Source organism: Betaproteobacteria bacterium (genome assembly GCA_016709965.1).
Classification (GTDB): Bacteria; Pseudomonadota; Gammaproteobacteria; order Burkholderiales; family Rhodocyclaceae; genus Azonexus; species Azonexus amarohabitans.
Map to the genome: position 1 here is coordinate 1075001 of JADJLT010000001.1, position 229245 is coordinate 1304245.

The window sequence follows — 229245 nt, forward strand, 5'->3', positions numbered from 1 at the left end:
TCAATTCCTTTGAGTTTTAACCTTGCGGCCGTACTCCCCAGGCGGTCAACTTCACGCGTTAGCTCCGGTACTAAAAGGTTTTACCCTCCCAACACCTAGTTGACATCGTTTAGGGCGTGGACTACCAGGGTATCTAATCCTGTTTGCTACCCACGCTTTCGTGCATGAGCGTCAGTATTGGCCCAGGGTGCTGCCTTCGCCATCGGTGTTCCTCCACATCTCTACGCATTTCACTGCTACACGTGGAATTCCACCCCCCTCTGCCATACTCTAGCCTGCCAGTCATAAACGCAGTTCCCAGGTTGAGCCCGGGGATTTCACGCCTATCTTAACAAACCGCCTGCGCACGCTTTACGCCCAGTAATTCCGATTAACGCTCGCACCCTACGTATTACCGCGGCTGCTGGCACGTAGTTAGCCGGTGCTTCTTATTCCGGTACCGTCATCCACACAGGGTATTAACCCATGCGTTTTCTTCCCGGCTGAAAGAGCTTTACAACCCGAAGGCCTTCTTCACTCACGCGGCATGGCTGGATCAGGCTTGCGCCCATTGTCCAAAATTCCCCACTGCTGCCTCCCGTAGGAGTCTGGACCGTGTCTCAGTTCCAGTGTGGCGGATCATCCTCTCAGACCCGCTACAGATCGTCGCCTTGGTGAGCCTTTACCTCACCAACTAGCTAATCTGATATCGGCCGCTCAATCAGCGCAAGGTCTTGCGATCCCCTGCTTTCCTGCTCACAGAATATGCGGTATTAGCGTAACTTTCGCTACGTTATCCCCCACTGAAAGGTACGTTCCGATACATTACTCACCCGTTCGCCACTCGCCACCAGGATTGCTCCCGTGCTGCCGTTCGACTTGCATGTGTAAGGCATGCCGCCAGCGTTCAATCTGAGCCAGGATCAAACTCTTCAGTTTAATCCAACATTACTACTCACAATTCACTGACGGTAGAATGTTACTTCTACCTCGATGGATCTCTCCATCCGTGTGATTGCCTTTAATACTTTTGCGTGACCGAAGTCACTAGCATCAAGGCACCCACACCTATCGGTTGTCCAAATTGTTAAAGAACTTCTTTCTTCGCCGCGCCGTTTCTTTCGATCCGTCTGCAGCAGAGAGGCAAGATTATGAAGCAAACCTCACTTCCCGTCAAGCGTTTCGATAAAAACTAAAACACTTTATTTTTTCAACCCCAGAAACAAAACATTGAATTATCAATAACTTTGCCACTGGTTGCGGGAGCAGGACTTGAACCTGCGACCTTCGGGTTATGAGCCCGACGAGCTGCCAACTGCTCCATCCCGCGTCCGTCGAAGAGGGCGCATTATCCAGAGCCATGCCCTGCTCGTCAACAACTATCTGGATAAAAGAGGACTATTTCTTCTCGACCCACTCGATCAGTGATGTCCATTGCTCAATATCCCTACGCAACTTAGCCCGAGGAGGATCGAATACCGTGCAGCCGCCTGCGGCGACATTGACGTAGTTCTGGGTGTTTCTCAAATAGGCGACAATAGGTATATCAAAGTGCTTCAGAAACTCCTCCAACATCGCCGCAGCCTTGGTGCGTGGATCAACTCGCATAGCTACGATACCTACCTTTGTCCGCTGCCCGCGCATCTCACTCCGTATGGAATTAAGAAAATCCTCCGTAGCTGCCATGTCAAAGACCGACGGCACCAATGGGACCAATACTTTATCAACCGATCTCAAATAATCAGTCAGCTTATAACCTTGCAAGCCCGCCGGCGCATCAACAACCACCCAGTCGGCCTCTTTCGGCAAACTCAGTGAAATTTGATTGCCTGCAAAGTAACCAGTAATCGGCGGCAAATCTGGATCGCGAAAGGCCATCCAGCGCAAAGAAGATTGCTGGCGATCCAGATCACATAGCGTGGTCTTTTTCCCCTGATTGGCGAAGTAGCCCGACAAATTCGTCGCCAGCGTTGTCTTGCCCGCACCACCTTTCGGATTTGCAACCAGAACTGCACGCATACCTGCCCCCGTTATTAGTTTGTAGTGGGATTATATTCGCCACCTCAAAACCCTCATAGATGCATAGAATGCAAGCTTTCCTTTTGCAAAACTCATCATGACCACAAAAGCGGCAAGCGATCGTCAAGGCATTCAATCCGTCGAGGTGGGATTTCGCCTCTTGCGAGTACTAGCCGCCACCAATCGCCCGATGATGCTGCGCGACATTGCAAAGGGCGCAGCAATGCCTGCCGCAAAAGCACATAGATATATGGTCAGTTTTTTACGCGTGGGTATCGTCGAGCAGGATGCGAGCAGCGGTCGCTACGATTTGGGGGCTTACGCGTTGGAGTTGGGTCTTTCCGGCTTGGGACGTTTAGATCCCGTTCGGCTTTCCGGTCCTATCCTAGAGGCACTGTGCGAGGAAATACAGGAAACCGTTGCCCTGGCGGTATGGGGCAATCACGGCGCGACCATCGTCAGGATAGTCGACGCAGGCGGCCCCATAACGATTACGCTGCGCTCCGGTACCATTTTGCCCCTATGCAGATCCGCTACTGGCCGTGCCTTTGCAGCCTTCTATCGCTCCCCATTCCTCAAGAAAATGCTGGATGACGAGTTAAAAGAAGCATCCGACGCCAGCAAAACTGCAATCACTACCGTTCGCCGACAACTTGAAAAAAACCTGACAGAAATCCGGGAGCATGGCATTGCTCGCGCCACGGGTAGCCTGACGCCCGGCATCAATGGTTTTAGTGCCCCGGTTTACGACCACACCGGAAGCATGGTCGCGGCAATCACATCACTTGGCACAATGGGCGAATTCAACGTGGAATGGGATAGCCCGGTAGCAAAAGCCATGATCAACGCAGCACAAGGCCTGTCACTGCGACTGGGCCATGGCAGCATGCATGAATAGCATTACAGAAAAGGACTTGCCGAAAAACAAAAAGGCCACTCCGAAGAATGGCCTAACTGTTTGATTTTACTGGTGCCCCCCGAACGGAATCGAACCGCTACCTGATGATTAAAAATCAAAGATTTCGACCATTGAATAGTGTTGAGCGACGTTGAACAAAGCAACAAAATTGCTTAATAATCATTGAATTAAGGTAAATTAGCCGTTGATAGCCATAGCTATAATGTGCGTACACAGAATCTCTCTTGCGTACACAGGAAAGCAAAAATGGCTCGCTCAAAACTGACTGCAGGACGCATCCGAGACTTTCAATACGTCCCTACCCCCAAACAATTGCAGCAGTTTCTACGTGATACGGAGACGCCAGGACTTGCTGTACGTGTGACAGCCGGTACGAAGGCGTTCATCTTTCAGAGCAGACTAAAAGATGGCACTACAATCCGTCGCACTATTGGCGACGTTCGGACGTGGAGCCTTGAAGAAGCGAGACTTGAATCACGAAGACTGCAAATCCTGATCGACCAAGGAACAGATCCGCGAGAACTCGACCGAAAACAATCTGACGATAAAGCTGCCGCCAAGAAAGCCAGCGAAACAGCTCGAATAGAGTCAGAGAACCGTCAGCGTTACACCCTGCGCTCACTCTGCGAGGCATACAGTGATCTTCTTGAAGCACGAGGCAAGGCTCAGACCTCAAGGCAAACCCGCTCCATATTCAAATGCCACGTATTTGAAGCCCAAAAAACAATCGCAGCACTCCCTGCTCGGGAGGTTTCCCCCATCAGATTGCCGCAATAATTCGTCATGTTAGCGAGCAGGGCAAAGACCGCGCTGCCGGAATACTTCGCAGTTACTTGAGCGCAGCCTATAACGCAGCGCGAAAATCCCCTTTCGACGCCAAGTTGCCCTCTGCACTGATCGCCTATGGCATCGAATCAAACCCTGTTGAGCCAGTTTCAACTATTGCAGTAAACCGCGGCAATCGAACCCTTAGTACTGATGAAATGAAGGAGTATGCCAAAGCTCTTGGCGACGAATTGGCCGACCAAGCTCTAAAGCTTGCTCTTTACGCTGGAGGGCAGCGTATGGCCCAGCTACTACGCGTCAAGATCAACTCATACGATGAACAGACACAAACTCTTCGTCTATGGGACGGAAAGGGGAAACGAAGCACTCCCCGCGAACACTTACTCCCGCTAGCACCGCAGGCATCTGCGATTGTTGATGATCTGATAGCCCGCGCAAAATTGATGGAGCAAGACATCGCAGAAAAGGAAGGTCGAGAGCCCGCATTTAGCAATCTCTGGCTATTTTCATCAACAGGAAAAACCCAACTGGTCGAAACAACGCCGGGAAAACGGGTAACAGCCATCTGCAAAGCAATGAAGGGAGAAGCCTTTGACCTCAGGGATATTCGCCGCACATGCGAAACGATGCTGGCCGGACTTGGCATCAACCGCGACACGCGAGCTCAACTGCTCAGTCATGGTCTATCCGGCGTACAGGCGGCGCACTATGATCGCCATACCTACACAGATGAAAAACGCGCCGCTTTAGTTGCATGGGAGCAACGACTAGACGAAATCATTACGGGCAAGAAGATCGTCAAAAAGCCAGCGCGCAAGGCTGCCAAACAAGCCTAAAGAATCATCTATCTTCGCGTGCGTGCCAAAGCCGAAGCATATAGATCGTCGAAGCTTGAATTTCGTACCGCATCTCATATTGCCCGACGAGTATTCGCCTCACTTCGCGCGGTTCAAATTCTTCCAGCTTTTCACCGATGCGGGGGTTTTGCAGCAATGTTGCCGGTGCAGCAGTCAGCGATTGCACAGTCCGTGCCGCAGCTACCTTATTAACTGGCGCAAGAAACTCATATAGGCGCGCCAAGTCTGACAGCGCCTTACTCGTCCATTTCAGCTCCATTACCGGGGAACTGGTAGTGGCCGATCGCTACTCAGGCTTTCAGCCCAAGCTTGCACAGACTGGTGGTCGATGACTAGCCCCGCATCTACGTCAGCCATGGCCTCACGAGTCAAACGACTTCGCTCTTCCTCTTGAACAACCCAGGCGGTCAATGCTTGCTTGACGATCCAGCCACGCGACCGCTCTAGGCGAGCAGCCATTTGATCCACTTTTTCAGCAAGAGGCAACGGCACGTGCGCCGTGAGCACTTTGGTTTCTGCGTGCGCCATACTTCACTCCCGTAAGACTTCGTCAGAAATCATCATAGTGATTAAGATTGATTAAAACAAGATCGGACAAACCAGAATTTCTTCCTCACCACCATCTGACAGTCCAAAAATATCAGTCACCAAATTTAAATGAATGGCCGGTGACTCAACGGATCGCTCATGAACATCGTGCTCCGAGGAATTCAGGCGACTCTGAAAGAAAATGAAAAAGTCTGGCTGCAGCCAGACCCATACTTGTATCGCTAGCGGTGCATAGAAGAAGCCTTCGAGTTGACCAGGCATCAACCAATGGCCGGATTAAGGCTCGATCAGTGGCAAGTCGAAATGCGGCTACTTCAGGAATTACTGCTACACCCACACCCTCAATGACGAGATTCACCACATCTTCAAGACTACGCATCCGTATGCGGTGATGAATTCCGCGACCATGATGCAAAGCTTGGTTTTGAAGAAATCGACTCAAGCCACTTTCCGCTGGTAATCCAACGAATGGCAGTTCCAGCAAATCGACAAATGAAACCGCACTCAGCGCCCCGCTCTCATTCCCTATCGGCATGATTGCAACCAGACGATCGGTCCGGAATAACTGCGTCTTAAGCCCTTCCGTTCCAACATAATCAGCAACAATTCCGATATCAGCCTGTTCCTGGTGCATCGCCGACAACACATCGTGGCTATTCAACTCACGCAGGTCGATATCAATATCACAATGATGTATCAGGAACTGACCAACCAAACGTGGAAGATAAATACGCTTTCATCAAAAACTAACTGCCCGAGAGAATATGACGATCCAATCTATAAAATCGGATGTTACAAATCGCTGGTTCAACCGGCCATTGGTTTTCGTCGTTGCTGGTGGCTTGATAATGGGACTGGCACTCGGGGTTCGTCACGCGACTGGAATATTTCAAGTACCAATTACGATGGGTAATGGGTGGACACGCGAAGTCTTCGGTTTTTCTATCGCAATACAGAACCTGATCTGGGGCGTAGCCCAGCCGTTTACAGGCATGTTGGCAGATCGGTTTGGCTCAATGCGCGTGATTATCGCCGGCCTTGTCTTTTACGCTGTCGGCCTCGCCCTTATGAGTATTGCTACCACCCCATTGGCCTTCACACTCACTGCGGGTTTGTGCATAGGAATTGCGCTTTCTGGCACGTCGTTTGGTGTTATTTATGGCGCACTCAGCCGCATGGTGTCTCCCGATCGGCGTAGTTGGGCACTCGGTCTGGCCGGCGCCGTTGGTGGATTTGGCCAATTTGCCATGGTGCCGTTGGCCCAAGGACTAATCAATTCACTGACATGGTCTGGTGCCTTAGTGGCACTGGCGGTGATATGCGCGATGTTTCTACCTTTGGCATTGCCCATGAGAGAAAGTGCGGCGCCATCACCAGTTCATGGTGCAGATCAAACGATGCACGAAGCACTAATCGAAGCATTCCGACATCGCGGGTTCTGGCTACTGAATCTGGGCTTTTTAGCCTGCGGCTTCCAATTAGCCTTCATTGCCTCGCATTTACCGGCCTACCTGCTGGACAAGGGTATGTCAGGAAACGTGGCGGTTGCCGGATTGGCGATCATTGCCTTAAGTAACGTGGCGGGCACTTATTGCTGTGGCGTGCTCGGTGGTCTATTTCGGCGCAAATACCTGCTCTCCGGAATTTATCTGGTGCGATCCCTGGTCATGGCACTTTTCGTTCTAATGCCTTTGACAACCTGGAGCCTCTATCTCTTTTGTGCGGCGATGGGCTTCATCTGGCTGGGTAAGCGCAAGCCCAAGCATGAGCCTGTCTTATAATCAGCAGAAAAATGTGAAAGCCCACTTTGATTTAACGAAGTGAGCGATTTCCCCCGTCACGGGGGCGTCACTTGAGCGCAGCACAACAGCAACCTAGGAGGCTACGAGTAATGAAACAAGCGCGTGGAGGAATTGTTGCTGGTGCTGCCCCTGTGCTGCCCAGAGCAGAAACAAAAAAGGCTCACATCTCTGTAAGCCTTGATTTTACTGGTGCCCCCGAACGGAATCGAACCGCTACCTGATGATTACAAATCAACTGCACGACCTTCATGCTACGGGGGCCCAAGCGATGGGGCAAGATTATAGCTTGATCATTCAAATTTCGTAATGACTACACTCACCAATCCATTTGAAATTGCCCGCGAAACGCTGCGCCTACTCGCGACGCGTCGCATTCCGCCTTCGCCGGACAATTATCTGACGCTGTACCATGAGATTGCCGGGACTAAACCTTCGAGCAATTCGTTTCCGGAAGAACAACTACGCTCACTTGCTGCCGCGCTCCCAAAGGCCTCTCCGGATCAGCTGCGGCTAGCCCGCCAACTAGATGAAGCCGTCAAATCCGCCAACTGGACGGACTACAAAAAGTACCTGATAGAATTTATCGCCGCCCTCGCCGAATCGCAAAAACTGGGATGGTCAGACCTCATCGCCGACCTCCTAAAGCAATGGGAAGCCAAGCACCAAGGACTAACCAGCACACGCAAGCGTGAGTCGCTCGAACATATACTCACCAGTAGCGGCGCCAACCCCGACACACTCTTCAATCGCCTGCAAAGCCTCATGCGCTCTTGGGGTCAGGGCAAAGCCAGCGAAAGCAGCAACTTATCCAATCCATCTGAAACAGAAAATTCCGAAATCGGCGAAATTTCCGGGTTGACCGCCGCAAGCACAGATTTGCTGCCCGAACTCCGCGAACTTTTTGCCTTTACGCTCGAAACCGCCATGGCAACCCAGTTGCTCGAAAGCCCACAGCTTTCGTCAGACGCCAAGGTGTTGGCCAAAGACATACGCACCGCCGTCACTCCGGAACAATTGCAAGAGTTCCTCACACGCCTGAAACGCTTCGCTTTCAAGCTCGAACTGCTGGCAGAAGACCAGACCGAACTCCGCCTTAGCCTGCTCAACCTGCTTCGACTGCTGGTCACCAACATCACCGAACTCGTCCTCGACGACCACTGGCTACACGGGCAAATAGAAGTCGTGCGCGAAATCATCGACAAGCCGCTCTCGCAGCGCGCCCTCGACGATGCCGAACGCCGCCTGAAAGAAGTTCTGTTTAAACAGGCACAACTCAAGTCCAGCCTCTCCGAAGCTCGGGACGCCATCAAAAGCATGCTGGCCGGCTTTGTCGACCACCTAGCCGACTTTGCCGAAGCCACTTCCGACTATCACGACAAGATTGAAAACTGCGCTGAAAAGATCAGTTCCGCCAACGACATCTCCGAACTCGAGACCGTCCTCGGCGAAGTTATGCGCGAAACCCGAACCATTCAGATCAATGCCCAACGTTCGCGCGACGAGTTGCGCTCGACGCAGCAAAAAGTTCAGGAATCCGAAGCCCGCATCCAGGAACTAGAACGGGAACTCGAAGCCACCAGCGACCTCGTCCGCCACGATCAACTGACCGGAGTACTCAACCGCCGCGGCCTGGAAGAAACCTTCGCCAAGGAAGCAGCCCGTGCCACGCGCCACGACACCACCCTCTGTGTCGCACTGATCGACATCGACAATTTCAAGAAACTCAACGACTCCATGGGCCACGATGCCGGAGACGAAGCGCTGATCCACCTCGCCAGCATCTGCCGGCAAACCTTGCGTCCGCAAGACACTGTCGCCCGCTATGGCGGAGAAGAGTTCATTATCCTGCTGCCCGACACTTCATTGGACGATGCGGTCGTCGCACTTACTCGCCTGCAGCGCGAACTCACCAAAAAGTTTTTCCTGCACGCCAACGAAAAAGTGCTAATCACCTTCAGCGCTGGCGTCACGCAAATGCTGGCTACGGACAATCAGACCAGCGTAATCAAGCGCGCCGATGGCGCCATGTACCAAGCCAAGCAAACCGGAAAAAATCGGGTCGTTTCCGCAAACTAGCCCCCCCAACACGCAATGATAGCAGCGCACCCGACCAACGAGAGCGCTGCCAAGACACGTCCATATTAATAGGCTCAACACCACCAAAACGATCTCCTGCGCCCAACTGCAAAAAACATCAAAAATGTGGCTAAAGTTTTTTTTGTGGCAGCCGTTAATAGATTCAAGGGCAGCAAATCAGGCCCGTCAAACCGCCAGGCCTCTGGCAATGTGAAAAGAATTTTTTAGGAGAAGATCATGTCCTCTGTTATCAGTACCAACGTTGCCTCACTCAACGCCCAACGTAACCTGGGCACCTCCCAAACTTCACTGGCCACGTCTTTGCAACGTCTATCTTCCGGCATGCGCATCAATAGTGCCAAAGACGACGCCGCCGGCCTGGCGATTTCCCAGCGCATGACCTCGCAAATCAACGGCTTGAATCAAGCCGTCGCCAATGCCAACGATGGCATCTCCCTCGCGCAAACGGCTGAGGGCGCACTTTCTTCGTCAGGCGACATCCTGCAACGTATTCGCCAACTGGCCGTTCAGTCATCCAATGCAACGAACTCCGCCAGCGATCGCCAAGCCATCCAGGCCGAAGTCGGTCAGCTGACCTCCGAATTGGATCGCATCTCCACCTCCACCCAGTTCAACGGTCAAAACCTGTTGGATGGAACGCTAGGCACGCTCAACTTCCAAGTTGGTGCCAATGCCAATCAGACAATTTCCGCCACCGGCACCAATTTCCGCACTAGCAATTATGGCGATAATCGGGTTGCGGAAGACACCGTGCAAGCCAAGGCCACGACCAACGTAGTTGCGGCCAAAGACATTACCGTTGCTGGCTATCTAGGCTCTTCAAAATACACGACGACGGCCACCGATACCGCGAAATCGATTGCAGCAGGCATCAATGGCATTACATCAAAAACCGGTGTCACAGCTACCGCGGTGACCGATGTGAATTTGAGCCTCGGTGCAGAAAGCTATTCGTTCAGTATTAAATCCGATAACACGACAGCAGTTACCGTATCTTTCAGCGTTGGTGGAACGGCTTCTACGTCTGACGACTTCTCAAGCGCCGTATCAGCGATCAACGCCGCGACATCCAAGACTGGTGTAACTGCACAATATGACAGTGCTTTGGGTGGTTTGAAACTTACCAACGCCAGCGGCAACGACATCACTCTCACCAATGGTGCCACTGCAAACACAAAATTCAACGTTGCCACCTACAAGGCCGATAATTCTGCACTGATAGCCAGCCCGCTTGATACCAAAGGTGCCGCGGCAGTAGCAGTTGTGAATGGCCGCGTCACTCTCGACTCGCAGAACAGCTTTGCTGTGACTGACGCCGGAAGTGGTCTCAAAGTAGACGGTGGCGCACTTAAGGCTTCGACGCTCAAAACTGTAGCTAGTCTTGATGTAACCACCTACGACAATTCGCAACTGGCATTAGCCATCGTCGATTCCGCCTTGGCTTCCGTGAATAATCAGCGCGCCCAGTATGGTGCTCTGCAAAACCGCTTCCAGAGCACCGTCAGCAATCTGCAAACCACGTCTGAAAATCTGTCTGCATCCCGCAGCCGCATCCAGGACACCGACTTTGCGGCAGAAACCGCCAACATGACCCGCGGCCAGATCCTGCAACAAGCCGGTACCGCTATGCTGGCCCAGGCCAACCAGTTGCCGCAGAGCGTTCTCTCCCTGCTCAAGTAAGCAACCGGCTGACTGATTAGCAGTCAAACAGTGCAAGGCGCGGTTGCGGTAACGCAATCGCGCCTCTTGCCTATATGACAGGAGTAGCATCATGGAAATTAGTCCAAGCAACCTACCGGGCCTGACCGGACAAGTCTTTCCTACCAACAGCGGGCCGGAACGTTCCCGGACGGCCGCCGCAGGAGCAGCGGTTGCTGCGCCAGATAAGCAACTGGCCAAGGCGCCAGCAGTGAGTCAGGCCGAACTGCAAGATGCAGTCACAACCAGTAATAATTTTCTAAAAACCGTGACCAATGCCGTCGAATTCAGTATCGACAAGGACTCTGGCAATACGGTAGTCAAAGTCGTGGATATTGCGACCAAAGAAGTCATTCGCCAATATCCGTCAGAAGAAATGCTGGCAATTGCCAAAGCGCTCGATAATATTCAAGGTCTGTTGATCAAACAGAAGGCGTAAAGTGGGGAAGCTGCATGTGCAGCAAGGTTTGTTAAGGAGATTTAAATGGCCGTCACTTCTTTAGGTGTGGGATCCGGGCTTGACCTGGAAGGAATGCTCACCAAGTTGATGCAGGTAGAGCAGCAGCCATTGACTCTCCTGCAAAAGAAACAAGCCTCATATCAGTCCAAAATTTCTGCACTGGGCACGCTGCAGAGCTCACTCGCGACGTTGCAAACAGCAGCCGCCGGCCTGACACCAAGCGCCACCCAAACAGCAACCGAAAAGTTCGCTTCCTACAGCGCCAGCGTAGCCGACTCGACGATTGCTTCTGCTTCGGCCACAAAAGGCGCAGTGGCCGGCACCTATAGCCTGGAGGTATCCAACCTGGCGTCGGCACAGCGCCTGGTCAGCCCGGCATCCGCCTTTACTGCTGCCGATACAGCCTTGAATCTGGATGCAGGCACGCTGAAAATCGAATTTGGCAAGCTAACCGCCGCTACGACCACCCCGGTTGCGGCTGCAACTTACACACCAGATTCCACACGTGAGCTGAATATCACAATTCCGGCCAGCGCGTCCCTCAACGATATTCGTGATGCCATCAACGCCGCGAACGGTGGCATTTCAGCCACCATCGTTACCGGTACGAATGGACCGCAACTGGTGCTGACCAGCCTGAAAGAGGGAACCGACAATGTCATGCAACTGTCTGGCCTGACGGGAACAGACGCTGGCAACTTTAATTTTGACCCACTGGCACCTGCAGTCGGCACGCTTTCTGAAACCGCAGCTGGCGGCCACTCAGCAAGCAATGCTGCATTCACGCTGAACGGCATCGCCGGCACTAGCAGTACAAATGCGGTCACCAGCGTACTTGACGGTGTCACCCTGAACCTCAGCAAGACCAATGTTGGCACCCCAACAACGATTACCGTCAGCCAGAATACGACATCAGGCCTGACGTCCGCCCTGCAAGCCTTCGTCAAGGCCTACAACGATGCCAATTCGACCATGGGCGGCCTGGGCACCTACAACGCCACCACCAAGATTGCTGGTGCCCTGCAAGGTGACTCATCCTTGCGTACTGCACAAAGCCAGGTTCGATCCCAATTGTTTGGAACAGTGGCCGGCGGCTCATCAGCCTATCAACGCCTTTCCGATATTGGCGTCTCCGTCGCCAAGGACGGCACGATGTCTCTCGATACGACCAAGCTCAGCGCCGCTGCCAACAGCGATTTTACCGGTGTCGCCAATCTGGTCGCCAAGGTTGGTGACACCTATAACAAGACACTGGAAGGCATTGTCGGGACAACGGGAAGTCTGGTCTCTGCAACAACCGGTGTCACCCGCATGATCAAGGACCTGACGAACCGACAGAACACGCTCTCAGACCGACTGACCAAAATTGAAGCGAATTACCGCAAACAGTTTACGGCATTGGATACGCTAGTAGCCAGCATGAACAAGACAAGCACCTATCTCACCCAGCAACTGGCATCCCTGAGCAAGACGACCTCATCATAAGGAATGAAGCAATGTTTGGCATGATGCGCAGCCCCGCCCAAAGTTACGCAACCGTGGGCATTGACGTTGCTGTGGAAACAGCTGACCCGCATCGTCTGATCCTGATGCTTTTCGATGGCGCCATCGCGGCAACCACAATTGCCAAAATGCACATGGAACACGGTGACATCCCGCAAAAAGGCACGAAAATATCGAAAGCCATTGATCTGATCAGCAGTGGTTTACGTGCAAGCCTGGATCTTGAATCAGGCGGCCAACTCGCTGAGCACTTGGCGGCACTTTACGATTACATGGTTCAGCGCCTGTTCTGGGCAAATGCAAAGAATGAGGTTGCGGCTTTGGACGAAGTAACCACACTTCTGATTGAACTCAGGGACGCCTGGGCTCAGATTTCGCCCAACGACCAAGCTGCTGCTTAAAACATGAGTCAACTGGCCAGCTACACAAAGCTGCTGATGCTCTCCAAGCAAATGCGTGAATTGGCAAAACAGCAGCAATGGGAAAGCCTGGCAACGATGGAAGGTGAACGAGCAGCGCTTCTCGCAGCGACTTCCACAATAAACACGGCGTTGGCATCTGCTGAAATTTCAGCCATTGGTGCCTGTATTCGCCAAATTCAAGAATGCGACCGAGCCATTCTCGACTACGTCACCCCTTGGCGGGAGCACGCTGAAAAGCTTCTCTCCCGTCTTGAATCCAAGCAATAACGCGCGCAAATGATCCCGCCGGACGTCGCTAACGCACTGCGGCTTCAAATTCCCGACCAGGCGAAGGTTGCGGCCCAACAGCCTCAGAATCAGCCGGTCGCCGCCGTACAGCAGATTACCGATGTATTAAGTAATCTGGTTCCCGGCCAGCGCATCCTTGCCGAAATTCAGGCACTGTTGCCGAATGGCAGTTATCGGGCGGTTGTAGGGCAGCGGGACATTACGCTCTCGCTCCCATTTTCAGCAAAACCCGGGGATACGCTCGAACTGGAGGTCACCGAAAGCGACGGTAAGCTGACGCTGGCGTTTGTCACCAACCGCTCTGATAGTGCGGCTGCAAAAGCGCCCCCTGAATCAGCGTCAACCTCGCTCAGTACTGCAGGCAAGCTGATCGGCGACCTGATGGGCAATATCCAGACCGATGGCAAGCGTGCGCCCGCAGCCCCCCTTAATAACGCACAGCCCCTGGTCGAAACGATGCCCAAAACCGCTGCCGACCTGGTGCCTGTACTCAAACAGGCACTGACTGAAAGCGGTATGTTTTATGAGGCGCATCAGGCGCGCTGGGTGGCAGGAGAGTTCCCGACCGAAAACCTGAAACAAGAGCCGCAGGGTAAACTTTCTTCTGCGCAGACGAATGCTACGGTCAACCCGGAAAATACGCCAAAAACCAATAATTTGCCCAATGCCGAACCGGCAAGCAACACCGCACCCACAACCGCTTCCCGAGCCGAGCCAAGCGCGGGAACAGCTGTTCCGCGCGACTTGATGCCTATTGTCCAACAACAGCTGGACGGCTTGGCAACCCAGAATTTCGCCTGGCAAGGCCAGGTCTGGCCGGGACAACAGATGCGCTGGGAGATTGGCGAAAACCAGGACGACTCGCGCTCATCCAGCAGCGACGAAATTCAGCGCTGGCAAACTCGCCTCAAACTGTCCCTGCCGCAGCTTGGGGATATCGACATCACACTCAACCTGAAAGCGGGCGGCGAGGTCCGGGTTGCCGTCACTGCAGGCACCGAATCAAGCGAAACTCGCCTGCGAGACGAAGTACAGCAGCTACGCAAGCAATTTGAGGCAGCAGGCCTGAATCTAACCGAAGTGTCAGTTCAGCATGACGAAGCCGCCGATTGATCCCACACGCGAGGCTATCGCCCTCGCCTACAGTCAGACTGACGCCGCACCGAGGGTGGTCGCCCGGGGAAAGGGGCTCGTAGCCGAACAAATCATCGCCAGAGCCAAGGAACATGGCGTCTACGTCCATGAATCACCTGAATTGGTTGCACTTCTGACTCAGGTAGATATCGACGAACATATTCCACCGCAACTTTACATGGCGATTGCCGAGTTGCTGGCTTGGCTCTACCGGATCGAAAACGGCGGCACAGCAATAGACGCCCCAATTTGAATCGCCTGCGGTAACAGCAGCCGCCATGATGGTTTACCATGGCGAAATACGCTTAATGATTGCCCCGCATGAACACAGTCATCGAAGAACTGCCAGTACCGGATTTCGAAATCGATCATCCTGATGAGTACGCTCAATATTTCCTGAGCAACCCTCGGGAAATTTCCTTTTATCTCAATCTGCTCGTCAAGCGTGGCTGCCTGGTAAGCGCCCATATCGATGCAGGCCAACAGTTTTTCCTGACGGCGATGGTTGCGGTCGACGAGGAAAAAGGCGAAATTTTGATAGATCCGGCGCAGATCGAGACACTTAACACTGCGGCAGGGGCGGCACGGCAAATCACACTGGCGGCAAACCTGGATCGCGTCAAGGTCCAACTTCGGCTCGGCGCAATGCGCGAATCACAGTTCGATGGTCGGCGAGCCTTATCAACCGACATCCCCCGCACCATCCTGCGTCTTCAACGCAGGGAATTTTTCCGCCTCGAACCGCCGTTGGGTAGCCCGATTGGTTGTCAAATTGCGCTCAATACGCTCGGCACCAATGTCAGAACTTTCGAACCGAGGGTTACCGACATCAGCGGTGGCGGGGTCAGCCTGAGCGCGCCAACCAATCTGGCCGAGGCGTGCCAACCCGGAACGGTGTTCAAGGACTGCCGACTGGACCTACCCGGCGAAGGTGTCCTGCTGGTCAATCTTCGCGTCAGGAAATTGGTGGAAATTTCAGCCAACACCGGCATCCACAATCTGCGGATTGGCTGTGAATTCGTTAACTTGCCGGGAACCCGGCTAGCCATGATCGAGCGCTACATCACTCGCATCGAGCGCGAGCGCAAGGCTCGCGACTCCGGGCTGGCCGATTAGACCTGCATATTCATTACGTCCTGGTAGGCCGAGACGATCTTGTTGCGCACCTGAACCATTTCCTGGAAGGAAACACTGGCTGTCTGCAAGGCAATCATGACTTCATGAAGATTCTGGGTCGTATCGCCGGCGGCAAGCTTTTGCGCCATTTCGTCCGACTGCATTTGAGTCTGATTAACTTTGTCAATGGAGCCTTGCAAAATCTGGGCGAAATCCGCCCCACCGGCTGTCGGCGTACTCTCTGCAGCCTTTCCGGAAGCTTGCGCCGCAGTCGTCCGCAGCGCGCTTAACATTTGTTCGATTCCCAACGTATCCATTTTCAGCTCCAAAACCCACAAGAACTAACAAGCAAATCTCAAGCCAGAATCAATCCTGAAAATGCCCTTCATCCCGATATTGCTGCAACTTGTAGCGCAATGTCCGCTCTGAAATCCCCAGCCTCTCAATGGCTTTCTTGCGCGAGCCCCCCACCTCAGCCAGGGTGCTCAGAATATGCTCACGCTCCAAGTCTTTCATATTATCGGCTTTTTTCAGCGGCTCGGTTAATCCGGCGTCTGACAAAATTTCCTGAGAACGGTGGCCTGAAGGCTGGGTTTCAACATTAGGCCGCGACACGATATGCAAAGTTTCCGCGCCAATATGCTTCCCTGTCGCCATGATCAGCGCACGCTGAATGACATTCTCCAATTCGCGCACGTTGCCAGGCCATGAATGTGCCGTCAAAGCCGCTTCAGCTGCCGGCGTCAAGGACATGCCGGTCCGCCCGAAGCGCCCGCCATGTTCGGCGACAAAATACCGGGCAATGGCGACAATATCCTCGCGACGCTCTCGCAAGGCCGGAATCGCGACGGGAAACACACTGAGCCGATAGTAGAGATCCTCGCGAAATACACCTTTGGCAACAGCCTCAAGCATGTCGCGATTGGACGTCGCGATGATGCGGATATTCAGCGACACGGGCTTTTTGCCGCCAACCCGCTCAACCTCTCGCTCCTGAAGCACCCGCAACAACTTCGCCTGCAGACTCATGGGCATTTCAGTGACTTCATCAAGCAGCAATGTGCCATCCTGCGCCTGCTCGAACTTGCCCGCCTGCGCCTGCTGAGCCCCGGTAAACGCCCCTTTCTCGTAACCGAACAAAGTCGCTTCGAGAAGGCTGTCGGGAATCGCCGCGCAGTTGATGGCCACAAACGGGCCGCTCTTGCGAGCAGACTGGCGATGAATAAATCGGGCAACGACCTCTTTGCCCACCCCGGACTCCCCGGTGAGCAGCACGGTGGCATCGGTCTGTGCCACACGCTGGGCAATTGCAAACAACTCACGGCTGGCCGGGTCAATCGAAATAACGCCGTCACTCCCCTCGTTTTCCGGCAGTTCATATTTATTAATGTGCGCGAGAAGCGCCTTCGGCTCAAATGGCTTTAGCAGGAAGTCACAAGCGCCTGAACGCATGGCGTCAACGGCCTTCTCGACCTCGGCATAGGCGGTCATCAGCACCACGGGCAGATGGGGCAAACGACCGCGAATTTCCTTGAGCAACACAATGCCATCCATTGGCATCATGCGGACATCGCTGATCACGATTGAAAATGCCTGCTCCCCCAGCGCCTTGAGGGCGGCCTCCCCGCCATCGACAGCCACATACGGGCGCCCCGCCAGCTCCAAGGTATCGCCGATTGCTTCGCGCAAGCTGGGATCGTCCTCAACAACCAATATCGGCAAACTGTGTTCTGCCATTTTATTCAGTTCCGTTCTCTGCCAAGCCAACTGGCAGCGTCATGACAAACTCCGCCCCGGAACCGGGTTCGGAAACAAGCGCTATCGCGCCGCCGTGAGCTCTTGCTACGCCAAGGGCAATGGCCAGACCAAGGCCGGTTCCCTGTCCTTTGGTCGTAAAAAACGGTTCAAATATTCGAGCCTTGGCTTCGCGGGTAATTCCTGAACCGCTGTCGCACACACCAATCAACAGCGTGTCGCCGCGGCGATTGCCGGAGAGGCAAATTTTGCCGCCTGCCGGTGTCGCTTGCAGGGCATTTTCGAGCAGGTTGACCAGCGCACCAAAGAGGGATTTTCTACTACCAACGATGACCGCCCCTTCACAACGATCAATCACTGAAAAATCCACACCATGTTCCCGCATCAACGGCTCAACGGTTTGGGCTGCCTCCGCGAGCAAATCGCCAGCCGCGATGACGTCCCGCCCGATGCTTTCGCCCCGCGCAAAAAGCAGTACATCCTGAATCAAGCGCTCAAGCCTACGCAATTGGCCAGTAGCCTTTTCGGCAAAGCGTGCACGCATCTCATCGGGCACCCCGGCTTGACCAAGATTGGATGTGTGAAGCAACGCCGCAGCCAACGGTGTGCGCAATTGATGCGCCAATGAGGCGGCCATTTCGCCCATGGCCGCCAAGCGCTGATTACGCTCAAGTTCGGTTTGCATTCGGTGCGCCGCCGTCACGTCATGAATCAGCAGTATTTTCCCACCGCCGGATGGCAAAGCACTTTCCGCAATAGACACGCGACCATCGCCAAGTAACCATTCGCCGACAGTCATGGTCGGCTCAAGACTGGCGCGCGCCACATCCCCCCAGTGCCGCCCCAGCATCTCGGCACCAAAGAGCGCCATGGCGGCAGGATTGACCGCAATCACAACAGCCGTCGAATTGAGCAGGACGACCCCGGCAGGCAAAGCATCGAGCAAAGACGACAAACGTTCGGAAAGCGCCTCTTTTTCCTGATATTGCCTGCGCAACTCACCATTGGCTATGGCCAGCTCTTCAGTCAGCGATGCAGCGCGCAGTTGTAACGCCTCATATGCCTGAGTCAACTCGGCCGAAACCTGGTTGAACATGGCAAACGCACGTTGCAATTCGGCGGTCTTGGTGTCGTGATCTGGCATTACGGGATTGGTTTGCACCGCTTCGATAGAAAAAGATAGGGTGGATTCAGTGCGGGTAATAGTAGAATATTTCTAGGAAAATTTGGCTTCTCGATTGATTCTTCTTCTGTTTCACCGTAATTTGACCGGCTATTGATGGCAGCAACCACTGAGACGACAGCAGGAACAGCACCGGACGGAAACCCGGTGGAGCGTCTGCGCGACGCCTTCAACCGGCTCGGCAGCCAGCAGAAACTTGTCTTCATGGTCGCGGTGGCAGCAATTTTTGCCATCATTGTTGGCACGATACTCTGGAGTCGCCAGCCTGACTGGAAAACACTGTTCTCCAACCTGACAGAAAAAGATGGTGGCGCTATCGTCACCATTCTGGAGCAGCAGAACGTACCGCATCGCTATACCGACAACGGCGCATTGCAGGTACCCGCCGATCGTGTGCACGAAGTAAGACTCAAGCTTGCCTCGCAAGGACTGCCCCGCGGCGGCATGATTGGCTTCGAGCTGATGGAGAACCAGAAATTCGGTGTCAGCCAGTTTGCCGAGCAGGTCAACTACCAACGTGGTCTCGAAGGCGAACTGGCGCGCACCATCCAGTCGATCGGCGCCATTCAGTCAGCCCGCGTGCACTTGGCGATACCAAAACCTTCCGTATTCGTACGAGAAGAGCAGAAGCCGACAGCTTCGGTCATGCTCAGCCTGTACCCAGGGCGTAGCCTTGATGGCGCCCAGATTGCCGGCATCACCCATCTGGTCTCCTCCAGCGTGCCGCAGCTCCCAGCCAGCAATGTGGCGGTCATTGACCAGAGTGGGGCTTTGCTCTCCCAGCTCAAGGACAAGCAAACTGAAGCCGGCCTGGACCCTACCCAGATTAAATATGTTCGTGATGTAGAAAGCAGCATCATCAAGCGTATTTCCGAAATTCTCAGTCCTATGCTGGGTCAGGACAATTTCAAGGTGCAGGTTGCGGCCGATATCGACTTTTCACAAAGCGAGCAAACTGCTGAAACCTATCGCCCGAACAACACACCGGAAAGCGCCAGCATCCGCAGCCGCCAAAACAACGAAAGCGCGAGCGTCAATCAAGCTACCGGCGGCGTGCCTGGGGCACTGACCAACCAACCGCCTGTTCCGGCGACCGCGCCCTTAACGCAGCCCCCCACAGGCAACTCCCCCGGTCAACCGGGAAAACCGGGCGAAATTCAAGGAAAAGTCGACGCCGCGGGCATCACCGCGCCACTCAATGCAGCCGGTCAGCCGATCAGCACCAGCAAAAATGCAACAATCAACTACGAAGTCGACAAGACCATCCGTCACACCAAGCAAGGTATGGGCGATATCCGGCGCCTTTCAGCAGCCATCGTGGTTAATCACCGCAAGGATGTCGACAAGAATGGACAGCCGGTCAGTAAGCCACTTCCCGAAGCGGAGATGAAGCAGCTCAACGAACTGGTCCGCGAAGCAATGGGCTACAACAAGGAACGCGGCGATACCATTTCGGTAGCCAACGCCCCATTCACTGCTGTTGACAAGAGTGAAGCCGAATTGCCGGTCTGGAAAGATCCTGAAAACATTTCCTACATCAAGGATCTACTGAAATACCTCCTGATCGCAGGTATCGTCGCCTTCCTTTACCTGAAGGTCATCCAGCCTTCGGTAAAGACCATGTTCTCCCCCCCCAAGGATGCAGTGGGGTCGCACGGGCAGGGTGAAGGCAGAATTTCGGCACATGGCGATGGTGACGGAAGTGGAACGACAGAAGCCGGAGAAGACGGCGCCACCCAAGTACACATCGACCATTATGTGGTCATGATCCAGAAAGCACGTGAGCTCGCCGACAAAGACCCGAAAGCCGTAGCCAACATTATCAAGGATTGGATGGGCGTCAATGGCAACTAGCCCTGAAGAAGGCCTCGAAAAGAGCGCCACGCTACTTATTGCACTCGGCGAAGATCACGCTGCCGAAGTACTCAAGCATCTCGGCCCCAGAGAGGTGCAGAAGCTCGGCCATGCAATGGCCTTGTTGAAATCCGTTCCTCGCACTAAAGTCGAAGGAATTCTCAGTGAGTTTCACCAGATCGCAGAGGAGCAGTCAGCGGTTCACGTCGATACCGATGCGTACATCCGCAACGTACTTAACAAAGCCCTGGGCGACGACAAGGCCTCAAACCTCATTTCGCGCATTCTGCAAACAGGAGAAACCTCCGGCATTGAAGGATTGAAGTGGATGGACGCGACCACCGTCGCCGACCTGATTAAAAACGAGCACCCGCAAATCATCGCGACAATTCTCGTTCATCTGGAACACGACCATGCCAGCGAAATTCTCAATCATTTCACGGAGCGTTTGCGCAACGATGTCGTGCTCCGTATTGCTACGCTTGAAGGCATCCAGCCCGCTGCGCTCAAGGAACTTAACGAGGCCATGATGCGTATCCTAGCGGGCTCATCCAGTGTCAAGCGCACGGCCATGGGCGGCGTACGAACCGTTGCAGAAATTCTCAATTTCATTGGCACCAACAACGAAACTTCGGTTGTCGACGCCATTCGCGAATACGATCCCGATCTCGCGCAAAAGATTCTCGACGAAATGTTTGTTTTCGAAAATCTGCTGGAAATCGACGACCGTTCCATTCAACTCATCCTTCGCGAAGTTCAGTCCGATTCCCTGATCCTCGCACTCAAAGGAGCCTCCCCAGAATTGCGCGAGAAAATCTTCAAGAACATGTCACAGCGTGCCGCTGAAATGTTGCGAGAAGACCTGGAGTCAAAGGGGCCGGTCCGACTATCCGAGGTCGAGGCCGAACAGAAGGAAATTCTAAAGGTCGTTCGCCGCCTTGCCGACGAGGGACAAATTGTCCTCGGTGGCGCCGGCGGCGAGCAGATGCTCTAACCCATGTCAGGCTTCATTCCCAAAGAGCGACTTGCCGGCTATCAACGCTGGCAAGTTACCTCCTTCGATAAAGCGGCTCAGCCAAGCGCCGAAAAAATTGCGGCTGCGCCCCCCAAGGAAATACCTTCAAGCAATTCGAATGTGGCCGAGACAATCGTCGAAATGCCCTTTCCCACAGCAGATGCGCTTCAACAAATCAATGAGGAAGCTCGCACCGAAGGATTTAGGGTCGGCTACGAAGAAGGCCGAGCGGCCATCGAAGCTGAGCTGGCGAAAAACGCGGATAACCAGATTCAGCAACTCTGCGCCATTGTCGGAAATCTGCATGTTTCAATCGCCCACTTGGACCAAAACATTGCTGATCAGCTACTCGATCTCGGACTTGAAATTGCCACGCAAGTCTTGCGTGGCAGCCTGTCCGTGCAGCGCGACCTGCTGCTACCAACAATACGCGAGGCAATTGCCGACCTTCCCTTCCATCATGGAGCAATTTCATTGCACCTGAATCCGGAAGATGTAAACGTCCTGCGCACAGCCCTGACCGAACAACTCGCCCATACTGGTGCCCACATCGTACCGGACAGCAACATCTCTCCAGGCGGTTGCCAAATTACCGCTGGCAATTGCGGTATCGACGCAACTATCGAAACGCGCTGGAAGCGTGTCATTGAAGCCATTGGCGCCAATCCGCAAGAATGGCTGAACGAGACTTAACCCTTCCCCTACCCGATCATATCGGGCGCTGGCAGCGGTTTCTCGCCTACTGCCAAAATTCGGCCGCCCAGGCCCAGCCACTCTGGCCGAGTGGTCGCCTTACCAGAATAAATGGTCTGGTGATGGAGGCCACAGGACTCAAACTACCACTTGGCAGCACCTGTCGAATCGTTCCTAGCGGTGGCGCCCCGGTTGAAGCAGAAGTCGTTGGCTTTGCCAATGAGAAACTCTATCTAATGCCGTCCGATGATGTCTTTGGACTTGCTCCGGGTGCCAAGGTTGAAGCCTGCGACCCGCCATCGCCCCCGCCCTGCATTGATTTTCCGGGAATAAAAAGACGACGTGCCATTGACCGCGCCAAACAGGTTCCGGTCGGTAACGAATTACTGGGCCGAGTTCTTGATGGTGTGGGGCGCCCACTCGACAACAAGGGCCCAATAGTTACCGAGTCGTCTCGCTCGCTTCAAAGCCGGCCATTCAATCCGATGATGCGCGCCTCAATCGATAAGCCGCTGGATGTAGGCATTCGCGCGATCAACTCTCTTTTGACAGTCGGACGCGGCCAACGCATGGGGCTATTTGCTGGGTCCGGAGTAGGAAAATCGGTATTGCTTGGCATGATGGCCCGCTATACAGAGGCTGAGGTTATTGTCGTTGGACTGATTGGCGAACGCGGGCGAGAGGTCAAAGAGTTCATCGAACAAATTCTTGGAGAAGAGGGAATGCGGCGCGCGGTCGTCGTAGCAGCGCCGGCAGATACCGGCCCGCTAATGCGGCTACAGGGTGCGGCATACGCCACGACAATCGCCGAGTATTTTCGTGACCAAGGCAAGCAGGTGCTATTGATCATGGACTCTCTAACCCGCTATGCAATGGCTCAACGTGAAATTGCCTTGGCCATTGGAGAACCTCCCGCCACCCGCGGCTATCCGCCATCCGTATTTGCCCGCCTACCGCAACTTGTTGAGCGAGCCGGAAATGGGCGGGTTGGCGGCGGTTCGATCACCGCCTTTTATACCGTGCTCGCTGAAGGTGACGACCAACAAGACCCCATCGCCGACTCGGCACGCGCCATTCTGGATGGCCATATTGTGTTGTCACGCACCTTGGCCGATGCCGGGCATTACCCTGCAATTGACATTGAACAATCAATTAGCCGAGCCATGGTGAGCTTGATCGACAACGATCAACTTGAAAACATACGAAAATTCAAAGTATTTTTTTCAAGATATCAGCGTTCACGTGACCTGATTTCGGTAGGCGCATATTCTCCAGGCTCCGACCCGGTCCTCGACCAAGCGATTGGCGCATATCCGAAGATGGAGCATTTTCTACAGCAGCAACTAACTGAGCAATCCAGTTTCCCGGCCAGCATAGAGGCCTTGAAAAATCTCTTCTAACCGAACATGACACAAGCCTTCTCACTGCAACCATTGCTCGAGGTCATGCAGACACGCTCAGATGAAGCCACGCGCAAGCTAGGCAAATTAATCGCTGCCGAGCAAAGTCAGCGTAGCCGTTTAGAGATGCTTGAACAGTACCGTGATGAATACGCTCAACGCTTGCGTGATGCCACAATGCAAGGCGTCACACGCTTCATACTGCTGAATTATCAAGCCTTTCTTGCCAGGATAGACGAAGCAATTTCACAACAGCGAATTGCCGTTGAGACCTCAGAACTGAGCACCAAAGCCGGCAAGGATCACTGGCAGGAACAGAACAAAAAGCTAAAGGCAATTGATACTCTCTCGCTGCGCCACGACGCTCGTATGCGCTACCGCGAAAACCGGCAGGACCAAAAGCTACAAGACGAATTCTCTTCAAGAAAATACAGCATCAAGGAGAATTCCGAGGACGGCGACCTCTAGAGAATAGTATTAGGCATATATATTGCTCAAGTGTTAGCAAATAAGTATCTACTTTGGGGGTTGCATGAGCGTCAGTATCGTTTCCAACACCGCTGCCAACCTTGGCATCTCTGCTTCCGGCGCTGCGGCATCACCAATCAATGAATTACCTGCTGATTTTGCGACATTACTATTCGCTCAAACCCGGGGTGCGGCTCAATCGCAAATCACAGCCTCGACCGCGGGCTTGTCGAATAAATTGGAAAATAGTGGAATGCTGGCGGACAAAGCAGAAAAGTCGGGTGATGAACCATTCGATTCTGCAATGCTTGGTGCCATGCTCGGCATACTTCAGCCACCAGTTGCAAGCCCTCAACCACAGAACGTGGCGAGCTTCGGGTCGGGCAACCACGAAGACAACGCGCTCCTTGAGACACCTTCCGAATTAACGTCGCCAATCAAATCAGAATCAAACGGTGCTGACTCAAAATCAACAAGCAAAGAAAATGGCAGCTTAATAAATTCGCTTCAAGAGAAAGCCCCCCCGATCGCCGCATTGGCAAATGAAGCGGCAAATATTGCCGCCGACTCGCCCGGCAATCATGGCCCATCTCCGGGTTTCGATCTTGCACTGACCAATGTGGCTTTTCCTCAAGAAAAACTGGACCCTAAACAGGTTGCGGTAAGTACACCGCTAACTAGCCCGACATGGCCGGAGAAATTCGGCGAAAGAATTGTCTGGCTCGCAAAAAATAATCAACAATCCGCTCAAATCAATATTAATCCACCTCAATTGGGCCCGGTGCAGATCACGCTTAATCTGAGCGGCGACCAAGCAAATGCCATATTTACCTCACCGCACCCGGAAGTTCGACAGTCCATTGAAGCAAGCTTGCCTCAACTGAGAGAAATGCTGGCTTCCGTTGGCATCAGCCTTGGGGATGCCAACGTTGGCGCCAATTTTTCCCAACAAAGCCAGCATCAACCCTTTCTGTCGGGAAACAGAAACCAATCAATGGGTGAAAACGCTATACTCCCGGCAAACGAGAAAGCTGCAACTATCGCAAGCTCGCAGGCTCTCCAAAGGGGCCGCGGACTGGTAGATTTGTTCGCCTGACCACAAAGGGATACAAGAGAGGAAGATTCATGGCCAAGGATGCCAAGCCAGCGGACGACGGGGTTGCCGAGCCCCCCAAAAAAAGCAAAAAACTGTTGATCATCATCCTCACTGTCGTTCTGCTTGTAGTTCTTGGCGGCGGCGGTGCTGCGTACATGCTTCTCAAGAAGGGTGATCACTCAGAAGATGGCGATGAGGAAGTCCCGGAAGAAACCACCAAGTCCAAGAAAAAAGACAAGAAAAAAGAGGCTCACGCTGCGCCTGTTTTCGTAAATCTCGAGGCATTCACAGTGAACCTGGTGCCTGAAACCGGAGACCAGTACCTACAGGTGATCGTCTCTCTTGAAATCGAGGATCCGGCCGAAGAGCCTACCCTCAAAACGCAGATGCCAAAAATTCGCAATAATCTGACTTTGCTACTCTCCTCCAAGAAAGCCTCGGAGTTGTTGACAAAGGAGGGTAAGGAGCAGCTGGCTGAAACATTGAAAGACGAGATCAATTCCGTCATCAATCCGCCAAAGAAAAACAGAAAGGGCGAAATGGTCACGCCGGAAGGCCCTGTCAAGTCTGTTCTTTTCACCTCCTTCATTATTCAGTAAGGAGCCATGGCAGGCGATTTTCTCTCTCAAGATGAAGTTGACGCGCTTCTCAAGGGCGTCACTGGCGAAGCCGACGAACCCGAAGAGAGTGAGGGCGATGGCGGGGGGGTCCGCGCCTACAACATTGGCACCCAGGAACGCATCGTCCGAGGACGCATGCCAACGTTGGAGTTGGTTAACGAGCGATTTGCCCGTTATCTTCGCATTGGCCTTTTCAACTACATGCACCGGAATGCCGAGATTTCTGTAGGACCTATTCGCGTTCAAAAATACAGCGAATTCATTCGTAACCTTGTCGTACCGACCAACCTGAATCTGGTCATTGCAAAACCCTTGCGCGGTACAGCTCTTTTCGTTTTTGACCCCAACCTCGTCTTCTTGGTCGTCGATAATATGTTTGGGGGTGATGGGCGATTCCATACCCGCGTCGAAGGACGTGATTTCACGCCTACAGAACAACGCATCATTCAAGGATTGCTCAACGTTGTATTTACGGAATACAGCAAATCCTGGAAGCCAGTTTACGACATCAACTTTGAGTACATTCGCTCAGAGATGAACTCGCAATTTGCCAATATCGCCACGCCTTCGGAAATCGTGGTGTCTACCACCTTTACCTTGGAATTTGGTGGGGCGACGGCGGATATGCACATTTGCTTCCCATACTCCATGCTTGAGCCCATACGGGATTTGCTATACAGCACCATGCAGAGCGACCAGCTCTCATCCGACAAGCGCTGGATTGGAACACTGCGCAAGCAATTACAAGGCGCTGAAGTCGAAATCGTAGCCCAACTTGGCTCCGGAAAAATCACTCTAGGTCAAATATTGAAACTAAAAATTGGTGATGTGGTTCCTCTACATATCCCGGAAAAAATTGAAGCAATGGTCGACGGAGTTCCTCTGATCGAATGTACCTTTGGCCAACAGAGCGGCCAATATGCGTTGAAAGTTGAGCGATTTATCGCAGCAGCACCCGAAGCACCGCACGCCGATGTTGCACCCGGAGAAAAAAATGGCTGACGAAATGGAAAATATTGAAAACAATGCCGCGGTGGATGCGGACCAAATCAGCGAAGATGACTGGGCTGCAGCAATGGCAGAGCAAGCCATCACCGACCCCTCTTCAGGCCAGGCTGCACAGCCGGCAGATATCTTCCCCTCCTTTGGCGGTAACTCAGGCAATACTGGCATGATGAACGAACTGGACATGATTCTGGATATACCCGTCCAGATTACAGTCGAGCTCGGGCGCACAAAAATAACCATAAAGAACCTGCTGCAATTAGCCCACGGCTCAGTCGTTGAACTGGACGCAATGGCCGGCGAACCCATGGACGTCATGGTCAATGGCACGCTGATTGCCCAAGGAGAAGTTGTCGTGGTTAACGACAAATTCGGTATTCGTTTGACCGACATCATCACCCCCTCCGAACGGATGCGAAAACTCAATCGCTAAACACCCCAGCAAGATTGCATTAAGATAGCTGACTGATTTCACGCTCCCTGGGTCTGCCTTGCTACGTTTCATTTCATTATTCCTCCCCACCGCTGTATATGCTGCCGAATCGGCACCGGTTGGCGTTTCTTCGGGGACCTATATACAGGCTGCACTAGCCTTGGTACTGATTGTCGGCGTCCTGGCCGGAACCGCTTGGTTGGCACGTAAAGTTTCCGGCGGAAAAGGTTTCGGGCGAGGAGGAATGAAGATTGTCGGCGGAGTGGCGCTCGGCCCACGTGAGCGTATTGTTCTGCTCGAAATAGGAAACGAGTGGTTGGTTGTAGGCATAGTGCCAGGCCAAATTCGTACGTTGCATCGTTTGGAGAAAGGTAGTACACCAAGCGAAAACCCACTGGCCACAGCTGACAAACCATTTGCACAGTGGTTACATGGAATTACAGAGCGGCGCGGCCATGAATAGGCACGTAGCGATCGGGATTGCCCTCCTGCTGCCCATCGGACTTGCTCTTGCGCAAACCAATGCAGGGGGACTCCCTGCAATCACCAGCACGCCAACTGCAGGCGGTGGAACCACTTACTCACTGACGATACAAACATTGCTGTTGATGACTGCCTTGTCCTTCATACCGGCCATCGTGCTGATGATGACAGGCTTTACTCGTATCGTCATTGTGCTTTCTTTGCTGCGCCATGCCATGGGTATGCAGACTGCGCCGCCAAACCAAGTCATCGTCGGATTGTCCCTGTTCCTAACCTTTTTCGTGATGAGTCCGGTTCTGGAAAAAGTATATACGGAGGCCTATGTTCCGCTCTCCGAAAACCGGATAAACATCATTCAGGCCGCTGATCGTGCAGCGATCCCTATGCGTGGGTTCATGCTTAAACAGACCCGAGAATCCGATCTCGCCCTATTTGCCGGGATCGCAAAAATCGACAAGATAGAAAAGCCCGAAGACACACCACTACGTATTTTGGTCCCGGCTTTTGTAATCAGTGAGCTTAAAACCGCATTCCAGATCGGTTTCATCATTTTCATTCCATTTCTCGTCATAGACATGGTCGTCGCCAGCATGTTGATGTCTATGGGGATGATGATGATGTCTCCGGTGATGATAGCCATGCCTTTCAAACTGATGCTCTTTGTTCTGGTTGACGGCTGGCATCTTGTTATTGGTTCGCTGATTCAGAGTTTCAGTCCATGACTCCGGGAATCGTCATGGAAATTGGCAGACAGGCTATCGAAGTCACGCTTCTGATTTCCGCTCCAATGCTGCTCACAGCGCTTATCGTCGGACTCATTGTCAGCATCTTCCAAGCCGCCACTCAACTGAACGAGTCCACACTGCAATTTGTTCCCAAACTGGTAGCAATGTTCGTTGTGCTACTTTTAGCAGGCCCCTGGATACTGCAGTACCTGATCGATTACATCCAGCGCCTTTTCGGCAGTATTCCGCAATTGATTGGCTAATATGTTCAGCATCGACTCCGCACAGATCGATGCTTGGATTGTTGCCTTCATCTATCCGTTAACACGTATCCTGGCTTTCATTGCGACCGCTCCTCTGTGGAGTAATGCCGGTGTGCCTGGCCGCACTCGCCTGATTTTGGCTATCGCCATTACTGTTGCCATCACCCCAATCCTGCCAGCTATGCCGATAGTTCAACCGGCGTCGCTTGCGGGCCTGTGGATCCTGTTGCAACAAATGTTGATCGGTATTGGAATGGGATTTGCAGCGAAAATCGTATTTAGCGGGATTGAGTTGGCAGGCGAATTTATCGGCGCGCAAATGGGACTGGGCTTCGCTACCTTCTATGACCCATTGAGTTCATCACAAACACCTGTAATTTCAGAATTTATCAACTTGATTGCGCTACTGCTATTTCTGTCCATGAATGGCCACCTTCTTTATTTGGCGACCTTGGTGCAAAGTTTCTCGAGTATCCCGGTCAGTGCAGTGCCACTTGGTGCTGGATCTTGGTTAAATTTAGCCGAACTGGGAGGGAAAATATTCTCGGCGGGGTTGCTGTTGGCGCTCCCTATAGTGGTCGCGCTGCTGATCACCAATGTTGCACTCGCCGTATTAACTCGAGCAGCCCCCCAACTGAATATATTCGCGTTAGGTTTCCCTTTAACGCTAATAGGTGGATTTTTTGGGCTTGCAGTCAGCCTGAATTATCTTGCGACACCGCTACAGAATATTTTTGAATTCGGGATGAGTGCCATGCTTGGATATGCTTTGCCAGGCAAATAAGCCTGTCTAGTTTTGCAGGAATGAATCTGCTTGCTGTCGCTGAACCAGGCGAACAACACCCTCAGCAACGCGGCGCGCGCCGATCGTTTGAGAGTCGATCCCTTCGGTGTACTCGACGATCTGATAGCTGCCGAATCCCTGCTCATACTGCAACTGACTTGCCCGACGTTTGAGAATCTGGATCGACTCTCCGGCACCGCCAGTATGGTAGCGCTTCATCTTTAATGAGAAGCGATAAGTATCATCATTGAGGCGAGCCTCTTCAATTTCCCAATTTGGCGCCAGCGGGTCATAAACAACATAGATTGCCGCAGCCACCACCGCGGTAGTTGCCAAGTTGGCCAGCGAGATAGAGGTCTTCGCCGTTAACTGGATCGCCTTGTTCGGAATAATCGCCGAGCCTGACGACCCGGTCGAGCTGCAACCTGAAGCCAACAGCGCACCACCAGCAATCAAAAGTATTTTTATTTTCATAGGATGCTGAACAAGCTGAGTTGGCTAATCTGCTTAAAAGCCAATTGTGCCGCTTCAAGCTGCATCTTTTTTTGTGAGATATCGGTTATCGCCTGCGTGTAGTCAAGGTCCTGCAATGCGGATAACGAGGCAGCATATTGGAGCTTCATATCCTCCCCTGAATTGGTCAACGAATCCAGCTCCTTGAGACTCGAGCCTATACCCGCGCGAACTTTATTTACATTCTCAAGCGCTTGATCAATTCCCCCTAAACTTTCAGCAAGTCTGTTGGAGTACTCCGTCGAGGTATATGCGCCACTAATGCCAGTAATCAGCGTGTCGATGGCACTACGCAAGGTGGTAAAAATGCTTTGATTTGTACTCGGGACGATGGTGAACGTATCGCCATTGGCAGGCTGCCCGGAAAGCACGACACTTGAACCGAAATCGGATGCTGGTGCCGTCGTTCTTTCCAGCTTGATCGATTGCCCCGGCGAGTAGGGTTGAGGGGCGGTATAAGCTGTCGTTCCTGCGGGATTATCAAACAATTGATAGCTTGTAACACCACCGGTCACCGAAAACTGGATTTGCACCCCGCCAGGATAGGCGGAAAGCGCTGCCGCCCATTTGAGTGGATCGGAAACAGAACCTTGGTCAATGATTCCAGAGCCTGTATTAATTGGAGCGCCGACACCTGTAGTAGCCGCGGAAGTAACGAAATTGCCATTGCCATTTCGCACTGCTTCAAACAATTCCTTACCGCTTACATTGGTTGCCATTTGACGAGATGCGCCGACCTGCAACATCCGCTTACCGTCATCTCCCAGATAAGCCGCACCGGATGCTGTTTCGCTGAACGGCTTTACCGCACCTTGATACCCGGAAAACAGGTAGTTACCCTCCCCGTCCTGTGCATTGGCTAGCCCCATCAACTCAGAATAACGTGCCTCCAGCTCTGTCTTGATATAGGAACGATCACTATTCGTCAGCGTAGTACTACCTGCCTGAACCAGCCGGTCCCGTACGTTTTGCAGCAGGTCGCCAACAGATGCGACTTGCGACTCTACAAGACTCAGTTTGCCTTGGGCATTGCTCTGATTCGTCAAGAACTGTGCTGAAACAGCCGCCGATTGCGTCAATACCAATGCTTGCGCTGAACCTATCGGATCATCTGCCGGCGTCAACACCCTGCGGCCGGTAGACATCTGATTTTGCAACTTGAACAAGTCACTCTGGTTGCGACCAATTCCGTTCGCACCCGAGTTAAATATCTGAGATGTGCTAATTCGCATGTCGTACTCCGTTAACGAATTTGCAGAATGGTATCAAACAGCGTTTTGCCAATTTCTAGTAGTTTGGCAGATGCTTGATAAGCCTGCTGAAAGCGAATCATATTGGCAGCTTCTTCGTCCAGATTAACGCCGGACAATGAATCACGCGTGGCTTGGGCCTGATCCAGCACCGCCTGCTGAGCATCGCCCGTCACCTTCAACTCCCGGGTCTTGATGCCATTATTGGCAACCAATTGGGCATAAGCCCCCTGAAATGTTGCCTTGGCACCGGCCATCGTGTTTTTTGTCTGCAACTGCCCCAAGGCCAGCGCATTTCGACCATCCGCGGTACCCGCCGAATTCAGCGAGAGCTTGAAAGTATCACCATCGCTAGGCTGCCCGGTTAGCTGAAAACTCATGCCGTCGACCGATATGGTCATGCCCTGGGTATAAGCGACCGGCGGCAATGCCGGGGCACTTTCGGCACTGCCAGGCAATTTAACGATGACTGTATCGGACAAGCCCAAACCAGTGAAACTAAGTTGGGTTGGTGACGCAGCATTATAGGTAACCGTAATATCGCCGGCGCGTAGCAAATTTACATCGAACCCGGGAACGGTCTTTCCAGACGAAATTGCACCGTTTCCCTTGTTGGTATCGGTTGCGCTCGTACGAAATGGAACCGCTGCCGCTACTGCTCTGGAATCTGCTGCTATAACGGGATCCACAGAAACATTCTTTGCGGCATTGCGAGTGGGTTGAATAAGAAAACTATCGCCTATATTCGCCCCGCCACTCTGGACAGAAATTCCAAACCCTTCGGTACTTTGAACTGTCGCCGTCAAATTTGTTAGCGTATCCGCTGACCACTGCTTATTATCTGACAATCGGCTCAACGAAAAGAGATCAACGTTAGCGGCATTTTTCCCTGCATAAGTGAGCCGATAGTCACTTGAGGTCAAATTAGTATAAAAATTACCGTCACTCACCTCTGGGCCGTAAGGCGGCGGATTAGTCAATTGAGCGGTAACAACCAGGTTGCCGGTATTGTGACTATTCGCATTTACCGTTGGTATCAGATTCGCGACGTTAAAAAAGTCTGCGTTGAAGGCTGCACCGTCACCGCTGGCGTTACCCGACAAATCCATCCCCAGCGCATGCTGCGCGTTGAATGTGAGCGCTACCGAAGCAGCGACCCGTCCCAATTCATTCATCGCCTTATCCAGTGATTCATTCCTGAACGACACCAGTCCACCGAGTTGTCCGCCGGAAATTAGCTGCTCCGGTAGTTCCATCGAACTGCCGGTCATAGTCTGCAAACCAACGGCAATGCGCGAAGGATCAGCACTGGCCGCCATGGCAGTAAGGGTCATCGCTTGATCACCGACCACCAGTTGCTGTCCTGTCCCAATAAAGACATTGAAAGAGCCATTACTGTTGGTACTGGTCGATACCTTGATCAGTTTGTTCAGTTCATTGATCAACGTATCGCGTTGATCCAGCAAATCATTTGCCGGCTGACCGTAGGAGGACTCCGCAACAATTATGCGCTGGTTAAGGTCCGCGATCTGGCTTGAATAGCTGTTGATGCTCGTCACCGCATCCTGAATCTTTCCGTTAACTTCGTCGGAAATCTCACTCAAACGGGAATCCAGAGACTGAAAACGATTAACCAAGGTGGTGGCCGACGAGACCATCGACTCGCGAGCAGAGAGTAGCGAAGGATTCGACGCCACCTGCTGAACCCCGCTGAAAAAATCCTGCAACGCCGGGGTCAGTCCAGCAGATGGATCCGCCAGAAGATTGTCGATCTGGCTGATTTCTGCATAGTTGGCATTAATCTCACTCACACTTGTCTGAGCTGAATTCAGCTGCCCGGTCAAATAGCGGTCGTACATGCGCTCGATAGTCTGGACATGAACGCCTTGCCCAATTGATCCGGCACCAGTGTTTACGGCGATATTGGTCGCCTGAACCGCGCGCTGCCGGGTATAACCCGGCGTACTGGCGTTGACGACGTTGTGCTCGGTCGCCAGCAAGTTCAACTGGGCCGCTGCAATACCACTAACGCCAATACTGTAAATTCCTGTGCTCATCATTCACCTCATTGAGGTTAACGACCAGTTGACCTCAAAGTTTAGGACAATCAACCAATCAATGCTTGCCGCATGGTCGGGCCATTGATAATGCGCGACAATTTGTCTGCGTACATCGGATCAGTGGCATAACCGGCCTGTTGCAAACGTTTCGCAAACTCCGTGCCATCCTGAGACCCAATAACAGCGCCATAGCGAGAATTGTTACGCAGCAGGTTAGCGTAATCCCGGAATCCTTCTTCGTAGGAGCCGTACGCCCGGAAGCGTTCTACCACCTGCCGGGGTTGGCCATCCACGTATTCAGTGGTGGTCGCATCGACGGTCTGGCCGGTCCAGTTCTTTCCTGCCTTGATGCCGAAAAGGTTATAGCTGCTGGAGCCATCTGCCCGCTTGATCTCGCTCTTGCCCCAGCCACTTTCCAGGGCTGAATGTCCAACCAGAAATTGCGGTGGGATTCCGGTTGACCGCGAAGCCTCCACCGCATGCGGCCACACGCGACCGACAAACTCCTTCGATGTCGCCGGTGCGTCGGTCGTATTCAGTGCCGACTGATTCACATCCAATTTCTGATAAGACGCCAAAGTCGGCAAGCTACTCAGGACTGTTTGATACTGCAGATGACGGGCATCGGAAGCGGCAAGCGGCAAGCTTGTGCCGGCAGGGTTTGCCGGCACTGTCGAGGCAGACTCGCCTTGAGTCGCTGCGATTGTCTTCCCCAATTGCTGCTCGATCAGCTTGGCAAAACCCACACCTTTCCCGCTGGCCGAAAGATTCTGGGCCATTTGCTGATCAAGCAGCGAGGTATAGAAGCGCGATTGATCACTATTCAAAACGCCATCCTGTGGCACTGTATCCCGCATACTTTTCAGCACTTGCTGCAGGAACAGGGTTTCGAATTGCTGCGCAGCTGCCTTCAGTCCGCCCTGCGGATCCTTGGCAAACTCGCTGCGCAAATCCTGCGCGGATTTGACGTCAAACGCCGCCCGATTCGGCTGATTCTGAACCTGTATCGACATAACAATCGTCAGATGACTTCGAGCTCAGCGTGCAAGGCGCCAGCCGCCTTCATCGCCTGGAGAATGGCCAGCAAATCCATGGGATTGGCCCCTAGTGCATTCAATGCCTTGACCACATCAGACAGATTGGCGCCCGCCTTGACGTTCATCAAGCTGCCATTGTCCTGCTTTACCTGGATGTCTGCGCTTTGGCCGAACTGCGGTTGCCCGCTGTCCACCACCACTGAGAGATTTCCGTGTGCAACGGCACATGACTCCAGCGTCACTTTCTGATTCATCACCACGGAACCGGTCCGTGGATTGACAATGACTTTCGCCATCCCGACCATCGGCTGAACATCCAGATTATCGATACGCCCCAGGAAGGCAACGCGAGCGTCAGCTTCATCAGGGACGCGAACCGAGATGCGACGTCCATCGATCGCCTGTGCTGTGCCAGGCCCGCCGCTTTTGTTGATCGCATCGGCGACTTTCTGCACCGTGCCGTAATCGCTGCTGCCCAGTTCGTAATAAACCACACCACCTTGTCCGACAGGGGTTGGAACGGCTCGCTCAACCGTCGCCCCGGCGGGAATTCTGCCAGCTGAAAGGTGATTGACTGTGACCTTGGAACCACCGGATGAAGCGCCCGCCCCCCCAACGAGCACATTGCCCTGTGCAATCGCGTAAACCTGGCCATCAGCACCCTTCAACTGGGTCATCACCAGCGTCCCGCCACGCAGGCTCTTGGCATTTCCCATTGAAGAAACCGTTACATCAATCGGCTGTCCCGGCCGGGAATAAGCGGGCAAATTGGCCGTAACCATCACAGCAGCCACATTTTTCAATTGCAGCTTCTGGGATTGCTCCTGGGTCAGATTGACCCCCATCTGCGACAACATGTTGCCGATGGCCTGAGTGGTAAATGGCGTCTGTGTGGTTTGGTCGCCGGTGTTATCGAGACCGACGACAATACCGTAGCCAATCAACTGGTTGTTGCGCACGCCCTGGATACTGGCCAGATCCTTGATTCGCTCGGCAACTGCCGGCTGACTCCACAGCGGCAGGATGAAGGCGGCCAGAATTGCCGACTGATAGAACAATTTGCCGCTTTTCGTCTTCATGATGCTTCTCCGCGAATATTTCCCTAGAACGGCATCACATTAAGGAAGAACCGTGCCAACCAACCCATGATCTGACCATCGCTAACCTGGCCGGACGATTTGTACTCGATCCGAGCGTCGGCAATCTTCGACGATTCGACAACGTTGAATGCATCGACAAAACTGGGATTAACCACGCCGGAAATGCGCACAAATTGCTGCTCACTACCGATTGCCACCTGCTTCTCTCCGGAAATCAACAAGTTGCCATTCGGCATGACGTCGATCACGGTCACCGTCATGTTGCCGTTAAAGATATTATTGTTGGCTGCCTCACCTTTGCCACTGAAGGCATTGGCGCTTTGCGCATTAAGATCGAGACCGAGCAACCCCTTGCCGGGCAAGCCGGTCAAGCCACTGACAGAAGCCGTGGCGACATTCGACTTATCAAGCTTGTTGTTGGATTTCGTTGAGGCGGTGGTGCTTTCCGTAATCTTGACAGTAATCGTATCGCCCACATAACGGGCCCGTCTGTCTTCGAACAAGGGGCGGCTGTTTGCTGCCTGATAGATCGCACCATTGCCATTCGGCATATCAAAACGCGGCGATGGACGAGCCGTCATTGGCTGATGCACGTTGGTAGGTGGTACCGTCGAACATCCTGCGGTCAACAGTAAAAAAAGCAGAAAAATGAAATTCATGACCTTACCTCACAGTTGCGTCAGACGCCCCAGCATGGCGTCGGAGGTAGAAATCACCTTGGAATTCAACTCGTAGGCACGCTGAGTCTGGATCATGGTCACCAACTCCTCCGCCACGTTGACATTGGAGGTTTCGACATAGCCTTGATTGACCGTACCGGCACCATTCGTTCCCGGCGTATTCGGCGTTGGCGTACCGCTGGCAGCAGTTTCCAGAAAGAGATTCTGACCGATGCTTTGCAAGCCAGCCGGATTGATGAAGGTTGCCAACTGGATGCTGCCGATTTGCGTCGCGGCAGCCGTACCTGGCTGGGTCACTGAAACGGTCCCGTCCGTACCTATGCTGACCGACAAGGCGGTGGCCGGGATCGTGATGTTGGGTTGAAGGGGGTAGCCGTCGGAAGTGACGATCTGCCCTTGGTTGTCCTTTTGAAACGACCCGTCGCGGGTATAACCTGTCGTCCCGTCCGGCAGCAATATCTGGAAAAACCCACTACCCTGCGCCGCCAAATCGAGCGCATTGTCAGTCTTCTGCAAATTGCCCTGCGTAAAAATATGCGCAGTAGCCACCGGGCGGACGCCGGTTCCAAGCTGAAGGCCGGTCGGAATCTGCGTCTGTTGCGACGACTGCGCACCGGGCTGCCTCAGGTTCTGATAAAGCAGATCCTCGAAGACTGCGCGGGAGCGCTTGAAACCGTTGGTACTGACGTTGGCCAGATTATTGGAGATGACATCCAACTGGGTCTGTTGGGCATCCAGGCCGGTACGGGCAATCCACAGGGAACGAATCATGATTCAGGTCCTATCAGGCACTCAGGGACAGCAATTGATCAGCGCGTTGAGCATTGGTGTCAGCGGTCTGCATCATCTTCATCTGCATTTCGAACTGGCGTGACAAGCTGATCAAATTCACCATGGCATCCGTCACATTCACGTTGCTGCCCTCCAACGTTCCGGGGGCCAGTTTGACATTCTGGTCGGCAGGCGCTGGCTGGTTGTCACGCATACGGAACAAGCCATCGCCACCGCGAACCATGTCGGCCTCCGGGGGATTGACCAGCTTGATCCGCCCAACCGCATTGGCATTATTGGGCGTGCCAAAGGTAGGAACGATGGATACCGTGCCATCCGGCGCGATTTCAATCGTATTGTCGGGCGGAATATTGATCGGTCCACCATCGCCGGCTACCGTCAGGCCACTCTTTGTTTGCAACAGTCCTGTGACATCCACATCCAGGCTACCTGCCCGGGTGTAGGCCTCGCTGCCATCCGGCATCTGAACAGCAATCCAGCCCTTGCCATTGACCGCCACGTCGAGGTTGCGCCCGGAAAACATCAACGGACCCTGATCCATCACGTCACTGACCGACGCGTCGACCACAAACGCGCGCGTTGGCATGCCATCGCCCAGCACAGGCACCGCCCGAAAGCGATGCTCCTGTGCCTTGAAGCCAATGGTACTGGCGTTGGCCAGGTTATTTGCTGTCCCGGCCTGTTGCATGAAAACATGCTTGGCACCGGTCATTGCCGTGTAGATCAGGCGATCCATGTCAGTGACTCAGCGGGTCATTTAACGAAGATTGACCAACGTCTGCATGATCTGGTCCTGCGTCTTGATCGACTGCGCATTAGCCTGGTAGTTGCGCTGCTGCGTAATCAGGTTAACCAGTTCGGCGGTCAGATCAACATTGGACTCTTCAACAGACGAGGAGGTCAAAACGCCCAGATTAGAAGTATTTGGGGCACCAACCAGCGCCGGACCGGACGTTGAGGTTTCGCTCCACTGATTGTTACCAAGCGCCTGCAAGCCATTGGGATTGGTGAAGTTCGCCAGCACTACCTGGCCTTGGGCAAAAGTCTGACCATTGCTATAGCGGCCTTGCACGATGCCGTCAGCACCGACCGACAAGCCGACCAGGTGCCCTGCGGCGTAGCCGTCCTGCTCCAGGCGGTTGGTGCCAAAGGCGCTACCGAACTGTGTCGTGCCGGTAAAGTCGAGCGTGAATGTCTGTGGAGAGAGCGAACCATTACCCAAAGGCTGGCCGCTACTCTTCATCACATTCAGCATATCCACAGTAACCGTCATCGGACTGGAAGTTAGCTTTCCGTAGGAATCAAATTGCAGCAGGCCAATCGGACCCTGGCCTGCTGGGGCTTGAGTCGTCGACGACACATTCTGATTGGTTGTGCCATCGACATTCGAATAAACCGCCCACTCTCCCGCATTCGCTGTCTTGCGGAAATAGAAAGTCTGGGTATGCGCATTGCCCAAGGTGTCGTAAATGGACAGCGCCGTCGAGTAGTTATAACTTAGCGGATCGGGCGCAAAGGCCGTGGCGGAGCCGGCAGCACCACCATCGTTCAACGCGGTGGTCGGCTCCGTCTTACGAGAATCAAGATTCAGGCTCGCTTTGACGCCATTGAAGGTGCTGCTGGAATTCAAGCCGGTCGCCTGAGGCGACAGGTCGGATGCGGAGATCTGAATTGGCGACGGTGTAGAAGGAATAACGATGCCTGACTGAGCTGCATAGCCAGTTAGCTTCATCCCTTGGTCGTTGATCACGTAGCCATTTTTGTCCAGATGGAACTGACCATTACGCGAATATGTCGTCGCGCCGTTCTGATCCATGCGGAAGAAACCGGCGCCATTGATCGAAATATCCAGCGGATTATTCGTCGAGGTGATATTGCCTTGGGTAAATTGCTGCTGGATCGCCGAGAGATTGACACCGATGCCGATCTGACTGGAACCCGCGCCGGCCAATGAGGCCGCATACACATCGCCAAAGTGAGCGACCGAAGACTTGTAGCCAACGGTGCTGGAGTTGGCGATATTGTGGCTGGTCGCGTCAATTGCCTTGGAGGCGCCATTCAGACCGCTCAATGCTTGCTGGAATGCCATTTTCTAAACCCTCACAGAATTTGCTGGACGTCCTTGAAGGCAACATCGCCCAAGGCACCAAGATCAAGGACGAAACCACCATTGCTTCTAGCAACAGCAGAAACCGTGCCAATTTTCATGGCTGTCGCGGTGACCGTGTTGCTGCCCGCCGAGGCATCAACCGTAAAGGTGTAGTTACCGTCAGCCAGCGTATTGCCGCTTGCATCCTTGCCATCCCACACAAAATAGAAACTGCCAGCATCCTTGGCGCCCAGGTTTTCGGTCTGCACTACCTTGCCGGTGGCATCCTTGATATTCAAGGTCACAGTATCGGCTGCCATATCGAGCAGAGCGCCGCCATAGGCCTTGCTGCCGGAGAGCGGCAAAGCATTGCCGGCCACCATCACATTTTTGCCGATGATGCCTGCCGCCTGCAGACCCTGCGTTTCGTTGTAGCCGGACAGAAGATCTGTCAGCGTGGAATTAAGCTTTTCGATGCCGGTAACGGTATTCAACTGAGCCAGTTGCGTCGTGATCTGAGCGTTGTCCATCGGGTTGAGCGGATCTTGGTTCTGGATCTGAGTTATCAACAACGTCAGGAATTTGTTTTCCGCAGCCGCTGCCGTGCTCGAAGTCGAGGACTTGGTGGTGCCATTGATCGACGCAAAAACATCCGCTGCGGTCGTCGAAGTGGTATTTGTAACGCTAGCCATCATCGTCTCCTAGTTAACCTTGACCGATCTGCAAGGTGCGCAGCATCATGGTCTTGGCGGTATTCATTACCTCGACGTTCGTTTGATAGGAACGCGAGGCGGAAATCATGTTCGTCATTTCATCGACCACATTGACATTGGGGAAGGCCACATAGCCCTTCTCGTCTGCAGCAGGATTTTTGGGGTCGTAGACGAGCCGGGGTGGCGAGGCATCTTCGACCACCTGCCGCACACGAACGCCTTTCGACATTTCGCCGGCACCTCCCATTGGCGTCGCCTCGAAAACTACCTGCTTGGAGCGATAAGGCTTTCCATCAGAAGAAATTACGCTGTCGGCATTTGCCAGGTTGGAAGCCACGGTATTCAGGCGCATCGACTGCGCTGTCATGGCGCTGGATGAAACCTGGAAGACATTGAAAAGACTCATGATGGCTCCTTAGCTCGACGTCGAGGCAAGCGCACTGCGCACGCCTTTGAACTGCTCGCTGATCAATTGCGTAAGAATCTGATATTGCAGTGCATTTTCAGTGATGTTTGAACGCTCGACATCCATGTCAACGGTATTACCATCGACCGCCGACTGAACGTCTGCCCGATACATGAGCGAAGCGGGTCCGCCGTTGCCGGCGCCATCCATATGACCAGCAGAGGTGCGCGCCAATTCGACACCACCCGCCGTCAAGTTTCCTGACATGGCGTTACGCATTGCGCCTTCGAAACTGAAATCACGCGCCTTGTAATTCGGCGTGTCCGCATTCGCGATGTTGGATGCCAGAACTTGATGACGCTGCGTGCGCAGGTTCATCGCCTGACTGAGAACTGAAATTTTCTGTTCGAGACTTGCCATCGTTCGCTCCATCAATATGGAGAACATTTAGCACAGTCCATGCCACGCCTTGAAAAGGTGCTTTCACGCACAAACCGGCAAATGCTCAGGCAAAACTTGCCGGAATGTGCCCTGCTGATGTCGCGATCAGGCAAAATATGCAAATGTTCATTCGCATCATCTTGTTGTTTCTTTTTCTGGCGTCAAGCCTCCTAGCATACGCAGCGGAGACCGATCTCGTTCTCGACACGGCAGAGCGCTACGTTCGCCTGCAATCGCAGGGCATGTCCGGCCAAGTCAAAATCACAATGGGGAAACTGGACGTCAGTCGCCTGCCCCCCTGTAGCGCGCACGAAGCTTTCTCGCCACCGGGGGCCCGACTGAGGGGCAGGAGCCATGTCGGTGTTCGCTGTCTGGGGCCGAACATCTGGAGCGTTTATGTCCCAGTGAATATTTCGGTCATCGGTAACTACGTGACAACCAGCCGCCCCCTGAGCGCCGGCCAGACACTCAGCGCCACTGATCTGACAACCTTGTCAGGCGACCTAACCAGCCAACCTACCGGCGTCGTCATCGATCCGCAAAAGGCAATCGGGAAAACCTTACGCAATTCGCTGGGCGCTGGCCAGCCCTTGCGTACAGACCAGTTGCTCGCGCCATTGGTTATCCGCCAAGGCCAAACCGTCAATGTCATCTCTAAAGGTTCCGGTTTTACCGTCAGCGCCGAGGGTAAAGCATTGAACAACGCGGCAGAAGGGCAGCTCGCACAAATTCGCATGAATTCTGGACAAACGCTTACTGGTGTCGCCAATGCAGACGGTAGTGTAGAAATTTCTTTTTAAAGCTAAAGTTCTACCTGAAGCAGCCGTTAATCTGTTCAAGCCCTAAAGTTTTGAGAAGATCATCATGAAGATCGATAGCACTTACAAGCCAGCGACATCAGCCATCTCGCCCAAGCCGGCAACAACCCAATCTTCCATGCCCACAGCGGCACAGGATGAGGTCAGTCTTAGCAAACTGGCTGGCACGCTACAATCAGGCGAACATCCGCCGATCAACATGGCACGCATTCAGGAAATCAAGCAGGCGATTTCAGAAGGCCGCTTCAAGATCAATCCGGAAGCAATCGCCGACCGACTGATAGAGTCAAGCCGCGAACTGCTCAACAGTAGCAAACAGCGCCAGGCATGACGTCTGCTGTTGCGGCCATTATCGAACGGGAAATTGAACAGGTTTCCCGATTCATATCGATCCTGAATGAAGAACAGGATGCGCTAAAACGGGGTGAGGTCGCGGCGCTTTCCGATCTAATTTCCCGCAAAACCCCACTGGTTGAATCACTAAACGCGCTTGAAAACGAACGCCTTGTAGCCCTTGACTTGCCATCTGCTGAAACCGGGGCTGGCATTATGGATACTTGGCTGGCAATTAACAGCAAGGACAGCCTTGCTGCGGTCAACTGGAAAAAACTGCTTAATTTCGCAAATGAAGCCAAGACCTTGCATGAGCTCAATGCGCAGCTGGTCGACATGCATCTTCGCCAGACATCGGAAATTTTGTCCATTCTGACCGCCCAACCCGAAGGCGCGACAACCCTTTACGGTAGTAGCGGCCAAACCCTGCCAGCCACTGGTAGCCGAATTGTCGATTCGGCCTGATTTGCTGTTCTAGCCCCCTGCCGGGCGGGCGTCCTTGAGCTCGGTCGGTTCCTCTGGGCGATTCGAATCAATCTGAATACTGACCCGGCGATTTCTTGCCCGTCCCTCAATCGTAGTATTTGTTTCCAGCGGACGCGTTTCGCCATAACCAATAGCAGTCAGGCGCTCCGCGCCAACGCCGCCATCGTTGAACAAACGCAATACGCTGGTCGCCCGCATGGCTGACAATTCCCAATTCGATGGAAATTGTGGCGTCGCAATCGGCACGTTGTCGGTATGGCCTTCAATGGTAATCGGGAAGTCCGAAGCTGCCAGCACCTTGGCGATGGCCAACATGGCATTTACGGACGCTGGTTCCAGCTTTGCCTGTCCGGCCGGAAAAAGAATACTGTCATTGATTTCAATGGTAACGCCACGACTGGTTTCCAGCAGTCGCACCTTCCCCTGAGCAACCAATGGCTGCAAAGCCTCCATGATGTCGTTGGCGACATTTTTCATTTTTTGCCGCTGTTCGGTTTTTTTCAGGTCAGCCAGCCTGTCCGGCTTGACTATCGGCTTTACCGGCAGCAGCGGCGCCCCCTGAATTACGGCAATGGGAGGCCCTCCCGGTTGCCCTGTCACATTCTTGAACGCGTTGGTCAACGAGTTCGACAGGACCTTGTACTTGCCCTCATTAACCGACGATATCGCGTACATGACGACAAAAAATGCGAACAACAGGGTAATGAAGTCAGCGTAGGAAACTAGCCAGCGATCGTGGTTTTCAGGTTCCTCTTCGCGGCGCTTGCGGGCCATCAGTGCAAATAACCTTTCAGACGACCTTCGATGATCCGGGGATTGTCACCCACAGCAATTCCGACCAGCCCGTCAATCAACATTTCCCGGGATGAGACCATGCGCGTCACGTAGTACTTGAGCTTGGCGGCAATCGGCAAGTAAACAAGATTTGCCAAGCCGACACCATAGATGGTCGCCACGAAGGCGACCGCAATCCCGCTTCCCAGCTTGGTAGGATCTGACAGATTTTCCATCACATGAATCAAACCCATGACAGCCCCGAGAATACCGATCGTTGGCGAGTATCCGCCCGCAGCATCCCAGATTTTCGCAGACTGGCGCCATTCGTCTTCAAACGTATTGATTTCCACTTCAAGGAGTTCGCGAATGCGCTCGGGATCGGCGCCATCCACCAACAACTGAAGGCCTTTGCGCGCAAACTCATCCTTGATGGCGGGAATATAATTTTCCAGGGCCAGAAGACCTTCACGTCGAGAAACCTGGCTCCAGTTCAGAATCTGATCGATCAGACGCTTCTGCTCGATGACCGGCGGAACCCAGACCCACTTTGCCATTTTCAGGCCGCGCCTGAAAATGTGTATGGGACTCTGCAACAATACTGCGCCCAACGTCCCCCCCAACACGATCAACAGTGCGGTGGGTTGAACCAGCGAGCCTGCATTGCCGCCTTCCAGATACTGGCCGCCAATGATCGCGAAAACGCTGATCGCCAAACCGGCCAGACTTATTTTATCCACAGGCCTTCTCCTTGCGGCGTTTTTTTGCCGCAGGAATTTCACCGGTAATTTGGGCGCGCAAACGTGCTATCGCTTGGCTGTGCAACTGGCAGACGCGGGACTCGGTGACACCCATGACCTCACCGATCTCGCGCAGATTCAGATCCTGCTCGTAATACAGTGCCATCATGAGTTTTTCGCGCTCTGGCAACTGACTGATTGCGCTTACCAATTGCGCCTTAACGCCCTGGTCCTCCAGAATGGAGACAGGATCGGCATCGTTGTCCGTGAAGTGGCGTTCAAGAAAATCCTCATCGCCGCTGCCGGAAAAGTCTTCAAGGTACACAATCTGGTGCCCCCGCGCATCCTGCAGGGTTTTTTGATAGTCGGCCAAGGTCATACCCAACGCTTCTGCCAGTTCGCGTTCTGACGGTGCTCGTCCGTGCTCATGTTCCAGTTGGCTCATCGCGGTTTCGATACGGCGCAGTTCCCGGCGCAAGTTACGCGGTAACCAGTCGTTTTCGCGGAGCCCATCGAGCATGGCGCCACGAATGCGTTGAGTTGCATAGGTTTCGAACTGGGCCCCGAAGCCTTCCTGATAGCGATCAATCGCATCCAGCAATCCCAGCATGCCGTTCTGAACCAGATCATCGAATTGAATACTTGGCGGCAAACGCGCCATCAGATGATAGGCGATACGCTTCACCAGCGGCACGAAGCGCTGAACCAACTGTTCTCTATCTGGCTGCCCCGCAGCGGTATACATCAGGCTCGAAGTACGTTCGGTGTTATGCGTTGGCTCAAGTGTAGCAGTTGCTGCATGAATTGCTCGACCCCACCAGCCTCGCTTTCACTGCGTTGCCAGTAAGAAATATCGGATGCAATGTCACGGAACGCTGTGGCAGAAGGTGAGTCAGGCGCCTGAACAAGCACAGACCGGCAAAGTTGGGATGACTGTCTCAGCGCATCATCCAGTGGAATAGCACCCGCGTAATCCAGACGCGCTATTCCGCGCTGAGCCGCAACTTGGGCAATATTTTCGAAAATTGAACGGGCATCCGACTGACTGCGTACTTTATTTACCAAAATCCGGAAGTGCTTCCTTGAGAAGGCGTGGCTTACTTTTTTGATCAGCGAGTAAGCTTCGGTAATTGATGCGCTACTACCGGAAAGCACGACCACGGTCTCCTGCGAGACCAGACCAAAAGGAGAGAAGCCGTTGGGATGGGCCATGCTTGCATCGACCAGTATTACGTCAATTGGCCGCTCAAGGCCGGACATAGCATCAAGCAAGGTCTGCTGCTGGGGCAGCGATAAACGCCCCAACTTCTTGACTGCGCGCGCGGCAGGCAAAACACGCAAACCGTTCATTGGCTGCAGTAAAACCTGCGACAAGGGCATTTCCCGTTGCACGACATTAAGGAGATCATTGCGAGCCACCAAGCCGAATGTGGCAGCGATGTCATCACCAGATGCGTGCTCGTCGATGATCAACACTTCTTTGCCCAAACGAGCCATCGCTACACCAATATTGGCAACAGCCACGCTGCGGCCAACACCGTCGCACCCTGATACGAAGGTAATTACCTGCAATTGCTGTCCACCGCCCAGCAAGCGACGCAGGCCGGCCGCTTGATCTACGCGAAAATCAGCCACGGCGGCCTCCGGCAGCGACCATGCCGGCATTCGCCATCATCAGACCCGGCTCGACGCCATCGAATTTGTGCGGCGAATTCTCGGGAACATCCTTGAACGCCCGGTGCAGCAAATAACTGCGATTCGGCAGATGCAAATCTTCAGGCACGCGCTGGCCATTGGATACGTATTGCAACTTGAGGCCGTGACGCATGACAACATCCAGCACGGTCGCCAAACTGGCCGCTTCATCAATCTTGGTCAGGATGCAACCAGCGAGGCTATCCCCGGCATAAGCACGGACCACATCGTCCAAGGTATCGCCGCGCGACGTTGAATTAAGCAACAGCAGTCGCTGTACATCACAGCCCGCCAACATGTCGGTCAATTCTGGAACCAGCTTGTCTTTTTGGCTCATGCCCATGGTGTCGATCAATACCATGTGCTTATGCTGCAACTCCACCAGGGTCTGGCGCAGCTCATTCTGATCCTTCACCAGATGCACAGAGACGCCAAGAATGCGGCCATAGATTCGAAGTTGTTCATGGGCACCGATACGGTAGCCGTCAGTGGTCACCAGAGCAACCTTGCTCGGACCATGACGCAACACACAGCGCGCCGCCAGCTTGGCAGTCGTTGTTGTCTTTCCAACCCCGGTCGGGCCTACCAGAGCATAGACACCACCCCGGTCAACAATGTCATTGTCACTACCGATAGTCATCAACGAGCGGTCGGCTCCTCCCTTCACCCACGCCATGGCTTCGAGGCCGTTCATTTCACGTGGCAGATCGTGAAGCAGATCACGAGCGAATTGCGGTGAAAATCCGGCATCGAGCATTTGACGCAAAATATCGGTTTTTACTGGCTCCGAGCGGGCTGACTCACCCCAAGCAAATCCGGCCAGATGTTGCTCGACAATCTTGCGCAGCGAACGAATCTCATCCATAACCTCCATCGGCACCACTTCAGCCTCAGCTCGTCGTGGAGTAGGCGTTTGAGGCAATGGCGGCATCTCTGGAGCACCATTCATGGCGGGATGCTGGCTTGCTGCGGTCGACGGCGAAGAACGGCCAATTTCCAAATTTCGTAAAGCCCCCGTTCGGGGAATGCCAGCATTAACCGAAGTTATCGGACGTTGAGGCGGTACCGGATTGGCAGCCGGTCGCGACACCTGCTGGGGAGGTGAAACCACCGTTGGCTGCGGCGGCTGCGAAATCCGCGCACGAGCTGAGCTCAACACGACACGATAGTCATCATCTGCGTCGGAAGGGGCCGGTCGCCTTTCGACTGGAGGACGATCGGCAACTGAAGTTGGAACGATCATCGCCATATCGCGAGCTGCAACAGCCATGATCTCCACGCCACCGGGAACACCGCGATTGGAAAGAATAATCGCATCGTTGCCCAGTGTTTCCTTCACTTTCCTCAGGGCGTCCCTTGCGTTGGCTGCGATAAATTTTCTGACGTTCATGTTCTACCTCCGATGATCGAGGTCACCTTGATAATTCGGGTTTCAGGTACTTCGTTGTGAGACAGCACCTTCAACTGGGGAACGGTGCGACGCAAGAATTTGGACAACAGCACGCGCAAACTGGCTGGCACGAGAAGAACAGCAGGTAACCCGAGCCCTTCCTGACGCTCTGCAGCGGCAGCCGTTTCGCGCACAAGCGTATCGGCAAGACCGGGCTCAAAGCTGGTGTTCTCTGAACCGCCTGCAACCGCCTGTGACAGAAGCCGCTCCAGGGTGGGATCAAGCGACATGACCTGCATTTCACTATTGCCCGGGAACAATTGCTGGACTATGGCGCGGCCAAGTGCGATACGCACCTGAGTCGAGAGCTCGTCTGCATTTTGAGTACGCGTTGCATGATCGGCGACGGTTTCGATAATCGTCCGCATGTCGCGAATGTGTACGCCTTCCTCGAGCATCGCCTGCAAAACCTTCTGCAAGGTACCCAATGGCAAAATCTTGGGAACCAGATCTTCCACCAGTTTGGGAATTTCCTTGCCCAAATGATCGAGCAGTTGCTGAACCTCCTGGCGACCCAGCAATTCAGCTGCATGCGTCAGAATCAAGTGATTTAAGTGGGTGGCGACCACTGTCGACGCATCTACAACGGTATACCCATAGGCCTGCGCCTGATCCCGCTGATTTGCGTCAATCCAGATCGCCGGCAAACCGAACGCAGGATCCTTGGTTGCAGTACCGTTCAATGTTCCCGCAACACGCCCTGGATTAATGGCCATGAACTGGCCTGAATAGGCCTCGCCCTGCCCTACCTCAACCCCCTTGAGAAGTATTCGATAGGCATTAGGCTTAAGTTCAAGATTGTCACGAATGTGCACCGGCGAGACAAGAAAGCCAACCTCCTGGGCGAATTTCTTGCGGATACCGCGAATACGGCGCAACAACTCACCATCCTGAGACTTATCGACCAGCGGGATCAAGCGATAACCAACCTCCAGCCCGAGAACATCAAGCGGTGCAACATCCCCCCAAGTAGCCTCCATCGCATCTTGGACCGGAGCAGGAGCCACTTTGACCGGCGCTTCGACAATACGCTTTTCCTTTTCCATCATCCGCCAGGACATCCACCCCAAACCGGAAGATAGCAACAGGAAGACTAAATTCGGCATACCCGGTATCAATCCGAGGAATCCAACAATGGCCGCAGTAATGGCAATCACCCGGCCATTTCGGAACATCTGGCCCATCACCTGTTGACCTATATCGCGGTCGTCAGACACTCGTGTCACGACCATACCGGCAGCAATCGAAATGATCAGTCCCGGAATTTGCGCAACAAGACCATCGCCAATCGTCAACAAGGTGTAATTCTTGGCCGCCTGCGCGATTTCCATATCGTGCTGAAAGACGCCAACAATCAGCCCACCCACGACATTGAGCAACATGATGACGATACCAGCCACCGCATCGCCACGAACGAACTTCGAAGCACCGTCCATCGAGCCAAAGAACTCAGCTTCGCGTGAAATCTCCGTGCGGCGCTTCCGGGCATCCTCTTCCCCGATCAGGCCGGCATTAAGATCGGCATCGATAGCCATCTGCTTGCCAGGCATGGCGTCGAGGGTAAAGCGTGCGGACACTTCCGCTACCCGGCCGGCACCTTTTGTAATCACGACGAAATTGATGACAACAAGAATCATGAATACAACGATACCCACGGCGAAATTACCACCGACCAGAAAATGACCAAAAGCCTCAATCACCTTACCTGCCGCATCCGGCCCGCTATGCCCTTCAAGCATTACCACTCGCGTCGAAGCGACATTCAAGGACAGGCGCAGCAAGGTAGTTACCAACAGGACGGTTGGAAAAACCGAGAATTCCAGCGTTTTTTGCGTGTTGACCGCAACAAGTAGAACCAGCACGGAGATTGCGATATTGAATGTAAAAAACACATCCAGCACAAAAGCGGGCAATGGCAAGACCATCATTGCCAAGATCATCAAGATCAGGATGGGCGCCCCCAGCTGGGTGACATTCATCCGCGCTAAAAATCCCTGCATGCCGAGCGATGTCGCAGCCATTTACGCAGCCTCCGGAACAAGCTCAGGCGGAACAGGAAGATCGCGTGGCGGGATAGGATATACCCCGCCGATCTGACGCCAATTGGCAAGCTGGTAGATATAAGCAAGAACCTCCGCAACTGCGTTATACAGGGCGGAGGGAATTTCCGAGTCTAGTTCGGCATGTTTATATAGCGCTCGGGCTAGAGGCGGCGCCTCCAAGATCGGCACCGAGTGCTCGCCGGCGATTTCGCGAATCTTCAAGGCAATCACCCCCGCCCCTTTGGCCACCACCCTAGGCGCCGCCATCCCCGTTTGATAGGCAAGCGCCACAGCATAGTGCGTCGGATTGGTCACCACCACATTAGCCTGAGGCACCGAGGACATCATGCGTTTTCGGGCCGCTTGCATTTGCAGGCTACGGATACGACCCTTGACGTGCGGATCGCCCATCATCTCCTTCATCTCCTGCTTGATCTCTTCCTTGGTCATTTTCAGTTTGTCGAAATATTGCCAAAGCTGAAAGGGAACATCTGCCGCCACTACAAGCACGAGCGTCGAAGCCAAAAGGAGAAAAGAAAACGACACCAAGTTCCCGGCATGAGCCAAGCCGGCCTCAAGTGGCTCGCCGAGCAAACCAAAGATCTCATCCCGCTCTTTCCAAATCAGCAGGACAGCGACGCTGCCTAACAATCCAGCCTTCAGAATTGCTTTGCCGAGCTCCATCAAGCTATTCCAAGAAAACATCCGGCCGAAACCGGTCAGGGGATTCAATCGATTCAGGTCCGGAACCAAAGCCTGCGATGAAAAAACCCATGCATTCAGAAAGAACGGTGGGAGGACCGCAGCAAGTAGAAGCAAACCGAGCAAGGGAGAAAAAGCAAACAGTGCATCGCCGGAAATTTCCGCCAGACGAGGAAGCATGAGCGCTGGCTCACGCATCACTTCAGGCTCGATGGAAAAACCCCGTTGGACGAACGCCATCGAACGTCCAATCAACCATCCACCCATTGACCAAAAAGCAGCACCAGCCACGACCAAAACAAGAAAAGTACTAAGTTCGCGAGAATGCGGGACCTGTCCCTGCTCTCGGGCCTGCTCGATTCGCCTGCTTGTAGGCTCTTCGGATTTCTCGAGGTCGCTATCTTCAGCCATGGCCGTCTTAGGTTTACGTTATGGCTATTATAGGAAAAAACGAGAAAAATTAAACATGTACGAGTGTTTTTTTATTCTGTTTCTCAGATGCCAATCGCAAGCCCATGACAATAGAGTAAACCTCCAAATACAAAAAAGGGGGCAAAGCCCCCTTTTCAACTCGTTGACCTAAAACAGGAATCATGCGAAATCTAACGCTCTTACCCCGGCCCCAAAATCAGCGCGCTGTCCCAGATCGGAAAGTAACTCCTTCATATCCAGAATTAATACAATTTGACCATTGGAAAGCGTAGTGACTCCCGCTACCCCCTTGGGACGGAAATCTTCCAAGGATTTGATTACCGCATCATCACGCCCGGCAAAACTATCAACAGCAAGAATGAAGCTGCGCTCTGCCGTCTGCATGAAGACCCCGTATTCCGGATAACGCTCCAAGGGCCAACCAAGCAGTCTGGCCAATGTTATTACTGGAAGAACCTCACCCCGGACCACCAAGGTCTCCTTACCACCCACTTCCTGGATACGGCTCTGTTCGATAGGCAGAATTTCACGAACTAGCGATAATGGCAACGCGAATGGCTGATCCCCCAGCAACACCAACAAGACCGGCAAAATAGCCAGTGTCAGCGGTAGTGAAATAATAAATACGGAACCCTTGCCTGGCTCCGAGCGAATTTCGATCGAACCATTAAGCTTCTGGATATTGGTTTTAACCACATCCATTCCAACACCTCGGCCGGACACATCTGAAATCTGAGTCTTGGTCGAGAACCCAGGCAGGAAAATAAGGTTCAGGCTTTGGCGCTCGTCGAGCGTATTTGCCTCCTCCTCGGAAATTAGTCCTTTTTCCGTTGCCTTCGCACGAATACGCTCAGCACTCATCCCCTTGCCGTCATCGGCGATAATCAGCACGATATGGTCGCCCTCCTGACGAGCCTCAAGGCGTACCAAGCTCTTTGGAGGCTTGCCTGCAGCCTGGCGCTCTTCGGGCATTTCAACACCATGATCAACTGCATTTCGAATCAAGTGGATCAATGGATCGGCGAGATCCTCAATCATGGTCTTATCGACTTCAGTTTCTTCTCCAGACAACACCAACTCGACATCCTTGCCCAATTGCCGCGCCAAATCGCGGGCAATTCGTGGGTATTTCTGGAACAGTCTGCCAATCGGCTGCATTCGAGTCTTCATCACCGAGTTCTGCAGATCAGATACCAACAAATCAAGTTGGCTAACCGCCTGATCAAGGGCATGCAAGGTTTCTGCATCGCTCTTACCTGCAAGAATGTCAGCGCGCAGACTGGTGAGGCGATTTTTAGTTAATCCAATTTCTCCGGATAAATTCAACACCTGATCAAGACGTGAGGTATCGACGCGAATCGTATTTTCCCGACCGCGCTCTTCCGCGCGCCGAGCCGAACTAGGGGATGCGCCGGGACGATCCGTTGTACGACGACCAAATGGCGAAGCCGCTCCTGCAGGCTGAGACACAACACCCGCGGGCGTAATGCCAACCTCTGCGACAGCAGTCTCTGCCTTGGTGATCAACTCGCTTTGCGGCTCTACAGTTTTGGCATCGGTACCTGTCACGGCAGCATGGAGAAGATTCCAGTCAGGCTCACCCGGCGCCGCCGCATCAACTTTTGGCAGCTCAGGCTCAGGCGCCGGTGCTTCAGCCCCCTTTTTCGCCCCGCCAGCAACATCTCCGGTAGTTAGCACCCCGTGTAGCGCTGCGATTACCGCGGGGTCTGCTGGCTGCGGCTGGACCATCTGCCCCAACTCGCCGAACATCTCTCGCACCCCCTTGGTTGCATCCATGATGACGTCCATCAATTCCGCAGTCAGCTCAAGCTCACCATTACGTAGCCGGTCGAAAAGATTTTCAGTCAAATGGCACAGCGTCACGAGTTCAGTGGCATTGAGGAAGCCAGCTCCCCCTTTGACCGTATGAAAGCCACGAAAAATATCGTTAAGTAATCCACGATCATCAGGCATTTTCTCAAGCTCAACGAGCTTGTTGTCCACATCAGACAACAAATCGTGCGCCTCCTGCAGAAAATCCTGCAGCAGATCCTCCATCCCACCAAAGTCGGTCATTTGTCGCCCTCCTCAGAAACCTAGGCTATCCAATAGGTCGTCAACCTGTTCCTGGTTGACCACAACGTCGGTACGCCCTTCACCATTGATTACAGGACCATTCATCAGACTGGCCACTTCTTCGGTGCGCTTGGTTTCTGGCAGCACCTCAATGAGGACAGTCATCAGACCAGACTCCAGTTCGTGCGCCAATCCGACGATTTTTTTAATAACCTGCCCGGTCAGGTCCTGAAAATCCTGCGCCATCATTATTTCAGTCAACTGTGCATGCGTTGCGCGAGCTTTGTGGGGCAATTGGTCATTCAGGAACGTGCGCGTTTCCGCTGCGAGTAACTTAAAGTCGGCAGGGCCCATTTCGTTGGCAAACACCTTGTCCCAGCGTTTACCCAGTGCCTGCGCCCCACTTTCCATTTCATTGACCAGCGGATTGGCGATATCTGTCGCGTTAAGGACGCGACAGGCTGCCTGCTCCGTAAGGTTTGCCACATAAGCCAGGCGATCCTTGGCGTCAGGCAGCGCCGAAACAGTCTTTTCAATCAACCTGTCGTAGCCGAGCATCCCCAAGGTATCGTGAAGCGCTCTGGCCATATGCCCGATACGATTGAAGACAGCCTCCTGCTGCGACCAAGGTTCAGAAGAGCTCGGTAACTGCGACGCAACTCCATCAATTAGCCCATGCACATCATGCGTTGCCTCAGCCTTGGCGGCAACACTATCAAATAGCGCCTGCAGATCATCGTTATCGCCATCTGATGATATAGCAGACGCAGGAATCACTGGCTCCGCCTTCCGCGGCGCAGATGAAACTGTTGAACAATCTGCGGCAATAGAATCAAAGAGCGCTTCGAGGTCGTCTGAGTCGTTATTGGCTGTCATCATCACCCCTACGCCTGACCCATTTTTTCGAAAATCTTATTCAGTTTTTCCGAAAGCGTTCCTGCCGTAAAAGGCTTGACGATATATCCACTTGCACCGGATTGAGCGGCAGCAATAATATTTTCCTTCTTTGCCTCAGCCGTGATCATCAAGACAGGAAGATGCTTGAGCGTTGGCGTCGCACGTATGGACTGCAATAGCGTCAGGCCGTCCATATTGGGCATATTCCAGTCCGTAACAACAAACTCGAACCCGCCACCCTGTAGCTTTTGTAGCGCTATAGCACCGTCCTCTGCCTCATCAACATTGGTAAAGCCCAGCTCCTTCAATAGGTTACGGACTATTCGACGCATTGTGGAAAAGTCATCCACAACAAGAAATCTCATTTTGGGATCAGCAGCCATGCACTACTCCAGAAACTGTGTTTGTTATCGTTCAATCAGCGGACGCAAGGTATCGGCCAATGCCTCTGCATCGAATTTTGCGACGTACGCATCTACGCCAACCGATTTACCCATAGCCCGATTAGCCTCCGAAGAGAGCGATGAGTGCATCACCACTGGCACACCTTCGAACCGAGGGTCGGACTTTATGTTTTTGGTCAGCACGTAGCCGTCCATCTCAGGCATTTCTGCATCAACAAGAATCAGACGAATATCATCCCGGATATTTCGTCCCATTTGCATAGCATGCGCAGCGATAGCTTGCAGTCGCGTCCAAGCTTCCATACCGTTGGTCGCATGCTTGTGCCGAACCCCAAGCTTGTCGAGCACTTCAGCTATTTTCCGCCTGGCAACAATGGAGTCATCGACAAAAAACACACTGGTATCAGGATCAACACGTGCCGGCGCAATATCAACGATCATCGCCTCACCGAAGGCGTTGGCAAGAATTTGCTCCACATCAAGTATGGAAACCAAGCCGCCGCTCTCAAGTTCGATAACTGCAGTTATCAAGCCTTGATTTGCAGAAAGCACACTCTCCGGCGCCTTCACACGCTCCCAATCGACGCGAATGATGCGGTCGACATCATGAACCAGAAAACCTAACGTACGCTTGGAATATTCCGCCACCATCATGGTTTTTCCCAAGCCTGCCGGAGCGGCCAATTGCATGAACGGAGCAAGAGAAAGAACCGGAATTACATTGCCACGCAAAGAAATAAGCCCCTCAACCCCACGAGGCATATTGGGTGTCTTGGTAATGTGCGGTGTTCTCCCAACCTCTCGCACCTTGAAAACATTTATGCCGAATATCTCCCGCGTGCCGAGTGTAAACAGCAGGATTTCCATCTTGTTTGAACCAGCAAGGCGCGTGCGAGCATCGACGCTATCAAGCAGGTTTTTGTTCTCAACGAGGTTCATCGTCAGCTCCTGCTATTTCTCAAGCCACAATAAGCGGCGCAGTATCAACGCCCAGTCGCCTTGCCAGCGTTTCGGACAGACGCAAGGGCTCGAACTTCGGCACATACTCATCCACACCCACCGAGGCGCCCAGCTTCTGGTTCGACATGCCAGATAACGACGAATGCATAATCACCGGAACCCCATTGAAACGCGCGTCGGACTTGATTTTTTTTGTCAGGATATAGCCGTCCATTTCCGGCATCTCGATGTCAGTCAAAACGAGACTGATAATCGACGACGCTGACCTCCCAGTGGACTGGGCATAGGTTGCGACCTTTTCCATCTCTTCCCACATCTGACGACCGTTAACCGCTGAGATACCCTTCACACCCATTGCTGAAAGTGTTCTCTCAATCTGCTTGCGTGCCACACTTGAGTCATCGCAATAGAAAACCGTACACTCTGGTCGGTCTAGCGCTACCACCCCACGGTACATAATCTCGTTATCGATGCTGGTGGTCTCGGAAAGCACCTTTTCGACATCCATCATCATAACCAACCGGTTGTCTTCCAACTCGGTTACAGCAGTTACCAGCCCCCCCGTTTGCGAAGTAAGCATTTCTGGAGGCACTCGCATCTTGCTCCAGTCAAGGCGAAGAATGGTGTCTACACCCTCAACCAGAAAGCCTTGTGTGTGTCCGTTGTACTCGGTGACAATCATGATTTCGCGAGGCGTTTCAGGGGAAATACCGGCATATTTTGCCAGATCAATCACCGGCACCAACGCGCCACGCAAACTGACCATCCCTTCGACAGAAGGAGGCATATCAGGTGCGGCAGTAATCACTGGCGTACGCATCACTTCGCGAACTTTAAATACATTGATGCCGTAGGTTTCACGACGCCCTGTTCGATGATCTATGCCGAGAAAAAATAGCAGGATTTCGAGTTTGTTCGTACCCGCCAATTTGGTTCGTGCATCAATATTCTTTAACAACTCAGACATTGCCATCCTCTCGCACGTAGCGCATCCAGCGACCTTCAGTTAGACGCTCTACTCTTTGAGCGACATGCCAGATCATAGTCACAAATATGGAACCCTCCGCCATTAGCGCCAAGCGGAGGCTTATCTCATATTCACTTAACGGCATACCAAACAGAACATTTAGGAAATTTGGAACAATTTACCAAAATTGGCAATATCTAGCACCTGTTTTACGTTACCGCGGACACCTGTCAACGTTACTTCCTTATTTGCGCCACCCAACTTATCACGCAACATCAACAACATACCGAGTGCAGAGCTATCCAGATAATCCACTCCAGAAAAATCAACCGTTACGCCGCGAATTGCAGCGTCGGCAATCAATGGCTCATATGCGGCTCGAAATTCGCGGTGGGTATTGAAATCGAAACGCCCTGTCAGCTTGATGACAGCCTTGCCAACTTCATTGAGAATACTTGCTTGCATTTGTTTTCCTGTTCCAAAAAATCACATCGAATCTTAGTTTAATACTTTTGCCATAAACGACAAGCTCGACTGGCCGATTACGAGCCAATAGCATTGAGAACCCGTCTTGCCATCTCATCCAGCGGACACTGCTCCTCAACCGCTCCGATCAAAAATGCTTCACGCGGCATCCCATAAACAACGCAACTATGCTCGTCCTGACCAAAAGTTTTTGCGCCAGACTGACGCAGGCGAAGCAAGCCTTGAGCACCATCCTTACCCATCCCGGTCAGAATGACGCCTATCGCCTTACGGCCAACAAGCGCAGCCGCTGAATCAAACAGCACATCAACGGATGGGCGATGACGATTTACCGCTGCGCTAGAAACCAATTCGGTGAGATAGCCAGCACTGCCGCGACGAATCTGCAGATGCGAGTGACCCGGTGCTATGTAGACCGTGCCCGACTCCACTTTTTCGCTCCCTTGAGACTCAATAACTCGCGGGGCGCAGAGTCCATCCAGACGACGAGCAAAGGATGCGGTGAAAGACTCCGGCATATGTTGAACAACGAGGATTGGCGGACAATCAGCCGGAATGCCAATTAAAAACTCCTTGATGGCCTCGGTTCCACCTGTGGAAGCGCCGACAAAAATAATTTTCCCGCTGGTGGCCAGACCAGGTCTGGCCTGCATCATGTTCGTCGCTACGCTCTGCAAAGTAGTAGTAGGCTTGGTCATATTGCCACGCAGACGAGCACCTTTTGCAGCACGAATTTTTTCCACCAAGTCTTCTGCATAGCTTTCCATGCTTCTGCCGCCATCGGAACGCGGCTTGCCGATAAAATCGATAGCACCCAATTCGAGTGCCTTCAGCGTTGTATCCGACCCAGCCTCTGTAAATGACGAGACCATGACTACCGGCATCGGCCGCAAGCGCATCAAGCGCTCCAGGAACTCCAAGCCATCCATCTTCGGCATCTGAACATCCAGAGTCAGGACATCAGGGTTGAACGCCTTGATCATTTCGCGGGCACTTTGAGCATCAGGAGCAGCACCAACCACCTCCATATCAGGTGCCAAACTGATAAGCTGGCTCAATAACCCGCGCATCAATGCCGAATCATCAACAACCAAGACTCTTGTTTTTATGGGCATTTATAGAAAACCAATTGAAAAATGGCGATTTTTTGCCGTTGACCGCAGCATCAAACAAATAACTCAACATCACCTTCGATAGCCGATCCAGTAAGCCGTACCTTGTAATCGTTTTCGCGGCTGAACAATGTCTCGTTATGAACCCGATGCAGCTTCTTGACCAAAACCCTTCCGGAGTGGGGAAAATAGTAGACTTTCCGTGGATATGAATCCAGCAAGTCCTTGGCAACGACAGGAATTTTTTCTGTTTTCAAAAAATCCAGAACGAATTCAGCATTCCTTGCCCCCACATTACTACTCGCCAGGCTGGCCAAGACTGCACCACCGCCAAACACCTTCGCCTCAAGACGATTACGTCGCGCGCCAAGTTTTAAGAGATGATTGATCAAAACCTCCATGGCGTAGGTGCCATAACGGGCTGACATACCCAGCGGATTCCGCCCACCGTCATCCGGCAGCATGAAATGATTCATTCCACCAATGCCGGAATCGGTATCGCGAATACAGGCAGCCACACATGAGCCAAGTACCGTTACCAGCAACGCCTCCTCAATTGAGACGAAATACTCGCCAGGCAATATTTTCGCTGCCTCAAGGCCAAATTTCCGATCGAAATATCGATTGGTTGCCAACGGTTCATCATAGGAGTGTTGCACTACGCCCTTCCCTATCGGGTATTCGCCAAGGCATATACCGTCTTGCCCAGCGATTTGAAAAGGTCGGCCGCATGCAGAAAGCTTTCCGAATGCCCCGCAAGCATCAGGCCATCGGGCTGCATCATGGGCGCGAAGCGTGAAAGGATTTTGTATTGTGTCGGTTTGTCGAAATAGATCATGACATTGCGACAAAAAATAATATCGAGCGGCCCCTTGACCGAATAATTTGCATCCAGCAAGTTGATTCTCTGAAACTGAATCATCTGCTTCAATTCTGGACGGACCGAGACGAATCCCTCCTGACCTCCCGTCCCCCGAAGGAAAAATTTACGTAAACGTTCTGGCGAAAGCTTTTCAACGCGCTCAATGGGATAGATGCCTTTCTGCGCACTAGCCAGCACATTGGTATCAAGATCTGATGCCATGATGGATACATGCGAAGTATTGGTACCAAATGTTTCAGCCACTGTTATCGCAATCGAATAAGGCTCCTCACCGGTCGATGCAGCGGAACACCAGATACGCACAGGACGCTTCGTGCCGATTTTGCGAAGATGCTCCGCAAAAATCGGAAAATGATGCGGCTCACGAAAAAATGACGTCAAATTCGTAGTCAATGAATTTACAAAGCGCTCCCATTCGTCGCCGCCATCTTTCTCCAGCGCATTCAGATACTCAGAGAACGACTGCATTCCCGTCGCACGCAAGCGTCTAGCGAGTCGGGAATAGACCATATCCTGCTTGACTGGAGATAGCGAAATTCCGGCATGCTGATAAATCAGCGTCCGAACACGCTCAAAATCGGTTGCAGAGAACGAGAACTCGCGAGCGCCACCATCACGAGCCGGCAGACCTGCAACCGAAGACTGTCGGAGCGAAGATAACGAAGATAGCGGCTTTCGCAAATCAACCATGGTCAGAACTCTTCCCATTCATCATCAAGACTTGCTGTCAGCGCCGGGGCCTTCTGCGCTTTGCCACGCGCAACGCGAGGCGCCTCGTGGGCTACCGAAGAAGGCTGGGTATTGGTGCGCGGCGCAGCCAGAAGTGGCTTGTTACCAGCGTCGTCGACCCGAAAAATCGACACTGCCTGAGCGAGGTTATGCGCCTGCTCCTCAAGGCTTTCTGCCGCGGCAGCTGCTTCCTCAACCAAGGCCGCATTCTGCTGCGTCACTTCGTCCATCTGGCTGACGGCCAGACTGACTTGCTCTATACCCGAGCTTTGTTCTCGGCTGGCATCAGAGATGTCACCCATGATCTTGGCTACTCGCTTGATGCTGGAGACCACTTCTTCCATGGTCCGTCCGGCTTGATCGACCAGTTTGTTGCCAGTCTCAACTTTTTCGACGGAGTCGGAGATCAGCCCCTTGATTTCCTTGGCGGCAGCTGCGCTGCGCTGCGCTAGATTGCGAACTTCGGTGGCAACCACGGCAAAGCCTCGGCCTTGCTCTCCGGCTCGAGCTGCTTCGACGGCGGCGTTGAGGGCCAGGATATTGGTCTGGAAGGCGATGCCGTCAATGACGCCGATGATGTCGGCAATTTTGCTGCTCGATTGGTGGATGGCGCTCATGGTGTCGACAACTTGACCAACTACCTCGCCCCCCTTGACGGCAACTTGCTGGGCTGTCCCAGCCAGTTCGTTGGCTTGTCGGGCATTGTCAGCATTTTGTTTGACCGTGCTGGTCAGTTGTTCCATGCTCGAGGCGGTTTCTTCGAGACTGCTTGCCTGTTCTTCGGTACGGCTCGATAGATCCTGGTTCCCGGACGCAATCTCCTTCGCAGCCGTATTAATCGCATCCGTCGACTCCTTGATCGAACCGACGATTTCGCTCATTGCATCAACAGTGCGATTGGCATTATCAACGGCGTCAGCCAGCGCGCCGACATAATTTTGTTCCATCTTGCGGGTCAGATCGCCTTCAGCGAGGCGGCGGAAGGTGTCGCCGAGATCCGTCAAAACTCGACTATTGCTTTGCAGGAGACCGTTGATGCCATTGCCTAGCTTCAGGAAAAACCCGTTCAATTCGGCAGTATCAAGGCGCGCCTCAAGGTCCCCGCGTTCAGCTGCCGCGATGATGTCAGCGATTTCCTGCTCGATCTTGACTTCACCTGTACGATCCACCCACTCGACGGCATATCCAAGGCGAGATCCACGAATATCAATCACTGGTGTGACAGCCAGCGAGAAGGTGCGCCCACCGAGTGCCAGTTGAGTCCGATGAACCCCGTTAAGGCGAGCCAACATTTCGCGCTGATGCGCCGGGTTCTTGTGAAATACATCAATATTGGTTCCTATCAGGGTATGCCGATCAAAATTCGGCAGCGCAGCCTTGATCGCAGGTTCGGCGATCTCAAACATCTGCACCAATGACTGGTTCATATAGATAATTTCAAACTGCGCATTGGCCAACATGACATTGGTCGCAACATTATCCAGCCCGATCTTCAAGCGCAGCCCTTCATCCGCCGTGCGGCGCGCCTCGTTTAAATCAAAACCAGATTTAATGAGCAGAGGACGTGCGGAGTCACATATCTGCAAAAGCTCATCCTTGCGATCATAGTCAAGTTTGGCCGTAGTACTACCCTCTGAAAGAGAGCGGAAAAATGCAACGATTTCTTTGATTGGGCGGCGAATTCCTGAAACCAGCGAAACAGTCAGCAAGACCGCAAGCACCGAAAACGCAACGAGAAGTCCAATAAATTTAATGCGAATAGCGGCTGCATCTTCAGCCGCCTGATCAACATATGTTTTTGCCACCGAAAGTTGTAGCGCGACGAGTTCGCTGATCTTGTCTGAAATAGGATCTATCGCTGGATACAAATCCTTCGCAGCAAAAATTGTTAATGCCTCGCGGTCTTTGTTTTTCAGAATTTCCTTAAGCTTTTCCGTTGCCTGATTTGCTCGTGCCATCAGCGCCTCAGCCTGTCCAACCAGATGTTTTTCGTCATCGGTAAGGAAGGTTTCAGCATATGCCTTCCATTGACTGGCGATCACTTTCTGCGCCAATTCAACCTTGCCCAAGCCAGACTCAAAACTCTCAGCCCCATCGCGCGTTTTGTGCGATAGATCGACAATCGATACCGCATAGGCATCGGCCACCTCCTTGAGTTGCTTTAGCGGCACAACGCGATCATCGTAAACAGTATGTAATCGACCGTCACTTTGACTAATTGCAGACATGCCGAGCAGACCTACCAACAAAATGCCGGCAGTCAGTACTCCACAAATGGTAAAAACACGCTGGGCTATGGATCGATTCTTAAACCAAGCACTAATGCTAAATCCACTTTTTGTTACTTTTCCATCGCGAATCGTCAACCCAGCAGCTCTACCTTCGCGGAACATCCGGTAAGCGTTATCCGCTGCGGCAACTTGATCACGAGAAGGCGTTGAGCGGACCGACATATAACCGCTAACCTGCCCGTTTTCGAACAACGGCGTTGCGTTAGCGATCACCCAGTAGAAATCACCATTTTTGCAGCGATTTTTGACCATGCCGGTCCAAGGACGGCCATCCTTAAGCGTTGCCCAAAGATCGGCAAAGGCTTCGATCGGCATATCCGGATGGCGCACGATGTTATGCGGCTCGCCAATCAGCTCTGATTCGGAAAAGCCACTGATTTCGATGAAGTCCCGGTTTATAAATGTAATCCTGCCCTTAAGATCGGTCTTGGACACAATCAATATGTCAGGCGCCAGGACGATTTCCTTGTCAGTTACCGGCAAATTGCTTCTCATCGTATCTCCTCTTTAACTCTTGTCACTACTCTGCTGGCTTAGAACTCTGCCCATTCGTCTTCACTGTCATCCACCGAAACCTTGATATCGGACTTTACGGGACGTCCCTTTAGTCGTATTGGCTCCTTGTGCGGCAAGGCTGCCAACACAGGAGATTGCACCGAGGCACCCCGCTCTCGAAAAGAGGAGGATCGGCTCTTTACATCGTTATTTTGCGAGAGCGAAAAAATCGACACTGCCTGAGCGAGGTTATGCGCCTGCTCCTCAAGGCTTTCTGCCGCGGCAGCTGCTTCCTCAACCAAGGCCGCATTCTGCTGCGTCACTTCGTCCATCTGGCTGACGGCCAGACTGACTTGCTCTATACCCGAGCTTTGTTCTCGGCTGGCATCAGAGATGTCACCCATGATCTTGGCTACTCGCTTGATGCTGGAGACCACTTCTTCCATGGTCCGTCCGGCTTGATCGACCAGTTTGTTGCCAGTCTCAACTTTTTCGACGGAGTCGGAGATCAGCCCCTTGATTTCCTTGGCGGCAGCTGCGCTGCGCTGCGCTAGATTGCGAACTTCGGTGGCAACCACGGCAAAGCCTCGGCCTTGCTCTCCGGCTCGAGCTGCTTCGACGGCGGCGTTGAGGGCCAGGATATTGGTCTGGAAGGCGATGCCGTCAATGACGCCGATGATGTCGGCAATTTTGCTGCTCGATTGGTGGATGGCGCTCATGGTGTCGACAACTTGACCAACTACCTCGCCCCCCTTGACGGCAACTTGCTGGGCTGTCCCAGCCAGTTCGTTGGCTTGTCGGGCATTGTCAGCATTTTGTTTGACCGTGCTGGTCAGTTGTTCCATGCTCGAGGCGGTTTCTTCGAGACTGCTTGCCTGTTCTTCGGTACGGCTCGATAGATCCTGGTTCCCGGACGCAATCTCCTTCGCAGCCGTATTAATCGCATCCGTCGACTCCTTGATCGAAGAAATGATCTGCTGCAGGTTGTCTACCGTTGCATTCGCATCACTTTTAAGAACACCAAGCATGCCCTTGTAATCACTGTCGATTTTCTGGGTAAGATCCCCAAGCGCCATTCGCGAGAACATCGCGCCAATATCTTCAAGAGCATGGGTATTAGCCTCAAGCAGATCGTTGATGCCTTCAGATATCTGCTTAAAAAACCCGGTCATTCTGCTGGAGTCCAGCCGGCGACTGAAGTTACCAGACGCTGCGGCATCTATTATTTCAGCAACTTCATTTTCTATCCTTAATTCAGTCGTACGATCACGCCATTCGACGACCGTGCCTAAGCGCTCGCCCTCCTGGTTAGCAATCGGCGATGCGACCAATGAGAAGCAACGTCCACCGATCGTGATTTCAGTCCGATAAATCCCTTGCAGGGTAGCCAAAAGGTTGCGCTGATGACTCGGTTGTTTATGGAAGACATCAATGTTTGCGCCACGAATACCTGCTGCACTGAAATTCGGCAGTTGCGTCCGAATATCACTTTCAGCCTGCTGCATCATTTCCAATGCCGAGGCGTTACAGTAAATAATCACCCCCGCAGGGTCTGCCACCATGACATTGGTCGACGCCACATCCAATGCAACCTTAATACGCAGAGTCTCATTTGCCGCCTTGCGATCGGACTCTACCCTGCTCTTCAATTCGCTTTGCATCTTGCTCAACGCATGCATCAAATCAGCGATTTGATCCTTTCCCTTGGGCTCGATTCGACTCTCCAGATGCCCGGAAGCGACCTCATCCGCTACGCGAAGTGCATCGGCAACCGGTTTCGTAATACTCCGGCCAAAGACATAGGCGAATGCGGCAATCAATACCGTAACCACGATGGCAAGCCCCACCATCAGGCGCGTTGTTGATGCTTGCGTCTCTTTCGCACGATCAAAAACCTCGCGTCCTGATTCTGAATAGTAGATACGCAGCGCATCGGCCGCCGCCGAGGCCTTAATGTACGCGGGGCTGACTACTGCCGAATACTTGTCAGCTGCTTGCTCATAATCACCGAGCCTCAGCGCCTCACTGGCCACCATCAGGCCATCCTTGACGAATACCGTTCGGGCCTGCTCGTAGACCTCAGCCAACGCTCGCTCTTTGTCGTTCAGTTGGCGGCTTTTGAACTGTTTCCACAACTCTGTAATGGCATCGCGATTCTTAATGATGCTCTCGGTATGCACGGTAACCGAATGATCATGCTTAGCCTCCATGCGACCGGACGGGTCATGTAGCAAGGCAGAAACAATCTGCTGATTGTTTTCCGACATAAGCGTCTGAATTCGAAGAACGATCGAACCTGGCTCCAGCTTGTCGAGATAAACCGTTTCAGTTTCCCGACTCAACTCGCGCATATATAGAACCGCCACTGTGACGAGCACAGCAAACCAGAAGGCCATCCCGAGCGCCTGCCAGAACAGTCGAGTTCCGATCCGAAAATTATTCAGCATGTGGCCATATTCCCGGCTAGCGCTACGTTGCTGCACTATCGATCAACTCCATGTCAGCACTGGTCATCAAGCGTTCGATATCTGTAACAATCATCATGCGGGAATCAATCGCAGCTAACCCGAGGATATATTTAGTATCAAATGTTCCCGAAAAATCGGGGGCAGGACGAATCTGCGCACGCGATAGGGAAAACACATCTGAAACGCTGTCGACGACTGCGCCTATAACCCGGCCGGCAACGTTCAGAATGACCACAACAGTAAATGGGGTGTATTCGATCTTGCCCAGATTGAATTTAATACGCAGATCAACGATAGGAACGATGATCCCCCGCAGGTTGATCACCCCTTTGATAAATGGCGGAGCGTTGGCTATCAGTGTTGGCTGCTCATAACCACGAATCTCCTGAACCTTGAGGATATCGATTGCGTACTCCTCGCTTCCCAAGGTGAAGGTCAGGTACTCATTGGCAACTGAGTCATCATCACTCGCCGCGCCACTACCATGCGTCATCGCTTCCATCTATTGCTCCTCAGTTCAGCCGTTAGCCAGCTTTTTGCAGACTTGTCTTCGCCATACCGGCAATCGCCGAGACATCCAGAATCAAGGCGACATGCCCGTCACCCATGATGGTCGCGCCGGAAATACCAGGCACTCGACGGTAATTGGCCTCCAAACTCTTAATGACTACTTGGTGTTGCCCGACGAGTGCATCAACAAACAGCGCTGCCTTGATACCATCAGCATCGATCACGACCATGATCCCCTGCGTAAAATCGCATGCTCGAGACTTCAGATTAAATATTTCATGGAGCACGACTACTGGCAGATATTCCCCGCGAACCTGAATCACCCGTGCATGATTTGAGAGCGTTTTAATATCTCCCGTTTGGGGCTGGAACGACTCCACAACATAAGAAAGCGGCAATATGTAGGTCTGGTCGCCGACGGCAATCGACATGCCATCAAGAATGGCGAGAGTTAGTGGAAGTCGGACCGTCATACGCGTACCAACGCCCAGCATCGACTCTATTTCTACACGACCGCCCATAGATTGAATGTTTCTTCGGACGACATCCATGCCTACGCCTCGTCCAGAAACATCAGTGACCTGATCTGCCGTTGAAAAGCCAGCTTCGAAAATCAAGAGAAATACCTCTTGATCGGTCATCTGGTCAGAAACAGGCAAGCCGCGCTCACGTGCCTTGGCCAAAATCTTGTTTCTTGGCAATCCGGCTCCGTCGTCCCCTACCTCAATGACAATGTTTCCACCTTGGTGGTAAGCCTTGAGCGTAATCGTACCAACCGGGCTTTTGCCCGCGGCGATACGCGTTTCCGGCAACTCGATACCATGATCGAGGCTATTCCGTATCAGGTGCGTCAGAGGATCCGCAATACGTTCGATAAGACCTTTGTCGAGCTCAGTCGTTTCCCCTGAAGTTTTCAGCTCAACTTGCTTGCCGAGCTTGCTGGAAAGATCTCTGACCACGCGAGGAAATCGAGAGAACACAAAGGATATCTGCATCATCCGAATGGACATTACAGACTCCTGTAAATCTCGAGTATTTCGCTCTAATTGAGTGAGCCCGTTGACCAATCGTTCCGGCGTGTTGTCCTGCATCTGAGCCGCAGTTTGTAACAACATTGCCTGAGTAATGACCAACTCGCCCACCAAGTTGATTAACTGGTCCACTTTCTCAATACTGACCCGAATCGACGAGTCAGCCGCTGCATTTGCTGATGCAGCGGGTTTAGCTGCTCTTGCACGAGACTCTGGCTGCCTTTCTACTGTAGTTGGCATGGATTGCACCACGCTTTGTTCAGGCATTGCCGCAGACTCGACATTCACCGTAACTTCGGATGCAAGGGGGGGTGGTAGTGGGGCGAAAAATCCGAATCCATCCCCCTCCTCTGCCATAGAAGCTCCCACTGCCGGTGGCGCGAGTGGCGCAAAAAAACCATAGCCATCGCCATCTTCGTTGGCGTTAGCACCTCCCAGCATTGAACCATGCGGAACAGGTAAGGGTTCGAAAAAGCCATAACCATCCCCGCTGTCACTCGCAGGACTGGAGAGCGGAGCAAAAAAACCGTATCCCTGATTATCATCAGGGGCACCAGGGGAGTCACCAAAAAATCCGAAGGCAGCATCGCCATCGGGGGATGCTGCAACATCCTCAACTTTCCGCCATGCACCATTTTCAGCAATAAAATCAATTTGATCCGAAAAAGCATCCTGAACGAGGGCCGTCAACAGCCGGACTTGCCAATATCCGACATTCCGCATCTCTGCTTCGGGCTGATTGACAATTTCGAGGGTCCCCATGGAGCGCAGCTCATCGAGAAGATTGGCAACCCCATCGCCCTTGGCGGAAAATTCAGTCGGGACAAATTGAATATCGAAAACATGTTTTCCAGCGCCCTGCGGCGCCGACTCAGTAATCGTCGCCAACGCCTTTTGCGCAGGTTTAGAAGCAGAATTCAGCTCACCCCCTCCGCTCGACAATTGGCGAAGACGGTTGCAAATAATCTCTACCGCGTGAGGATCCACCTCTCCTCGACCTTGGTGCCCCTCAAGCATGTCACGCAGCAAATCACCTGACTCAAGAAATGCATCAACCATATCCGCACGCAATTCCAACTCCTGCTTCCGAATACGGTCAAGCAGGTTCTCAAGAATATGCGTTGTTTCGGCCAGGTCTGTAAAACCGAAAGTTCCAGCACTTCCCTTAATGGAGTGCGCAGCTCGAAATATGGCATTGAGTTGCTCAGGATCTGGATTTTCGACATCCAGATCCAATAGCAACCCTTCCATTGCCGCCAAATGCTCTGCCGATTCCTCGAAGAACACCTGGTAGAACTGACTCATGTCTATAGTCATGCTACCCCCTGACCTAGGCTCCCAGAAAACTGACAACCAGAAATGGAATGCAAAAGACCCGCGCTATTGCGGGCCAGCCGGCTTTACTCAGCCGATCACCTTGCGTACAACTTCGATCAGTTTTTGGGGATCAAAAGGCTTGACCAGCCACCCGGTGGCGCCAGCTGCACGACCTTGTGACTTCATGGCATCGGACGACTCGGTAGTCAGCATCAGGATTGGTGTCGAAGCATATTGCGGCAACCCCCGCAGATTCTTGATCAGCGTCAGCCCATCCATGCGCGGCATGTTCTGGTCAGTCAGAATAAGGTTAACACTTTTAGCCTTTGCCTTATCCAGACCATCCTGACCGTCGACGGCCTCAATCACTTCGTAGCCAGCGCTTTTCAGGGTAAATGACACCATCTGACGGATGGATGCGGAATCGTCGACTGCAAGAACGGTTTTTGCCATTTTTTCCTCGTGAAAAATCAGAACAACTCAACCTCACCACTCGTGAAGCCGGTTTGATTAACCGGATTATTGTCCACTTTTTGAGAAATTACACTTATTTTTTGAGAAATCTGGCCAATGTGCGAACCAATGGCCTCTAGCGCCGTCAAGGTTTCTGGCAAATCAACGCCTTTTTGTAGCACTCTTGCAATCTGATGTTCTTCCGCAACGATTTCACTGAGAGCATCAAGACGAAGTCCAATATGACCCAGTAGCTGGGTCACCATATCCTGAAACTGCAACGACATGATCGCCTGATTAACAGACGCTTCTACCTGTTGACCAATGACGTTCAATTCGCGAACTGTTTCCCCTGTGCACCGATTGATATCATTGATACCGCTCATCGCCAGTTCAACATCACTCTTTGATGTCAACGCAAAAGTCATGTCCCGCGCTGCCATCTGGTTGATTGCCTGTTCGGTGGCATCAATTGTGGTCTGCATCTTCGACACCGACCCGCGAATCTGCTTACTGAAGTGACTCGTCCGCTCAGAAAGATCCCGCACTTCATCTGCAACCACTGCAAATCCGCGCCCGGCGTCACCGGCACGAGCCGCTTCAATAGCGGCATTGAGCGCCAATAGATTGGTTTGTTTCGAGATCCCTTCAATTTCACCAAGCATGCCTCGAACGTCGCTTAACTGCGAAACGATATGGTCGGTCATCTCCACCAGCGACATGGCCAACTTGGAATTTTCGACAACGCTATCTACGAATTGACGCAGTGTTTCGGATGTCTTGCTTGCGAATTGCTGAAATTCGGAAACGGAGCCCTCCCTGCCACCACCAGCTACAGCGAGCATGCCAAGCTGCTGCTGGCGTTGCACCTGAGCATTCATTTCCTGAAAACTCGCTACCAGCTTTGCTATTGCCTCATGGAATATGTTCTGTGTACGCGCAATCTCATCCCGCATTTCCAAGATTTGATTGAAGGCCTCGCATGACACAAGAACCATAGCCTCACCGCTTCGCTCAATAATCTCTTGAGTGATGCGATTGAACGCCTTGTCTTTGGCTTGTCCGTTCGAGCTCGGATAGCGACTGCCGATGTATACGAAACCTGCCGACAGAATCAACATGGCGACAATGACCGCTAGCGATCGTGATGAGGGATCAACCAGCAGCAACACCACTGTAACGATCACAGCCCAGCCTATCCCGACAAAGATGGGCTTGCCGCTACTGCTCATCCTTACCCTTTTGTTTCAATGGAATAGAAATTCTCAACCAGCGGTTCCCTTCCCGCTAGCCGGCAACTTCAATACGTCAGGTAGACTCTCATCTGAACCGATCTCAGACTCTGGTCCCTCTTCCTGCAATATGGCCGTTTCTGTTTTCCGATTCAGGACCACTATACTAATTCGGCGATTGATGGAGCTAAGCGGGTCGTTTTTGTCGAATAAAACGGTTGAAGCAAGCCCGACAACTCTGATCACTTTACTGTCATCCATTCCGCCGACGACCAGCTCTCGCCGCGAAGCATTTGCACGGTTTGCAGAAAGCTCCCAATTGGAGAATCCTTTTTCTCCACCGGCAAACTGTGCTGCATCTGTATGCCCTGCCAGGCTGATCCGGTTGGATACGCCATTCAGGGCCTGTCCAATCTGGCGCAGGATATCGCGGGTATAGGGTTTGAGATCCGCGCTACTTGAGTCAAACATCGGGCGGTTTTGTTCGTCAACAATCTGGATACGCAACCCCTCGGAGGTGATGTCGAGCAACATCTGCTTTTTAAATTGCGCCAATTGCGGGCTCTGCTCGATCATTTTTTCGATCTCGGCCTTCAGGCTCTCTAAGCGCTCCTGCTCCTTTCGACGAAATTCAGCTTGCGCCTCCTTGGAGAACGAGGTTGTCTTTTTTGCCTCGACATCTCCGCGTTTTACTTGGCCTGACTGCCGAGTCAAATCCTTGCCCCCCCCCTGAAGCACACTGGTAGCATCCCCCGAACCACTGCCTCCTTCATGAGAAATTTTTAGCGGGTTCTGAAAAAATTCAGCGATGCCCTGCAAGTCGCCCTTGGCAGTCGAGCCAAGCAACCACATCAGCAGGAAAAAGGCCATCATGGCGGTCACGAAGTCGGCATAGGCAATTTTCCAAGCGCCACCATGCGCGCCGCCGGCAACTACTTTTTTCCGCTTGATAATGATGGGGCGTGTGGAATCGTCGCTCATTGTATTTGCCTAGAAGTCTGCGACAGGCTATTTGCCTTTGCGAGCTTTCAGCTCTTCCTCGAGCTCGCTAAAACTCGGCCGAACGCCTGCCCCGAGGGTTTTCCGACCGAACTCAATAGCCACTTGGGGTGCATAGCCGGACATGGAGGCAAGCAAGACCATTTTGATGGTCTTATAGATCGTGGCCCCTTCATTGGCCTTTTGTTCCAGCAGCTTGGCCACTGGCTCCACAAAACCATACGAAATAAGGATACCGAGGAAGGTACCGACCAATGCGCCACCGATCATCTTCCCCAGGACAGCAGGAGGCGAACCAACGGAACCCATGACGTTGACCACACCCATCACTGCGACGACGATACCGAACGCCGGCACAGCACCGGCAATATTCGACACCACGTGTCCAGGCTCGGCTGCCTCGTGATGATGTGTTTCCAATTCCACATCCATCAGGCTCTCGATCTCGACCGTATTGAGATTGCCGCCGACCATCATGCGCAGGTAGTCGGTGACGAACTCCATGATGTGGTGATCGTGCACCAGATTTGGATATTTGCTGAAAATCGGACTGGCATCTGGGTTCTCGATATCGCCTTCAATGGACATCAACCCTTCCTTACGCACCTTGGCAAGAATCTCGAAAAGCATGGCCAAGGCATCGATATAAAAGGCCTTGTTATATTTTGACCCTTTGAGAATTCCGGGAACGGCACCGACCGTTGCCTTGATGATCTTGATATCGTTGGCTGCGAGGAAGTAACCGATGGTCAGGCCGATAATTGCGATGTACTCGGTCGGCACCCACAGCGCGAGCAGGCTGCCATGAATTGCATAGGTGCCCAACGCCGAAGCCAGAATAACGACGTAACCGATAATCAGAAACATGCAAAGCCCCCTGTCGCACCAGCAGCAATTGGCGCAAATCCGCCCAGTAATTGGTTTTCGCTATTGTAGCCACATGATTTGCCAGAGTGCAAAAAAGAAAAAATTGGCAGCAATGATCCTGGAGACCTGGAAACTGCAAGTGATACACTAAATTACCTGCAAGCACACCACCAGTCCCTGTGATCCAATTCTGCAATCGTTGCGGCTCGAATGTATCGTTCATCATTCCACCTGGTGACTCTCTGCCGCGTCATGTTTGTCCGAAGTGCGGGCATATTCATTACGAAAACCCTCGCTTGGTTGTTGGCTGTGTGGCGGAATGGGAGGATCGAATTCTTTTGTGTCGGCGGGCGATAGAACCTCAATATGGCTTCTGGACACTTCCCGCAGGATTCATGGAGAACGGAGAAACGACCGCACAGGCGGCAATTCGCGAGACAAGCGAAGAAGCGGGCGCCAAAATCATCATTGATGCGCCATTCGCCATGATTAGCATTGCCCATATCAATCAGGTCCATCTCTTCTATCGCGGGCGTCTGGCTAGTCCGGACTACGCAGCAGGAGAGGAGAGCCTTGAAGTCAACCTACTTCGTCCCGATGAAATACCGTGGTCGGATCTGGCATTTCGCAGCGTAACGCTATGCCTGGAACGTTATCTGGTCGATAGATCTGCAGGCAAATACAGCTTCCATGAAAGCAAAATCGATCCTCTCTAAGCCGCTTTAGTCAGCAAGGCTATATTCGACCGGCAAGGAAATGCTCATGAACTTGCCTCGTAAGCCCTCAGGAAAATCCGCGTTTTGGACAGCATGACTGACCATCTCCAGCGCTTGCTGATCCAGCAATTGATGCCCACTTGACCGCCCTAGAGAAACAACGGGCGTTGCCATACCTGCATGGATCGCAACTACTACGATAACCTCCCCCTGCCAGCCCTCATCCCTTGCCAACGGCGGATAGGCTTTGAACCGCCGCGCTACTCGCGCAAGGCTCAGGCGATATTCGCTTAGGGTTTCACTCGATACCGCTGAAAAATCGGCTTGCTCGCCAACAGGGTCCGATTTCGTCTGCACGCTGGTTGCCACGGTCAACGGGGAAAATGGCGGAAAAATGAAAGGTTTTGATTTCTTATTGCTTACGCCGTGGAGAACTCGATCAGTTGCATGCGCAGTACTGACAGCCATGGCACCCGACTGTACTGAAATCGGCGGCAGACCTTGTCCGCCAACATCTCGCAAGCTCAGGTTCAGCGCATTTCGACTTCGAGGGGAATCCGATTGACTCGGCGGAAACATGCTCACCAGCGACAACAGCGCCGCCAAGTGCAATAGCAGAGATATGAGTAGCGTGCGAAACAGCATTTGCCGGCATCACCTATAGCCGCTCGAAAAAACAAACCCCCGGCAGGCAGAGCCAAACCGGGGGCGTATGAACTTGCCGCGGAGCTAGCGACCAAATTCAATCTAAAACTACTTGCCCAGTTTGCTAGCCTCTTCGTTCATCTTGCCGGAATACAACCGCCCCATCAACACACCGATGACCAGAACGCCCACAATGACACCGAGGCTCGCCAAACCAATATCACTTCCCAACAACAGATCCCACGCCATATGTCACCTCCCAGTAACAATTAAATAAACTACCCACTTACCTTGCCTTGGCTACCAGACGAAGCGGTTCCACAGAGTCAGCCATCCATTCGCCCTGAATCCGCCAACCCGCCACCGGATCCTCGATCGACAAAAGCCAACGACCGGAAACGTTATCTGCAAGCCTGCCTGTGTAGAACCCCTGACTCTCTTGCTTCATTTTAATCAATTCATCCTGTCCCGCACGCGTTGGATGAGCCAGCTTGATAACAAGTTCCTGCGGCAATCCTACACTCTTGTCTGCCCCAAGCAACAGTCGAATATTTAGACCGGCACGCATTAGATCCGCATGCAAGCCCATATCTCCCGCCATGTGATCACGCTTCAAACTTTGATTAACGGCCATGCCCTGCTTGTAGTAATCATCCGTCACAAGGCCATCATTGCTAACCACTGCCAACCACAGGGTTGTAATTCCGGCAACGACTACAATAGCCGGCCCCGCCATCAGCAACCATGGCCAGCGCTCCTTGTACCAAGGTTGCTTATCATCACTACGCAAAGTCATTACATTACTCATCTCAGGGCATCAGGAAAGAGGCATTTCACGAACCGCAATATTACTGAGCTCAGTGCCTTGACATCAAAATAGGGCGCACCCTTCTGGCCAGAACCCGACGGCACACCAACTGCCAACATCCAAAGAGACGCTATGGCGATTACCGTAAGATTCATCGTATTAAGAATATGCGTGGTCCCAGGAAATGAGCAAGCACCTCTTCAAGCCTCAAATGCCGCTCCAGGATGTTTTATTCGTATAGCGAACACCCCTTTTGCCTTCCCGACCTTGTTTATCCGCAGATCGCAGGCATCAATATCGTCACCGAAGCGATTACTCTCATTGTGCGATCATCACAATCGGTATCGAAATTGCGCTGGAATTAATTCAACGTACTTTCGGTACAAATCAGATTTTACAAAACAAAAAAACGAGGCAGCCAAGCTGCCTCGTCTAAACAAATTACTTTGCGCCTTGGCTCAGGCTAATCACATAGGCAGCCAGCAGATGGACCTTGCCTTCACCTAGGAAGTCTTTCCAAGCAGGCATCTGGTTGGTACGACCTTTGGTAATCGTCTCGGTAACGGTGGCCAGTGAGGAGCCATACAACCATACCTTATCGGTCAGGTTAGGCGCACCAACAGCCGGCGTACCCTTGGCATCCATGCCGTGGCAACCGACGCAACCGGCCGATGTAAACGTTTCCTTGCCTTTGGCGGCACGAACGGAATCGTTTGGCAGACCGGACAGCGAGCGCACAAAGTTAGCCAAATCCTTGATGGTATCGGCACCCAACTGCTCATGCGGCGGCATTACGCCCATACGACCATTGGAAATCGTTTCCTTGATTTGCTCCGGCTCTCCGCCAAACTGCCAATCGGAGTCAGTCAGATTCGGGAAGCCCTTGGCACCACGAGCATCAGCACCATGACATTGCATGCAATAGGTCAGAAACAGGCGCTTGCCCATTTCCATGGCTTGCTTGTCAGCAGCGACTGCCTTGAGATCCATGGCCAAGTACTTGTCAAACAGCGGCTTGACCGTGGCATCCATCTTGTCGACTTCTGCCTTGTACTGACTATTGGCGCAACCCTGTTCGATATGTGAACACCAGCCAAGCAAGCCCTTGTTGTTACCCAGCCCCGGATAGAGAACAAGGTAAACCAGAGAAAACACAACCGTGATCACAAACAACCAACTCCACCACTTGGGCATCGGGTTGTTGTATTCCTCAAGGGATTCATCCCAGACGTGACCACAGGTTTTGCCTGGCGTGAATGTCGCCTTACTTTGCATGTACAGAATGATTGCGCAGGCCAGAATGCTGACCAGCACAATCACAATGACGTACATGTTCCAAAACTCGCTAACGAAATCGCTCATTTGCTTTCCTTTTTTTCAGCGCGGATGCGATGTGCGGGACACCGCATCCTGATCATCGTGCTCCACAAACGGCAAGTTGGCAGCTTCATCGAACCCCTTCTGGCTGCTCTTGCTGTAAGCCCACCAAATAATTCCCAGGAAGCAGAGCAACCCGACAACCGTAGTGATGGAACGCAGAGTATTGATGTCCATGGCTATTACTTGACGTTCTTAAGCGCCGTACCCAAGCCTTGCAGGTAGGCAATCAGAACATCCAGCTCGGTCTTGTCACCAATTTCAGCCTTGGCACCCTTGATTTCCTCATCCGTATAGGTGGGGATACCACGGGCGTTCGCAAAACCGCGCATGACCTGCATCTTTTTCTCGATATCCGCGCCAACCGAATCCTTGGCCTTGGTATTCGACAAGAAAGCAAACGCGGGCATGTTGGATTCCGGCACGACGTCACGTGGATTCATCAGGTGGGCACGCTGCCACTCGTCCGAGTAGCGACCACCGACGCGAGCCAAATCCGGCCCCGTACGCTTGGATCCCCACTGGAACGGGTGGTCGTAGACCGACTCGCCAGCAACGGAATAATGGCCGTAACGCTCAGTTTCAGCGCGGAAAGGACGAATCATCTGCGAGTGGCATAGGAAACAGCCCTCGCGGACAAAAATATCACGCCCCGCCAAGCGAACTGCTTCGTAAGGTTTGATCCCTTCAACTGGAGTCGTGGTCGACTTCTGGAAGAAGAGCGGAACGATTTCGAGCAGACCGCCCCAAATCACGGTAAAGAGCGTCAGCACAATCAGCAGGCCTACGCTCTTTTCAATTTGCTCATGCTTAAGCATTGTTATCTCTCCCTAATCAGGCGTGATGGCCAGCCGGAACCAGCACCGGCGTATCCTGCGTCTTGCCACCTGCCATGGTCCTGAACATGTTGTAGGCCATGATCAACATACCGGACAGGAACAAGACACCACCCAACCAACGAATCGCCCAGAATGGGTAAGAACCCTTGACCGACTCAACGAAGCTGTAAGCCAACGTACCGTCGGCATTGACCGCACGCCACATCAGACCCTGCATCACACCGGCAATCCACATGGAGGCGATATAGAGCACAGTACCGGTAGTAGCGATCCAGAAGTGGGTCGTAACCAGTTTGGTGCTATACATTTCGCTCTTGCCGAAAAGCTTCGGCAGCAAATAGTAGATTGAGCCAATCGAAACCATGGCCACCCAGCCGAGAGCGCCGGAATGCACGTGACCGACAGTCCAGTCCGTGTAGTGCGACAAGGCGTTCACCGTCTTGATCGCCATCATCGGACCTTCGAAGGTGGACATACCGTAGAAGGACAAAGAGGTGATGAGGAACTTGAGGATAGGATCATCACGCAGCTTATGCCACGCACCCGACAGGGTCATGATGCCGTTGATCATACCGCCCCATGATGGAGCCAGCAGAATCAAGGAGAAGATCATACCGATTGACTGAGTCCAGTCCGGCAGCGCAGTGTAATGCAGGTGGTGCGGACCCGCCCACATGTACGTAAAGATCAGCGCCCAGAAGTGAACCACGGACAAACGGTAAGAGTACACCGGGCGTCCAGCCTGTTTCGGCACAAAGTAGTACATCATGCCAAGGAAGCCTGCGGTCAGGAAGAAACCCACCGCATTATGGCCATACCACCACTGAACCATCGCGTCCTGCGCCCCGGAATAGACGGAGTAAGACTTTGTCAGAGTTACCGGGACTGCGGCGCTATTAACAAGATGTAGCAACGCAACCGCGATGATAAATGCGCCAAAAAACCAGTTGGCAACGTAGATATGTGAAACCGTGCGCTTGGCGATCGTACCGAAGAACACTACGGCGTAGGAAACCCACACCAGTGTAATCAGAATATCAATCGGCCATTCCAGTTCAGCGTATTCCTTGCCCTGGGTCATACCCAACGGCAACGTAATAGCGGCCAGCAAGATAACCAGCTGCCAACCCCAAAAAGTAAACGGAATCAGCGGGCCACCCCATAGGCGCACATGGTTAGTACGTTGAACAACCCAGTAAGACGTTGCAAACAAGGCGCAGCCACCAAACGCGAAAATAACTGCGTTGGTGTGCAACGGGCGCAGACGGCCAAAGTGCAGGAAGCCCATATTGAGCTCCGGCCAGACCAACTGAGCTGCAATGATGACACCGACCAGCATGCCAACAATGCCCCAGATGACGGTCATGACGGCAAATTGCCGTACGACCTTATCGTTATATGTGGTTTGCGTTCCAGACATGAACCCACCTCTCGTAAAAAAAAAACGGAATGCCCAACCCCCTGAACCCAGGAGGACACATAGAAAGCGATGGTATTCTAGATCAGCATGGACGTTTTGACCTAGATCAACCTACCGATTATCTAAGCATAACTAGTCCGCATGGTGTAACGACTTCACCACACCATACGGCCGAAAAGTGAACAAAAAAAGGGTGCGTCGTAACGCACCCCAACCCCAACAGAGATTTGCAGCAAAGCCCCTACGCCTCACAATGACTAAATTCTGCACAACAGCCAACCGCAGGGCGTTGACGCAGGTCAAACTTTCTCTGATTTGTCGGTTTCCGCCTGATCAGCGGGCGCAGGGGGTAGATCCTCATCCATCAAAATTCGAAAACCAGGTCCCTCAAGATCATCAAACTGACCACTGCGAACGGACCACCAAAAGGCCACAGCGATCCCGAACACCAGAACCACTGAAACAGGAATCAACAGATATATACTTTCCATCAATCTGTCTCCAAGCGCTGTATGCGCAGTGAATTTAGCACCACCAGCAGCGAACTGGCCGACATGCCGACACCGGCAATCCAAGGGCTTACAAAACCCGCTATCGCCAATGGCAGGGCTACAAAATTGTACGCGAAGGACCACCAGAGATTCTGTCGAATCACTTGCAACGTTTTCCGGGCGCGGCGCAGACCGTAGCGAAGATGATCCAGATTTTCGGAGAGCAGAATAAAATCTGCCTGTGTTCTGGCCAGCTGGGCGCCGCCCCCCATGGCAATCGACACCTGAGCCTGAGCCAGCACAGGCGCGTCGTTGACGCCATCGCCTAGCATTGCGACCACAGCGCCCTGTACTTGCAGGGTGCTCACACAATCGTACTTCCCCTGCGGCGTAACGCCCGCCCGAACATCTTCGATTCCAAGCAACTCAGCGACACGACGAGCAACCGCAGGCGCATCCCCCGTGAGCAAAATTACTTTTTTTCCGGCAGCGCGGAGCTCTGCAATCAATACAGCCGCCTCTTTGCGAACCGTATCACCAACTCGAAACAAAGCCAGGCAGCCTGACTCATCACCCAGAACCACGACGGTATCGCCACTTTCCATCCACTCGAGCGCAGCATCCGGCATTTTTCCGTCACTCAGACCCAACGCATAATCAGGGCGCCCGATCCGGCAGCGACGCCCTGCCACCACAGCCTCGATCCCCTGCCCCGGCTCACTGAGCGCAGCAGAGGTTTCCGGCAACCGGTCGCCAGCCGCTTGACGCAATGCAGTTGCAACCGGGTGCTCGGAGGCATGCTCCAAGGCTGCTGCAATGGCCAGGCAATCCTCCTTGTTGTGCCCAAGCACGGGAAGCACATCAACCAGATGCATGCGCCCTGTGGTCAAAGTACCGGTCTTGTCGAAAACAAAATGTGTCGCCCGTGCCAGGGTTTCGATGGCATGACCACGCGTCACCAGCAACCCATCCTTGGCCAGCGCCCCCGCCGCAACCGTTAGCGCAATTGGCGTAGCCAGCGAAAGCGCACACGGGCAAGTCACCACCAAGACGGAAACGGTGATCCACAACGCTTTGGACGGATCAACGATATACCAACCAACGGCTACCAGAATCGCAACCACCAGCAAAGTGGCGACGAAATAGCTGGCGATACGGTCGGCGACAACGACAATTTTGGGTTTCTCTGCCGCCGCCCGCTCCATCAGCTGAATGATGGCCGACAGTCGCGTTCCCTCACCAACCTGCTCGACTTGCACGACCAGCGGGCTTTCGGCGTTGATCGAACCACCAGTGACCACCTCGCCAGGTGCCTTGGAGACCGGCTTGCTCTCGCCCGTCAGCAAGGCCTCGTTGGCGGAACTGATCCCCTCGATGACACGACCATCGGCGGGCACGATCTCGCCCGCTCGGACAAGCACAAAATCACCCTGCCGCAGATCCGCAACGACACACTGCTCGACGCTACGGTCAACCGGAAAATTCGGCATTTTTTGAGAAAATGCCGGTAACAACCGGGCAAGCGCCTCAGTCACGCCGAGCGCCTTCTGCCGCGCTGTCATTTCGAGATAGCGGCCGCCGAGCAGGAAGAAAACGAACATGGTGACCGAGTCGAAATAAACCTCCCCCGACTGGTTCAATGTTGCCCAGCAACTGGCGACAAAGGCGGCGCCAACCCCAAGCGCCACGGGCACATCCATGCCGACACGCCGCAACTTGATGTCACGCCAAGCATGACGAAAAAACGGCGCGGACGAATAAAAAATAACCGGGATAGTCAGGAAACAGGAGGCCCAGCGCATCAGGCTCTCAATATCTGGTGACATATCGCCATTGGCGATGTACACCGGAAAGGCGTACATCATGACCTGCATCATGCCAAAGCCGGCCACCCATAGCCGCCACAGGGCATCACGTCGCTCCTTGTTCGAAATTTCCTCGTTTTTGGCGGCATCGTACGGGTAGGCGCGATAGCCGATGGCCGCGATGGCGCCGAGGATATCGGACAGTTTGATCCGCGACTCATCCCAACGAACCCGCGCCCGGCGAGTCGTGTAGTTGATATTGACCGCTGTCACCCCCGGCAATCTGCCGACATGCTGTTCGTTCAGCCAGATACAGGCGGCGCATGTAATACCTTCGAGCAACAACGAAGCCTCCCGCTCGTTTTGCCCCAGTTCCTTGACGAAGCTTTTCTGAAAATCGACATGGTCGAAAAGGGCCAATTGGTCGAGAATTGCCGGCAGCGCTTCGCGTGGCGACTCGGGTAGCGCATCGCGGCTACGGTAATAGTCTGCCAATCCATTATCAACAATGGATTGAGCCACCGCCTGGCAGCCGATACAACACATGGCCCGCAACTCACCAGCGACCATTACCGGGAGATCGACGTCATCCGGAACAGGCAGGCCGCAGTGATAACAGTTGGCATGGGGCATACGAATGGAAAAAGGCAGCGAAGTGCCTTTTGGATCAAGGGCGGAGCAGAAGTATAGATTATTTACCACTTGCCGCTTACCCCTCCGGGACAATGCAGAATGAACGAGCGCCGAATAACTCTTGCTACGCTGTCGTAACAAGCCGATCATCCTGCCACCGGCTGGCCAGTGCTATCATGACCAGAGCATCGACCGCACGAGCCACGCGACATCCCTCCCCACCCATGCCAGACAATACAAAACCACGCATCCTCGTCGTCGATCCCTCGGCCAGCAATCGTGCGTTGATCTGTGAGTGCCTGCGTCAATTACCGGACGTCCGGACTATAGCAACCGGCGATAGCGAACACGCCCTGCAAATCTTCAAGGAAACCCGGCCCAGTCTAGTATTGCTCGACACCACACTGCATGGCACCGGTGGCATCGCGCTGACCCAGAAAATCCGCGCCTGGGAACAATCACGAAACGAAGCGGGCATTTCGCCCTGGACACCGATCGTCTTCCTCTCCTCGGTCACCGACGAAAATACGCTGACCCATGGCATTCAGGCTGGCGGTGACGACTTTCTGTGCAAGCCGGTTTCCGAGGTTGTATTACTCGCGAAAGCGCAAGCCATGCTGCGCATTTCGACCCGACAGCAGGAAATTTGTGACGTCCACCGACAACTCAAGGAAATAGCCAGCCTCGACAGTCTGACCGGCATACCCAACCGCCGGCATTTCGAAGACACACTTTCCGTTGAATGGAAACGCTGCCTGCGCAATGACACACCATTGAGCATCGTCATCAGCGACGTCGATTACTTCAAACAGTTCAATGACATCTACGGCCACCAGGCGGGCGACGTTTGCCTCAAGGCGGTAGCCGGTTCACTCAGCGAATCCCTGTTCCGCGTGGAAGATACGGTCGCCCGTTACGGTGGCGAAGAATTCGTCGCCATTCTGCCGGGCACCGATGCCAGCGGTGCCTACGCGGTTGCCGAACGCATGCGGCAATCGGCGCGCGACCTCTGCATTCCCCACGAACGCGGCATAGACGGTCGAATATCATGCAGCTTCGGCGTGGCCAGCACACGTCCGAGCACCGACAAAATGCCGCAGCAACTATTAAGAACCGCCGACCTTGGCCTGTATGCTGCAAAAAATGCGGGGCGCAACCGTGTCGCCCTCAATCAGGAACAGGCGTTCTGAAAATTTGGTTTTCCGGCGTTTTTTCCGGTTGACCGTAGACATGCCACCAAAATTGACTGTCCCCACGTATTGCCACAAAAACACCTGAAATCAGCGCCTGGCCCGATACCGGAAGCGCACGACCGCTATTCACAGGCCCGAACTATCCGGTTATAATTTGAGGCTCTGTTTGATTTGACAGACGTGTGCCGCTTTAGCTCAGTTGGTAGAGCAGTTCATTCGTAATGATGTTCGCCAAAGTTGTAAAATACCCAGTAAATCAATATGTTAAACGCGCCATTGAGCGCGTTTTTTGTTTCATGGCACAGCCATGGCACAATGCCCGCATCAATCCATGGGCACCCAGGGCAAATAGCGTGGTTCACGTTGCCTCCACGTCCTCGGCAAACTAGGGGGCAAGATGGCTACCATTCGTGAACGCATCGACGCAAACGGCAACAAGTCCTATCACGTCCAGATTCGCATCAAGGGCTTCCCGCCGCAAACCCAGTCCTTTGATACCAAGACGCTCGCCAAACGCTGGGCAACTGATACCGAGTCTGAACTTCGTGCAGGCCGCTATATGCAGCGCGTTGAGGCCCAACGCCATACCGTGCGCGAGATGCTGGAGAAGTACCGCGACGAAATCCTGATTCCGCTCAAGCCGAAAGAAGTCAGAGCCCAAGGGCCACAACTCGCTTGGTGGATTCAAAAGCTGGGCGCCTATAGCTTGGCGGACCTCCCTCCCGTCGCCATCGGTAAGTGCCGGGATGAGCTATTGCAAACCCCGCTACCAAGTCGACGGGCCACGCCTGATCTCGACGAGGACACGCCGGCCCGTTACCGCAAACCGGCGACCGTCGTTCGCTACATGGCGCTCCTGTCGCATGCCTTCAATATTGCAGTCAAGGAATGGCAGTGGCTAACCGAGTCGCCCATGCTTCGGGTGAGCAAACCCAAGGTAAATAATGCGCGGATTCGCTATTTATCCGAGGATGAGTTGACGCGACTGCTGGCGGCAGCCAAGAATTCGGCCAATCGCTATCTGCACACCATACTGGTCACCGCCTTATCGACGGGCATGCGTTACAGCGAAATCATGAATCTGCGCTGGTCGAACGTGATTCTCGATGATGCAGATGAAATCGGTTTGGTCCTACTGGAAACGACCAAGAACGGAGAGCCTCGGGGTGTTCCCTTGGTCAAGAATGCCTGCGCAGCGATCAAGGTGCTGCGGAATTCGCACGCCAAGCAGGACATGGGCCACGTCAAGCGGGAAGCATTTCTGTTTCCCAGCGAGGATGACGCAGAAACCCCGGTTGAAATCCGCAAAGCGTGGGAGACGGCACTGAAACGGGCGAAAGTGACTGACTTCAAGTTCCATGATCTCCGGCACACTGCCGCCAGTTACCTGGCCATGGCTGGCGCCACCGCTCCGGAAATCGCCGAAATCCTCGGGCACAAAAGCCTCCAGATGGTGAAACGCTACTCCCACTTTAACAAGGCGCATATTGCCAAGCTGATGGTGCGGATGAGTTCCAGTCGGCTGTCGGCCACGGGTGACAATGAAGCGATTCTGGACTCAACGAGGACCGAGAAATGACTCACTCGTTTGAATTTAGTCTTTCCGTTGGGACCGGATTGGTTCCGTTCGCATTGTCGTCCAACGAAAGAAAAATGGCCCCCGAGGAGTGGGCGTGGCGCTTTCTTCGCCTCAATCAAGATTATCAAAAAGCGTATTCCGATGCGCTTGAGAAGCAGCAAGCCAGCCAAGATTCACAAAACGGCTCAACACGATTTCATGAGGCGCATCACCTTCGAAAAATTTTTGTTGATGAACGTGATTGCCGAGATCGATTTGGCCTGAGCACCTGGCTGGACCCAAGTTTGAACTCTCTACCAGTGCTGCCAGAGGGGCAATCCTGGTTTGCTCCATTGAGAGCTGTTTCTGTCGACCTACCAAGGACCGTGGATGCTAATTTCATTAGCATCCAGAATGGTCTTTTCGGGCTTCTTAGCGAGCGGCCACGCCCCAGACAAATTGTTGAAGTTCGGGTCAAAGGGCAGCAGGCAACCATTCCGCTTCGCTCGGCAGAAGCTGTTTTTTCTATCGATTGCCGCGTGCCAATAGACGGTCAACTTGCGTCGGTGAGTTTTCTTGCTGAGCAATACGCGAAGCTCTCTCGCACAGCAGGTTTGAAAGCGTCGAGTTTTGAATGCATACCTGCCGACAGGTGGCTTGATGCCATTCCGTTACAAGATGGAACAACGCTTTTTTGCGATCTTCATCGGGCTTCGAAGAGCCTACTGAAGAAACTGGGAAATGACGTGAACAAGAATCGGATCGATTTGGTAAAACAAATATCGGTCAATTTGGCTCGTCCGCCCTCGGGGCAGTTAAAGAAGTGGCGAATGCATTTACTGGCCTATCAGGAATGGTTGATAGGGATAGGGCTAGTGGCTATTCCTATTAAACGTCTGTGGCTGAGGCTTGCGATGACTTCTGGGAGAAAAACCGGAAGTCCGTCAGATGGGCATAGACTAAAAGCCTATGTGATGATTTCCGAGTGTCATTTGGCGAAAATTTCTAACCGAAATGAAATTCTCCGCATCTTAAAAGCCAAAGGTGCGCAAAGTGCACAACAAGCAGCATCATTGTCCGACGATTGGACTGAGTATTTGCATGGAAGAGCCGAACGGATAGATGCCTATGCTGCAGAAGCCAAAGCATACATTTCCGCAAATTATATGTGGTTAGTCCATTCACAAAATCCAGTTGTTGAAACCGAACCAGAGTTGGAATAATGCTTGGCGGAAAATGTGCCATCTGTGCCACGAGAGGCATGGATAGCAAAAAAGCCACGCAGGGTGGCTTTTTAATATGCTGATTTTATTGGGTTTTTGGTGCCGCTGGCCGGAATCGAACTGGCGACCTTCGCATTACGAATGCGCTGCTCTACCAACTGAGCTACAGCGGCACACATGTCTGTCAAATCAAACAGAGCGCCGGATTATAGCCGGATTTGTTGCCTGTGAATAGCGGATTCCGTTGTTGCGAGGGCGAGAGCAGACGACTTCCTTCGGACCACTCTACGAATTTTTAGACCGCGCTGCCTTATCGTGCAGGCTGCCAAAGTCAGCAGCTCCTACCTCTTATTTGAGCCTCCGTTGTACGTTAACTGTGCCACCGCTGTGCCACGTTGAGCAGGCGGCAGGCAGCGCACACGGCACACCTGCCCCCAGCCTTTGCCAAGCAGCAGAGGCAACCAATATCCGGTAGTTTTCATCATGTATCCGCCCGATTTCGGCAGGGCTGGTGTTGTCGTACGCGCTCTCTTAACCACTCATCTGGAGAAGCGCCATGTCTAGCATTGTCAACACCACTACCACTTCTTTCAAACCCGCATTCACCCGAGTTCAGCAGACGGACGACTGCAATTGCGCCTTTGCTTGCATTGCCATGCTGGCCAGCAAGACCATCGACGAAGTTCGTCAGGTTGCCATCGACAAATTCAAACATCCGAAACACGGCCCTTACTGGATCGGCGAAGACCTGATCGCCAAGTTGCTCACCCACTTTGGCTGGGTTGGCACGGTGTTCAAGGCAAGCACCGGCCTTGCTTCATTGCCGGATACGGCAATTGCGATGGTCGACTATTCTGTCGACACCGAAATCGGCAGGCATGTCTTGTTTAACCGTGTAACCCCACCGGGTGCCAAGCAACCTGTCGAGTACATCATTGACCCGGCGTATTGGGTCGATGCGGTTCAGCAAATCCGCACCGACATCAAGGGGTTCCCCATCTCCTGGTACATCGGCGTGCACCCCATGGCCAAGACCGTCGCCAAGACGGACAAGTGACACGTGGGGCTACCGAATACGCCCTACCCGGCGTTGATCGGTCAGCGGCTTGCTGCGGTTCAGGTGTTTGAGCTGTAAAACAGCGTGCAAAACTTTCCAGATTTCCGGGGTGATCAGCGTCCAAAAGTTGCCACCCTGGGTTGTGTAACCTGCCGGCGTTTTAGCCGGGGAATCTGGGGTGTTAAACATGGAAGTCATAGCCGAAATCCGGCGTCGTCATTGGGTCAGCGGCGAGAGCATCAGCTCGATTGCGCGTGACCTGAAACTATCCCGTCCGACGGTGCGCAAGCACCTGGCTACCGAGGTCGAACCGGTTCACGTTCGTCAGCAACAAGCAGCCCCGAAACTGGGTGCATTCCAATCGGTACTGGAAAGCTGGCTGGTCACCGAGCGCCACCTTCCGAAGGGGCAACGGCGCACCGCCCAGCGACTCTTTGAAGGCTTGCAGACCGAGGGGTATCGCGGCGCCTACGACAGCGTTCAGCGCTTCGTAAAGCAGTGGAAGTCGGCACAAACGAGGCCGACGATCAAGGAAGCCTTCGTCCCGCTGGTCTTTGCCCCCGGTGACGCCTGCCAGTTTGACTGGAGCCAGGAACACGTCGAGATCGGCGGCGCTGCGCTGACCATCAAGGTCGCGCACTTCCGGCTCGCCTACAGCCGACAGATGTTTGTTGCCGCCTATCCCTGCGAAACACAGGAAATGGTCCTTGATGCCCACAACCGCGCCTTTGCCTTCTTCGGTGGCGTGCCCAATCGCCTGATTTACGACAATCTGAAGACGGTGGTCGACACCATTCTGGTCGGCAAGGATAGGCACTTCAATCGCCGCTTCATGGCGCTGGCCAACCACTACCTGTTCGAACCGGTGGCCTGCACGCCAGCCTCCGGCTGGGAGAAAGGACAAATCGAGAACCAGGTCGGCAACGTGCGTGAATGGCTATTCACGCCGAAAGCCCGCTTCGAGAGCTTTGCAGCGCTGAACGACTGGCTGGCCACCCGCTGCCGGGAATTGGCGGAACGCAAGCATCCGGTCGAAACGACCCGCACCATTGCTGACTGCTTTCTTCAGGAAGGCCCCAGCCTGCGGGCTATCACCAGCACCTTCGATGGCTACGTCGAACAGATGATGCGCGTTTCCAGCACCTGCCTGGTCCGCGTTGAGCGAAATCGCTACAGCGTGCCGGCCGACTTTGCTGGCAAGGTAGTCTCGGTGCGTTTATACGCCGACAAGGTACGGATCGTTGCGGAGAGCAAAGTCATTGCCGACCATGAACGGCGATTCGGGCGTGATCAACTGATCTGCGACCCCTGGCATTACCTGCCGGTACTTGAGAAGAAGCCGGGGTCGCTGCGTAATGGTGCCCCATTTATCGGCTGGGATTTGCCGGTGCCGATTCAGTTGGTGCGAGATCGTGTGCTGAAGCAGCCGAAAGGTGATCGGGCCTTTGTAGAACTGCTACTGGCTGCTCGCGAAGTCGGGCTGGAAGCCCTGCAAGTGGCGTGCGAATTGACACTGGATGGCGGCGTGATTACCGCGGCCGTCGTCATGAATGAACTGAGGCGGCTGACCGCGCCACCGCAGCCCAAGGCGATCAGTTTGCCGGAACAACTGCGTTTGCAGGTCGAACCGCAGGCTGATTGCAGTCGTTATGACCGTCTGCGCGGAGGCCAGTATGTCCATTGACCGACTGGCCCAACTGAAATCCCTGCACCTCTACGGCATGGCAGCCGCGTGGTCCGAGTTGCTGGCAGAAGGCACACGCCGGCCGATGCAGCCGGAAGCCTGGCTGGATCGCTTGATTGACGCTGAACAGGCGGATCGGCAAGTACGCAGCCTGCGCTACCAGATGAAAGCAGCACGCTTCCCGATTCATCGCGATCTCACGGGCATCGACTGGACAGAGACGCCACTGCCGCAGGCGCAGATTGAGCAACTGGCAACTGCCACCTTCATGGAGAGCGCCCACAACCTGATTCTGGTCGGTGGCACAGGGACGGGGAAGACCCACCTGGCAACTGCGCTCGGTGTTGCAGCCATCCATCAGCGAAAACGGGTGCGTTTCTTCAATGCGGTGGATCTGGTAAACCAACTCGAGCGGGAAAACTACTGGGAAAGAGCGGCACCTTGGCCAAACAGTTGGTGCTGTTTGATGCGGTCATTCTCGATGAGCTTGGCTATTTGCCGTTCCCGGTGTCGGGTGGGGCGCTGCTGTTTCATCTGATCAGCCAGCTCTATGAGAAGACCTCGCTGATCATCACAACCAACCTGTCATTCGGTGAATGGGTGACCGTGTTCGGCGATCCAAAAATGACCACGGCCTTGCTCGACCGCATCACGCATCACTGCGAAATCCTCGAAACCGGCAACGATTCCTACCGCTTCAAACAGCGGAAAAAATCAGTCAAATCAGACTGAGCAACTGGGAAAATTTGGACGCTGACAACTGGAAACTATTGGACGCTGATTGACAGTTTGAGCCATGGCAAGCCCCAGTGCCGCCAACTGATGCATTGGGGGCGGCCTTGCTGTTTGGGGGCGTGGCCTTTGTCTTCGAGCGGCAGGCCTTGATACTGACTTCGCCGCTGCGCTACCGCTCCAAACCAGTGGGCAGCTATTACGGCTTGTTGGATGGCCGCAGCGTGTCCTTGGGGTACAGAGTCACCCTGTGCGATGCCGACGAACTCAACGCATTCCTACCCATAGCGGCGTGCCTGCCTCATTGGCTTGGATGGCGGGCGCTATTGCTGCCTGCTGTTGGCGATGCTTTGGAGTCACTACAGGTCGTTGCGTCCTGCGGTGCAGCGAATCGCTGGGAAATCGAGTTGTCCTTTCTTGCTGGGCTGCGATATTGCCTGCGCTATCACCCTGAACTGGACGGCTCTATCGAAGTGGCACCACCGGGCATATATCATCGACTGGAGCAGAGCGCCGGTGTTGCTCCCGATGATGCAGTACCAGGAAATTCCTGACGACTGCCCAAATCGTTCAGGTGCGTTCGTTGTTGCGGGGCGGCAATTCCTGCATCAGATCAGCGGTCGCCACGCCCAAGCCATTTGCCAAACGCCAGATGTTGTACAGGCTCACATTGCGCTCACCGCGCTCTACCGCGCCGACATAGTTCTCGTGCAAGTCAGACCGCTCAGCGAGCATTTCCAGTGTTAGTTGGCGCTCCGAGCGCAAAGTCCGTAGGCGTTTTCCAAACACAACCTGCACCTGATCGCGCTCTGCAGCGAACTCAGCTTTGAGGGGTTGGGGCTTGTTGACGATGACACGAGACATGCTGCGAAGTCTCGATATTCACAACCTATACGTACACAATCTATATGTTTGTTTATGGCAAAATCATCGACTTACCAAACGCATAGTGTTTTCAAACTTAGGAGGTGCCAGCATGGCAACCAAGAAACAAAAAGAAGCAGAAGCAGAGGCAAGTCTCACATTCGTGCTGATCCCGTTCATCGCCGTCGGCATCGTATTTGCCCTGTATCACTACGCTAAACTCAAGAAGCAGTACCTGACTGGTTCACATGTGCGGCGGGTCTTTGACCTAGGAAGTAACTGGACCGCAATGATGTTCAGCAGCATTCTCGCGTTCGGGTATTTTGCGGCGACCTACTCTTTGTACCGCTACGCGCCTTGGTCAGTGATTTTCACGGTGCCGCTCGGGCTGGTGGTGCTGAACTGGGTTGGCAAATTGCAGGCCTATGCCTTCTTGGGTGTCGTGGTTGATTATCAGCAAGGCGCGGTATTCTTCCCGCCCAATTCCGAGAATCTGGACATCATGGATACCTTGCTGGTCGTGCCTGGCATCCGGCAACTGACAACCATGGACTCTGTATCACTGGCCGATGTGCAGAAAATTACCCGACAAGCAGGCAAAAAACTGTTCTTGCATGGTGACTTCGGATCGCGTCGCATCAGCTTCACCGATAAACTGAAACGGGATGAATGCATTCACCTCATCACAGCCAACGGCAATAGCCGGGTCAAGGTCATGAACGAACTGGAATAGATCGGTATGCCCAAACGGATTGCCCTTGCGATTGTGACCCTGCTTTGTCTCGTTACCAGCGCCTACAGTTTTGCCGAAGGCATGTTGTTCAAGGTGCCGACGCGGGAAGGTGTGACCACGACGCTGTTCTGGGAGTCGGTGGAGAACGCCAAAGCCACGGTGTTCCTGTTTCCCGGCGGCGGAGGCGGTTTCGGCAAGGTGGAAAACGGCAGGGCAACCGGGAATAATTTTCTGGTGCGCTCGGCACCGTACTTTCTGGCCAACGGATTCAATGTTGCCATCTTTGGGCGCCCCAATGATTCCGAAGAACTCGATTACGCCGACCGAATCAGCGATACCCACATGACGGACGTTCGGCTGGTGCTCGACTTTGTGAAGAAGCAAAGCCCGGCGCCGGTCTGGATAGTCGGCACCAGCCGGGGAACGATCTCAGCCACGGCAACTGCCATCCACTTGCAGGATACGGGGCTGGCAGGCCTCGTGCTGACTTCCAGCGTGGTGAATTACAAGAAGGTGGGGGCGATTCCCAAGCAGGACTTGGCAGCAATTCGGATTCCGGTTCTGGTACTGCATCACAGCAAGGACGAATGCGTGCTGTGTCGCCCCTACGAAGTACCGGCCATCCTGCGCGGCCTGACCAGTGCGCCCGTAAAGAAGGAAATCATGGTCGATGGTGGGGCGAATCCGAGCGGGGATGTTTGCGCGGCGATGCATTGGCACGGCTATGTGGGGATGGAGCAGGAAGCGGTTGCCACCATTGGCAACTGGCTCCAGCAGCCGGTCCGGTAATGGTAACGAGCCCCGCATAAGAATCAGATAGCTATACGCGACCGAAGAAGAACTTGCTGATCTACTAACGATCACTAACTGCATTATTTCGCTGCATTTTCCTAAAAAAACACGGGGATCGACAACGCTTTTTCCTTGTGATTAAATAGCACACTGGTTTTTTCCAACTGTTGTTGCAGCCATTAACTGCATTTTGTGAAAGGCAGTCGTGCTGGAAATCGAAGGATTGATGGGTCGCTGTGGAGACCGGGAAGTATTTCTCGGATTTGCCACCGCAGCAGAGCTAAGCCAAGTGAGCTTTCCGGATGCTTTAGATGAAGTTACAGGCAAAGGGTATCAGCGCCGGTTTCATCGAGAGCATAGCCTAGAGTTTAAACGGTACATTCAACAGTCAGGGGCAACGACTATCCCCTTGACCTTCAATCTCCGCCCGGGGCTTCCGGGTTGGAAGGTTAGTACCAACTCGTCCAGAGCAACCCTGAGCATTGATGTCATGCAAGGGCCTGTCATGGCGCAGGTGGATTGTCAGCATCGACTAGGATATTTGCGAGAAAGCCCCATTCCCTTTGCCTTCATGGCTTATGTCGGTCTAACAATCGACGAAGAAATGGAGATTTTTCGGGTAATCAACGGGAAGGCAAAAGGGTTGAGCGGTAGCCTTCTTGATTTCACGGAAGCTCGTCTTGTCGGAAATGATCTCAAGTTAGCAAAACCAGAGCTATTTCTCTCATTGGTCTTGCATGAGGACCAGCGTTCGCCTTGGTATCAACGATTAGACCTTGGTGGAAACCGCACAACTGGACCAATGCGAATTGCATCGCTCCGTACTATGCAGAAGGCGACACGCCGATTCTTACGTGAAGCGGGGCTATCCCACAAACAAGTCGAAAAAAATACCGCCAACATATTGATCGATTTTTGGAATGCCGTGGTGCTAGTGCTTGCTGACGAGTGGAAGAATCCTCGCCAGCACATGTTAGCCAAAGGAATTGGTGTTTATTGCCTGATGAGTTTGGCAGGAGAGCTATATCGCGAGGCTGCAAATAAGGGGCAACAATGCGACCTCGATTACTTCGTTACCGCTTTGTCTGATTTTCTCCATTCCGTCGACTGGTCGAACAAAGGACCGCTAAAGGGATTTGGTGGCGCCAGCGGTGCAGATGCCGCACTTGAACTATTGCGCCAGATGCGTTCTAAGAAGCACTTAAAATACATTACTTATGGCAAACAAGAACATTCTGCTCATTGAGCCTGGCTACAAAAACAAGTACCCCCCACTCGGCTTGATGAAACTTGCCGCATATCATGGGCCACATGGCAAGAAAGACAATGTCAAATTCATAAAGGGTGACAAAGATCGGTCTGTTTTCAACGTTAACTGGGACCGCATTTACGTCACGACACTTTTTTCCTTCGAGTGGAAGGAGATAGCCAAGTCCATCGACTTCGCTATTTCTATCGTAAAGAACGATACGACCAAGGTTTTCGTTGGTGGCATCGCAGCTTCCTTAATGCATGAACGGTTCATGGCCGAACCTCGTTGGCGTGGTGTTCGATTTATTAGTGGACTGCTGTCAGCCCCACCAGCTCCTTCGCTACAGCTCGACGATTTTTCTGAGGAACTGTATTCCAGTGATGCATCAGGAACGCCGATTGAAGACTTGGTACCAGACTACTCAATCCTTGATCAGATTAGCGAACAGTATGTCTATCCGGTAAATGATGCCTACTTTGCCTATGCCTCCCGCGGTTGCGTGCGTAAATGCCATTTTTGCGGCGTTCCGAAATTAGAAGGGGAGCAACGAGATTCGCAATCAATTACTGGGTTGATCAAGGCTATCGACGCACGCCACGGGGTGAAGCGTGACCTGATGTTGATGGACAACAACGTCGTAGCATCCCCCAATTACCGAAACATCATCGCCGAGATTCGCGATATTGGGTTCGAGAAAGGCGCAACACTTCGTCGTCCAGGCAAGCCTGCGGTACAACGACGCGTGGATTTCAATCAGGGTGTCGATGCGCGAATTCTTTGCAAGGACAAAATGTACTTGCAAGAGATGTCCACAATCGCAATTCGACCACTACGTATTGCCTTCGACCACCTTGGCGTTAGAAAAGCCTATGAGACAGCGATCCATATGGCGCATGAGGTTGGGCTACATGACTTGTCCAACTACATGCTCTATAACTTCAAGGACACGCCATCGGACCTGTATGAGCGGATGCGGCTCAATATTGACTTGAACGAATCTCTGAATATTCGTATTTTCTCCTTTCCAATGCGCTACCAGCCAACAGACCTGCCCGATCGGTCTCATGTAGGCGAGCACTGGACCGGATATGGCCTTCGTTCTATGCAAATTATTTTGCAAGCTACGCACGGAATCGTGAGTGGAGCGCCTGATTTCTTCCGCGAAGCCTTTGGCGACAGCAAGATTGAATTCGAGAAACTGCTACTTCGTCCTCAACACTACCTTTTCAACCGATTCTGGTATCAGTATCACGAAGGTCGTCCAGAACTCGATGCATTTCAATCGGAGTTCGATCAGTTGTCTGATACTGAGCGCCAAGAACTAGCAGGGCTACTGTCCAGCAAAACGCCTAGCGGCTTCGCAGGATTGATTGGTAAGGCGGATAGCACGAAGGTCAATCGAATACTGAACTATTACGTGCCGATTCCAAAGGATGAAGAAGCTGAAATCTGGAAAGTGATGAAGTTGCGATTGCAGGAAAGCAAGAAAGCAAGAGCAGACATCCCCGCTGATGAGTTGGTTGAAGATGCCGGTCTGGCAGAACCGGAACTCGCATAGCTTGTACCCACCGATAGTTTGATTTTGTTTCTATAAGAAAAATGACAATTTCCGCAATAAGCATCACTCCAAAGACCAAAACACTAGTCGACTCAGACATAGTGATCGGCAAGGACATCCTTGAGCTTCTCGCTAACGCGATGTATGTAGACCCTCTAACGATCTATCGTGAATACATTCAGAATGCCGCCGATTCCATTGATGAAGCCCGAACTGCAGGGTTGTCGATGGATGATCCGCATATCGTTATCAACCTTGATCACTCAAGTCGCACGGTACGTATTCGAGACAATGGCCTAGGTATTCCAAACGCAGAATTTGTTCAGCGCATTACCGCTATCGGTGCCAGTCACAAGCGAGGGACAGACCTTCGAGGCTTTCGTGGGGTCGGAAGATTATCCGGCTTGGGCTACTGCCACGAATTAGTTTTTCGAGGGAAGGCCGAGGGTGATGCCAAAATTATCGAGGTCAAATGGGATAACCGCGCTCTTCGAGAAAAGATCAGAGACCTGAGCTATTCAGGTAGCTTAATCGACATCATTCGGGAAGTTGTAACCCACCAAGAAATATCCGCTACGAATAAAGCCGAGCGTTTTTTTGAAGTTGAAATGCGCAAGGTCAGTCGTCTTAAAAATGATCTCTTGATGAATGAGCAGTCGATCCGCTCATACTTGTCCCAAGTCGCGCCAGTTCCGTTTCATCCAGATTTCCGCTTTGGAGATCAGATCCAGACTTTTCTAACAGAGCGAGGGATTCGTCCTCCCATTCGGGTCGAATTAAATGACAACGCGGGTCCGATTTATCACAGAGCGCGAAATACAATTCCGTTCAATCCCAAAGTCACCGATGGCCTACGAAACATAGAGTTCATAGAGATTAACGATGACGAGGGAGCGGTTGCTGCCTTCGGTTGGATTGGCGATCACGCTTATATGGGAGCCATTCCAAAAAAACTTGGGCTTGGTGGAATTCGGCTACGCGCTGGGAACATCCAGGTAGGGGATGAATCACTACTCGCCCCACTTTATCCAGAGCAACGATTCGCGTCATGGACAGTTGGCGACATTCACGTTGCATCGAAGAAGATCGTTCCCAACGGACGCCGTGATGACTTCGAACATACTGTTCATTACTCTTGGCTGCTGTCAGAGTTGGGGGTAAGAGCGAACGAGCTCGCGCACCAGATTCGTACACGCTCTAAGCAACGCCAACACCTGAGAACTGTGCAGATTCACTTCCAGACCATCGATGATTGGTTTGGCTTGGCACAGAAAGCAGAAACACCAATGCTATTGAAGAAGGCATTACTAGGACTAACTGACGAACACATCCTCAAAGCAAAAAAGGAAGTAACAAAACTTAGTGATGGCACTGAGGAGCATCTGTCAGCATTGAGCCGCCTAGAAGAACTAACCAACGAAATTTACATTCTTGGCGAGGCGGTTGAAGAGCGAGACTCGATTAACAATCAAGCTTTCTCCAGTGCAACGGAAGCGGCTCTGCTCAAGGCACTGAAAGTTGTACTCTCAAATGCCCGCTCGGCAAAAGTAGGGACTAAAACTGCGATTGATATTGTTGCTGCCGTTAGTGCGCCCCATTGACCTTCTTCGTGATTTGCTTGATTCGCGTTTCGATTCTATTTAAAACATAGGCGAGTTGCTTTTTTTCTTCCGCAGGGATGCTCATGATTTCAGAATCAATATGATCATCCGCTAGCCAAGTCTTAAAATCTGAAAACTTCTTTGTGTAGTAATTCCCCGCTCCACGCAAATGAGCATCTTGTACCGCGTCATGAAATGACAAGGTTCCATTCATGAATTTTTTGAGCGTGTTACCGCCAACCTTGACGATCTTTGGCAGGTTATCTCTTACATCAACTGCTCGCTCAATCGACTCATCCTGTATTAGCCCTGCGATCTTCTTATCGAAGTCGGAGTAAAGCTCCCTTGCGTGGTCGAAACGCCGGCCCTTGAGCAACTCATCGTAATAGCTCCACCGAGCAGGGTCTCTATCATCAACCTCAAGCATGAATCCGTACACACTGATCAAATGTCTGATCTTGGACTTCGTTAGTCCTACTTCTGTATGCAACTGGTTCTCATCAATTCCGTGAGTCTTGAAACGACGATACAGATAGCCAGCTTGCTCAAAGGGAGCCCAGTCTTTTTTTCCGACAATGTGAAACTCGCCCAACAGGGAGAAGACTTCACTGTCCGTAATGCTATCTGGAAGAATACGAACACGAATATTTTCCCAAGCTTTAGGATCTTTCTGGGCGAGAAGTCGGTAGGCTGCTAGTCGGCTATTACCTTCTAGTAGAACACCTTTTCGAACGAGTACAGGTTCAATCAAACCGCCATTGCTCTTAATACTTGGCACCAACGTTTCACGTACATGGTCAGCCTTCGAGAGCGCATCAAAAATCTCTTCTTGAGTTGGCGCAGCATCGTTGTCTTTCCAGACTATTGAATATATACGTGGATTTTCAGCGTAGAACGATAATTCAGCCTGCGGTAGGTATCCCGTCTTCACTTTGATTTCACGCTTACGCAGCGTGATGCTGTCTTCTTGAAACGTACTCATTGATCCTGATTTCCCCCAAGAATCCTTTGTAAGATTTCGTAGAAACCGAGCGTAGCTCGTTCTGCGTAAGCTTTTGCGTCTATATCACCCTGCGTCAATTGTGCCGCGAGTCGTTTTTCCTCAAGCAAACAGTCTACCCACTCATCAACGGAATCAACCATAAGCATGTTGTATACATAACATGTTCTAGTCTGAGAAACACGGTGTATCCGGTCTTGGGCCTGCAAGTAATCATCAAGACTGTAGGTTCTGTCGTAGAAGATAACGTGGTTAGCAACCGTTAGTGTCAATCCTTCCTTCGCCGCACCAGGTGTTGCCACCAACACCTGATCCTCAGGATTCTCCAAGAACCATTTTACGACTGTATTCCGTCGCTCCATAGACATTCGGCCATTGAGTGGGTGGGCACCAAAAGGAGCAAGTTTCTTTACGAGCCAATCGCAATTCTCGTTGAAATTAGTCCAGACAATTGCCTTTTCGCCTCGTCGGGTAATATCAGTCAGCAGGTTATATAACGGCTCGAACTTTCCTGGCTCGGCAGTATAGCTTTCGTCAATCATCGCCGGGTTAGACGAAATCTGGACTAGCCTCAGCAAACGTTTCAGTATTGACTCTTGATTGTCTTCGACCAATTGGCCATCTCGGACGATCAGTGCTCGTAGCTCCTCGCGGACCTGACGATAAAGTTCGAACTGAGCAGGTTCCCAGTCGCACTCGATGCGTTGAAACTCCTTAGATGGAAGAGTGATTCGACCGCCATCCTTTGTTTCCCGTATGGAAAACGCAGATATTTTTTTGTTAATGCCTTCAAGTCGATGCTGATATACCTCAAAAGCTTTTGGATCATGCTGAAGGTCTGCCGTTAAGTCTGTCTCACGCTTAAATTCTTGGAAATCCGCTCCCAAGGATGCTCCGCCATCAAGAAAAAACACTTGAGCCCATAGATCATAGGGGCGGTTCGCAACAGGGGTGCCCGTCATAATCACCCGCTTTGTGAATAGCGGAGAAAGCTCAAAAAAAACCTTGGTCAGGTCTGCTTCCGGGTTTTTGATCTTGGCTGACTCGTCAATGATTACTGCTACGCGCCGAGACGACAACCATGCGGCGAATCGGCGCTGCTCTTTCTTGGCAGCCTCGAAATGGCTCAATACAAGTCGTGTCGGTGTGGTAAAAACATAGTAATTCTTGGTCGAGTTCTCACTTAAGACCAAAGGCGTTAGCTGGCTATGTGCCTTAAACTCCCTCTCCCAGTTGGCTACAAGCCCCTTTTTAGTAAACACTAGAATGGTGTCGACTTCTTTGTTTTGGAGCCAACGGAGCATCACATCGATAGCTATTTTTGTTTTACCTAGCCCTTGCTCATGAAAGATGGCAGCGTAATCTCTTGTGGCCACAAACTCCACGGCCTCTTCCTGATAGGGAAATGCCTTGTACTTCGGCTCCAACACTGGTTCGGAACGAAGACGAAATCGGAAATTATTCACACCATATTCTCCTATGACTGAAATTTCCGATCATGAAAGCAACAACCCGGATAGGAATATGCAAAGCGTCCGATGTTTTTCGTGCGCGTGAGCAAACTCTCATAGCAGTTCCAGCACTGAGCCATGGAACTGCCATCCAAAATTCTGCCCCGGGCTGATTTCGAAGGTGAGCAAAAAAGGAGTCAAGTTGCGTAAGAGTATGGCTATTGTCGATATCATTTGAGGTCTTTGCCTCTCCAATGATCACCATTGACGTGCGTATATCGTGGGCAAATACGTCAGGCCTATTGCTGCCGATGATTGGCGGCAGATCATTGATGAGTTCATCCTGAACATCGCAATAAATGATCGGGGAGAAAGCCCAGCCATGGTAAATGGAAATCTCTTTCGTTAACGCCAGAACAAGGCTACGGTGGTGCCCGCTCTCACTCATTCTCAGCGATTAAGCCCGTCTGTTTGCAGAGGTCGCGAAGCTCTTCAAAACAATCAGAAAGTGCTTGAGCTCGCAGAGAATCGTGCGTTTCGCTGAGGTCTTTAACGTCAGGCCAGTTGAGACTTCTGATCTTGCTCGAAAGGGCATTGGCGAGTTGTTCTAGTGAAGCCTCTTTGATCGCAGCATTTGTGTTCGGCTGCTCTAATACCTTCATGGCCTCCCTGGCATTGTGCGACAGGAATTTTTTCTTCGACTCTCCATTTGACAGGATGCGAGGGAGCTGCCGAACGGTATTCAGCGGGCTGATCTTCGAGTCGTGCACCCACTGTGCAAAGTCATCCATTGAGAAACCGGACTTAACAACGGACTGTTTAACTTGCGGCTTCTGCAATTCGACGAATGCACTAAACCGGGAGTAATCTGGCTGATTCTGACCGACCAAGGGAATGTAGTGATTCTGCATGTCGGTGTAGGCGGATATGTACTCTTCGATTTCTCGTTTTCTGGCATTACCACCGCAGTAATCCAGAATTTCGTTTATAGAGAGCTTATTCTCTGTGTACAACGCGTGCAGGTACTTAGCTTTTGCGTATGGTCGCCACTGACGCGGACCAACCAAATGTGCTTGCAGACGTATGGCATGCTCGCCATCCTCCTCGATATCAGGGCGAACAATTGCCGGGATTTTATCCCACGACCCAGGCGCCTTTTCAATGGCAAGTTGGCGAAAAATCGATACGCGGGTATTCCCCTCGATCACCACATAGGTGCCGTCATCTCGCGGTGTCACGACGATGGGGTTGATCAACCCTTTATAAGACCGGATAGATGCCTTCAGGCTTGAAAATGTTGTTGAGGCCCCCTTGTCCTCGTCGTCAGGGGCGAACTGCCCAAGAGCGAGTTCAATGAAATTTTGCGGGGGGTCACCTTCAATAGACTCCAGTGCTGGAGCGACGCGAGGATTCCGCTGGTCAAGGATAATCTTGCTAACGGGCAGATATTGGATAGTCAGTTCGGACATTTTTTCTCCTTGATCTGCAGAATCATCAACGCTTCAAGTTCCGTAAAACGTTGCTGATTCTGCCTAGCTTATTTGCCAGCGGTGATTATTCCAGCCGCATTTAATATGGCCCTCGCCATACGGCTGGCTTCTGCTTCGCTTGAGGCATAACGAGAATTGGCAAACGGCTGAGAACCAAGCCCATCTCTCGACTTAGCGAAGAAAAGTACGAAGGCATCTTCAGAGACATCTCCAGCATCTAGCATTTGCGGACATATGGCGGTAAAGACCTTCATCAACGCAGAAAATCCTACGGTCTTTCTGAGAAGGTGCTCCTTCGGCGCTTCATCCCACTCTAAAGGGAAAACGGTTTGCGCAGCAGATAGGTAGTTCCAAAGTATACGGCTTACCAATTCATCTTGTTTATCGATAAAGAACTCCCTCAGCGGAGCTCTTGGATCAGGTGGCAGTTCGAGATTTTTCATAAGGCGCAACTCGTCATCATCTGGCGCCCTCGAAATCATCGGTAACACATATTTAGCAAAACTTCCTTGGGACAGATACTCTGTGTCGTTCTGTCGCTTCCCCAGCATCTTTAGACCATGCCAAAGCGGGCTGCCTTCGGTATCGTTGAAGCCCAATGCTAGGCTGTGACAGGTTTTCCGAGGACTTCTATCTCGTGCAAGTCCAAACAAATCGATGATTAAAGATGGATCAACGGGACGCTGTTTTGAATTGATGGTTCTAAACACTTCGGCCATATCTTCGAGTGACATATCGAACATGAATACAACGGGCATCTCGAAATTATTGAGGATGTCTTTCCCGTGAATTTTGGCGGCCTTGCGTAATCCTTCAATGCGATGTTGACCATCGATCACAAGACCCAGTGAATCATCCTCACCGAGAGCTTCATAAATCGCCCCTCCGCCATTTGTTGTTGGATTTTCTACTTCCTTACCAACTATCAGTTTTGAACGCTCAGGATCAAAATGAAGATTGTCACCATCTGCAGCAACAATAATCGACGTGGGGAAAGTAGCATTAATTCGCCTTGTGTAGTCGGCAATTTCTGTCGTCCGAGAGGTGTTCAAACGTCTCTGAACATTCAATCTCTCTGATTCTGAAAGCCCACGGCGTTCAATGCGTGTTTTTTCCAGCAAGAGAGTGGCAGGCACGCACCCTATGTAGAACGTCCCGATGGGTTGCGTAACAGCTACACAAGAAATTTCTAGAGTGTTTTTCATACTTTAACTTTCCTGCCTTTTACTTCGACTTCATTTATTGCCTTGGCGGTCCCGTGCGAACGAGCACCTGACATCATTTTCTTGGCCTTGGATTTCTCATCTGCCTGAGATTTATCCAGGAGGGCATCAAGACTATAGGCCCCTGCCCACTGTAGTAATGCCAAACAGAATCCGATGATGATGGAAAGGAACGTTAGAGAAATTTGAATGCAATCCCCAACAGTAGTTTCGGCAGGTCCATTAGGAGGAACAGGTATTGAAAACGAGTCAAGTGTTAAAAGTGCGGAAACCACTCCGACGATAAAAGCAAAAGCTACCAGTGCAGCCTTCTGAGACCGGAAGTGCTCATCGCTATTTTCCACGTACTCAGTGATGAGATAACCAGACGTGGCTGCGAGGTAGGCAAGCAAGAACGTATATGCCCCTCCGGACCGCAACACCTCCAACATCTTTGAATTAATAGAAACCCACCCATGCTTAATCTCCGGAATCAACGGAACCCAAATTCCTGCTGATCCGACAACGACATTGATCGCAAAAAACCAAATAATTAACGAATATTTATCCGAAATAGCTCGCCGTATTGCAGCGAACAACGGAGGTGAGTTTTGGGTAGATGACATAGATGGTACGAACTTATGGCTTGATGTAATGTTTATAGAAGCCTAGCGTTTGATCGCGCTGACGACAGGACTCGCAGGTCATGATGATGCCATGAGTTCATCCAGTCGTATATCTCAGGGCATAAAATCCCCGGATCGGTAAAAAATCCTCAACAACAAGGCGACAAGCCGCCCAGTTTCTTCCACACAACTCCCGCCTCGATACATAGCATCGTATTGCGTTACACAAAACTCGTGTCAATGGGATATCGGCAGCCCCCCTCCTTCGAAGACGATGAGTTGATTAGAGCAATCAAAGTCAGCAGCAGATGGACATCGTACACAGCCCCGCTGTAACGTGAAAACGCGGCAACCAAACGGTACCGCGCCACGCTGCTAGACAGCGCACCTCCAACATTGTTTCCCTCTAGAAATGTTAAAGCCAAGGCCAGCCCTTGGCTTTTTGCATTGGTGCGTCCGATTGGCATGCATGGCTTCATTCCTTTCAATGGAGATTACGCCATGAGTAACGAATCCAGCAGTTCCAAGCTGCCTCTGTTTTCTTTGGGGCAGATCGTCGCCACCCCGCATTGCTCAGACATTTCGAGCAGCATCAGATTGATGCACGCCATTACCTCAAGCGTCACGTCACCGGCGATTTCGGCGACATCGATGAAGAAGACAAAGCCGAGAACCAGCTAAGCATCAAGCAAGGGTTTCGCATTCTCAGTACATACACGATTGCCGGTGAGCGCATCTGGATCATTACTGAGGCGGATCGCTCAGTAACTACTTTGCTATTTCCCTCTGAGTATTGATCCATGCTCGACGAACAGAACGAACGCAAAGTTACCAAAGCCGAGCGCCCAATGCGCGACCTCATGTTGTTGATGCCGCATCTGCCGATTCGAGACAAGTGCGAAATCGACTACGAGGCTGCTGACGCCGATCTGCTGGTAGATATTGCACGCCATGCTGAAACTACCCTGCGCACCGTGCATCTGGGTACGTCAGCCATCGGGGAGTTGCTGGTGTATGCGTCTCCCGAAATCGGCACAGGGGAATTCCCGGCCAACACCATAGAGGCAATTGGATGGCTGCTTGCCGATCTGGGCGACCTGGCCGCGACCGCGCATTTGCTCATGGCAGGGTGCCAGCATTACACCAGCGATTACGCACCGAGAAAAGCGAAGCACATCCCGCCAGCAAGACCATGACACCGGCCAGCCAAACCGCCGCGTCAACAAGTGCTCACTTTCCATCAGCCACCTCCGGGATGTTGGAAACATAGCCTCTGAATATCTCGCCATAAACGAACATGCCGACAGCACTTTCCTAACGTGTGGCTGCAGGTACACAAGAGGCTGAACCGGCACAACCGGTCTTGCCCTGCGGCATCGTGCCGCATTTTCAAAAACCGCTGACGTACGAAAACGACTCAGTTTGCGAAGCTTTGAATCGGCGTCGGCGGTATGGACTCAGCACAAGGATTTTCAACATGAACGAACAGGCATCATCGGCCACTCTGACCGAGGCCGATTACGTGGCAGCCTCGAAAGCACAATCTACTCGCAAGGAGTACGGGAAAGATTTGCACTACTTTCTGGAAGCCGACAGTAGCAATTGCATTCCGGCCACCGTTGACCAGATCCCTGCCTACCTTGCCAAGATGGCCGGGCATCTGGCGGTCAAGACAATCGAGCGGCGGCTAATAAGTCTGCATGTCGCGCATTTGGAGGCTGGCGAACCTTCGCCAGTGCATCACCAACGCATCAAGGCCATGCTGCGAGGTATCCGGCGTACCAAGGGTATTGCCACCAAACAGGCTACGGCCATCGTGAAAGATGATCTGCTCGAAATGCTGGTCGTGGCAGGCAAGGGGAAACCGATGCAGGTTGCCCGCAATTCTGCGCTTTTGATCGTGGGGTGGGTGGGGGCGTTCCGGCGTAGCGAGTTGGCAACTTTGCGCTGCGAAGACATTGCCTGGCTGGATAGCGGTATCGAAATCACCTTGCGCCACTCGAAAGTCGACCAGAGCGGTGCTGGCTTCGTGAAGTTCCTGCCAAACGCCCATGGCAGCCGTTGCCCGCGGCTGGCATTGCAACACTGGCAGACGGTATCCGGCATCACCGAAGGCTACTTGTTCAGGCCGATCAACCGGCACGACCAGATTGGCGAACAGCCACTAACCCCACATGCAGTTTCGCAGATCGTGAAGCGAATAATCGAACTGACTGGCCGCGACCCAGCGAAATACTCTGGGCATTCGTTGCGAGCAGGCTTCGTGACCGAGGGCGTGCTTGCCGGAATTCCGAGCTATCAGTTGATGCAGGTTACAGCCCACCGCTCCGAGCAGACCTTGCAGAAGTATGTTCGCATCGGGAAGCGGCGCCGCATTCCTTCGCTGTTGTGAGGTTGGTATGGTAACTATCCAATACTCGTACCCGATTGCCACACGGATTTCGATCAGCAAGGAGCGCCGGATTCGTTTGCCAAAGTTTCTCGGCTTCCCGGTGCCCTTCGTGTTGGTGGAGGATACGCGGGCTGACCAACCTTGGCTTGGCCTGTGTGGCCTTGATTCGCTGGCAGGGCTAAACGCAGAATGCGGCAGCCTGCGGGTAGTGGCCGAGTATTGGACAATGCGGCCTACCATTCCCATGGCGGTGTGCGACAGACATGCTTTGCTCAGCGATTCGGCAATCTGGCTAGTCACGGTAAATTCTTGGATCGAAGTCTGGTCTGAATCAGTCTGGCAGACCGAAATCAACGCACCTTAACTATGCTCGGCAGGTGGCAAATGCCGTTCCAAGTCCATGCTGTCATGCAGCAGCCGGAGTACATCAATCACATTGCCCCCCTGAATACTGCCGACGCGGAACATGACAAAATGTCGACCCTTGCGCCCGTTCCGAGCAACATGGAGCGTATGGATATGGTTGCCGATTTCGGGCCGTTCCTTGACCCCGATTATCGCGGGGCCGACGCTTAAGGCTTTCAACGCGGATGACAGCGTATCGGCATAACTCCGCGCCTGTGCCGAACCGAAATTCTCGACCGTCCACCGCAGAATCTGACGGTAATCCGCCTCGGCAGCAGCCGATAGGCGAACCGTCCAAGAACCCCCACCCACTACGCGCCAATCACTTCGGAGGTCAGCGTTGCCAGATGCTGACCAAGCACGTCCGCAGAGTCAAAACTACGGAAGTTGCCTGCTTCAATGTCTGCAATGCCGACTTTGGCTGCATCGCGCAAGGCCGACAGACGCATTTCATCTTCGGACTCCCGGCGCTCGACCAGCCGCAATCCTTCGCGCAATACCTCACTGGCGTTCTGGTAACGCCCGGAGGTGACTAGCTGCTCAACAAAATGAGCCTGATGGTCGGTAAGGACAACGTTTCGGGTTGGCATGGGAACCTCCTAAGCCAAGTTTTCATATTGGCATACTATGCCATAAAGCCGGGGGCAACAAGGTGATGGCCCTACCATTCGGTTTCGACCTGCTCGCTGGCATCTGAGCAAGTCTTCCCAACACCATCTAGGCCAGCGGGAATAATCCGTTCCTCGTTCACCGGAACCACCCGCAACGAGCCATCATCAAGGTAGCGCAGGCTGACGTAATCACCGGCCTTGAGTTTCATGCTCCGGGCAACGAAAGCGGGGAGCCTCAGGCTCAAACTGTTCCCATGCCGTCCGATCTTGACTGCCATTTCCCGGTCCTTTCAGCGTTGATAAACAATATTGACCAAATTGAGGACCGTGAGGCTACTCAGCCATCAGCCATTTGCTTCGGTATAAAATCGAACATTCGTATATTCCCAAGAACCAAAATGCATCAAGAATATTTTGATTTCCTCACCGCTCTATTGGCGACTGTCTCTGCTTTTTTTTGGGCCAGATCAGCATTGGTTAAATTTCAATTCGGCTTTGACATGGACGCTGAATTGACGAAAGCTATGAACGCCACATCAAAACTGAACTCTTGGGCAGCAGGCTTTGCCGCCCTAGCTGCGGCCACTCCTGCAGTAAAGATCGCCTTGCTTAAGCTCAGCTTTCTTTACTAATAGCCCTAGCTACCTTGTTTGCTAGGAGCAACGAAGCCGCTCCAACAACACGGGCCAGTTCTGCTGACAAAAATACGTGCTGAGATTTTCTTGGTCCGGGTGGAAGTCGCCCGGATACACGAGCTTGCTGGTCAACAACGTAGGCGGCAGGAACGCATTTTTCCATTGGTAACTGATTTTGATTCCGGACGCCGCGAGAATCTGCTCGCTGAGCATCTTCAGGGTCCGCTTTTTTTCGGTGTCACGCATGCCGGATGTTGCACAAAAGCGGTGAAACGTCAGCGGGTCTTTGCCATCCACACATGTCTTCAACAATTCGGCAGCCAAGGGGCTGAGTTGGTCATAGACGTGTTTGCCCGGCGGCATGAACGCCACATTGCCCTCAAGACGGAACAGACGACGCACTCGTTCCTTGAAAATCCGCTCATAGCGGTTCTCAAGATAGGCATTCCGCCAGCGCTCAAGGGAAGTGAGGCACTGACCTTCCAAGTAACTGCTACCTAGCACTGCGTCAATCCGGATCAGCTTTTGCAGCGGCCACGGCATTACACGGACAGCAAGGCCTTCGCTTGCCGAAGCATCGGCGACTTGCTCCCGATAAACCACTGAATTGCTGGCCTTGTCATGGCGGATTTCGAGTCCGAGCAGCCGTGCTCGCTGATCGAGCGCCTTGGCAAACAGTTTGGCCTCGCTGATTTTTTCGAACTGGAAAATGAAGGGAACGACAGCCTGCATCACAGAGACGTTCGCGGTGCGTAGTTGTTCCAGTTCGGATTGGGCGATACCCGCTTCTGCCAACTGAGTTTGAGCCAACGCCAAGGCAGCGCGTCCAGCCGCATATACGCTGGTGCCGCATTCGAAGGGATGACAGCCCAGATCAGTCGTCACGTCCATACGCATCGCTATTGCGGCCAACGGCGCGGGCTGCTGGCCCTGTGCTGGTAGCTTGCAGCGGGCATCATCCGACAAGTCGCTGGCGTCGATGGAAAAGCAGGATTTCGTGTCCATGATGTGATTTCAACGCTTGGTTAGTGGATGCCTAGCGGGGCAGGGAAGCAAAACGTCGATTCTTTCAGGCTGGTTTCAGGCTGATACCAGCGCGTGCCATCCACCGGACTTCCGCATAAAAGGTTGTACAGGTCTCGGCCGAAGTAGGTGCTGAATCCAACATCATCGTCATGACTGACCAGGGCACCGCCCTTGCCATCAAAGTTGAAGACGTAAATATGAATCTTGTCGTACCCATAGCAGTTGCTATCGTCGGTTTCAGGGTTTTTTACCAGCGTAAGGATAGGTTTCATCGCTAATGCTCTCAAAGTGTTTGTTGGTTTGTTAGGTGCGGGGCGGCGCCCATACGCCACCTCCGCCAAGTCAGTGCTAAATTTGGCCGTGGCCAGCGTTAAACCCCAAAAGGTCGTCATCGTCCCCGCCGATCTGCTGGCGATAGGGATATACCGGCGAAAAGCCGATGCCTGAGCGGGGGAAACGAAGCAGACGCTTACGTTCGGCTTCCATGTCCAACTCAAAGAAGAGCTTGGGATTGCTGCGAATCTTCGTGGGCACAGGGATAAAGTTTTCGGGCGCCAAAATGTCGTTCAGCATCATGGGCACCTGAATATCATCCGGGGGCGGCGCAAAGATGTTGATCTGGTGGTTCTGCCAGATGTAACGGGCGTGTTCCTTCAAAACCCGTTCGCTTTTGACCATATTCCGCAGATTCATGTGGTTCTGCCAGTGGGCGACAGTGCTCCGGTAGGGCAAGGGAATAGTCAAAAGCTCATGAGGGTCAAGGTTGCACATGACGTGCCCGATGCACGCAAACTTGTCCAGTTGATCCAAAACCATCTCGGCCAGCATTTCCTTGGTGAACAAACACGGATGCGGCAGGCCACCATGCTTAGCGGCAATGCGGGTCAGGCGCTTCTTGCGAAACACTGGCTCAACGCGCACCGTTTCTTCATTCAGTTCTTCCAAGTCCTCCACGCCATCAATGTCAGGCAGGCCTCCCTTGCGGGCACGGTTCAGTTCGGCGGCCTTGTCGTAGATTTTCTGGGCATCAGACTGCGAGTGCTGGTCGAAATAGACGGTTTCTCCGATATACAGGCTGGTATTGGTTCCGCTCTTGATGGCAGCGATGGCCAGGGCGTTGATGAACGCACTCTTTTCGATGCCCTGAGGTACTTTGAGCAAGAGCGCAGCGTCAATCCGCGTCATTTCTGCCAGGCGCCCCAGTGCCAATTGATACAGAACGGAGGCGGGCAACTGCAAACCGTGCTCCTTGTTGATGCGTTCCATCATGGCATAGACCAGCATAGTGACATCACCGGAAGCAACGACGTTGTGGCTCTGGAAGCGCATCGAGGGACTGCCCTCGGTGCTCAGACACTGATCGGCTTCGGAATGCTCAATGCGGAACGATTGCTTGCCTGCCTCCGAGTAGGAACCTGCATAGGAAAGCGTCGAATTCGCCAGTACCTGACCCAGTTCGTCGATCCGACAGGATGCATACCCAAGGTCGCGAATCGGGCGATCCGGCAAATCAAAAGCCAGTGTATCTACCATCAGACAGCTAGCAATGTGAGCTATACGGTCTGACATGGAGACCATACTGGTACTAGTAGCTCTAGGGCTGTACTTACTGAGAGTATCTACACCAGTACGAAATACAGTATCAGTTATGGTATTACGCTTGCTCATATCAGGCTTTGGCGAGTGCGTGATTTTCGGATTGTTCGGATGGTCGAATGGCTTGAGTTCGCTCTTGCGCGGTGCTTTCGGTTTGTCTTTCATTTCGTATTCCTCATTTCATCAATATTTAGGTGTGTCTCTGCGCTTACTTGGCTGCGACCGAAAAGCTCTGGAGCCATTGTTCGAATTTCTCTGCCTCGATCACGATCTTGCGTTGCCCGGCGGGGCGACAAATGCAGTGGATGAAGCCGTTCGATTTCAGGCCCGCCTTGGGGTAGCGGTGGTATGCCTCTGCGCTCGCCACCAGATGCCGCAACGCTTTTTGGCTGAATGCCGGGTAGCGCAGCGATGTCTGCGCAATCGTCAGCCACTTGAGGTTTTCCAGCGGGATCGGCTGTACCTCAATGCGTGGCTTCTTGTTGCGTTTGCGAGGCGGTTTGGCAGCATCGCTGGCCTTGACCGCCTCTTCCGTGACAGGGGTAGCGCAATAGGAGGTGGCTTCGGCAGAAACCTGCTTTTTATTGGTCACGCCGATTTCGATCTCGAAGGTTTTCGTCGTGGGAAGGACGGTTTTCGTGATACTGAGCGGGGCAACCCGTGGTGATGCTGGTTTATTGACTGTATGCAACATGGTGGTAATCCTTGGAAGTTGATGGGAGAGATCAGCGCCGATCTGGAAAACATTCTCTCGTTTCGCTTCGCCTTCTACCCGTGAGCTAAGGCGCCAAAATCCAAGTGGCAAACGGGGCAAAATTCAACCCTTAGCTCGCTTGCGAATAATCAAATAGGGTGATAAGAACGCCCCATTGTTAATGAGGTGCTCCCTCAATGGAGGGGCTGGCGGAGCGAGGCCAGAAAGGCCTCAAGCTCTGCGCCAATATGCCACTGGTCTTTTCGGTGTGCCATGGCACAATGGCGGCACAGTTGGCATGTGCTTCGGCGGGAGCCTTTGGGAATGCTACTCAGCGGGTCGCCAGTAAGCTGCTGATTGCCTTGCTCTTGGTTCCCCTTGAGTGCCGTATAATCCTACCTAGAGGCCATTCGTAATGAAAAGGTCGCCAGTTCGATTCCGGCAAGCGGCACCAAACCCATCAAATCAGCAAACAAAAGCCACCTCGTGTGGCTTTTTTGCTTTCCTGGCCTACTGCAGCACTTGAAATCGGCCGTGATAAAATCCGCACGCGGCAGCAGCAATGCATATTTGCGATTCCGGCCAGGCAATCCCTGCAGACAGCTGTCCGATGCAAACATCAGAACCGGCTTTTCGTTGAGGACGCTCACCATTGAATGCGGATTCATTCAAAATGCCGCCTGTAGCGTCAAGGCTTCCCTTCCCTTTTTCAGACAAGACCGATACCGAATGAATCTGCTGCGCGCGCTGGCCACGGTCAGTGGTATGACACTTCTCTCCAGAATTCTCGGATTTGTCCGGGACTTCGTGATCGCCCGCACTTTCGGCGCAGGATTGGGCACTGACGTATTTTTTGTCGCCTTCAAGCTCCCCAATCTGTTGCGGCGCATGTTTGCCGAAGGAGCCTTTTCTCAAGCCTTCGTCCCGATTCTTGGTGAATACCGAAACAAACGTAACGAAGAAGACACGCGGACGCTGATCGATCACGTCGCCAGCATCCTGTCGCTGGCACTTTTTGCAGTCACGGTCATCGGTATTGCCGCGGCGCCGATTCTGGTGTGGGTTTCCGCCCCCGGCTTTGCGGCCGAGACCGGAAAATTCGAGCTGACCATCACGCTGACCAGAATCACCTTCCCTTACATCTTCTTCATGTCACTGGTCGCCTTGTCCGGGGGAATTCTTAATAGCTGGAGCCGATTCGCACTTCCCGCGTTCACGCCAGTGCTGCTCAATCTCACTTTTATTGGCATGGCCCTGTTTGCCGTTCCCTATTTTGAGCCGCCCGTACTCGCGTTGGCATGGGCCGTCTTTATTGGCGGACTGCTGCAACTCGCCATCCAGATTCCGGCACTAAAAAAGATATCAATGCTCCCCCGGCCATCGCTGAACTGGCGTGCGGCCTGGGCTGACCCCGGTGTTCGCCGGATCGTCATGTTGATGGGACCCGCCCTGATCGGCGTCTCGGTTTCCCAAATCAGTTTGCTGGTCAACACGATTTTTGCCTCTTTTCTCAAAACAGGCAGCGTCTCCTGGCTCTATTACGCCGACCGCCTGATGGAGTTCCCCTCCGGCATGCTCGGTGCCGCACTCGGCACAATTTTGCTCCCCTCGCTCTCGCGTTATCACGCCAGTGAGAACCACCTTGAATACTCCCGACTGCTCGACTGGGGTTTACGCGTGACCCTGCTCCTTGCAGCACCGGCATCGCTTGCGCTGGGCATCCTTGCAGTACCGCTGATCGCCACCCTGTTCTTCCATGGAGCCTTTTCGGCGGAAGACGTTTTCCGTACACGAGAGGCACTGGCAGCCTACTCCATCGGGCTTACCGGACTGATTTTGGTCAAAATACTGGCCCCGGGGTTTTACGCCCGGCAAAACGTCAGAACCCCGGTGCGTATCGCATTGATCTCGCTGACCGCAACGCAGGTCATGAACATCGCTTTCATCGGCTGGCTGGAACACGCCGGACTGGCGCTGTCAATTGGACTGGCCGCCTGCCTGAATGCCGCAATGCTCTATCGCGGCCTGCGCAGTCTCAACATCTACGAGCCACAGCCCGGATGGGGCGTTTTCGTCGTCAAACTGATGGTGGCCATGGTGGCCATGGGACTGGCGCTGTGGTTTGGCATGGGTGTGGAAAAGAGCTGGTTGCAAATGAGCTTCGTCGACCGGACAATTCATTTAGCTTGGCTGGTTCCACTTGGCGCCACAGCCTATTTCGCTACACTATGGATTCTTGGCTTCCGTCCGGGAGATTTCAAACGCCGGGCGGCAACGTAATCGGGGAAAGCAACAATGAAACTGACCAGCACCAGCTTTGCGAATGGCGACAAAATCCCGGGAGAATTCTCGTTTTGCACCCCTGACCCGGCGCATCACGTCTGCCTCGGCAAGAACCTGAACCCTCACCTGGCGTGGAGCGATGTACCTGCAGGCACCAAGTCCTTTGCAATCATCTGTCACGATCCCGATGTACCCAGCGAAGGAAGCGACGTTAACCAAGAAGGAAGAACCGTTCCCGCAGCGTTGCCACGTGTCGACTTCTTCCATTGGGTGCTGATAGATCTGCCAGCCAACATCAATTCAATCGCTGAAGGTGAATTCAGTAGCAACGTCACACCGCGCGGCAAGTCGGGGCCTCAGAGCCTCCATGGTAGTCGCCAGGGGGTCAACAACTATACCGAGTGGTTCGCTGGCGACCACGACATGCTGGGTGACTATTATGGCTACGATGGCCCCTGCCCGCCCTGGAATGATGAAATCGTTCATCACTACATATTCACGGTCTATGCGCTGGACACCGAAAGACTGTCGATCGAAGGAAAATTCAGTGGCCCGGAAGTGCGCGCCGCTCTGCAAGGACACATCTTGGCCGAAGCCAGCTTGAACGGAAGCTATACGCTAAACCCCAGTTTGCTGGGCTAAGTTTCAAACAAAAAGGCCATGCATTTTTTGCATGGCCTTTTTTTGTTCACTCATCGGACTTGGCCGATAGCAACAATGACTGGCGGTGGCTTACTTGCTCTTGCAGCCACCCACCGTATTACCGGCGCAAACCGCCGAGCTTTCGCGATTGATCAGCCACTTGCCGTTAACACGGATCATTTCGAGCGTCTTTTGCGTGGTGTCGCTAAAGCCCTTGGACTGGTAGACCTGACGGAACTCCGCAAATGCACGTTCATTGCCATCCATGCGCACCTTCACGTCCTGGAGATCGACATTGATGTTGCCGCGTGCGGAAATACGACTACGGCGCAATTGAGCCCAATCCTCACGAGACAATCCGCCGTCCGGCGTAAAGGTCGGGGCGTAAAACGCGCTGTAGGCCGAATAGTCGCGAGCAGTCCAAGCGGCAGCCCAGGACTTGACCTGATTCTGAATCGTCGCCTCCGGCCCCATGATGACTGGGAGCGGAGCACGCGCGGCATTGAGCGCAGCAGCCCGGGCATTCAGCTCTTCGCGATCGGCCTGTTCGAGAGCGATTGGCTCATTCGGACAAAGCTGCGACGGGTCAATATCGACCAGATCTTTGCTATCCGGCGTTTCGGCATCAAGGCGCTGCAAGCCAAGGTATTCCAGCAGCGTGCCCATGCCGGCATAGGTGCGCAGATAAGCCAGGGTCAGATCAGTGTCGGCATTAACATTGGAACGACGGGCAACGAGAAGTTCGTTCTCGGTATCCAGCAAATCAAGCAAGGTACGTTGACCAACGTTGAACTGGTCACGATAGGCATCTCGCGTCTTTTCAAGGAAGGCAACCTGCTGCGCGTATTTGGATGATTGCTCTCGCAGGCGCAGCACGTCGTTGTGAGCGATCAACAATGTCTGACGGGTGTCGCGGCAGGCTTTTTCACGCAGGTCAAAAGCAAGGCTCTTCTTTTCGATGGTCTGTTTTTCACGTGCGCGGTCCGAGCCACCGTTAAACAGATTCCAGCTGACCACGAGTTCCGCAACGTTTTGCTCACGCTGTCCATCGACCCCCAGATAGTTCTGGGTATGGTCGGTACGCGCGCGGAAGTCCAGTTTAGGCGAGTAGGCGGCGCGACGTGTATTGATTTCGTACTGAGCAGCTTCGATGTTCTCGCTGGCCGCAAGCAGCTGCGGATTTTTTTTGTACAGGGTGTCGAGCGCTGATTTTGCTTGCGCCGGGAAAGCAGTATCAAGCTGTGTCGGCGGCGTAATGGCCGACGTCGGCTGGATACCAACCAGGCGCTGGTAACGCGCACTGACATCGTGCAGGTTGGCCTTCTCGGTCACGAGGTTGATTTCAGCCAGCGCGAGGCGACTGGCGGCTTGTTCCAGGTCGACGCGACGGCCAACACCACTCTCGGTACGACGCTGGATCTGCTCGTGCGTTGCCTTGTGTTGAACGTAGTTGTCCTGAGCCAGATCAACCAGATGACGATAGCGCAGTACATCCAGGTAGGCACGTCCTGCCTCAAGTGCAACGTTTTCCGAAGCATCAAGCAGCTCGTAGTAACGGACCAACTTGGCCTTGTCGAGACGCCGCACTTCGTTGCGCGTAGCAAAACCGTCGAAAAGCATTTGATTCAGACTGAGCAAATAACCACTGCGCGTGTAGTTGTCGCGCGTACCAACGGGGGGCTGTTTGAGGCTCTCGCGCCCGCCACCCACAGTTAGATCGACACGGGGAAAATATCCGCCGCGTGCAACCCCGATTTCTTCGTCTGCCGCCCGGTAATTGTGCCACTTGGAGGTGACCTCCGGGCTATTCAGAACGGCCCTTTGCGCAACATCCTTGAGGATGGAAGAACTTGCAGACAGGGCTGCAGGCTCCTGACCGACCGCTGGAAAAGCAGCTGCAACGAGAATGGAAACAAGAGCAATTTTTTTCATGGGCGACATTTTGATTAAAGCAGCAAAGGGCAGGCAATTTCTGCAGATTCTGATCAAATAATTGCAACAAAAGACGGAACAGGGGCAATGTACGTAATTTCGCTGAATTATATGTGGCACTTTTTCACAAAGTGTAAGAAATCGTAAAGGCTGATTATATTGGCATAACGATACCGATTATCAATCTATCATTTTTTCTTTTGCCTGCCTAAATTGAGCGATGGCTCGCTGCCATGGCCTGCCGGGTGACCTTCAGCCCAAACCCGCAGCCCTACCCGCACCTTGTGCCTCTCCTTGAAAAAGAGGAAAAAATATGACTTTAAAATAACGCCAGCAGGTACCCGACCTAAGATCGAAAGTACGCCAGCTTGATCAGGATTTGAGCCAGCTGGCAATCTCCTCCTTGCTCGGCATACGGCCGGCAACCTTGACAACTTCATCGACCACCAGCGCGGGTGTCGTCATGATGGGATAAGCCATGATCTCTTCCATATTCGTCACGTGTTCGAATGTGGCCTCAATGCCCAATTCAGCGACGACCTCGCGAGTCAACAGTTCCAGACGGTGACACTTGGCGCAACCGCTACCGAGAATCTTGATCAACATGATGACTCCTTTCAAGCTGTCCGGGCGCGCGAAAGGCGCTCGAACAGATTCAGCAAGACAACCAGCAACACAATGAACCCGCCGACCAGAATCAACAAGGTCGACAACGAAGTGCCATCCACCCAGGCGCCATAAGTCAGCCCGGCGAGCGTCGAGAATACGGCCACCAAGCCCACATAAGTCCACGCCTTCAGTTTGCCGATGATCACCGAAGTGATCAGGATGCTCTGCAGAGAAAGCTCCGGATCGGCCATCAAGTAAGCAATCAGCGGCCCCGGATGCATGCCGAGCGACAGGAACATTTTGGCAATCGGCACCTCGACCAGGGTCGGGAAATACATGAATACACCGAACACCACGCCGGCCAGATTGGCCAGCACGGTATTGCTGCCAGCAACGGCCTGCACCCATTCCGGACGAATGAATATCCGGATGACGCCGACCAGGAACACCCCGACCACCAGCAACGGAAAAATCTGCTTAACGAAACGCCAGGTTTCCCACAGCCACTGCTGCATCTCCCAGGAATCAAAACGGCGCCCCAGCGGCACAAGCGCGACACACAAGGCGAGCACGATGAGCGTTCTCACGGTCAACACGAAAATTACGCCATTTTCGGAAACTTGCATGCCAAGCGCCGCCGCCACCAGCGTCGTCAGCGTTAACCCTAGCGCTACAGGAGTCAGGCGATTGAAGCCTTCATCAACTTTACCAAGACCCCGCCACGCTGCCGCACCGATTGCCCCCAACAGTACGATCAGGAGCACGCCCTGCACACTGAGCCCCTCAGCCCCCGTTGCCTCATCGATGGGAACCAGACGATCGAGTGCCGACTGAACGGCGCGGGCGCCTGTCCATGGCAACTCGCCGCTGAACAACACTGCTCTAAAAAATTCCAACTTCAGCGTACCGGCCAGCAGCAAGGCAACCAGCGTCGCCAGAAAAAGCAGTGCTTTTCGCGAAATGGCTTCGCCGCCACTGAACACCTCGCTCCCGGCCAGACGAGCCTCTTCGCCCCGCCGGAAGATGATCGCCATTATCATGCCGATTCCGACGCCAAAAGTGAGCGCCAACACGATGCGGGCAATGGCAAAGTCAGCACCGAGCGCGACGCCGGTGTAAGACAGAGCCAGAATATTGGCGGCTGGCGCAAAAAACAGGAAAGTGACCGCCGGCCCCAAGCCAGCACCCTTTTTGTAGATACCTGCAAACAGTGGCTGAATGGTGCAGGAACAAACGGCAAGCAGGCTACCAGCCCCGGCAGCGGCCGGGTACGACACCCATTTCGGGGCATCCGGCCCGAGGAAGCGGATGATCGATTGCTGTGGCACCAGTGCCGACAACGCCCCGGCAATGAAAAATGCCGGTACTAGACAAAGCAGGACGTGGGCAGCCAAATAAGAAAACAGTCCGGCCAGTCCGCCCTGCAGGCCCTCGATCAAGATATTCATGACGCCCTCCCCGCCGGCCAGCGCCGGCGATCAAGCTGCTTCGTACCACCCCTTGCTGGCATTGACCACACGCACCACCAGCAACATGACCGGCACTTCGATCAAGACGCCGACGACCGTCGCCAACGCTGCGCCGGACTCGAAACCGAACAGGCCGATTGCTGCAGCAACTGCCAGCTCAAAAAAGTTGGAAGCCCCGATCAGGGCAGACGGGCAGGCAATGTTGTGCTTCTCGCCGACCACTCGATTCAGCCAGTAAGCCAGTGCTGAATTGAAAAATACCTGAATCAGGATAGGCACTGCCAGCAATGCAATGACCAGCGGCTGGCGCAGAATTGCTTCGCCCTGAAAGGCAAAGAGCAGCACCAGGGTCGCCAGCAGTGCGCCAATCGACCACGGACCGATTTTTGCCATCGCCGCATCAAAGGCTGCCTGACCGCGGGCCAGCAGTGATTTTCGCCAGAGTTGCGCCAACGCCACAGGAATCACAATGTAGAGCACGACCGAGATCAACAAGGTTGCCCACGGCACGGTAATCGACGAAATGCCGAGCAGAAATGCCACCAGCGGCGCGAAGGCGAAAACCATGATGGTGTCGTTAACCGCCACCTGTGACAGGGTGAACAATGGATCGCCATTCGACAGCCGGCTCCAGACAAAGACCATAGCCGTGCAGGGTGCCGCCGCAAGCAGGATCAGACCGGCAATGTAGCTGTCCAGTTGTTCGACCGGCAAATACGGCGCGAAAATGTGACGGATAAACAGCCAGCCAAGGAAAGCCATCGAGAACGGCTTGACCAGCCAGTTGACGAACAAGGTGACGCCGATCCCCTTGACGTGCTGTTTCATCTCACCCAGCGCGCCAAAATCGACCTTGACCAGCATCGGGATGATCATCACCCAGATCAGCAGCCCGACCGGCAAATTAACTTGCGCCACTTCCATGTGGCCGATGGCATGAAAGAGGCCGGGCAAAACCTGGCCAAAAACGATCCCGGTAACGATACACAGAAAAACCCAGATCGTCAGGTAACGTTCGAATCCACTCATCGGCGCACCCGCCGCCTGCTTCATGGCCATTTCGCACTGCGCGCTCATGCCAAAACCTCCGTATGGATCTGCTTCGCCGCCTCGACGACTGCCGCGGTCGACATCGTTTCCAGAGGTAATTTCAAAAACGCCGAAATTCGTTGTTCCAGCTCGGTAAAAGCAGTTTCAAATGCCGCCTGACGGGCCGCCAATGGCTCGACATGAGCCGGGTCGGCGATGCCCCAGTGCGCGGTCGCCGGATGGCCGGGCCAGATCGGGCAGGCTTCGCCGGCTGCACTGGCGCAGACGGTAAAGATAAAGTCGAGCGATGGCGCTCCCGGTGCAGCGAACTCTTTCCACGACTTGCTGCGCGCTTCGGGCAAGGGCACACCATGCTTTTCCAGAGTTTCCATGGCGACCGGATTGACCGTGCCACTCGGCTGACTACCGGCCGAAAAAGCGCGAATCCGACCTTTTCCCAGATGATTGAACAGTGCCTCGCCGAGAATCGAGCGGGCCGAATTACCGGTGCACAGCACCAGCACATTGAAAACCTTCATGCACATTTCTCCTGGCTGCATGCCTCAACGACCACCTCGCAACCGAGACCGCCGCAGCAGTCCTCGGTCAGGTAGCGCAGCAGGCCATTCATGGCCACATAATTGGTCGAGTAATAAACGAATCGCCCTTCCTGCCGCGACGTGGCCAGTCCAGCCGCGACCAGTTCCTTCAGGTGAAAGGTCAGCCGGCCATTGGCCTCAATGCCCAAGCCTTCGGCAATCCGACCGACCGACAAACCGGCATCACCGGCCCGTACAAGCAAGCGGAAGACCGCCAGACGAGTTTCATGGGCCAATGCACCAAGCGCACTCACAGCAATTTTTGATTCCATATTTCAATAATAATTTAAATATTAGATTTTGGAAGCAGAAAATTCAGTCAAATCGTTTTGTAGGTTGACGCTGTTAGTGAAAAATGTGCCAAGTTAGTGAAAAACTACTGTCGCAGATAATGAAAATTCTGCAGTTCTGAGACAGTCATCTTGTCGGCCATTCCAGCCGTTGAGGGTAGCTCGACTGTAGGGCCGATGTTGCACCTTGGATTCAACCGGTCGATGCAACGGTTTGGTGAAATCGTTCGGCGGGTGTTGCGTAGTCTAGTGTTTTCCTGGGACGCTCATTCAGTTTCCTCGCGATGACATTGAGCTGGTGTTGACGCTCGTTGAAAACTGACCAGAAAAGCGAGGTTGTGCGCGCTGAAAATTGACCAGGGTGATTAACTAGTCCGCTCATTTTTTGAGCAGGATTTTAGGAGATGATCACCATGAAGGATCTGGGAAGGATTCGGCGGTTGTTTTACCGGGATGGCGTGTCGCTATCCGAGATTTCGAGGAAGACGGGGTATAGCCGGAACACCGTCAAGCGTTGGTTACGGACGCCGGAAGGCACGGAGCCGAAGTACGAACGGGAGAACCCGAACGTCAAGATTGCGCCCTATGCGGCGCGACTCATCAAGGCGCTGGAAACGGATGCTCGGCGCCCGAAACGGGATCGGCGTACGGCGCTGAAACTCTTTGGTGAATTGCAGGCGGCCGGATTTACGGGCACCTACTGCCGGGTCACTGAGTTCATCCGGCGCTGGCGTTCCGATGGTGGCGCGGCGGTCAGCAAAGCCTTCGTTCCGCTCCACTTTGAATTAGGCGAAGCCTTCCAGTTCGACTGGAGCGAAGAGCATTTGGTGATCGGTGGTGTCTGGCGCAAGATTCTCGCCTCGCATCTGAAGTTCTGTGCCAGTCGGGCCTTTGTGGTTCAGGCCTACCCGACGCAAGGCCACGAAATGCTGTTTGATGCCCATACCCGTTCGTTTGCGGCCTTGGGCGGCATTCCTCGGCGCGGCATCTACGACAATATGAAGACGGCCGTGGATAAGGTGCAGAAGGGCAAGTCCCGTATCGTCAATGCCCGCTTCTCGGCCATGGCCTCCCACTACCTGTTCGACCCGGATTTCTGCAATGTCGCCAGCGGCTGGGAGAAAGGCGTTGTCGAGAAGAATGTCCAGGATAGCCGGCTGCGGCTCTGGCAGGATGCCGGCAAGGAACGCTTCAGCTCTTTCACCGAACTGAACGTCTGGCTGCTCGAACGCTGCCGTAGCCTGTGGCAGGAATTGCGCCATCCTGAGTACGCGGATCTGACGGTGGCCGAGATGCTGGAACACGAGCAACCGAGCCTGATGCCAATGGTGGCGCCCTTCGATGGGTATGTTGAAACCCTGGGCAAAGTCTCCAGCACCTGCCTAGTCACGCTGGATCGTAATCGCTATTCGGTGCCGTGCGAGTTGGTCGGCCAGGTCGTTAGCCTGCGTCTCTATCCGGAGCGGATTGATATGGTGGCGCACGATCTGCGCATGGCCAGCCATCCACGTAGTTTCACCCGGCAACAAACGCTCTACGACTGGCAGCACTACATTCCGCTGATTGAACGCAAGCCGGGTGCCTTGAGAAATGGCGCGCCATTTGCCGACATGCCGGAAGCTTTGCAGCGCCTGCGCAGTTTGTTGCTGCGTCGAGAAGGTGGTGATCGGGTCATGGCCAAGGTCCTGTCAGCGATTGCGCAGTTCGGTCTGGAGTCTGTGCTGGTGGCGGTCGATCTGGTTCTGGAATCAGGCTTGCCCAGTGCCGAGCACGTCGAGAACATGCTCAATCGACTGAAGTCTGGACCCATGCCACCACCGGTGGAGACCCCGCTGACGATCAGCGAAGCACCGATCGCCGATACGGGTCGCTACGACCAGCTGCGCGTGGAGGTGAGCGACCATGCGTGAGCTGATGAGTGAGTTCAGGAGCTGCGCCTGCACGGCATGGCTGGTGCCTGGGAAGAGCTATCGGCCAACGGTGGCGCCGGCATCGACACTTCTCGCTGGTTGATCGAGCATCTGCTGCAGGCCGAACATACTGACCGGGTCATGCGCTCGATTGGCTACCAGATGCATGCGGCCCGCTTCCCTGTACATCGGGATCTAGCGGGATTCGACTTCGATCAATCGAAGGTAGATCAGAAACTGATTCGGCAACTGGCCGACCTGTCCTTTACCGAGGAAGCGCAGAACGTGGTGTTCATCGGTGGCACGGGAACCGGCAAGACGCACCTGGCCACGGCACTGGGTGTTTCGGGGATTGGGCACCATAACAAGCGGGTTCGGTTCTTCTCGACGGTGGATCTGGCCAATGCCCTGGAACAAGAGAAGGCGGCCGGCAAAGCTGGCCGGATTGCCTTGGGACTGCTGCGCATGGATCTGGTGATTCTCGATGAGCTGGGCTATCTGCCGTTCAGCCAGGCTGGTGGTGCCTTGCTGTTTCACTTGCTGTCGAAGCTCTACGAGCACACCAGCGTGATGATCACGACCAACCTGACCTTTGCCGAATGGCCGAGCGTCTTCGGCGATGCCAAGATGACGACGGCGCTGCTCGACCGCCTGACGCATCACTGCCACATCGTGGAAACGGGGAATGAGTCATTTCGCTTCCGGCACAGCACGGCGACCGCCAAGTCGAGGATCAAGGCAAGGGAGCAGAGCAAGCGGGGAAATCCACCCGAGGAGGACGCATTCTGATCGGCCGCGTTGGGAAATCCGTTCCGGACTTCGTCCTCCACGGCTTTCCCAACGCATTCATCGTGGCTCGGAAATCGGTTGTTCTGAGCTACACTTATCCACAAGCCAACCTATGTCAGGTGGCTATCACACCTGGTCAAAATTCAACGAGCACAGGTGGTCAAAATTAAACGCGCGCCGACACCCTAGAACTAACTTGTTGGGTGCCGTTAATCCTAAGGCGGCAGGTTTTGCGCTTTGAGATCGAAGCAAGTTAAGCGAATGGAGATCGGGCGGGCAGTCGTGGCTTCGATTTCAATGTTTGAAGCCTCCTTTCACGGGCTGGTTGGTGCCGGATAACACCGTTGTGAAGACAGCTCCATTGGCTTTAGCTCTTCGAGCATCTCTGAATTTTTCTCTTTCAATGGCACGAATACCTGATTTCGTCAGTTTCTGTGGCAAACAAGGACTCCATCAATGTCAGAGTTAATGAAAAACACGTTTGTTTCTGTGCGAGCTTTTTTCACTAACTCTGTCATCCGACACGTTTGCTCAGGGCAATTTCATCGGGCGACATAGCCTGCCAAGGCAGGAAACATCTCTCCCACGGTCAACCGGAAAAATCGGCCGAAATTGAAATATCCGTTCAGCCCTTACGGCTGTCCTGAAGTTTGCGATACAAGGTGCGCGGGCTGACACCCAGTTGCTCGGCCAGCCAGGCATGATCACCACCGGCCTGCTCGCTCGCCCAAGCCAGATAGCGCGCCTCCAGCGTCTCCAGATCGACAATATCGCCGACCCTGAAAGCCCCGTCTTCAATCATCCTGGCCGGCGGAACATCCTCGGCCATGTCGAGCAGATGCGGCAGATCGATTACCTCACCATCGGCCAGCAGGGTGGCCCGCTCGATCAAGTTACGCAACTCGCGAATATTGCCGCTGAAGCGACGCCCGGACAGCCACGCCTGCGCCGCCGGCGTCAGCTCGCGCCCCGGCTTGCGATCGACCCGCTCCAGCAGCGACGCTGCCAGCAAGGGAATATCACTGGCACGCTCATGCAGCGCTGGCGAGTGAATGGGGAAGGTATTGATCCGGAAGTACAAATCCCGACGAAACGTCTCGGCCTGCACCATGGCACGGAGATCACGATGGGTGGCGGTAATCAGGCGAAAATCTGCCGGTAGCCAATCCAGTCCGCCGACACGCCGATAGGTACCGGTTTCGAGCAAACGCAATAGCTTGACCTGTAACGTCAGCGGCAATTCGCCGATTTCATCGAGGAACAGCGTACCGCCAGCGGCAGCTTCGACCAACCCCTGCTTGCGATGCGCCGCCCCGGTGAAAGCCCCTTTTTCATAACCGAACAGTTCGCTTTCAAATAGTGTTTCGGTCATACCGGCGCAGTCTACGGCCACAAACGGCCCCTCTTCTCGTGCGCTCGCCTCGTGAATGGCCCGTGCCACCAGCTCCTTGCCCGTCCCCGTTTCGCCGAGCAGCAAGACCGAGGCATTCGAATTGGCCACCCGCAGGATTTTTTCCAGCATCCCGATAAACGCCGGCGAGCGCCCGACCAATCCCTGCGCAGCAGCCCGACTACTGGCCTGACGGACGACCCGCATGGTTTCGACAAAATAGGCGATCTGCCCGCTTTCATCGCGAATCGGCGTCGTCTCAACCGCCACATGCTCCTCGCCGCGCGGGGTATGATGCAGGTGCAAAACACGCTGCGGCTCACCCGTTTCCAGGCTTTGCTTCAGGGGGCAGGATTCACCCGCCTGGTCGCACGGCACAGTGAAATGGTGCGACACTTCGTAGCAGGTCCGCCCGGCGACAGGCAGATCGCCACCGAATTCCTTAATGTAAGCCGCGTTTGCGGCCACAATCCGGTAATCGGCATTCATCACAATGCGCGGCTCAGGCAAGCCATCAAGGAAGGAAAGCAGTTCACTGAGGAAATGAGCAGTCATGTCAGTTTTGTCGCCAGCGCCAAATTAGACAGCCATTATTGTCCATCGGCGCCAAAAAAATACAAACCTCTGCAGCACAAAAACATCAAGGCACTGATTTGTATGAATATTCAACAAATAAAAAAGCAGGCACACATCTTGATATTAGGTACACTGGAAACCGGTGACGCGCTCTGCCTGCAATTTTGTCTCCACAGTATTGATGGAGGAGTGCTGGATAACCGACAATCAACCTGGCGGCATACCCCCTTTAGTTCGCCCCGCAGGCTTGCTCCATGCAACCATGGTTGAACGAGTCCAGCAGTTCCGGTTTCCAACCTTTTTAACAACCAGATTGAGGATCGATGAGTCAGCCAGCAAACAGTCCGCAGCCTGATGGCACGGCAAAAGTTTCCGTCTTTGAAAAACGCAAGAAAATCTACGCCAAAGGCGTTCGCGGACTTTTCGACAACTGGCGAATCGCCCTCGTCATCTTCACGCAGATTTTGTTCTACGTCAGCCCATGGCTGGTGTGGAACGGCCGTCAGGCTATCCTGCTGCATCTGGTCGAGCGCAAGTTCTACATATTCGGCATGGTTTTCTGGCCGCAGGACGTCATCTACCTGGCCGCCCTGCTTATCGTTTCGGCCTACGCACTCTTCCTCGTTACGGCCGTAGCCGGTCGACTTTTCTGCGGCTATGCCTGCCCACAAACGGTCTACACACAGATATTCATGTGGATCGAAAACAAGATCGAGGGCGATCGCAACGCCCGCATCAAGCTTGACAAGAGTACCGGCGCACGCAAGCTGCGCATCAAGGCCACCAAACACTTCGTCTGGCTATTGTTCTCACTATGGACAGGCTTCACGCTGGTTTGCTACTTCACTCCGGTCACCGAACTGATCCACAACGTGATGACCAACAATCTCGGCTCGTGGGAAATCTTCTGGATCTTCTTCTACGGCGGCTTCACCTACCTCTTCGCCGGCTTCATGCGCGAGCAGGTCTGCAAGTACATGTGCCCGTACGCCCGCTTCCAGAGCGTGATGTTCGACCCGGACACACTGATCGTCACCTACGATCCGGAACGTGGCGAGCCCCGCGGCTTGCGTAAAAAAGGCGCCGACCTCAGCAAGCTGGGCGATTGCGTGGACTGCGGACAATGCGTGCAAGTCTGCCCGACCGGCATCGATATCCGCAATGGCCTTCAATACGAGTGTATCGGCTGCGCAGCCTGTATCGACATCTGCGACCAGGTCATGGACAAGGTTGGCTTGCCGCGCGGTCTGGTGCGCTATTCCACCGAAAGCGCCATGGCCAAGCACCTGAGCAAGAAGGAAATCCTCGCTCACGTCATCCGTCCGCGCATCCTGCTGTACACAGCGATCCTGATCCTCATCACCGGCCTCGCCGCATGGTTCCTTGCCCATCGCATTCCGCTCAAAGTGGACATCATCCGTGACCGCTCGACGCTGGCCCGCGAAACCGACGAAGGCCGGATCGAAAACGTATTCATGCTGCAGATCATGAACACCGAAGAACGGACCCATCGCTACAAGATCACGGTCGACGGCTTGCCCGGCGCCGAAATCACCGGCGACAACGAAGTCGACGCCGCAGCTGCCGGGCTGACCTCCTTCAACGTCATCGTCAGCGCACCACCGGACGCCGGCAAGACAGGATCGAACCCGATCCATTTCGAGATCGAGGCCACTGACAACGACGACATCAAGGTTCGCGAGAAAGCCTCTTTCCTGCAACCCTGATCGATTTAATGCTTAACCGGCAAGGGCGGGAGCCAGTCTCCCGCCCTTTTTTCATCCGGATTCAGCGCCGTATCGCGCGCTCAAGAAAGTCCTGAAGCACGCCAATCTGCGGACCAGTATCACCGTAGTCGTCGTGACTGCCCACCACCATCAACAACTCGACCGCATCACTGGCCCGTGCCGCGTATATCTGCTGCGCCTCGGCCACCGGCACTGTCTCGTCAGCCATGCCATGAATGATCAAGACCGGGCAAGCTATCCGGGCAATGGTGTTGCACGGCGCTATCGCATCAAAGCGATGCCCGATCACCCGCTGCACATAGGCCAGAATGTAAGCCCCCAGCGGCCAGTAAGGAATGTGCAGGCTCGCCAGCCAGCGCCGCATCATGCCCGCCGGATGCGCGAAAGCCGCCAGACTGACCACCGCCCGCACCCCGGGCTGACGTGAAGCGGCAAGCAGCGCCGCGCCGGCACCCACTGAATGTCCGACAACACCCAGCGCCGACTGATCGACCTCCGGTTGCATGGCCAGCCAACGCAAGCCCGACTCAATATCCTCGGCAAAGCGCGGCAAAGATGCAAAGCTGTCGTCATCGCTTTGACCATGGCAACGGGCATCCAGCAGCAAAAGCGAATAGCCCGCCGCATGCAGGGGTGCCACCAAGGGCAGCATCATCTCCGCATTGCCGCCCCAGCCATGCATGATCACCAAGGCCGGACTTTCTGGCCCGGCCGGGATAAACCAGCCATAGAGTTTTTTGTCATTAGTCGTCGGCACCCGTACCTCCAGCCAGGGCAAGCCCTGCGGCCGACTACTTTCAACGACACGGGGTGCTCGCAGCCCTCGCCGAATGGCAAAATTCAATGCGGTGACACCTGCCGCCAGGAGCGGAGGCGCCCAAAGCCACGTGGCCTGAAAGTTCACGTAGCAGGCTGGAAGATGGCGCCGCTCGCCACGCCACGCGCGGTTCGCACCAAGGTGATCGTCCAGAAGAAGCAAAGCAGCAGCCAGGCCGCAAGGCCAATGGCGAATGTGCTGCCCCAGCCCAGAATTTTCGTCAGGCGCAGACTTTCGGCCGCGAATGCCCCGACCGGAAAGGTGAAGCCCCACCACGACAAGGCAAACGGCAGCTCCCCGGCAGCACGCGCCGACAAGGTCAGCAGGCTGGCAATGACCAGCCACCAGACCCCAAATCCCCAGACCAGCAACATCAGCACCGTCGCAGTCTCGCGGGCCGATGGGTAGGGAAGTTGTTCGACAATATTCATCAAACCCACCGGAATGGCACCAATCGGCGCCAGGTGTATCCAGATGGTTGGCGTCAGCGCGCCGTGGGCCGGCTTGTGCAAGTATTTGCGATGAAGCGCCAGCCCGAACAAGCCGAGATACATCATGCTGCCCGCCCCCAGGCCGATGATGTTGATCGTCAGCACCCACTCACGCCAGGCACCATCCATGTGCGCCAGCAATGGCCCGCCGGCCAGCGGCATGACAACGAGGCCGACAGCCGGAATGAAGTGGGCCGGGGTCACATGATCGACCGCGACATGCTCGCCACGAAACATGATGAAAACCACGGCAAAACTGAAGACAAAGTGAATGAGCACCCCCAGCCACCAGATCGCCAAAGCCACCTCGATGTGCGGAGAAAACGTCAGCCACTGTGCCGCCAGCACCAGCAAGGCAATTGAAAACGTCGGGTAAAAATTGGCCTGGACCGGATGCATCATCGTTTGCATGGCCGCCGGACGAAAAGCCAGCCAGCGGGTCAGCCAGGGCACCGCCAACACCAAGAAAAGAATGCTGTTGAACCAGTGCAGCATCTCGGCCGGCAACGCCAGCCACGACCATCGCAACGACAGGCTGTGCGTCGTCATGGCGAAGACGCCAGTACCCATGACCGCAGCAAACCAGCCGGGTGCAAAGGCGCGGGAAATATCGGCGAAGCGGGGATAGCTCATGACACGACTTTCTGAAATTTCAATTTCGGCGATTTTTTCCGGTTGACCGCGGCAAACGCCCACCAGCCCGTGGAAAGCGTCGCTTCGGCGATATACTGACGCAAAACAAGATATTCCGAAACGGAGACCGGACCTGCCCGCGCAGGCCGATATGCATGGATACCCTGTTCCTGCTGACTATCGCCACCGTCGTCATCGTCCTGGTGTTTGACTACACCAACGGCTTCCATGATGCGGCCAATATCGTCGCCACCGTCATCGCCTCGCGCGCCATGACGCCCGTCCAGGCGGTACTGGTCGTCGGCATCTTCGAGTTTCTCGGCCCGCTGCTCGGTGGCACGGCGGTTGCCAACACCATCGGCAGCTTCGTGGCCCTCGATGGCGTGATGCCCACGCTTTCCCTCTCCATCCTGCTCTGCGGCTTGATCGGCGCCATTGTCTGGAATCTCGGCACCTGGCGATTCGGTATCCCATCCTCCTCGTCGCACGCGCTGGTCGGCGGACTGATCGGAGCGGTCACCGTTTCCGTCGGTAGCGAACACGTTGTCTGGGGCTTCGGCGAACTGGCCAACGGCCACCTGACCGGCATCGTCAAGGTACTGGCGGCGTTGCTCCTCTCACCGCTGATCGGCTTCTGGTTCGGCTTCCTGATCCATCGCCTGCTCACTGCCTTGCTCATGGCTGCCAACCCGGCCGCCAATGCCCGGCTGCGCGGCCTGCAATACGTCACCGCTGCCGGCCTCGCCTTCTCGCACGGCGCCAACGACGCCCAGAAAAGCATGGGCATCCTGACCCTCGTGTTGCTGCTCGGCGGCTTCATCCCGACGTTCGACGTCCCGCTCTGGGTCATGGTTGCCTGCGCCACCTCGATCACGCTGGGCATCATGTCTGGCGGTTGGCGCATCGTCCGCACGCTCGGCTTCGCCATCTACCGCGTCCGTCCCATCCACGCCCTGGGCTCACAACTGACCTCGGCCATCGTCATTCTGGCCGCCTCGGCAGTCGGTGCGCCGGTGTCAACCACCCACGTCGTCGCCACGTCGATCATGGGCATCGGCGCCTCGGAACGGCCGCGTGCCGTGCGCTGGGCCAAGGCCAAGGACATTGCCACGACCTGGGTGATCACCATTCCCGGCGCCGCCATCGTCGCCATCCAGGCCTACGCACTGGTCCATCTTTTTCTCGGAGCTACGCCATGAGCGAAGAAATCAAACCATCGATCCTGCGTCGCGTGCTCGATCGCGTCTTCCCGAAAATGCCCGATTTCTTCACCCTGCTCTCTGAACAGTGCGGGCACGTCAGCCACTCGGCCGGGCTACTGGTTGAATTCATGGAAAGCGGCGACCCGGCGGTTGGCCAGCTGATCCGCAAGGACGAACACGAGGCCGACCGGGTGAAAGTGCACAACCTGCACACCCTGAACGAAGCCTTTTCGACACCGATCGACCGCGAGGACATCTACCGGGCCATCATCAACCTCGACGAGATCGTCAATTACTGCAAGACGACCGTCAGCGAAATGGAAGCGCTCGCCCTGGCACCCGACAAACACTGCCTCGAAATGGCCATGCACATCAAGCTCGGCACCGATGCGCTGGCACAGGGCTACGCCCGGCTGGCCAAGCAACCCGCCGACGCAGCGGCGGATGCCGATGCCGCCCGCAAAGCCGAACGCCGGGTCGAAAAAAACTACCGCCGCGCCATCGCCGAACTGTTCGTCGGCGACGACTACATCCACATGTTCAAGCGCCGCGAAATCTACCGCCACCTGTCCAACGCCGCCGACCGCATGGCCAACTGCGCCAACACGCTGCACGACATCGTGGTCAAGATGACCTGATCCCCAAACACTGACCCCAATGCTCAAAACCCTGTCGCGCCAACTACTCGGCCTGCTCGGCTGGACCTTGATCGAGCCGCCGGCACATCCGGCGCGCGCCGTGCTGGTCGGCTATCCGCACACCTCGAACTGGGATGGCGTTTTCGCGCTGCTGGCCAAGCTCGCACTTGGCCTTGACGCGCATTGGGTAGGCAAGGACTCGCTATTTCGCTGGCCGCTCGGCACTATCTTTCGAAAATTGGGCGGCATTCCGATCAAACGCGACGTACGCAACGGCTTTGTCGCTGAAATGGCAGCACAATTCGCCGCTCATCCAGACTTCCTGCTGGTCATTGCCCCGGAAGGCACCCGCAGTCTGACTCAAGGCTGGAAAAGCGGCTTCTACCGGATTGCGCAAGCCGCCGAAGTACCCGTCGCCATCGCCTTTATCGATTACTCCCGACGTGAAATCGGGATTGCCACCTACCTGACCCTGACCGGCGACCCGGCCACCGATATTGCCGCGATCGCGAGGCTTTACGAAGACCGAACAGGCAAACACCCGGAACTCGCCTCGCCGATCCGCTGGCTGGCGTAAGCGCTATCTATTCGGCGACAAGAATCACCTCTTCGTCGCCAATGGTCACCACCTGACCCGGTCTCATTTTTGCCCGTTTTCTCGTGTCGACCGCAGCATCCACCATGACGCGCCCCTCAGCGATGGCCGCATGGGCTGCACCACCTGATTCACACAGGCCGGTGGCCTTGAGCAGTTGGTCCAGCTGAATGTATTCGCCACGCACGGCAAAGGTGATGCTCACAATATTTTCCGATCAGGTCAGCCCTCCTGCACGCTTATCGAGCGTGCAGGAGGATGGTTAATTTGGCTGGCCCGTGGCCAGACGAAGATAGTATCGGCAAAGATTCGAGATACCAAAGCAATCCAGTGCCTTGCCGCCTTTTACTTGTAGAACGCAGTGCCTGCCACTTGGTAACTGAGCACCTCGCCGTCACACAGACTTGCGCTGGCTGGCTGGCCAACGTGATTAGTGAGCAGGCGTTTTCCGGGATTGCTCTCCAGGCAGGCTCGGCCATACCTTCCATTACACGATTTGCCCAGATAAAACAACGAAGTACCGGCCTCCAGATAAAATCCGCCTTGGCGCAGACGCACCACGCCCGTCACGTCGATTTTTTCATTTACCGGCGCGAGACAGGCTTCCCGCCATGTTTTCCGTGCCGACTCCGCATTGCTGACCGAATAGAGAATGACAGCCAGCGGGGCGAACGCGACGCCAAACAAGAGCGCTACCGTTCGCACCGAGATCCGATCGAATCGCACCACCGAGGCACTATCAACCTCGCGATCACTCATGGCTTGACAGCGTCGGCGCCGACCAGGATCAGATGTACCCGGCATGGCCCGTGGGCGCCAAGGACGATGGTTTGTTCGATGTCCCCGGTACGCGAAGGTCCGGAGATAAAATTGACCGCGCGCGGCAGGCTGCCGTGCTCGGCCCGAAGCAGCGCGAAAGCATCTTCCATGGTCGCCACGATCCGCGAAACATCAACCCGTGCGATGTGCGTTTCCGGCAGCAGGCTGACCGTGGCCGGCGTTTCCGGGCCGGAGAGCAGCATCAGCGTGCCGGTTTCGGCAATGGCACAGAAGCAGCCGGAAATACCGACTTTATCGGCGTCGACCGCGGCGCGGGTTTCGACTTGAAGACAGGCGCCCGACCATTTCAAGCTACCGACGTCGGGCGTCGCCACGGCCTGCTGGCCCAAGCCGTTGGTCGACAGATAGGCCGCGACAGCCATCGGCACGTCGGTCAGCGCAACAACCACATCGACGGTACTGGCCAAATACTCGGCCTTGGCCTTGAAGCGTGCAACGAGGTCGGTGGCCATCACCGGTTGCGGCCCTCGTACTGGCGCCCCCAAGGCAGCCTCGGCAGCGGCCCGGCGGCTGGCATAGTCAGCCTTGGCGACACCGCGGCGAACACGTCCGATGATGTCGTCGCGCGCGCTCATGCCACCCGGTTCTTCGGCGCACCGGCGACGAAGGCTTCGATGTTGTCGATCAATTGATCGGCCAGTGTTTGCATCGCCGGTCGACTCGACCACGCGACATGTGGCGTCAGCAGGAAATTGGGCAGTGCGAGCAAGGCCGGATCGAGCATCGGATGATCGGCTGGCGGCGGTTCGGTCGTGAGCACATCGAATCCTGCGCCGCCAATCCAGCCCTCCTTCAAGGCTCGCATCAACACCGCCTCGTCAACAATACCGCCGCGCGCCGTGTTGATCAGCAAGGCTGACGGTTTCATCGCTTTCAATTCAGCCTCACCAATCAGGTTTTGTGTTTCCGCCGTCAGCGGGCAATGCAGGCTGATGGCATCGGCCGTGGCCAGCACGTCAGCGAAAGCCGTGTAGCCAGGTCGCACGACCGCCGCCCCCTTGCGGTCAGCGCGCAGCACACGCATGCCGAAAGCTTCAGCCAGCCGTGCGACGCCGTTGCCCAGCGTGCCACTACCGATCAGCCCCAGCGTTGCACCGTGCAAATCTCGAATGGGATGATCAAACAGGCAAAACTGCTCGGCACGCTGCCAGCCACCCGCCTGGAGCGTTTCGCGCCACGCCACCAGATTGCGCGAAAGCGCCAACAACAGCGCCATGACATGTTCCGGCACCGTGTGTTCGGCATAGCCGCGAATATTGGAAACGACGATGCCACGCCCCCGGCAGGCATTGAGATCCACGTTGTTGGTGCCGGTGGCCGAGATGGCGATCATTTTCAGGTCAGGCAACGCGGCAATCGCGGCGGCGTTGATCGGCACCTTGTTGGTGATTGCGATGGTTGCCCTGGCCAGACGCTCGATCACTTGCGACGGGCTTGTCTTCGCATGCTCGACCCACTCGTGAACGAAGGCCGGTCGCCGGACATCGGCGATCAGCGATTCCCCCTCAAGCTGGACGATCCGCAGCATCAGGCCGCCGTCATTTCGAAGGGGACCCCGGCGATCTCCGCCATCGTGCCAACCTGGGCGCCGAGGGTAGCGTTGCCGCCATAGACAAGGCGGTCGATTCCGGCCGCGCACAAACCGGTAATCGCCGCGCTGTCACCCTGCAGCAGGTTGAGCACGCCCCCCGGCCACTCGGCCCGACTGGCTAGTTCGCACAAGGCATACACGGCTGACGGCGCTTTCGGGCTGGGTTTGACTACAACCGTCGCGCCCGCCATCACGGCCGGCGCGATGATTTCTGCAAAGCTGGCCAACGGCCGCGACCCATCGAGCACCAGACCCAGGATGCCCGTCTGGCCAACCATCGCGCCTTGCAGCGCCGCGACGGCTTCTTCAACTTCGGCCATTGCCCGCGCTTCGTCAAAACCACATTCGGCGCTCAGCAATTGGGCGAAATGTCCGGCGTAGCCATCAAGCGACTGGGCCAGACTGGCCAGACAGACACGGCGGGCCGGCATGCCCATTTCTGCCCAGGCTGGCTGAGCCGCTTTTGCGGCACCGACCGCCTCGGTGGCCTCAGTGGCGCCACACAAGGGCACCCGACGAATCGCCTCACCAGTAGCCGGATTGCTGACATCGAAAAAACCCTCCGGAATGCTCAAATAGGCGTGGCCATTGATCCAGCAGGGAATAACCTTCGGGCCCTCAGACTCGAATTCCATGTTTAATCTCGCTTTCTTGCTGCGTAAAGTTCGTGAAAAGTCTTCCCTGATGCGACCGGCAGATCACGTCCCGCGGTCCACGCCGGCACCAGGCCAAAAATTCGAATGCGGCCGCCACCATCCGCCAGCCAGTTCAGGTAACGCGCTGCTCGACGCGCAACCCAGCGGTAAAGCACCGGCTTGCCCGCCAGCCATGCCCAGGCTTTTAAAGCCAATCGCTCCGAATGCGGACGCAAGCCTCGCTCAATTTGCTCCTCGCGCAAACGATGCATCAGCGCCGGAAGCGGAATATCAACCGGACAAACGCTGCCGCACTGGTTGCAGCCCGTCGAGGCATGCGGCAAATCAAGCGCATTTTCAATGCCCGTGTACAGCGGCGTCAACACCGACCCCATCGGACCGGGATAAACCCAGCCATAGGCGTGACCGCCGAGCGAAAAATAGACCGGGCAATGGTTCATGCAGGCGCCGCAGCGAATGCAGCGCAGCATGTCCTGATAATCAGAGCCGAGCAGATCGGCGCGGCCATTGTCGACAAGGATGAACACCGTTTTTTCCGGCCCGTCCAGATCTCCCTCGCGCTTTGTCCCGGTCAGCAAGGAGACGTAATTGGAGATCGACTGCCCCGTTGCCGAACGAGGCAGCAGGCGCATCAGCGTGGAGAAATCCTCCAGCGTCGGCACGATTTTCTCGATGCCGGTGATCACGACATGTAGCTTGGGCAGCGTGGTCACCATGCGGCCGTTGCCTTCGTTGGTCACTAGCGCAGCCGAGCCGGTTTCGGCGATCAGGAAGTTGGCCCCGGAAATCCCCATTTCTGCACTCAGGAAATGCTGGCGCAACACCGCGCGCGCCTCCTTCGCCATCTCCGGAATATCCGCTGAAGTCCGCGCTTCGAGGGGCCGCCCGTGTTCCTTGGCGAAGAGCGCTTCGACCTCGTTGATCGTTTTGTGCACTGCCGGCGCAATGATGTGCGACGGTGGCTCGCCGGCCAGCTGCACGATGTATTCTCCCAGATCGGTCTCAACCGGCCGGATGCCCGCGGCACTGAGCGCGTCGTTGAGTTGCGCCTCTTCAGAGAGCATGGATTTCGATTTGGTCGCCTTGGTGACCCCATGGCGACGTGCGATCTCGACGACAAGCCGGCTGACTTCCTCACCGTCACGCGCCCAAAGCACCTCGGCACCACTGGCAGTCGCTCGCTCCTCAAAAATATCGAGCCAGACATCAAGGTCAGAAAGTGTTCGATTTCGGATGTTTTTTGCGGTTGACCGCAGCAACTCGAAATCCAGCCCATCCTCAGCCAGCGAGGCCATCCCCTTGACGCGCTTGGCGACAAACAAGGGCTTGGCTTTCTGCAGGGTCCGCTGCAATGCGGCGTTGCGCACCTTTTCTCCGGCTCGCGCATGAAAGTGCATGGCCTGCGAATGCGTCGTCGGCATCAGATATCACTCCCGCCGGCCAGCACTTCAGCGATATGCAGCACACGGGTCGTTTCATCGCCGCGGCGGCGCAGCCTACCTTCAATATTGATCAGACAACCGAGGTCACCGCCAACCACGACATCCGCCCCCGCGGCCAGAATGGCATCGCACTTGCGATCCACAATCTGAGTCGACACTTCGCTGAACTTGACCGAGAAGGCACCGCCAAATCCGCAGCACTCCTCGCAATCCGGCATTTCCTTCAGCGACAGACCGCGTACCTGCATCAGCAGCTCGCGCGGCTGCCGCTTGATGCCCAATCCGCGCAGCCCCTTGCAGGAATCGTGATAGGTCACGCTGCCGTCAAACGCCGCCGATCCCAAAGCCGGCTTCGCGACGTCCGCCAAAAAACTCGTCAACTCATGGGTACGCTCGGCCAAGGCCCGAGCTCGGGGCGCCCATTGCGCATCGTCGGCAAACAATTGCGGATAAACATTTCTAATCTGGTCAGTGCAAGAACCGGAAGGAATCACCACGGCGTCGTAGCCCTCCAGCTCGGCAATCGCCTTCCTGGCCAAATCCATGGCCAGCCTTCGATCCCCGGCGCTCCACGCCGGTTGGCCGCAGCAAGTCTGGCCTTTCGGCACAAAAACATCGGCCCCCAAGCCTTCGAGCAGACGCAATGCCGCAAAGCCGATCGACGGGCGCATCAGATCGACCAGGCAGGTAACGTAGAAGGCTAAGCGCATGCTAATATTGCGGCGCACAAGAAAATCATGTGGCTAATGCTACTCAAACAATACCAATAAAGGAATCCAGTTGTCAGAAGCTGTCAGCGGCTCCGCCAAAACACCAGGCTCCATACAGGTCATCGAGCGCATGATGTCGCTACTCGACGCCCTTGCCGCCTCACCCGATGCAGCCAGTCTGAAACAACTGGCCCAGGCCACCGAACTTCACCCGTCGACCGCACACCGTATTCTGGCAGCCATGACTGCCGCCCGCTTTGTCGAACGTCAGGACGCCGGCACCTACCGACTCGGGATCCGCCTGCTCGAACTCGGCGGCATCGTCAAATCGCGCATCAATATGCGCGAAGTCGCCTTGCCCTTCATGCAGGACCTGCACGAAAAAATTGGCGAAGCAATCAACCTCGGTGCGCGCCACGATGATGAAATTGTGTATCTGGAACGAACCTCGTCCGGCCGCGCCCTTGTCCGTGTAGTTTATCTGGTCGGCGGTCGCGCCCCCTTGCATCTGACCTCGCTCGGCAAACTTTTTCTGGCCACCGACAGCCCGCAGCAAGTTCGCGACTACGCCAAACGTACCGGCCTGCCCGGCAAGACACCGCATTCGCTGACGACTCTGGCCACGCTGGAGAAAGAACTCGACAAGGTGCGTCGCCACGGCGTCGCCTACGACGACGAAGAAGCCGAAATCGGCCTCAAGTGCGTCGCCGCCCCCATTCATGACGATGAAGGTAATGTCGTTGCCGCGCTTTCGGTCTCGGCTCCAGCTGATCGGCATGACCCGGACTGGGCGCGCCAAGTCAAGCAGACCGCTGACGCCGTCTCGCGTACCCTCGGCTACGTAGCCCCAAAAAAATAAAGGCCGCTCGACGCGGCCTTTATTGGCACATACAGAAGCAAGCAATCAGGCCGGATGACGTTCCAGCGCAAGGCTTGCGCTTTCCATCCAGCGCTTGATCCGGTTGGCATCACCGACTCGCGTCATCTTGCCTGCCGAATCCAGCAATACGATAACCACCGGCTTGTCAGCCACACGTGCCTGCATGACCAGACAACGTCCCGCTTCGGAAATATAACCTGTCTTGGAAACACCGATTTCCCAAGTATCGCTACGCACCAGCGCATTGGTATTGTGGAAGTCGCGAATGTGTCCGTTCAACTCGACCCGGGCCTCGGCGGTGGTCGAATAGCTGCGGATTTCAGGGTAGCGCGCGGCGGCAGCCACCATGCGAGCCAGGTCATGCGCGGTAGACACGTTGTTACTGGACAGGCCCGTCGGCTCCTCAAAGCGCGAGGTATACATCCCCAACGCCTGCGCCTTCTTGTTCATTGCACGCACAAAAGCCACCAAACCACCGGGGTAGTGCCGCCCCAAGGCGTGCGCTGCCCGGTTTTCGGACGACATCAACGCTAGTAGCATGGCTGCTTCGCGGGTCATGGTCGTTCCCACCGGCAAGCGCGAACGAGTGCCCTTCAGACCATCAACATCCTCTTCGCCGATGGCAATGACTTCCTGCAAATCAAGCTTGGCATCCAGAACCACCATAGCGGTCATCAGCTTGGAAATGGATGCAATCGGCACCACCAAATCCGGCTGCTTTTCCAGCATCACATGGCCATTGCTTTGGTCGATGACCAAGGCCGAAGCCGAATAAAGTGCCAGCCGGTTTGGGTCTATGTCAGCCATCGAGGCATGGTGCACCGGCTTGCGAGAAGATTCGGCAACCAGATGTGACTTATGAGAAGAACGAGCTGCTGTCTTTGTGGCCTTGGAATGCTTGGCCAGTTTCCCGTGCGACCTGGGCGAGCTAGCCGCCGTTTTTGTCGACTTGCTCTTGGCTACTGATTTCGTGCTGTTTTTACCTGCAGCCTTGGCTACAGGAGCCCTTTTATCAGCCTTAACGTGGCCTTTTTTGACCGAATGCTGTTCGGCTTTCTTTGCCGGCGCAGCCGACAAGGGCGACTGAATTCCAACGCCCAGCAATGCACCGACCAGCAAGGCCGCCTTCAATTTATTCTTCATTCACTATCTCCTGCAAACATCAGGGTAATTTTAGCTGAGTTTAGCAGGAGACAGTGAAATATCAATAAAAAATAGGTAGATACAACAATAACTTAAAGCAAGCAGTTATACGGCATCAACCACCGTTAGCGCAGTCATGTTCACGATGCGCCGAACGGTCGCCGTCGGCGTCAGAATATTGACCGGTTTTGCCGCGCCCAGCAGAATCGGACCGATGGTCAGATTGTCGCCAGCTGCCACCTTGAGCAGATTGAATGAAATGTTGGCCGCATCCAGCGTCGGCATGACCAACAGATTGGCCTGGCCTTTGAGGCGAGAATTCGGGAAGGCAGCATGACGGATACGCTCGTCCAGTGCAGCATCACCGTGCATTTCCCCTTCCACCTCCAGATCCGGCGCCCGCACTTTCAGATTTGCCAAGACCTCACGCATTTTGATTGAGGTCGGCGTATCTTCGGTGCCAAAGGTCGAGTGGGACAGCAATGCAACCTTGGGCTGAATACCGAAATTGCGAATTTCGGCCGCTGCCAGCAGGGTCATGTCGGTCAACTGCTCGGCCGTCGGATCGTAATTGACGTAGGTATCGCCAATAAAGACCGTACGCTCGGGTAGCATCAGCAAATTCATCGCGTAGTAACGATCCAGACCATCCTGCGTACCGATGACGTTCTGAACATACTCGCGGTGTGTTTCGTGGCGGCCAAAAGTACCGCAAATCAGGCCGTCTGCATAACCCAGGCGGACCATCAGTGCACCATAGAGGGTGGCGCGACGACGCACTTCCCGCCTGGCGTATTCGGGGGATACGCCCTTGCGTTCCATCAGGCCGTGATAGGTGGTCGCGAACTCATCCAGATGGTCTTCGAAGAAATCACTGTCTTCCGCATGGATCACCTCGAAATCTTCACCCGCTCGAATGCGTAGGCCAGCCGCTTCGATACGACGATTGATTTCACCGGGTCGCCCGATCAGGATAGGGCTGGCAATGCCTTCATCACGAATAACCTGAATAGCACGCAGCACCCGCTCGTCTTCGCCTTCGGCAAAGACGATGCGCTTCGGCGCCATCTTGGCCTGCGAGAAGACCGGCTTCATGATCATGCCGGAGTGATAGACGAATTCGTTCAACCCCTGGATGTAGGCATCCCAATCCTTGATCGGCCTTGTAGCGACGCCGGAATCCATGCCGGCCTTGGCGACCGCCGGGGCAATCTTGACGATCAGGCGCGGATCAAACGGATTCGGAATCAGGTATTCGGGGCCGAAACTGGCGACTTTCTCACCGTAAGCACGGGCCGCAACTTCCGATTGCTCGGCGCGGGCCAGTTCGGCAATCGCCTTGACGGCCGCCATCTTCATTTCTTCGGTAATGGTCGTCGCGCCGACATCAAGCGCGCCGCGGAAAATGAATGGGAAGCACAGCACGTTGTTGACCTGGTTCGGGTAATCCGAGCGGCCCGTACAAATAATGGCGTCGCTGCGGACGCTCTTGACCAATTCCGGTGTGATTTCCGGGGTTGGATTGGCCAGCGCCATAATCAACGGACTGGCGGCCATTTTCGCAACCATTTCCGGTTTCAGCACCCCACCGGCCGACAAACCAAGGAAAACATCGGCGCCAGCGATCACTTCGCCCAAGGTACGCGCATCCGTCACTTTGGCGTAGCGTGCCTTGATTTCGTCCATTTCTTCGACGCGGCCCTCGTACACCAGGCCCTTGATGTCAGTCACCCAGATATTGCTGGGTGGAGCCCCCAGCATGACCAGCAAGTCAAGGCAGGCCAAGGCAGCAGCACCGGCACCGGAAGTCACGATCTTGACCTTTGACAGATCCTTGCCAATCAGATGAAGACCATTGAGCACAGCGGCACCAACGACAATCGCCGTACCGTGCTGGTCATCATGGAAAACGGGAATTTTCATCCGTTCGCGCAGCTTCTTCTCAATGTAGAAGCACTCTGGGGCCTTGATGTCTTCGAGATTGATGCCGCCAAAGGTTGGCTCCAGCGAGGCGATGGTATCGATCAACTTGTCCGGGTCACGCTCTTCAATTTCGATATCGAAGACATCAATATTGGCAAACTTCTTGAACAGCACGCCCTTGCCTTCCATCACCGGCTTGGCGGCAAGTGGGCCGATGGCGCCCAGGCCGAGAACGGCTGTACCGTTGGTGATGACACCGACCAGATTGGCTCGGGCAGTCAGGGTGCTGGCTTCGCGTGGATCAGCAACAATTTCTTCGCAGGCAAACGCAACGCCTGGCGAGTAAGCGAGCGACAAATCGTACTGATTGGTGAGTTGCTTGATAGGTGTCACCGCGATCTTGCCCGGCTTGGGCTCGCGATGATAGTAGAGCGCTGCTTCACGTAATTGCCGAGAATCCATGTCTGCCTCCATTTTGTATGGTGAAATGCAATTTCAAATCGCGGAACATAATATCATGCATCACAGGCCATTTCACCCGTGGAAAACACTTAGCGAATCAAAGTCAAGTGGATGTTTACCCTATTTTCATGCATAATTATGGGCTTCCCAGCCGACGGCTCCAGCGTTGCTCGAAGTATTGACCGCAGCTCCCGGCGACTGGCATGAAAATTAGCTATTTCAGTAACTTGGAGAGAGACACTGCCATGACCGCACCGCTGAATGCACCTGACTACGTCAAACATGAAGGCCTGAAAAAATGGGTCGCCGAGATCGCCGCACTGACCCAGCCCGACCGCATCCACTGGGCTGACGGTTCGCAGGAAGAGTATGACCGCCTGTGCGCTGAAATGGTAGAGGCCGGCACGCTGATCAAACTTAACGAAGCGAAGCGTCCGAACTCATTCCTGGCCTTTTCGGATCCCTCAGATGTGGCACGCGTCGAAGACCGCACCTACATTTGCTCCGAGAACAAGGAAGACGCCGGCCCGACCAATAACTGGGAAGCGCCCGCCAAGATGCGCGAAACCATGAACAGCGTCTTCAAGGGCTGCATGAAGGGTCGCACGATGTACGTGATCCCCTTCTCCATGGGTCCGCTCGGTTCGCCAATTGCCCACATCGGTTTTGAAATCACCGACTCCGCATACGTCGTCGTCAATATGCGCACCATGACGCGCATGGGCAAAAAGGTATTTGACGTACTCGGTACCGACGGCGAATTCGTTCCCTGCGTGCACACCGTTGGTGCGCCGCTCGAACCGGGCCAGCAGGATGCCAAGTGGCCATGCAACCCGACGGTCAAATATATTGTTCACTACCCGGAAACCCGTGAAATCTGGTCCTACGGCTCCGGCTACGGTGGCAATGCCCTGCTCGGCAAGAAATGCTTCGCGCTGCGCATCGCCTCCAACATGGCTCGTGATCAGGGCTGGCTGGCCGAACACATGCTGATCCTCGGCGTCGAATCGCCGGAAGGTGAGAAGTCCTACGTCGCTGCCGCCTTCCCGTCGGCCTGCGGCAAGACCAACTTCGCCATGCTGATCCCGCCGAAGACCCTCGACGGCTGGAAGATCACCACCATCGGTGACGACATCGCCTGGATCAAGCCGCGCGTGGATAAGGATGGCATCACCCGTTTCTACGCCATCAACCCGGAAGCCGGCTTCTTCGGCGTTGCCCCGGGCACCTCGGAAAAGACCAACTTCAACGCGCTGGCCACGTTGAAGGAAAACATCATCTTCACCAACGTCGCGCTGACCGACGATGGCGACGTGTGGTGGGAAGGCCTGACCAAGCAGGCGCCGGATCACCTGATCGACTGGCAGGGTAACGACTGGACGCCGGAAGACGGCAAGGCCGGCAAGAAGGCCGCTCACGCCAACTCCCGCTTCACCGCCCCGGCCAGCCAGTGTCCTTCCGTCGACGAAGCTTGGGAAGATCCCGCTGGCGTGCCGATTTCCGCCTTCATCTTCGGCGGCCGTCGCGCTACCACCGTGCCGCTCGTTTATCAGGCATTCAACTGGAACTACGGCGTCTACATGGCCGCCACCCTGGGCTCTGAAACCACGGCTGCCGCCTTCGGCCAGCAGGGTGTCGTCCGTCGCGACCCGTTCGCCATGCTGCCGTTCTGCGGCTACCACATGGGCGACTACTTCAATCACTGGTTGAAGATGGGCAAGACCGTTGATGCCACGCCAAAGATTTTCTGTGTGAACTGGTTCCGTATGGATGCCGATGGCAACTTCATGTGGCCGGGCTTCGGCGACAACATGCGCGTTCTGAAGTGGATCGTTCAGCGCTGCAAGGGCACGGTCGGCGCCAAGGAAACCACGCTGGGCTGGATGCCGAAGTTCGAAGATATCGACTGGACTGGTCTCAACATCAACAAGGACGACTTCGAAGCGCTGAGCACCATTGATCCGGAAGCCTGGAAGTCCGAACTGGCCGGCCACAAGGAGTGGTTCGACAAGATGGGCGAAAAAATGCCGCGCGAACTCGTTCTGAAGCGTGAGTTGTTCGAGATGGGCATCTTCAAGGATGCTGCCTGATCACAGCCTGAGCTGAGATTAAACGGCCACCGCGGTGATCAAACCCGGTGGCCGTTTTGTTTTGGAGAACCGCATGTACCGTCCCGCCCAACGCCTCGCCGACATCGAGCCCTTTCACGTCGTTGAACTGCTGACCAGCGCCCGCCAACTGGAGGCAGAAGGTCGCGACATCATTCACATGGAAGTCGGCGAGCCGGATTTTCCGACGCCGGCGCCAATCACGATTGCTGCGGTCAACGCGATAAAAAGCGGAAAAACGAAATATACCCAGGCGCTGGGCTTGCCAGAGCTGCGCGAGGCCATCAGCGGCTTCTACCGCCAGCGCTATGGCGTTACCGTACCCGCCAGCCGAATTGCCGTCACCAACGGTGCCTCCGGCGCCCTGAACCTCGCTTTTGCCTGCCTGGCCGACCCCGGCAGTGAATGGCTGCTGACCGACCCCGGCTACCCGTGCAACCGTCACATTTTGCGTGCTTTTGACGGTCGACCGCGGAACATTCCTGTCGGTCCCGCCACCAATTTTCAACCGACGCCGGCACTCCTTCGCGACTACTGGACCCCAGGCACCGCCGGCCTCGTGGTCGCCTCACCGGCCAACCCGACCGGCACGCTGTTGACACTGGCTGAGATCAAGGCCTTGGCCGAGGTTTGCCGGGAAAACATTGGGCATTTTCTGGTCGACGAAATTTACCACGGGCTCACATACGAAAACGATGCACCTACCGCCTGCGCCGCCGGCGAGGATATTTGGATTATCAACAGCTTCTCAAAGTATTTTCAGATGACAGGTTGGCGCTTGGGCTGGATGGTCATTCCTGATGCCTACGTCCGTGATGTCGAAAAACTGGCGCAAAACCTGACGCTCTGCCCATCGACCCCAGCTCAGTATGGCGCCCTGGCCGCTTTCGAGCCGGAGACCATTGCCCTGATTGAGACCCGACGCGCCGAGTTCCGTCGTCGCCGGGATTTTCTTGCTCCTGCGCTGGAACAAATCGGCTTCCGTATTACCGCCCGACCTGAAGGCGCGTTCTATCTTTATTGCGACTGTTCGACGCTGGCGGATGACAGCTTCAGACTCGCCAGGGATTTACTCGAAAAGACCGGTGTTGCCGCAACACCAGGACTGGATTTCGGCCGCAACGAACCGGAAAAACACATCCGCTTCGCTTACACCACCAGCGTCGAGCGTCTGGCCGAAGCGGTAAGCCGGCTAAGCGCCTATTTCGGCCGGTAGATCCAGATTCGGATAGCGCTCGCGCAGCGCTATCCAATCGAAATAAGGGCCGGGGTCAGACTTGCGTCCGGGGGACACGTGGCAGTGGCCGGCAATGGCAGCAATTGGGTAGTGCGTGCAGATTGCCTCCAGCACGCGCCACAACGCTTCGTACTGCGTATTCGTAAAGGGCTGGGTGTCGGTACCTTCCAGCTCGATCCCCACCGAATAGTCATTGCAGTTATCGCGCTCGCACCAGCACGATTGCCCGGCATGCCAGGCGCGCCGATCACACCCCACAAACTGAATAACGCGGCCATCCCGCCGGATGTAGAAATGCGCCGAGACCTGCATTTCAAAAATTGTCGAAAAATACGGGTTGACCGTAGGATCCAGTCGATTAAGGAAAAAATCCTCGACCCAATCGCCGCCAAACTCATCCGGTGGCAAGCTGATGTTATGAATAACCACCAGCGACACCGGCTCACCGAGCGGACGTTCTCCAAAATTGGGGGAAGGCAGCCAGCGCACGTCCTCCAGCCAGCCGTCGGCCTGCCACGCCATCACTCGATACCCAGGCGCTCTAGCCGATAGCGCATAGAACGAAAGGTGACACCGAGCAGGCGAGCCGCGGCAGTCCGGTTGCCCTCTGCCTTCTGCAAGGCTTCGAGAATCGCCTGGCGCTCAAGACGATTGAGATAATCGTCCAGCGTTTCACTTCCCCGACCTTGCTCCTCGCCACCAGCGATCTCTTCGGGACCAAGATGCAGGTCTTCGACTTCGATCGCATCACCAGAGCACAGCGCTGTCGCCCGCTCCAGAATATTCTCCAGTTCGCGCACATTACCCGGGAACGAGTAGAGCGAAAGCGCCTTCACGGCACCACTGGACAATCTGGGTGGCGAATCCCCGAAAACACGACGAAGCACACTCTCGACCAGCGGCACGATGTCTTCCATTCGCTCGCGCAAGGGCGGCATGCGCAGCTCAATCACATTCAGCCGGTAATACAAGTCCTGGCGGAAAGCCCCCTTATCAACCAGTTCGCGCAGATTTCGGTGAGTCGCGCAAATGATGCGCACATCGACCGGCTCCTCCGCGACACTGCCCACCTTGCGCACCCGCTTTTCCTGGATGGCGCGCAGCAATTTGACCTGCATGGCCAACGGCAGATCGGCCACCTCATCGAGGAACAGGGTTCCGCCATGGGCCGCATGAAAAAAGCCGTCGCGTTCGCTATCCGCCCCAGTAAAAGCACCTTTTCGATAACCGAAAAATTCGCTTTCCATCAGGTTTTCAGGGATTGCACCACAGTTGACCGGCACAAAGGTCCCTGCCGCCCGAGCGCTCCGACTATGGATCAGGCGTGCGGCCAATTCCTTGCCGCTGCCTGATTCTCCGGAGATGTAAATCGGCGCCTGACTACGCGCCAGCTTCTCGATCATTGCCCGCACCTGCTGCATGCTTGGCGAATCGCCAATCAGCGACTGCAGCGGATCATCATTCCCCTCCACGCCGCCGGGCAAACGTAAGGCAGATTTGATCAGGGTACGCAGCTGCTCGAGGCCAACCGGCTTGGAGAGATAATCGAAAGCCCCTGCCTTGAGGGCGGCAACCGCATTTTCGGCACTGCCATAAGCAGTAATAACGGCAACCGGTGTCTGGGGGTGATGCTCGGTAATGTAGCGAACAATGTCCAAGCCCTCACCATCCGGCAACCGCATATCGGTCAGACATAACTGAAACACATCCCGTTCAAGCGCGGCGCGGGCTTCGGTAACAGAGCCAACGCATTCGGTGGCCAATCCCATGCGAACCAGAGTCAAGTCGATCAGTTCGCGAATATCCGCCTCGTCATCAATGACGAGGACCCGGCTCATCTCGCCGCGTGGGCGCCGTTCAGTTCTGGCAACAGACACGTGTCGTTTCTCCCCGCAACAATGAAATGCGCCCCGGACGTGGAAGCAGCCAGATCAAGACTGGCACCGTTGGTGGCACACAGCTCCCGGGCGATAAACAAGCCAAGCCCGGTTCCCTGAGTGTGTGTCGTAAAAAATGGTTCAAAAATCTGCTCACGCACCGTTTCCGGTATGCCCGGACCATCATCGAAAATGTGCAATTCTACCCGCCCATCGTTGGCAGCGGACTCCAGTTGAATACGAACGGCACCGGGACCGCGACTTGAATGGCGAATTGCATTGCTGACCAAATTCCAAAGCACCTGATGCAGATGAGAACGATCGAAACACAAATTGAGCGGGGGCGCCTCAAGCAAGACCACCCCGGCCTCCAAATTCTCATTCGCAATGAAATGCTCGACAAAGCCTGCGCAAAATTCGTCCACACGCAGCAACTCGGGCTGCGCCCGACTCTGCCGGCCCAGTTCCAGAATATCGCCGACGATTCGATCCAGTCGAATCACATTGTCATTGAGGATGCGTAACAAGCGCTCCTTCATTTCGACACGACGTTCCTCTCGCAGCAATTCGCCCGCATGACTGATCGCCGACAACGGATTGCGAATTTCGTGGGCAATGCTTGCGGTCAAGCGCCCCAGCGAGGCCAATTTCAATTGCTGCGCACGCTCCTTGATGCGCCCTACATCTTCCAGGAAGACCAACACCTCGCCATCAGAACTGCTCGTTTGCTCAAAACGCGCCTGCAAATCGCGTCCATCTGCACCGCAAAAATGTAGGTTCCCTTCGCCATTACCCGCCACCCATTTCTGCAACGCAGCCGCCAAGATCGGCGCCTGTGACGATAACGGGACATCTGATTCGTCAGACAAGGCAAGCATTCCGCTTGCTACCGGATTGCATCGGCTAACTATGCCACCCACGGCAACGATCAAAACGCCATCCTGCATGCGCTCCACCACACGCTGGCTGATACGAATCTGATTCTCCAACGCGATGCCACGACGCCGGGCCAGATCCTCGTTGACCATGACTCGCTGCCCGAGCATTCTGGCCAAAATGGCGGTTGCAAAAAATCCGGCGGATATAAAGCCAGCCTGAACAATTGAGGCAGGATCGAACTCTTTGGTAAATATCCCGTAAATCTGAAAAAGCAGCACCGCAACCGTGGCCAATGCTGCATACAGCAGCACCAGACGTCCACGCCCAACCAGGCTGGCTGCGGCAAGAGAAACCAGCAGGAAAACACTTAACCCACTACTTACGCCACCGGCCAGGAACATTAATGAACAGACCACGGCAATATCGGCGGCCATCTGCGCCGACAGTTGCTGGTTAAAGCGCCGGGGCCAATGTGTCGCCATCAGCAAACCAAGCAGGGTCGCTGCTATATATGCGCAGGACAAAGCAAACAACATCGGCGATGGCTGCAAATTGAGGCGCGAAGTCCATTCGTGGGGAAAGAGGACGCCCAAGAAAAACAACACTGCCAACACAAGGCGGTAAAGGTTGAAATACTGGAATGAGCGCCAGTTTGCTTCCCAGGTTGATGATAGCCAACTCACTATCAGGTCTTTCCGGCTTGCGCTGCCACTCGATGCGCTTCGCAGCAATAAATGCGACCGCCATCGATCAATCCCTCACTTTCGGGCAGATGAACAGCGCAATATGAACAGGTGACCATTTTTTCAGGTGCCGGATCAGTTCGAGTCGATGGTGCTTGATCCCGCGGAGAGCTCCGTTTCGACAAGAACCACCACACCACACCCAGCAATACAATCATAAGCAGGTATTTCATTACCCCCCCGGAAACAAAAAAAGCCCGCGAAAATTTCGCAAGCTTCTATCCATTGGATCAAGAGAAACAGCGTTCAAAGATGTAACCAATGGATTTCAAAGACTTTCCCGCCCCGTTGCCGCGATTGAGCATTCAAACAAGATATTCAGTCTCTCCAAGTCCCGCCCCTGCGCGCTTGGGCACATTGAATCTAGCACGCATTTCAAATCCCCTTGCGACAACTCAGTTTTGAATGAAGTGCGCCATCTACACCTACATCAGTAAGGTATTACTCGCCACTGAGCGTGCGATGGAGGATATCTACAACAGTATTCAATTCCTCAATTGGAACTTGGCCGGGGGCAGAACTCTTTTCGCCAACCACGAAGGTTACTGAAGAACCAAACGCCCATCCGAACAAGCGACTCAATGAACCGTATCCGCCCATCGACATGCTGATGATCGGCAGCGAAATCGCCTCTATTCCATTCAGTGTCGCTTCAAGCAAAGTCAGCACATCGCGCATATCCTGCGGCATGACAGCCACCTTGGCGATATCTGCACCGGCCTTTTCCATGGCAACAAATATCGCCACAATGTCCCGTGCAGCTGGCGTTCCCTGAAAATTATGGAAGGAGGCAATCAGGCGCACTTCTGTTTCCTTTGCCAACTCGACTGCCTGTGCAAAATGGCGTGGCTCGCTACTTAGTTCATAGTCGAACAAATCGACACAACCAGAGTGACACACCGCAGCATAAACCGCGAAAACCTGATCTTCGTCCAGCTCAATGGGCGTTCCGCCCTCGCGGATTGAGCGACAGGTAAAAATCACGGGGATACCGACGGCCAACGCTCGAATCCTTTGACCGAGCGCTACAACGCGCTCGACATCATCAATCCCGACAAAGAAATCGACACGCCATTCAATCAGATCAGGCATCTTGGCCGTCACTAACACCATTTCCCTAAAAATGGCGTCTTCGTCGCAGCCAACCAACGGCATGCAAACGAGCGGCTCCTTCCCGCCACCAACAGATTTTCCCTTTAACTTGATCGGCCTTGAAAACGACATCCAACACTCCTTGAAATGAGACGAAACAAGTCCCAAGCGCCTCGTGGCGAACGGCGTCGCTCACATTTCTCCAACAGAATATCAAATGATAAGAGACATACTGGTGTTGTCCATGATTTCAACCCAACAATCAATGATGGATGGCATCTGGAACAAAATCACGATTCTAGAAAGCAAAAAACCACCCCGAAGGATGGCTAAGTGCTTTTTCTTTGCATTTTGGTCGGAGTGACAGGATTCGAACTTGCGACCCCTGCGTCCCGAACGCAGTGCTCTACCAGGCTGAGCTACACTCCGACGACCTCGCTGAGAGGGCTAATGATTTCTCTCAACTGCAAAGAGCGTCAATTGTAGCAGAGCTTTTCTGTAATTTGAATCCCCCAAACACTGAATTGCCTCTCTCGCCAACGCTGCTTCACGAAGCGCGCGGTCTCGCGCATGATCCAATGCACCGCTGTCACGTATAGCGTTCAGGACAGCCGGGAAATCTTCACGCCCGCCTTGCTCAATCGCCTTGCGCACACACGCTGCTTGCTCCGGAGTGCCGTGCTGCATGACGTAAATTAACGGCAAGGTGGGCTTACCCTCGGCCAAATCATCTCCTAGATGCTTGCCTGTCTCCACCTCTTGGCCGGAGTAATCAAGTACATCATCTATCAGTTGGAACGCCGTTCCCAAATGCATCCCGTAGGCGGTCAACGCAAGCTCAACCTCCGGCGCCGCGCCACCCAGAATTGCACCTAATTGGGCGGCAGCCTCGAACAATTTGGCGGTCTTATAGTGAATGACCTGCATATAGCGCGCCTCATCAACATCGGCATCGTGGCAGTTCATCAACTGCAGAACCTCGCCTTCCGCGATAACGTTGGTCGCGTCAGAAAGCACCCGCATCACGCGCATGTTGTTGACTTCAACCATCATCTGAAATGCGCGCGAATAAAGAAAATCGCCGACCAGCACACTGGCGGCATTTCCGAACATCGCATTGGCCGTATCGTGACCCCGCCGCAAAGCAGATTCATCGACGACGTCGTCATGAAGCAAAGTAGCCGTATGGATGAACTCGACGACGGCTGCCAGTTCTTGATGGCGAGTTCCCTCATACCCCAACGCACCGGCTGCAAGCAAAACCAGCGCAGGGCGCATTCGCTTCCCACCACTACCGATAATGTATTCAGCGACTTGCCTCACCAGCACTACATCGGAGTGCAGGCGGTCGCGGATAACCGCGTCGACGGCCTTCATGTCGGGCCCGATCAGGGCGTAGAGCTGTTCCAGAGTCACGTCAGGTAATTCCTTGATGAAGCGCGGAATCTTAGGTGGCAGCGCTTGCCCAGTCAAGGCCGAACAGTGAAGGACGCGAGCTGTTTGCATAACAGTTTGTTAAACTCTCAGGATTAATTGCAGCAATGGAACAAGGCATGGACATTCGTTCGATCATCGCGCCGAGCATTCAGGATCGAGAAGCACTGGAAGAGTTCGCCGAGGTTTTGATCGACCGAGCTCCGGAAATTGAAGGGGACATTGCCCGCTTGAGGAAAGCGCCTGATGATCGTGATATCACGGCCAACCTTTTCAGGGCCGTGCACAACATCAAAGGCGATGCTTCGCTATGTAAATTTGAACTTGGCATCGCCATCGCCCACCCAATTGAATCTATGCTGGGCCGCTTCCGTGCCGATGAAATTCCTTTTTCGGACCTATTGGCGGAAATGATTCTTCTGGCTGTCGACCGCCTCGAATTGGCGACCGATGCCCTGCTTGCCCACAAGTCCCTGGAAAATCTCAATTTGGCCATCCTTGTGCAGGGGCTTGAGGCACTGGCGCAGGAGTCTACGAAAGAAATTGACGCGGCGTGTGCTGATCTCATTGAGGCAGTCACCGGCTTCCCCCCCGTCATTCCACAAATTTCAAGCCGTGCGCCGCGATCATCCACGTCAAACGCCGAGCAAAAAAAACTCGGCAGCGACCTCCAGTTTTTCCGTTCGCTAGCGCTGCAGTTCGAAAGCCGTTCCCCGCTGTTTAAAGGGCGAACCATGCGTATTCTTCGCTTGGCGCAAGAGACCAACAAGACCGGCAATAGCGCGGTCGACCCCGTTCAGCTAGAAGCAGCAGTTTATCTTCACGATGTCGGCATGATGCTGCTGCCAGAATCCATCTGGCTAAAAGTCGGGAAAATGGCCGCAGACGATAAACTAGCGCTACGCAATCATCCAGGATTTGCAGCGGGTCTTTTGGAACGGATGCCGGGCTGGAACGCAGCTGCGGAAATGGTCGCTCAGCACCACGAGATGCCGGACGGCGGCGGATATCCGAATAGTTTGCCTGATGCCGATATCTGCGATGGAGCAAAAATTCTCGCCATCGTCGATGCCTTCGAAGCTGTCATGCTAAAACATATTCACCGAGGAAAAAATCGCTCGGTGCTCCGTGCCATTGCTGAAATAAACGCCTGCGACAACCAGTTCTCTCCTGATTGGATTGCTCCCTTCAACGCTGTTATTCGCAAGACAGTCGAAAATTGATGGCCTTTGATCGAGAGCGGCGGTTTGGCGGCGTGAGCCGCCTGTACGGCACCGAGGGCGCTGAATCCCTTCGACTGGCTACTGTCTGCATTATTGGAATTGGTGGCGTTGGCTCGTGGAGCGCTGAAGCAATGGCCAGAACGGGCGTCGGAAAAATCACCGTGGTCGACCTCGACATGGTGGCCGAATCAAATACCAACAGACAGATCCATGCGCTGGGAGACCTCTACGGCAAAGCCAAGGTCGACGCCATTGCAGAACGAATCCGTGCCATCAACCCGGATTGCGAAGTTTCGTGTATCGAGGACTTCGTGACCCCGGACAACGTCGCTCAAATTTTCAACCAAAATTATTCGGTGGTTATTGATGCAATCGACCAGGTACGCGCCAAGGCAGCGATGATCGCCTTTTGTCATCAACGCAAAATACCCATCGTCACTGCCGGGGCTGCCGGTGGACAAATCGATCCAACGCAAATACGCGTGGCCGACCTTAGCAAAACAATACAAGACCCTCTGTTAGCAAAGGTTCGTTCCACGTTACGTCGGGACTATGGCTTCTCTCGCGACACCAAGAAAAATTTTGGCATACCTGCCATTTACTCGATTGAGCCGCTGCGCTACCCCAAAACCAGCCCTAGCTGCGATAACGAACGAGGCCCCGCAGGCCTCAACTGCGCCGGATTCGGATCATCCGTTTGCGTCACATCCGCATTCGGCATGGCTGCTGCTGCCAGAGCCATAGAGTTTATTACGCGCACCAGCTGATTTCGAAGAGCCCCTTCCTGACAGGAGCCTCACTCAATCTATCCGTTGTTCGAACGATTCGATTGTGGCAACCACCCCAAAGCCAAATGTTGGTACAACTCGGGGCTCACACGTGCGCTCACTACCTTGGCCAAAAATGAAACCCCCATCAGGCTGATGACCATTTCATGGCCACCGATCATTTCCATGACGATAATCGCGGCCGTAATCGGCGACTGGGTCACCGCCGCCAGAAAGCCCGCCATAAAAATCGCCATGATCGCCCCATTTTCGGTGACGCCGAGCAGTTCAGCCATGGTTGCACCAAGCGCTCCGCCAACGGCCAGAGACGGGGCAAAGATCCCTCCGGGAATGCCTGAGTAATAGCTCAAGATGGTGGCCACATAACGCGTAATTGGCGTATGCCATGGAAGCACAACCTCGCCCTTTGCTGCCATTTCGGTCACCGTATAACCACTGCCAAATGACAGACCACCACCCAGCCAGCCAACCACGGCAACAAGCAATCCACAAATACCTGCGAAGGCCACAGGATGATTTCGGCGCCAAACCCACAAGGAAAAATTTGACTTGAAATGCGGCAGGAGCATCAAGTAGCTGAAGAGTCCGCCCAATAGACCGCAAATGATGCCGCCTGCGATAACGGGGAAAATGGCAGATCGATCTTGCGCCAGCACCATCAACTTACCGAAGTAGTTGTAGTTTCCAAGCAAGCCGATGGCGACCATACCGGACAAAATGATGGTACTTATCAAAACGCCGCTCGTACGTGTTTCCAGTCTTTTTCCAAGTTCCTCGATCGCGAAGACGATCCCCGCCAGAGGGGTGTTGAAGGCAGCTGCGATACCCGCAGCCCCCCCGGCCAAAATCAGGTCAGACGATCTCAACGCCCGGGTATGCGGCAACCACCGATGTGCCGTGTACAAAATCGACGCAGCAACCTGAACGGATGGTCCTTCTCGTCCGGAAGAAAATCCGCCCAACAGGGCCAGCGCACCCACAAAGATCTTTCCGACCGCAATTCTCAGAGATAGCAATCCTTTCACATCGTTGCCACCTGCCGCGATTCTCCGCGCCGCGATAACTTGCGGAATTCCGCTCCCCTGCGCGCCGGGAAAATATCTATGGGTCAGCCACACGCAGATCATGCCGATCACCGGCGTCAAAATGAATGGAAGCCACGGACGCCCGGCAGAGAAAAGAAAGAACAAGCCTAGTGCAAGCTCCGCCAGTTTGGCGAACCCCACCACAACGAGTCCGGCGATCAATGCCGCCAGCCAGAGAGTAAATCGGGTTCGCCAGCGAAAGCTGTTAAGCAACGCATGCAAGTCAATAAAGTTTCTACGCATTCTCCTCAACCTCGATCTTGATGACGTGCTATTGCTTCAAAGGCAATGATTGCAATGGATTGAAAATGAGCGAGCGCTGCACAGGCATTTCCAAATCCGGAATACTGGCAGGGATACCGGTCGTCACCTCAGAGACCGGAAATTTCGTTTGCGTTGCCAGTTCAAGCTGATTTTGGGCAGCATACAAATTGCTGCTGAATCCAAATAAAAAAGCAGGCTCAATGCCCTCGACGCTTCGTCCAAACCCACCATGACACGAGGTCATTTTCCAGACCACTGGTATTTCACGGGCGCTGCTACAAATCACTGTACCAACCCAGGAGTCGCGATCACATTCCTCATCGACGGACAGCGCCAGCGGTATGGAAACCCGCAATTCACAAACGTATTTTTTATTCACCAGACTTAACCGAAATTCCCTGTCCATTAAACTCGGGATTGCAATACGCTTGAGAAAAAGTGCTGAATCATCAGCAAACCGAGCGATGAATATGCCTCGTATCTCTTCATCACGACACCCTAATAATCCGCTCATTAGATAAATCAAGACAATCAGCCGACAAAACCCAAGTGTCCATGTTTCATTCAAGTGTATGTCTAGCGTTTTCGTCCGCATAAATGTGGGGCAAAGATGGCTGATCGCCAGAAAAACTCAGGTTCCGAAATGCCCCCCGTCTGACATGGAGCGCACCATGTCAGTTAAAGCCAATCGGAATCGCCGGGGAGGATTCTCATCCGTCGAAAACACCCCGCCCGTTTCTTCCTGTGCCGAAAAAAATCAAAATCGTAATGGCAAAAGCGCGCACAGGCAGAACCATGTACGCGCTTCTGGAAAGTGTGACCGCGCCCCACCTCTCGAATCGGCTTTTTTTGCGATCATCTGTTTCATTGCCTCGCAATATAATGGGCAGTTATTAATTTCGCAACGAGTTATGCCATGAATCAGGATCTGCAATTGCTTCAACTGGACGTTCTGCAACAGTTTCGGGTGATTTATGGAAGCATGCGGCAATACTTCCGCGAGCTCGAAGATAGTTGCGGCTTGCCGGGTGCCCAAGCGTGGGTGTTACAGGAAGTTGTTCGAACCCCGGAAATCGGCATCACGGAATTGGCTGGCCGGTTGGGAATTCACCAATCAACCTGTAGCATTCTCGTCGAAAAACTGACCTCCATGGGCTACCTGGTAAAACAGAAAATGAGCCAGGACCAGCGGCGAATAGGGCTGCGTCTGACGCCAGCAGGGGACCAGCTGATTGCCGCACTCCCCGGCCCCGCCGAAGGCATACTGCCTGAGGCCCTGGCTACCATTCCGCAGGTCAGCTTACGAACATTGCATATCAATCTAGCTGAACTGATCCAGCATATGCCCGGCAAAAAAGAGATTTTTGCCACAACACCGCTCGCAGAGTTGGTTCAGGACCAACAAGGCATTCGCTCAAATGCTGACATTTAAAGGCTATGGAGACTATTCAAAGGCGTCTCACGGCAAGAACCACCACCTGATTACGCCAAAGCCTGTTGGAGCCAATTCACCAAATTTTCCACCTATTTGCGGCGCAGTGGTTTCAGCAAATCCGACAACCCGTTGTGGTCGATTTCCTGCATCAAGGCCAGCAAGCGACCCATTTCACCGGGAGGAAAGCCCTCTCTGGCAAACCAGTTGAGATAATTTCCGGGGAGATCGGCAATCAGCTTGCCCTTGTGCTTGCCAAAGGGCATGGTGCGCATAACAAGGAGTAGCAGATCATCGGGATTCATGGCGTAAAGCTTCAGTCTGGCAACGTGAATATTGTCCCAAAAGCAGGCACAGATGCAGGCGACACACTTACCGCGTCTGTCTCGACGCCCACAACGGATAGAGGCCGATCAATCCAAGCAAGGGCCCGGGTAGCAACAGCCAGGCGATGCTCATGCCCCAGTCGGCGATCCAGGCGGTACCGAGCTTGATTGACAGCATGGTGATGGCAAAGCCGATGGAGTTCTGAAAGGCCAGCGCACTGCCGACAATTTCCGGCGGGCAGGCACGAGCCGAAAGTGCCGAAAAATGAGGCGAGTCAGCAACCACTGTTGCCCCCCAAAACAGTAGCAGAATCAATTTTGCAGCCATCGGCCAAGCCCCGGACAACGGGAACAACGCGCAACAGATCGCTGAGCAGGCCAAAGCTGTCGCTGCCACCCGAGGGCTGCCAATGCGCTGGCTCCACCATCCGCCGAGCAGGCAACCGAGTGCGCCTATACCAATAATCGCGAAGGATAGTCCGGAGAGTTGCCGACTCCCGGGCTCTGCCAGCCCGCTCAGGATGACTAGCGCGGGGGTCAGGGTCCAGAAGGCATACAGCTCCCACTGGTGGCCGAAATAGCCGAAGGCGGAGGCGCGAAATTCGCGGACTGAGAACGCATAGAAGACGCGGCCGAGACGCAGCGGTGGCGCACCATGCCGGCGTTTCAGGTGGGGCCCATCGCCCAGCCGAAGTATCAGCACGGCGGCGAGCAGCGCAAGGCCCGAGGAAACCAGGATGGTGGCTTTCCATGACCAGCCAGCCCCAGCCAGCCTGATACCGTGCGGCAAAGCTGTGCCCAGCGTCAGCATGCCGACCAGTTGTGCCAGCGCAGCGCCGGCGCGCTCGGGCACCCAGCTGACGACCAGTTTCATGCCCAACGGGTATACGCCGGCCAGACAAAAACCGACGGCAAATCGCAATGGAACAGCCGAGGAAATGCCATCGGCCAGCAGGGCGAACGCGCCATTGAACAAGGCGCCTAGTACCGCACATACCGCGAAAATTCTGCTGGCAGGAAAACGATCGGCCAGCCCGGAAATCGCGAAAGTCAGCGTGCCTAAAATGAAGCCCAGCTGCACGGCATTGGTGAGCGTACCGATGTCGGCCGAGGTGATTCCCCAGGCGCGTATCAAATCGTCTGCCGCGCTATTGGCGGAGAACCAGAGCGAGGTACCGAAGAGTTGGGCGACAACGATAGCGAGAACGGGATTTTGCATGCTTCTGTCGGGAGCAGTGATGGTCGCAAGCTTATATCCGATTTATAAAAAACACGCCGGAAAACCATCAGGATTGTTTGTGCCCCGCCTGAAAAGCGGGCCTTCCAGTAAAATCAGCCGTCCCCAAATTTCCGCCCACGCATGTCCAAACCCACCTCGCCCAATTACCTTGCCGGTTATCCCGCCCATCTGACGGATTCAGTATGGCAGTTGATCGAACAGGGGCAGCTGGGAAAAGTGTTGCGCCACAAATATCCTGACGGACACGAGATACGCACCGATACAACGCTCTACGACTACGTCCAGGAGATCAAGAGCAGCTATATGCGCAATGCGCCGCAACCCAGCAAGGTGGCGTTTGATGGCAAGTTGCAGATGCTGCAGAACGCGTTGGGAATACACAGCCGGATCGCGCGCGTACAAGGTGGCAAACTGAAAAGCAAACGCGAAATCCATGTCGCCAGCCTCTTTCGCGAAACGCCACCCGAGTTCCTGCGCATGATCGTGGTTCATGAAATCGCCCACCTCAAGGAACCGGACCATAACAAGGCGTTCTACCAGTTGTGCCAGCACATGGAGGCGGATTACTTTCAGCTTGAATTCGACCTGCGTGCCTACCTCTGCTACCTTGCCTCAGGCGGCCCGCCACTGTGGCAAACAGAGACTTTCGGGCGCCCCGAGTGAGCGCTGCGGTCAACCGGAAAAAAGCCTGAAATTTGAAATATGTTCGCCACGCACCGAAGACGAAAGCCATGCCATCCAGCCTGATCCGATTACTTTCGATCGCCCTCCTGCTACTGCTCGGCGGCTGCATCTCACGCGGCATTCCGCTCGCTGGCAGCAATGGCGAGCAACCGGCGGCACGGGCCTTATTGCAACAATCTGCTGAGGCTCACGGCCTGGCCGCCTTCCGGCGGATTGACGACATCAGCGCCGCCTACGCTGGCGAGTGGTACGGATTGGTTGCGAAGATCCAGCCGACGCTGATCGATGCCGATTTTCGCCAAGGTTCGCAGGAGCGGATCATCTTCAAGAACGGACCGGTGCTTGGCCAGCGCCACCTTGGCCCCAAAGGCAGCAAGCAGGTGATTCGCCGGAACAACGACGTACAGGTTTTCTACAACAATGCACCAGCCAGCGACCGTGATGTACTGGCCGCAGCCGCGCTTGTCGCTGACGGCTATCGAATGTTTCTGACCGGGCCGTTCTATTTTCTTGACGGCAACCTGAGTCTGGAAATGGGCGAAGACGAAGTCGTCGAAGGCCGCCCGTGCGTAACGCTGGTGGCCGTACGCCGACCCGGCCACGGGCTGTCGGCGGAAGATCGCTACCTGCTTTTCATCGACCGCGACAAGCATCTCCTGCGCCGCGTCCGTTTCACGATGGAAGGGTTGGCGTCAACCCAAGGGGCTGTCGCCGAGGTCGACTTCTTCGATCACAAGGAAATTGCCGGAGTCACCTGGCCAACCCGCTTTTACGAACGTCTGCGCAAGCCCATTCCGAATTTGCCGGTGCACGACTGGCGGCTGATCGGGCTGGACGTCAATCGCGGGCTGACTGAAGCAGATATTTCGGGACCGGCCTTCTCCGCCAAGGCCGCGACACCGGCGCGACGCATTGACTAAAATCGCATGAAAAAACTGACGGACCTCCACGACGACATCGACCGCCGTGTGCACAGCATTCGCGAAAACAATGCCGACTGGCTGTGTGGCAAGGGCTGCGACAATTGCTGCAAACGACTGGCCGACGTACCGCAACTGACCGCTGCCGAATGGGATTTGCTGCGTGAAGGTCTGGCTGGATTGCCGACAGAGCGTTTGCAGGAAATCCGCCGAGAGATCGTCACCTTGACCGACTCGACGGCTCGCCCCGTCATTTGTCCGCTGCTCGACCGCACGACCGGCGCCTGCCCGGTCTATCTTCATCGTCCGGTGGCCTGCCGCACCTACGGCTTTTACATGCAACGTGATCTGGGGCTATTTTGCCGCGACATCGAAAACCTCGTCGCCGAAGGTGCGCTATCCAACGTGGTCTGGGGGAATCACGATGCCATTGACCAGCGACTGGCCAGCCTCGGCGAAAGCCGGCCGCTGACGGCCTGGTTCGCTGACTGGGAACGGGGAAATCCGGATTTTCCCAAGTAGAGGCGATTTCGCAGGCCTTGCTGCGGTCAACCGGAAAAAAACGCCAAAAGCGAAAAACTGAATCACGCCTGATTCAGGCCTGACACAGCCACCGCCTAATTGGTCAGAATGCGCACCTTGACGGTCTTGCCTTTGACCTTGCCGGCTGACAGTTTGCGCACCGTATCCTTGGCGACGCCACGGGCAACGGCAACGTAGGTGCTCTGATCCGTCACCGTAATCTTGCCAACCTGCTCGCGGGTCAAGCCGGCCTCCCCGGCCAGCGCGCCCATCACGTCACCGGGGCGAATCTTATCCTTGCGTCCGCCGAGCATCAGCAGCGTCGACATCGGCGGCACCAGCGGTGAATCGTCAGTGACTTCCACCGTCTTCAAGTCGAGCACATTCAGCTTGCACTTCATCATCTCGGCGATGGTCGCCACGCGGCGGCGGTCGCCGGGACTGCACAGGCTGAGCGCCCAGCCCTCCTCGTCACCACGACCTGTACGGCCGATGCGGTGGATATGGATTTCCGGGTCAGGCGTCACATCCACGTTGATGACCGCTTCGAGCTGGTCAATATCAAGGCCCCGCGCCGCTACATCGGTCGCCACCAGCACCGAGCAACTGCGATTGGCAAACTGGATCAACACCTGATCGCGCTCACGCTGCTCGAGATCGCCGTTCAGCGTGAGGGCGTGAATGCCGGCATGGCGCAGGACATTGACCAGATCGCGGCACTGCTGCTTGGTGTTGCAGAAAGCCAACGTACTGACCGGGCGGTAATGCTTGAGAATGCGCACGACGGCATCGAGACGCTCGTCGTCCTTGACCTCGTAGAAGCGCTGGCGAATCTTGGTTTCTTCATGCTGCTCGAGAAGCTTGACCTCCTGCGGATTGCGCAGAAACTGCTTGGCCAGCTTGGCAATGCCTTCCGGATACGTCGCCGAGAACAGCAGCGTCTGGCGTTGCGTCGGGCAGCGCTTGGCTACGAACGCGATGTCGTCGTGGAAGCCCATGTCGAGCATGCGGTCGGCTTCATCAAGGACCAGAGTGTTCAGCTCGTCGAGCTTGAGGTAGCCACGCTCCATATGGTCCATGATGCGACCAGGCGTGCCGACGACGATATGCACGCCGCTTTCCAGACTGTTCGCCTGATTGCGCAGCGTCGAGCCACCGATCAGCGACAGCACTTTGATGTTTTCTTCAAAGCGGGCAAGACGACGGATTTCCTGTGTGACCTGATCTGCCAGTTCGCGCGTCGGGCAAAGCACCATGGCCTGCACAGCAAAACGGCTCGTATTCAGGCGATTGAGCAAGGCAAGGCCGAAAGCGGCAGTCTTGCCACTACCGGTCTTTGCTTGCGCAATCAGGTCGCTCCCGGCCAGCGCCAGCGGCAGGCTGGCGGCCTGAATCGGCGTCATAGTCAGGTATTCGAGCTGCGCCAAATTGGCCTGCATGGCTGGCGTCAGCGGTAGTTCGCCAAACGAACCGGCTTCCGTGCTTGCGTTGTCGTTCATGCGCCGCTCAAGCCTTGCGTTTACGTGCCGGCATTGGCTTGCGCTGGCGTTGGCCTGGCTTGTGAACTTCCGCTTCTGGCTTCGGCTTGGGCACCAGCAGGTTCTTCGCTGTTGTTTTCTCAGCTGCACGATGCGCCTGAATGGCCGCCGTCACAGCAGCCGGATCCAGCGTGATGCCGGCATGCTCACCCTTGACGTTGTAGAGCGAAAGTCTGTCCTTGATGGCAAACAAACGTTCAGGCGTTTCCGCCTTGCGCGGCAATCCCGTGATGATTTCCTGGGCAGGAGCGGTCAATGCAAAGCCATCCGCTTCGGCTTTGAGCAATCCATATTTTGCCAGGCGATCAAATGCCTCAACCAGCTTTGCTTCGTTGGGAATGTTGTTCTGAAGCAGATCAGCCGCAGCCACGATTTCAAGCAGCTCTGCCGGCCGTCTTTTGGAAGAAAGCGCAATGGCGAGAATGAGAAGGGAGTCTACGTCGTGGACTGGATGCATCGAATTACCTTTGAATAGCAGAGGAATGAGAAACGGCGGGGAATCAGCGGGTCAAAGGCCGGCAAAAATGGGCAGCCTGAAATCAGTTTCTCGCAAGGTCGATAGTGTACCCGGTTTGCCAGCCTGGGCGGCACGAAACCTGCTCGGCGACGCTACGGTCAACCGGAAATTCATGCCAATTTCCACTCACAAAAAAGGCCGCTCAAAGGCGGCCTTTTTAATACGGACGAAAACTCCGTAGCTTACTTGCTTGACAGCGCCATCATCAGATCGTTGATGCGTTTGACGAAACCAGCCGGATCGTCCAACTGGCCGCCTTCAGCCAGCGTTGCCTGCTCGAACATCAAGGCTGCCCAGTCATCAAAACGGTTTTCCTCGTACTTCAAGCGCATCACCGCCGGGTGATGCGGGTTAATTTCGAGAATAGGCTTCGAATTCGGCATTGGCTGGCCAGCAGCCTTCATCAGGCGAGCGAGATTGCCGGATGGGTCATGCTCATCGGAGACTAGGCAGGAGGGCGAATCGGTCAAACGATAGGTGACGCGAACATCCTTGACCTTGTCGCCGAGCGAGGCTTTCACCTTCTCTAGCAATTCCTTGTACTCGTCGGCCGCCTTCTCGGCATCCTGCTTTTCGGCTTCATCTTCGAGCTTGCCGAGATCCAGGCCGCCCTTGGCCACAGATTGCAGTTGCTTGCCATCGAACTCGGTCAGGTGACCGACCACCCACTCGTCGACGCGATCAGAAAGAAGCAGCACTTCGATACCCTTCTTGCGGAAGATTTCGAGGTGAGGACTGTTCTTGGCCGCATTGAAGGTATCGGCCGTAGCGAAATAGATCTTTTCCTGCCCTTCCTTCATCCGAGCGATATAGTCAGCCAGCGAAACATTCTGATCTGGCGTGTCGTTATGTGTCGAGGCAAAACGAATCAGGCCCGCAATCTTTTCCTTGTTGGCATGGTCTTCGCCCACCCCTTCCTTTAGGACCGAACCAAAGGACTCCCAGAACTTGGCATATTTTTCCTTGTCGTTTTCCGCCAAGTCTTCCAGCATGCCCAAGACCTTGCGCGTACAGCCACTGCGGATGCCGTCGATATCCTTGCTTTGCTGCAGAATTTCACGCGAGACGTTGAGCGGCAGATCGGAAGAATCGACCACACCGCGGACGAAACGCATGTAAAGCGGCATGAGCTGTTCGGCATCATCCATGATGAAGACGCGACGCACGTAGAGCTTGATGCCGTGACGAGCGTTACGGTCCCAGAGATCAAACGGTGCTCGGGCCGGGATATATAGCAACTGGGTATATTCCTGCTTGCCTTCGACACGGGCATGCGTCCACGCCAGCGGATCCTCGAAGTCATGGGCAACGTGCTTGTAGAACTCCTTGTATTGCTCGTCGGTAATGTCTGATTTGGCGCGAACCCAAAGCGCGTTGGCCTGATTGACCGTTTCATCTTCCTCGGTCATCGCCTGTTCGCCGTCCTTCCACTCCTCCTTCTTCATCACGATAGGTAGCGTGATATGGTCGGAATACTTGCGAATGATCGATTTCAGCTTCCAGCCGCCTAGAAACTCGTCCTCGCCTTCGCGCAAATGCAAAGTGACATCAGTGCCACGCGAGGCCTTTTCAACCATTTCAACGGTGTAATCACCTTCACCACCGGACTCCCAACACACCGCTTGACTGGCCTCGACACCCGCGCGACGGGAAACTACTGTGACCTTGTCTGCAATGATGAAGGATGAGTAGAAACCGACACCAAACTGGCCAATCAAATGGGCATCCTTGGCCTGATCACCGGTCAACGCAGAGAAAAACTCCTTGGTACCAGACTTGGCGATGGTGCCGAGATGCTCAACAGCCTCGTCACGAGACAAGCCGATACCATTATCTGAAATGGTGATCGTCCGTGCTTCTTTGTCAAAGGCGATACGAATCTTCAAATCGCCATCATCACCGTACAGCGCGCTGTTATTCAGCGCTTCGAATCGCAGTTTGTCACAGGCGTCGGAAGCGTTGGAAACCAATTCCCGCAGGAAGATTTCCTTGTTGCTGTACAAGGAATGGATCATCAGTTGCAGCAGTTGCTTTACTTCAGCCTGGAAGCCCAGGGTTTCGCGATTTGTATTCGCTGTTGCAGACTCGGACATGCTTGAAACTCCCACTGAGACATTAAGGACGTAGGGGGAGAGTTGGGGGCAATAGACTCGAATTCAAGAGGCAGAAGAATTCGAGACGGCCAGTTTTGAACGCTCGACCGCATAACGCAAAAACCCCCTTCAGTTTGAACTGAAGGGGGTATGCATTGGGAGTCTGGCGTTGACCTACTTTCGCGAGCGGAAGCTCACTATCATTGGCGCTCATCTGTTTCACGGTCCTGTTCGGGAAGGGAAGGGGTGGTACCAGAAGGCTATTGACGCCAGACGTAACTTGTATGCTCCTCGTCTTTGGGACGCGAAGCGCAAAATGGGGTAGAAGGTTGATTGTTGTGACTGCTTATGAGTTACATGCAGTGTATTACAAGGTTATAGGATCAAGCCACACGGGCAATTAGTATCAGTTAGCTTAACGCATTACTGCGCTTCCACACCTGACCTATCAACGTCGTGGTCTTCGACGACCCTTTAGGGAGTTCAAGACTCCGGGAAATCTTATCTTAAGGCGAGTTTCACGCTTAGATGCTTTCAGCGTTTATCTCTTCCGAACATAGCTACCCGGCGATACGACTGGCGTCATAACCGGTACACCAGAGGTTCGTCCACTCCGGTCCTCTCGTACTAGGAGCAGCCCCCTTCAAATTTCCAGCGCCCACGGCAGATAGGGACCAAACTGTCTCACGACGTTTTAAACCCAGCTCACGTACCTCTTTAAATGGCGAACAGCCATACCCTTGGGACCGGCTACAGCCCCAGGATGAGATGAGCCGACATCGAGGTGCCAAACACCGCCGTCGATATGAACTCTTGGGCGGTATCAGCCTGTTATCCCCAGAGTACCTTTTATCCGTTGAGCGATGGCCCTTCCATACAGAACCACCGGATCACTATGACCTGCTTTCGCACCTGCTCGACTTGTGGGTCTCGCAGTCAAGCACGCTTTTGCCATTGCACTTTATGGGCGATGTCCGACCGCCCTAAGCGTACCTTCGTACTCCTCCGTTACCTTTTGGGAGGAGACCGCCCCAGTCAAACTGCCCACCATGCACGGTCCCCGATCCGGATTCACGGATCAAGGTTAGAACCTCAAATAAATCAGGGTGGTATTTCAAGGTTGGCTCCACCGAAACTAGCGTCCCGGTTTCACAGCCTCCCACCTATCCTACACAGACCGATTCAAAGTCCAATGCAAAGCTACAGTAAAGGTTCATGGGGTCTTTCCGTCTTGCCGCGGGGAGATTGCATCTTCACAAACATTTCAACTTCGCTGAGTCTCAGGAGGAGACAGTGTGGCCATCGTTACGCCATTCGTGCAGGTCGGAACTTACCCGACAAGGAATTTCGCTACCTTAGGACCGTTATAGTTACGGCCGCCGTTTACCGGGGCTTCGATCAAGAGCTTGCACCCCATCAATTAACCTTCCGGCACCGGGCAGGCGTCACACCCTATACGTCCACTTTCGTGTTTGCAGAGTGCTGTGTTTTTATTAAACAGTCGCAGCCACCATTTCACTGCAACCCCATCGGCCTTCGAGCGCAAGGCTCTACAACCTACCGGGGCACACCTTCTCCCGAAGTTACGGTGTTAATTTGCCGAGTTCCTTCTCCTGAGTTCTCTCAAGCGCCTTAGAATTTTCATCCTGCCCACCTGTGTCGGTTTGCGGTACGGTCAATTCTAGACTGAAGCTTAGTGGCTTTTCCTGGAAGCTTGGTATCAATCACTTCAGCACCGTAGTGCCTCGTCATCACGCCTCAGCTAAGCCCCCCGGATTTGCCTAAGGGGCACGCCTACACGCTTAAACCAACTATTCCAACAGTTGGCTGACCTAACCTTCTCCGTCCCCACATCGCATCTAGAATCGGTACAGGAATATTGACCTGTTTCCCATCGACTACGCATTTCTGCCTCGCCTTAGGGGCCGACTCACCCTACGCCGATGAACGTTGCGTAGGAAACCTTGGGCTTTCGGCGAGGGAGCTTTTCACTCCCTTTATCGCTACTCATGTCAGCATTCGCACTTCTGATATCTCCAGCATCCTTCTCAAGACACCTTCACAGACCTACAGAACGCTCCCCTACCATATCTTTCGATATCCGCAGCTTCGGTGCACAGTTTGAGCCCCGTTACATCTTCCGCGCAGGACGACTCGACTAGTGAGCTATTACGCTTTCTTTAAAGGATGGCTGCTTCTAAGCCAACCTCCTAGCTGTCTATGCCTTCCCACCTCGTTTCCCACTTAACTGTGTCTTGGGGACCTTAGCTGGCGGTCTGGGTTGTTTCCCTCTTGACAATGGACGTTAGCACCCACTGTCTGTCTGCCTTGCTCGCACTTGACGGTATTCAGAGTTTGCCATGGTTTGGTAAGTCGCGATGACCCCCTAGCCATAACAGTGCTTTACCCCGTCAGTGATACAAGACGCACTACCTAAATAGTTTTCGGGGAGAACCAGCTATTTCCGGATTTGTTTAGCCTTTCACCCCTATCCACAGCTCATCCCCTAATTTTTCAACATTAGTGGGTTCGGACCTCCAGTACCTGTTACGGCACCTTCATCCTGGCCATGGATAGATCATCCGGTTTCGGGTCTACGCCTAGCAACTAAATCGCCCTTATCAGACTCGCTTTCGCTGCGCCTCCCCTATTCGGTTAAGCTTGCTACTAAACGTAAGTCGCTGACCCATTATACAAAAGGTACGCAGTCACGGAACAAGTCCGCTCCCACTGTTTGTATGCATGCGGTTTCAGGATCTATTTCACTCCCCTCCCGGGGTTCTTTTCGCCTTTCCCTCACGGTACTGGTTCACTATCGGTCGATCACGAGTATTTAGCCTTGGAGGATGGTCCCCCCATGTTCAGACAAGGTTTCACGTGCCCCGCCCTACTTTTCGCTAACTTAGTACCACGGATTCGTTTTCATGTACGGGGCTATCACCCACTACGGCCGGACTTTCCATTCCGTTCCATTAACGATTCCGCTATCACTAGCAGGCTGCTCCCCGTTCGCTCGCCACTACTTGGGGAATCTCGGTTGATTTATTTTCCTCCGGCTACTTAGATGTTTCAGTTCGCCGGGTTCGCCTCCCAATCCTATGTATTCAGATTGGGATACTCCTTGCTGAGTGGGTTTCCCCATTCGGATATCGGGGATCAAAGCTTCATTGCCAGCTCCCCCCCGCTTTTCGCAGGCTTGCACGTCCTTCATCGCCTGTGATCGCCAAGGCATCCACCACATGCACTTATTCGCTTGATCCTATAACCTTGTACTCTCTTGCGAGAGCGGCTACAGGCAACTCATATTTGTGCTGTTCTCATTTCCCGCAGGAAATAAGAACAGATGCAATCACAACGTGTTGCCAACGCCTCATCAGCGCTGCAACACAACCTTCTTCCATTTTGTTAAAGAACGTAGCAATTGATTGCTCAAAAGCCAAAGATAAACACTCATGCTTATCTTTGGGTTTTGGTGGAGGATAACGGGATCGAACCGTTGACCCCCTGCTTGCAAAGCAGGTGCTCTCCCAGCTGAGCTAATCCCCTTGATTTTGACGTTGGTGGGTCTGGTTGGAATCGAACCAACGACCCCCGCCTTATCAAGACGGTGCTCTAACCGACTGAGCTACAGACCCTCGTCTGTTTGCTACTCATGAACAACCGATAGGTTGTGGGTGCCAGAGATGCTTTCTCTAGAAAGGAGGTGATCCAGCCGCAGGTTCCCCTACGGCTACCTTGTTACGACTTCACCCCAGTCACGAACCCCGCCGTGGTAAGCGCCCTCCTTACGGTTAGGCTACCCACTTCTGGCGGAACCCGCTCCCATGGTGTGACGGGCGGTGTGTACAAGACCCGGGAACGTATTCACCGTGACATGCTGATCCACGATTACTAGCGATTCCGACTTCACGCAGGCGAGTTGCAGCCTGCGATCCGGACTACGATCGGCTTTCTGGGATTAGCTCCCCCTCGCGGGTTGGCAACCCTTTGTACCGACCATTGTATGACGTGTGAAGCCCTACCCATAAGGGCCATGAGGACTTGACGTCATCCCCACCTTCCTCCGGTTTGTCACCGGCAGTCTCGTTAAAGTGCCCAACTAAATGATGGCAATTAACGACAAGGGTTGCGCTCGTTGCGGGACTTAACCCAACATCTCACGACACGAGCTGACGACAGCCATGCAGCACCTGTGTTCCAGCTCCCTTTCGGGCACACTCAAATCTCTAAGAGCTTCTGGACATGTCAAGGGTAGGTAAGGTTTTTCGCGTTGCATCGAATTAATCCACATCATCCACCGCTTGTGCGGGTCCCCGTCAATTCCTTTGAGTTTTAACCTTGCGGCCGTACTCCCCAGGCGGTCAACTTCACGCGTTAGCTCCGGTACTAAAAGGTTTTACCCTCCCAACACCTAGTTGACATCGTTTAGGGCGTGGACTACCAGGGTATCTAATCCTGTTTGCTACCCACGCTTTCGTGCATGAGCGTCAGTATTGGCCCAGGGGGCTGCCTTCGCCATCGGTGTTCCTCCACATCTCTACGCATTTCACTGCTACACGTGGAATTCCACCCCCCTCTGCCATACTCTAGCCTGCCAGTCATAAACGCAGTTCCCAGGTTGAGCCCGGGGATTTCACGCCTATCTTAACAAACCGCCTGCGCACGCTTTACGCCCAGTAATTCCGATTAACGCTCGCACCCTACGTATTACCGCGGCTGCTGGCACGTAGTTAGCCGGTGCTTCTTATTCCGGTACCGTCATCCACACAGGGTATTAACCCATGCGTTTTCTTCCCGGCTGAAAGAGCTTTACAACCCGAAGGCCTTCTTCACTCACGCGGCATGGCTGGATCAGGCTTGCGCCCATTGTCCAAAATTCCCCACTGCTGCCTCCCGTAGGAGTCTGGACCGTGTCTCAGTTCCAGTGTGGCGGATCATCCTCTCAGACCCGCTACAGATCGTCGCCTTGGTGAGCCTTTACCTCACCAACTAGCTAATCTGATATCGGCCGCTCAATCAGCGCAAGGTCTTGCGATCCCCTGCTTTCCTGCTCACAGAATATGCGGTATTAGCGTAACTTTCGCTACGTTATCCCCCACTGAAAGGTACGTTCCGATACATTACTCACCCGTTCGCCACTCGCCACCAGGATTGCTCCCGTGCTGCCGTTCGACTTGCATGTGTAAGGCATGCCGCCAGCGTTCAATCTGAGCCAGGATCAAACTCTTCAGTTTAATCCAACATTACTACTCACAATTCACTGACGGTAGAATGTTACTTCTACCTCGATGGATCTCTCCATCCGTGTGATTGCCTTTAATACTTTTGCGTGACCGAAGTCACTAGCATCAAGGCACCCACACCTATCGGTTGTCCAAATTGTTAAAGAACTTCTTTCTTCGCCGCGCCGTTTCTTTCGATCCGTCTGCAGCAGAGAGGCAAGATTATGAAGCAAACCTCACTTCCCGTCAAGCGTTTCTGAAAAATCTTCTTTCTTCGCTTGCCCCCCAAAACCGCCGAAAACACCCGGCACCGCAGGAGAGGTGCGCATTCTACAGACTAATTCCACACCGTCAACTTAAATTGAAAATAATCTTCAGACCTCGGTATGCATTGGCACTCGAATCTACCACCCCCAGCCGCCCCGTGAGGCCCTCACGGCAAAAACCAAATAGCAATCTGGGGTAAGCGGGAAATTGTGCAGTCCAACGGATTATGTAATTTACGGCCCAGAGGATGAAGATCGAACGAACACAAAAAGGGTTGTACTCCCCGGAGTTGAGGACTGAAACGGTAAAGCCAGTTGAGAAGACGAGCATGCCTATAAATCGAGTAGCAATACAACTGCCGATACCGAGGTACAACTAAAGCAACTGGGTGTGCGCAGTAAAATATGCGGCAATTGGCAACACTAGGTCAAGAACAGCGGGTTCCCAGCGAACAAAAAACTAGACAGGGACCTTGGCGAGTCAAAACATGAACGTAGTCGAAAAAATCGACAGGGCATTTCGCAAAGGAGTTGAGGCTAAAGACTATCGAATTGATTGCTTGCGACCCCAGTATCCCACGACGATGTTGGGCCGCCTGCTCGACGTATCTGAGGCTGGGTATGACGCTTGGCGCCAACCCCCCCCTCTAGAGAGCCCCCTTCTCGCGACTGAAATCAGGCTGGCACACGAACCTACGAGGCAGACTCATGGCCCGGAGCAGCCGCAAGTTGAGTTGGCTGTTCACGGTACTCATGGGCATTGATCGCATCAAACGGATCCCGCTCAAACTGCTCCTACGTTGTCAGCAGAAACGTAAACTCAGGTTGACTACCGATTTCCGCCATAATCTGCCGACTGCACCGAATCTTTCTGATCAAAAATTTGCGGCATCAGCCCCAAATAGCGCCAGGGTCACCGATATAACGCACTAAGCAACCGACGAGGGATGGCTTTACCTGGCAGGCATCAAGGGCTTGTCCAAGGGCAGATTGGCTGCCTACGCCCTTGATGAGCAAGTGACGCATCATAGAACCCGGATCACCCCGCCATCAGCCATGCGCTCCCAGTGCAAACCCAGAACCAGCGCATCGATTTGCCCGCGGGTAAGACCCAGGCTGCCCTCGCTTGGCCGTAGTTGAAACCGCCCTTGATTCAGACGACGGTTCGCCAGCCAGACGCCGTAACCGTCATGCACCAGCACCTTCAGGCGGTTCCCGCGTTGGTTGGCAAAGAGATAGGCATGGTGCGGCTGCGCCTCGCCGAAGATCCGGACGACTTGGGACAGGATCGTAAGCGCCCGGCGAAGTCATCTGTGAATTGATAGCTTAGACCGTGAAGATAGTGTCCACCAATAACGATGGTGGACACTATGGAAATCGAGAAGCCTAGCCGGCGCCGGCGGAACCACACTGAGGAATTCAAGCAGGCAATGATCGCGGCCTGTTGCGAGGCCGGCGCATCAGTCGCCGGCATTGCACTCGCCAACGAGGTCAATGCAAATCAGGTCCGTCGCTGGATGCGGGAACGAGGCATTGAGCCACCGCGCCGCAGCCTGCCGGCTCGGTCGATTTCATCGAAGTGCGTTGCAGAACCGACATTTGTGCCAGTGCCGATTCCCCCCATAGTCTCGAGCCTCCCCGACATTCGGATCGAAGTCCGGCGTGGCAATACGGCGGTGAAGATTGAATGGCCCGGACAGGCGGCGAGTGATTGTGCCGCCTGGTTGCGAGACTGGCTACGGTGATTCGGGTGGATGCCCTGTGGTTATCGACCACGCCGCTGGATATGCGGGCCGGGACCGAAACGATCCTGGCGCGGGTCGTCTCGATGTTTGGCGAAGCCCGGCCGCACCACGCCTATCTATTTGCCAACCGCCGAGCTAACCGGATCAAGGTGCTGGTCCATGATGGATACGGTATTTGGCTGGCGCATCGCCGACTGAATCAGGGACGATTCTGCTGGCGACATGGCAACACCAACGTCGAGCTGAGCCGGCCGCAATTTGATGCGCTCATCCTTGGTCTGCCTTGGGAACGATTGGCTGACGGCGGTGTGATCCGGATTGTTTGACGGTCCACCATTAGGGAAGTCCACGATAGCCAAAGGCTGTGCTGGCCGGCATCATGGCGGTCATGTCCTTGCCCGCCAACCTTAACCTACTCAGCGCAGACGAACTGCGTCGCCTGCTGGTCGAGAAAGACCGTGAGTTGGACTGGCGCCAAGCCAAGATCGACAAACTGACGCATGAATTGGCCCTGCACAAGCGCTGGCGCTTCGGGGTCAAGACCGAGCAATGGCCGGTCGAGCAACGGCAACTGTTTGAGGAAACCATCGATGCCGACTTGGCGGCGATGGAAGAAGAACTGGCGCAACTCTCTGCAACACCACCGAAGGCGAAAGGCCAAGCCAAACGCCAGCCGTTGCCGACGAATTTGCCACGGACCGACATTCAGCACGAGCCGGAGTCCACAGTCTGCCCTTGCGGCTGCACGATGCAACGGATCGGCGAAGATGTGGCGGAGAAGCTCGACTACACACCCGGCGTCTTCACGGTCGAGCGCCACATTCGTGGCAAATGGGTTTGTGGGCAGTGCGAAACGCTGATCCAGGCGCCGGTCCCGGCACACGTCATCGACAAGGGCATTCCGACCAGCGGCTTGCTCGCGCAGGTGCTGGTTGCCAAATATCTCGATCATCTGCCGCTCTATCGGCAGGAAGCTATCTTCGGTCGGGCCGGTCTGGCGATCCCGCAATCACCCTGGCGCAATGGGTAGGGAAATGCGGGGTGGTCCTCCAGCCCCTGGTTGATGCCCTGAAGGATGAGATGCTCGGGCATCGGGTGCTGCACGCCGATGAAACGCCTGCGCTATGCTGGCCCCAGGGGCCGGCAAGACACATCGCGCTTATCTCTGGTCCTACAGCATCGGCGCCTTCGAGCCAACGAAAGCAGTCGTCTATGACTTTGCCGAAAGCCGTGCCGGCCGGCATGCCCAGGAATTCTTGGGTGACTGGCGCGGCACACTGATTTGCGATGATTACTCAGGCTACAAGGCACTGCTGGCCAATGGATTGACCGAGGCTGGCTGCATGGCGCACGCCCGGCGCAAATTCTTCGATCTGCACAGTCAGAAGCAGAACCTGATCGCCGGTGAGGCCCTGGATTACTTCGGGAAACTCTATGGGGTCGAGCGGGAAGTCGTTGAACTTGATGTCGATGAGCGACGACGAATCCGGGAGGCGAAAGCCCGACCGATTGCTGACGAATTACATCTCTGGTTAACCCGGCAACGCCAAGTCGTGCCCAATGTCTCGGCAACCGCCAGAGCGATCGACTACAGCCTCAAACGCTGGGTGGCGCTGACGCATTACCTGTCGGATGGCCAGGTGCCGATCGACAATAACTGGATCGAGAATCAGATCCGTCCCATCGCGCTCGGCCGCAAGAATTGGTTATTTGCCGGCAGTCTGCGTGCTGGAAAACGCGCCGCAGCGATCATGAGTCTGATTCAGTCCGCCAAACTCAACGGTCACGAACCTCTATCCTATTTGAAGGATGTCCTGACCCGCCTACCGACCCAACCAGCAAGCCGCGTTGGCGAACTGCTGCCGCATCGCTGGCAACCTCAAACTCTCGCCTGATTCAAAAATCAACCTGAGTTCGCCGGGTGCTTACTGGGTTTGCCGGGCGCTTACGACCCGGGCGCATGCACGAAGTGTTCAGCTGTTTCTCATCGAGTCCGGCAAGCCCAACCAGAACGCCTATATCGAATCGTTCAACGGACGTTTCCGTGATGAATGCCTGACCGAACATTGGTTCACCAACATGCGCCACGCCCAAGTCATCATCGAAGCTTGGCGGCGGGAATATAACGAGGAGCGAACCAAGAAATCCCTCGGCGGGATGCCCCCTACTGCTTATGCCAGATCACTCGCCCAGAAATCGGCTAAATTAACCCCGGAATCTAAAGTCCTACTGATACTGAAAACGGGGGGACATCGCCAGCGTCGTAGCCTTTCTCGCCCGCACTATCGGTATTCTTGACGCTCCGTACGTCGACGATCAAAAAGCCCCTCTAAGATTTGCGCCCCAGTCTTTTACGAACCTCGCCAAGCACATTTTTTAAAGCCCGTTCCAGGACACTAAAACCGTCTGGAGCAAGCTCGCTCCACTTGGCCAAGTAGGCGTGCACCGTTCGCCATTTCGGATATTCACTCGGCAACATCCGCCACTGGCAGCCACTCTTGAGCAAATACAGCACGCCGCAGAACACCTCGTATAAATCAACCGTTCGCGGTTTGGTCTGCTTGCGGACGCTTTCCAGCAAGGGTCTGATCTCCTCAAACGCTTCCTTGCTGATGTCACAGGGGTCTCTCTTTCTCATGCCCCGGTTTACGACATGCAATTGATCGTGAACAGCCCCTTACAACCTAACTCATAAAAACAGAAGGGTGCTCAGAGAATCCCGACCCCACTTTTCGGAATACCAAAAAAAACGGCTCGCGCCGCTTTTTAATGGCTATGTAATCTTTGCATGTTGGTCTATAACAAAGTTATCTGAATCAATCGGATAGGTGTTGCGATGAAGCCCAATGATTTCCGGAAACTGTCGAGTGCGTTGAAGGAATTGACGCCGCACCAGCGGCAAGTCTTGATGGATCGGCTGCAACCGGCGGCGCAGGAGTCGGCGTCCTACCAAGTGGTTGAGACCCGGATGACCGAGAAGCCGCACTGTCCGCATTGCGCACACGAGCAGGTTTCCCGCTGGGGGTTCGCCAATGGCTTGCAACGTTATCGCTGCAACGCCTGTCGAGCGACTTTCAACGCCCTGACTGACACACCGCTAGCAGGACTTCGGCACAAAGCGAAATGGATGGACTATGCGAAACAGCTGGCTGAGGGGACGAGCATCCGCAAAAGTGCCGCTGCGGTGGGGATTCATCCCAACACGGCATTCCGCTGGCGCCACCGCTTCCTGAACTTGCCCAATGGTCAGCAGGCGATCAGCCTGGCGGGCATTGCTGAAGCCGATGAGACGTATTTCCTTGAGTCACAGAAGGGCAGAAGACAAGGTTTGAGTCGTGCTCCCCGCAAGCGGGGCGGCAAAGCCAGTAAGCGCGGCCTGTCGGAAGAACAGACCGCTGTCCTGATTTGCCGGGATCGTACCGGCAACACCGCAGACTTCATCCTGGAGAAGGCCGATAAGGCACACCTCGGGGCGGTGCTCAAGCCGCTTTTGGCGACCGATGTCATTCTGTGCACCGACGGAGAAAAGGCGCTGGCGGCTGTTGCCAAAGAAATGGGTATCACCCACCGGCCGGTCAATCTGGCTGCTGGTCAGCGTGTTGTGGCGGGGGTCTATCATGTGCAGAACGTCAATGCCTACGATAGCCGACTCAAGGAATGGATACGCCGCTTCCACGGCGTCGCCACCCGCTACTTGGGTAACTATCTGGGCTGGCGACGATTGATTGAGCGACACGACCGCGATATTTCCTCTGACGATTTCCTCCGTGCCGCTTTGGGGATCGATGGAGTTCAACATGCTATGGGTACATAGCCTTTTTAATAGCATTCAATCTAATCAAGCAGAGAATGACGATCCACAACCGCAAGTTGAAGTTGCGTTCGGATTACGTATAACAAACTGCGACCCCTCAAGCCCTTCGCTATAGTCAATTTCCGCCCCAACTAAGTACTGATAGCTCATCGGATCAATCAACAGGGTCACACCATTCTTCTCCAAGGTTGTGTCGTCTTCATTTACCTCTTCATCAAAGGTAAAACCATACTGAAAGCCGGAACAGCCTCCACCGGTAACGAATACGCGCAATTTGAGACTCGGATTACCCTCCTCTTCAATCAGCTCCTTAACCTTCCCGGCTGCGCTATCGGTAAAAACAAAGGGACTAGCAACATCTGTAACTGCGTTCATGAGGAATACTCCTGAAAAAATTTGTGCGAAATTATGCGAGTCCACACGTTAACGGTCAATATATTAGGCGGAAGTCGCCAGTTTTAGTTCCGTTGGATTTCCAACAGAATGAAGCAAACGCCCTTCTATCACGGCCCCCTGATGCATTTCGATCGACGCATATTCGACATCGCCGATTATTCGAGCTTTCGACTGCATTTCTAGTGATTCACTGACAGCAACCGGGCCTACAACAGTGCCATTAGTTACCAAATGGGCCACACCTACGGCTCCTTCGACACGCGCATGTTCACTGAGTACCAAGGTGGAAGACGATGCCCCCTCTGCGGCATGAATACTCCCCTTGACCTCCCCGTCAACCCGCAAACCACCGGTGAAATAAACAGTTCCTTCAACTCGAGTGCCCGCACCAATCAGACTATCAATCCGCCCATGAGGCTTGTTTTCACTTTTTTTCCCAAACATGCAGACCTCTCCTACAATTGAGCCAAACGCTTGGATCTCAGTGTATCACCCTGGAGAACCCTAGCCTCAACACCAAGCAATTCGCCCTCCTGAGGCAACTCAAACCCCCCCTCCCTACGGAGAAAATGTTTAGTTTCAACCAAATACTCGGCAGAACTATCCTGCTTCCTTGGCAATAGCAAATTCCGCTCCTTGCCAGCATGACGATAGGTTACCGCCAACTGAAGTCGTCCGCGAAACTCTGTGGTCTGCCGATCAGGCTGAAACACTATCAGTAGCCGGTAGCGATAGCGGCCATTTTCCTCAGCCACAACTCGGAAATTTTCGACCCGAACCGAAGCCCCCTCACCCGCAAGCGGAATCAAACGCTCGAATAAAAGAACATCTTCCTTCAGGGCAGCGTTTTGGCTCTCGAGCACCTGAAGCCGACCAAGCAACTGCTGCTGGGTAGCCCGCTCGATATTTACCGCATTTTGACCCGTTCCGGCCGTTGACCGCAGAAGAGCCAACTCCTCCCGCTGCGTCAGCAATTGCTGACGAAGGCCATCCACCTCCTGCTCCAGAACTCCCGCCTGACTCCGCTGGGCGACCATCCACCCACCAAGCCCTAACAAGAGTGCCAACAGCACAATTGGGAGCGCAAGGAGGTACCAAGGCACATGACCCCGTACAACCACTTTCGGCGCCATAATCCCAAAATTACGCCTGAACCGCCTAAGCTTCAAGGTGACGGCAGGAGTCGGCATAACACCATTGATTCATCACATCCAGACATCTATTTCGCATTACTCACCATTCACCCGAAGTAAGCCCTGAAAAGCACCAGCAACCAGTATCGCCACAATTGACGATTAACAGCACACTCAAATTCGTAATAGTGCCTCAATATGAATCACCGAGAAAGCCACCGGGCGATTTAGCAACACTATCATCAGCCGCTTTAGATCGAGCCACACGATATCGTCCCCCCAAAAAAAAGCCGCCCAAGGGCGGCTTTTCGTTGTAGCGCGTATTAGCGCTTGGAGAACTGCTTGCGGCGACGCGCTTTATGGAAACCGACCTTCTTACGCTCGACTTCGCGTGCATCGCGAGTAACAAAACCTGCTTTAGACAACGCGGGCTTCAATGCTGCATCGTACTCAATCAGGGCACGAGTAATACCATGGCGTACTGCACCGGCTTGGCCAGACTCGCCACCACCTATAACATTAACCTTGATATCGAAACCACTCAGCTGCTCCACCAGAACCAGCGGCTGACGCACGATCATGCGGCCGGTTTCACGGGAGAAGAACTGATCAATCGGCTTGCCATTTACAACGATGGCGCCGGATCCACGCTTCATGAACACTCGGGCAACTGCACTCTTGCGACGACCAGTCCCGTAAAAATAACTTTCAGCCATGATGACCCCTTAGATTTCCAGAGCCTGCGGCTGCTGGGCGGTGTGAGGATGCTGTTCGCCAGCGTAGCACTTCAGCTTCTTGAGCATGGCATACCCCAGCGGACCCTTTGGCAACATACCCTTGACGGCAGTTTCCAAAGCGCGCCCCGGAAAACGCTGCTGCATCTTCTTGAAGTTCGTTTCGTAAATACCGCCCGGATAACCCGAGTGACGATAATATTTCTTATCTTCGGCTTTATTACCGGTAACAGTGATCTTGTCCACGTTGGTAACAACGATGAAATCACCAGTGTCAACGTGCGGTGTATAAATAGCCTTGTGCTTGCCACGTAGGCGACGAGCAATTTCGGTTGCGAGGCGGCCGAGCACCTTGTCTGTGGCGTCTACCACAAACCACTCGCGCTTCACCTCATGTGGCTTGGCGGAAAACGTTTTCATATAAGTGTGCCGTCCTGAAAAATTTGGGCGCAGATTGGAGAAAGGCGCGGATTCTAGTCGACTCTGGCGCAAAGTGTCAATAACTTTCCGACCACAGCCACATATGCGGAACAAAAAAAACGCGGCTCTGCGAGCCGCGTTAAATCCACACCAAAGGAGGAGGGTGGAGGAGACAAAGCTGAACCAAGGAACCTATCTTTGATTGGCCACCACAGTTCGTACGATTTCCATTCTGCCCAAACAACAAGAAGTACGCAACCAATATTTGTGCGACGCATCATTTATATTCTGATGCACAAATAAATGTTACAAATCGATATCAAGCAATTGTTAATTAAGTTAAATTACGAATAAATTAGTATTGATTTACCTATAAATAAATTATCAACACCTTTATATATGCGCCACTTTACCGCCAATATTGTTGCATTGCAGCAATATTGGCGGTGCAACCTCGATCTCTGACATATCCACATCCGTTAGAATTCACGCTCTTGCAAGGAGGGAACTATGGAATGCATGGTTAGGTGGATGGGCAACGACGCAGGAATGGCGTTTGTTGCGGAGACAGGCAGCGGTCACGCCGTGGTAATGGATGGCGCCCCCGAGGCAGGAGGGCGGAACATCGGACTACGGCCCATGGAGCTGGTACTGGCGGGCACGGGCGGGTGCACCGCCTTCGATGTTGTTTTGATTCTAAAAAAGGGGCGTCACGCTGTCAGTGGCTGCGATGTCAGCCTGAAAGCAGAGCGTGCCGAGAGCGACCCAAAGGTATTCACGCACATTCACTTTCATTACCGCGTCAAAGGAAAGCAACTCAAAGCGGATGCTGTTGCACGCGCCATTGAGCTATCAAAAGACAAATACTGCTCCGCTTCAATCATGATCGGCAAAACAGCACAAATCACTCACGACTTCGAGATCATTGAAGAAGCCTGAACCCCCATCCAAACGCTAAATACGGTAGGCAGCCCGGGTCATAACCTTGGCTGCCAGTTTCATCGCCATTTTGACAGGCGCGGGAAGCTCCGCTGCGCCGTGGTGAATTGCCGTTTCTGCATGCTGTATTTCGTCGAGTCGCATTCGATCTACGATAGCCCGCGAACGCTCATCTTCTGCCGGCAAGCTGAGCAAGTGACTATCGAGATGCGCCTCAACTTGTCGCTCGGTCTCGGCAAGAAAGCCAAGATTCCATTTGTCGCCAAGGGTACCAGCAGCCAACCCCAAGGAAAGCGAACCGATATACCAGAGTGGATTTAACAGGCTCTTGCGCCCACCAAGCTCGGCAATCCGCTGCTCAGTCCAGGCCAAGTGCTCGGTTTCCTCATCAGCGGCCCCCTTCAAGGCATCCCTGATCCCAGGATCCCGCGAAGTCAATGCCTGCCCTTGATAGAGGGCCTGGGCGCATATTTCGCCACAGTGATTGATGCGCATCAGGCCGATAACGTGACGTTTCTGCTCGGCATCCAACTCCACGTCCGGGCACGCATTTCCCGGAATAGGACGCACACTGCGCGCATGACTGAAAATCGTACGTAGCGCCCGGTCAAACTCAAGAATTAATTGATCTGGTGACATAAGTTCAATGCCTGATATCCGGATGCCCGCCCAGAACCAATGCATTCCGAGCCTCGGCAGCATCACGCACCATGATGCCAAACGGACAGAAATAGTCTTGGAACAATACCGCATGCTGGCGATTGGCGGACGCTTCTTGAATACGGACCCATTCGTTATTTCGCGCCTTGGACCATTTCCCGCTGGAGCGACCGGAAGCATATATCCGACGCTCGCGGGTCTCGCAGCGCATTCCTTCGAAGGTGACATTTTTCACACCCTGGGAAGAGACAACCAGCAAGACGTAGCGCACGACACCATCGCTACCCACCTTCAACGTGGAGCCATCGACAAAAAACTTATTCTCGGTTGCCGCGCTGACATAGAACGGCAGCAGGTTTTCTGGCTTGGGCGAATCCGGCAGCTGAACCTCAATCTCCGTCCAAACACTGCTTTCGTAATCTTCGTCAAAGTCAGCAAGTGCCGACGAAACCGATAACGCGAGCACCGACAAACAAAGCAAGCGACGAACAAATGACATGGTCAATCCTCATGCGAAGCAGAAGCTTCGGCATCCAAACTAGCGCCACCAAGCCGTTTTTGCCTTGCAGCCTTGCGGTCAAAATCCACGAAGCGGACAAGTTCATTGAGCGCCTGCTCGTAAACGCTGCGCTTGAACTCGATCACGGCATCCAGCGGAATCCAGTAATCGTTCCAGCGCCAAGCATCAAATTCCGGTTTATTGGTAGCGCGCAAACTGACATCAGTGTCGCGCCCTATCAAGCGTAGCAAGAACCAGATCTGTTTCTGGCCTTTGTAGGATCCACGCCATTCGCGCTTGATCCAGTGTGTCGGCACTTCATAACGCAACCAACCTTTGGTTCGCCCCAGGATACGCACGTGCTCAGGCAAAAGCCCGACCTCCTCATGCAGTTCACGAAACATGGCTTCTTCGGGCGTTTCGCCGCGCTTTATGCCACCTTGTGGAAACTGCCAGGAATGTTCACGTATGCGCTTGCCCCAGAAAACCTCGTTTTTCGCGTTACAAAGAATGATGCCGACGTTCGGGCGATAGCCTTCACGGTCGAGCATAGATATCCTGCAAAAATTAATAGTTACCCCGATTCTTTCACAAAGGGCGTCCGCTTGCAAAGCCGCGAGACCGTGTAAAATCGAGGTTTCCCAACGAATTCAAGAGCATTCCATGCGCACTTCGCAGTTCTTTTTCAGCACCCTCAAGGAAGCCCCGGCCGACGCAGAAGTTATCAGCCAGAAAATGATGCTTCGCGCGGGCTACATCAAGCGCGCTGCGGCAGGCATTTACACATGGATGCCACTGGGCCTGCGCGTGCTGCGCAAGGTCGAAAACATTGTGCGTGAGGAGATGAACAATGCCGGCGCCCTTGAGCTGCTGATGCCAGCGGTGCAACCTGCCGAACTGTGGCAGGAATCAGGCCGTTGGGAGCAATATGGCCCGGAATTACTGCGTTTCAAGGACCGCCACCAGCGCGAATTTGTCATTGGCCCGACGCATGAAGAGGTGATTACGGATGTCGTTCGACGCGACGTGAAGAGCTATCGCCAACTACCGATCCATCTCTATCAAATCCAGAGCAAGTTCCGCGACGAAATTCGCCCCCGCTTCGGCGTCATGCGTGGCCGCGAATTCCTGATGAAAGACGGCTACTCCTTCCATTCATCCTTCGACGACTTGAAGCGTGAGTACGGCAACATGTATGAAACGTACAGCCGTATCTTCACGCGCCTTGGCCTGAAATTCCGTGCTGTTGCGGCCGATACAGGCTCGATCGGCGGCACTGGCTCGCATGAGTTCCATGTATTGGCAGACTCGGGGGAAGACGATATTGCCTATTGTCCAAACTCTGACTACGCGGCCAATATCGAACTGGCTGAGGCGCTCGCCCCATCCGCTCAGCGAGGCGCGGCCACCCAACCAGTGGACAAAATTGCAACGCCGGGCAAGATGGCTTGCGCCGATGTCGCGGAACTCCTCTCCGTGCCGCTGGCGAAGATCGTCAAATCCATCGCGGTTTTCAGTGAAAAGGAAGATGGCAGCACAACTTTCGCGCTTTTACTGCTACGCGGCGATCATGAACTGAACGAGATCAAGGCCAGTAAGCTTGCCGCCATCGCGCCCTTCCGTTTTGCCACCGAAGCTGAAGTTGAGGAGTATCTCGGCTGTAAACCCGGCTATATCGGGCCTGCTGCGGTCGACCGGAAAAAAGTGGCTATTTTTGCAGACCGCAGCGTTGCCGCCATGAGTGACTTCGTCTGCGGCGCGAATGAAGCCGGGTTCCACCTGACCGGCGTCAATTTCGGCCGCGACCTGCCCGAACCGGAAGTGGCTGATATCCGCAATGTCGTCGCTGGCGACCCGTCGCCGGACGGTCAAGGCACGCTAGAAATCCTGCGCGGCATTGAAGTCGGCCATATTTTCCAGCTCCGCCAGAAATACGCCCAGGCGCTGAACTGCGCCTATCTGGACGAAAACGGCAAGAGCCAGATCATGGAAATGGGCTGCTACGGTATCGGCGTTTCGCGCATCGTCGGCGCCGCCATCGAACAGGGCAACGACGACAAGGGCATCGTCCTGCCCCCGGCCATCGCGCCATTCGAAGTGTGCCTGGTGCCCATGGGCTACTACAAGAGCGAAGCCGTCAAGGCCGCGGCCGACCAGCTTTACGGCGAACTGAAGGCGGCCGGGGTCGATGTCGTGCTCGATGACCGCAACGAACGACCGGGCGTCATGTTTGCCGACATGGAACTGATCGGTATTCCGCATCGCGTCGTCATCGGCGAGCGCGGCCTGAAGGAAGGCCAGCTTGAATACAAGGGACGGCGGGACGCTGAGGCGACCATGATTGCCCAAGCCGATGCTGTCGCCTCCCTCAAGGGAAAGTTGTGCGCCGCCTGATAGCGGCCTGTTGCTTGTTGGGCGCGTCGGCAGCTTTCGCCGGCGCGCAAAAGTACGAACCGCTTTCGGCCAGCGTACAGGCCGCGCTCCATAAAGCCGTGTCGGACTCCCGGCCCTCGGTCAGTTCATTCAAGACCCCCATGGAAGCCGTTGACTGGCTAACTGCCATGTCGCCCCGACTGGCAAAACGGATTCCAAACCGAGAGTACCGCCTCGATCTACTGCGTAGCGTTCATTACGAAGCTACGCGTGCCGGACTTGACCCGCAATTGGTACTTGGCCTGATGCAGGTTGAATCCGGATTCCGCAAATACGCGGTGTCTTCAGCCGGTGCGCGTGGCTACATGCAGGTCATGCCATTCTGGGTGAAAATAATCGGCCGGCCGGACGACTCGCTCTTCGACCTGCGGACTAGCCTACGCTATGGCTGCACCATCCTGCGTCACTATCTGGATATCGAAAAAGGCGACTATTTCCGCGCCCTCGGCCGATACAACGGCAGCTTGGGCAAGCCAGAATATCCCAACATGGTTCGCGCCGCCTGGCAGAACCAATGGAATTACAACAGCCCTGCCCGCCTAGCACAGGCTGGGCAATAATTGAATTTTTTGGCTTTTTTCCGTTGACCGCAGCAATCCCGCGGTCAACCGGGAAAAATAGCCAAAAACAAAATCAACGCATACCGGGCAGCATACCTTTCATGCCGCGCATCAGCTTGCCCATGCCACCCTTGCTCATCATTTTCATCATTTTCTGCGACTGCTCAAATTGATTGAGGAGTCGATTGACCTCCTGCACCTGCACGCCCGCCCCCATGGCAATGCGGCGCTTGCGGCTGGCCTTGATCAGTTCCGGCTTCGAGCGCTCTAGCGGCGTCATTGAATTGATGATGCCCTCGACCCGGCCAATCATCTTGTTCTCGGCCCCAGCCGGCAGCTGACCGGCCATTTGGGCGATCTGCGCCGGCATCTTGTCCATCAACGCCGACAAGCCGCCCATGTTGCGCATCTGGGCGATCTGTTCCTTGAAGTCATTCAGGTCAAAACCCTTGCCGGATTTCAGCTTCTTGGCGAATGCAACGGCCTTTTCCTCGTCCAAACCCTTGCGGGCATCCTCAATCAGCGACAGCACGTCGCCCATGCCCAAGATGCGGGACGCCATGCGTTCAGGATGGAAAGCCTCAAGTCCGGCCAGCTTTTCGCCGACACCGGCAAACTTGATCGGCTTGCCAGTGATATGACGCACAGACAAGGCGGCACCACCGCGCGCATCACCGTCCAGCTTGGTCAGCACCACGCCGGTCAGCGGCAGCGTCTCGTTGAAAGCCTTGGCGGTATTGACCGCATCCTGGCCCAACATCGCATCGACCACGAACAACGTTTCGACCGGATTGATCGCCGCATGCAGCCGTTTGATTTCGGCCATCATTTCCTCGTCGACTGCGAGACGACCCGCGGTATCGACCAGCAACACGTCGTGATAATGGCGCTTGGCCCAATCCAGCGCTGCCAGCGCAATCGCTTCCGGCTTCTCGCCGATGGTCGAGGGGAAGAAATCAACACCCGCCTGCCCGGCCACCGACTTCAATTGCTCGATGGCGGCTGGACGATAAACGTCACAGGACACCACCAACACCTTTTTCTTGTGATTTTCCTTGAGGAACTTACCCAGCTTACCGACCGTGGTCGTCTTGCCCGCCCCCTGCAAACCGGCCATCAACACAATCGCCGGCGGCTGAGTATTGAAATTGATGCCCTCATGGGCATCGCCCATGATCTTGGTCAACTCGGCATGAACTACACCGATCAGCGCCTGGCCAGGACTCAACGACCCGATGACCGCCTCGCCCACCGCCTTTTCCTTCACGGCGGCGATAAAATCCTTGACCACCGGCAAGGCTACATCGGCCTCCAGCAGCGCCATGCGCACTTCTCGCAAGGCATCGGAAATATTGGATTCAGTCAGGCGAGCTTCGCCCTTCAGCGTCTTCATGACGCGAGCAAGGCGATTGGTCAGGTTATCGAGCATGTCAGTTGGGCTTCTAGTAGAATCTAAGGATGGTTGATATTGTAATTCAGCTTCTGCCGCACATTCTCGCCGCCCTGCTTTATGGCGCACTTGGCTTCCATTTCTGGAACACCCGCTGGCGTGAGGGAGAAAACCAGTGCGTCGCGTGTCCCATGCAAACATGGGAGCGTATTGCCATTGCTGTTGCGCTCGGGATTCACGCAGCGGGCCTCTACGATGCATTGTTTGCAGATGTCGGCATGCGCTTCTCGTTTAGTTTCGCGCTGTCCCTGATGATGTGGCTGGCCGTACTGATTTACTGGCTGGAAAGCTTCATGGCGCGAATGGAAGGCATGCAACCCATGGTTCTGCCATTAGCCGCAGTATGCACCGCATTGCCGATTGCATTTCCAAATGTTCACTTGGTTGCAAATGCCAGCGCAACCGGGTTCAAGCTCCACTTTCTTGCCGCCATGCTGGCCTATAGCCTGCTGACACTCTCCGCGTTACACGCCATTTTCATGGGCTTTAGCGAAAGGGCACTGCATAACCGATCAGTCAAACGGAGTCTCAGCAGTTTGCCACCACTGCTCACGATGGAAAAGCTGCTTTTCCGGATGTTGCTGATTGGCTTCATTCTTCTGACACTGACTGTCGGAAGTGGCGTCCTCTTCTCCGAAGCACTTTTTGGAAAGCCGCTAACGGTCGATCATAAGACCCTGTTCGCTTTTGCCTCATGGGGCATTTTCGCAACGCTACTCGTCGGACGTCACGTCTGGGGTTGGCGCGGAAAACGCGCCTTACGCTGGACCTTGGCCGGCTTTGCGCTGCTGATTCTGGCTTACGTCGGCAGCCGCTTTGTCGCTGAAGTTATCCTGGGCCGAGTCTAACCAAAAACAATGACCGACTTACCGCTGTCAGCAATGCTTGGGGCGCTTTTTGTGCTCGTCATCCTTTCGGGTATTTTCTCCGGATCCGAAACCGCCATGATGGCAGCCAATCGTTACCGTTTAAGGTACGCAGCACAAAATGGCCATCGCGGCGCAAAACTGGCACTCGTGCTCCTGGCGCAAACGGACAAACTACTCGGACTCATCCTGCTCGGCAACACGCTGTTCAATGCAGCTGCGGCAACGCTCACCGGCTACATCGCACTGGCCCTTTTCGGGCAATCAAAGTACGCACTCGAAATTGGCACGCTGTGCATCACTTTCACCCTGCTGGTTTTAGCAGAGATTTCCCCCAAAGTCATTTGTGCCACGCATGCTGACCGCTTGGCGCCAATATTGAGCTACGTCCTGACTCCGCTGCTTCGCCTTGCTTTTCCCATCATTTGGTTCGTCAACCTCTTCGTGATGGCTTTGCTGAAAACCGTTCGCCTTGCCCCCAGCGCCACGCATGAAGAAGCCAAGCTATCACCCGAGGAATTGCGCAGCCTGGTCCTTGAATCCGCGCATCTCATGCCCAAGAAGCACCACGCAATACTCTCCAGTCTATTTGAGCTCAACAATATTACTGTCGAGGACGTCATGACCCCTCGCGGCAATATCGAGATACTGGACCTCGACCAGCAGTGGGAAGAAGTCCGCACGCAACTCGCAACAAGTCACCACAGCCGACTGCCGGTGTGCCGCGAATCGCTGGACCAATTGATCGGCATATTGCCTGTCCGGCGCCTCCTTGCAAATCTGGGCGACCCTGATTTTGACGAAGCGGCGCTACTTCAACAGCTTCAATCCCCGTATTACATACCCGCCGGCACTCCGGTATTTTCACAGCTGGCGTTTTTTCAGGAAAACCACCAGCGCATCGGCTTTGTCGTCGACGAATACGGCGAAATACTCGGCCTCCTGACGCTCGAAGACATCATTGAAGAATTCGTGGGCGATTTCACGACCTCGCTACCCGGACTGGATCAGCAACTAGGCTGGTCTCCCGCAGGGGACGCCATCGTTGAGGGCGCACGCCCCCTGCGCAGTCTCAACCGCATGCTTGGACTGGATTTTCCTATTGACGGTCCAAAAACACTAAACGGCTTGATTCTCGAGCATTTTCAGGACATTCCGGAATCAGGAACAAGCATCAAGCTCGCCGGCGTTGCGGTAGAGGTTCTTCAAACACAGGACAGAAGCGTGGTCACTGTGCGCATTTTCCGGCCAGAAACCCGCTAACAAAGTCCCAGCCTTTACAAACGGCCGCCTGCGTAGCATTATCAACCGATCTAATCGGCATTTGACATCGATCAATGGCAGCAACTCCTCAAAATCCTCCACTCGGCGGCCTGGCAAGGGCGCTCGTACAAGCCGGGAAACTCCAGGAGTCAGAGGCGGAACAATTGCTGGCGCAGGCACATAGCAACAAGACCTCGCTAATCGAACAAATCATCACCAGCCAGAAAGCCGGTGCGCTGGATATAGCCCGGTTTGTTGCGGATACCTTTGGCTACCCGTTGCTGGATTTGGCGGCTTTCGACGAAGCGCACATCCCTGTCGATGCGATAGACCGCAAACTGATTGCGACCCACAAGGTTATTCCGCTGAACAAGCGAGGCAATCGCCTTTCGGTGGCGATTGCTGACCCAACCAACCTGCGGGCGCTGGATGAAATCCGCTTTCAGACAGGGCTGGCGGTAGACCCCATTGTCGTTGAGCAATCAAAGCTTGCCCCGCTTGTTAGCAAGTACGCTGAATCTGCTGCGGACGCGCTCAAGAGTTTTACCAGCGAGGACATCAATCTTGATTTTCTTGACGAAGAGGCCGTCGCCAAAGCAGATGAAGCGGCAGGCCAGGACATTGATGACGCACCGGTCGTCAAATTCATCCAGAAAATGCTGCTTGATGCCATCAATGATGGGGCATCGGACATCCACTTCGAACCTTACGAAAAGTTCTACCGAATCCGTTTCCGGGTCGACGGCATTCTGCGTGAAATAGCCACGCCGCCGCTGGCGATCAAAGAAAAAATCGCCTCGCGCATCAAGGTAATTTCCCGCCTGAACATCGCCGAAAAGCGTGTGCCACAAGATGGCAGAATGCGCTTGGTTCTTTCGAAGAATCGCGCTATCGATTTTCGTGTCAGCACCCTGCCTACCTTGCAAGGCGAAAAAATCGTCATGCGTATTCTCGACCCCAGTTCGGCAACGCTGGGCATCGAGGCTCTGGGCTACGAACCGGAACAAAAGGCCGTGCTCATGGAAGCCATTGGCCGGCCCTATGGGATGATCCTGGTAACCGGCCCAACCGGTTCAGGAAAAACGGTATCGCTCTATACCTGCCTGAACATCCTGAACAAGGATGGCATCAATATTTCAACCGCTGAAGATCCGGCCGAAATCAATTTAGCCGGCATCAACCAAGTGAACGTTGATGACCGAGCCGGTTTGACCTTCCCTGTGGCGCTGAAGGCATTCCTGCGGCAGGATCCGGATATCATCATGGTTGGCGAAATCCGTGACCTTGAAACCGCGGAAATATCGATCAAAGCAGCCCAAACTGGCCACTTGGTGCTTTCGACGCTGCACACCAATGATGCACCACAGACACTGACTCGCCTGATGAATATGGGCGTTCCCATGTTCAATATCGCATCCAGCGTCCTATTGATCACCGCGCAGCGCCTTGCGCGCCGCTTGTGCACCTGCAAAAAGCCAATCACCATACCGGAACAGGCGCTACTCGATGCGGGCTACAAGCCTGAAGATCTGGATGGCTCCTGGACACTGTTCGGCCCAGGCGGTTGTGACCGCTGCAAAGGTACGGGCTACAAGGGACGGGTTGGCATCTATCAGGTCATGCCCATTTCCGAGGCAATGCAGCGACTTATCATGAGTGGCGCATCGGCACTTGATCTGGCAGTTCAGGCAAAAGTTGAAGGGGTTAAAGATTTGCGAGAGTCTGGACTACTGAAAGTAAAACAGGGCATGACGTCGCTTGATGAAGTGTTGAGCACCACCAACGCCTAATGAAGAAAAGGGAAAAATATGGCTACCGCCGCAAGATCTAAAGCCTCGGCAGTCAAGGAGAGCACCTTCCTGTGGGAAGGCAAAAACAAGGATGGCAAATCCGTACGTGGAGAAATGCGCGCTGCCAGCGAATCAGTCGTACAAACCACGATACGCCGGCAAGGTATCACCAATGCGAAAGTCAAGAAGGTCCGCTTCAAAACCGGGGGAAAAATTACCGATAAGGATATCGCCTTGTTCACACGCCAGCTTGCCACCATGATGAAGTCAGGCGTTCCGTTGTTGCAATCATTCGATATTGTTGGTCGCGGCCACTCCAACCCGGCCGTTGGAAAATTGCTCCTCGACATCAAATCGGACGTCGAAACAGGCAGCTCGCTCTCTCAAGCCTTCCGAAAGTTCCCGCTGCAATTCGATGCGCTTTACTGCAACCTAGTCGCGGCAGGTGAGCAGGCTGGCATTCTCGATACGCTGCTTGACCGATTGGCTACCTACAAAGAAAAAATCCAGGCGATCAAAGGAAAAATTAAATCGGCGCTGTTTTACCCAATTTCAGTCATTGTGGTCGCTTTTATCATCACTGCAGTCATCATGATCTTTGTGATCCCGGCCTTCAAAGACGTCTTTAAAAGCTTTGGTGCCGACCTGCCTGCACCAACATTATTTGTCATCGCAATTTCAGATTTTTTTGTTGCCTATTGGTGGGCCATATTCGGCGCCATTGGAATCGGGTTTTATGCCTTTTTCGAAAGCTGGAAGCGCTCGGAAAAGGTTCAAATGGCAATGGATCGCTTACTCCTCAGAATGCCAGTATTTGGCGACATAGTTCGCAAGTCGGTCATTGCCCGATGGACGAGAACACTGGCAACCATGTTCGCTGCGGGTGTGCCGCTGGTCGAGTCACTTGAATCAGTAGGTGGTGCGGCTGGCAACCATGTTTATAAAGTCGCCACACGACAAATCCAGAGCGAAGTATCCTCTGGCACCAATCTCACTACAGCAATGCAGAACGTCAATCTCTTCCCCAACATGGTGACACAAATGGTTTCCATTGGTGAAGAATCAGGGGCTCTCGACTCCATGCTTTCCAAAGTCGCCGATTTTTTTGAGGCGGAAGTGGATGATGCCGTAGAAGCTATGTCCAGCCTTATGGAACCAATGATTATGGTTATTTTGGGTACGCTTATTGGCGGTATGGTCGTTGCCATGTATCTGCCAATTTTCAAGCTAGGCTCTGTCGTCTAATGCTTCCGGAATCTTTGGGCGGCTTGGCGGTCGCCGCCGGGCTACTCGGCTTGTGCGTGGGTAGCTTTCTCAACGTGGTGATTCACCGTCTGCCAAAAATAATGGAGCAGGATTGGCTGGCACAATGTTCCGAATTAAGGGGAGAAACGGTGTCTGCTGCGGGAGAGCCGCTATCTCTGGCAAGGCCCCGCTCTCGCTGCCCCAATTGTGGGCATCAAATTACCGCGCTGGAGAACATCCCGATAATCAGCTATATACTGATACTAAAGGGGAAATGCTCTGGATGCGGCACCAGAATATCACCCCGCTATCCTATTGTAGAAACATTGACAGGACTGCTTTCCGCATACGCGGCCTGGCACTTCGGCCCCACTATACAAACGCTCGGTGCGCTTGTACTGATCTGGGCCCTTATTGCCCTATCTGGCATCGATCTCGACACCCAGCTACTGCCAGACTCTATTACCCTACCCTTGATCTGGCTTGGCCTTGGCTTCAATCTCTGGGCAACCTACACGGATATTTCGTCTGCAGTCACCGGAACGATGCTCGGCTACCTGGCGCTGTGGAGCGTGTTCTGGCTCTTCAAACTAGCAACCGGCAAGGAAGGGATGGGCTACGGCGACTTCAAACTACTCGCCGCACTCGGCGCATGGCTTGGCTGGCAAATGCTGCCGGCGATCATCCTGCTATCTTCAGTGGTCGGCGCTATCGTTGGCATCACACTTATCATTGCCACCCGCCACGGCCGAAATGCTCCCATTCCTTTTGGCCCCTACCTTGCCGCAGCAGGCGTAATCGCATTGTTTTGGGGCACGCAGATTACGCACAGCTACCTGAACCTGATTGGTTGAAAATTCGGGTGGTTAACCTGATATAGCCAACCAAGACTCTCAGTTATAATTCAAGGTTTTGGAGGACTCCCGTGCCGATTTACGAATATCGCTGTGACTCCTGCGGCTACCAGAAAGAACATCTGCAAAAGATGAGTGACCCGCAGCTCACCACTTGCCCGGAGTGTGGCAAGGATAGCTATTGCAAACTACTCTCTGCCGCAGGCTTCCAGCTCAAGGGCAGCGGCTGGTACGCCACTGACTTCAAGGGCGGAGGAAAGAAAGCCGAAGCATCGCCTCCCTGCCAGACAGGGGAAGGATGTAGCTCACCATGCGCGGCCAACTAATCAAACGCTATTTCATCACTGGACTTCTGATCTGGGTCCCGCTGGTCATCACGGGCTGGGTATTATCGATGATCATTAGCACCCTTGATCAATCGTTGCGACTGCTCCCCGTGGGCATGCATCCGGAACATCTCGTAGGATTTGCCATTCCGGGGGCAGGCGCCGTATTGACGCTCGCCATGATCCTGTTCACCGGCTTGCTTGCTGCCAATTTCATTGGCCAAAAACTTGTCGTTTGGTCGGAAAAAATATTAGCGCGTATCCCCGTCGTCAATTCCGTCTACAACAGCGTCAAGCAGGTTTCCGACACGCTTTTTTCTCCTAACGGCAACGCCTTTCGCAAGGCACTGCTTGTTCAGTACCCCCACCAGGGTTGTTGGACAATTGCTTTTCAGACAGGGCAACCTGGTGGTGACATTATCAATCACCTCTCTGGTGCACACGTCAGCGTGTACGTTCCGACAACACCGAATCCGACATCCGGTTTCTTCCTGATGTTCCCAGCAAAGGATGTCATCGAGCTCGAAATGAGTGTCGACGAAGCGCTCAAATACATTATCTCGATGGGCGTCGTCGCGCCACATCCACACCCTCGAGTCATTACCAACACCTGAATCAACCGGAAAGCTTCATGCGTACCCATTATTGCGGACAACTCAACGCCTCCCTAGACGGGCAAATCGTCACCCTGTGCGGTTGGGCTCATCGCCGTCGCGATCACGGCGGCGTTATCTTTATTGATCTTCGCGACCGCGAAGGCCTGACACAGATCGTGTGCGACCCGGATCGGGCCAGCTCCTTTGCCATCGCCGAATCCGTCCGCAACGAGTTCTGCCTGAAAATTACGGGCAAGGTACGTCCGCGCCCGTCCGGCACGACCAACGCCAACCTGGCCTCTGGCGAGATCGAAATTCTTTGTCACGACATCGAGATTCTGAACCCCTCCGTAACACCACCGTTCCAACTCGATGAAGACAACCTCTCCGAGAACGTTCGCCTTTTGCATCGCGTGATAGATCTACGTCGCCCACAGATGCAGAACAACCTGATGCTGCGCTACAAAACTGCCCGCGCCTTCCGCCGCTTCCTCGACGACAATGGCTTCATCGATATCGAAACGCCGATGCTGACGAAGTCGACACCGGAGGGGGCTCGCGATTATCTTGTCCCAAGCCGCGTCCACCCAGGCCAGTTCTTTGCCCTGCCGCAATCGCCGCAACTATTCAAACAGTTACTGATGGTCGCCGGTTACGACCGCTATTACCAAATCGTCAAATGCTTCCGCGACGAAGACCTGCGCGCGGATCGCCAACCTGAATTTACCCAGGTCGATATCGAGACTTCATTCATGAGCGAGGCCGAAATTACCGCGCTGATGGAAAAGCTGATCCGAACGGTTTTCAAGGAAGCCATCGACGTTGATCTGCCGGAATTCCCGCGCATGACGTACGGCGAAGCCATGCACCGCTTCGGCTCCGACAAGCCGGACCTCCGTGTAACGCTTGAACTAACCGAGGTCACCGATGCCTTCAAGGACGTCACCTTCAAAGTCTTCGCCGGCGTTGCCAACAGTGAAGGTGGCCGCATCGCCGCTATGCGCATTCCGGGTGGCGCTGCGCTGACTCGTGGCGAAATCGATGCGTACACCCAGTTCGTTAGCATCTATGGTGCCCGCGGCCTAGCCTACATCAAGGTAAACGACGTTACACAGCTCAACGAAACGGGCCTGCAGTCGCCGATCGTCAAGAACCTCTCGGAAGCCTCGCTAAAAGCCGTCATCGAGCGCACCGGCGCCCAGTCCGGCGACCTTATCTTCTTCGGCGCCGATAAAGCCAAGATCGTCAACGACGCCCTTGGCGCGCTGCGCATCAAGATTGGCCACGAAAAGGGTTTCGTTACCGGCGCCAAATGGGCACCGCTGTGGGTTATCGACTTCCCGATGTTCGAGTACGACGACGAGAACAAACGTTGGACCGCCTGCCACCATCCATTCACCAGCCCGAAGGACGAGCATCTCGACCTGCTGACGACCGACCCTGGCAAGTGTTTGGCCAAGGCTTACGATCTGGCGCTGAATGGCTGGGAACTTGGCGGAGGCTCGGTACGTATCCACCGCTCAGACGTACAGGAGAAAGTCTTCAGCGCCCTGAACATCGGTCCTGAAGAACAACAAGCCAAGTTCGGCTTCCTGCTCGATGCACTAAAGTACGGCGCGCCACCACACGGCGGTCTGGCCTTTGGCCTGGATCGTATCGTCACCATGATGACCGGTGCCGAATCAATTCGCGATGTTATTGCCTTCCCGAAGACTCAGCGTGCCCAGTGTCTGCTCACTGATGCACCATCAGGTGTTGATGAGAAGCAGTTGCGTGAATTGCACATCCACCTGCGTCAAAAGGTGGAAACCCAAGTCGAAGTCAGCCCCTCCTAATCCGCCATGAAATACTGGATGCGCTTCCTGATCATTGCCATATTGGCGACAGGAAGTGCATTCGGCATGCTGCTCGACCGAAGCAGCACATCTGATTGGGTATCCACTGCAGATTTGCCACGAGAAGCTCGGCAAACTCTGGTTCTGATCAAAAATGGCGGACCGTTTCCTTACAGTCGTGATGGCATTACCTTCGGCAATTTTGAAAGGCGGCTCCCGGTCCAGCAGCGCGGGTATTACCACGAATACACGGTCAAAACCCCTTGGCGAAACGACCGCGGCCCTCGCCGTATCATTTCTGGGCAACGTGGTGAGTATTACTACACAGACGACCACTACAGAACGTTTCGGCGCATCACGGAATAGGAATAGCGATGAGCCTTGCCTTGTTGAAAAACTCTGATTTATCAGGAGTGTATTTTCTCCCAGCCCCGCGCCGGGCTGCGATTGAAGCGGCTTGTCATCGTCTGCATTTCAAAGCGCTGACGGCAGATATTGCCGAATACTCAAGCGCTGAACAAGTTCTGTACCAACTGGGTTCTGCACTCGACTTTCCAATCTGGTACGGCGCCAATTTTGATGCGCTCTTCGACTGCCTTACTGATCCAGACTGGCTACCAGCCAAAGGCCATGTCCTGCTGGTTTGTGGATTTTCCAGATTGCGCACTGCCGACCCTGATGATTTCGCCAGGCTTATTGAGGTGTTTAAAGCGGCAGCCGAGGCCCGTCGTGATATGCAGTCTCCCTTGTGGATTTTGATTGACTCCCCGGCACGGGGTGTTACGACTTTCCCCGAGGCATGACCCCCCCCAAGCAGCCGGTATCAGTTCTAGTCGTCATCTACACTGCGGCACTCGATGTGCTTTTACTGGAACGCGCAGCTCATCCCGGATTTTGGCAATCGGTGACCGGCAGCCGTGAAGGCGATGAAATACTGATAGACACTGCACGCCGTGAAGTACTCGAAGAAACGGGAATTGATACCGCCAGTGGCGTGCTTTCCGACTGGCGAATCACCAATACGTTCGAGATATTCAGCGAATGGCGGCACCGCTATGCGCCAGGCATCACCCACAACGACGAACACGTTTTCAGCCTGAAACTGCCGCAACGCCAAGAGATTCGTACCGCACAGGATGAGCACCGGGACTGCGTCTGGGTGCCTTGGCTAGAGGCTGCTCAACGCTGCTTTTCGTGGAGCAATCGTGATGCGATTCTGATGCTGCCACAACGACGCCATTCGGGGACTTGAAGCCGCCCAAACGCCTCCTATATTGGTTGCAGGAAAGTTTGATCAACCAAGGAGGTAACCATGGCAAATATCACTCGAGTCGACCCATTCGACGATCTATTCCGCGGTTTTTTCGTTCGCCCCATTGATTTCAACAACTCCCCGGCACAAGCACCGTCGATCAAAATTGATGTGAAGGAACGAGGAGAGAACTACTTGGTTCATGCCGACCTTCCTGGTGTCAAGAAAGAAGATATCCATGTCATCATCGACGGCAATCAGGTAGCCATCAGCGCCGAAACGAGGCAGGCAAAAGAAATCAAGGAAGGCGATCGCTTGCTTCGCGCCGAGCGTTACATAGGCAAAGTCTCCCGTTCCTTCCAACTTGAACAGGACATCGACGATGACAAGGCGGCGGCGAAATTCAATGATGGCGTACTCGAACTAACCCTCCCGAAACGCACCACCAGCGCGACAAAACGCCTGAATATCGAGTGACGTTTTGACCCCAAGCAAAAAGGCCGGACCCCGTTCCGGCCTTTTTCTTTGTACAATCCGCGGCGATTCCACTTGGAGCCCGCCATGAGCATCGAAAACCTGTCCCCCGGCACCAAGGCCGCCGTTCTGGCCGAAGCCCTACCCTACATAAAACGTTTCCACGGCAAGACCATCGTCGTCAAATACGGTGGAAATGCGATGACCGATGAACACCTGAAAAGCTGTTTCGCCCGTGACGTGGTTCTACTTGAACTGGTCGGCTTCAATATTGTCGTCGTGCACGGTGGTGGCCCGCAGATCGAAAACCTGCTCGGGCGCGTTGGCAAGAAGGGCGAATTCATCCAGGGCATGCGCGTTACCGACGCCGAGACCATGGAACTGGTCGAAATGGTACTCGGTGGCCAAGTCAACAAAGACATCGTCAACCTGATCAATCAGCATGGCGGCAAGGCGGTTGGCCTGACCGGCAAAGATGGCAACTTCATTCGTGCCAAAAAGTTGATGCTCGAAGACAAGGACCATCCAGGCGACCTGATAGACGTCGGCCAAGTTGGCCAGATTACTTCGATTGACCCCTCACTGATCGATCACCTCGACAAAGGCGCCTTCATCCCGGTCATCGCCCCGATCGGCGTAGGCAAGGACGGAGAGACCTACAACATCAATGCAGACGTCGTCGCCGGCAAGATTGCTGAAGTCCTCAAAGCCGAAAAACTGGTGCTGCTGACCAATACTCCGGGCGTACTCGACAAGGAAGGCAATCTGATCACCGGCATCACGCCGAAGCAGATCGATGACATGGTCGCAGACGGTACGTTGTCCGGTGGCATGTTGCCAAAAATTGGCTCGGCGCTTGATGCTGCCCGCAATGGCGTCAAGGGGGTGCATATAATCGACGGTCGAGTCGAGCACGCACTGCTGCTTGAAATCCTGACCGACCATGGTGTCGGCACGATGATCAAGTCGTACTGAGTCACCCCGGAGCAGGCGTGACGCAAAGGCGAGCCACGGACAGTTCTGTAGCACGACAAGGCAAGGTCCACGAAGTCAGGCGTGTTCCGGCGGGTCGCGTCTGGCTGTTCGATCTGGACAACACGCTTCACAACGCAACCCCCAATATTTTTCCCCACATCAACCGCTCGATGCGCGAATACATCGAGCGTCACCTTGGTGTCGACACGCACGAAGCCAGCCGCATCCGACAAGATTACTGGGTGCGCTATGGCGCCACCTTGCTCGGCCTGATGCGCCACCATGGAACCGACCCCCGGCATTTCCTTTGGGAGACGCATCAGTTTCCCGACCTGAAGCGCATGGTGGTCTTCGACAAGCAATTGATTCATCAATTGCGCCGCCTGCCCGGCCGCAAGATTATTTTCTCCAACGCGCCCAGGCATTACGCCGATGCCATCCTCGACATCACCGGATTGGGCGCGTGCTTCGATGCCGTTTACTCAGTAGAAAATGTGCGTTTTCAACCCAAGCCCATGATGGCCGGCTTCCGTGCCCTGCTACGCGCGGAACACCTCGACCCACGCCGCTGCATCATGGTCGAGGACAGCCTGCCAAATCTGGTGACTGCCAAAAAGCTGGGCATGAAGACCGTGTGGGTGAGTACTGGCTTACGTCAGTCACCCTTTGTTGACGTTAAAATCCGTTCGGCAACACAACTATCAAAATTCTACGGTCGACTGGAAATTTCAGCCAAAAACGAAATTTGAGGAGGGGTCCCATGGCGACAAAACCGGGTGAACGTCGGCTGCAAATTCTGCAAACGCTGGCCGCAATGCTGGAGACCCCGAAAGGGGAGAAAATCACCACCGCCGCCCTCGCTGGCAAGCTCGAATGCTCAGAAGCCGCCCTCTACCGTCACTTCGCCAGCAAAGCCCAGATGTTCGAAGGCCTGATTGAATTCATCGAGCAAAGCCTGTTCAGCGTCATCAACAAGATCACCTCGGAAGAAACAGAAGGCTTCAAGCAGATCGAACAAATCATTGGTCTGCAACTGCGCTTCGCGCAAAGGAATCGCGGCATGACCCGGGTCCTGATCGGCGACGTACTGGTTAACGAAAACGAACGCCTGCAACTCCGCATCAATGCCTTGCTCGACAAGATCGAAGGCGCCATGAAGCAAGCCTTGCGCATCGCCGCCACGCAGGAAAACCTGAAGCCCGATGCCGATTTCGGCGCACTGGCCAACTTGCTTCGTTGCTATGTCGTCGGCCGATGGGAACAATATGCCCGTAGCGGCTTCAGCCGCGAGCCGCTGACCCAATGGCCACAGCAATGGCCGATGCTCTACTTCGCCTGCCTGTCACAATCCGGCGCACCGGGTGCCTGAATAACCAAAGGGCGGCCATGGCCGCCCTTTCTATCACCGAAAACGTATCCCCTTTTCAGCCCTTGAGATACTCTGCAGCATCCAGCGCAAAATAGGTCAGGATGCCATCAGCGCCCGCGCGCTTGAAGGCCAACAAGCTTTCCAGCACGCAAGCCCTTTCGTCCAGCCAGCCATTCTGCGCCGCAGCCTTCAGCATCGCGTATTCGCCGCTGACCTGATAGGCATAGGTCGGCACCTTGAACTCATCCTTGATACGACGAACGATATCCAGATACGGCATGCCCGGCTTGACCATGACCATATCCGCCCCCTCTTCAAGATCCAGCGCCACTTCGCGTAGCGCCTCGTCGCTATTGCCCGGGTCCATCTGGTAGGTGTATTTATTGCCTTTACCCAGATTACTCGCCGAACCGACCGCGTCGCGGAACGGACCGTAAAAGGCAGAAGCATACTTGGCCGAGTAAGCCAGAATTCTCGTGTAAATCTGGCCGGCACCTTCCAACTCGGAACGAATGCGGGCAATCCGACCATCCATCATGTCTGACGGCGCCACCACATCAGCACCCGCCTCGGCATGGCAAAGCGCCTGCCTGGCGAGCACCGCCAGCGTTTCGTCATTGAGCACATAGCCGGTATCGTCAATCAACCCATCCTGACCATGGCTGGTATACGGATCGAGTGCCACATCGGTGATCACGCCAAGCCCGGGAAACTCTTGCTTCAAGGCTCTAATGACCCGCGGTACCAAGCCATGCGTGTTGTAGGCTTCTTCCGCCCCCAGCGACTTCAGCGAAGCATCGATCACCGGAAACAACGCAAGCGCGGGGATACCAAGCTTTACGGCACGCTCTGCCGTTTTCAGCAGCACATCCAGCGACTGGCGCTCAACACCTGGCATCGACGAAACGCTCTCGATGCGCCCTTCACCTTCGAGAACAAAAACCGGGTAGATGAAGTCATCAACCGTAAGGACCGACTCCCGCATCAAACGGCGAGAAAAATCATCACGCCGCATACGGCGCATCCGGGTCCCGGGAAAACCACCGCTAACAACAGCCATGCTTCAACCTCAATTGATTAATCACCAAACAATTTTTCACTGGAAAGGAACTTCTTGCATTGACGTACGTCACAGTCCCAAGACGGCAAATGCTGTCTCCCGCTTCACCTCCCTGAGCGGGCGCCTTGACACCGTTAAGGCTTTTTGGCCCCCGGACCCCCCTTATCCGGGGGCCCTTTGTTTTCTTTCTGCTTCATTTCAATCTCCAGCCAATTCGCCAGAACGCCCTCTGCCTCCTCCACGCCCGTCTTTTTCAGGCTGGAAAAGAGCTGGACGGAATACAGTTCAGCGTCTCCCCAAGTCGCCACTTCCGCTCTCACTGAGCGCAGCGCCTTGGTCTGTTCCTGCCGGCTCAACTTGTCAGACTTCGACAGCAGAATATGAATCGGCCGACCGGTTGGTCGAAACCAGTCAATCAGCCGTAAATCCAGATCAGTCATCGGCCGGCGAATATCCATGATGACCACCAGACCAGCCAACGGACTCCGCTTACTCAGATACGGGCCAATCAATCCTTCCCATTGCGAACGAATCGCTTCCGGGGCCTTCGCATAGCCATAACCGGGCAAGTCGACAAAATATTTTCCATCCGCCAGGGTGAAATAATTCAGATGTTGGGTACGGCCCGGCGTTTTGCTGACATAAGCCAGCCGCACCCGCCCCGCCAAAGTATTAATGGCTGAAGATTTGCCTGCATTTGAGCGACCGGCAAAGGCGACTTCGCGAACGGAGTCTTGCGGCAAGTCGCGGAGATTGGCGACAGTTGTAAGAAAAACGGCCTGTTGAAACAGAGGCATAAAAAACTCGGAAGACCCGCCAAGCGGGCGGAGAACTAATATAGAATAACAGGTTTGTAACATCCGTTCCGGCCAAAGCGCCCAAAAACGCGCACTAGGAGTTCGAAATGATCCGTACAGCGGCAATGGCAATTCTTCTTGCTACCAGTTTCGTCACCCACGCTTCCGAGGAAGCGTCAGCAAAAGCTGACCCCGCCAAGGGCAAGGCCATCGCTGAAACCGTCTGTGTTGCCTGTCATGGCGCCGATGGCAACAGTCAGGTTTCTGCCAATCCGATCCTGGCCGGGCAGGTCGAGGAATACATCTACAAGCAGTTGAAGAATTTCAAGCCAGCCGGTGACAAGCCGGCAGTGCGCAACAACCCGATTATGGCTGGCATGGCTGCAGCGCTGTCCGATGAGGACATGAAAAATGTCGCCGCCTGGTTCTCCAGCCAAAAGCAGAAGCCGGCAGCTGCCAAGGATGAAAAGCAGATTGCGCTGGGTCAGAAAATCTGGCGTCAGGGTGATTTCAAGAAAGGCGTTCCCGCCTGCGCTGGCTGCCACGGCCCGGCCGGTGCCGGCTTGCCCGCCCTTTACCCACGCCTGGCTGGCCAATACCCTGAATACACCGAAACCCAGTTGAAGGCATTCCGTGTCGAAGAACGCGCCAACGATCCGGAAAAGATGATGCGCATGATCGCTGGCAAGCTTTCCGATGCCGAAATCAAGGCTGTTGCCGAATACGCCGCTGGTCTTCGTTAATACGCATATCACTCAAACAAGGCAGCTTAGGCTGCCTTTTTACTTTTCGCCCTTGGCACACCAAGCTGACGAGAATAGACTGAACGTACTGCATCCCAACAGAGTAGGAGATTAGATATGAAGACATTGAAGCAACTTCTGGCTGGCAAGGATCGCCCACTCGCAGTTGTCGCACCGGGCGATACCGTGTTTCACGCACTGAACGTCATGGCCAAACACGAAGTTGGCGCAGTGCTGGTACTGGATGGCGAACAGTTGGTCGGCATTTTTTCCGAACGAGACTACGCCCGGAAAATCATCCTGCATGGCAAGACATCCAAAGAGACCCTGGTTCGCGAAATCATGAGCGAAAAGGTTGCCTATGTAACCCCAGCCAGCACGATTGATGAATGCATGGCGCTAATGACCGAAAAACGCTTCCGCCACCTGCCGGTTTTAGATGCTGACGGTGGTGTTGTGGGCATGATTTCGATTGGCGACATGGTCAAGGAAACCATCAGTAACCAGAAGTTCCTGATCGATCAGCTGGCGCGTTACATCGCCGGTTGAAATGTCAGGCAACAACAGCGCTCACTTCCGCATTCTCGAAGATATTGCCCGCGACCTGTCGGGCGATGTCAATTTCCCGACGTGTCTGGATGCGGCCATACTCGTTCGCAATACCCTGAAAGATCCTTTTGCCAATCTAGCGCAAGTGGTTCAGGCTATTGGCGTTGAGCCGCTGATTTCCAGCAAACTGCTACGCCTAGCCAACTCTGTTAGCCATAACCCCTTTGGTGAGCGGATTTCGGATCTTGGAACGGCGATTGGGCGGCTGGTTTTTGACATTGTTCGCACGACTTCACTTGCCGTGGCTATGGACCAGATGTTGAAATCAAAGAATCTCGTTGCCTATGACCGAATTGCGCGCGAGTCTTGGGAGCACTCTGTACAAGTTGCTGCCATCGCCCGGGTGCTGGCTCGGCATCTGGGTCGCGTTAAGCCTGACGAGGCGATGATGGCCGGACTAGTGCACAACATTGGCGTGTATTACTTGCTATATCGTGCCGCGGAATATCCGGAGTATCGCAATAACGAGTCGGCAATGATCGAACTCCTTTCCGGTTGGCACGAAGGCATAGGCGAGAGTCTTCTGTACATCCTCGGGGTCCCGACCTCCATCACTGAAGCCGTGCGCGATCAAAGTTTATTGCGCAACGTTGAGACGCCATGCACAGTCAGTGACATTCTGTATTTCGCCATCCTTCTCGCCGGCAACGATCTTGCTTGGCAGGCCAATTCGATCACCGAGGATGAAGCGGTTGCACATGAAGCCAATCTGGCGAGATATGCAGACATCCTGATAGAGGCGGAGGAAGATATCGCCGACCTTCGGGCCGCGCTCGCTGCCTGATCGCCTTTGGCGACGGATTTTTTGCCCCTTAGGTCGAGAACCTCTGATGACAAGTCCTCCGTTGCAAACGCTTTCTCATTCAAAGATATCTTCTAACCATCCTCACTGTAGCGGCAAAAGCCCGCACTCAGGATCGGCCGTTATTTCGGCAAGCACCTTCGATCAATCTTGCCAACCATCTCCCAAACCTGTGTGCCAAGATGGATACAAGGAAAACGTCCTGACATGAATCGCAATCCCGATGCTCGCCACCTGAACCTAATCAAGGCTGCACTTTTCGCAGTTTGTCTAATGCCTTTCGGTCGCTTGCTTTGGGCTGCCTACACCGGTGATTTTGGCACCAATCCGGTTGAGTTCGTTCAGCGCAGGACAGGCACCTGGACCTTCAATCTACTACTGATCACCCTGTGCGTTACGCCATTGCGGGCTATGACTCAATGGCACTGGCTACTCCGCCTGCGCCGCATGCTTGGCTTATTTTGTTTTTTCTACGCGACACTGCATTTCCTGAGTTTCATTGGTTTTGACCATGCCTTTTCCATTGATGAAATCGCCAGGGATATCTTCAAGCGTCCGTTTGTAACTGTTGGTTTTGCTGCATTCCTGCTACTGATTCCGCTTGCTGCCACGTCGAATAATTGGGCCGTTCGACAACTGGGCGGCCGCAAGTGGCAGGAATTACATCGAAATATCTATCTGATCAGCATTCTTGCATGCGTGCATTATTTCTGGCTGACCAAGGCTAGCGCCTTGCTGTGGCCGCTGGCCTATGCCATCGCCGTGGCATTCTTGTTGAGCTGGCGAATTCGTGAGCGCAAACGCAAGGCAATTCCGGTGCCGCAATTTCAGTCGACCAAGCCGTTGAAATTCTTCAAGCAAAAGCCAGAATAATTCAGGATTTTCGCGGCAGATCGAAACGAATGATGGCCCGGCCGTCCTGAGTCTGCTTGGGCGCAGCCTTCCAGGCATGCCCGTAAATCACTTCGAATGTCGCTGGCAGCTTGCCATCCTTGCGCATGGCTTCATAGGTAGCCCGACCCGCCGCCCACGAGAGGCGCCCGGTCAGACTGTGCCGCCTGGCCTTCATGGCGCAGGAAGAGCCTGCGGCGCGTAGCTCGGCAAACAGGGCATCAAGGTCGTCATAGGTTAGCGTGATGGTCTCCATGTCCATCACCGGATCGGCAAATCCGCAACCGACGACCATATCACCCAGATCATGCATATCCGCGAAGCGTTGGGTGTGGGCGTAGCCATCCGCAAACGATGAGCGCAGTTCTTTCAGCGTATCCGGCCCCAGTGTGGAAAACATCAGTAATCCGCCAACGTCCAGAACGCGATGCGCTTCGGCCAAGGCCGGGATCGGATCATCCAGCCAGTGCAACAGCAGATTGGACCACACTAACGCGGTCGACCGGGATTTCAGCGGTAAATTGGAAGCATCGGCGGCCACACGAAGCGGCTCGGAACGCTTACCGAGACCAAGCCAGCGTTGCCAACCAAGGCGCGGAACACGGCCCGCGGAGAGCATGGCTGGTACGACATCCAGTCCGATCAGATCAGCATCCGGGTAGCGCGTCGCCAGTCCGGAGAAACTGCCGCCTCGGCTACAGCCCAGATCGAGAACCCGTTTGGGCTCAAGCGTGACGAAATCAAGTCGCTCTTGCATCCGGCGATCGATCTCCCGTGCGAAAAAGTCGCCGTCACCATAGGTGTCGGCGACTCTGGCGAAGCGTCGACCGACATGCTGCCGGTCGACGAAACCTGCATGAGGACTGGCTGTGCTCAAACGGCCTTGACGCCGATGCGGGCAAACAAGGCATCGTCGCGGTCGACATCCGGATTATCCGTGGTCAGCAGGCGATCACCATAAAACATCGAATTGGCACCCGCCAGGAAGCAAAGCGTCTGCAGTTCGTCGCTCATTTGCTGGCGACCGGCCGACAGGCGAACCCATGAGCTGGGCATCATGATGCGGGCGGCTGCAATGGTACGCACGAATTCGAAAGGGTCGAGACGGTCATTGTCAGCCAGCGGCGTCCCGGGAATCGGGACCAGATTGTTGATCGGCACGGATTCCGGCGCCTTGGGCAGATTGGCCAACTGGACAAGCAGACCCGCGCGGTTCTTGCGTGATTCGCCCATGCCGATGATGCCCCCCGAACAGACATTGATCCCGGCATCGCGCACCTGTTCGAGCGTGTCGAGGCGGTCATCATGCGTGTGCGTCTTGATAACCTGACCGTAAAACTCCTTGTCGGTATCAAGATTGTGGTTGTAATAATCGAGACCGGCTTCCTTCAGTTTTTCCGCCTGACCATCCTTGAGCATGCCCAGCGTCACGCAGGTTTGCATGCCAAGCGCCTTCACTTCGCGAACCATGTCGAGCACGCGGTCGAGATCGTTGTCTTTCGGCCCTTTCCAGGCAGCGCCCATGCAGAAGCGGGAGGCGCCCTTGTCCTTGGCGGCCTTGGCGGCAGCAACGACCTCATTGAGCGGCATCAGGCGTTCGCGCTCGGTATCGGTATCGTAACGGGCCGACTGCGAGCAGTAACTGCAGTCTTCGGAACACCCGCCGGTCTTGACCGAAAGCAGCGTCGAGCGTTGAATGGCATTCGGATCGAAATTCTCGCGATGAACACCTTGGGCGCGCCAGATCAAATCCATAAGTGGCAACTCGTAAAGCGCGATCACTTCCGCAACCGTCCAGCGATGAGCCGGGACAGACGGGGAAGCAGACGAAACAGCGGCGACAGCACTAGCTTGCATGAAAGACCTTGCGTGAAAAATGCTATGAAAATCAGATACGAAACGCACCGGTAATTATGGATTATCACGGACGCTCTGGTTCGATGTCAATTTTACCCCAGCCCGACAGACTCAAACGACTCGGCCGACAATTCCTGAACGCGACGCTCCCGGCCAGTTGCCTCCTGTGCACGGCTGACAGTCAGGGCGAACTGCTCTGCCCGCCCTGCGCCGACGACCTCCCTCGCCTGCCGGCCACGCTGTGCCCGCGATGCGCCACGCAAACCACCCACGGCGAGCGTTGCGGTGCCTGCCTCCGCGAGCCGCCGAACTTCGACCGAACGCTGTCGCTCTATCAATATGATTTCCCGATCGATCGAATTGTTCATGCCTTGAAATATGGTCATCAACTCGCCGTGGCCAACTGGAGCGCCCGACGACTGGCCGAGCGATTGGGCGCTGACGACTACGATTGCCTTGTTCCATTGCCGCTACACCCTGAGCGCCTGCGCGAACGCGGCTTCAATCAATCGGCCGAGATGGCGCGACATTTGGGAATTTTCCTGAAATTTCCGGTTGACCGCAGCAAGGTCCTGCGCACTCGCCCCACGCCACCACAAGCCGCGCAAGAACTCAAGGATCGTCATCGCAACGTGCGCGGTGCCTTCGAGTGTCGCGCCGACTTTACCGGCCAGCGCCTATTGCTGATCGATGACGTCATGACCACGGGCGCCACCGTTAACGAATGCGCCCGCATCCTCAAACTGCATGGCGCGGCATCGGTCACCGTCGCCGTCATCGCCCGTGCGCTAAAGCACTGAATCCGTGCTCTAATTCGCCCCCTTGACCGTTTGAAAGCCGCCGCGTGTTTGCCGTCGTTCTCTATCAACCTGAAATCCCGCCCAACACGGGCAACATCATTCGCCTGTGCGCCAACACCGGCGCCGAACTGCATCTCGTCGAGCCTCTCGGTTTTGACATCACGGACAAGGGCTTGCGCCGGGCCGGCCTGGATTATCACGAATACGCCCGTGTCGTTCGGCATACCGACTGGAGCACCTGCAAAACGGCCTTGGCCGGACGTCGGCTGTTCGCCATGACCACCAAAGGCACAACCAGCCCCTTCAGTACCGTATTGCAAACGACCGACGTTTTTGTTTTTGGCCGCGAAACCAGCGGCTTGCCGCCCGACGTGCTCGCCGAGTTTCCGCCGGAACAGCGACTTCGCCTGCCAATGCAACCAGGGCAGCGCAGCCTCAACCTCTCGAATGCCGCCGCAGTTACGGTGTTCGAAGCCTGGCGCCAAGCCGGCTTCGCTGGCTCGCTTTAAGCCGGCATTTAAGCCAGCTCTTCCTTCGGGTCGCGCGCCATCAATTGTTCAAGTGCGTCCGCCGCTGAAAGGCGACCATCGAGCACCGCTGCCACCGCAGCACTGATCGGCATGTCAATCCCGAGCCGGCTGGATAGCTGATCGACTTCACGGGCGGTATAAACGCCTTCGGCCACATGCCCCAACTCGTCGAGAATCTGCGCCAAGGATTTGTCATGCGCCAGCGCCAGACCGACTCGGCGATTCCGTGACAAATCCCCGGTACATGTCAGAATGAGGTCACCCATACCGGCCAACCCCATGAAGGTCTGGCGGTTGGCACCCAGCGCCAGACCAAGACGGGCGATTTCGGCAAGACCGCGCGTCATCAGCGCCGCCCGTGAATTCAGACCAAGGCCCAGCCCGTCGCAAACACCGGTCGCAATCGCCAGCACGTTCTTGACCGCCCCCCCCACTTCAACACCAACCAGATCGTCATTGGCGTAGATACGCAGACGCGTCGTGTGCAACTGGCGAGCCGCTTCGCGAGCAAATGCCGGATCGTTGGCTGCCAGTGACACTGCCGTTGGCTGGCCTGCCGCTACCTCTTCAGCAAAACTGGGGCCAGACAGGGCGCCGCATACCGCCTCGACGCCCAGCACGTCAGCCACCACCTGATGCGGCAGCTTGCCACTACCAGCCTCGAAACCCTTGCACACCCACAGCACGGGCAGCGCACATCCCAGCGTTTTCAGGCGCTCAAGGGTGGGGCGCAAACCGGCGATCGGCGTCGAGACAATCAGCAATTCGGCATCGGCCACCGCGGCAGCGAAATCCGTCGAAACAAGCACTGATTCCGGCAACTTGTAGCCCGGAAAAAAGCGATGGTTTTCGCGAGTAGCCTCAAGATCAGCCGCCACATCGTCTTCTCGCGACCACAGGGTCAGTTCGTGCTTGCCTGCAAACGCAATCGACAAGGCCGTTCCCCAGGCACCGGCACCCAGCAGTGTGATTTTCATAAGCCCCAGACCTGCGTCGCGCGAATGTAACCAACAGCACCATCGCGATGGCGAACCTTGACCCAGCCGGGCGCTGCCGACTCGACAAAGTCCACCGCAACCCATTTTTCCAGCTCGAGAATCACCGGCGACTCCGGCTTGTCCGACTGACGAATTTCGCCAATCGGCGCGGTCACTACCAACGTCCGGCGCTCCGCAAGATTGCGCGACTCAATCCAGGCCAGGGTTCCCTCGGCATCACGCACCTTGAACCAGCCTTCGACCTTCACAACCACTTCAACCGGCGTCTGCGCCTTGATCAGGTACAGTTTCTTGCCCTGCTGCGACGGGGCATCGTAAAGGATGGCCGCCGGCACAGTGACCGAACGATAATCGATGGCCAGCGCTGCTCCGGCAACGCTGATCAGCGACAGGGCGACAAGGGCGCGGCGCCACATGGTCATTTTACTGAATGGACGCGTCGGCCGGCGCGCCAGCCTGCTCTGCCTGCTGCAGACGCTGCATGTACATGCCTTCGAAGTTGACCGGCTGCAGCACGATGGGCTGGAACCCCGCGCGGCTGACTGCATCAGACACCGCTTCGCGGGCATACGGGAACAGGATGTTCGGGCAGGCGACGGCGATCAGCGGCTCGATCTGCTCTTCCGGCACATTCTGGATACGGAAGATGCCGGCCTGGCCAACCTCCACCAGGAAAACCGTCTTGTCGCCCATCTTGGCAGTGACAGTCACGGTCAGCACGACTTCATAGACGCCTTCACCAACGGCACGGCCAGCGGTGTTGAGCTGGATCTCGACCTGTGGCTGCTCGCGCTCGAGGAAGATTTCCGGAGCGTTCGGCACTTCGATCGACAAATCCTTGACGTAGAGCTTTTCAATACCGAAGACAGGCTGTGCGTTTTGTTCCATGGTTCTCTTTCAAAAGTTGAATGGGTTGAATCAGCCTTCGAGCAGCGGCTTCAGTTCGCCGGCAGCATCGAGGGCATAAAGATCATCACAGCCGCCCACATGGGTCTCACCGATGAAGATTTGCGGCACTGTACGCCGCTTTGTTTTCTGCATCATTTCATCGCGACGTTCCGGATCGAGATCGACGCGAACCTCTTCGATGTCCGTCACGCCACGCGCACTGAGCAATTGCTTGGCGCGCGTGCAATAAGGGCATACCGCCGTCGTGTACATCAATACATGAGCGCCCATTTACTTCTTGCTCCCCTTTTTTACCGGGTAACCCGCACCGACCCAGGCGTCTACGCCGCCCGCGAGGTTATGCAGCTTTTCGAAGCCGTACTTCTGCAGCTCGGCACAGGCCTTGTTCGAACGCATACCCGAGGCGCAACAAACAATGATCGGCTTGTCCTTGAACTTCTCAAGCTCGCCGATGCGGTCAGCCAGCTTGCTGGTCGGGATATTTTTTGCCTCCGGCAAGTGCCCCGCGGCAAACTCATCGGCCTCACGCACGTCGAGAATATGCGCATCCTCGCGGTTGATCAACAGCGTGGCCTCGACCGGACTGACGCTATTGCCTGATGGACGGGAGACCAACTGCCAAACCAGTGACAAGCCGCTGACCACCACCAGCCCGATCAGCAGAACATTCTGGTTGATAAACTCCATCGGCATCACTCAGGCTCCTTCGCCACAAAAGACTTCCCGCATCATGCTGACGAGCTGCAATGTGCGCTGATCGCCTACCCGGTAATAAACACGGTTGGCATCCTTGCGGGTCACCAACACACCCTTTTCGCGAAGGATGGCCAAATGCTGGGAAATATTGCTCTGCGACGTCCCGACCGCATCGACGATTTCCTGAACACAAGCCTCTTGCTCGCCGAGTACGCAAAGAATTTTCAGACGTAGCGGGTGGGCGATGGATTTCAGCGCACGAGCAGCCAGCTCGATGTGCTCTTGCTTTTCGATCAGACTGAAGGAAGGCGTTTCCAAGATAAAACCTCGATATCGATGAATGGCGCATTATAAAATAGCGTTTTGCGTTTCGCTTGAACGAAATCACTCCACGATGACAGTTGGACACGCCCGGCTCGGTATGCGCAGGCTCCAGCGCACCTGCCAAAGGCTGACGGTGGCGCTGATTGCCGCCGTTTTTCTTGGCACGCCGCTGGTTAGCGCGAAGTCACGCACTCCCCAAAAAAAATCCGCGGAATCGGTCGCATCACCCGATATTGCCGAAAAGCAGGCCGACCTGGGGGAGCTACGCAGCCGAATCGATGGCCTGCGCAAGGAATTATCGAGCAGCGAAGAAAGCAAAGCCGACGCTGGCGACCGTCTACGCGAAGCTGACCGCCTAATTTCTCTGATGGAAAGAGAACAGCGCGCACTGAACGACTCCCGCGGTCAACTGGAAAAAAAGCTCAAAAATCTGGAACTGCAGTCACAAGAACTCAGCGCCACATTAGGTCAGCAGCAAACGCAGCTGGAAAAGCTGATCTATAAACAATACCTGCGCGGCACGCCGGATTCACTGCAACTGCTGCTCAACGGCAACGACCCGAACGAGATGGCGCGCGATCTGCACTATTTTTCTGCGATCGCCCTGACCCGTGCCGACATGATGGGCGAGATCAACGCCAACCTCGCCAAGAAAAAATCCCTCGCGGCCGATGCCAAGGAACGCAGCACAGAGCTCGCCGCAATCGAGGCGGAGCAACAAAAACGCCATGCCGAACTGCAAAAGCAACGGGAAGAACGTCAGAAACTGTACGCCCAAATTTCCAGCAAGGTAAACGCCCAGCGCAAGGAAATCGGCAATCTGCAGCAAAACGAAAAACGCCTGACCGGCCTGATTGACCGCCTGTCCAAAGCCCTTGCCGCACAAGCCGCCCGCGCAGAAAAGGCGGCCCGCGCCGAGAAAGCTGCCCGCATTGCCGAGGAAGTACGGGCTGCCAAAGCTGCGGCGCTCCGCAAGGAGCGGAAGCAAGTTGCCAGCGACGACAAGGAACCCGTCCGCCCGGCGCCCGCCACGGAGCCAAGTCGCCCGAAGACCGCCGACACCGAAAACCACTACGAGCCCGTTGCCAGTGACGGCAGTTTTGCCCGCCAGCGTGGCCGACTGCGTCTGCCGACACGCGGCGCGGTGTCCGGTCGATTCGGCTCACCACGCGACGGCGGCGGCACCTGGCGCGGCCTCTTCATCAAGGCTGGTCGCGGCAGCGAAGTCAAGGCCATTGCCGGTGGCCGCGTCGTCTTCGCCGACTGGATGCGCGGATTCGGCAATTTGCTGATCGTCGATCATGGTGACGGCTACCTGTCGATCTATGGCAACAATGATTCCCTGCTCAAGCAAGTCGGCCAGGCAGTAAATGGCGGAGAAATGGTGGCGACTGTCGGCAACAGCGGGGGCAATCCGGAATCCGGTTTATACTTTGAACTTCGCCACCAAGGGCAACCGATCGACCCGATGAAATGGGCCAGCTTGAAATGAGCAAAACGAAAACCATTAGCTTGACCGTTGGCGCTTTTGTCGCCGGCGCATTGATCAGTCTGAACTTCCCGGCCATGGCCGACAAGGAAGCAAAGCCCGGGCTGCCTATTGACGAGTTGCGCACCTTTGCCGAGGTGTATAGCGCCATCAAACAGGGCTACGTCGAACCGGTCGAAGACAAGAAGATGATCACCAATGCCATTTCCGGCATGTTGTCCAATCTCGACCCGCATTCCACCTACCTCGACGCCGATGCCTTCAAGGATCTGCAGGTCGGGACGCAGGGCGAATTCGGCGGACTGGGTATCGAAGTCGGCATGGAAGACGGTCTGGTCAAGGTCATCTCCCCGATTGAAGACACCCCGGCCTATCGCGCCGGCGTCAAGGCAGGCGACCTGATCTTCAAGCTTGACGAAACCCCGGTCAAGGGGCTGACCCTGTCCGATGCCGTCAAGAAAATGCGCGGCAAACCCAAGACACCGATCAAGCTGTCAATCATTCGCAAGGGTGAAACCAAGCCGATCGAACTGACCCTGATGCGTGAAGTGATCAAGGTCCAGAGCGTCAAATCCAAGCTGGTTGAACCGGGCTACGGCTGGGTGCGCATTACCCAGTTTCAGGAAAATACGGTGGTCGAACTGGCCAAGCACCTGTCGACGCTCTACAAGGATGGCAACAAGCTCAATGGTCTGGTTCTCGACCTGCGCAACGACCCGGGTGGCCTGCTCACCAGCGCCATCGGCGTTTCCGCTGCCTTTCTCTCTCCGGACGTGACGGTCGTTTCCACCAATGGGCGCACGGAAGATGCCAAGCAGGACTTCAAGGCCCGGCCACAGGACTATCTGCGCGGCACCAAGGAAGACCCGCTGAAATCCATGCCGATTGAAGCCAAGAAGGTCCCCATGGTCATTCTGGTCAACGGCGGTTCTGCCTCGGCGTCCGAAATCGTGGCAGGCGCCTTGCAGGACCACAAGCGTGCCATCATTGTCGGCACCCAAACCTTCGGCAAGGGCTCGGTGCAATCCGTGCTGCCGCTGCCAAACAACACCGCCATCAAGCTGACCACCGCCCGTTACTACACGCCGGAAGGCCGCTCCATTCAGGCCAAGGGCATCACGCCGGATATCGTCGTTGAGGAAACCGCCAACGGTAATGGCGGCGGCATGCGCCTGCGCGAAGCCGATCTCGACCGCCACCTGTCCAATGACCGCGACAAGGAAGCCAACAAGAACGACGCCAAAGCGCCCGCCAAGACACCGGCCAAACCGGTCAAGGACAAAAACGGCAAGGATGAAGGCGACGAGGATGTGCCACAACGGATGGAATATGCCACCAAGGGCGACTACCAGTTCCAGCAGGCACTGAATCTTCTCAAGGGCCTGCAGATCATGCAGAATAAAGCCCAATAGATTACCGAGCAGGAGGGATGATGGCTGATACAGATCTCAAGAAAAACCGGGAGATATTGTTCGCCAAATTCCCACCCGGCCAGGTGCCAGAAGCGGCCGATGACCTGCAGCACATGGAAGCGGTCGAGGTGCAGCCCAAGTACGAAAAGCGCTCCCTGGGGGTGGGTTATGACCTTCAGCAACATACCTTGCGCGAACTCGACGAGCATCTGGTCGACAAGGGGTTTCATCTGGACAACACCCTGCTTTCAAAGCTGACCCGGGCGCTGATCTACTACGTTGAAGAAACCCAGCTTCACAATATCGGCGCGCCGGAAAAGCGTCTCAAGCGCTCCGCGTCCGAAGGCTACGTTCAGGCCTGGGAACAGCACCCGCACGGCGACCACGACGACACCCCGCCGGAGTGGCGCGAATATAAGTGACGGACGAGCAGCTTCTCCGCTATAGCCGCCATATTCTGCTGGACGCTTTGGGCATCGAGGGTCAGGCACGCATCCTGAAGACCCATGCCCTGATCATTGGTGCCGGCGGCCTCGGTTCGCCAGCAGCACTCTACCTGGCATCGGCCGGCGTCGGAAAAATAACACTGGTCGATGATGACACCGTCGATTTCACCAACCTGCAACGGCAAATCCTGCACACGCAGGCTCGCGTCGGCATGGCCAAGGCTGAATCCGGCCGACAAGCGCTGAACGCCATCAATCCGGAAATTGAAATCGTGCCGCTGCAGCGGCGCCTATCCGGCACCGCCCTTGATGCGCTGGTAGCAACGGCCGACCTTGTCCTCGACTGCACGGACAATTTTTCCACCCGTCACGCCATCAACCGCGCCTGTGTTCATCATCGCAAGCCGCTGGTATCTGGCGCGGCCATTCGCTTCGATGGCCAGATCAGCGTCTACGATTTGCGCAGCGAGGATTCGCCGTGCTATCACTGCCTTTTCCCCGAAGGCGAGGATGTCGAAGAGGTCCGCTGTGCGGTGATGGGTGTCTTTGCCCCGCTGACCGGCATTATCGGCACCATGCAGGCGGCGGAGGCGCTGAAGCTGGCGGCCGGCATTGGCGAATTGCTGAGCGGTCGCTTGTTGTTGCTTGATGCGCTGACCATGGAATGGCGCACCGTCCGCTTCAAAAAAGATGCCGGGTGCGCCGTGTGCGGCCCTACAGCGGACGGGCAATCACCCGGATATCTGCCCCGACCTGACGCAGGTCACGAATCTGCAAACGCGACTTGTCGTCCAGCGTCGTCAGCGCCGGAAGATTGAACAGGCTGCTGGCTTGGTGCCCAATCAGACAAGGTGCCAGATAGAGCAACAATTCATCCACCAGCCCCTCACGCAGCAGCGAGCCATTCAGCTTGAAACCCGCTTCGGCGTGAACCTCGTTGATACCGCGCTGTGCCAGCAATTCAAGCAGGGCTTTCAGGTCAACCTTGCCGGCAGAATTATTCAGAATTTCGACGAAATTTCCGGTTGACCGCAGCAATGCCATTTTTTCGGCATTTTCAACTGCACCGACAATCAGCACTGGGCCATCCTGCAGAATGCGGGCGGTCGGGGATATTTCCAGCTTGCTATCGACCAGCACACGCAGCGGCTGACGGGTCGTCGCCACATCACGCACCGAAAGCTGCGGATCGTCATCGCGCACCGTACCAATCCCGGTCAGGATGGCGCAGGCACGAGCCCGCCAGGCATGGCCGTCACGGCGCGCATCCGGGCCGGTAATCCACTGACTAAGGCCGTTGTTCAAGGCAGTTTTTCCATCCAGACTGGCCGCGACCTTCAGACGTAGCCATGGCCTGCCACGGGTCATTCGGGAAACGAAACCAATATTAAGTTCCCGAGCCTCATTTTCCAGCAGTCCGCTGGCCGTTTCGATACCGGCCGCCTGCAACATAGTCAGCCCCTTGCCTGCAACCAACGGGTTGGGGTCCGTCATCGCGCACACCACCCGGGAAACACCCGCCGCTATCAGTGCCTCAGCACAAGGTGGCGTACGACCATAGTGGCTGCACGGCTCCAGCGTCACGTACGCCGTGGCACCCCTGGCCCTGGCCCCCGCGGCGCGCAGCGCATGCACTTCGGCATGCGGCTCCCCGGCTTGCACGTGCCAGCCTTCGCCAACAATTTCACCATCGCGAACTACGACGCAACCTACCCGCGGATTGGGCGAGGTCGTCCACAGCCCACGCTCGGCCAACTGCAGGGCGCGCGCCATCATGCCGTGGTCGACGGCGGAAAAACTCATTTTTTTCTCGTAGTCGGAGAAACTTCTCGGATGGCCTTGGAAAAGGCATCCACGTCTTCGAAATTGCGATAGACCGAGGCGAAACGGATGTAGGCAACCTTGTCGAGTTTTCTCAGCTCACGCATGACCAGTTCGCCCAGTTGCTGCGTCGTCACCTCGCGTTCACCAGCCGAGAGCAGGCGCTCTTCGATGTCGGCCACGGCCGCATCAAGCGACTCGATGGAGACCGGACGCTTGCGCAGCGCCAACTCCAGACTGGCGCGCAACTTGCCGCGACTGAACTCGGTACGCAGGCCATTCTTCTTGACCACTTGCGGCAGCTGAATTTCAGCCCGCTCGTACGTTGTAAAGCGTTTGTCGCAGGCATTGCACTTTCTGCGGCGACGGACAACATCAGCCTCGTCATTCAGACGCGTATCGGCCACCGCCGTATCTTCAGCACCGCAGAAAGGGCATTTCACATCAAACTCCCGAAAGTTTCAGCGCGCCGCCCAACCCAAGCGCCCCCGCAGACAGTCGATAGACTATGGCAAGCAGGGACAACACCGGGCAGGCAGGCGCCGAAATTTTCTCAGGCGCCGTAGACAGGGAACTTCTTGCACAACGCCGAAACCTTCTCACGCACGGTGGCCGCGACGGCTTCGTCGTTCGGCGCATCAAGCACATCGGCGATCAGGTGGGCGATTCTTTCCGCTTCAATCTCGGTAAAGCCCCGGGTCGTCATGGCTGGGGAACCGATGCGAATACCGGAGGTAACGAACGGCTTTTGCGGGTCGTTCGGGATGCCGTTCTTGTTAACCGTGATGTGTGCACGGCCAAGGGCGGCTTCGGCTTCCTTGCCGGTAATGTTCTTGGCACGCAGATCGAGCAGGAACACGTGGCTCTCGGTACGACCGGAAACAACACGCAAACCGCGCTCCTCACCCAACACCTTGGCCATCACGCGAGCATTGTTGATGACTTGCTCCTGATAGTTCTTGAACTCCGGCGTCGCGGCTTCTTTGAAGGCCACGGCCTTGGCAGCAATGACATGCTCCAGCGGGCCACCCTGCAAGCCCGGGAAGATGGCTGAGTTGAGGGCCTTTTCATGCTCAGCCTTCATCAGGATGATGCCGCCGCGCGGGCCGCGCAGGGTCTTGTGCGTGGTCGAGGTCACGACATCGGCGAACGGGATCGGGTTCGGGTAGAAGCCGGCAGCAATCAGGCCGGCGTAGTGCGCCATGTCAACCCAGAAAATGGCGCCGACTTCCTTGGCCACCTTGGCGAAGCGTTCCCAATCAATGCGCAGGGCGTAGGCGGAAGCACCGGCGACAATGATCTTCGGCTTGTGTTCACGAGCCAGCGCTTCCATCTTGTCGTAGTCGATCTCTTCTTTTTCATTCAAGCCATAGGAGACGACGTTGAACCACTTGCCGGACATGTTGAGCGCCATGCCGTGGGTCAGGTGGCCACCTTCGGCCAGGCTCATACCCATGATGGTGTCGCCCGGCTTGGCAAAGGCCATCAGCACAGCCTGGTTAGCCTGCGAACCGGAGTTCGGCTGGACGTTGGCTGCATCAGCACCGAACAGCTTCTTCAGACGATCAATGGCGATTTGTTCGGTAACATCCACGTGCTCGCAGCCACCGTAGTAACGCTTGCCGGGATAGCCTTCAGCATATTTGTTGGTGAGTTGGGAGCCCTGTGCTTCCATGACAGCCTTGCTCACGTAGTTTTCCGACGCGATCAATTCGATGTGATCTTCCTGACGCTGCACTTCGGCCTGCATGGCCTTCCAGAGTTCAGGGTCAACTTTTGCCAGGGTGTCTTTCGCGGAAAACATGTCAAATGCCTCAAGCCATTGAAAAGGGCTAAGATTTTATCATGACGGGAGCTCGTCAAGCGCACCCGCCTCCAGATGATCGGTTTCCCCCCATGTATTCAGGCACCATTCTCCGTTTTCCATGGCAATCCAGTTGATGCCGGCGTTGGGAATCAGGAAGTCACGGGGTTTTTCCAAGGGATTGCCGCGCACAAAACGATTGATGATATCGAGAACACCACCATGTAGCACGATGGCAATCGATTGCCCCGGATGCGCCGCGGCCAGCGCCTGTAGCTTTCCGGTGACGCGCGCGAACATGGCGTGCAGGCTTTCACCATTTTCGAAATCGTAGTTGGCGTTGCGCCCTTCGAATGCAGCGTAGCCTGCAGGGTGTTTGGCCTTCGCCTCATCGTAGGTCAGCCCCTCAAATACGCCATAACGGCGCTCGCGCATCTCGGGTACGGAGGCCGGCACCAGCCCCAGCTCTGCACCAATGGATTGCGCGGTAGTCCATGCCCGCTTCAGATCACTGCTATAGAGTGCCACGATACCAGCCGACTTCAGCCAGCGTCCCGCCGCCACGGCCTGCCGTCGGCCAATGTCGTTCAGACCGATATCAATCTGCCCCTGGATACGCCGCTCGGCATTCCACTCGGTCTCGCCATGGCGTACCAGACAGATTTGCGTGGCCCGACTTGTAGGGATTTCCATCATTCTCTACCTCTTGAATTCACTGTAAATTGCGCGGCACAAGATTAAAAAACCTCGGCCACCTCAGAAGCCGGGAATTCTATCAACCGAGGAGGAATTTTCGTGACCCTTCTGCTCAAGCTCTCGCAACTGATCGACTGGCTCAACGCCCGCGTCGCCAAAGGCGCATTCTGGCTGGTACTGGTAATGACCCTGATCAGCGCCGCCAACGCCAGTTATCGCTTCGTCTTCAACGACAGCTCCAATGGCCTGCTGGAGATTCAGTGGTATTTGTTTGCCGCGATATTCCTGCTTTGCTCGCCCTACACCCTGCAAAACAACGAACACGTTCGCATCGACGTGCTGTCCGGCAAACTTTCACCACGCGGACTGGCCGTCATCGACATCATAGGCAGCCTCTTTTTCCTGTTGCCCATGGTGATCCTGGTGCTCGTGCTGTCCATCCCGCTCGTCGCCGAGTCCTACCGGATTACCGAGTACTCGGCCAATGCCGGCGGATTGCTTCGCTGGCCGGTAAAGGCGCTGTTGCCGATCGGCTTTACCTTGCTTGCCCTGCAGGGGGTTTCCGAGCTCATCAAGCGTATCGCCTTCCTGCTTGGCAGGATTGAGGATCCCAACCGCAAGGACAAAGGCCCTTCGGCCGAAGAGGAACTGGCAGCAGCCATCGCTGCCTCAAAAACCCGGGAGGCCAAATAATGGTCTGGGTCATCGCCAACATGGCGCCGCTGATGTTCGGCGCGCTGGTACTCTTTCTGCTGTTCGGCTATCCGGTCGCCTTCGCCCTGGCCGCCAACGGCATCGTCTTCGGCCTGCTCGGGATTGAACTCGGTCTCTTGCACCCGGCGCTCTTTCAGGCACTGCCTGAAAGAATTTTCGGCATCATGGCCAACGACACGCTGCTGGCCATTCCTTTCTTTACCTTCATGGGCCTGATACTCGAACGATCCGGCATGGCCGAAGATCTGCTTGATACGATCGGACAGCTTTTCGGCCCGATGCGCGGCGGCCTGGCCTATGCAGTGATCTTCGTCGGCGCACTGTTGGCAGCCACGACCGGCGTCGTGGCTGCCTCAGTGATCTCGATGGGTTTGATTTCGCTGCCCATCATGCTTCGCTATGGCTACGACAAGCGTCTGGCGGCGGGTGTCATCGCCGCATCCGGCACGCTGGCCCAGATCATTCCGCCATCACTGGTGCTGATCATCATGGCTGACCAGTTGGGCAAATCGGTCGGCGACATGTACGAAGGGGCTTTCATTCCGGGCATGGTGCTCACCGGCATGTATTTCGGCTACGTGCTGCTCATGTCGATTTTCAAGCCTGCCTCTTGCCCCGCGCTGCCGCCGGAAGCACGCAGCCTGCGCGGCTTTAAGCTGCTGGCGCGCGTGCTGACCACGCTGGTGCCTCCACTGGTACTGATCTTTCTGGTCCTCGGCACCATTTTCCTCGGTGTCGCCACGCCCACTGAAGGTGGTGCGATGGGTGCGGCTGGCGCGCTGATTCTTGCCGTTGCTCGCCGGCGCCTGAACATCAAGCTGCTCAAGCAGGCAATGGAAACTACCGGCAAGCTGTCTTCGTTTGTCATCTTCATTCTGGTGGGCTCGACGGTATTTGGCCTGGTCTTCCGCGGCGTCAACGGTGACCTGTGGGTTGAACACTTGCTGCTTGGTCTGCCGGGCGGCCAAATTGGCTTCCTGATCGTGGTCAATCTTCTGGTTTTCGTGCTAGCTTTCTTCCTCGACTTCTTCGAACTCTCCTTCATCATCGTGCCACTGCTGGCCCCGGTGGCGGACAAACTGGGCATCGACCTGGTCTGGTTCGGCATTCTGCTCGCGGTTAACATGCAGACTTCGTTCATGCACCCACCTTTCGGCTTCGCGCTTTTCTACCTGCGTTCGGTGGCGCCATCTTCGGTCAAGACCACCGACATCTACTGGGGTGCCATTCCATTCGTCTGCATCCAGATCATCATGGTCGCGCTGATCATCATCTTCCCTAACATCGTCAGCTATGGCGACGAGACTCATAAGGCGCATCAGCAGATGGAACGCAATGGCACGGCACCTGCGCCGGTCGATCTCGACACACTAATGAAGCAGTCGAGGCAGGATTCAGACGGCCAGGACAAGGCATCAGCCGATCTTTTGAGAAGGCTTCAGGGCGACAGCAAGTAAGCTTTCTTGGTGCGATACGAAACGGGGTCGCAAGGCCCCGTTTTTTCGTCTGGATCACGGGATAAAGGGCAACACCAGTTCGCTGGTATCACGGGCATTTCCCGATAAACGTCGGCACTCGGCGATGAACGTCCGGGTGGCCGTACTGAGGTGCCGCTGGCGTTGGCGAACAAATTGAAATCGCCGCCGCAGGACCAGTTCGGGCGTCTTGATCTCAACCAGACTGCCGCGCCGCAAGGCTTCGCGCAGGGAGAGACGTGAGAGGCAGCCGACCCCCAGTCCGGATTCGACGGCCCGCTTGATCGCCTCGGTATGTTCGAGTTGCAGGCAGACATCGGCATCCGCCCCTGCCTCCCGCATGGCGCGATCAAAAAGCGCGCGGGTGCCCGACCCCGGTTCGCGCACAATCCATTTTTGTTGCGCCAGCACGGCGGATTTTGCTTGGCCGATCTCGGCAAGCGGGTGAGATGGCGCGCAAAAAACGACTAGTTCGTCATCCAGCCAAGGCTCAAAGATTAGATCCGAGTCGCTGGCTTCACCTTCGATCAGGCCAATATCGAGCTCAAATCGACGAAGACGCTCGACTACCTGCTGCGTGTTGCAGACGCTCAACTCAACGCGGCAGCCCGGATTCCGGCGCAGATATTCAACCACCACCATGGTCGCCAGATAATTGCCTATGGTCAGCGTGGCGCCCACTGCAACCGGCGCCAGGCGCCCCCCCGCCAGATAACCCTCGACCTCGTTGGCTCTGGCCAGCATGTCTTCGGCCTGCGGCAGCAAGCCACGGCCGCTGCCGTTGAGGCGGAGTGACTTGCCGATACGATCGAACAGTGGGCAATCGAAGTGGCGCTCCAGTTCAAGCAGCGCAGTGCTGGCAGCCGACTGCGACATATTCAGCTGTGCCGCAGCGCGCGATACGTTTTCAAGCCGTGCGATGGCCGCGAAAACTTCAATTTGTCGAAGCGTAATTTTCATATCGATATTTTAGATTATGGATATACAAATTCCCCGCTTTAATCAATAAACGATAAGTCCTAAGATGCGGTCTTACTTTGCAAATAGACGAGCAATAATCATGAGCAACCTGGCCACCGAAACCGTGACTTCCGTCCACCACTGGAACGATACGTTATTCACCTTCCGCACGACGCGCGACCCCGGCCTGCGCTTCACGAACGGGCAATTCGTGATGATCGGACTGGAAGTCAATGGTCGCCCATTGACACGCGCCTACAGCATTGCCAGCGCCAATCATGAGGAATATCTCGAATTTTTCAGCATCAAGGTCGACGACGGTCCGCTGACGTCACGCCTGCAGCACCTGAAGCCGGGCGACCCGATTCTGGTCAGCAAGAAACCCACCGGCACGCTGGTTCTGCGCGATCTGAAACCCGGCAAGCGGCTCTTCATGTTTGCGACGGGCACTGGCCTGGCCCCCTTCATGAGCCTGATCCACGACCCGGAAACCTACGAGCGCTTCGAAAAAGTCATCCTCATCCATGGCGTCCGCTGGACCAATGAACTGGCCTACCACGACTACATCGAGCAGGACTTGAAGGAACACGAATACTTCGCTGACTGGGTCAAGGAAAAGTTGATTTATTACCCGACCGTCACGCGTGAAACCTTCCGCAACGAAGGGCGCCTGACCGACCTGATCGAGTCCGGCAAGCTGTTCGAAGACATCGGTCAACCGCCGCTCGACCCGGCCACTGACCGCGGCATGATCTGCGGCAGTCCGGCCATGCTGGAAGACACTGCAGCCATGCTTGATGCCCGTGGCTTCAAGGTCGGCAATCACCACACCGGCCTCCTCGGCGACTACGTGATTGAGCGCGCATTTGTTGAAAAATAGCCGTTTTTTCCGGTTGACCGTGGCAAGTGGTCCGCACTATCTGAAACATAGGGAAAATTGATTGGCTGTCAGGTGACCGGGCGCGCATCATTCAATGGCACCCGGCCAAACTCTTTTGGTCTGCAAACCATCCGCTCAACGAAGGGAGACCATCATGGACATAGGAATCACCAAGAAAGACCGTGAAAAAATTGCCGAAGGCCTTTCCCGCCTGCTGGCTGATTCGTTCACTCTTTACCTGAAGACCCACAATTTCCACTGGAACGTTACCGGCCCGATGTTCAACACGCTTCACGTCATGTTCATGGACCAATATACGGAACTATGGAACGCGCTGGACATGATTGCCGAACGCATCCGCGCCCTCGGCGTCGCTGCCCCTGGCACCTACGCCGAATTCGCCCGATTGACCGTGATCAAGGAAAGCGAAGGCAAGGTCAGCGCCGAGGACATGATCAAGCAACTCGTTGCAGGCCAGGAGGCCGTCACCAAGACTGCTCGCAGCATTTTCCCGCTGGTCGACAAGGCCGGTGACGAACCAACCGCCGACCTGCTGACCCAGCGCATGCAAATTCACGAGAAAAATGCCTGGATGCTGCGCAGCCTCCTTGAGAGCTGATGCGTCGTAGCGATTACGCCGCATTTTCCAGCCAATAAAAAACCCGCGGAATCCGCGGGTTTTTCCGTGCAGACTCTGACACCAGTCTTTGCTGCCAGTCTTCCAGAAAACCTTATTTCCCAGTCTGCAGGAAGCCGTCCATCCGGCGTTCTGCCAAACTGAACCAAGCTGACTGCGTCCGCCGATATTTGTCGTATTCGACGTAAATTTTCTTGAACGCCGGATTCTTGCTGGCCTCATCGGCATACAACTCGTTCGCCGCCAAGGAAGCTGCCTTAAGAATTTCCGAAGAAAACTCCTTAACCTTGACACCAGCCTGCATCAACTTCGCCAATGCGGTCGGATTCTTGTGGTCATACTCGGCCATCATGGTCACGTTGGCTTCGTGGGCAGCAGCCTGGAAGGCCTCCTGATATTCCTTCGGCAGCTTGGCCCATTCAGCCTTGTTGACGAAGAAGTGGATGGTCGGGCCCGGCTCCCACCAACCTGGGTAATAGTAATTTTTGGCGACCTTGTAGAAGCCCAGCTTTTCGTCGTCATACGGCCCCACCCACTCGGCGGCGTCGATCGTGCCTTTTTCCAGGGCCGGGTAAATATCACCACCGGCGATTTGCTGCGGCACTACACCAAGCGAGGAGAAGACCGTGCCACCGAGACCGGCGATACGCATCTTGATGCCTTTGAGTTCAGCGACCGTGTTCACTTCCTTGCGCCACCACCCGCCCATCTGGGTGCCGGTATTGCCACCGGCAAATGAGAGTACGTCGTAGCCGCTGTAGAACTCATCCAGCAGTTGCTGGCCACCGCCAAAGTAAATCCAGGCATTCATCTGACGAGCCGTCATGCCGAACGGGATGGAAGTACCAAACCCGAAGGTTTTGTCCTTGCCAACATAGTAATACGAGCAGGTATGACAACATTCGACGGTACCCTGCTGTACGGCATCCAATGCCTGCAGGCCGGGAACAATTTCGCCACCGGGGAAAACTCGGATGTCAAACTTGCCACCCGTCATCGCGCGCAGGCGATTGGCCAGCACTTCGGCCCCACCGTAAATCGTATCCAGACTCTTGGGGAAGCTGGACGTCAACCGCCACTTGATGTTCGGCAGCGCTCCCTGTACCGCTGGCGCGGCAGCTGGTGCGGCAGTTGCCGGGGCGGCAGCAGGTGCTGCCGGCGCCGGTGTTTCACTTTTGCCGCAAGCAGCAAGGGTGGCTACGGCAGCACCAACCGTTGCCTTGGCAAGAAAGTCACGACGTTGCATATTGTCTCCTCATGAAATTGTTGGGCACGTCTTGGCATGCCGTTCCATTCTAGCCAAAACCCGGATCTTGACGAGTTGAGGAAAACCCTTAGTGCAAGGCTTATTCGCCCGCCACCGTCATCCGGTCGAGCATGATCGAACCGGTCTGCTTGGTGCCGCGCACCTGCACATCGCGACCAACAGCGACGATGCCGGCCAGCATGTCCTTGAGATTGCCGGCAATGGTAATTTCCTCAACCGGATAGGCAATTTTTCCATCCTCGATCCAGAAGCCGGCTGCACCCCGCGAATAATCACCTGTCACGTAATTGATGCCATGACCGAGCAACTCGGTGACCAGCAGACCGCGTCCCATCTTGGCCATCAGACCTTCAAGTTCAAGTTCGCCGGGCTCGATAATCAGGTTGTGGCTGCCGCCGGCGTTGGCCGTTGTCTGCATGCCCAGCTTGCGCGCCGTATAGGTGCTCAGGAAATAGCCCTGCAGGATGCCGTTACTCACCACATCACGGTCCTGCGTCGCGACGCCATCACTATCAAAAGAGGCACTGCCCAAGCCGCACTTGATATGCGGACGCTCGGTAATATGAACAAACTCCGGCATGATTTTCTTGCCCAGCTGATCAAGCAGAAAGGATGACTTTCGATACAACGCACCACCGCTGGCCGCATGCACCAGACTGCCGAGGAGGCCGCCGGCCAATGGCGCCTCCAGAATGATAGGGAACTCACCGGTCTTGACCTTGCGCCCGCCCAGTCGTGCAATCGCTCGTTCGGCCGCTATGCGGCCAACCTGCGCTGCATCGTCCAGATGCGTGGCATTACGGTGCGTCGTATACCAGTCGTCGCGCTGCATCGCATCCTGTTCACCGGCGATCACCGAGCAGGAAATGTAATGGCGCGATGTCGGGTAACCGCCCATGAAGCCGAGGCTGTTGGCCGAGACAAAATGGGCCTGCTGCGTCGAGATCGAGGCGCCTTCGGAATTGCTGACCAGCGGGCTGGCCTCGAAAGCGGCCTGTTCGCAGCGTCGGGCCGTCTCGATGGCGTCTTCCACGGTCAACGCCCACGGATGGTACAAATCCAGATCCGGACAATCCTTGGCCATCAGCGCAGCATCGGCCAGACCGGCACAGTCATCCTCGGCCGTAAAGCGGGCTATGTCGAGCGCCGCTTCGACCGTTTCCCGCAGTGCCTGCGCGGAAAAGTCGGAGGTACTGGCGTAACCCTTGCGCTGACCGGAATAAACGGTGATGCCGATACCCTTGTCACGATTGAATTCGATGGTCTCGACCTCGTCGCAGCGCACGGTGACCGATTGCCCGAAGCCTTCGGAGACATCGACCTCACAGGCTGTCGCCCCCTTGCCCCTGGCGTGCTTGAGCACATCTTCGGAAAGTTGCTGCAGGGTGGCGAAAGAATAGGAAAATGCGGCAGTTTCGGACATGGAGGCGGCGTCGAAGCGGGAAAGTCGCTATCATAACAGCCCGTTATTGCCAGCACCGGACGCAACCCATGCATGAAGAAGATTTCACCGAAGACACCGGCCGCCCCTCCAAGACCAAGAAGAAGGAGGCGATGCATGAATTGCGCGATCTCGGCGAAGAACTGGTCGAACTCTCCGTCGGCCAGTTGAAGAAGATCAACCTGCCGGAAAACATTTTCGAGGCGGTTCGCGAATGCCAGAAAATCACCGCCCATGGCGCTCACCGCCGCCAAGTGATGTATCTAGGCAAGCTGATGCGCGGCGTCGACGACGAGCCGATACGCGCCGGTCTGGCCATGCTGCGCGGAGAGTCTTCGGCTGAAACAGCCCGCCTGCATCGACTGGAACGTTTCCGCACCCGCTTTATCGAAGATGAAGCCTACCTGTCGGCAATCGCGGCGGTATGGCCCACCATCGACCTCCAGCACATGCGCCAGCTGCGCCGGAATGCGCTGAAAGAGCTGGAAAACCACAAGCCACCCAAGAATTTCCGGGCTATCTTCCAGATCCTGCAGGATCTGGATAAACAAGGCGCCCCCGCTGCGGAAGAGGATGCCGGCGATGAATGAAGAGCTAGTGGTCGGACTGGTTTCAATCAGCGACCGCGCTTCAACCGGCGTTTATGAAGACAAGGGCATCCCGGCGCTGCAGGAATGGCTTTCGTCGGCACTGAGCAGCCCTTGGCGGGTCGAAGCCCGGCTGATCGCCGACGACCGCGAAACTATTGAAAAAACGCTGATTTCTCTGGTTGACCGCAGCAACTGCCATCTGGTCCTGACCACCGGCGGCACCGGGCCAGCACTGCGCGACGTCACGCCGGAAGCGACCCTGGCCGTCGCCGACAAGGAGATGCCCGGCTTTGGTGAAGAAATGCGCCGGATCAGCCTGAATTTTGTACCGACAGCCATTCTGTCGCGACAAGTTGCAGTCATCCGCAAGCAGGCGCTGATCATCAACTTGCCAGGTCAGCCGAAATCGATCAGGGAAACACTGGAAGGCGTGCGCAAAGCAGACGGATCGGTAGCGCACGTCGGCATTTTCGCCGCTGTTCCCTATTGCATCGATCTGATCGGGGGCCCCTATGTCGAGACCAACGAAAGCGTGATCAAGGCATTCCGACCCAAATCCGCAATTCGAATCAAGCAGCCCTGATCAACCAATCTCGCTCTGGCGATAGCGCACCAATTCATAATCCCCGGTCTTTTCGATCAGCGCCACTGGCGTCAGCATGTATCGGCGACCATCGCGAAGGTATTCCATCTCTTCACGGGGATTGAAATTGGCTGGCGGCAGAACCACCCGAAATTCATTCGTCTCATTGCCATCCAGCAGCATCAGGGCGGGCGTTCCCGCCGCAGCGGCATAGCTCGACGTCTTGCGAGCCCTAAGTTCGATGGCAATCACTTTCGTTGCCAATGCCTGAATTCCGGCACGAGCTTCGATTTGCCCCTCCCGGTGGTAGCGGCGAATAACCCCCAGCAACCAGTTTTCGCCGCCCTCAGGCTGCATAGCCACCAAAGCCCCCACCTTGAGCCATTCTTCGGGAATGTTTTTCAATACTGCACCGAAACCGCCACGACTAACGTTTTCAACGACCCAACTTTCTATTGGCAAGCCGGATGGACGGCCGCCAAACTCCTCGGAAAACACCACGAACGCGTTGATCAGCCCATGCAGCACCGACATCCGGTGCATCACGCGATGGCGATCATGCTGGCGCTGGGGCGGGGTCGCCGAAAGATAATTAGTTAAATGACGCAGAACAGCGACCAGGAGCGTCACCGGATACTGCCCGCCAAGATCAATCTCAGGCGGCATATCTCCACCGCGCTCAAGGTTTTCAAGCACGGAACGCATGGCTTCATGGGCCGGACCGGGCTTCATGAAACGTTGTGTCGGCTCAGCCTGAGCCGGCATTCGCGCCAGTCGCAACGGCGGTTGGGCGAGCGTGAGATCCGACCAGTAAACACTGTCAGACAAGGACTCCGTCGTAAAAACAAAACTGCTCAAAAAATGGGAGACCAAGCGCTCGGCAATTTCAATCTCAAGGGGTAACAGGCTATCCAGTGATGCCGACTGAAACGCCATTACTCGCTGGTACTCCTGTACGGGCGTCGTCATTCCGCTTTTCCCCGGCAGTGCCACGGCCTTGCTCGCCACGCCCTCATCTTCGGCAACCAGCACGGCAGCGCCGAGGCGACGCCAGTAGTCGCCTCGTGACGGGCCGTAGTGAAACTGCTCCCATTTAAGCAACTGCCCCAGCGCAGAAACGAGCCTGATTATCAGCAACGGCAAATTCGATTTTGACAATTCTCCAACGCGATTCTTTTCTCCCAGCTTCGAGAGGCAACACTCGTAAGCGGTGGCCAAACGGCCCCAGAACCCATGGTTGATAAACCACAAGCGCCTTTCTTCGGTGCGCGACAGGCGCGCAGTCTGGAAATAGTCGCGCGCAAGGCGCTTCAGCATCGGCTGGGCGGCAGCTTCCAATTGCTGGACAATTTCGAATAGGCGATCACCGGGAAAATCCGCCACTCCAGCCAGGGAATCAAACCATCCGGCAATCTCATCAAGCGCCTTGAATGCGTTGTCCGACGGCAGCTCGGCAAGCACTTTCCGTAACTCTCGCTGCTCAGCCAGCGGATGATCAATTTTCTGGGTGAAGAACCCCCCCCAGACCTGCTACCTTGTTGAACACACCGCCTCCGGACAAAATATTTTTTACAGTGTAATCCAAATATTCTTTGCTCCGCCGTGAGCTATTCCCTTATGCCAATCAAATCACGGTCCGAAAATTGATCAGCACTGACGGGCTATAGCGCCGACATGTAAAATAGGTGATTCATAGATCGTCCGGATAGTAGATTCAATGCAGCCTTACCATGACCTGATGCGCCACGTTCTTGAGAACGGGCACGACAAATCCGACCGCACCGGCACCGGCACCCGTTCCGTCTTTGGATGGCAGATGCGTTTCGATCTTGCCAAAGGCTTCCCGATGGTCACGACAAAGAAACTACACCTGAAATCCATCGTTCACGAATTGCTGTGGTTCCTCCAGGGCGACACCAACATTGCCTACCTGAAGGAAAATGGCGTTCGAATCTGGGATGAATGGGCCGATGAGAAGGGTGATCTGGGCCCGGTCTACGGCAAGCAATGGCGCCGCTGGGAAACGCCGGATGGCCGCTTGATTGACCAGATCAGCCAACTGGTAGACAGCCTGAAAAGCAACCCCGACTCACGCCGCCATATTGTTTCGGCCTGGAATCCAGGCGATGTGGACAGCATGGCCTTGCCGCCCTGCCACTGCCTGTTTCAGTTCTATGTGGCCAACGGCAAGCTGTCCTGCCAGCTCTATCAGCGCAGTGCTGACATCTTCCTCGGCGTTCCTTTCAATATCGCGTCGTACGCACTGCTGACCATGATGCTGGCCCAGGTTTGCGGCTATGAGGTGGGTGACTTCGTGCACACCTTCGGTGATGCGCATATTTACGTGAATCATGTCGAGCAGGCGCAGCTTCAGCTATCCCGCGAAATACGCTCTTTGCCGACGATGTGGATCAACCCGTCGGTCACTGACATTTTCGCCTTCAAGTTCGAAGATTTCCGGCTTGACGGCTATGAGCCACATCCGCACATCGCGGCACAGGTCGCAGTCTGACCATGACAGTGCCACTCCGCCCCGCCTGGCTGGCCCTCGCCGAACACGCCCGCAGCATCAAGCATCGCCACCTGCGGGAGCTGTTTGCTGCTGACCCCGATCGCTTTGAGCGCTTTTCGCTAGTTCATGGCCAGATCCTGCTCGACTACTCGAAACAGCGACTTGGCCAGCAGACGATGGAATTACTGCGGCAGTTGGCCGAGCAGGCCGCTTGGCGCACCTGGGTTGAACGGATGCGCAGTGGCGAACCGATCAATCACACCGAAGGTCGTGCCGTTCGACATGCCGATTTGCGTGCTGCTGATCTGGCGCCGCCCGAAGTCAAGGACGCACTCGGTCGCATGTCCGATTTCTGCGAACGGATTCACGCCGGCACATGGCGAGGATTTTCCGGCGAGCACATCACGGATGTCGTCAATATCGGCATTGGCGGCTCCGATCTCGGGCCACGCATGGCAGTCCATGCACTGGCAGCCTTTGAACAACCCGACCTCAATGTGCATTTTGTCTCCAACCTCGACAGTGCCGACCTGGCCAGTACGCTGACCCGCCTCAACCCACGCAGCACGCTGTTCATTATCGCCAGCAAGACCTTTACGACGTTGGAAACCATGGCCAACGCGCACACTGCTCGGCAGTGGATTCTGGCAGCCGCCAATAACGAGAACGCCATTGCCCGCCACTTCGTGGCCGCCTCGACCAACCTGGCAGCCACTGCGGAATTCGGCATTGCTTTAGAAAATGTCTTCGAATTCTGGGACTGGGTAGGCGGACGTTTTTCGTTGTGGTCAGCCATCGGCCTTCCGATCGCGCTGGCTATCGGCTACCGGAATTTCGAGCGCTTGCTCGCTGGCGCACATGACATGGACGAACATTTCTTCCACGCGCCTGCAGACTCAAATCTGCCGCTGACGCTGGCTTTGATTGCGCTGTGGAACACCAATTTTCTCAACGCGCATAGCCACGGCGTTTTCCCCTACAGCCATTCGCTGGCCTTGCTGCCTTCCCATTTGCAGCAACTGGAAATGGAAAGTAACGGCAAACGAGCCAATCGCGACGGTCTGGCGGTCGACTACTCGACCAATCCGATTTTGTGGGGCGAAGCCGGCACCAACGGCCAGCACTCGTTCTTTCAGCTACTCCATCAGGGCAGCGCGCTGGTCGCCTGTGATTTCATCGCCCTCGGCAAATCGGATTTCCCGCTGCCCGGCCACCACAGCGGGCTGCTCGCCAATTGTCTGGCCCAGTCATCAGCGCTCGCTTTTGGGCAAACGGTCGAGGAAGCACGCGCCGCGGGCATTCCGGATCATCTGCTGCCCTTCCGCCGCTTCCCTGGCAATCAGCCCTCAACCACGATGATCCTGCCTGAACTGACGCCATTCACGCTCGGCCAGCTAATTGCACTCTATGAGCACAAGGTATTCTGTCTCGGTGTGTTGTGGAACCTGAACTCCTTCGACCAATGGGGCGTTGAACTCGGCAAACAACTGGCCGGCCGTCTTGCTCCCTGCATTCGTGAAGATGCCTCAACCGAGTCACTCGATGCATCAACCCGCGGTCTGATCGCCCACCTGCGCCAATCCCGGAACTGAACATGCCTGAAGTCGTCATCATCGCCGCCGTCGCCAAAAACCGGGTCATCGGTCGCGACAATCAGCTGATCTGGAACATCCCGGAAGACATGGCGCACTTCAAGGCATTGACCAGTGGCCAAACGGTAATCATGGGCCGCAAAACCTGGGAATCGCTGCCGCCACGTTTTCGCCCTCTGCCGGGCCGACGCAACATCGTGATCAGCCGCCAGATCGACTACGCGGCTCCCGGTGCCGAACTCAGTAATTCTTTGGAAAATGCCCTTAAATTGGCGTCGACCTCAGCGGATGCTCAATCCGCGGGCAAATCCGCCAGCGTCTTCGTCATTGGCGGCGAGCAGATTTACGCACAGGCCATGAATCTGGCCGACCGCCTGGAAATCACCGAAGTCGAGCTCGAACCTGATGGCGACGCCTGGTTTCCGGAGATTGCTGCGGTCAACTGGAAAAAAACGGCAAAAATTGAAGGTTCCGGCTACGCCTTCGTGACCTACAAGAAGAAATAATCCGAGATTCTATCCCGCCTGGCGCTGCGACAAATTGCACCACGCCAAGCGGGAACAACCTGCTGCCTCAGCGCACGCAATCCACGTAGTAGGTGCCGTCGGCACCCTTGACCAGGCCGTGAACATCCGTTTCGAAGCCTGGGAAAGTGGCGTTGAATTCGCGGGCAAACTTTAGGTAGCTACAAATCGTGGCATTGAAACGTTCGCCCGGAATCAGCAACGGAATGCCCGGCGGATAGGGCGTCAGAAGGACCGCAGTAACACGCCCTTCCAGCGCATCGACCGGCACGCGCTCGATATCGCGGTGCGCCATCTTGGCGAAGGCATCGGCCGGGCGCATCGCCGGCACCATGTCGGACAAATACATTTCAGTCGTCAGACGTGCCACGTCGTTCTGCTTGTAGACGCTGTGAATCTGCGTACACAGGTCGCGCAGGCCGACACGTTCATAGCGCGGATTCTTCAGCACGAACTCAGGCAGCACTTTCCACAGCGGCTGGTTCTTGTCGTAATCGTCCTTGAACTGCTGCAGCGCCGTTACCAAGGTGTTCCAGCGACCCTTGGTGATGCCAATGGTAAACATGATGAAGAAGCTGTACAGGCCACATTTTTCGACGATCACACCGTGCTCGGCAAGATACTTGGTGACAATGGCTGCCGGGATGCCGAACTCGTCGGCAAAATCACCATCGACATCAAGGCCCGGGGTGATGATCGTCGCCTTGATCGGATCCAGCATGTTGAACCCGTCAGCCAGATTGTTAAAGCCATGCCAGCGCTCGCCCGGCTTGAGCATCCACGCATCGCGCTCTTCGATCCCCTCTTCGGACAAGTCGTCCGGCCCCCAGACCTTGAACCACCAGTCTGTCCCCCACTCCTGCTCGACCTTGCGCATGGCACGGCGGAAATCGAGGGCTTCAGTAATCGACTCCTCAACGAGTGCGGTGCCGGCAGGCGCCTCCATCATCGCCGCCGCCACATCGCACGAGGCGATGATGGAGTATTGCGGCGAAGTCGACGTGTGCATCAGGTAGGCTTCGTTGAAGATATCGCGGTCAAGCTTCTGGTTCTCCGCATCCTGAACCAGAATCTGTGATGCCTGTGACAGGCCAGCCAGCAGTTTGTGGGTCGATTGCGTCGAGAAAATCATCGACTCCTTGCAACGCGGACGGTCGGCTCCGATGGCGTGGTAATCACCATAAAAATCATGGAAGGCCGCGTGCGGCAGCCAGGCTTCATCAAAGTGCAGGGTGTCAATCTTGCCGTCCAGCTCGGCCTTGATGTCCTCGACGTTGTAGAGGATGCCGTCGTAGGTCGACTGGGTAATGGTCAGGACACGCGGCTTGGCCGTCTTGTCGATAATGAACGGGTTGGCAGCGATCTTCTTCTGGATGCTTTCCCAGGCAAATTCGCTCTTCGGGATCGGCCCGATAATGCCGAAGTTGTTGCGGGTCGGCATCAGGAACACCGGGATCGCACCAGTCATCATGATGGCGTGCAGGATGGACTTGTGACAGTTGCGATCGACGACGACGATGTCACCGGGCGCGACTGTGGAGTGCCAGACGATCTTGTTCGAGGTCGACGTGCCGTTGGTAACGAAATACAGATGATCGGAATTGAAAATACGCGCCGCGTTGCGCTCCGAGGCAGCAACCGGACCGGTATGGTCAAGCAACTGCCCAAGCTCTTCGACCGCATTGCAGACGTCGGCACGCAACATGTTCTCACCAAAGAACTGGTGGAACATCTGCCCGACGGGCGACTTCAGGAAAGCCACGCCACCCGAGTGCCCCGGGCAGTGCCACGAATAGGAGCCATCCGCCGCGTAATGTACCAATGCCCGGAAGAAGGGCGGCGGCAACGAGGCAAGATAAGCCTTGGCTTCGCGCTTGACGTTGCGGGCGATGAATTCCGGCGTGTCCTCGAACATGTGGATGAAACCATGCAGTTCACGTAGCACGTCATTCGGAATGTGACGCGAGGTACGCGTCTCCCCGTGCAGGAAGATGGGAATCTCGGCATTGCGGTTGCGGATTTCCTTGACGAAGGCCCGCAGCTCGGCCAGCGTCTCTTCCGGCTCCATCGCCAACTCTTCGTCATCAATCGACAGAATGAAGGCTGAAGCACGGCTCTGCTGCTGGGCAAAGGAGGTCAGGTCGCCGTAACTGGTGACGCCCAGCACTTCCAGCCCTTCCTTTTCCATAGCTTCGGCCAGCGCCCGAATGCCGAGACCAGAGGTATTCTCCGAGCGGAAGTCTTCGTCGATGATGATGACGGGAAAATGGAAGCGCATGTTGAATCCTTGAAAAGCGGCGACCCGCCGCAGCGGGTCACAGAATAAGACGTTTTCGTTGCCGTGCCGCGTCAGATTTTAGGGAGGGTGACGCCTTCTTGCCCCTGATACTTGCCGCCGCGGTCCTTGTATGAGGTTTCGCAAACCTCGTCAGCCTCGAAGAACAAAACCTGTGCACAACCTTCGCCAGCGTAAATCTTGGCCGGCAAGGGCGTGGTATTGGAAAATTCCAGGGTGACATGGCCTTCCCATTCCGGCTCGAACGGCGTCACATTGACGATGATGCCGCAACGGGCATAGGTGCTCTTGCCCAAACAAACGGTGAGGACCGAGCGCGGAATACGGAAATATTCCATGGTCCGGGCCAGTGCGAAGGAGTTCGGCGGAATGATGCAGACATCTGACTCGATTTCGACGAATGACTTCGGATCGAAATTCTTCGGATCGACCACGGTCGAGTTGATATTGGTGAACACCTTGAATTCGCGAGCGCAACGAATATCGTAGCCGTAGCTCGAAGTGCCATAGGATACGATTTTCTGACCATTGGCTTCGCGCACCAGCTCCGGCGAAAACGGCTCGATCATGCCGTGCTCTGCCGCCATGCGGCGTATCCACTTGTCTGATTTGATGGTCATTTTTTCGATCCCGCTCGACAAAAAGCAAAGGCGGGATTTTACCCGCCTTTATACCCGCCGATGTTTACTAAGTTTGCAAAAAATCAGGTGTTCTGGACAACGATATTGGGGAACTTGGACGTCATGTCCTTCGCCTTCTCGCCGATCTTGATTGCGACACGACGGGCGATGCCGCGATAGATGTCGGCAACGCGCGAATCCGGCGCACCGACCACGCTGGGCTTGCCACCGTCGGCCATCTCGCGAATCGACAGTTCCAGCGGCAAACTGCCGAGAAATTCGACATCGTAGTCGGCACACATTTTCTCGCCGCCACCCTGTCCGAAGATGTGCTCTTCGTGGCCACATTTAGAGCAAATATGAATGCTCATGTTTTCAACGATGCCGATAATCGGAATATTCACCTTCTCGAACATCTTCAGACCCTTGCGTGCGTCGATCAAGGCGATGTCCTGTGGCGTGGTCACAATCACGGCACCCGTCACTGGCACCTTCTGCGCCAGCGACAACTGGATGTCGCCGGTACCCGGCGGCATGTCGACGATCAGGTAATCGACATCATGCCAATTGGTCTGGCCAAGCAACTGATCAAGGGCTTGGGACACCATCGGGCCACGCCAGACCATCGGTGTTTCGACATCGACCATGAAACCGATTGACATGGCCTGCACGCCATACGCCTCCAGCGGCTCCATGCTCTGGCCATCCTTGGACTCCGGCTGCCGTCCAGCCAAGCCCAGCATTTGCGGCTGCGACGGCCCGTAAATATCCGCATCCAGAATGCCGACGCGGGCCCCCTCTTGCGCCAGCGCCAGCGCCAGATTGACCGCTGTCGTGCTCTTGCCGACACCACCCTTGCCCGAAGCAACGGCGATGATGTTCTTGACGCCCGGTAGCAGCTTGACCCCAAGCTGTACCGAGTGCGCGACGATTTTGCTGAATACGTTGGCCGACACATTGCCAACCCCGGGCAGTGTGCGAACGGCGTCTACGACCAATTTGCGGATTACATCGATCTGGCTTTTTGCCGGATAGGCAAGCTCAATGTCGAAAGAAACATCGCCGCCATCGATCTTGATGTTTTTCACCGCCCGGCCAGCGACGAAATCCTTGCCAGTGTTTGGATCGACCGCAGTAGAAAGCGCAGCCTTGATTTGCTGTTCTGAGAGACTCATGAAAACTCCGGTTTGAGGTGACAGCCGGGCAATACCCGAGCGATTTTGTACAGTATACCCCAAAGCCGGCGCTGAAATCAGCCTTGCTGAACGGTATCCAGTCGGTAACCCTGCCCGTATACGGACGACAACATCAGGCCACTTTCCCCTGCCAGCCCCAGTTTCTTGCGCAGGCGGCTGGCGTGCGTATCCACCGTACGCGTATCGACACCGGCATCACGCACCCAGACGCTGGTCAGCAACTCATCCCGCGACAGCACTCGCCCGATATTGCGCAGCAATATCAACGCCAGCTCGTATTCGCGCTGAGTCAGATCGACATCGTTACCCGATAGCCTTATGCGTCGCCCTTCGAGATCAATCTCGATGTTGCCGTACTGCAGGGTTGCCGGTTTCGGCTTGCGACGGCGCAATAGCGCGTGAACTCGTGCCATGAATTCCATGTAGCGAATGGGCTTGAGAATATAGTCATCGGCGCCAAGACGCAGAATGTCCGACGCGGCATCTTCCTCGGTACGACCGGTACAAAAAACCACCGGAACGTCCCACCCGCAATGCTCGCGAACATATTTGAGCACCTCATCGCCGCCGATGTCGGGAAGATTCCAATCGATGATGAAAAAATCGAAATTGCGGGTTTTCAGCGCCTCGATGCAAGCCTTCCCCTCCGGAAATATCTCAACCTGATATCCCTCGCTCTTGAGAAGCGCCTTGAGTACTTCGGCTTGGCTTCGACTGTCCTCTACTACCGCAAAAATCATAGTTCCTCCATATTCGCGGCGAATTCTGCGCCCTTCATAAGGGTTCGGCAATGACCAATGAATTGCTTTTTACCAACGATCACACTGGTTTACGTTCTGTAACAATTGAAAACACGACGAACTGATGGGGATTTCCGAAGCCCCGCTTTGCCTCCTCGCGGTAAAATCGCGTTTTACCTTTCAAGCACCGGCCCTCATGTCGCGCAAAATCCTCGTCACCTCCGCCCTCCCCTACGCCAACGGCGCCATTCACCTCGGTCATCTTGTCGAATATATCCAGACCGATATCTGGGTGCGATTCCAGAAAATGTCCGGCAACGAATGCTGGTACGTTTGCGCCGACGATACGCACGGTACGCCGATCATGTTGCGTGCCGAGAAGGAAGGGATCACCCCGGAACAACTGATCGCCCGCGTGCATGACGAGCACCACCGTGATTTTTCGGGTTTCCACGTCGGCTTCGACAATTACTACAGCACGCATTCCGACGAAACCCGCGATTGCGCCAACGACATTTACCTGAAGCTTCGCGCCGCCGGCCTGATCGAGACGCGGACCATCGAACAGTATTACGATCCGATCAAGCAACTTTTTCTGCCTGATCGTTTCATCAAGGGCGAGTGCCCAAAGTGCGGCGCCAAGGATCAATACGGCGACAACTGCGAGTCCTGCGGTGCCGCCTATGCGCCAACCGACCTGAAAGAGCCCTACTCGGCCATCTCCGGCGCCAAGCCGGAACTGCGCACCTCGGAACACTACTTCTTCAAGCTTTCCGATCCGCGCTGCGAGTCCTTCCTGCGCCAATACACCAGTCGCGAAAACGGCGTGCTGCAAAACGAAGCCGCCAACAAGATGCAGGAATGGCTCGGCGCACCGGGTGAAAACAAGCTGACCGACTGGGACATTTCGCGCGACGCGCCCTATTTCGGCTTCGAAATCCCGGACGCACCCGGCAAGTACTTCTACGTCTGGCTCGACGCACCGATCGGCTACATGGGCTCCTTCAAGAACCTGTGCAGCAAGAACGGCCTCGACTTCAACGAATACTTCAAGGCGGATTCCAGCACCGAGCTATATCACTTCATCGGCAAGGACATCCTCTACTTCCATGCACTGTTCTGGCCGGCTGAACTCGAGCATGCCGGCTATCGGACACCCACCAAAATTTTCGCGCATGGCTTTCTCACGGTCGACGGCGCAAAGATGTCGAAATCGCGAGGCACCTTCATCACCGCGCAGAGCTATCTCGACACCGGCCTCAACCCGGAATGGCTGCGCTACTACTACGCTGCCAAGCTGTCGGCAACCATGGAAGACATCGATCTCAATCTGGAAGACTTCTCCGCCCGCGTCAATTCCGATCTGGTCGGCAAATACGTCAACATCGCCAGCCGCTCGGCCGGGTTCATCAGCAAGCGTTTCAATGGCCAATTGGCCCCGGCGGCAGCTGAGCTGCCAGCCATCAAAGGCATTCAGGAAGCCGCCGGCCACCTGGCCGAACTGTACGAAGCGCGCGAATTCGGCAAAGCCATGCGTGAAATCATGGCACTGACCGATGCCGCCAACCAGTACGTCGATAGCGTCAAGCCGTGGGAACTGGCCAAGCAGGAAGGTCGGGAACTTGAACTGCACGCCGCCTGCAGCAACGCACTGAACCTGTTCCGCCTGCTGACAGTGTTGCTGAAGCCTATTCTGCCGGTGCTGGCGACCCGGGTTGAGCAATTCCTCAATGTCGCACCACTCACTTGGAACGATACGAAATCCCTGCTGGCCGCTGGCCACGGCATCAACCCCTACGAACACCTGATGACCCGCGTTGATCCCAAGCTGATCGAAAAGCTGGTCGAAGCCAACAGGGAATCCCTGGCCCCGACGCAGGAG

The 229245-nt window shown here is 54.9% G+C and carries 229 protein-coding genes, 5 tRNA genes, 4 rRNA genes and 7 pseudogenes (2 of these 245 only partly in view); 107 read left to right on the plus strand and 138 right to left on the minus strand.

All coding sequences use genetic code 11. The features are described 5' to 3' along the window. From IPJ12_05365 to IPJ12_05375, 3 genes are all read right to left on the minus strand, one after another. A 16S ribosomal RNA gene (locus IPJ12_05365) occupies positions 1-918 on the minus strand (it extends 621 nt beyond the left edge of the window). Between the two features lie 315 nt (positions 919-1233). Further along, positions 1234-1309: transfer RNA gene (locus IPJ12_05370), tRNA-Met, on the minus strand. A gap of 68 nt (positions 1310-1377) precedes the next feature. Beyond that, entirely contained in the window at positions 1378-1998 is a 621-nt protein-coding gene (locus IPJ12_05375; protein ID MBK7646590.1) for an AAA family ATPase, read from the minus strand. A gap of 97 nt (positions 1999-2095) precedes the next feature. Between IPJ12_05375 and IPJ12_05380 the strand changes: the two genes are divergently transcribed. Together IPJ12_05380 and IPJ12_05385 are read left to right on the plus strand one after the other, a co-directional pair. Continuing rightward, complete coding sequence (locus IPJ12_05380) at positions 2096-2896, plus strand: IclR family transcriptional regulator (GenBank protein MBK7646591.1); 801 nt, start codon at positions 2096-2098, stop codon at positions 2894-2896. Between the two features lie 267 nt (positions 2897-3163). Further along, positions 3164-4539: pseudogene (locus tag IPJ12_05385) on the plus strand (integrase family protein). 4 nt (positions 4540-4543) lie between these two features. On the opposite strand, the gene IPJ12_05390 reads toward IPJ12_05385, so the two are convergent. The 3 genes from IPJ12_05390 to IPJ12_05400 all read right to left on the minus strand — a co-directional run bounded on the left by IPJ12_05390 (position 4544) and on the right by IPJ12_05400 (position 5839). Continuing rightward, the gene (locus tag IPJ12_05390) at positions 4544-4819 is read right to left on the minus strand and encodes a type II toxin-antitoxin system RelE/ParE family toxin (GenBank protein MBK7646592.1); all 276 of its coding nucleotides are present in this window, start codon (positions 4817-4819) and stop codon (positions 4544-4546) included. Then, on the minus strand, positions 4819-5088 hold the full coding sequence (locus IPJ12_05395) for a ribbon-helix-helix protein, CopG family (protein ID MBK7646593.1): 270 nt from the start codon (positions 5086-5088) through the stop codon (positions 4819-4821). The genes IPJ12_05390 and IPJ12_05395 overlap by 1 nt, the downstream gene beginning before the upstream one ends. Positions 5089-5245: 157 nt before the next feature. Next, positions 5246-5839, minus strand: coding sequence for a hypothetical protein (locus tag IPJ12_05400; GenBank protein ID MBK7646594.1), 594 nt, complete (start codon positions 5837-5839; stop codon positions 5246-5248). A gap of 118 nt (positions 5840-5957) precedes the next feature. Between IPJ12_05400 and IPJ12_05405 the strand changes: the two genes are divergently transcribed. Next, positions 5958-6890, plus strand: coding sequence for an MFS transporter (locus IPJ12_05405; protein ID MBK7646595.1), 933 nt, complete (start codon positions 5958-5960; stop codon positions 6888-6890). Positions 6891-7098: 208 nt separating this feature from the next. Here the strand turns inward: IPJ12_05405 and IPJ12_05410 are convergent. Beyond that, positions 7099-7172: transfer RNA gene (locus IPJ12_05410), tRNA-Thr, on the minus strand. Between the two features lie 45 nt (positions 7173-7217). Here IPJ12_05410 and IPJ12_05415 point away from each other — a divergent pair. The 9 genes from IPJ12_05415 to IPJ12_05455 all read left to right on the plus strand — a co-directional run bounded on the left by IPJ12_05415 (position 7218) and on the right by IPJ12_05455 (position 15629). After that, entirely contained in the window at positions 7218-8987 is a 1770-nt protein-coding gene (locus IPJ12_05415; protein ID MBK7646596.1) for a diguanylate cyclase, read from the plus strand. Between the two features lie 237 nt (positions 8988-9224). Then, entirely contained in the window at positions 9225-10688 is a 1464-nt protein-coding gene (locus IPJ12_05420) for a flagellin (GenBank protein ID MBK7646597.1), read from the plus strand. Positions 10689-10779: 91 nt separating this feature from the next. Then, a complete protein-coding gene (locus IPJ12_05425) occupies positions 10780-11145 on the plus strand; it encodes a flagellar protein FlaG (GenBank protein MBK7646598.1) in 366 nt (121 codons plus the stop codon). 45 nt (positions 11146-11190) lie between these two features. Then, positions 11191-12651 carry a flagellar filament capping protein FliD gene (fliD, locus tag IPJ12_05430; protein MBK7646599.1) on the plus strand — a complete coding sequence of 487 codons (1461 nt, stop codon included), beginning with the start codon at positions 11191-11193 and terminating at the stop codon, positions 12649-12651. Between the two features lie 11 nt (positions 12652-12662). Continuing rightward, positions 12663-13070, plus strand: coding sequence for a flagellar export chaperone FliS (gene fliS, locus IPJ12_05435; GenBank protein MBK7646600.1), 408 nt, complete (start codon positions 12663-12665; stop codon positions 13068-13070). Positions 13071-13073: 3 nt separating this feature from the next. Continuing rightward, entirely contained in the window at positions 13074-13358 is a 285-nt protein-coding gene (locus IPJ12_05440) for a flagellar protein FliT (protein ID MBK7646601.1), read from the plus strand. Positions 13359-13367: 9 nt separating this feature from the next. Beyond that, positions 13368-14492 carry a flagellar hook-length control protein FliK gene (locus tag IPJ12_05445; GenBank protein MBK7646602.1) on the plus strand — a complete coding sequence of 375 codons (1125 nt, stop codon included), beginning with the start codon at positions 13368-13370 and terminating at the stop codon, positions 14490-14492. Continuing rightward, positions 14473-14766, plus strand: coding sequence for an EscU/YscU/HrcU family type III secretion system export apparatus switch protein (locus tag IPJ12_05450; protein MBK7646603.1), 294 nt, complete (start codon positions 14473-14475; stop codon positions 14764-14766). Before IPJ12_05445 ends, IPJ12_05450 begins: the two co-directional genes overlap by 20 nt. Positions 14767-14834: 68 nt before the next feature. Continuing rightward, positions 14835-15629, plus strand: a complete 795-nt coding sequence (locus tag IPJ12_05455) for a flagellar brake protein (protein MBK7646604.1) — start codon at positions 14835-14837, stop codon at positions 15627-15629. Here the strand turns inward: IPJ12_05455 and fliE are convergent. From fliE to IPJ12_05470, 3 genes are read right to left on the minus strand one after another with little or no spacing between them, the layout of a single operon-like run. Then, positions 15626-15946 carry a flagellar hook-basal body complex protein FliE gene (gene fliE / locus IPJ12_05460; protein MBK7646605.1) on the minus strand — a complete coding sequence of 107 codons (321 nt, stop codon included), beginning with the start codon at positions 15944-15946 and terminating at the stop codon, positions 15626-15628. The two genes, IPJ12_05455 and fliE, sit on opposite strands and share 4 nt — an antisense overlap. A 49-nt stretch (positions 15947-15995) precedes the next feature. Continuing rightward, entirely contained in the window at positions 15996-17366 is a 1371-nt protein-coding gene (locus IPJ12_05465) for a sigma-54-dependent Fis family transcriptional regulator (GenBank protein ID MBK7646606.1), read from the minus strand. Position 17367: 1 nt separating this feature from the next. Beyond that, positions 17368-18555 (minus strand): PAS domain-containing protein, encoded by a 1188-nt coding sequence (locus IPJ12_05470; GenBank protein ID MBK7646607.1) that lies wholly within the window; start codon positions 18553-18555, stop codon positions 17368-17370. Positions 18556-18663: 108 nt separating this feature from the next. Here IPJ12_05470 and fliF point away from each other — a divergent pair, with 108 nt between their 5' ends. The 13 genes from fliF to fliR all read left to right on the plus strand — a co-directional run bounded on the left by fliF (position 18664) and on the right by fliR (position 29406). Beyond that, the gene (gene fliF, locus IPJ12_05475) at positions 18664-20421 is read left to right on the plus strand and encodes a flagellar M-ring protein FliF (protein ID MBK7646608.1); all 1758 of its coding nucleotides are present in this window, start codon (positions 18664-18666) and stop codon (positions 20419-20421) included. Further along, on the plus strand, positions 20411-21415 hold the full coding sequence (fliG, locus tag IPJ12_05480; GenBank protein MBK7646609.1) for a flagellar motor switch protein FliG: 1005 nt from the start codon (positions 20411-20413) through the stop codon (positions 21413-21415). Before fliF ends, fliG begins: the two co-directional genes overlap by 11 nt. Positions 21416-21418: 3 nt before the next feature. Then, entirely contained in the window at positions 21419-22129 is a 711-nt protein-coding gene (locus tag IPJ12_05485; GenBank protein ID MBK7646610.1) for a flagellar assembly protein FliH, read from the plus strand. Next, the gene (fliI, locus tag IPJ12_05490; protein ID MBK7646611.1) at positions 22111-23529 is read left to right on the plus strand and encodes a flagellar protein export ATPase FliI; all 1419 of its coding nucleotides are present in this window, start codon (positions 22111-22113) and stop codon (positions 23527-23529) included. Before IPJ12_05485 ends, fliI begins: the two co-directional genes overlap by 19 nt. A gap of 6 nt (positions 23530-23535) precedes the next feature. After that, positions 23536-23997: a flagellar export protein FliJ gene (gene fliJ / locus IPJ12_05495; GenBank protein ID MBK7646612.1), complete on the plus strand. Its 462-nt coding sequence runs from the start codon at positions 23536-23538 to the stop codon at positions 23995-23997. A gap of 64 nt (positions 23998-24061) precedes the next feature. Next, a complete protein-coding gene (locus tag IPJ12_05500; GenBank protein ID MBK7646613.1) occupies positions 24062-25093 on the plus strand; it encodes a flagellar hook-length control protein FliK in 1032 nt (343 codons plus the stop codon). Between the two features lie 29 nt (positions 25094-25122). Continuing rightward, entirely contained in the window at positions 25123-25692 is a 570-nt protein-coding gene (locus IPJ12_05505; GenBank protein ID MBK7646614.1) for a flagellar basal body-associated FliL family protein, read from the plus strand. Between the two features lie 6 nt (positions 25693-25698). Next, the gene (fliM, locus tag IPJ12_05510) at positions 25699-26715 is read left to right on the plus strand and encodes a flagellar motor switch protein FliM (protein ID MBK7646615.1); all 1017 of its coding nucleotides are present in this window, start codon (positions 25699-25701) and stop codon (positions 26713-26715) included. Next, positions 26708-27151, plus strand: coding sequence for a flagellar motor switch protein FliN (gene fliN, locus IPJ12_05515; protein MBK7646616.1), 444 nt, complete (start codon positions 26708-26710; stop codon positions 27149-27151). The genes fliM and fliN overlap by 8 nt, the downstream gene beginning before the upstream one ends. A gap of 58 nt (positions 27152-27209) precedes the next feature. Next, a complete protein-coding gene (gene fliO, locus IPJ12_05520) occupies positions 27210-27614 on the plus strand; it encodes a flagellar biosynthetic protein FliO (protein MBK7646617.1) in 405 nt (134 codons plus the stop codon). Next, positions 27607-28356: a flagellar type III secretion system pore protein FliP gene (fliP, locus tag IPJ12_05525; GenBank protein ID MBK7646618.1), complete on the plus strand. Its 750-nt coding sequence runs from the start codon at positions 27607-27609 to the stop codon at positions 28354-28356. Before fliO ends, fliP begins: the two co-directional genes overlap by 8 nt. Then, on the plus strand, positions 28353-28622 hold the full coding sequence (gene fliQ, locus IPJ12_05530) for a flagellar biosynthesis protein FliQ (protein ID MBK7646619.1): 270 nt from the start codon (positions 28353-28355) through the stop codon (positions 28620-28622). Before fliP ends, fliQ begins: the two co-directional genes overlap by 4 nt. 1 nt (position 28623) lies before the next feature. Next, entirely contained in the window at positions 28624-29406 is a 783-nt protein-coding gene (fliR, locus tag IPJ12_05535; GenBank protein ID MBK7646620.1) for a flagellar biosynthetic protein FliR, read from the plus strand. A gap of 6 nt (positions 29407-29412) precedes the next feature. Here fliR and IPJ12_05540 read toward each other — a convergent pair whose 3' ends face one another. From IPJ12_05540 to flgB, 12 genes are read right to left on the minus strand one after another with little or no spacing between them, the layout of a single operon-like run. Further along, on the minus strand, positions 29413-29880 hold the full coding sequence (locus IPJ12_05540) for a hypothetical protein (GenBank protein MBK7646621.1): 468 nt from the start codon (positions 29878-29880) through the stop codon (positions 29413-29415). Beyond that, entirely contained in the window at positions 29877-31151 is a 1275-nt protein-coding gene (gene flgL / locus IPJ12_05545) for a flagellar hook-associated protein FlgL (protein ID MBK7646622.1), read from the minus strand. The genes IPJ12_05540 and flgL overlap by 4 nt, the downstream gene beginning before the upstream one ends. 11 nt (positions 31152-31162) lie before the next feature. After that, complete coding sequence (flgK, locus tag IPJ12_05550; GenBank protein ID MBK7646623.1) at positions 31163-33226, minus strand: flagellar hook-associated protein FlgK; 2064 nt, start codon at positions 33224-33226, stop codon at positions 31163-31165. Positions 33227-33276: 50 nt separating this feature from the next. Continuing rightward, a complete protein-coding gene (gene flgJ / locus IPJ12_05555) occupies positions 33277-34242 on the minus strand; it encodes a flagellar assembly peptidoglycan hydrolase FlgJ (GenBank protein ID MBK7646624.1) in 966 nt (321 codons plus the stop codon). 8 nt (positions 34243-34250) lie between these two features. Next, positions 34251-35345 (minus strand): flagellar basal body P-ring protein FlgI, encoded by a 1095-nt coding sequence (locus IPJ12_05560; protein MBK7646625.1) that lies wholly within the window; start codon positions 35343-35345, stop codon positions 34251-34253. Positions 35346-35368: 23 nt separating this feature from the next. Next, positions 35369-36025: a flagellar basal body L-ring protein FlgH gene (locus IPJ12_05565; GenBank protein MBK7646626.1), complete on the minus strand. Its 657-nt coding sequence runs from the start codon at positions 36023-36025 to the stop codon at positions 35369-35371. A gap of 9 nt (positions 36026-36034) precedes the next feature. Continuing rightward, positions 36035-36817, minus strand: a complete 783-nt coding sequence (gene flgG, locus IPJ12_05570) for a flagellar basal-body rod protein FlgG (GenBank protein MBK7646627.1) — start codon at positions 36815-36817, stop codon at positions 36035-36037. A 13-nt stretch (positions 36818-36830) separates the two neighbouring features. Beyond that, positions 36831-37574 (minus strand): flagellar basal body rod protein FlgF, encoded by a 744-nt coding sequence (locus IPJ12_05575; protein MBK7646628.1) that lies wholly within the window; start codon positions 37572-37574, stop codon positions 36831-36833. A 21-nt stretch (positions 37575-37595) separates the two neighbouring features. Continuing rightward, on the minus strand, positions 37596-38927 hold the full coding sequence (gene flgE, locus IPJ12_05580; protein MBK7646629.1) for a flagellar hook protein FlgE: 1332 nt from the start codon (positions 38925-38927) through the stop codon (positions 37596-37598). Positions 38928-38938: 11 nt separating this feature from the next. Next, a complete protein-coding gene (locus IPJ12_05585; GenBank protein ID MBK7646630.1) occupies positions 38939-39619 on the minus strand; it encodes a flagellar hook assembly protein FlgD in 681 nt (226 codons plus the stop codon). Between the two features lie 13 nt (positions 39620-39632). Then, a complete protein-coding gene (gene flgC / locus IPJ12_05590) occupies positions 39633-40046 on the minus strand; it encodes a flagellar basal body rod protein FlgC (GenBank protein ID MBK7646631.1) in 414 nt (137 codons plus the stop codon). 9 nt (positions 40047-40055) lie between these two features. Next, on the minus strand, positions 40056-40466 hold the full coding sequence (flgB, locus tag IPJ12_05595) for a flagellar basal body rod protein FlgB (protein MBK7646632.1): 411 nt from the start codon (positions 40464-40466) through the stop codon (positions 40056-40058). Between the two features lie 143 nt (positions 40467-40609). On the opposite strand from flgB, the gene flgA reads away from it, so the two are divergent. The 3 genes from flgA to IPJ12_05610 all read left to right on the plus strand — a co-directional run bounded on the left by flgA (position 40610) and on the right by IPJ12_05610 (position 42103). After that, entirely contained in the window at positions 40610-41287 is a 678-nt protein-coding gene (gene flgA, locus IPJ12_05600; GenBank protein MBK7646633.1) for a flagellar basal body P-ring formation protein FlgA, read from the plus strand. A 64-nt stretch (positions 41288-41351) separates the two neighbouring features. Continuing rightward, the gene (gene flgM, locus IPJ12_05605) at positions 41352-41636 is read left to right on the plus strand and encodes a flagellar biosynthesis anti-sigma factor FlgM (GenBank protein ID MBK7646634.1); all 285 of its coding nucleotides are present in this window, start codon (positions 41352-41354) and stop codon (positions 41634-41636) included. Beyond that, positions 41633-42103, plus strand: coding sequence for a flagellar protein FlgN (locus tag IPJ12_05610; GenBank protein ID MBK7646635.1), 471 nt, complete (start codon positions 41633-41635; stop codon positions 42101-42103). The genes flgM and IPJ12_05610 overlap by 4 nt, the downstream gene beginning before the upstream one ends. A gap of 9 nt (positions 42104-42112) precedes the next feature. On the opposite strand, the gene motD is transcribed toward IPJ12_05610, so the two are convergent. The 24 genes from motD to motA all read right to left on the minus strand — a co-directional run bounded on the left by motD (position 42113) and on the right by motA (position 70136). Beyond that, complete coding sequence (motD, locus tag IPJ12_05615) at positions 42113-42898, minus strand: flagellar motor protein MotD (protein MBK7646636.1); 786 nt, start codon at positions 42896-42898, stop codon at positions 42113-42115. After that, complete coding sequence (locus IPJ12_05620; protein ID MBK7646637.1) at positions 42898-43638, minus strand: flagellar motor protein; 741 nt, start codon at positions 43636-43638, stop codon at positions 42898-42900. The genes motD and IPJ12_05620 overlap by 1 nt, the downstream gene beginning before the upstream one ends. Next, entirely contained in the window at positions 43631-44383 is a 753-nt protein-coding gene (locus IPJ12_05625; protein ID MBK7646638.1) for an RNA polymerase sigma factor FliA, read from the minus strand. The genes IPJ12_05620 and IPJ12_05625 overlap by 8 nt, the downstream gene beginning before the upstream one ends. Continuing rightward, positions 44383-45273, minus strand: a complete 891-nt coding sequence (locus IPJ12_05630) for a MinD/ParA family protein (protein ID MBK7646639.1) — start codon at positions 45271-45273, stop codon at positions 44383-44385. The genes IPJ12_05625 and IPJ12_05630 overlap by 1 nt, the downstream gene beginning before the upstream one ends. Next, positions 45266-46723, minus strand: a complete 1458-nt coding sequence (gene flhF, locus IPJ12_05635; GenBank protein ID MBK7646640.1) for a flagellar biosynthesis protein FlhF — start codon at positions 46721-46723, stop codon at positions 45266-45268. Before flhF ends, IPJ12_05630 begins: the two co-directional genes overlap by 8 nt. Continuing rightward, complete coding sequence (gene flhA / locus IPJ12_05640) at positions 46720-48804, minus strand: flagellar biosynthesis protein FlhA (GenBank protein MBK7646641.1); 2085 nt, start codon at positions 48802-48804, stop codon at positions 46720-46722. Before flhA ends, flhF begins: the two co-directional genes overlap by 4 nt. Continuing rightward, complete coding sequence (gene flhB / locus IPJ12_05645) at positions 48805-49938, minus strand: flagellar type III secretion system protein FlhB (protein ID MBK7646642.1); 1134 nt, start codon at positions 49936-49938, stop codon at positions 48805-48807. It lies immediately after the preceding gene. 180 nt (positions 49939-50118) lie between these two features. Further along, entirely contained in the window at positions 50119-52035 is a 1917-nt protein-coding gene (locus tag IPJ12_05650; GenBank protein ID MBK7646643.1) for a chemotaxis protein CheA, read from the minus strand. Positions 52036-52047: 12 nt separating this feature from the next. Continuing rightward, positions 52048-52914 carry a protein phosphatase CheZ gene (gene cheZ, locus IPJ12_05655; protein ID MBK7646644.1) on the minus strand — a complete coding sequence of 289 codons (867 nt, stop codon included), beginning with the start codon at positions 52912-52914 and terminating at the stop codon, positions 52048-52050. 5 nt (positions 52915-52919) lie between these two features. Next, the gene (gene cheY / locus IPJ12_05660) at positions 52920-53315 is read right to left on the minus strand and encodes a chemotaxis response regulator CheY (GenBank protein MBK7646645.1); all 396 of its coding nucleotides are present in this window, start codon (positions 53313-53315) and stop codon (positions 52920-52922) included. Positions 53316-53339: 24 nt separating this feature from the next. Next, entirely contained in the window at positions 53340-54275 is a 936-nt protein-coding gene (locus tag IPJ12_05665; protein ID MBK7646646.1) for a chemotaxis protein CheV, read from the minus strand. Positions 54276-54294: 19 nt separating this feature from the next. Continuing rightward, positions 54295-55263 (minus strand): chemotaxis protein CheV, encoded by a 969-nt coding sequence (locus tag IPJ12_05670; GenBank protein ID MBK7646647.1) that lies wholly within the window; start codon positions 55261-55263, stop codon positions 54295-54297. Between the two features lie 159 nt (positions 55264-55422). Continuing rightward, entirely contained in the window at positions 55423-55728 is a 306-nt protein-coding gene (locus tag IPJ12_05675; GenBank protein MBK7646648.1) for an STAS domain-containing protein, read from the minus strand. Positions 55729-55805: 77 nt separating this feature from the next. After that, positions 55806-56864 carry a chemotaxis response regulator protein-glutamate methylesterase gene (locus tag IPJ12_05680; GenBank protein MBK7646649.1) on the minus strand — a complete coding sequence of 353 codons (1059 nt, stop codon included), beginning with the start codon at positions 56862-56864 and terminating at the stop codon, positions 55806-55808. Between the two features lie 50 nt (positions 56865-56914). Further along, complete coding sequence (gene cheD, locus IPJ12_05685; protein MBK7646650.1) at positions 56915-57520, minus strand: chemoreceptor glutamine deamidase CheD; 606 nt, start codon at positions 57518-57520, stop codon at positions 56915-56917. Positions 57521-57531: 11 nt separating this feature from the next. Further along, a complete protein-coding gene (locus tag IPJ12_05690) occupies positions 57532-58434 on the minus strand; it encodes a chemotaxis protein CheR (protein MBK7646651.1) in 903 nt (300 codons plus the stop codon). 2 nt (positions 58435-58436) lie between these two features. Beyond that, positions 58437-61259 (minus strand): Tar ligand binding domain-containing protein, encoded by a 2823-nt coding sequence (locus tag IPJ12_05695; GenBank protein ID MBK7646652.1) that lies wholly within the window; start codon positions 61257-61259, stop codon positions 58437-58439. A 38-nt stretch (positions 61260-61297) separates the two neighbouring features. Continuing rightward, positions 61298-63706 (minus strand): Tar ligand binding domain-containing protein, encoded by a 2409-nt coding sequence (locus IPJ12_05700; protein MBK7646653.1) that lies wholly within the window; start codon positions 63704-63706, stop codon positions 61298-61300. Between the two features lie 22 nt (positions 63707-63728). Beyond that, positions 63729-64229, minus strand: coding sequence for a chemotaxis protein CheW (locus IPJ12_05705; GenBank protein MBK7646654.1), 501 nt, complete (start codon positions 64227-64229; stop codon positions 63729-63731). A 22-nt stretch (positions 64230-64251) separates the two neighbouring features. Continuing rightward, positions 64252-66585, minus strand: a complete 2334-nt coding sequence (locus IPJ12_05710; GenBank protein ID MBK7646655.1) for a chemotaxis protein CheW — start codon at positions 66583-66585, stop codon at positions 64252-64254. 87 nt (positions 66586-66672) lie between these two features. Further along, complete coding sequence (locus tag IPJ12_05715) at positions 66673-67038, minus strand: response regulator (GenBank protein ID MBK7646656.1); 366 nt, start codon at positions 67036-67038, stop codon at positions 66673-66675. 17 nt (positions 67039-67055) lie between these two features. Further along, the gene (locus tag IPJ12_05720; protein MBK7646657.1) at positions 67056-68270 is read right to left on the minus strand and encodes a chemotaxis protein; all 1215 of its coding nucleotides are present in this window, start codon (positions 68268-68270) and stop codon (positions 67056-67058) included. Positions 68271-68303: 33 nt separating this feature from the next. Continuing rightward, positions 68304-69251 carry a flagellar motor protein MotB gene (gene motB / locus IPJ12_05725; GenBank protein MBK7646658.1) on the minus strand — a complete coding sequence of 316 codons (948 nt, stop codon included), beginning with the start codon at positions 69249-69251 and terminating at the stop codon, positions 68304-68306. Positions 69252-69278: 27 nt separating this feature from the next. Beyond that, on the minus strand, positions 69279-70136 hold the full coding sequence (gene motA, locus IPJ12_05730) for a flagellar motor stator protein MotA (GenBank protein MBK7646659.1): 858 nt from the start codon (positions 70134-70136) through the stop codon (positions 69279-69281). Between the two features lie 182 nt (positions 70137-70318). On the opposite strand from motA, the gene IPJ12_05735 reads away from it, so the two are divergent. Further along, positions 70319-70852, plus strand: a complete 534-nt coding sequence (locus IPJ12_05735) for an NUDIX hydrolase (protein MBK7646660.1) — start codon at positions 70319-70321, stop codon at positions 70850-70852. Between the two features lie 6 nt (positions 70853-70858). Here the strand turns inward: IPJ12_05735 and IPJ12_05740 are convergent, their stop codons facing one another. The 9 genes from IPJ12_05740 to cadA form a co-directional block, all read right to left on the minus strand. Beyond that, the gene (locus IPJ12_05740; protein MBK7646661.1) at positions 70859-71497 is read right to left on the minus strand and encodes a TonB family protein; all 639 of its coding nucleotides are present in this window, start codon (positions 71495-71497) and stop codon (positions 70859-70861) included. A gap of 108 nt (positions 71498-71605) precedes the next feature. Further along, positions 71606-71746, minus strand: coding sequence for a DUF3149 domain-containing protein (locus IPJ12_05745; protein MBK7646662.1), 141 nt, complete (start codon positions 71744-71746; stop codon positions 71606-71608). A gap of 37 nt (positions 71747-71783) precedes the next feature. Further along, on the minus strand, positions 71784-72305 hold the full coding sequence (locus IPJ12_05750; GenBank protein MBK7646663.1) for a FixH family protein: 522 nt from the start codon (positions 72303-72305) through the stop codon (positions 71784-71786). A 441-nt stretch (positions 72306-72746) separates the two neighbouring features. Beyond that, positions 72747-73667: a cytochrome-c oxidase, cbb3-type subunit III gene (gene ccoP / locus IPJ12_05755; protein ID MBK7646664.1), complete on the minus strand. Its 921-nt coding sequence runs from the start codon at positions 73665-73667 to the stop codon at positions 72747-72749. A gap of 15 nt (positions 73668-73682) precedes the next feature. Next, a complete protein-coding gene (locus IPJ12_05760) occupies positions 73683-73859 on the minus strand; it encodes a cbb3-type cytochrome c oxidase subunit 3 (GenBank protein MBK7646665.1) in 177 nt (58 codons plus the stop codon). A gap of 5 nt (positions 73860-73864) precedes the next feature. Beyond that, positions 73865-74506 (minus strand): cytochrome-c oxidase, cbb3-type subunit II, encoded by a 642-nt coding sequence (ccoO, locus tag IPJ12_05765; GenBank protein ID MBK7646666.1) that lies wholly within the window; start codon positions 74504-74506, stop codon positions 73865-73867. Positions 74507-74516: 10 nt separating this feature from the next. Continuing rightward, positions 74517-75941, minus strand: coding sequence for a cytochrome-c oxidase, cbb3-type subunit I (gene ccoN, locus IPJ12_05770; protein ID MBK7646667.1), 1425 nt, complete (start codon positions 75939-75941; stop codon positions 74517-74519). Between the two features lie 299 nt (positions 75942-76240). Next, the gene (gene ccoS / locus IPJ12_05775) at positions 76241-76432 is read right to left on the minus strand and encodes a cbb3-type cytochrome oxidase assembly protein CcoS (GenBank protein ID MBK7646668.1); all 192 of its coding nucleotides are present in this window, start codon (positions 76430-76432) and stop codon (positions 76241-76243) included. Then, complete coding sequence (gene cadA, locus IPJ12_05780; GenBank protein MBK7646669.1) at positions 76432-78870, minus strand: cadmium-translocating P-type ATPase; 2439 nt, start codon at positions 78868-78870, stop codon at positions 76432-76434. The genes ccoS and cadA overlap by 1 nt, the downstream gene beginning before the upstream one ends. Positions 78871-79094: 224 nt before the next feature. Here cadA and IPJ12_05785 point away from each other — a divergent pair, with 224 nt between their 5' ends. The 3 genes from IPJ12_05785 (at position 79095) to IPJ12_05795 (ending at position 82844) form a co-directional block, all read left to right on the plus strand. Further along, positions 79095-80060, plus strand: a complete 966-nt coding sequence (locus tag IPJ12_05785) for a diguanylate cyclase (GenBank protein ID MBK7646670.1) — start codon at positions 79095-79097, stop codon at positions 80058-80060. A gap of 400 nt (positions 80061-80460) precedes the next feature. Continuing rightward, a complete protein-coding gene (locus tag IPJ12_05790; GenBank protein MBK7646671.1) occupies positions 80461-81642 on the plus strand; it encodes a site-specific integrase in 1182 nt (393 codons plus the stop codon). Positions 81643-81716: 74 nt separating this feature from the next. After that, entirely contained in the window at positions 81717-82844 is a 1128-nt protein-coding gene (locus tag IPJ12_05795) for a hypothetical protein (GenBank protein ID MBK7646672.1), read from the plus strand. Positions 82845-82941: 97 nt separating this feature from the next. Here the strand turns inward: IPJ12_05795 and IPJ12_05800 are convergent. Further along, a tRNA-Thr gene (locus tag IPJ12_05800) sits at positions 82942-83017 on the minus strand. Between the two features lie 383 nt (positions 83018-83400). Between IPJ12_05800 and IPJ12_05805 the strand changes: the two genes are divergently transcribed. The 4 genes and pseudogenes from IPJ12_05805 to IPJ12_05820 all read left to right on the plus strand — a co-directional run bounded on the left by IPJ12_05805 (position 83401) and on the right by IPJ12_05820 (position 86871). Next, a complete protein-coding gene (locus IPJ12_05805) occupies positions 83401-83901 on the plus strand; it encodes a hypothetical protein (protein ID MBK7646673.1) in 501 nt (166 codons plus the stop codon). Positions 83902-84079: 178 nt separating this feature from the next. Continuing rightward, positions 84080-85585 carry an IS21 family transposase gene (locus IPJ12_05810; protein MBK7646674.1) on the plus strand — a complete coding sequence of 502 codons (1506 nt, stop codon included), beginning with the start codon at positions 84080-84082 and terminating at the stop codon, positions 85583-85585. After that, positions 85575-86317: pseudogene (locus IPJ12_05815) on the plus strand (ATP-binding protein). Before IPJ12_05810 ends, IPJ12_05815 begins: the two are co-directional and overlap by 11 nt. A 77-nt stretch (positions 86318-86394) precedes the next feature. Beyond that, positions 86395-86871, plus strand: coding sequence for a hypothetical protein (locus tag IPJ12_05820; GenBank protein ID MBK7646675.1), 477 nt, complete (start codon positions 86395-86397; stop codon positions 86869-86871). 16 nt (positions 86872-86887) lie between these two features. On the opposite strand, the gene IPJ12_05825 is transcribed toward IPJ12_05820, so the two are convergent. Further along, entirely contained in the window at positions 86888-87181 is a 294-nt protein-coding gene (locus IPJ12_05825) for a helix-turn-helix transcriptional regulator (GenBank protein ID MBK7646676.1), read from the minus strand. A gap of 112 nt (positions 87182-87293) precedes the next feature. Here IPJ12_05825 and IPJ12_05830 point away from each other — a divergent pair, with 112 nt between their 5' ends. The 5 genes from IPJ12_05830 (at position 87294) to IPJ12_05850 (ending at position 93117) form a co-directional block, all read left to right on the plus strand. Then, positions 87294-87914, plus strand: a complete 621-nt coding sequence (locus tag IPJ12_05830; GenBank protein ID MBK7646677.1) for a hypothetical protein — start codon at positions 87294-87296, stop codon at positions 87912-87914. A 6-nt stretch (positions 87915-87920) separates the two neighbouring features. Continuing rightward, on the plus strand, positions 87921-88703 hold the full coding sequence (locus tag IPJ12_05835; protein ID MBK7646678.1) for an alpha/beta hydrolase: 783 nt from the start codon (positions 87921-87923) through the stop codon (positions 88701-88703). A 229-nt stretch (positions 88704-88932) separates the two neighbouring features. Then, positions 88933-89952: a DGQHR domain-containing protein gene (locus tag IPJ12_05840; GenBank protein ID MBK7646679.1), complete on the plus strand. Its 1020-nt coding sequence runs from the start codon at positions 88933-88935 to the stop codon at positions 89950-89952. Continuing rightward, a complete protein-coding gene (locus IPJ12_05845; protein ID MBK7646680.1) occupies positions 89924-91516 on the plus strand; it encodes a radical SAM protein in 1593 nt (530 codons plus the stop codon). The genes IPJ12_05840 and IPJ12_05845 overlap by 29 nt, the downstream gene beginning before the upstream one ends. Positions 91517-91617: 101 nt before the next feature. Next, on the plus strand, positions 91618-93117 hold the full coding sequence (locus tag IPJ12_05850; protein MBK7646681.1) for an ATP-binding protein: 1500 nt from the start codon (positions 91618-91620) through the stop codon (positions 93115-93117). On the opposite strand, the gene IPJ12_05855 is transcribed toward IPJ12_05850, so the two are convergent. From IPJ12_05855 to IPJ12_05875, 5 genes are all read right to left on the minus strand, one after another. After that, positions 93101-94099, minus strand: coding sequence for a ParB N-terminal domain-containing protein (locus IPJ12_05855; GenBank protein ID MBK7646682.1), 999 nt, complete (start codon positions 94097-94099; stop codon positions 93101-93103). The genes IPJ12_05850 and IPJ12_05855 overlap by 17 nt on opposite strands. Further along, a complete protein-coding gene (locus IPJ12_05860; GenBank protein MBK7646683.1) occupies positions 94096-95547 on the minus strand; it encodes a DEAD/DEAH box helicase in 1452 nt (483 codons plus the stop codon). The genes IPJ12_05855 and IPJ12_05860 overlap by 4 nt, the downstream gene beginning before the upstream one ends. A 461-nt stretch (positions 95548-96008) precedes the next feature. Continuing rightward, entirely contained in the window at positions 96009-97037 is a 1029-nt protein-coding gene (locus IPJ12_05865; GenBank protein ID MBK7646684.1) for a ParB N-terminal domain-containing protein, read from the minus strand. A 68-nt stretch (positions 97038-97105) separates the two neighbouring features. Then, positions 97106-98263 carry a DGQHR domain-containing protein gene (locus tag IPJ12_05870; GenBank protein ID MBK7646685.1) on the minus strand — a complete coding sequence of 386 codons (1158 nt, stop codon included), beginning with the start codon at positions 98261-98263 and terminating at the stop codon, positions 97106-97108. Continuing rightward, positions 98260-98886 (minus strand): hypothetical protein, encoded by a 627-nt coding sequence (locus IPJ12_05875; GenBank protein MBK7646686.1) that lies wholly within the window; start codon positions 98884-98886, stop codon positions 98260-98262. Before IPJ12_05875 ends, IPJ12_05870 begins: the two co-directional genes overlap by 4 nt. A 501-nt stretch (positions 98887-99387) precedes the next feature. On the opposite strand from IPJ12_05875, the pseudogene IPJ12_05880 reads away from it, so the two are divergent. The 4 genes and pseudogenes from IPJ12_05880 to IPJ12_05895 all read left to right on the plus strand — a co-directional run bounded on the left by IPJ12_05880 (position 99388) and on the right by IPJ12_05895 (position 101642). Beyond that, positions 99388-99683: pseudogene (locus IPJ12_05880) on the plus strand (hypothetical protein). A gap of 3 nt (positions 99684-99686) precedes the next feature. Continuing rightward, positions 99687-100082 (plus strand): hypothetical protein, encoded by a 396-nt coding sequence (locus tag IPJ12_05885; protein MBK7646687.1) that lies wholly within the window; start codon positions 99687-99689, stop codon positions 100080-100082. Positions 100083-100534: 452 nt separating this feature from the next. Continuing rightward, positions 100535-101278: a site-specific integrase gene (locus IPJ12_05890; protein ID MBK7646688.1), complete on the plus strand. Its 744-nt coding sequence runs from the start codon at positions 100535-100537 to the stop codon at positions 101276-101278. A 7-nt stretch (positions 101279-101285) separates the two neighbouring features. After that, positions 101286-101642: a hypothetical protein gene (locus IPJ12_05895; protein ID MBK7646689.1), complete on the plus strand. Its 357-nt coding sequence runs from the start codon at positions 101286-101288 to the stop codon at positions 101640-101642. On the opposite strand, the gene IPJ12_05900 is transcribed toward IPJ12_05895, so the two are convergent. The 3 genes from IPJ12_05900 to IPJ12_05910 all read right to left on the minus strand — a co-directional run bounded on the left by IPJ12_05900 (position 101639) and on the right by IPJ12_05910 (position 102572). Then, entirely contained in the window at positions 101639-101995 is a 357-nt protein-coding gene (locus IPJ12_05900; GenBank protein MBK7646690.1) for a type II toxin-antitoxin system RelE/ParE family toxin, read from the minus strand. The two genes, IPJ12_05895 and IPJ12_05900, sit on opposite strands and share 4 nt — an antisense overlap. Next, positions 101995-102273: a type II toxin-antitoxin system ParD family antitoxin gene (locus IPJ12_05905; GenBank protein MBK7646691.1), complete on the minus strand. Its 279-nt coding sequence runs from the start codon at positions 102271-102273 to the stop codon at positions 101995-101997. The genes IPJ12_05900 and IPJ12_05905 overlap by 1 nt, the downstream gene beginning before the upstream one ends. A 71-nt stretch (positions 102274-102344) precedes the next feature. Continuing rightward, positions 102345-102572 carry an AbrB/MazE/SpoVT family DNA-binding domain-containing protein gene (locus IPJ12_05910; GenBank protein MBK7646692.1) on the minus strand — a complete coding sequence of 76 codons (228 nt, stop codon included), beginning with the start codon at positions 102570-102572 and terminating at the stop codon, positions 102345-102347. Between the two features lie 120 nt (positions 102573-102692). On the opposite strand from IPJ12_05910, the gene IPJ12_05915 reads away from it, so the two are divergent. Beyond that, positions 102693-102926 (plus strand): hypothetical protein, encoded by a 234-nt coding sequence (locus IPJ12_05915; protein ID MBK7646693.1) that lies wholly within the window; start codon positions 102693-102695, stop codon positions 102924-102926. A 21-nt stretch (positions 102927-102947) separates the two neighbouring features. Here the strand turns inward: IPJ12_05915 and IPJ12_05920 are convergent, their stop codons facing one another. The 5 genes from IPJ12_05920 to IPJ12_05940 all read right to left on the minus strand — a co-directional run bounded on the left by IPJ12_05920 (position 102948) and on the right by IPJ12_05940 (position 106913). Then, the gene (locus IPJ12_05920) at positions 102948-103934 is read right to left on the minus strand and encodes a hypothetical protein (GenBank protein ID MBK7646694.1); all 987 of its coding nucleotides are present in this window, start codon (positions 103932-103934) and stop codon (positions 102948-102950) included. Between the two features lie 20 nt (positions 103935-103954). Further along, the gene (locus IPJ12_05925; protein ID MBK7646695.1) at positions 103955-104227 is read right to left on the minus strand and encodes a hypothetical protein; all 273 of its coding nucleotides are present in this window, start codon (positions 104225-104227) and stop codon (positions 103955-103957) included. 76 nt (positions 104228-104303) lie between these two features. After that, positions 104304-105488: a hypothetical protein gene (locus tag IPJ12_05930; GenBank protein ID MBK7646696.1), complete on the minus strand. Its 1185-nt coding sequence runs from the start codon at positions 105486-105488 to the stop codon at positions 104304-104306. A gap of 271 nt (positions 105489-105759) precedes the next feature. Then, positions 105760-106245, minus strand: coding sequence for a hypothetical protein (locus tag IPJ12_05935; GenBank protein MBK7646697.1), 486 nt, complete (start codon positions 106243-106245; stop codon positions 105760-105762). 395 nt (positions 106246-106640) lie between these two features. Beyond that, entirely contained in the window at positions 106641-106913 is a 273-nt protein-coding gene (locus IPJ12_05940; protein MBK7646698.1) for a hypothetical protein, read from the minus strand. A gap of 61 nt (positions 106914-106974) precedes the next feature. Between IPJ12_05940 and murJ the strand changes: the two genes are divergently transcribed. Continuing rightward, the gene (gene murJ / locus IPJ12_05945; GenBank protein ID MBK7646699.1) at positions 106975-108525 is read left to right on the plus strand and encodes a murein biosynthesis integral membrane protein MurJ; all 1551 of its coding nucleotides are present in this window, start codon (positions 106975-106977) and stop codon (positions 108523-108525) included. Between the two features lie 15 nt (positions 108526-108540). Further along, positions 108541-109170, plus strand: coding sequence for a YbhB/YbcL family Raf kinase inhibitor-like protein (locus tag IPJ12_05950; GenBank protein MBK7646700.1), 630 nt, complete (start codon positions 108541-108543; stop codon positions 109168-109170). A gap of 90 nt (positions 109171-109260) precedes the next feature. Here the strand turns inward: IPJ12_05950 and IPJ12_05955 are convergent, their stop codons facing one another. The 6 genes from IPJ12_05955 to IPJ12_05980 all read right to left on the minus strand — a co-directional run bounded on the left by IPJ12_05955 (position 109261) and on the right by IPJ12_05980 (position 115080). Then, positions 109261-111102: a TolC family outer membrane protein gene (locus IPJ12_05955; protein ID MBK7646701.1), complete on the minus strand. Its 1842-nt coding sequence runs from the start codon at positions 111100-111102 to the stop codon at positions 109261-109263. 372 nt (positions 111103-111474) lie between these two features. Then, positions 111475-111708: a TM0996/MTH895 family glutaredoxin-like protein gene (locus tag IPJ12_05960; protein MBK7646702.1), complete on the minus strand. Its 234-nt coding sequence runs from the start codon at positions 111706-111708 to the stop codon at positions 111475-111477. Positions 111709-111719: 11 nt separating this feature from the next. After that, the gene (locus IPJ12_05965; protein MBK7646703.1) at positions 111720-113159 is read right to left on the minus strand and encodes a permease; all 1440 of its coding nucleotides are present in this window, start codon (positions 113157-113159) and stop codon (positions 111720-111722) included. A 30-nt stretch (positions 113160-113189) separates the two neighbouring features. Beyond that, positions 113190-114257 carry an ACR3 family arsenite efflux transporter gene (gene arsB / locus IPJ12_05970; protein ID MBK7646704.1) on the minus strand — a complete coding sequence of 356 codons (1068 nt, stop codon included), beginning with the start codon at positions 114255-114257 and terminating at the stop codon, positions 113190-113192. Continuing rightward, complete coding sequence (locus IPJ12_05975; GenBank protein ID MBK7646705.1) at positions 114254-114754, minus strand: arsenate reductase ArsC; 501 nt, start codon at positions 114752-114754, stop codon at positions 114254-114256. Before IPJ12_05975 ends, arsB begins: the two co-directional genes overlap by 4 nt. Beyond that, on the minus strand, positions 114745-115080 hold the full coding sequence (locus IPJ12_05980) for a winged helix-turn-helix transcriptional regulator (GenBank protein MBK7646706.1): 336 nt from the start codon (positions 115078-115080) through the stop codon (positions 114745-114747). Before IPJ12_05980 ends, IPJ12_05975 begins: the two co-directional genes overlap by 10 nt. A 431-nt stretch (positions 115081-115511) precedes the next feature. Here IPJ12_05980 and IPJ12_05985 point away from each other — a divergent pair, with 431 nt between their 5' ends. Together IPJ12_05985 and IPJ12_05990 are read left to right on the plus strand one after the other, a co-directional pair. Continuing rightward, positions 115512-117008, plus strand: coding sequence for an IS21 family transposase (locus tag IPJ12_05985; GenBank protein ID MBK7646707.1), 1497 nt, complete (start codon positions 115512-115514; stop codon positions 117006-117008). Positions 117009-117044: 36 nt separating this feature from the next. After that, entirely contained in the window at positions 117045-117797 is a 753-nt protein-coding gene (locus tag IPJ12_05990; protein MBK7646708.1) for an ATP-binding protein, read from the plus strand. Positions 117798-118422: 625 nt separating this feature from the next. Here IPJ12_05990 and IPJ12_05995 read toward each other — a convergent pair. Then, positions 118423-119742: a sigma 54-interacting transcriptional regulator gene (locus IPJ12_05995; GenBank protein ID MBK7646709.1), complete on the minus strand. Its 1320-nt coding sequence runs from the start codon at positions 119740-119742 to the stop codon at positions 118423-118425. Here IPJ12_05995 and IPJ12_06000 point away from each other — a divergent pair. Together IPJ12_06000 and ccoG are read left to right on the plus strand one after the other, a co-directional pair. Further along, the gene (locus IPJ12_06000; GenBank protein MBK7646710.1) at positions 119731-120033 is read left to right on the plus strand and encodes a hypothetical protein; all 303 of its coding nucleotides are present in this window, start codon (positions 119731-119733) and stop codon (positions 120031-120033) included. The genes IPJ12_05995 and IPJ12_06000 overlap by 12 nt on opposite strands. 53 nt (positions 120034-120086) lie before the next feature. Further along, positions 120087-121490 (plus strand): cytochrome c oxidase accessory protein CcoG, encoded by a 1404-nt coding sequence (ccoG, locus tag IPJ12_06005; GenBank protein ID MBK7646711.1) that lies wholly within the window; start codon positions 120087-120089, stop codon positions 121488-121490. Positions 121491-121551: 61 nt separating this feature from the next. Here the strand turns inward: ccoG and IPJ12_06010 are convergent, their stop codons facing one another. Continuing rightward, entirely contained in the window at positions 121552-122415 is an 864-nt protein-coding gene (locus IPJ12_06010) for an alpha/beta fold hydrolase (protein ID MBK7646712.1), read from the minus strand. Beyond that, entirely contained in the window at positions 122412-123452 is a 1041-nt protein-coding gene (locus IPJ12_06015) for a C4-dicarboxylate ABC transporter (protein MBK7646713.1), read from the minus strand. The genes IPJ12_06010 and IPJ12_06015 overlap by 4 nt, the downstream gene beginning before the upstream one ends. Before the next feature lie 155 nt (positions 123453-123607). Between IPJ12_06015 and IPJ12_06020 the strand changes: the two genes are divergently transcribed. The 3 genes from IPJ12_06020 to IPJ12_06030 are packed head-to-tail and all read left to right on the plus strand — an operon-like array spanning position 123608 to position 125869. Beyond that, the gene (locus tag IPJ12_06020; GenBank protein MBK7646714.1) at positions 123608-124651 is read left to right on the plus strand and encodes an inorganic phosphate transporter; all 1044 of its coding nucleotides are present in this window, start codon (positions 123608-123610) and stop codon (positions 124649-124651) included. Continuing rightward, positions 124648-125292 (plus strand): DUF47 family protein, encoded by a 645-nt coding sequence (locus tag IPJ12_06025; GenBank protein ID MBK7646715.1) that lies wholly within the window; start codon positions 124648-124650, stop codon positions 125290-125292. The genes IPJ12_06020 and IPJ12_06025 overlap by 4 nt, the downstream gene beginning before the upstream one ends. A 19-nt stretch (positions 125293-125311) precedes the next feature. Continuing rightward, positions 125312-125869, plus strand: a complete 558-nt coding sequence (locus IPJ12_06030) for a 1-acyl-sn-glycerol-3-phosphate acyltransferase (protein MBK7646716.1) — start codon at positions 125312-125314, stop codon at positions 125867-125869. Positions 125870-125876: 7 nt separating this feature from the next. Here the strand turns inward: IPJ12_06030 and IPJ12_06035 are convergent, their stop codons facing one another. From IPJ12_06035 to IPJ12_06065, 7 genes are all read right to left on the minus strand, one after another. Beyond that, positions 125877-126092, minus strand: a complete 216-nt coding sequence (locus IPJ12_06035) for an RNA-binding S4 domain-containing protein (protein MBK7646717.1) — start codon at positions 126090-126092, stop codon at positions 125877-125879. Positions 126093-126232: 140 nt separating this feature from the next. Continuing rightward, a complete protein-coding gene (locus IPJ12_06040; GenBank protein MBK7646718.1) occupies positions 126233-126646 on the minus strand; it encodes a hypothetical protein in 414 nt (137 codons plus the stop codon). Next, complete coding sequence (locus tag IPJ12_06045) at positions 126643-127302, minus strand: lactate utilization protein C (protein MBK7646719.1); 660 nt, start codon at positions 127300-127302, stop codon at positions 126643-126645. Before IPJ12_06045 ends, IPJ12_06040 begins: the two co-directional genes overlap by 4 nt. Then, on the minus strand, positions 127299-128255 hold the full coding sequence (locus IPJ12_06050) for a D-2-hydroxyacid dehydrogenase (GenBank protein ID MBK7646720.1): 957 nt from the start codon (positions 128253-128255) through the stop codon (positions 127299-127301). Before IPJ12_06050 ends, IPJ12_06045 begins: the two co-directional genes overlap by 4 nt. Next, positions 128255-128953 carry an aldehyde dehydrogenase family protein gene (locus IPJ12_06055; protein ID MBK7646721.1) on the minus strand — a complete coding sequence of 233 codons (699 nt, stop codon included), beginning with the start codon at positions 128951-128953 and terminating at the stop codon, positions 128255-128257. The genes IPJ12_06050 and IPJ12_06055 overlap by 1 nt, the downstream gene beginning before the upstream one ends. 2 nt (positions 128954-128955) lie before the next feature. Beyond that, complete coding sequence (locus tag IPJ12_06060; GenBank protein MBK7646722.1) at positions 128956-130371, minus strand: iron-sulfur cluster-binding protein; 1416 nt, start codon at positions 130369-130371, stop codon at positions 128956-128958. Between the two features lie 23 nt (positions 130372-130394). Beyond that, a complete protein-coding gene (locus IPJ12_06065) occupies positions 130395-131126 on the minus strand; it encodes a (Fe-S)-binding protein (protein ID MBK7646723.1) in 732 nt (243 codons plus the stop codon). A 130-nt stretch (positions 131127-131256) separates the two neighbouring features. Between IPJ12_06065 and IPJ12_06070 the strand changes: the two genes are divergently transcribed. Further along, positions 131257-131985, plus strand: coding sequence for an IclR family transcriptional regulator (locus IPJ12_06070; GenBank protein ID MBK7646724.1), 729 nt, complete (start codon positions 131257-131259; stop codon positions 131983-131985). 45 nt (positions 131986-132030) lie between these two features. On the opposite strand, the gene pbpG is transcribed toward IPJ12_06070, so the two are convergent. After that, a complete protein-coding gene (gene pbpG, locus IPJ12_06075; protein ID MBK7646725.1) occupies positions 132031-133149 on the minus strand; it encodes a D-alanyl-D-alanine endopeptidase in 1119 nt (372 codons plus the stop codon). A gap of 105 nt (positions 133150-133254) precedes the next feature. After that, positions 133255-135534 (minus strand): NADP-dependent malic enzyme, encoded by a 2280-nt coding sequence (locus tag IPJ12_06080; protein ID MBK7646726.1) that lies wholly within the window; start codon positions 135532-135534, stop codon positions 133255-133257. A gap of 245 nt (positions 135535-135779) precedes the next feature. Here IPJ12_06080 and IPJ12_06085 point away from each other — a divergent pair, with 245 nt between their 5' ends. Together IPJ12_06085 and IPJ12_06090 are read left to right on the plus strand one after the other, a co-directional pair. After that, positions 135780-137624 carry a phosphoenolpyruvate carboxykinase (GTP) gene (locus IPJ12_06085; GenBank protein ID MBK7646727.1) on the plus strand — a complete coding sequence of 615 codons (1845 nt, stop codon included), beginning with the start codon at positions 135780-135782 and terminating at the stop codon, positions 137622-137624. Between the two features lie 73 nt (positions 137625-137697). Further along, positions 137698-138858, plus strand: coding sequence for a pyridoxal phosphate-dependent aminotransferase (locus tag IPJ12_06090; GenBank protein MBK7646728.1), 1161 nt, complete (start codon positions 137698-137700; stop codon positions 138856-138858). On the opposite strand, the gene ampD is transcribed toward IPJ12_06090, so the two are convergent. From ampD to ispB, 6 genes are all read right to left on the minus strand, one after another. After that, positions 138835-139401 carry a 1,6-anhydro-N-acetylmuramyl-L-alanine amidase AmpD gene (ampD, locus tag IPJ12_06095; GenBank protein MBK7646729.1) on the minus strand — a complete coding sequence of 189 codons (567 nt, stop codon included), beginning with the start codon at positions 139399-139401 and terminating at the stop codon, positions 138835-138837. The two genes, IPJ12_06090 and ampD, sit on opposite strands and share 24 nt — an antisense overlap. Further along, complete coding sequence (locus tag IPJ12_06100) at positions 139401-140717, minus strand: sigma-54-dependent Fis family transcriptional regulator (GenBank protein ID MBK7646730.1); 1317 nt, start codon at positions 140715-140717, stop codon at positions 139401-139403. The genes ampD and IPJ12_06100 overlap by 1 nt, the downstream gene beginning before the upstream one ends. Next, on the minus strand, positions 140714-142324 hold the full coding sequence (locus IPJ12_06105; protein MBK7646731.1) for a histidine kinase: 1611 nt from the start codon (positions 142322-142324) through the stop codon (positions 140714-140716). The genes IPJ12_06100 and IPJ12_06105 overlap by 4 nt, the downstream gene beginning before the upstream one ends. 495 nt (positions 142325-142819) lie before the next feature. Then, the gene (locus IPJ12_06110) at positions 142820-143602 is read right to left on the minus strand and encodes a type I 3-dehydroquinate dehydratase (GenBank protein ID MBK7646732.1); all 783 of its coding nucleotides are present in this window, start codon (positions 143600-143602) and stop codon (positions 142820-142822) included. Positions 143603-143822: 220 nt separating this feature from the next. Further along, a tRNA-Pro gene (locus IPJ12_06115) sits at positions 143823-143899 on the minus strand. An 18-nt stretch (positions 143900-143917) separates the two neighbouring features. Next, positions 143918-144886 (minus strand): octaprenyl diphosphate synthase, encoded by a 969-nt coding sequence (gene ispB, locus IPJ12_06120; GenBank protein MBK7646733.1) that lies wholly within the window; start codon positions 144884-144886, stop codon positions 143918-143920. 137 nt (positions 144887-145023) lie between these two features. On the opposite strand from ispB, the gene IPJ12_06125 reads away from it, so the two are divergent. Further along, positions 145024-146127, plus strand: coding sequence for an HD domain-containing protein (locus tag IPJ12_06125; GenBank protein ID MBK7646734.1), 1104 nt, complete (start codon positions 145024-145026; stop codon positions 146125-146127). Beyond that, a complete protein-coding gene (gene tcdA, locus IPJ12_06130; GenBank protein MBK7646735.1) occupies positions 146127-146894 on the plus strand; it encodes a tRNA cyclic N6-threonylcarbamoyladenosine(37) synthase TcdA in 768 nt (255 codons plus the stop codon). The genes IPJ12_06125 and tcdA overlap by 1 nt, the downstream gene beginning before the upstream one ends. A 38-nt stretch (positions 146895-146932) precedes the next feature. Here the strand turns inward: tcdA and IPJ12_06135 are convergent, their stop codons facing one another. Next, a complete protein-coding gene (locus IPJ12_06135; protein ID MBK7646736.1) occupies positions 146933-148243 on the minus strand; it encodes a chloride channel protein in 1311 nt (436 codons plus the stop codon). 28 nt (positions 148244-148271) lie between these two features. Beyond that, a complete protein-coding gene (locus IPJ12_06140) occupies positions 148272-148832 on the minus strand; it encodes a hypothetical protein (protein ID MBK7646737.1) in 561 nt (186 codons plus the stop codon). A gap of 348 nt (positions 148833-149180) precedes the next feature. Here IPJ12_06140 and IPJ12_06145 point away from each other — a divergent pair, with 348 nt between their 5' ends. Beyond that, on the plus strand, positions 149181-149696 hold the full coding sequence (locus IPJ12_06145) for a winged helix-turn-helix transcriptional regulator (GenBank protein MBK7646738.1): 516 nt from the start codon (positions 149181-149183) through the stop codon (positions 149694-149696). Positions 149697-149788: 92 nt separating this feature from the next. On the opposite strand, the gene IPJ12_06150 is transcribed toward IPJ12_06145, so the two are convergent. After that, positions 149789-150001 carry a DUF3820 family protein gene (locus IPJ12_06150; protein MBK7646739.1) on the minus strand — a complete coding sequence of 71 codons (213 nt, stop codon included), beginning with the start codon at positions 149999-150001 and terminating at the stop codon, positions 149789-149791. A gap of 67 nt (positions 150002-150068) precedes the next feature. Beyond that, positions 150069-151241: an MFS transporter gene (locus IPJ12_06155; protein MBK7646740.1), complete on the minus strand. Its 1173-nt coding sequence runs from the start codon at positions 151239-151241 to the stop codon at positions 150069-150071. A gap of 141 nt (positions 151242-151382) precedes the next feature. On the opposite strand from IPJ12_06155, the gene IPJ12_06160 reads away from it, so the two are divergent. The 3 genes from IPJ12_06160 (at position 151383) to IPJ12_06170 (ending at position 153388) form a co-directional block, all read left to right on the plus strand. Continuing rightward, positions 151383-151925 (plus strand): M48 family metallopeptidase, encoded by a 543-nt coding sequence (locus tag IPJ12_06160; protein ID MBK7646741.1) that lies wholly within the window; start codon positions 151383-151385, stop codon positions 151923-151925. 68 nt (positions 151926-151993) lie between these two features. Further along, positions 151994-152866 carry a hypothetical protein gene (locus tag IPJ12_06165; protein ID MBK7646742.1) on the plus strand — a complete coding sequence of 291 codons (873 nt, stop codon included), beginning with the start codon at positions 151994-151996 and terminating at the stop codon, positions 152864-152866. Between the two features lie 6 nt (positions 152867-152872). Further along, entirely contained in the window at positions 152873-153388 is a 516-nt protein-coding gene (locus IPJ12_06170) for a YkgJ family cysteine cluster protein (protein MBK7646743.1), read from the plus strand. A gap of 95 nt (positions 153389-153483) precedes the next feature. Here the strand turns inward: IPJ12_06170 and dbpA are convergent, their stop codons facing one another. From dbpA to tnpB (IPJ12_06210), 8 genes are all read right to left on the minus strand, one after another. After that, a complete protein-coding gene (gene dbpA, locus IPJ12_06175; protein ID MBK7646744.1) occupies positions 153484-154887 on the minus strand; it encodes an ATP-dependent RNA helicase DbpA in 1404 nt (467 codons plus the stop codon). A 7-nt stretch (positions 154888-154894) separates the two neighbouring features. Beyond that, positions 154895-155383, minus strand: coding sequence for a hypothetical protein (locus IPJ12_06180; GenBank protein MBK7646745.1), 489 nt, complete (start codon positions 155381-155383; stop codon positions 154895-154897). Positions 155384-155625: 242 nt separating this feature from the next. Then, the gene (htpG, locus tag IPJ12_06185) at positions 155626-157536 is read right to left on the minus strand and encodes a molecular chaperone HtpG (protein ID MBK7646746.1); all 1911 of its coding nucleotides are present in this window, start codon (positions 157534-157536) and stop codon (positions 155626-155628) included. 161 nt (positions 157537-157697) lie between these two features. Then, a 5S ribosomal RNA gene (rrf, locus tag IPJ12_06190) occupies positions 157698-157810 on the minus strand. Between the two features lie 105 nt (positions 157811-157915). Beyond that, positions 157916-160795 (minus strand): 23S ribosomal RNA (locus IPJ12_06195). 299 nt (positions 160796-161094) lie between these two features. Then, positions 161095-161171 (minus strand) — tRNA-Ile (locus tag IPJ12_06200). Positions 161172-161232: 61 nt separating this feature from the next. Continuing rightward, positions 161233-162770 (minus strand): 16S ribosomal RNA (locus IPJ12_06205). Together the 16S, 23S and 5S rRNA genes with 1 tRNA gene alongside form the textbook arrangement of a ribosomal RNA operon. A gap of 1279 nt (positions 162771-164049) precedes the next feature. Then, the gene (gene tnpB, locus IPJ12_06210; protein ID MBK7646747.1) at positions 164050-164313 is read right to left on the minus strand and encodes an IS66 family insertion sequence element accessory protein TnpB; all 264 of its coding nucleotides are present in this window, start codon (positions 164311-164313) and stop codon (positions 164050-164052) included. An 81-nt stretch (positions 164314-164394) separates the two neighbouring features. Between tnpB (IPJ12_06210) and IPJ12_06215 the strand changes: the two genes are divergently transcribed. From IPJ12_06215 to IPJ12_06230, 4 genes and pseudogenes are all read left to right on the plus strand, one after another. Then, a complete protein-coding gene (locus tag IPJ12_06215) occupies positions 164395-164769 on the plus strand; it encodes a transposase (GenBank protein MBK7646748.1) in 375 nt (124 codons plus the stop codon). A 5-nt stretch (positions 164770-164774) separates the two neighbouring features. Then, entirely contained in the window at positions 164775-165095 is a 321-nt protein-coding gene (tnpB, locus tag IPJ12_06220) for an IS66 family insertion sequence element accessory protein TnpB (protein MBK7646749.1), read from the plus strand. Between the two features lie 62 nt (positions 165096-165157). Further along, positions 165158-166664: pseudogene (locus IPJ12_06225) on the plus strand (IS66 family transposase). A 43-nt stretch (positions 166665-166707) separates the two neighbouring features. After that, positions 166708-166965 (plus strand): annotated as a pseudogene (locus IPJ12_06230) (transposase). Positions 166966-167023: 58 nt separating this feature from the next. On the opposite strand, the pseudogene IPJ12_06235 reads toward IPJ12_06230, so the two are convergent. After that, a pseudogene (locus IPJ12_06235) lies at positions 167024-167407 on the minus strand (transposase). Between the two features lie 198 nt (positions 167408-167605). Between IPJ12_06235 and IPJ12_06240 the strand changes: the two are divergent. Further along, a complete protein-coding gene (locus IPJ12_06240; protein MBK7646750.1) occupies positions 167606-168583 on the plus strand; it encodes an IS1595 family transposase in 978 nt (325 codons plus the stop codon). 24 nt (positions 168584-168607) lie between these two features. On the opposite strand, the gene erpA is transcribed toward IPJ12_06240, so the two are convergent. The 5 genes from erpA to rplM all read right to left on the minus strand — a co-directional run bounded on the left by erpA (position 168608) and on the right by rplM (position 171266). After that, positions 168608-168958 carry an iron-sulfur cluster insertion protein ErpA gene (gene erpA / locus IPJ12_06245; protein ID MBK7646751.1) on the minus strand — a complete coding sequence of 117 codons (351 nt, stop codon included), beginning with the start codon at positions 168956-168958 and terminating at the stop codon, positions 168608-168610. Positions 168959-169021: 63 nt separating this feature from the next. Beyond that, entirely contained in the window at positions 169022-169423 is a 402-nt protein-coding gene (locus IPJ12_06250; protein MBK7646752.1) for a polymer-forming cytoskeletal protein, read from the minus strand. An 11-nt stretch (positions 169424-169434) separates the two neighbouring features. Next, on the minus strand, positions 169435-170016 hold the full coding sequence (locus IPJ12_06255; GenBank protein ID MBK7646753.1) for a hypothetical protein: 582 nt from the start codon (positions 170014-170016) through the stop codon (positions 169435-169437). Positions 170017-170435: 419 nt separating this feature from the next. Next, on the minus strand, positions 170436-170828 hold the full coding sequence (gene rpsI, locus IPJ12_06260) for a 30S ribosomal protein S9 (GenBank protein ID MBK7646754.1): 393 nt from the start codon (positions 170826-170828) through the stop codon (positions 170436-170438). Between the two features lie 9 nt (positions 170829-170837). After that, positions 170838-171266 carry a 50S ribosomal protein L13 gene (gene rplM / locus IPJ12_06265; protein MBK7646755.1) on the minus strand — a complete coding sequence of 143 codons (429 nt, stop codon included), beginning with the start codon at positions 171264-171266 and terminating at the stop codon, positions 170838-170840. A gap of 510 nt (positions 171267-171776) precedes the next feature. Between rplM and IPJ12_06270 the strand changes: the two genes are divergently transcribed. Further along, the gene (locus tag IPJ12_06270) at positions 171777-172205 is read left to right on the plus strand and encodes an OsmC family protein (GenBank protein ID MBK7646756.1); all 429 of its coding nucleotides are present in this window, start codon (positions 171777-171779) and stop codon (positions 172203-172205) included. Between the two features lie 15 nt (positions 172206-172220). On the opposite strand, the gene coq7 is transcribed toward IPJ12_06270, so the two are convergent. The 3 genes from coq7 to IPJ12_06285 are packed head-to-tail and all read right to left on the minus strand — an operon-like array spanning position 172221 to position 173915. Next, positions 172221-172844: a 2-polyprenyl-3-methyl-6-methoxy-1,4-benzoquinone monooxygenase gene (gene coq7, locus IPJ12_06275; protein MBK7646757.1), complete on the minus strand. Its 624-nt coding sequence runs from the start codon at positions 172842-172844 to the stop codon at positions 172221-172223. A gap of 4 nt (positions 172845-172848) precedes the next feature. Next, positions 172849-173364: a CNP1-like family protein gene (locus IPJ12_06280; GenBank protein MBK7646758.1), complete on the minus strand. Its 516-nt coding sequence runs from the start codon at positions 173362-173364 to the stop codon at positions 172849-172851. A gap of 2 nt (positions 173365-173366) precedes the next feature. Further along, a complete protein-coding gene (locus IPJ12_06285) occupies positions 173367-173915 on the minus strand; it encodes an RNA pyrophosphohydrolase (protein ID MBK7646759.1) in 549 nt (182 codons plus the stop codon). Between the two features lie 112 nt (positions 173916-174027). On the opposite strand from IPJ12_06285, the gene IPJ12_06290 reads away from it, so the two are divergent. Next, positions 174028-175758 (plus strand): proline--tRNA ligase, encoded by a 1731-nt coding sequence (locus tag IPJ12_06290; protein ID MBK7646760.1) that lies wholly within the window; start codon positions 174028-174030, stop codon positions 175756-175758. Further along, a complete protein-coding gene (locus IPJ12_06295; GenBank protein ID MBK7646761.1) occupies positions 175746-176357 on the plus strand; it encodes a lytic transglycosylase domain-containing protein in 612 nt (203 codons plus the stop codon). Before IPJ12_06290 ends, IPJ12_06295 begins: the two co-directional genes overlap by 13 nt. 73 nt (positions 176358-176430) lie before the next feature. Here IPJ12_06295 and ffh read toward each other — a convergent pair whose 3' ends face one another. Then, on the minus strand, positions 176431-177786 hold the full coding sequence (gene ffh, locus IPJ12_06300) for a signal recognition particle protein (GenBank protein MBK7646762.1): 1356 nt from the start codon (positions 177784-177786) through the stop codon (positions 176431-176433). A gap of 29 nt (positions 177787-177815) precedes the next feature. On the opposite strand from ffh, the gene ccsA reads away from it, so the two are divergent. The 15 genes from ccsA (at position 177816) to slmA (ending at position 190652) form a co-directional block, all read left to right on the plus strand. Next, complete coding sequence (gene ccsA, locus IPJ12_06305; GenBank protein ID MBK7646763.1) at positions 177816-178655, plus strand: cytochrome c biogenesis protein CcsA; 840 nt, start codon at positions 177816-177818, stop codon at positions 178653-178655. A gap of 9 nt (positions 178656-178664) precedes the next feature. Beyond that, positions 178665-179936 carry a DUF21 domain-containing protein gene (locus IPJ12_06310; GenBank protein MBK7646764.1) on the plus strand — a complete coding sequence of 424 codons (1272 nt, stop codon included), beginning with the start codon at positions 178665-178667 and terminating at the stop codon, positions 179934-179936. A 74-nt stretch (positions 179937-180010) separates the two neighbouring features. Then, positions 180011-181726, plus strand: a complete 1716-nt coding sequence (gene pilB / locus IPJ12_06315; protein MBK7646765.1) for a type IV-A pilus assembly ATPase PilB — start codon at positions 180011-180013, stop codon at positions 181724-181726. An 18-nt stretch (positions 181727-181744) separates the two neighbouring features. Then, positions 181745-182971 (plus strand): type II secretion system F family protein, encoded by a 1227-nt coding sequence (locus IPJ12_06320; GenBank protein ID MBK7646766.1) that lies wholly within the window; start codon positions 181745-181747, stop codon positions 182969-182971. Further along, positions 182971-183825, plus strand: coding sequence for a prepilin peptidase (locus IPJ12_06325; GenBank protein MBK7646767.1), 855 nt, complete (start codon positions 182971-182973; stop codon positions 183823-183825). Before IPJ12_06320 ends, IPJ12_06325 begins: the two co-directional genes overlap by 1 nt. 71 nt (positions 183826-183896) lie before the next feature. After that, positions 183897-184151 (plus strand): zinc ribbon domain-containing protein, encoded by a 255-nt coding sequence (locus tag IPJ12_06330; GenBank protein MBK7646768.1) that lies wholly within the window; start codon positions 183897-183899, stop codon positions 184149-184151. Beyond that, positions 184136-184765 carry a DUF502 domain-containing protein gene (locus IPJ12_06335; protein MBK7646769.1) on the plus strand — a complete coding sequence of 210 codons (630 nt, stop codon included), beginning with the start codon at positions 184136-184138 and terminating at the stop codon, positions 184763-184765. The genes IPJ12_06330 and IPJ12_06335 overlap by 16 nt, the downstream gene beginning before the upstream one ends. A 17-nt stretch (positions 184766-184782) precedes the next feature. Then, complete coding sequence (aspS, locus tag IPJ12_06340) at positions 184783-186582, plus strand: aspartate--tRNA ligase (protein ID MBK7646770.1); 1800 nt, start codon at positions 184783-184785, stop codon at positions 186580-186582. A 6-nt stretch (positions 186583-186588) separates the two neighbouring features. Next, on the plus strand, positions 186589-186948 hold the full coding sequence (locus IPJ12_06345; GenBank protein MBK7646771.1) for a ribonuclease: 360 nt from the start codon (positions 186589-186591) through the stop codon (positions 186946-186948). Positions 186949-186956: 8 nt separating this feature from the next. Then, on the plus strand, positions 186957-187385 hold the full coding sequence (locus tag IPJ12_06350; GenBank protein MBK7646772.1) for a barstar family protein: 429 nt from the start codon (positions 186957-186959) through the stop codon (positions 187383-187385). Continuing rightward, positions 187382-187834, plus strand: coding sequence for a dihydroneopterin triphosphate diphosphatase (nudB, locus tag IPJ12_06355; GenBank protein ID MBK7646773.1), 453 nt, complete (start codon positions 187382-187384; stop codon positions 187832-187834). The genes IPJ12_06350 and nudB overlap by 4 nt, the downstream gene beginning before the upstream one ends. A 60-nt stretch (positions 187835-187894) precedes the next feature. Next, positions 187895-188311: an Hsp20/alpha crystallin family protein gene (locus IPJ12_06360; protein ID MBK7646774.1), complete on the plus strand. Its 417-nt coding sequence runs from the start codon at positions 187895-187897 to the stop codon at positions 188309-188311. An 84-nt stretch (positions 188312-188395) separates the two neighbouring features. Next, positions 188396-189283 carry an acetylglutamate kinase gene (gene argB / locus IPJ12_06365; GenBank protein MBK7646775.1) on the plus strand — a complete coding sequence of 296 codons (888 nt, stop codon included), beginning with the start codon at positions 188396-188398 and terminating at the stop codon, positions 189281-189283. A gap of 17 nt (positions 189284-189300) precedes the next feature. Next, a complete protein-coding gene (locus IPJ12_06370) occupies positions 189301-190032 on the plus strand; it encodes a pyrimidine 5'-nucleotidase (GenBank protein MBK7646776.1) in 732 nt (243 codons plus the stop codon). An 11-nt stretch (positions 190033-190043) separates the two neighbouring features. Further along, the gene (slmA, locus tag IPJ12_06375; GenBank protein MBK7646777.1) at positions 190044-190652 is read left to right on the plus strand and encodes a nucleoid occlusion factor SlmA; all 609 of its coding nucleotides are present in this window, start codon (positions 190044-190046) and stop codon (positions 190650-190652) included. Between the two features lie 55 nt (positions 190653-190707). Here slmA and hemB read toward each other — a convergent pair whose 3' ends face one another. After that, a complete protein-coding gene (hemB, locus tag IPJ12_06380) occupies positions 190708-191712 on the minus strand; it encodes a porphobilinogen synthase (GenBank protein ID MBK7646778.1) in 1005 nt (334 codons plus the stop codon). A gap of 134 nt (positions 191713-191846) precedes the next feature. Next, entirely contained in the window at positions 191847-192509 is a 663-nt protein-coding gene (locus IPJ12_06385; protein ID MBK7646779.1) for a YihA family ribosome biogenesis GTP-binding protein, read from the minus strand. A 107-nt stretch (positions 192510-192616) separates the two neighbouring features. On the opposite strand from IPJ12_06385, the gene IPJ12_06390 reads away from it, so the two are divergent. From IPJ12_06390 to IPJ12_06405, 4 genes are all read left to right on the plus strand, one after another. Further along, positions 192617-193252, plus strand: a complete 636-nt coding sequence (locus IPJ12_06390; protein ID MBK7646780.1) for a cytochrome c4 — start codon at positions 192617-192619, stop codon at positions 193250-193252. A gap of 117 nt (positions 193253-193369) precedes the next feature. Next, entirely contained in the window at positions 193370-193801 is a 432-nt protein-coding gene (locus IPJ12_06395) for a CBS domain-containing protein (protein ID MBK7646781.1), read from the plus strand. Between the two features lies 1 nt (position 193802). Then, positions 193803-194645: an HDOD domain-containing protein gene (locus IPJ12_06400; GenBank protein MBK7646782.1), complete on the plus strand. Its 843-nt coding sequence runs from the start codon at positions 193803-193805 to the stop codon at positions 194643-194645. Positions 194646-194870: 225 nt separating this feature from the next. After that, positions 194871-195536, plus strand: coding sequence for a sulfoxide reductase heme-binding subunit YedZ (locus IPJ12_06405; GenBank protein MBK7646783.1), 666 nt, complete (start codon positions 194871-194873; stop codon positions 195534-195536). Between the two features lies 1 nt (position 195537). On the opposite strand, the gene IPJ12_06410 is transcribed toward IPJ12_06405, so the two are convergent. Both IPJ12_06410 and bioB read right to left on the minus strand, forming a co-directional pair. Then, positions 195538-196431, minus strand: a complete 894-nt coding sequence (locus tag IPJ12_06410) for a methyltransferase domain-containing protein (protein ID MBK7646784.1) — start codon at positions 196429-196431, stop codon at positions 195538-195540. Beyond that, the gene (gene bioB / locus IPJ12_06415) at positions 196428-197411 is read right to left on the minus strand and encodes a biotin synthase BioB (GenBank protein MBK7646785.1); all 984 of its coding nucleotides are present in this window, start codon (positions 197409-197411) and stop codon (positions 196428-196430) included. The genes IPJ12_06410 and bioB overlap by 4 nt, the downstream gene beginning before the upstream one ends. Positions 197412-197467: 56 nt before the next feature. Between bioB and IPJ12_06420 the strand changes: the two genes are divergently transcribed. Both IPJ12_06420 and IPJ12_06425 read left to right on the plus strand, forming a co-directional pair. Further along, the gene (locus IPJ12_06420) at positions 197468-198211 is read left to right on the plus strand and encodes a ComF family protein (protein MBK7646786.1); all 744 of its coding nucleotides are present in this window, start codon (positions 197468-197470) and stop codon (positions 198209-198211) included. Positions 198212-198255: 44 nt separating this feature from the next. Next, positions 198256-198720 (plus strand): tRNA (cytidine(34)-2'-O)-methyltransferase, encoded by a 465-nt coding sequence (locus tag IPJ12_06425; GenBank protein MBK7646787.1) that lies wholly within the window; start codon positions 198256-198258, stop codon positions 198718-198720. 8 nt (positions 198721-198728) lie between these two features. Here IPJ12_06425 and IPJ12_06430 read toward each other — a convergent pair whose 3' ends face one another. The 6 genes from IPJ12_06430 to IPJ12_06455 are packed head-to-tail and all read right to left on the minus strand — an operon-like array spanning position 198729 to position 201662. Continuing rightward, positions 198729-199718, minus strand: a complete 990-nt coding sequence (locus tag IPJ12_06430; protein ID MBK7646788.1) for an NAD(P)-dependent glycerol-3-phosphate dehydrogenase — start codon at positions 199716-199718, stop codon at positions 198729-198731. Further along, entirely contained in the window at positions 199715-200161 is a 447-nt protein-coding gene (locus IPJ12_06435) for an SH3 domain-containing protein (GenBank protein ID MBK7646789.1), read from the minus strand. Before IPJ12_06435 ends, IPJ12_06430 begins: the two co-directional genes overlap by 4 nt. Before the next feature lies 1 nt (position 200162). Next, positions 200163-200627: a protein-export chaperone SecB gene (gene secB / locus IPJ12_06440; GenBank protein MBK7646790.1), complete on the minus strand. Its 465-nt coding sequence runs from the start codon at positions 200625-200627 to the stop codon at positions 200163-200165. A gap of 30 nt (positions 200628-200657) precedes the next feature. Next, positions 200658-200918, minus strand: a complete 261-nt coding sequence (grxC, locus tag IPJ12_06445) for a glutaredoxin 3 (protein MBK7646791.1) — start codon at positions 200916-200918, stop codon at positions 200658-200660. Then, entirely contained in the window at positions 200919-201335 is a 417-nt protein-coding gene (locus tag IPJ12_06450; protein ID MBK7646792.1) for a rhodanese-like domain-containing protein, read from the minus strand. 9 nt (positions 201336-201344) lie between these two features. Continuing rightward, the gene (locus tag IPJ12_06455) at positions 201345-201662 is read right to left on the minus strand and encodes a winged helix-turn-helix transcriptional regulator (GenBank protein ID MBK7646793.1); all 318 of its coding nucleotides are present in this window, start codon (positions 201660-201662) and stop codon (positions 201345-201347) included. 76 nt (positions 201663-201738) lie between these two features. Here IPJ12_06455 and IPJ12_06460 point away from each other — a divergent pair, with 76 nt between their 5' ends. The 4 genes and pseudogenes from IPJ12_06460 to moeB all read left to right on the plus strand — a co-directional run bounded on the left by IPJ12_06460 (position 201739) and on the right by moeB (position 205728). Beyond that, positions 201739-203160: a peptidoglycan DD-metalloendopeptidase family protein gene (locus tag IPJ12_06460; GenBank protein MBK7646794.1), complete on the plus strand. Its 1422-nt coding sequence runs from the start codon at positions 201739-201741 to the stop codon at positions 203158-203160. After that, on the plus strand, positions 203142-204569 hold the full coding sequence (locus IPJ12_06465; protein ID MBK7646795.1) for a S41 family peptidase: 1428 nt from the start codon (positions 203142-203144) through the stop codon (positions 204567-204569). The genes IPJ12_06460 and IPJ12_06465 overlap by 19 nt, the downstream gene beginning before the upstream one ends. A 20-nt stretch (positions 204570-204589) precedes the next feature. Continuing rightward, positions 204590-204991: a hypothetical protein gene (locus tag IPJ12_06470; protein ID MBK7646796.1), complete on the plus strand. Its 402-nt coding sequence runs from the start codon at positions 204590-204592 to the stop codon at positions 204989-204991. Next, positions 204988-205728: pseudogene (gene moeB, locus IPJ12_06475) on the plus strand (molybdopterin-synthase adenylyltransferase MoeB). The gene IPJ12_06470 and the pseudogene moeB overlap by 4 nt, the downstream one beginning before the upstream one ends. 1 nt (position 205729) lies before the next feature. On the opposite strand, the gene ribD reads toward moeB, so the two are convergent. The 4 genes from ribD to IPJ12_06495 form a co-directional block, all read right to left on the minus strand. After that, positions 205730-206818: a bifunctional diaminohydroxyphosphoribosylaminopyrimidine deaminase/5-amino-6-(5-phosphoribosylamino)uracil reductase RibD gene (gene ribD, locus IPJ12_06480; protein ID MBK7646797.1), complete on the minus strand. Its 1089-nt coding sequence runs from the start codon at positions 206816-206818 to the stop codon at positions 205730-205732. After that, complete coding sequence (gene nrdR / locus IPJ12_06485) at positions 206815-207279, minus strand: transcriptional repressor NrdR (protein MBK7646798.1); 465 nt, start codon at positions 207277-207279, stop codon at positions 206815-206817. The genes ribD and nrdR overlap by 4 nt, the downstream gene beginning before the upstream one ends. Positions 207280-207389: 110 nt before the next feature. Next, positions 207390-208640, minus strand: a complete 1251-nt coding sequence (locus IPJ12_06490; protein MBK7646799.1) for a serine hydroxymethyltransferase — start codon at positions 208638-208640, stop codon at positions 207390-207392. A 39-nt stretch (positions 208641-208679) separates the two neighbouring features. After that, entirely contained in the window at positions 208680-209336 is a 657-nt protein-coding gene (locus IPJ12_06495) for a histidine phosphatase family protein (protein MBK7646800.1), read from the minus strand. A gap of 99 nt (positions 209337-209435) precedes the next feature. On the opposite strand from IPJ12_06495, the gene IPJ12_06500 reads away from it, so the two are divergent. Together IPJ12_06500 and IPJ12_06505 are read left to right on the plus strand one after the other, a co-directional pair. Next, entirely contained in the window at positions 209436-210029 is a 594-nt protein-coding gene (locus IPJ12_06500; GenBank protein MBK7646801.1) for a TRAP transporter small permease subunit, read from the plus strand. Further along, positions 210029-211507 (plus strand): TRAP transporter large permease subunit, encoded by a 1479-nt coding sequence (locus IPJ12_06505; GenBank protein ID MBK7646802.1) that lies wholly within the window; start codon positions 210029-210031, stop codon positions 211505-211507. Before IPJ12_06500 ends, IPJ12_06505 begins: the two co-directional genes overlap by 1 nt. Positions 211508-211561: 54 nt before the next feature. Here IPJ12_06505 and IPJ12_06510 read toward each other — a convergent pair whose 3' ends face one another. Next, entirely contained in the window at positions 211562-212485 is a 924-nt protein-coding gene (locus tag IPJ12_06510) for a LysR family transcriptional regulator (protein ID MBK7646803.1), read from the minus strand. A gap of 100 nt (positions 212486-212585) precedes the next feature. Between IPJ12_06510 and IPJ12_06515 the strand changes: the two genes are divergently transcribed. Next, positions 212586-213365 (plus strand): ferredoxin--NADP reductase, encoded by a 780-nt coding sequence (locus tag IPJ12_06515; protein ID MBK7646804.1) that lies wholly within the window; start codon positions 212586-212588, stop codon positions 213363-213365. Positions 213366-213519: 154 nt separating this feature from the next. Continuing rightward, positions 213520-213984, plus strand: coding sequence for a DNA starvation/stationary phase protection protein (locus tag IPJ12_06520; protein ID MBK7646805.1), 465 nt, complete (start codon positions 213520-213522; stop codon positions 213982-213984). Positions 213985-214096: 112 nt separating this feature from the next. On the opposite strand, the gene IPJ12_06525 is transcribed toward IPJ12_06520, so the two are convergent. Together IPJ12_06525 and pmbA are read right to left on the minus strand one after the other, a co-directional pair. After that, positions 214097-215248 carry a TRAP transporter substrate-binding protein gene (locus tag IPJ12_06525; protein ID MBK7646806.1) on the minus strand — a complete coding sequence of 384 codons (1152 nt, stop codon included), beginning with the start codon at positions 215246-215248 and terminating at the stop codon, positions 214097-214099. A gap of 100 nt (positions 215249-215348) precedes the next feature. After that, on the minus strand, positions 215349-216692 hold the full coding sequence (pmbA, locus tag IPJ12_06530) for a metalloprotease PmbA (GenBank protein ID MBK7646807.1): 1344 nt from the start codon (positions 216690-216692) through the stop codon (positions 215349-215351). Positions 216693-216760: 68 nt separating this feature from the next. On the opposite strand from pmbA, the gene IPJ12_06535 reads away from it, so the two are divergent. Next, positions 216761-217300 carry a DUF615 domain-containing protein gene (locus tag IPJ12_06535; GenBank protein MBK7646808.1) on the plus strand — a complete coding sequence of 180 codons (540 nt, stop codon included), beginning with the start codon at positions 216761-216763 and terminating at the stop codon, positions 217298-217300. After that, entirely contained in the window at positions 217293-217883 is a 591-nt protein-coding gene (gene mog, locus IPJ12_06540) for a molybdopterin adenylyltransferase (GenBank protein MBK7646809.1), read from the plus strand. Before IPJ12_06535 ends, mog begins: the two co-directional genes overlap by 8 nt. Here mog and IPJ12_06545 read toward each other — a convergent pair whose 3' ends face one another. Next, a complete protein-coding gene (locus IPJ12_06545) occupies positions 217884-219383 on the minus strand; it encodes a hypothetical protein (protein MBK7646810.1) in 1500 nt (499 codons plus the stop codon). It lies immediately after the preceding gene. Positions 219384-219600: 217 nt separating this feature from the next. Between IPJ12_06545 and IPJ12_06550 the strand changes: the two genes are divergently transcribed. From IPJ12_06550 to IPJ12_06560, 3 genes are read left to right on the plus strand one after another with little or no spacing between them, the layout of a single operon-like run. Next, positions 219601-220395: a thymidylate synthase gene (locus tag IPJ12_06550; protein MBK7646811.1), complete on the plus strand. Its 795-nt coding sequence runs from the start codon at positions 219601-219603 to the stop codon at positions 220393-220395. A gap of 2 nt (positions 220396-220397) precedes the next feature. After that, positions 220398-221987 (plus strand): glucose-6-phosphate isomerase, encoded by a 1590-nt coding sequence (pgi, locus tag IPJ12_06555; protein MBK7646812.1) that lies wholly within the window; start codon positions 220398-220400, stop codon positions 221985-221987. Between the two features lie 2 nt (positions 221988-221989). Continuing rightward, positions 221990-222493: a dihydrofolate reductase gene (locus IPJ12_06560; GenBank protein ID MBK7646813.1), complete on the plus strand. Its 504-nt coding sequence runs from the start codon at positions 221990-221992 to the stop codon at positions 222491-222493. A 67-nt stretch (positions 222494-222560) separates the two neighbouring features. Here the strand turns inward: IPJ12_06560 and IPJ12_06565 are convergent, their stop codons facing one another. From IPJ12_06565 to IPJ12_06580, 4 genes are all read right to left on the minus strand, one after another. Beyond that, a complete protein-coding gene (locus tag IPJ12_06565; GenBank protein MBK7646814.1) occupies positions 222561-224789 on the minus strand; it encodes an arginine/lysine/ornithine decarboxylase in 2229 nt (742 codons plus the stop codon). Between the two features lie 71 nt (positions 224790-224860). Continuing rightward, positions 224861-225427, minus strand: coding sequence for a dCTP deaminase (locus IPJ12_06570; GenBank protein ID MBK7646815.1), 567 nt, complete (start codon positions 225425-225427; stop codon positions 224861-224863). Positions 225428-225510: 83 nt separating this feature from the next. Then, on the minus strand, positions 225511-226602 hold the full coding sequence (gene apbC / locus IPJ12_06575; GenBank protein MBK7646816.1) for an iron-sulfur cluster carrier protein ApbC: 1092 nt from the start codon (positions 226600-226602) through the stop codon (positions 225511-225513). 77 nt (positions 226603-226679) lie between these two features. After that, on the minus strand, positions 226680-227363 hold the full coding sequence (locus IPJ12_06580) for a response regulator transcription factor (protein ID MBK7646817.1): 684 nt from the start codon (positions 227361-227363) through the stop codon (positions 226680-226682). 196 nt (positions 227364-227559) lie between these two features. On the opposite strand from IPJ12_06580, the gene metG reads away from it, so the two are divergent. After that, a protein-coding gene (gene metG / locus IPJ12_06585) for a methionine--tRNA ligase (GenBank protein ID MBK7646818.1) crosses the window boundary here: on the plus strand, positions 227560-229245 show its 5' portion. Its footprint extends 405 nt past the window's final position; the window shows 1686 of its 2091 coding nt (coding positions 1-1686); its start codon is at positions 227560-227562; its stop codon lies beyond the right edge, outside the window.

Excerpts from the sequence above, each read along its gene's own strand:
- flhA (MBK7646641.1), bottom strand. The coding sequence starts at position 48,804 with ATGGCTGCGACATCGCTCGGCATGCAGGGATTTTTAGCGCGGATGAAT.
- IPJ12_06025 (MBK7646715.1), top strand. The coding sequence starts at position 124,648 with ATGAGCGAAGAAATCAAACCATCGATCCTGCGTCGCGTGCTCGATCGC.
- IPJ12_05975 (MBK7646705.1), bottom strand. The coding sequence starts at position 114,754 with ATGTGCATGAAGGTTTTCAATGTGCTGGTGCTGTGCACCGGTAATTCG.
- IPJ12_06360 (MBK7646774.1), top strand. The coding sequence starts at position 187,895 with ATGGCAAATATCACTCGAGTCGACCCATTCGACGATCTATTCCGCGGT.
- IPJ12_06240 (MBK7646750.1), top strand. The coding sequence starts at position 167,606 with ATGAAGCCCAATGATTTCCGGAAACTGTCGAGTGCGTTGAAGGAATTG.
- ccoP (MBK7646664.1), bottom strand. The coding sequence starts at position 73,667 with ATGAGCGATTTCGTTAGCGAGTTTTGGAACATGTACGTCATTGTGATT.
- flgJ (MBK7646624.1), bottom strand. The coding sequence starts at position 34,242 with ATGTCGATACAGGTTCAGAATCAGCCGAATCGGGCGGCGTTTGACGTC.
- arsB (MBK7646704.1), bottom strand. The coding sequence starts at position 114,257 with ATGAGCGCGCAGTGCGAAATGGCCATGAAGCAGGCGGCGGGTGCGCCG.
- ribD (MBK7646797.1), bottom strand. The coding sequence starts at position 206,818 with ATGAGTTTTTCCGCCGTCGACCACGGCATGATGGCGCGCGCCCTGCAG.
- motB (MBK7646658.1), bottom strand. The coding sequence starts at position 69,251 with ATGAGCGACGATTCCACACGCCCCATCATTATCAAGCGGAAAAAAGTA.
- IPJ12_05895 (MBK7646689.1), top strand. The coding sequence starts at position 101,286 with ATGGTAACTATCCAATACTCGTACCCGATTGCCACACGGATTTCGATC.
- IPJ12_05995 (MBK7646709.1), bottom strand. The coding sequence starts at position 119,742 with ATGACTGCTCATTTCCTCAGTGAACTGCTTTCCTTCCTTGATGGCTTG.
- IPJ12_06290 (MBK7646760.1), top strand. The coding sequence starts at position 174,028 with ATGCGCACTTCGCAGTTCTTTTTCAGCACCCTCAAGGAAGCCCCGGCC.
- rpsI (MBK7646754.1), bottom strand. The coding sequence starts at position 170,828 with ATGGCTGAAAGTTATTTTTACGGGACTGGTCGTCGCAAGAGTGCAGTT.
- ffh (MBK7646762.1), bottom strand. The coding sequence starts at position 177,786 with ATGCTCGATAACCTGACCAATCGCCTTGCTCGCGTCATGAAGACGCTG.
- htpG (MBK7646746.1), bottom strand. The coding sequence starts at position 157,536 with ATGTCCGAGTCTGCAACAGCGAATACAAATCGCGAAACCCTGGGCTTC.
- IPJ12_05905 (MBK7646691.1), bottom strand. The coding sequence starts at position 102,273 with ATGCCAACCCGAAACGTTGTCCTTACCGACCATCAGGCTCATTTTGTT.
- IPJ12_05845 (MBK7646680.1), top strand. The coding sequence starts at position 89,924 with ATGGCAAACAAGAACATTCTGCTCATTGAGCCTGGCTACAAAAACAAG.
- IPJ12_05750 (MBK7646663.1), bottom strand. The coding sequence starts at position 72,305 with ATGAGTAATGTAATGACTTTGCGTAGTGATGATAAGCAACCTTGGTAC.
- IPJ12_06110 (MBK7646732.1), bottom strand. The coding sequence starts at position 143,602 with ATGTCGTTTTCAAGGCCGATCAAGTTAAAGGGAAAATCTGTTGGTGGC.
- motA (MBK7646659.1), bottom strand. The coding sequence starts at position 70,136 with ATGTTTCTGATTATCGGTTACGTCGTTATTCTGGCTTCGGCGTTGGGC.
- flhF (MBK7646640.1), bottom strand. The coding sequence starts at position 46,723 with ATGAACGTCAGAAAATTTATCGCAGCCAACGCAAGGGACGCCCTGAGG.
- IPJ12_06420 (MBK7646786.1), top strand. The coding sequence starts at position 197,468 with ATGGATTATCACGGACGCTCTGGTTCGATGTCAATTTTACCCCAGCCC.
- IPJ12_05440 (MBK7646601.1), top strand. The coding sequence starts at position 13,074 with ATGAGTCAACTGGCCAGCTACACAAAGCTGCTGATGCTCTCCAAGCAA.
- argB (MBK7646775.1), top strand. The coding sequence starts at position 188,396 with ATGAGCATCGAAAACCTGTCCCCCGGCACCAAGGCCGCCGTTCTGGCC.
- IPJ12_06400 (MBK7646782.1), top strand. The coding sequence starts at position 193,803 with ATGTCAGGCAACAACAGCGCTCACTTCCGCATTCTCGAAGATATTGCC.
- motD (MBK7646636.1), bottom strand. The coding sequence starts at position 42,898 with ATGGCCCGCAAGCGCCGCGAAGAGGAACCTGAAAACCACGATCGCTGG.
- fliP (MBK7646618.1), top strand. The coding sequence starts at position 27,607 with ATGAATAGGCACGTAGCGATCGGGATTGCCCTCCTGCTGCCCATCGGA.
- IPJ12_05650 (MBK7646643.1), bottom strand. The coding sequence starts at position 52,035 with ATGACCGACTTTGGTGGGATGGAGGATCTGCTGCAGGATTTTCTGCAG.
- pmbA (MBK7646807.1), bottom strand. The coding sequence starts at position 216,692 with ATGTCCGAAACTGCCGCATTTTCCTATTCTTTCGCCACCCTGCAGCAA.
- IPJ12_06395 (MBK7646781.1), top strand. The coding sequence starts at position 193,370 with ATGAAGACATTGAAGCAACTTCTGGCTGGCAAGGATCGCCCACTCGCA.
- IPJ12_05885 (MBK7646687.1), top strand. The coding sequence starts at position 99,687 with ATGCTCGACGAACAGAACGAACGCAAAGTTACCAAAGCCGAGCGCCCA.
- pbpG (MBK7646725.1), bottom strand. The coding sequence starts at position 133,149 with ATGAAGAATAAATTGAAGGCGGCCTTGCTGGTCGGTGCATTGCTGGGC.
- IPJ12_05965 (MBK7646703.1), bottom strand. The coding sequence starts at position 113,159 with ATGAATATCTTGATCGAGGGCCTGCAGGGCGGACTGGCCGGACTGTTT.
- fliD (MBK7646599.1), top strand. The coding sequence starts at position 11,191 with ATGGCCGTCACTTCTTTAGGTGTGGGATCCGGGCTTGACCTGGAAGGA.
- fliG (MBK7646609.1), top strand. The coding sequence starts at position 20,411 with ATGGCAACTAGCCCTGAAGAAGGCCTCGAAAAGAGCGCCACGCTACTT.
- IPJ12_05420 (MBK7646597.1), top strand. The coding sequence starts at position 9,225 with ATGTCCTCTGTTATCAGTACCAACGTTGCCTCACTCAACGCCCAACGT.
- fliJ (MBK7646612.1), top strand. The coding sequence starts at position 23,536 with ATGACACAAGCCTTCTCACTGCAACCATTGCTCGAGGTCATGCAGACA.
- IPJ12_05980 (MBK7646706.1), bottom strand. The coding sequence starts at position 115,080 with ATGGAATCAAAAATTGCTGTGAGTGCGCTTGGTGCATTGGCCCATGAA.
- IPJ12_06310 (MBK7646764.1), top strand. The coding sequence starts at position 178,665 with ATGACCGACTTACCGCTGTCAGCAATGCTTGGGGCGCTTTTTGTGCTC.
- IPJ12_05500 (MBK7646613.1), top strand. The coding sequence starts at position 24,062 with ATGAGCGTCAGTATCGTTTCCAACACCGCTGCCAACCTTGGCATCTCT.
- coq7 (MBK7646757.1), bottom strand. The coding sequence starts at position 172,844 with ATGTCACCAGATCAATTAATTCTTGAGTTTGACCGGGCGCTACGTACG.
- hemB (MBK7646778.1), bottom strand. The coding sequence starts at position 191,712 with ATGGCTGTTGTTAGCGGTGGTTTTCCCGGGACCCGGATGCGCCGTATG.
- IPJ12_05455 (MBK7646604.1), top strand. The coding sequence starts at position 14,835 with ATGAACACAGTCATCGAAGAACTGCCAGTACCGGATTTCGAAATCGAT.
- IPJ12_05950 (MBK7646700.1), top strand. The coding sequence starts at position 108,541 with ATGAAACTGACCAGCACCAGCTTTGCGAATGGCGACAAAATCCCGGGA.
- IPJ12_06430 (MBK7646788.1), bottom strand. The coding sequence starts at position 199,718 with ATGAAAATCACACTGCTGGGTGCCGGTGCCTGGGGAACGGCCTTGTCG.
- fliN (MBK7646616.1), top strand. The coding sequence starts at position 26,708 with ATGGCTGACGAAATGGAAAATATTGAAAACAATGCCGCGGTGGATGCG.
- IPJ12_05560 (MBK7646625.1), bottom strand. The coding sequence starts at position 35,345 with ATGAAGACGAAAAGCGGCAAATTGTTCTATCAGTCGGCAATTCTGGCC.
- flgC (MBK7646631.1), bottom strand. The coding sequence starts at position 40,046 with ATGAGTCTTTTCAATGTCTTCCAGGTTTCATCCAGCGCCATGACAGCG.
- flgB (MBK7646632.1), bottom strand. The coding sequence starts at position 40,466 with ATGGCAAGTCTCGAACAGAAAATTTCAGTTCTCAGTCAGGCGATGAAC.
- IPJ12_06100 (MBK7646730.1), bottom strand. The coding sequence starts at position 140,717 with ATGAGCCGGGTCCTCGTCATTGATGACGAGGCGGATATTCGCGAACTG.
- IPJ12_06490 (MBK7646799.1), bottom strand. The coding sequence starts at position 208,640 with ATGTTTTCCGCGAAAGACACCCTGGCAAAAGTTGACCCTGAACTCTGG.
- IPJ12_05575 (MBK7646628.1), bottom strand. The coding sequence starts at position 37,574 with ATGGATCGCCTGATCTACACGGCAATGACCGGTGCCAAGCATGTTTTC.
- IPJ12_05830 (MBK7646677.1), top strand. The coding sequence starts at position 87,294 with ATGGCAACCAAGAAACAAAAAGAAGCAGAAGCAGAGGCAAGTCTCACA.
- erpA (MBK7646751.1), bottom strand. The coding sequence starts at position 168,958 with ATGAACGCAGTTACAGATGTTGCTAGTCCCTTTGTTTTTACCGATAGC.
- IPJ12_05840 (MBK7646679.1), top strand. The coding sequence starts at position 88,933 with ATGGGTCGCTGTGGAGACCGGGAAGTATTTCTCGGATTTGCCACCGCA.
- IPJ12_06255 (MBK7646753.1), bottom strand. The coding sequence starts at position 170,016 with ATGGTCGCCCAGCGGAGTCAGGCGGGAGTTCTGGAGCAGGAGGTGGAT.
- IPJ12_06215 (MBK7646748.1), top strand. The coding sequence starts at position 164,395 with ATGGAAATCGAGAAGCCTAGCCGGCGCCGGCGGAACCACACTGAGGAA.
- IPJ12_05740 (MBK7646661.1), bottom strand. The coding sequence starts at position 71,497 with ATGCTGTTTCGCACGCTACTCATATCTCTGCTATTGCACTTGGCGGCG.
- IPJ12_05855 (MBK7646682.1), bottom strand. The coding sequence starts at position 94,099 with ATGAGTACGTTTCAAGAAGACAGCATCACGCTGCGTAAGCGTGAAATC.
- IPJ12_05710 (MBK7646655.1), bottom strand. The coding sequence starts at position 66,585 with ATGACTATAGACATGAGTCAGTTCTACCAGGTGTTCTTCGAGGAATCG.
- apbC (MBK7646816.1), bottom strand. The coding sequence starts at position 226,602 with ATGAGTCTCTCAGAACAGCAAATCAAGGCTGCGCTTTCTACTGCGGTC.
- IPJ12_06565 (MBK7646814.1), bottom strand. The coding sequence starts at position 224,789 with ATGCGCTTCCATTTTCCCGTCATCATCATCGACGAAGACTTCCGCTCG.
- IPJ12_06125 (MBK7646734.1), top strand. The coding sequence starts at position 145,024 with ATGGACATTCGTTCGATCATCGCGCCGAGCATTCAGGATCGAGAAGCA.
- IPJ12_05915 (MBK7646693.1), top strand. The coding sequence starts at position 102,693 with ATGCATCAAGAATATTTTGATTTCCTCACCGCTCTATTGGCGACTGTC.
- pgi (MBK7646812.1), top strand. The coding sequence starts at position 220,398 with ATGACAGTGCCACTCCGCCCCGCCTGGCTGGCCCTCGCCGAACACGCC.
- fliQ (MBK7646619.1), top strand. The coding sequence starts at position 28,353 with ATGACTCCGGGAATCGTCATGGAAATTGGCAGACAGGCTATCGAAGTC.
- flhB (MBK7646642.1), bottom strand. The coding sequence starts at position 49,938 with ATGGCTGAAGATAGCGACCTCGAGAAATCCGAAGAGCCTACAAGCAGG.
- IPJ12_05990 (MBK7646708.1), top strand. The coding sequence starts at position 117,045 with ATGGCTGGTGCCTGGGAAGAGCTATCGGCCAACGGTGGCGCCGGCATC.
- IPJ12_05785 (MBK7646670.1), top strand. The coding sequence starts at position 79,095 with ATGCCAGACAATACAAAACCACGCATCCTCGTCGTCGATCCCTCGGCC.
- IPJ12_05760 (MBK7646665.1), bottom strand. The coding sequence starts at position 73,859 with ATGGACATCAATACTCTGCGTTCCATCACTACGGTTGTCGGGTTGCTC.
- IPJ12_06015 (MBK7646713.1), bottom strand. The coding sequence starts at position 123,452 with ATGAGCTATCCCCGCTTCGCCGATATTTCCCGCGCCTTTGCACCCGGC.
- fliE (MBK7646605.1), bottom strand. The coding sequence starts at position 15,946 with ATGGATACGTTGGGAATCGAACAAATGTTAAGCGCGCTGCGGACGACT.
- flgA (MBK7646633.1), top strand. The coding sequence starts at position 40,610 with ATGTTCATTCGCATCATCTTGTTGTTTCTTTTTCTGGCGTCAAGCCTC.
- IPJ12_05695 (MBK7646652.1), bottom strand. The coding sequence starts at position 61,259 with ATGAGAAGCAATTTGCCGGTAACTGACAAGGAAATCGTCCTGGCGCCT.
- IPJ12_06435 (MBK7646789.1), bottom strand. The coding sequence starts at position 200,161 with ATGACCATGTGGCGCCGCGCCCTTGTCGCCCTGTCGCTGATCAGCGTT.
- IPJ12_06030 (MBK7646716.1), top strand. The coding sequence starts at position 125,312 with ATGCTCAAAACCCTGTCGCGCCAACTACTCGGCCTGCTCGGCTGGACC.
- murJ (MBK7646699.1), top strand. The coding sequence starts at position 106,975 with ATGAATCTGCTGCGCGCGCTGGCCACGGTCAGTGGTATGACACTTCTC.
- IPJ12_06570 (MBK7646815.1), bottom strand. The coding sequence starts at position 225,427 with ATGACCATCAAATCAGACAAGTGGATACGCCGCATGGCGGCAGAGCAC.
- ccoS (MBK7646668.1), bottom strand. The coding sequence starts at position 76,432 with ATGGAAAGTATATATCTGTTGATTCCTGTTTCAGTGGTTCTGGTGTTC.
- IPJ12_06165 (MBK7646742.1), top strand. The coding sequence starts at position 151,994 with ATGCCATCCAGCCTGATCCGATTACTTTCGATCGCCCTCCTGCTACTG.
- tcdA (MBK7646735.1), top strand. The coding sequence starts at position 146,127 with ATGGCCTTTGATCGAGAGCGGCGGTTTGGCGGCGTGAGCCGCCTGTAC.
- IPJ12_06160 (MBK7646741.1), top strand. The coding sequence starts at position 151,383 with ATGTCCAAACCCACCTCGCCCAATTACCTTGCCGGTTATCCCGCCCAT.
- IPJ12_05625 (MBK7646638.1), bottom strand. The coding sequence starts at position 44,383 with ATGTATACCGCTGCGGGGCAGCCAGATAGAGAACAGTTGGTTCAGCGC.
- IPJ12_06335 (MBK7646769.1), top strand. The coding sequence starts at position 184,136 with ATGCGCGGCCAACTAATCAAACGCTATTTCATCACTGGACTTCTGATC.
- IPJ12_06055 (MBK7646721.1), bottom strand. The coding sequence starts at position 128,953 with ATGGAATTCGAGTCTGAGGGCCCGAAGGTTATTCCCTGCTGGATCAAT.
- IPJ12_05940 (MBK7646698.1), bottom strand. The coding sequence starts at position 106,913 with ATGAATCCGCATTCAATGGTGAGCGTCCTCAACGAAAAGCCGGTTCTG.
- IPJ12_05955 (MBK7646701.1), bottom strand. The coding sequence starts at position 111,102 with ATGAAAAAAATTGCTCTTGTTTCCATTCTCGTTGCAGCTGCTTTTCCA.
- IPJ12_05505 (MBK7646614.1), top strand. The coding sequence starts at position 25,123 with ATGGCCAAGGATGCCAAGCCAGCGGACGACGGGGTTGCCGAGCCCCCC.
- fliR (MBK7646620.1), top strand. The coding sequence starts at position 28,624 with ATGTTCAGCATCGACTCCGCACAGATCGATGCTTGGATTGTTGCCTTC.
- IPJ12_06495 (MBK7646800.1), bottom strand. The coding sequence starts at position 209,336 with ATGATGGAAATCCCTACAAGTCGGGCCACGCAAATCTGTCTGGTACGC.
- ccoN (MBK7646667.1), bottom strand. The coding sequence starts at position 75,941 with ATGTCTGGAACGCAAACCACATATAACGATAAGGTCGTACGGCAATTT.
- IPJ12_05790 (MBK7646671.1), top strand. The coding sequence starts at position 80,461 with ATGGCTACCATTCGTGAACGCATCGACGCAAACGGCAACAAGTCCTAT.
- IPJ12_05925 (MBK7646695.1), bottom strand. The coding sequence starts at position 104,227 with ATGAAACCTATCCTTACGCTGGTAAAAAACCCTGAAACCGACGATAGC.
- mog (MBK7646809.1), top strand. The coding sequence starts at position 217,293 with ATGAATGAAGAGCTAGTGGTCGGACTGGTTTCAATCAGCGACCGCGCT.
- IPJ12_06155 (MBK7646740.1), bottom strand. The coding sequence starts at position 151,241 with ATGCAAAATCCCGTTCTCGCTATCGTTGTCGCCCAACTCTTCGGTACC.
- IPJ12_05920 (MBK7646694.1), bottom strand. The coding sequence starts at position 103,934 with ATGGACACGAAATCCTGCTTTTCCATCGACGCCAGCGACTTGTCGGAT.
- ampD (MBK7646729.1), bottom strand. The coding sequence starts at position 139,401 with ATGGCGTGGCAGGCCGACGGCTGGCTGGAGGACGTGCGCTGGCTGCCT.
- aspS (MBK7646770.1), top strand. The coding sequence starts at position 184,783 with ATGCGTACCCATTATTGCGGACAACTCAACGCCTCCCTAGACGGGCAA.
- nudB (MBK7646773.1), top strand. The coding sequence starts at position 187,382 with ATGACCCCCCCCAAGCAGCCGGTATCAGTTCTAGTCGTCATCTACACT.
- IPJ12_06045 (MBK7646719.1), bottom strand. The coding sequence starts at position 127,302 with ATGAGCGCGCGCGACGACATCATCGGACGTGTTCGCCGCGGTGTCGCC.
- IPJ12_06135 (MBK7646736.1), bottom strand. The coding sequence starts at position 148,243 with ATGCGTAGAAACTTTATTGACTTGCATGCGTTGCTTAACAGCTTTCGC.
- IPJ12_05805 (MBK7646673.1), top strand. The coding sequence starts at position 83,401 with ATGTCTAGCATTGTCAACACCACTACCACTTCTTTCAAACCCGCATTC.
- IPJ12_05795 (MBK7646672.1), top strand. The coding sequence starts at position 81,717 with ATGGCCCCCGAGGAGTGGGCGTGGCGCTTTCTTCGCCTCAATCAAGAT.
- IPJ12_05485 (MBK7646610.1), top strand. The coding sequence starts at position 21,419 with ATGTCAGGCTTCATTCCCAAAGAGCGACTTGCCGGCTATCAACGCTGG.
- IPJ12_05375 (MBK7646590.1), bottom strand. The coding sequence starts at position 1,998 with ATGCGTGCAGTTCTGGTTGCAAATCCGAAAGGTGGTGCGGGCAAGACA.
- dbpA (MBK7646744.1), bottom strand. The coding sequence starts at position 154,887 with ATGAACGACAACGCAAGCACGGAAGCCGGTTCGTTTGGCGAACTACCG.
- flgG (MBK7646627.1), bottom strand. The coding sequence starts at position 36,817 with ATGATTCGTTCCCTGTGGATTGCCCGTACCGGCCTGGATGCCCAACAG.
- IPJ12_06505 (MBK7646802.1), top strand. The coding sequence starts at position 210,029 with ATGGTCTGGGTCATCGCCAACATGGCGCCGCTGATGTTCGGCGCGCTG.
- IPJ12_06080 (MBK7646726.1), bottom strand. The coding sequence starts at position 135,534 with ATGGATTCTCGGCAATTACGTGAAGCAGCGCTCTACTATCATCGCGAG.
- IPJ12_06470 (MBK7646796.1), top strand. The coding sequence starts at position 204,590 with ATGGCTGATACAGATCTCAAGAAAAACCGGGAGATATTGTTCGCCAAA.
- IPJ12_05835 (MBK7646678.1), top strand. The coding sequence starts at position 87,921 with ATGCCCAAACGGATTGCCCTTGCGATTGTGACCCTGCTTTGTCTCGTT.
- IPJ12_06170 (MBK7646743.1), top strand. The coding sequence starts at position 152,873 with ATGAAAAAACTGACGGACCTCCACGACGACATCGACCGCCGTGTGCAC.
- IPJ12_05585 (MBK7646630.1), bottom strand. The coding sequence starts at position 39,619 with ATGGCTAGCGTTACAAATACCACTTCGACGACCGCAGCGGATGTTTTT.
- IPJ12_06180 (MBK7646745.1), bottom strand. The coding sequence starts at position 155,383 with ATGCATCCAGTCCACGACGTAGACTCCCTTCTCATTCTCGCCATTGCG.
- IPJ12_05910 (MBK7646692.1), bottom strand. The coding sequence starts at position 102,572 with ATGGCAGTCAAGATCGGACGGCATGGGAACAGTTTGAGCCTGAGGCTC.
- IPJ12_05715 (MBK7646656.1), bottom strand. The coding sequence starts at position 67,038 with ATGGCAAAAACCGTTCTTGCAGTCGACGATTCCGCATCCATCCGTCAG.
- fliI (MBK7646611.1), top strand. The coding sequence starts at position 22,111 with ATGGCTGAACGAGACTTAACCCTTCCCCTACCCGATCATATCGGGCGC.
- IPJ12_05705 (MBK7646654.1), bottom strand. The coding sequence starts at position 64,229 with ATGGAAGCGATGACGCATGGTAGTGGCGCGGCGAGTGATGATGACTCA.
- IPJ12_05675 (MBK7646648.1), bottom strand. The coding sequence starts at position 55,728 with ATGCAAGCAAGTATTCTCAATGAAGTTGGCAAGGCTGTCATCAAGCTG.
- IPJ12_06145 (MBK7646738.1), top strand. The coding sequence starts at position 149,181 with ATGAATCAGGATCTGCAATTGCTTCAACTGGACGTTCTGCAACAGTTT.
- IPJ12_06390 (MBK7646780.1), top strand. The coding sequence starts at position 192,617 with ATGATCCGTACAGCGGCAATGGCAATTCTTCTTGCTACCAGTTTCGTC.
- IPJ12_05745 (MBK7646662.1), bottom strand. The coding sequence starts at position 71,746 with ATGGCGTGGGATCTGTTGTTGGGAAGTGATATTGGTTTGGCGAGCCTC.
- IPJ12_06280 (MBK7646758.1), bottom strand. The coding sequence starts at position 173,364 with ATGTCATTTGTTCGTCGCTTGCTTTGTTTGTCGGTGCTCGCGTTATCG.
- IPJ12_05680 (MBK7646649.1), bottom strand. The coding sequence starts at position 56,864 with ATGCCCATAAAAACAAGAGTCTTGGTTGTTGATGATTCGGCATTGATG.
- IPJ12_05865 (MBK7646684.1), bottom strand. The coding sequence starts at position 97,037 with ATGTCCGAACTGACTATCCAATATCTGCCCGTTAGCAAGATTATCCTT.
- ccsA (MBK7646763.1), top strand. The coding sequence starts at position 177,816 with ATGGTTGATATTGTAATTCAGCTTCTGCCGCACATTCTCGCCGCCCTG.
- IPJ12_06510 (MBK7646803.1), bottom strand. The coding sequence starts at position 212,485 with ATGAAAATTACGCTTCGACAAATTGAAGTTTTCGCGGCCATCGCACGG.
- grxC (MBK7646791.1), bottom strand. The coding sequence starts at position 200,918 with ATGGGCGCTCATGTATTGATGTACACGACGGCGGTATGCCCTTATTGC.
- fliM (MBK7646615.1), top strand. The coding sequence starts at position 25,699 with ATGGCAGGCGATTTTCTCTCTCAAGATGAAGTTGACGCGCTTCTCAAG.
- IPJ12_05960 (MBK7646702.1), bottom strand. The coding sequence starts at position 111,708 with ATGTTGATCAAGATTCTCGGTAGCGGTTGCGCCAAGTGTCACCGTCTG.
- cheY (MBK7646645.1), bottom strand. The coding sequence starts at position 53,315 with ATGGCTGCTGATCCCAAAATGAGATTTCTTGTTGTGGATGACTTTTCC.
- IPJ12_05465 (MBK7646606.1), bottom strand. The coding sequence starts at position 17,366 with ATGGCAGAACACAGTTTGCCGATATTGGTTGTTGAGGACGATCCCAGC.
- IPJ12_05935 (MBK7646697.1), bottom strand. The coding sequence starts at position 106,245 with ATGTTGCATACAGTCAATAAACCAGCATCACCACGGGTTGCCCCGCTC.
- IPJ12_05890 (MBK7646688.1), top strand. The coding sequence starts at position 100,535 with ATGGCCGGGCATCTGGCGGTCAAGACAATCGAGCGGCGGCTAATAAGT.
- IPJ12_06525 (MBK7646806.1), bottom strand. The coding sequence starts at position 215,248 with ATGCAACGTCGTGACTTTCTTGCCAAGGCAACGGTTGGTGCTGCCGTA.
- IPJ12_05390 (MBK7646592.1), bottom strand. The coding sequence starts at position 4,819 with ATGGAGCTGAAATGGACGAGTAAGGCGCTGTCAGACTTGGCGCGCCTA.
- IPJ12_06150 (MBK7646739.1), bottom strand. The coding sequence starts at position 150,001 with ATGAATCCCGATGATCTGCTACTCCTTGTTATGCGCACCATGCCCTTT.
- IPJ12_06450 (MBK7646792.1), bottom strand. The coding sequence starts at position 201,335 with ATGGAGTTTATCAACCAGAATGTTCTGCTGATCGGGCTGGTGGTGGTC.
- cadA (MBK7646669.1), bottom strand. The coding sequence starts at position 78,870 with ATGCCCCATGCCAACTGTTATCACTGCGGCCTGCCTGTTCCGGATGAC.
- IPJ12_06515 (MBK7646804.1), top strand. The coding sequence starts at position 212,586 with ATGAGCAACCTGGCCACCGAAACCGTGACTTCCGTCCACCACTGGAAC.
- fliF (MBK7646608.1), top strand. The coding sequence starts at position 18,664 with ATGGCAGCAACCACTGAGACGACAGCAGGAACAGCACCGGACGGAAAC.
- flgL (MBK7646622.1), bottom strand. The coding sequence starts at position 31,151 with ATGCGAATTAGCACATCTCAGATATTTAACTCGGGTGCGAACGGAATT.
- IPJ12_05700 (MBK7646653.1), bottom strand. The coding sequence starts at position 63,706 with ATGCTGAATAATTTTCGGATCGGAACTCGACTGTTCTGGCAGGCGCTC.
- IPJ12_06040 (MBK7646718.1), bottom strand. The coding sequence starts at position 126,646 with ATGAGTGATCGCGAGGTTGATAGTGCCTCGGTGGTGCGATTCGATCGG.
- bioB (MBK7646785.1), bottom strand. The coding sequence starts at position 197,411 with ATGCAAGCTAGTGCTGTCGCCGCTGTTTCGTCTGCTTCCCCGTCTGTC.
- IPJ12_05540 (MBK7646621.1), bottom strand. The coding sequence starts at position 29,880 with ATGAAAATAAAAATACTTTTGATTGCTGGTGGTGCGCTGTTGGCTTCA.
- IPJ12_06385 (MBK7646779.1), bottom strand. The coding sequence starts at position 192,509 with ATGCCTCTGTTTCAACAGGCCGTTTTTCTTACAACTGTCGCCAATCTC.
- secB (MBK7646790.1), bottom strand. The coding sequence starts at position 200,627 with ATGGAACAAAACGCACAGCCTGTCTTCGGTATTGAAAAGCTCTACGTC.
- cheZ (MBK7646644.1), bottom strand. The coding sequence starts at position 52,914 with ATGATGACAGCCAATAACGACTCAGACGACCTCGAAGCGCTCTTTGAT.
- IPJ12_05665 (MBK7646646.1), bottom strand. The coding sequence starts at position 54,275 with ATGAACCTCGTTGAGAACAAAAACCTGCTTGATAGCGTCGATGCTCGC.
- IPJ12_06285 (MBK7646759.1), bottom strand. The coding sequence starts at position 173,915 with ATGCTCGACCGTGAAGGCTATCGCCCGAACGTCGGCATCATTCTTTGT.
- IPJ12_06320 (MBK7646766.1), top strand. The coding sequence starts at position 181,745 with ATGGCTACCGCCGCAAGATCTAAAGCCTCGGCAGTCAAGGAGAGCACC.
- IPJ12_06050 (MBK7646720.1), bottom strand. The coding sequence starts at position 128,255 with ATGCTGCGGATCGTCCAGCTTGAGGGGGAATCGCTGATCGCCGATGTC.
- IPJ12_06345 (MBK7646771.1), top strand. The coding sequence starts at position 186,589 with ATGAAATACTGGATGCGCTTCCTGATCATTGCCATATTGGCGACAGGA.
- IPJ12_06405 (MBK7646783.1), top strand. The coding sequence starts at position 194,871 with ATGAATCGCAATCCCGATGCTCGCCACCTGAACCTAATCAAGGCTGCA.
- IPJ12_05415 (MBK7646596.1), top strand. The coding sequence starts at position 7,218 with ATGACTACACTCACCAATCCATTTGAAATTGCCCGCGAAACGCTGCGC.
- IPJ12_06070 (MBK7646724.1), top strand. The coding sequence starts at position 131,257 with ATGATGTCGCTACTCGACGCCCTTGCCGCCTCACCCGATGCAGCCAGT.
- rplM (MBK7646755.1), bottom strand. The coding sequence starts at position 171,266 with ATGAAAACGTTTTCCGCCAAGCCACATGAGGTGAAGCGCGAGTGGTTT.
- IPJ12_06020 (MBK7646714.1), top strand. The coding sequence starts at position 123,608 with ATGGATACCCTGTTCCTGCTGACTATCGCCACCGTCGTCATCGTCCTG.
- IPJ12_05565 (MBK7646626.1), bottom strand. The coding sequence starts at position 36,025 with ATGAATTTCATTTTTCTGCTTTTTTTACTGTTGACCGCAGGATGTTCG.
- IPJ12_05610 (MBK7646635.1), top strand. The coding sequence starts at position 41,633 with ATGACGTCTGCTGTTGCGGCCATTATCGAACGGGAAATTGAACAGGTT.
- IPJ12_05930 (MBK7646696.1), bottom strand. The coding sequence starts at position 105,488 with ATGGTAGATACACTGGCTTTTGATTTGCCGGATCGCCCGATTCGCGAC.
- IPJ12_06325 (MBK7646767.1), top strand. The coding sequence starts at position 182,971 with ATGCTTCCGGAATCTTTGGGCGGCTTGGCGGTCGCCGCCGGGCTACTC.
- IPJ12_06550 (MBK7646811.1), top strand. The coding sequence starts at position 219,601 with ATGCAGCCTTACCATGACCTGATGCGCCACGTTCTTGAGAACGGGCAC.
- IPJ12_06065 (MBK7646723.1), bottom strand. The coding sequence starts at position 131,126 with ATGCGCTTAGCCTTCTACGTTACCTGCCTGGTCGATCTGATGCGCCCG.
- IPJ12_05380 (MBK7646591.1), top strand. The coding sequence starts at position 2,096 with ATGACCACAAAAGCGGCAAGCGATCGTCAAGGCATTCAATCCGTCGAG.
- IPJ12_06090 (MBK7646728.1), top strand. The coding sequence starts at position 137,698 with ATGTACCGTCCCGCCCAACGCCTCGCCGACATCGAGCCCTTTCACGTC.
- IPJ12_05450 (MBK7646603.1), top strand. The coding sequence starts at position 14,473 with ATGACGAAGCCGCCGATTGATCCCACACGCGAGGCTATCGCCCTCGCC.
- IPJ12_05690 (MBK7646651.1), bottom strand. The coding sequence starts at position 58,434 with ATGGTTGATTTGCGAAAGCCGCTATCTTCGTTATCTTCGCTCCGACAG.
- IPJ12_05425 (MBK7646598.1), top strand. The coding sequence starts at position 10,780 with ATGGAAATTAGTCCAAGCAACCTACCGGGCCTGACCGGACAAGTCTTT.
- ccoG (MBK7646711.1), top strand. The coding sequence starts at position 120,087 with ATGAGTCAGCCAGCAAACAGTCCGCAGCCTGATGGCACGGCAAAAGTT.
- IPJ12_05875 (MBK7646686.1), bottom strand. The coding sequence starts at position 98,886 with ATGTCATCTACCCAAAACTCACCTCCGTTGTTCGCTGCAATACGGCGA.
- IPJ12_05405 (MBK7646595.1), top strand. The coding sequence starts at position 5,958 with ATGGGACTGGCACTCGGGGTTCGTCACGCGACTGGAATATTTCAAGTA.
- IPJ12_06350 (MBK7646772.1), top strand. The coding sequence starts at position 186,957 with ATGAGCCTTGCCTTGTTGAAAAACTCTGATTTATCAGGAGTGTATTTT.
- fliS (MBK7646600.1), top strand. The coding sequence starts at position 12,663 with ATGTTTGGCATGATGCGCAGCCCCGCCCAAAGTTACGCAACCGTGGGC.
- IPJ12_06520 (MBK7646805.1), top strand. The coding sequence starts at position 213,520 with ATGGACATAGGAATCACCAAGAAAGACCGTGAAAAAATTGCCGAAGGC.
- IPJ12_05720 (MBK7646657.1), bottom strand. The coding sequence starts at position 68,270 with ATGAGCAGTAGCGGCAAGCCCATCTTTGTCGGGATAGGCTGGGCTGTG.
- IPJ12_06250 (MBK7646752.1), bottom strand. The coding sequence starts at position 169,423 with ATGTTTGGGAAAAAAAGTGAAAACAAGCCTCATGGGCGGATTGATAGT.
- IPJ12_06560 (MBK7646813.1), top strand. The coding sequence starts at position 221,990 with ATGCCTGAAGTCGTCATCATCGCCGCCGTCGCCAAAAACCGGGTCATC.
- pilB (MBK7646765.1), top strand. The coding sequence starts at position 180,011 with ATGGCAGCAACTCCTCAAAATCCTCCACTCGGCGGCCTGGCAAGGGCG.
- IPJ12_06460 (MBK7646794.1), top strand. The coding sequence starts at position 201,739 with ATGACAGTTGGACACGCCCGGCTCGGTATGCGCAGGCTCCAGCGCACC.
- IPJ12_05870 (MBK7646685.1), bottom strand. The coding sequence starts at position 98,263 with ATGAAAAACACTCTAGAAATTTCTTGTGTAGCTGTTACGCAACCCATC.
- IPJ12_06085 (MBK7646727.1), top strand. The coding sequence starts at position 135,780 with ATGACCGCACCGCTGAATGCACCTGACTACGTCAAACATGAAGGCCTG.
- IPJ12_06270 (MBK7646756.1), top strand. The coding sequence starts at position 171,777 with ATGGAATGCATGGTTAGGTGGATGGGCAACGACGCAGGAATGGCGTTT.
- IPJ12_05825 (MBK7646676.1), bottom strand. The coding sequence starts at position 87,181 with ATGTCTCGTGTCATCGTCAACAAGCCCCAACCCCTCAAAGCTGAGTTC.
- slmA (MBK7646777.1), top strand. The coding sequence starts at position 190,044 with ATGGCGACAAAACCGGGTGAACGTCGGCTGCAAATTCTGCAAACGCTG.
- flgE (MBK7646629.1), bottom strand. The coding sequence starts at position 38,927 with ATGGCATTCCAGCAAGCATTGAGCGGTCTGAATGGCGCCTCCAAGGCA.
- IPJ12_06000 (MBK7646710.1), top strand. The coding sequence starts at position 119,731 with ATGAGCAGTCATGTCAGTTTTGTCGCCAGCGCCAAATTAGACAGCCAT.
- IPJ12_06580 (MBK7646817.1), bottom strand. The coding sequence starts at position 227,363 with ATGATTTTTGCGGTAGTAGAGGACAGTCGAAGCCAAGCCGAAGTACTC.
- IPJ12_05445 (MBK7646602.1), top strand. The coding sequence starts at position 13,368 with ATGATCCCGCCGGACGTCGCTAACGCACTGCGGCTTCAAATTCCCGAC.
- IPJ12_05670 (MBK7646647.1), bottom strand. The coding sequence starts at position 55,263 with ATGTCTGAGTTGTTAAAGAATATTGATGCACGAACCAAATTGGCGGGT.
- IPJ12_06465 (MBK7646795.1), top strand. The coding sequence starts at position 203,142 with ATGGGCCAGCTTGAAATGAGCAAAACGAAAACCATTAGCTTGACCGTT.
- flgK (MBK7646623.1), bottom strand. The coding sequence starts at position 33,226 with ATGAGCACAGGAATTTACAGTATTGGCGTTAGTGGTATTGCAGCGGCC.
- IPJ12_05395 (MBK7646593.1), bottom strand. The coding sequence starts at position 5,088 with ATGGCGCACGCAGAAACCAAAGTGCTCACGGCGCACGTGCCGTTGCCT.
- IPJ12_06535 (MBK7646808.1), top strand. The coding sequence starts at position 216,761 with ATGCATGAAGAAGATTTCACCGAAGACACCGGCCGCCCCTCCAAGACC.
- IPJ12_06060 (MBK7646722.1), bottom strand. The coding sequence starts at position 130,371 with ATGCACTTTCATGCGCGAGCCGGAGAAAAGGTGCGCAACGCCGCATTG.
- flgM (MBK7646634.1), top strand. The coding sequence starts at position 41,352 with ATGAAGATCGATAGCACTTACAAGCCAGCGACATCAGCCATCTCGCCC.
- IPJ12_05985 (MBK7646707.1), top strand. The coding sequence starts at position 115,512 with ATGAAGGATCTGGGAAGGATTCGGCGGTTGTTTTACCGGGATGGCGTG.